Source organism: Ktedonobacter racemifer DSM 44963 (assembly GCF_000178855.1).
Lineage (GTDB): Bacteria > Chloroflexota > Ktedonobacteria > Ktedonobacterales > Ktedonobacteraceae > Ktedonobacter > Ktedonobacter racemifer.
In genome coordinates this window covers 2,710,380-2,916,502 of sequence record NZ_ADVG01000002.1, presented here as the reverse complement: position 1 = coordinate 2,916,502, position 206,123 = coordinate 2,710,380, and the positions used below count along the sequence as shown (strand labels likewise).

The 206,123-nt window shown below is 53.9% G+C and carries 165 protein-coding genes, 5 tRNA genes, 4 rRNA genes and 2 pseudogenes (1 of these 176 only partly in view); 87 read left to right on the top strand and 89 right to left on the bottom strand.

Features of this window, described 5'->3' with window-relative positions; translation table 11 throughout:
• Positions 1–25 precede the first annotated feature (25 nt).
• The 6 genes from KRAC_RS28940 to KRAC_RS28915 all read right to left on the bottom strand — a co-directional run bounded on the left by KRAC_RS28940 (position 26) and on the right by KRAC_RS28915 (position 5,139).
• Complete coding sequence (locus tag KRAC_RS28940; RefSeq protein ID WP_007913457.1) at positions 26–760, bottom strand: response regulator transcription factor; 735 nt, start codon at positions 758–760, stop codon at positions 26–28.
• Between the two features lie 106 nt (positions 761–866).
• A complete protein-coding gene (pstB, locus tag KRAC_RS28935) occupies positions 867–1,802 on the bottom strand; it encodes a phosphate ABC transporter ATP-binding protein PstB (protein ID WP_007913456.1) in 936 nt (311 codons plus the stop codon).
• A 164-nt stretch (positions 1,803–1,966) separates the two neighbouring features.
• Positions 1,967–2,197 (bottom strand): hypothetical protein, encoded by a 231-nt coding sequence (locus tag KRAC_RS28930; RefSeq protein WP_007913455.1) that lies wholly within the window; start codon positions 2,195–2,197, stop codon positions 1,967–1,969.
• A gap of 78 nt (positions 2,198–2,275) precedes the next feature.
• Positions 2,276–3,208 carry a phosphate ABC transporter permease PstA gene (gene pstA, locus KRAC_RS28925; protein ID WP_007913454.1) on the bottom strand — a complete coding sequence of 311 codons (933 nt, stop codon included), beginning with the start codon at positions 3,206–3,208 and terminating at the stop codon, positions 2,276–2,278.
• Positions 3,205–4,116, bottom strand: coding sequence for a phosphate ABC transporter permease subunit PstC (gene pstC, locus KRAC_RS28920; RefSeq protein WP_007913452.1), 912 nt, complete (start codon positions 4,114–4,116; stop codon positions 3,205–3,207). Before pstC ends, pstA begins: the two co-directional genes overlap by 4 nt.
• An 84-nt stretch (positions 4,117–4,200) precedes the next feature.
• The gene (locus KRAC_RS28915) at positions 4,201–5,139 is read right to left on the bottom strand and encodes a phosphate ABC transporter substrate-binding protein (RefSeq protein ID WP_007913444.1); all 939 of its coding nucleotides are present in this window, start codon (positions 5,137–5,139) and stop codon (positions 4,201–4,203) included.
• A gap of 957 nt (positions 5,140–6,096) precedes the next feature.
• On the opposite strand from KRAC_RS28915, the gene KRAC_RS28910 reads away from it, so the two are divergent.
• Both KRAC_RS28910 and KRAC_RS28905 read left to right on the top strand, forming a co-directional pair.
• Positions 6,097–6,471 (top strand): hypothetical protein, encoded by a 375-nt coding sequence (locus KRAC_RS28910; RefSeq protein WP_157507135.1) that lies wholly within the window; start codon positions 6,097–6,099, stop codon positions 6,469–6,471.
• 497 nt (positions 6,472–6,968) lie between these two features.
• On the top strand, positions 6,969–7,673 hold the full coding sequence (locus KRAC_RS28905; protein ID WP_007913438.1) for a hypothetical protein: 705 nt from the start codon (positions 6,969–6,971) through the stop codon (positions 7,671–7,673).
• Between the two features lie 242 nt (positions 7,674–7,915).
• On the opposite strand, the gene KRAC_RS28900 is transcribed toward KRAC_RS28905, so the two are convergent.
• Together KRAC_RS28900 and KRAC_RS28895 are read right to left on the bottom strand one after the other, a co-directional pair.
• Entirely contained in the window at positions 7,916–8,221 is a 306-nt protein-coding gene (locus tag KRAC_RS28900; protein ID WP_211221328.1) for a hypothetical protein, read from the bottom strand.
• 252 nt (positions 8,222–8,473) lie between these two features.
• Positions 8,474–8,845, bottom strand: a complete 372-nt coding sequence (locus KRAC_RS28895; RefSeq protein ID WP_007913434.1) for a hypothetical protein — start codon at positions 8,843–8,845, stop codon at positions 8,474–8,476.
• Between the two features lie 483 nt (positions 8,846–9,328).
• Between KRAC_RS28895 and rrf (KRAC_RS28890) the strand changes: the two genes are divergently transcribed.
• Positions 9,329–9,445 (top strand): 5S ribosomal RNA (rrf, locus tag KRAC_RS28890).
• Positions 9,446–9,590: 145 nt separating this feature from the next.
• On the opposite strand, the gene KRAC_RS28885 is transcribed toward rrf (KRAC_RS28890), so the two are convergent.
• From KRAC_RS28885 to KRAC_RS28875, 3 genes are all read right to left on the bottom strand, one after another.
• Positions 9,591–10,286 carry a glutamine amidotransferase-related protein gene (locus tag KRAC_RS28885; protein WP_007913432.1) on the bottom strand — a complete coding sequence of 232 codons (696 nt, stop codon included), beginning with the start codon at positions 10,284–10,286 and terminating at the stop codon, positions 9,591–9,593.
• A gap of 120 nt (positions 10,287–10,406) precedes the next feature.
• On the bottom strand, positions 10,407–10,880 hold the full coding sequence (locus KRAC_RS28880) for a GNAT family N-acetyltransferase (RefSeq protein ID WP_007913431.1): 474 nt from the start codon (positions 10,878–10,880) through the stop codon (positions 10,407–10,409).
• 96 nt (positions 10,881–10,976) lie between these two features.
• The gene (locus KRAC_RS28875; protein WP_007913430.1) at positions 10,977–11,636 is read right to left on the bottom strand and encodes an alpha/beta hydrolase; all 660 of its coding nucleotides are present in this window, start codon (positions 11,634–11,636) and stop codon (positions 10,977–10,979) included.
• A 464-nt stretch (positions 11,637–12,100) separates the two neighbouring features.
• Here KRAC_RS28875 and KRAC_RS28870 point away from each other — a divergent pair, with 464 nt between their 5' ends.
• From KRAC_RS28870 to mgtE, 3 genes are all read left to right on the top strand, one after another.
• Complete coding sequence (locus KRAC_RS28870; RefSeq protein WP_007913429.1) at positions 12,101–12,883, top strand: dTMP kinase; 783 nt, start codon at positions 12,101–12,103, stop codon at positions 12,881–12,883.
• A 16-nt stretch (positions 12,884–12,899) separates the two neighbouring features.
• Positions 12,900–13,688 (top strand): dTMP kinase, encoded by a 789-nt coding sequence (locus KRAC_RS28865; RefSeq protein ID WP_007913428.1) that lies wholly within the window; start codon positions 12,900–12,902, stop codon positions 13,686–13,688.
• 1,010 nt (positions 13,689–14,698) lie between these two features.
• Positions 14,699–16,636: a magnesium transporter gene (gene mgtE, locus KRAC_RS62715; RefSeq protein WP_007913427.1), complete on the top strand. Its 1,938-nt coding sequence runs from the start codon at positions 14,699–14,701 to the stop codon at positions 16,634–16,636.
• 86 nt (positions 16,637–16,722) lie between these two features.
• Here the strand turns inward: mgtE and KRAC_RS28855 are convergent, their stop codons facing one another.
• Positions 16,723–17,445, bottom strand: coding sequence for a histidine phosphatase family protein (locus KRAC_RS28855; protein WP_007913425.1), 723 nt, complete (start codon positions 17,443–17,445; stop codon positions 16,723–16,725).
• A gap of 216 nt (positions 17,446–17,661) precedes the next feature.
• Positions 17,662–17,880, bottom strand: coding sequence for an ATP synthase F0 subunit C (locus KRAC_RS28850; RefSeq protein WP_007913422.1), 219 nt, complete (start codon positions 17,878–17,880; stop codon positions 17,662–17,664).
• Between the two features lie 211 nt (positions 17,881–18,091).
• Between KRAC_RS28850 and KRAC_RS28845 the strand changes: the two genes are divergently transcribed.
• Complete coding sequence (locus KRAC_RS28845; RefSeq protein ID WP_007913420.1) at positions 18,092–18,778, top strand: response regulator transcription factor; 687 nt, start codon at positions 18,092–18,094, stop codon at positions 18,776–18,778.
• 87 nt (positions 18,779–18,865) lie between these two features.
• Here KRAC_RS28845 and KRAC_RS28840 read toward each other — a convergent pair whose 3' ends face one another.
• The 3 genes from KRAC_RS28840 to KRAC_RS62710 all read right to left on the bottom strand — a co-directional run bounded on the left by KRAC_RS28840 (position 18,866) and on the right by KRAC_RS62710 (position 21,415).
• The gene (locus KRAC_RS28840; protein ID WP_007913419.1) at positions 18,866–19,258 is read right to left on the bottom strand and encodes a MerR family transcriptional regulator; all 393 of its coding nucleotides are present in this window, start codon (positions 19,256–19,258) and stop codon (positions 18,866–18,868) included.
• A gap of 102 nt (positions 19,259–19,360) precedes the next feature.
• Positions 19,361–19,477: ribosomal RNA gene (gene rrf / locus KRAC_RS28835) — 5S ribosomal RNA — on the bottom strand.
• Positions 19,478–19,675: 198 nt separating this feature from the next.
• Positions 19,676–21,415 carry a serine/threonine protein kinase gene (locus KRAC_RS62710; protein WP_007913418.1) on the bottom strand — a complete coding sequence of 580 codons (1,740 nt, stop codon included), beginning with the start codon at positions 21,413–21,415 and terminating at the stop codon, positions 19,676–19,678.
• A 279-nt stretch (positions 21,416–21,694) separates the two neighbouring features.
• Between KRAC_RS62710 and KRAC_RS28825 the strand changes: the two genes are divergently transcribed.
• Entirely contained in the window at positions 21,695–22,177 is a 483-nt protein-coding gene (locus KRAC_RS28825) for a PRC-barrel domain containing protein (RefSeq protein ID WP_007913417.1), read from the top strand.
• Positions 22,178–22,229: 52 nt separating this feature from the next.
• Here the strand turns inward: KRAC_RS28825 and KRAC_RS28820 are convergent, their stop codons facing one another.
• Together KRAC_RS28820 and rsmA are read right to left on the bottom strand one after the other, a co-directional pair.
• Positions 22,230–24,473: a tetratricopeptide repeat protein gene (locus tag KRAC_RS28820; protein ID WP_007913416.1), complete on the bottom strand. Its 2,244-nt coding sequence runs from the start codon at positions 24,471–24,473 to the stop codon at positions 22,230–22,232.
• A 203-nt stretch (positions 24,474–24,676) separates the two neighbouring features.
• The gene (rsmA, locus tag KRAC_RS28815; RefSeq protein WP_007913415.1) at positions 24,677–25,561 is read right to left on the bottom strand and encodes a 16S rRNA (adenine(1518)-N(6)/adenine(1519)-N(6))-dimethyltransferase RsmA; all 885 of its coding nucleotides are present in this window, start codon (positions 25,559–25,561) and stop codon (positions 24,677–24,679) included.
• 471 nt (positions 25,562–26,032) lie between these two features.
• Between rsmA and KRAC_RS28810 the strand changes: the two genes are divergently transcribed.
• Positions 26,033–28,849, top strand: a complete 2,817-nt coding sequence (locus KRAC_RS28810) for a transglycosylase domain-containing protein (RefSeq protein WP_007913410.1) — start codon at positions 26,033–26,035, stop codon at positions 28,847–28,849.
• Between the two features lie 141 nt (positions 28,850–28,990).
• Positions 28,991–29,494 (top strand): hypothetical protein, encoded by a 504-nt coding sequence (locus KRAC_RS28805; RefSeq protein ID WP_040444277.1) that lies wholly within the window; start codon positions 28,991–28,993, stop codon positions 29,492–29,494.
• A gap of 49 nt (positions 29,495–29,543) precedes the next feature.
• On the opposite strand, the gene KRAC_RS28800 is transcribed toward KRAC_RS28805, so the two are convergent.
• The 14 genes from KRAC_RS28800 to KRAC_RS28735 form a co-directional block, all read right to left on the bottom strand.
• Positions 29,544–30,062: a L,D-transpeptidase gene (locus KRAC_RS28800; protein ID WP_007913407.1), complete on the bottom strand. Its 519-nt coding sequence runs from the start codon at positions 30,060–30,062 to the stop codon at positions 29,544–29,546.
• A gap of 316 nt (positions 30,063–30,378) precedes the next feature.
• Positions 30,379–31,020: a uracil-DNA glycosylase gene (locus KRAC_RS28795; RefSeq protein WP_007913399.1), complete on the bottom strand. Its 642-nt coding sequence runs from the start codon at positions 31,018–31,020 to the stop codon at positions 30,379–30,381.
• Between the two features lie 407 nt (positions 31,021–31,427).
• Positions 31,428–33,878, bottom strand: coding sequence for a polyribonucleotide nucleotidyltransferase (locus KRAC_RS28790; protein WP_007913398.1), 2,451 nt, complete (start codon positions 33,876–33,878; stop codon positions 31,428–31,430).
• A gap of 514 nt (positions 33,879–34,392) precedes the next feature.
• Positions 34,393–34,662, bottom strand: a complete 270-nt coding sequence (rpsO, locus tag KRAC_RS28785; RefSeq protein WP_007913396.1) for a 30S ribosomal protein S15 — start codon at positions 34,660–34,662, stop codon at positions 34,393–34,395.
• Positions 34,663–35,007: 345 nt separating this feature from the next.
• The gene (gene rplL, locus KRAC_RS28780; protein WP_007913383.1) at positions 35,008–35,385 is read right to left on the bottom strand and encodes a 50S ribosomal protein L7/L12; all 378 of its coding nucleotides are present in this window, start codon (positions 35,383–35,385) and stop codon (positions 35,008–35,010) included.
• Positions 35,386–35,433: 48 nt separating this feature from the next.
• On the bottom strand, positions 35,434–35,970 hold the full coding sequence (gene rplJ / locus KRAC_RS28775; RefSeq protein WP_007913382.1) for a 50S ribosomal protein L10: 537 nt from the start codon (positions 35,968–35,970) through the stop codon (positions 35,434–35,436).
• Between the two features lie 270 nt (positions 35,971–36,240).
• Positions 36,241–36,951 carry a 50S ribosomal protein L1 gene (gene rplA, locus KRAC_RS28770; protein WP_007913380.1) on the bottom strand — a complete coding sequence of 237 codons (711 nt, stop codon included), beginning with the start codon at positions 36,949–36,951 and terminating at the stop codon, positions 36,241–36,243.
• Positions 36,952–37,100: 149 nt separating this feature from the next.
• Entirely contained in the window at positions 37,101–37,523 is a 423-nt protein-coding gene (rplK, locus tag KRAC_RS28765) for a 50S ribosomal protein L11 (protein WP_007913378.1), read from the bottom strand.
• Between the two features lie 140 nt (positions 37,524–37,663).
• Positions 37,664–38,254, bottom strand: coding sequence for a transcription termination/antitermination protein NusG (gene nusG, locus KRAC_RS28760; RefSeq protein WP_007913376.1), 591 nt, complete (start codon positions 38,252–38,254; stop codon positions 37,664–37,666).
• A 32-nt stretch (positions 38,255–38,286) separates the two neighbouring features.
• Positions 38,287–38,670, bottom strand: coding sequence for a preprotein translocase subunit SecE (gene secE / locus KRAC_RS69285; RefSeq protein ID WP_040444271.1), 384 nt, complete (start codon positions 38,668–38,670; stop codon positions 38,287–38,289).
• Positions 38,671–38,745: 75 nt separating this feature from the next.
• Positions 38,746–38,916 (bottom strand): 50S ribosomal protein L33, encoded by a 171-nt coding sequence (gene rpmG / locus KRAC_RS28750; protein ID WP_085954412.1) that lies wholly within the window; start codon positions 38,914–38,916, stop codon positions 38,746–38,748.
• A 244-nt stretch (positions 38,917–39,160) separates the two neighbouring features.
• A complete protein-coding gene (gene tuf / locus KRAC_RS28745) occupies positions 39,161–40,366 on the bottom strand; it encodes an elongation factor Tu (protein ID WP_007908602.1) in 1,206 nt (401 codons plus the stop codon).
• A gap of 245 nt (positions 40,367–40,611) precedes the next feature.
• Positions 40,612–40,683: transfer RNA gene (locus KRAC_RS28740), tRNA-Thr, on the bottom strand.
• 25 nt (positions 40,684–40,708) lie between these two features.
• Positions 40,709–40,792, bottom strand: a tRNA-Tyr gene (locus KRAC_RS28735).
• Between the two features lie 613 nt (positions 40,793–41,405).
• On the opposite strand from KRAC_RS28735, the gene KRAC_RS28730 reads away from it, so the two are divergent.
• The 8 genes from KRAC_RS28730 (at position 41,406) to KRAC_RS28695 (ending at position 48,373) form a co-directional block, all read left to right on the top strand.
• A complete protein-coding gene (locus KRAC_RS28730; protein ID WP_007913370.1) occupies positions 41,406–41,630 on the top strand; it encodes a hypothetical protein in 225 nt (74 codons plus the stop codon).
• A gap of 58 nt (positions 41,631–41,688) precedes the next feature.
• Positions 41,689–42,120 carry a type II toxin-antitoxin system PemK/MazF family toxin gene (locus KRAC_RS28725; protein ID WP_007913369.1) on the top strand — a complete coding sequence of 144 codons (432 nt, stop codon included), beginning with the start codon at positions 41,689–41,691 and terminating at the stop codon, positions 42,118–42,120.
• A 257-nt stretch (positions 42,121–42,377) separates the two neighbouring features.
• Positions 42,378–43,772 (top strand): L-seryl-tRNA(Sec) selenium transferase, encoded by a 1,395-nt coding sequence (selA, locus tag KRAC_RS28720; protein WP_007913368.1) that lies wholly within the window; start codon positions 42,378–42,380, stop codon positions 43,770–43,772.
• 287 nt (positions 43,773–44,059) lie between these two features.
• The gene (locus KRAC_RS28715) at positions 44,060–44,407 is read left to right on the top strand and encodes a hypothetical protein (RefSeq protein ID WP_007913367.1); all 348 of its coding nucleotides are present in this window, start codon (positions 44,060–44,062) and stop codon (positions 44,405–44,407) included.
• 82 nt (positions 44,408–44,489) lie between these two features.
• Positions 44,490–46,502 carry an NAD(P)/FAD-dependent oxidoreductase gene (locus KRAC_RS28710; protein WP_007913365.1) on the top strand — a complete coding sequence of 671 codons (2,013 nt, stop codon included), beginning with the start codon at positions 44,490–44,492 and terminating at the stop codon, positions 46,500–46,502.
• A gap of 3 nt (positions 46,503–46,505) precedes the next feature.
• The gene (locus tag KRAC_RS28705) at positions 46,506–46,814 is read left to right on the top strand and encodes a 4Fe-4S dicluster domain-containing protein (RefSeq protein WP_007913363.1); all 309 of its coding nucleotides are present in this window, start codon (positions 46,506–46,508) and stop codon (positions 46,812–46,814) included.
• A 5-nt stretch (positions 46,815–46,819) separates the two neighbouring features.
• Positions 46,820–47,785, top strand: a complete 966-nt coding sequence (locus KRAC_RS28700) for a hypothetical protein (RefSeq protein ID WP_007913362.1) — start codon at positions 46,820–46,822, stop codon at positions 47,783–47,785.
• Between the two features lie 174 nt (positions 47,786–47,959).
• Positions 47,960–48,373, top strand: coding sequence for a hypothetical protein (locus KRAC_RS28695; protein WP_157507132.1), 414 nt, complete (start codon positions 47,960–47,962; stop codon positions 48,371–48,373).
• A 561-nt stretch (positions 48,374–48,934) separates the two neighbouring features.
• On the opposite strand, the gene KRAC_RS28690 is transcribed toward KRAC_RS28695, so the two are convergent.
• From KRAC_RS28690 to KRAC_RS62700, 7 genes are all read right to left on the bottom strand, one after another.
• Complete coding sequence (locus tag KRAC_RS28690; protein ID WP_007913359.1) at positions 48,935–49,582, bottom strand: TetR/AcrR family transcriptional regulator; 648 nt, start codon at positions 49,580–49,582, stop codon at positions 48,935–48,937.
• Between the two features lie 272 nt (positions 49,583–49,854).
• Complete coding sequence (locus KRAC_RS28685; RefSeq protein ID WP_007913357.1) at positions 49,855–50,385, bottom strand: hypothetical protein; 531 nt, start codon at positions 50,383–50,385, stop codon at positions 49,855–49,857.
• Between the two features lie 102 nt (positions 50,386–50,487).
• Positions 50,488–51,141 carry a biotin/lipoyl-containing protein gene (locus KRAC_RS28680; RefSeq protein WP_007913355.1) on the bottom strand — a complete coding sequence of 218 codons (654 nt, stop codon included), beginning with the start codon at positions 51,139–51,141 and terminating at the stop codon, positions 50,488–50,490.
• A 74-nt stretch (positions 51,142–51,215) separates the two neighbouring features.
• Complete coding sequence (locus KRAC_RS28675; protein WP_007913353.1) at positions 51,216–52,853, bottom strand: MDR family MFS transporter; 1,638 nt, start codon at positions 52,851–52,853, stop codon at positions 51,216–51,218.
• 581 nt (positions 52,854–53,434) lie between these two features.
• Complete coding sequence (locus KRAC_RS62705; protein ID WP_052568638.1) at positions 53,435–54,139, bottom strand: hypothetical protein; 705 nt, start codon at positions 54,137–54,139, stop codon at positions 53,435–53,437.
• 384 nt (positions 54,140–54,523) lie between these two features.
• Complete coding sequence (locus KRAC_RS28665; protein WP_083814860.1) at positions 54,524–57,040, bottom strand: ATP-dependent helicase; 2,517 nt, start codon at positions 57,038–57,040, stop codon at positions 54,524–54,526.
• 237 nt (positions 57,041–57,277) lie between these two features.
• Positions 57,278–57,784: an NUDIX hydrolase gene (locus KRAC_RS62700; RefSeq protein ID WP_007913347.1), complete on the bottom strand. Its 507-nt coding sequence runs from the start codon at positions 57,782–57,784 to the stop codon at positions 57,278–57,280.
• 337 nt (positions 57,785–58,121) lie between these two features.
• On the opposite strand from KRAC_RS62700, the gene KRAC_RS28655 reads away from it, so the two are divergent.
• On the top strand, positions 58,122–58,982 hold the full coding sequence (locus tag KRAC_RS28655; RefSeq protein WP_007913346.1) for a PHP domain-containing protein: 861 nt from the start codon (positions 58,122–58,124) through the stop codon (positions 58,980–58,982).
• A 71-nt stretch (positions 58,983–59,053) separates the two neighbouring features.
• Here the strand turns inward: KRAC_RS28655 and KRAC_RS28650 are convergent, their stop codons facing one another.
• From KRAC_RS28650 to KRAC_RS62695, 4 genes are all read right to left on the bottom strand, one after another.
• A complete protein-coding gene (locus KRAC_RS28650; protein WP_007913345.1) occupies positions 59,054–61,462 on the bottom strand; it encodes a transglycosylase domain-containing protein in 2,409 nt (802 codons plus the stop codon).
• A gap of 488 nt (positions 61,463–61,950) precedes the next feature.
• Positions 61,951–65,256, bottom strand: coding sequence for a transglycosylase domain-containing protein (locus KRAC_RS28645; RefSeq protein WP_007913344.1), 3,306 nt, complete (start codon positions 65,254–65,256; stop codon positions 61,951–61,953).
• A gap of 311 nt (positions 65,257–65,567) precedes the next feature.
• On the bottom strand, positions 65,568–66,215 hold the full coding sequence (locus tag KRAC_RS28640) for a MerR family transcriptional regulator (RefSeq protein ID WP_007913343.1): 648 nt from the start codon (positions 66,213–66,215) through the stop codon (positions 65,568–65,570).
• A 233-nt stretch (positions 66,216–66,448) separates the two neighbouring features.
• On the bottom strand, positions 66,449–66,961 hold the full coding sequence (locus tag KRAC_RS62695; protein WP_007913342.1) for an NUDIX hydrolase: 513 nt from the start codon (positions 66,959–66,961) through the stop codon (positions 66,449–66,451).
• A gap of 251 nt (positions 66,962–67,212) precedes the next feature.
• Between KRAC_RS62695 and KRAC_RS71755 the strand changes: the two genes are divergently transcribed.
• Both KRAC_RS71755 and KRAC_RS28630 read left to right on the top strand, forming a co-directional pair.
• The gene (locus KRAC_RS71755; protein ID WP_007913341.1) at positions 67,213–67,359 is read left to right on the top strand and encodes a hypothetical protein; all 147 of its coding nucleotides are present in this window, start codon (positions 67,213–67,215) and stop codon (positions 67,357–67,359) included.
• A gap of 361 nt (positions 67,360–67,720) precedes the next feature.
• The gene (locus KRAC_RS28630; RefSeq protein ID WP_007913339.1) at positions 67,721–68,923 is read left to right on the top strand and encodes an FIST signal transduction protein; all 1,203 of its coding nucleotides are present in this window, start codon (positions 67,721–67,723) and stop codon (positions 68,921–68,923) included.
• 178 nt (positions 68,924–69,101) lie between these two features.
• On the opposite strand, the gene KRAC_RS28625 is transcribed toward KRAC_RS28630, so the two are convergent.
• Positions 69,102–70,280, bottom strand: coding sequence for a DDE-type integrase/transposase/recombinase (locus tag KRAC_RS28625; protein WP_007913328.1), 1,179 nt, complete (start codon positions 70,278–70,280; stop codon positions 69,102–69,104).
• Positions 70,281–70,601: 321 nt separating this feature from the next.
• Here KRAC_RS28625 and KRAC_RS28615 point away from each other — a divergent pair, with 321 nt between their 5' ends.
• The 8 genes from KRAC_RS28615 to KRAC_RS28585 all read left to right on the top strand — a co-directional run bounded on the left by KRAC_RS28615 (position 70,602) and on the right by KRAC_RS28585 (position 82,119).
• The gene (locus tag KRAC_RS28615; RefSeq protein ID WP_007911242.1) at positions 70,602–72,011 is read left to right on the top strand and encodes an ISKra4-like element ISKra2 family transposase; all 1,410 of its coding nucleotides are present in this window, start codon (positions 70,602–70,604) and stop codon (positions 72,009–72,011) included.
• Between the two features lie 482 nt (positions 72,012–72,493).
• Positions 72,494–72,637, top strand: coding sequence for a hypothetical protein (locus KRAC_RS71750; RefSeq protein WP_007913324.1), 144 nt, complete (start codon positions 72,494–72,496; stop codon positions 72,635–72,637).
• Between the two features lie 62 nt (positions 72,638–72,699).
• A complete protein-coding gene (locus KRAC_RS28610; RefSeq protein ID WP_007913323.1) occupies positions 72,700–73,512 on the top strand; it encodes a TrmH family RNA methyltransferase in 813 nt (270 codons plus the stop codon).
• A gap of 232 nt (positions 73,513–73,744) precedes the next feature.
• Positions 73,745–75,322 (top strand): protein kinase domain-containing protein, encoded by a 1,578-nt coding sequence (locus tag KRAC_RS28605; RefSeq protein WP_007913320.1) that lies wholly within the window; start codon positions 73,745–73,747, stop codon positions 75,320–75,322.
• 101 nt (positions 75,323–75,423) lie between these two features.
• Positions 75,424–77,511, top strand: a complete 2,088-nt coding sequence (locus KRAC_RS28600) for an FAD-dependent oxidoreductase (protein ID WP_007913318.1) — start codon at positions 75,424–75,426, stop codon at positions 77,509–77,511.
• Between the two features lie 3 nt (positions 77,512–77,514).
• On the top strand, positions 77,515–79,443 hold the full coding sequence (locus tag KRAC_RS28595) for a cyclic nucleotide-binding domain-containing protein (RefSeq protein ID WP_007913316.1): 1,929 nt from the start codon (positions 77,515–77,517) through the stop codon (positions 79,441–79,443).
• 9 nt (positions 79,444–79,452) lie between these two features.
• A complete protein-coding gene (locus KRAC_RS28590) occupies positions 79,453–80,376 on the top strand; it encodes a hypothetical protein (RefSeq protein WP_007913314.1) in 924 nt (307 codons plus the stop codon).
• A gap of 309 nt (positions 80,377–80,685) precedes the next feature.
• Positions 80,686–82,119, top strand: coding sequence for a zinc ribbon domain-containing protein (locus KRAC_RS28585; protein WP_007913312.1), 1,434 nt, complete (start codon positions 80,686–80,688; stop codon positions 82,117–82,119).
• Positions 82,120–82,126: 7 nt separating this feature from the next.
• On the opposite strand, the gene KRAC_RS71745 is transcribed toward KRAC_RS28585, so the two are convergent.
• Complete coding sequence (locus tag KRAC_RS71745) at positions 82,127–82,744, bottom strand: transposase (protein WP_007905171.1); 618 nt, start codon at positions 82,742–82,744, stop codon at positions 82,127–82,129.
• Positions 82,741–83,256 carry a helix-turn-helix domain-containing protein gene (locus KRAC_RS71740; protein WP_007905169.1) on the bottom strand — a complete coding sequence of 172 codons (516 nt, stop codon included), beginning with the start codon at positions 83,254–83,256 and terminating at the stop codon, positions 82,741–82,743. The genes KRAC_RS71745 and KRAC_RS71740 overlap by 4 nt, the downstream gene beginning before the upstream one ends.
• A gap of 188 nt (positions 83,257–83,444) precedes the next feature.
• On the opposite strand from KRAC_RS71740, the gene KRAC_RS70290 reads away from it, so the two are divergent.
• Positions 83,445–83,582, top strand: coding sequence for a helix-turn-helix domain-containing protein (locus tag KRAC_RS70290; RefSeq protein ID WP_007913311.1), 138 nt, complete (start codon positions 83,445–83,447; stop codon positions 83,580–83,582).
• Positions 83,583–83,687: 105 nt separating this feature from the next.
• Positions 83,688–84,470: a class I SAM-dependent methyltransferase gene (locus tag KRAC_RS62690; RefSeq protein WP_007913309.1), complete on the top strand. Its 783-nt coding sequence runs from the start codon at positions 83,688–83,690 to the stop codon at positions 84,468–84,470.
• On the opposite strand, the gene KRAC_RS28565 is transcribed toward KRAC_RS62690, so the two are convergent.
• Positions 84,448–84,873 (bottom strand): MSMEG_6728 family protein, encoded by a 426-nt coding sequence (locus KRAC_RS28565; RefSeq protein WP_007913307.1) that lies wholly within the window; start codon positions 84,871–84,873, stop codon positions 84,448–84,450. The genes KRAC_RS62690 and KRAC_RS28565 overlap by 23 nt on opposite strands.
• Positions 84,874–85,269: 396 nt before the next feature.
• Between KRAC_RS28565 and pdxS the strand changes: the two genes are divergently transcribed.
• The 5 genes from pdxS to ilvA all read left to right on the top strand — a co-directional run bounded on the left by pdxS (position 85,270) and on the right by ilvA (position 92,119).
• Entirely contained in the window at positions 85,270–86,157 is an 888-nt protein-coding gene (gene pdxS / locus KRAC_RS28560) for a pyridoxal 5'-phosphate synthase lyase subunit PdxS (RefSeq protein ID WP_007913306.1), read from the top strand.
• A 22-nt stretch (positions 86,158–86,179) separates the two neighbouring features.
• On the top strand, positions 86,180–86,791 hold the full coding sequence (pdxT, locus tag KRAC_RS28555) for a pyridoxal 5'-phosphate synthase glutaminase subunit PdxT (protein ID WP_007913303.1): 612 nt from the start codon (positions 86,180–86,182) through the stop codon (positions 86,789–86,791).
• A 40-nt stretch (positions 86,792–86,831) separates the two neighbouring features.
• Positions 86,832–87,869, top strand: a complete 1,038-nt coding sequence (locus KRAC_RS28550; protein WP_007913301.1) for a hypothetical protein — start codon at positions 86,832–86,834, stop codon at positions 87,867–87,869.
• Positions 87,870–87,880: 11 nt separating this feature from the next.
• On the top strand, positions 87,881–89,704 hold the full coding sequence (locus KRAC_RS28545) for a R3H domain-containing nucleic acid-binding protein (protein ID WP_007913300.1): 1,824 nt from the start codon (positions 87,881–87,883) through the stop codon (positions 89,702–89,704).
• Positions 89,705–90,811: 1,107 nt separating this feature from the next.
• Positions 90,812–92,119, top strand: coding sequence for a threonine ammonia-lyase (gene ilvA, locus KRAC_RS28540; RefSeq protein WP_007913293.1), 1,308 nt, complete (start codon positions 90,812–90,814; stop codon positions 92,117–92,119).
• 92 nt (positions 92,120–92,211) lie between these two features.
• Here the strand turns inward: ilvA and KRAC_RS28535 are convergent, their stop codons facing one another.
• The 3 genes from KRAC_RS28535 to accC all read right to left on the bottom strand — a co-directional run bounded on the left by KRAC_RS28535 (position 92,212) and on the right by accC (position 95,373).
• Positions 92,212–92,667: an acetyl-CoA carboxylase biotin carboxyl carrier protein gene (locus tag KRAC_RS28535; RefSeq protein WP_007913291.1), complete on the bottom strand. Its 456-nt coding sequence runs from the start codon at positions 92,665–92,667 to the stop codon at positions 92,212–92,214.
• Between the two features lie 6 nt (positions 92,668–92,673).
• Positions 92,674–93,912: a beta-ketoacyl-ACP synthase II gene (fabF, locus tag KRAC_RS28530; protein WP_007913289.1), complete on the bottom strand. Its 1,239-nt coding sequence runs from the start codon at positions 93,910–93,912 to the stop codon at positions 92,674–92,676.
• A gap of 108 nt (positions 93,913–94,020) precedes the next feature.
• Positions 94,021–95,373 (bottom strand): acetyl-CoA carboxylase biotin carboxylase subunit, encoded by a 1,353-nt coding sequence (accC, locus tag KRAC_RS28525; protein WP_007913287.1) that lies wholly within the window; start codon positions 95,371–95,373, stop codon positions 94,021–94,023.
• 447 nt (positions 95,374–95,820) lie between these two features.
• Between accC and KRAC_RS28520 the strand changes: the two genes are divergently transcribed.
• Positions 95,821–97,296 carry a serine hydrolase gene (locus KRAC_RS28520; RefSeq protein ID WP_007913285.1) on the top strand — a complete coding sequence of 492 codons (1,476 nt, stop codon included), beginning with the start codon at positions 95,821–95,823 and terminating at the stop codon, positions 97,294–97,296.
• Positions 97,297–97,303: 7 nt separating this feature from the next.
• Here the strand turns inward: KRAC_RS28520 and KRAC_RS28515 are convergent, their stop codons facing one another.
• Positions 97,304–98,458 carry a glycoside hydrolase family 3 N-terminal domain-containing protein gene (locus KRAC_RS28515; RefSeq protein ID WP_052568637.1) on the bottom strand — a complete coding sequence of 385 codons (1,155 nt, stop codon included), beginning with the start codon at positions 98,456–98,458 and terminating at the stop codon, positions 97,304–97,306.
• Between the two features lie 351 nt (positions 98,459–98,809).
• Here KRAC_RS28515 and KRAC_RS28510 point away from each other — a divergent pair, with 351 nt between their 5' ends.
• The 9 genes from KRAC_RS28510 (at position 98,810) to KRAC_RS76315 (ending at position 110,164) form a co-directional block, all read left to right on the top strand.
• Positions 98,810–99,271, top strand: coding sequence for an FAS1-like dehydratase domain-containing protein (locus KRAC_RS28510; RefSeq protein ID WP_007913281.1), 462 nt, complete (start codon positions 98,810–98,812; stop codon positions 99,269–99,271).
• Positions 99,272–99,301: 30 nt separating this feature from the next.
• On the top strand, positions 99,302–99,763 hold the full coding sequence (locus KRAC_RS28505; protein ID WP_007913279.1) for a MaoC/PaaZ C-terminal domain-containing protein: 462 nt from the start codon (positions 99,302–99,304) through the stop codon (positions 99,761–99,763).
• An 809-nt stretch (positions 99,764–100,572) separates the two neighbouring features.
• Positions 100,573–102,050, top strand: a 16S ribosomal RNA gene (locus KRAC_RS28500).
• 297 nt (positions 102,051–102,347) lie between these two features.
• Positions 102,348–105,318 (top strand): 23S ribosomal RNA (locus tag KRAC_RS28495).
• Between the two features lie 304 nt (positions 105,319–105,622).
• Positions 105,623–108,229, top strand: coding sequence for an FAD-binding oxidoreductase (locus KRAC_RS62685; protein ID WP_007913277.1), 2,607 nt, complete (start codon positions 105,623–105,625; stop codon positions 108,227–108,229).
• A 307-nt stretch (positions 108,230–108,536) separates the two neighbouring features.
• Complete coding sequence (locus tag KRAC_RS28485; RefSeq protein ID WP_007913275.1) at positions 108,537–108,944, top strand: response regulator; 408 nt, start codon at positions 108,537–108,539, stop codon at positions 108,942–108,944.
• A 207-nt stretch (positions 108,945–109,151) separates the two neighbouring features.
• A complete protein-coding gene (locus KRAC_RS76325) occupies positions 109,152–109,661 on the top strand; it encodes an IS630 family transposase (protein ID WP_040444263.1) in 510 nt (169 codons plus the stop codon).
• The gene (locus KRAC_RS76320; protein WP_338010125.1) at positions 109,570–110,037 is read left to right on the top strand and encodes a transposase; all 468 of its coding nucleotides are present in this window, start codon (positions 109,570–109,572) and stop codon (positions 110,035–110,037) included. Before KRAC_RS76325 ends, KRAC_RS76320 begins: the two co-directional genes overlap by 92 nt.
• Entirely contained in the window at positions 109,973–110,164 is a 192-nt protein-coding gene (locus tag KRAC_RS76315) for a hypothetical protein (protein ID WP_244422265.1), read from the top strand. The genes KRAC_RS76320 and KRAC_RS76315 overlap by 65 nt, the downstream gene beginning before the upstream one ends.
• Positions 110,165–110,391: 227 nt before the next feature.
• Here the strand turns inward: KRAC_RS76315 and KRAC_RS71730 are convergent, their stop codons facing one another.
• Positions 110,392–110,889, bottom strand: coding sequence for a hypothetical protein (locus tag KRAC_RS71730; protein ID WP_007913272.1), 498 nt, complete (start codon positions 110,887–110,889; stop codon positions 110,392–110,394).
• A 337-nt stretch (positions 110,890–111,226) separates the two neighbouring features.
• On the opposite strand from KRAC_RS71730, the pseudogene KRAC_RS28470 reads away from it, so the two are divergent.
• Positions 111,227–113,119 (top strand): annotated as a pseudogene (locus tag KRAC_RS28470) (sensor histidine kinase).
• A 71-nt stretch (positions 113,120–113,190) separates the two neighbouring features.
• Here KRAC_RS28470 and KRAC_RS69275 read toward each other — a convergent pair.
• The 4 genes and pseudogenes from KRAC_RS69275 to KRAC_RS28445 all read right to left on the bottom strand — a co-directional run bounded on the left by KRAC_RS69275 (position 113,191) and on the right by KRAC_RS28445 (position 116,310).
• Positions 113,191–114,038: pseudogene (locus KRAC_RS69275) on the bottom strand (IS5 family transposase).
• A gap of 620 nt (positions 114,039–114,658) precedes the next feature.
• A tRNA-Val gene (locus KRAC_RS28455) sits at positions 114,659–114,732 on the bottom strand.
• Between the two features lie 68 nt (positions 114,733–114,800).
• Positions 114,801–114,882: transfer RNA gene (locus tag KRAC_RS28450), tRNA-Leu, on the bottom strand.
• A gap of 147 nt (positions 114,883–115,029) precedes the next feature.
• Complete coding sequence (locus tag KRAC_RS28445) at positions 115,030–116,310, bottom strand: glucosaminidase domain-containing protein (protein ID WP_007913266.1); 1,281 nt, start codon at positions 116,308–116,310, stop codon at positions 115,030–115,032.
• A 322-nt stretch (positions 116,311–116,632) separates the two neighbouring features.
• On the opposite strand from KRAC_RS28445, the gene KRAC_RS62670 reads away from it, so the two are divergent.
• Together KRAC_RS62670 and miaA are read left to right on the top strand one after the other, a co-directional pair.
• On the top strand, positions 116,633–119,164 hold the full coding sequence (locus KRAC_RS62670; RefSeq protein WP_007913257.1) for a serine/threonine protein kinase: 2,532 nt from the start codon (positions 116,633–116,635) through the stop codon (positions 119,162–119,164).
• 20 nt (positions 119,165–119,184) lie between these two features.
• The gene (gene miaA, locus KRAC_RS28435; protein WP_007913247.1) at positions 119,185–120,117 is read left to right on the top strand and encodes a tRNA (adenosine(37)-N6)-dimethylallyltransferase MiaA; all 933 of its coding nucleotides are present in this window, start codon (positions 119,185–119,187) and stop codon (positions 120,115–120,117) included.
• Between the two features lie 69 nt (positions 120,118–120,186).
• On the opposite strand, the gene KRAC_RS28430 is transcribed toward miaA, so the two are convergent.
• Positions 120,187–124,068: an AAA family ATPase gene (locus KRAC_RS28430; protein ID WP_007913246.1), complete on the bottom strand. Its 3,882-nt coding sequence runs from the start codon at positions 124,066–124,068 to the stop codon at positions 120,187–120,189.
• Positions 124,069–124,139: 71 nt separating this feature from the next.
• Complete coding sequence (locus KRAC_RS28425) at positions 124,140–125,438, bottom strand: metallophosphoesterase family protein (protein ID WP_007913245.1); 1,299 nt, start codon at positions 125,436–125,438, stop codon at positions 124,140–124,142.
• Between the two features lie 610 nt (positions 125,439–126,048).
• Here KRAC_RS28425 and KRAC_RS28420 point away from each other — a divergent pair.
• Positions 126,049–126,729 carry an HD-GYP domain-containing protein gene (locus KRAC_RS28420; RefSeq protein WP_007913244.1) on the top strand — a complete coding sequence of 227 codons (681 nt, stop codon included), beginning with the start codon at positions 126,049–126,051 and terminating at the stop codon, positions 126,727–126,729.
• Between the two features lie 58 nt (positions 126,730–126,787).
• Here KRAC_RS28420 and KRAC_RS28415 read toward each other — a convergent pair whose 3' ends face one another.
• Positions 126,788–127,681, bottom strand: coding sequence for a transporter substrate-binding domain-containing protein (locus KRAC_RS28415; RefSeq protein WP_007913243.1), 894 nt, complete (start codon positions 127,679–127,681; stop codon positions 126,788–126,790).
• A gap of 2,197 nt (positions 127,682–129,878) precedes the next feature.
• Between KRAC_RS28415 and dnaG the strand changes: the two genes are divergently transcribed.
• From dnaG to KRAC_RS28400, 3 genes are all read left to right on the top strand, one after another.
• Positions 129,879–132,065 carry a DNA primase gene (gene dnaG, locus KRAC_RS62665; RefSeq protein WP_007913241.1) on the top strand — a complete coding sequence of 729 codons (2,187 nt, stop codon included), beginning with the start codon at positions 129,879–129,881 and terminating at the stop codon, positions 132,063–132,065.
• A 189-nt stretch (positions 132,066–132,254) separates the two neighbouring features.
• Positions 132,255–133,499, top strand: coding sequence for an RNA polymerase sigma factor RpoD (rpoD, locus tag KRAC_RS28405; RefSeq protein WP_338010124.1), 1,245 nt, complete (start codon positions 132,255–132,257; stop codon positions 133,497–133,499).
• 293 nt (positions 133,500–133,792) lie between these two features.
• Entirely contained in the window at positions 133,793–134,392 is a 600-nt protein-coding gene (locus KRAC_RS28400) for a hypothetical protein (protein WP_007913239.1), read from the top strand.
• Positions 134,393–134,668: 276 nt separating this feature from the next.
• On the opposite strand, the gene KRAC_RS28395 is transcribed toward KRAC_RS28400, so the two are convergent.
• Positions 134,669–135,892, bottom strand: coding sequence for an MFS transporter (locus KRAC_RS28395; RefSeq protein ID WP_007913238.1), 1,224 nt, complete (start codon positions 135,890–135,892; stop codon positions 134,669–134,671).
• A 150-nt stretch (positions 135,893–136,042) separates the two neighbouring features.
• On the opposite strand from KRAC_RS28395, the gene KRAC_RS28390 reads away from it, so the two are divergent.
• Positions 136,043–136,816 carry a DeoR/GlpR family DNA-binding transcription regulator gene (locus KRAC_RS28390; protein WP_007913236.1) on the top strand — a complete coding sequence of 258 codons (774 nt, stop codon included), beginning with the start codon at positions 136,043–136,045 and terminating at the stop codon, positions 136,814–136,816.
• 23 nt (positions 136,817–136,839) lie between these two features.
• Here the strand turns inward: KRAC_RS28390 and KRAC_RS28385 are convergent, their stop codons facing one another.
• The 6 genes from KRAC_RS28385 to iscB all read right to left on the bottom strand — a co-directional run bounded on the left by KRAC_RS28385 (position 136,840) and on the right by iscB (position 144,413).
• On the bottom strand, positions 136,840–137,730 hold the full coding sequence (locus tag KRAC_RS28385) for a maleylpyruvate isomerase N-terminal domain-containing protein (protein ID WP_007913234.1): 891 nt from the start codon (positions 137,728–137,730) through the stop codon (positions 136,840–136,842).
• 175 nt (positions 137,731–137,905) lie between these two features.
• The gene (gene tpiA, locus KRAC_RS28380; protein WP_007913232.1) at positions 137,906–138,715 is read right to left on the bottom strand and encodes a triose-phosphate isomerase; all 810 of its coding nucleotides are present in this window, start codon (positions 138,713–138,715) and stop codon (positions 137,906–137,908) included.
• Positions 138,716–138,812: 97 nt separating this feature from the next.
• Positions 138,813–140,006, bottom strand: coding sequence for a phosphoglycerate kinase (locus KRAC_RS28375; protein ID WP_007913231.1), 1,194 nt, complete (start codon positions 140,004–140,006; stop codon positions 138,813–138,815).
• A 3-nt stretch (positions 140,007–140,009) separates the two neighbouring features.
• Positions 140,010–141,023, bottom strand: a complete 1,014-nt coding sequence (gene gap, locus KRAC_RS28370) for a type I glyceraldehyde-3-phosphate dehydrogenase (RefSeq protein ID WP_007913230.1) — start codon at positions 141,021–141,023, stop codon at positions 140,010–140,012.
• A 502-nt stretch (positions 141,024–141,525) separates the two neighbouring features.
• Complete coding sequence (locus KRAC_RS28365) at positions 141,526–143,094, bottom strand: pyridoxal phosphate-dependent aminotransferase (protein WP_007913229.1); 1,569 nt, start codon at positions 143,092–143,094, stop codon at positions 141,526–141,528.
• Between the two features lie 29 nt (positions 143,095–143,123).
• A complete protein-coding gene (gene iscB / locus KRAC_RS28360; RefSeq protein WP_007913228.1) occupies positions 143,124–144,413 on the bottom strand; it encodes an RNA-guided endonuclease IscB in 1,290 nt (429 codons plus the stop codon).
• A gap of 512 nt (positions 144,414–144,925) precedes the next feature.
• Here iscB and KRAC_RS28355 point away from each other — a divergent pair.
• Positions 144,926–145,681, top strand: coding sequence for an SDR family NAD(P)-dependent oxidoreductase (locus KRAC_RS28355; RefSeq protein WP_007913227.1), 756 nt, complete (start codon positions 144,926–144,928; stop codon positions 145,679–145,681).
• A 245-nt stretch (positions 145,682–145,926) separates the two neighbouring features.
• Positions 145,927–146,433, top strand: coding sequence for a GyrI-like domain-containing protein (locus KRAC_RS28350; protein WP_007913226.1), 507 nt, complete (start codon positions 145,927–145,929; stop codon positions 146,431–146,433).
• A gap of 492 nt (positions 146,434–146,925) precedes the next feature.
• Here KRAC_RS28350 and KRAC_RS28340 read toward each other — a convergent pair whose 3' ends face one another.
• The 6 genes from KRAC_RS28340 to hutI form a co-directional block, all read right to left on the bottom strand.
• Positions 146,926–148,326 (bottom strand): RNA-guided endonuclease InsQ/TnpB family protein, encoded by a 1,401-nt coding sequence (locus tag KRAC_RS28340; RefSeq protein ID WP_007913224.1) that lies wholly within the window; start codon positions 148,324–148,326, stop codon positions 146,926–146,928.
• A gap of 251 nt (positions 148,327–148,577) precedes the next feature.
• Positions 148,578–150,125, bottom strand: a complete 1,548-nt coding sequence (gene hutH, locus KRAC_RS28330) for a histidine ammonia-lyase (protein WP_420795830.1) — start codon at positions 150,123–150,125, stop codon at positions 148,578–148,580.
• Between the two features lie 235 nt (positions 150,126–150,360).
• A complete protein-coding gene (locus tag KRAC_RS28325; RefSeq protein WP_007913205.1) occupies positions 150,361–150,915 on the bottom strand; it encodes an N-acetyltransferase in 555 nt (184 codons plus the stop codon).
• A 254-nt stretch (positions 150,916–151,169) separates the two neighbouring features.
• Positions 151,170–152,048: a hypothetical protein gene (locus KRAC_RS28320; RefSeq protein WP_007913203.1), complete on the bottom strand. Its 879-nt coding sequence runs from the start codon at positions 152,046–152,048 to the stop codon at positions 151,170–151,172.
• Between the two features lie 516 nt (positions 152,049–152,564).
• Positions 152,565–152,861 carry a hypothetical protein gene (locus KRAC_RS28315; RefSeq protein ID WP_007913193.1) on the bottom strand — a complete coding sequence of 99 codons (297 nt, stop codon included), beginning with the start codon at positions 152,859–152,861 and terminating at the stop codon, positions 152,565–152,567.
• Between the two features lie 432 nt (positions 152,862–153,293).
• Entirely contained in the window at positions 153,294–154,583 is a 1,290-nt protein-coding gene (hutI, locus tag KRAC_RS28310; protein WP_007913183.1) for an imidazolonepropionase, read from the bottom strand.
• Between the two features lie 316 nt (positions 154,584–154,899).
• Between hutI and KRAC_RS28305 the strand changes: the two genes are divergently transcribed.
• The 3 genes from KRAC_RS28305 to KRAC_RS28295 all read left to right on the top strand — a co-directional run bounded on the left by KRAC_RS28305 (position 154,900) and on the right by KRAC_RS28295 (position 156,591).
• On the top strand, positions 154,900–155,145 hold the full coding sequence (locus KRAC_RS28305) for a hypothetical protein (RefSeq protein WP_007913175.1): 246 nt from the start codon (positions 154,900–154,902) through the stop codon (positions 155,143–155,145).
• A 73-nt stretch (positions 155,146–155,218) separates the two neighbouring features.
• Positions 155,219–155,566, top strand: coding sequence for a rhodanese-like domain-containing protein (locus tag KRAC_RS28300; protein WP_007913173.1), 348 nt, complete (start codon positions 155,219–155,221; stop codon positions 155,564–155,566).
• Between the two features lie 254 nt (positions 155,567–155,820).
• Entirely contained in the window at positions 155,821–156,591 is a 771-nt protein-coding gene (locus tag KRAC_RS28295) for an enoyl-ACP reductase FabI (RefSeq protein WP_007913172.1), read from the top strand.
• Positions 156,592–156,686: 95 nt separating this feature from the next.
• Here the strand turns inward: KRAC_RS28295 and KRAC_RS62660 are convergent, their stop codons facing one another.
• Positions 156,687–157,799, bottom strand: coding sequence for a TQO small subunit DoxD (locus KRAC_RS62660; RefSeq protein WP_169460950.1), 1,113 nt, complete (start codon positions 157,797–157,799; stop codon positions 156,687–156,689).
• Positions 157,800–158,079: 280 nt separating this feature from the next.
• Positions 158,080–159,849: a trypsin-like peptidase domain-containing protein gene (locus tag KRAC_RS28285; protein WP_007913170.1), complete on the bottom strand. Its 1,770-nt coding sequence runs from the start codon at positions 159,847–159,849 to the stop codon at positions 158,080–158,082.
• A gap of 394 nt (positions 159,850–160,243) precedes the next feature.
• On the opposite strand from KRAC_RS28285, the gene KRAC_RS28280 reads away from it, so the two are divergent.
• The 3 genes from KRAC_RS28280 to KRAC_RS28270 all read left to right on the top strand — a co-directional run bounded on the left by KRAC_RS28280 (position 160,244) and on the right by KRAC_RS28270 (position 163,333).
• A complete protein-coding gene (locus tag KRAC_RS28280; protein WP_007913169.1) occupies positions 160,244–161,170 on the top strand; it encodes a LolA-like protein in 927 nt (308 codons plus the stop codon).
• Between the two features lie 319 nt (positions 161,171–161,489).
• A complete protein-coding gene (locus KRAC_RS28275) occupies positions 161,490–162,455 on the top strand; it encodes a ring-cleaving dioxygenase (RefSeq protein ID WP_040444258.1) in 966 nt (321 codons plus the stop codon).
• Positions 162,456–162,703: 248 nt separating this feature from the next.
• A complete protein-coding gene (locus KRAC_RS28270) occupies positions 162,704–163,333 on the top strand; it encodes an alpha/beta hydrolase (protein ID WP_007913167.1) in 630 nt (209 codons plus the stop codon).
• Here the strand turns inward: KRAC_RS28270 and KRAC_RS28265 are convergent.
• The 3 genes from KRAC_RS28265 to KRAC_RS28255 form a co-directional block, all read right to left on the bottom strand.
• Complete coding sequence (locus tag KRAC_RS28265; RefSeq protein WP_157507126.1) at positions 163,330–164,529, bottom strand: helix-turn-helix domain-containing protein; 1,200 nt, start codon at positions 164,527–164,529, stop codon at positions 163,330–163,332. The two genes, KRAC_RS28270 and KRAC_RS28265, sit on opposite strands and share 4 nt — an antisense overlap.
• Positions 164,530–164,695: 166 nt before the next feature.
• Complete coding sequence (locus KRAC_RS28260; RefSeq protein ID WP_007913164.1) at positions 164,696–165,226, bottom strand: DinB family protein; 531 nt, start codon at positions 165,224–165,226, stop codon at positions 164,696–164,698.
• A gap of 175 nt (positions 165,227–165,401) precedes the next feature.
• On the bottom strand, positions 165,402–166,655 hold the full coding sequence (locus KRAC_RS28255; RefSeq protein ID WP_007913161.1) for a GAF domain-containing sensor histidine kinase: 1,254 nt from the start codon (positions 166,653–166,655) through the stop codon (positions 165,402–165,404).
• Between the two features lie 349 nt (positions 166,656–167,004).
• Here KRAC_RS28255 and KRAC_RS28250 point away from each other — a divergent pair, with 349 nt between their 5' ends.
• The 4 genes from KRAC_RS28250 to KRAC_RS28235 all read left to right on the top strand — a co-directional run bounded on the left by KRAC_RS28250 (position 167,005) and on the right by KRAC_RS28235 (position 168,892).
• Positions 167,005–167,469, top strand: a complete 465-nt coding sequence (locus KRAC_RS28250; protein ID WP_007913159.1) for a MerR family transcriptional regulator — start codon at positions 167,005–167,007, stop codon at positions 167,467–167,469.
• A gap of 18 nt (positions 167,470–167,487) precedes the next feature.
• Positions 167,488–168,246: an SDR family NAD(P)-dependent oxidoreductase gene (locus tag KRAC_RS28245; protein ID WP_040444256.1), complete on the top strand. Its 759-nt coding sequence runs from the start codon at positions 167,488–167,490 to the stop codon at positions 168,244–168,246.
• A 43-nt stretch (positions 168,247–168,289) separates the two neighbouring features.
• On the top strand, positions 168,290–168,580 hold the full coding sequence (locus tag KRAC_RS28240) for a Rossmann-fold NAD(P)-binding domain-containing protein (protein WP_040444255.1): 291 nt from the start codon (positions 168,290–168,292) through the stop codon (positions 168,578–168,580).
• A 237-nt stretch (positions 168,581–168,817) separates the two neighbouring features.
• Positions 168,818–168,892, top strand: a tRNA-Asn gene (locus KRAC_RS28235).
• 71 nt (positions 168,893–168,963) lie between these two features.
• Here KRAC_RS28235 and KRAC_RS62655 read toward each other — a convergent pair.
• Positions 168,964–169,773: an RDD family protein gene (locus KRAC_RS62655; RefSeq protein ID WP_007913155.1), complete on the bottom strand. Its 810-nt coding sequence runs from the start codon at positions 169,771–169,773 to the stop codon at positions 168,964–168,966.
• Between the two features lie 408 nt (positions 169,774–170,181).
• On the opposite strand from KRAC_RS62655, the gene KRAC_RS28225 reads away from it, so the two are divergent.
• The 8 genes from KRAC_RS28225 to KRAC_RS28185 all read left to right on the top strand — a co-directional run bounded on the left by KRAC_RS28225 (position 170,182) and on the right by KRAC_RS28185 (position 179,615).
• On the top strand, positions 170,182–171,339 hold the full coding sequence (locus KRAC_RS28225) for a sensor histidine kinase (protein WP_007913153.1): 1,158 nt from the start codon (positions 170,182–170,184) through the stop codon (positions 171,337–171,339).
• 164 nt (positions 171,340–171,503) lie between these two features.
• Positions 171,504–172,313 (top strand): hypothetical protein, encoded by an 810-nt coding sequence (locus KRAC_RS28220; protein WP_007913151.1) that lies wholly within the window; start codon positions 171,504–171,506, stop codon positions 172,311–172,313.
• A gap of 365 nt (positions 172,314–172,678) precedes the next feature.
• Positions 172,679–173,077 carry a response regulator transcription factor gene (locus tag KRAC_RS28215; RefSeq protein WP_007913149.1) on the top strand — a complete coding sequence of 133 codons (399 nt, stop codon included), beginning with the start codon at positions 172,679–172,681 and terminating at the stop codon, positions 173,075–173,077.
• A gap of 53 nt (positions 173,078–173,130) precedes the next feature.
• Complete coding sequence (locus tag KRAC_RS28210; RefSeq protein ID WP_007913148.1) at positions 173,131–173,751, top strand: chemotaxis protein CheW; 621 nt, start codon at positions 173,131–173,133, stop codon at positions 173,749–173,751.
• An 89-nt stretch (positions 173,752–173,840) separates the two neighbouring features.
• The gene (locus KRAC_RS28205) at positions 173,841–176,396 is read left to right on the top strand and encodes an ATP-binding response regulator (protein ID WP_040444254.1); all 2,556 of its coding nucleotides are present in this window, start codon (positions 173,841–173,843) and stop codon (positions 176,394–176,396) included.
• Positions 176,397–176,470: 74 nt separating this feature from the next.
• On the top strand, positions 176,471–177,373 hold the full coding sequence (locus KRAC_RS28200) for a phytanoyl-CoA dioxygenase family protein (protein WP_007913147.1): 903 nt from the start codon (positions 176,471–176,473) through the stop codon (positions 177,371–177,373).
• 229 nt (positions 177,374–177,602) lie between these two features.
• Positions 177,603–179,151 (top strand): ISKra4-like element ISKra4 family transposase gene (locus tag KRAC_RS28190; protein ID WP_007903554.1). Its coding sequence is split into 2 segments (ribosomal slippage): positions 177,603–177,950 and positions 177,952–179,151, totalling 1,548 coding nucleotides; the frame shifts between segments, so codons are not numbered across the junction.
• A 98-nt stretch (positions 179,152–179,249) separates the two neighbouring features.
• Positions 179,250–179,615, top strand: coding sequence for a hypothetical protein (locus KRAC_RS28185; protein ID WP_007913145.1), 366 nt, complete (start codon positions 179,250–179,252; stop codon positions 179,613–179,615).
• Between the two features lie 86 nt (positions 179,616–179,701).
• Here the strand turns inward: KRAC_RS28185 and def are convergent, their stop codons facing one another.
• The gene (gene def, locus KRAC_RS28180) at positions 179,702–180,211 is read right to left on the bottom strand and encodes a peptide deformylase (protein WP_007913144.1); all 510 of its coding nucleotides are present in this window, start codon (positions 180,209–180,211) and stop codon (positions 179,702–179,704) included.
• Between the two features lie 165 nt (positions 180,212–180,376).
• On the opposite strand from def, the gene tilS reads away from it, so the two are divergent.
• The 3 genes from tilS (at position 180,377) to KRAC_RS28165 (ending at position 183,753) form a co-directional block, all read left to right on the top strand.
• Positions 180,377–181,840, top strand: coding sequence for a tRNA lysidine(34) synthetase TilS (tilS, locus tag KRAC_RS28175; protein ID WP_007913143.1), 1,464 nt, complete (start codon positions 180,377–180,379; stop codon positions 181,838–181,840).
• Between the two features lie 26 nt (positions 181,841–181,866).
• Positions 181,867–182,454: a hypoxanthine phosphoribosyltransferase gene (gene hpt / locus KRAC_RS28170; RefSeq protein WP_007913142.1), complete on the top strand. Its 588-nt coding sequence runs from the start codon at positions 181,867–181,869 to the stop codon at positions 182,452–182,454.
• A gap of 288 nt (positions 182,455–182,742) precedes the next feature.
• Positions 182,743–183,753, top strand: coding sequence for an NAD(P)H-dependent glycerol-3-phosphate dehydrogenase (locus KRAC_RS28165; RefSeq protein WP_007913141.1), 1,011 nt, complete (start codon positions 182,743–182,745; stop codon positions 183,751–183,753).
• A gap of 73 nt (positions 183,754–183,826) precedes the next feature.
• Here KRAC_RS28165 and KRAC_RS28160 read toward each other — a convergent pair whose 3' ends face one another.
• Genes KRAC_RS28160 through KRAC_RS69270 form a run of 3 tightly spaced genes read right to left on the bottom strand, consistent with a single transcriptional unit; the run spans position 183,827 to position 185,900 of the window.
• On the bottom strand, positions 183,827–185,356 hold the full coding sequence (locus KRAC_RS28160; protein ID WP_007913139.1) for a WD40 repeat domain-containing protein: 1,530 nt from the start codon (positions 185,354–185,356) through the stop codon (positions 183,827–183,829).
• Complete coding sequence (locus tag KRAC_RS66580) at positions 185,356–185,697, bottom strand: RNA polymerase sigma factor (RefSeq protein ID WP_040444253.1); 342 nt, start codon at positions 185,695–185,697, stop codon at positions 185,356–185,358. The genes KRAC_RS28160 and KRAC_RS66580 overlap by 1 nt, the downstream gene beginning before the upstream one ends.
• Positions 185,694–185,900 (bottom strand): RNA polymerase sigma factor, encoded by a 207-nt coding sequence (locus KRAC_RS69270; RefSeq protein ID WP_040444252.1) that lies wholly within the window; start codon positions 185,898–185,900, stop codon positions 185,694–185,696. The genes KRAC_RS66580 and KRAC_RS69270 overlap by 4 nt, the downstream gene beginning before the upstream one ends.
• Before the next feature lie 349 nt (positions 185,901–186,249).
• Here KRAC_RS69270 and KRAC_RS62650 point away from each other — a divergent pair, with 349 nt between their 5' ends.
• From KRAC_RS62650 to purN, 7 genes are all read left to right on the top strand, one after another.
• Positions 186,250–187,677 (top strand): N-acetylmuramoyl-L-alanine amidase, encoded by a 1,428-nt coding sequence (locus KRAC_RS62650; protein ID WP_007913137.1) that lies wholly within the window; start codon positions 186,250–186,252, stop codon positions 187,675–187,677.
• Between the two features lie 506 nt (positions 187,678–188,183).
• Complete coding sequence (gene purL, locus KRAC_RS28140) at positions 188,184–191,204, top strand: phosphoribosylformylglycinamidine synthase subunit PurL (protein WP_007913135.1); 3,021 nt, start codon at positions 188,184–188,186, stop codon at positions 191,202–191,204.
• Complete coding sequence (gene purM / locus KRAC_RS74695; protein WP_007913134.1) at positions 191,201–193,138, top strand: phosphoribosylformylglycinamidine cyclo-ligase; 1,938 nt, start codon at positions 191,201–191,203, stop codon at positions 193,136–193,138. Before purL ends, purM begins: the two co-directional genes overlap by 4 nt.
• 134 nt (positions 193,139–193,272) lie before the next feature.
• Positions 193,273–194,031: a phosphoribosylaminoimidazolesuccinocarboxamide synthase gene (locus tag KRAC_RS28130; protein WP_007913133.1), complete on the top strand. Its 759-nt coding sequence runs from the start codon at positions 193,273–193,275 to the stop codon at positions 194,029–194,031.
• A gap of 31 nt (positions 194,032–194,062) precedes the next feature.
• A complete protein-coding gene (gene purF, locus KRAC_RS28125) occupies positions 194,063–195,568 on the top strand; it encodes an amidophosphoribosyltransferase (protein ID WP_007913132.1) in 1,506 nt (501 codons plus the stop codon).
• An 18-nt stretch (positions 195,569–195,586) separates the two neighbouring features.
• Positions 195,587–196,849, top strand: a complete 1,263-nt coding sequence (gene purD / locus KRAC_RS28120) for a phosphoribosylamine--glycine ligase (RefSeq protein ID WP_007913131.1) — start codon at positions 195,587–195,589, stop codon at positions 196,847–196,849.
• A gap of 160 nt (positions 196,850–197,009) precedes the next feature.
• Positions 197,010–197,666 carry a phosphoribosylglycinamide formyltransferase gene (gene purN, locus KRAC_RS28115; protein WP_007913130.1) on the top strand — a complete coding sequence of 219 codons (657 nt, stop codon included), beginning with the start codon at positions 197,010–197,012 and terminating at the stop codon, positions 197,664–197,666.
• 69 nt (positions 197,667–197,735) lie between these two features.
• On the opposite strand, the gene KRAC_RS28110 is transcribed toward purN, so the two are convergent.
• Positions 197,736–197,999, bottom strand: a complete 264-nt coding sequence (locus KRAC_RS28110; RefSeq protein ID WP_007913129.1) for a hypothetical protein — start codon at positions 197,997–197,999, stop codon at positions 197,736–197,738.
• 120 nt (positions 198,000–198,119) lie between these two features.
• Between KRAC_RS28110 and KRAC_RS28105 the strand changes: the two genes are divergently transcribed.
• Positions 198,120–198,626: an Lrp/AsnC family transcriptional regulator gene (locus KRAC_RS28105; protein WP_007913128.1), complete on the top strand. Its 507-nt coding sequence runs from the start codon at positions 198,120–198,122 to the stop codon at positions 198,624–198,626.
• Positions 198,627–198,716: 90 nt separating this feature from the next.
• Here the strand turns inward: KRAC_RS28105 and KRAC_RS28100 are convergent, their stop codons facing one another.
• Positions 198,717–199,859, bottom strand: coding sequence for a winged helix DNA-binding domain-containing protein (locus KRAC_RS28100; RefSeq protein WP_007913125.1), 1,143 nt, complete (start codon positions 199,857–199,859; stop codon positions 198,717–198,719).
• Positions 199,860–200,121: 262 nt separating this feature from the next.
• On the opposite strand from KRAC_RS28100, the gene KRAC_RS28095 reads away from it, so the two are divergent.
• Positions 200,122–200,760, top strand: coding sequence for a DUF899 domain-containing protein (locus tag KRAC_RS28095; protein ID WP_007913124.1), 639 nt, complete (start codon positions 200,122–200,124; stop codon positions 200,758–200,760).
• Positions 200,761–200,849: 89 nt separating this feature from the next.
• On the opposite strand, the gene KRAC_RS28090 is transcribed toward KRAC_RS28095, so the two are convergent.
• From KRAC_RS28090 to KRAC_RS28080, 3 genes are all read right to left on the bottom strand, one after another.
• Positions 200,850–201,896: a hypothetical protein gene (locus KRAC_RS28090; RefSeq protein ID WP_007913123.1), complete on the bottom strand. Its 1,047-nt coding sequence runs from the start codon at positions 201,894–201,896 to the stop codon at positions 200,850–200,852.
• Positions 201,896–202,465 carry an RNA polymerase sigma factor gene (locus KRAC_RS28085; protein ID WP_007913122.1) on the bottom strand — a complete coding sequence of 190 codons (570 nt, stop codon included), beginning with the start codon at positions 202,463–202,465 and terminating at the stop codon, positions 201,896–201,898. The genes KRAC_RS28090 and KRAC_RS28085 overlap by 1 nt, the downstream gene beginning before the upstream one ends.
• Before the next feature lie 280 nt (positions 202,466–202,745).
• On the bottom strand, positions 202,746–203,756 hold the full coding sequence (locus tag KRAC_RS28080) for a phosphotransferase (RefSeq protein ID WP_007913121.1): 1,011 nt from the start codon (positions 203,754–203,756) through the stop codon (positions 202,746–202,748).
• Between the two features lie 186 nt (positions 203,757–203,942).
• Between KRAC_RS28080 and KRAC_RS28075 the strand changes: the two genes are divergently transcribed.
• On the top strand, positions 203,943–204,350 hold the full coding sequence (locus KRAC_RS28075) for a DoxX family protein (protein ID WP_007913120.1): 408 nt from the start codon (positions 203,943–203,945) through the stop codon (positions 204,348–204,350).
• 111 nt (positions 204,351–204,461) lie between these two features.
• Here KRAC_RS28075 and KRAC_RS28070 read toward each other — a convergent pair whose 3' ends face one another.
• The gene (locus tag KRAC_RS28070) at positions 204,462–205,454 is read right to left on the bottom strand and encodes a quinone oxidoreductase family protein (RefSeq protein WP_007913118.1); all 993 of its coding nucleotides are present in this window, start codon (positions 205,452–205,454) and stop codon (positions 204,462–204,464) included.
• 44 nt (positions 205,455–205,498) lie between these two features.
• On the bottom strand, positions 205,499–206,123 hold the 3' portion of the coding sequence (locus KRAC_RS28065) for an NADPH-dependent F420 reductase (RefSeq protein ID WP_007913114.1). It continues 35 nt past the right edge of the window; 625 of the gene's 660 nt are visible here — the last part of the coding sequence; its start codon lies off the right edge, out of view; its stop codon occupies positions 205,499–205,501.

Below are 206,123 nucleotides of genomic sequence, written 5' to 3'. Positions count from 1 at the left end.
CTTTTGCTTTTCTCTTATTTCTTTTTTACCAGCGGAAGACGTAGCCGACGCCGCGCACCGTCTGGATGAGCTTGGGATTGGCGGGATCCTCTTCGAGTTTCTCGCGTAGCCAGCGGACATGCACATCTACGGTACGTGTGTCACCGACATAGTCGTAGCCCCAGACATTATGAAGCAACTGGTCGCGTGTCAGGACCGTGCCACGATTGCGCACCAGGTAGGCCAGCAACTCAAACTGCTTGGGTTGAAGCTCGATATCCTGCCCCCGGCAATTGACGCGCCGACCAGCCAGGTCGATGCGTAAGGGACCAGCGACCAGCTCGCGATTGGCAGAGCGCCGTTCCTGCTCAGGCTCTTCCCCGTTCTCACCCTCACCCCCTGGTACATAATCGGAGCGCCTGATCAAGGCCCGCACCCGAGCCAGTAACTCCCGCCGCCCAAAGGGTTTGGTTACGTAGTCGTCGGCGCCAACCTCCAGGCCCACGACCTTGTCGATCTCGTCGCCCCTGGCGGTAAGCATGAGGATAGGAGTCGTCGCGGTCTTATTTTCGCGTCGCAACTGGCGGCACACTTCCAGACCATCCATGCCAGGCAACATAATATCCAGCACAATCAGGTCTGGGCGTTCACTGCGCGCCGCGTCCAACGCGCTGTTACCATCAGCGGCGGTGATGACGTGGTAGCCGGCCTGCTCCAGATTATACGCGATAGTCTCGGCCAGGACCGCTTCGTCATCCACCACCAGGATTTTGCGTGCCACGCAGTACCTCCAACGGCTTTTTATGCGTAAGCGCTCACGCGCTCAAGTTTCCTAAATCACCTATTTTTATGCTACAGATACATCGTACGCGGAAAACGTCCAGGTATCAACCAAAGCGACCGCTAATGTAATCTTCAGTCTCTTTCTGGGTTGGTCGCTCAAAAATGTCTTTTGTCGGCCCTTGCTCTATCAGCTTACCACTCAGGAAGAAGCCCGTAAAGTGAGAGACACGCGCTGCCTGCTGCATATTATGGGTGACGATCACGATAGTGTAATCCTTCACCAATTCGGTGATAAGCTCCTCAATTTTGAGGGTCGCGATGGGGTCCAGCGCTGAACAGGGTTCGTCCATCAAGAGCACCTCTGGCTGGACGGCGAGGGCGCGCGCGATACAGAGGCGCTGCTGCTGTCCACCAGAGAGTCCCAGGGCCGAAGCGTTCAGACGGTCCTTCACTTCATCCCACAGGGCCGCGCCGCGCAGGCTCTTCTCTACCATCTCTTTGATATGGCGGTTGGATTGACCCTGAATGCGCAGGCCGTAGGCCACGTTTTCAAAGATGGATTTTGGGAAAGGATTGGCCTTCTGGAAAACCATGCCGATGCGCTGACGCAGCAGCACCACATCTGTTTTTGCGTTGTAGATGTTGTTGCTATCGAAGAGGGCCTGCCCCTCAGTCCGTGTGCCGGGAATCAGGTCATTCATACGGTTGAGGGTGCGCAGGAAGGTCGACTTACCACAACCGGAGGGGCCAATCAAGGCCGTCACCTGGCGGTTACGCAGTGGTAGCGAGACATCAAAGAGGGCCTGCTTCTTGCCATAGTAAAAATTGAGGTGCTCTACATTGATGGCAAAGTCCGCGTTTGGATTTAGAGTACGCTCGCGGCGGATCTCCGTGACTTTGCCAGGATCTTGCTGGTCCTCTGGTATACTTTCAATCGTCATATTATTCTCATTCCAGGCAGGATCATATATTTGCTGTCTCGTCCTTGTGCCTCCCTGCCGCCCCTGATCATAGTTTACCTGCTGCTCCTCTGGTGTCATAACGTTCACATCTCTCCTTCTCGATGCTTCAGCTCTTCTATATGTACGACTATGCTTAAGGGATACGTTCCTCAATCGCGTCGATCTTCTAATTCTAGCTCATGGCTCCTGAAAAAAGAAACAGTTTTTGGGCACGCATCGCGTGCCCAAACTGGAAGCCTTGCTCAGGATAATTCATATTCCTTGTGCAGAGGAATAGACTCATCGACAATCAGGCGATCCTCAATAACGACCAGTCGAATGTAGCGGCCAGCCAGGGCTTTGCTGATAAAGTATGGACGCCCCTCATATGAGATATGGCCACTGCGCGCTACTTTGCGTGAGAAGATGCTCGCCCCCTTGGGCAGAGTCACATTCTCTGTGATGAGAGAAGAGTTTGCTGCTATCGAGTTCATAGATCGCTTCACCCTTGTTCTTCAAGAGGCGCTCCATAGTGGATCGCCATACTTGTTACTGTAATCGCTCTACATGCATCAAACTGCCATGACCCGGCGCTGGATCAGACGCCCGATCCCTCGGGCAAGCAGGTTGATCACCAACAGGACGATAATCAGGAGCGCCGCCGATCCCGCCGAGAGAGCCGAGGCACCAGCCGCCGACAAGCCGGGAATCGAGCCAGCACCCTGGGTCTTGATGTACCACAGGTGAATGGTTAATGTGTCGCTAGGAATAAAGGGATCAACCGAGAAGGTACTCGCCGGGGTAACACCCATGGTAAAGACCAGGGCCGCGGTCTCGCCGATAATTTTGCCCGCGCTCAAGATCAAGCCTGTGATCAGACCAGGCATCGCGGACGGCAGGACCACCTTGCGAATCGTCGTCCATTTCGTCGTACCCAGGGCCAGGCTTCCCTCGCGCAACTCGCGTGGCACCGAAATCAGTGCATCCTCAAAGAGGCGCAAGGCCAGGGGGAAGTTTAAGCACAGCAGCGTCAGAGCGCCACTTATACGGCTGATATGGAATCCCAGAAACGCGCTAAAGAAGACAAAGCCGAACAGACCCAGCACAATCGATGGCACACCCGCCAGCGTTTCAGCCGCAAAACGGATCGTCGCCACCAGTTTTCCCTGCGGGGCATACTCGACCGTGTAGATCGCGGCGCCCAGCGCAATGGGAAAGAGTAGTATCTCGGTAAGGATAAGGATATAGAAGGTACTGAAGAGCTGCATTCCCACCCCGGTCACCGAGGTCGAATAGAAAGCAGGATCAATCAGGTAGTTAAAGCCTTGAACAAACAGCAGGACGATAATGGCGATAAACAGGAGCGCGATCAAGGCGGCGACAACCCAGAGTATGCTCAGAGCAACCCGGTTGCCTGCATGTAGCCTGCGCGCAATTCGCGTCAGTTCCGCGACTCGTCCAGATGCTTGCTTTTCTTGCTCGCCCGCCATTGCTTGCATACTCATTTGTAGACACTCCTACTCGCCAGGTAACGGCTCACACAGATGAAGGCCAGAGAAATGACCAGGAGCAGGAAGGCCAGAGTCCAGTAAGCATCCTGAGCGATACCAGAGGTTTCACCAAAGTCACTAAGAATGGCCTGCGTGATGTTGGTGGTTGGCGTAAAGAAAAGTGCCTTCAGGTTGTACAATTTGTCAGGCAGCGATTGGCCACCCAGGACCATTGCCACCGCCAGTGTCTCACCAATCGCACGCGCCATGCCCAGCACAACCGCTGTCGCCAGGCCTGTGGAGGCCGCTGGAATAATCGCCTTCGACATAGTCTGCCACTTAGATGACCCCAGAGCCAGACTCGCCTCGCGTACGCTACCTGGAACAGCCCGAATAGCATCTATCGACACGCTGACGATGGTCGGAATGATCATCACAACCAGGACGATGATCGCCGCGCCGTAGCCATAGCCCAGCGTCTGCGAGATGGTTCCAAGCCAGGGTACCAGAACCGTCAGGCCCAGAAAGCCAATGACCACCGAGGGCATACCAGTAAAAACCTCCAGCAAAGGCTGGAGTATGCGTGAAAGCCAGCGGGGAGTTACTTCCGCCATGAAGAGTGCCATCCCAAATGAGAGGGGGGTCGCGATCAGTACGGAGGCCAGGGTAATAATAATCGAACCGAGAATCAATCCCCAGGCACCGTATGCCGGATTATCGCTATTACCCGCTGTCGGATCCCAGTGCGTGCTCGTGAAAAACTCTTGAATACTTGACCCACCAGGCAGATAGAAAACCTTGAAGGCCTTGGACCCAATAAAGTAGAACACGCTAATGATGATAGCGACAACTAAAATGGCACAGATGAGGAAGACAATCCGCGCGACCTGGTCTGATATACGCATCATTCGCGCTCTCTGCACACCTATCCTCCTTACTGAAACAGTAGCGAACAAACCAGATCGTCCTCGCCCAACTCGGGGAGAGGACGACCATCAGGCTAAAGCTTATTTATTGTGAGTATCGCGGATGTCCTGGGGGACATCTTTGATCTTCACGAAGGCCAGGCCTTCAGCAATCGTGTCGGCATCGGAGCTGAACATGTAGTCCAGGAAGGCTTTGCTCAGGCCAGTGGCCGCGCCCTTGGTGTACATGTGCTCGATGTTCCAGAACTTGTAGGCGTTAGTCGTCACATTGGCGGCGTTCGCCTCTTTACCGTCGATGGTCAGGATATTGACCTGGCCACTCTTCTGAGCGGTCTGCGCGGCACCAAGGGCGGCATAACCAATCGCACCTTTGTTCTGCTGAATGGTCTGGACAACGGTGCCAGTGCTATCGGAGGTCAGGGCCTTCGCCTGAGCAGGGCTCTCGTTCTGACCATTGAGGACGAACTTCTTGAAGGTCGCGCGGGTACCAGAAGAGGTGGGGCGGCTCACAACGATGATGGGCTCGTCGGCGCCACCAACTTGTTTCCAGTTGGTCACTTTACCGGTGTAGATGTTGGTCAGCTGCTGAGTGGTGAGGTCTTTCGCGGTGACGTCAGGGCTGACGATCACCGTAAAGATGACGATCGCAACCTGGTGGTCGACGAGATCGCTCTGGGTGCTATCAGCGAAAACATCCGAGTTACCGATCTGCGAGGTTCCGGCCTCGGCGTCCGAGAGACCCTTCTTACTGCCACCAGGCTGAACAGCGATCTGAGCGCCGGAGCATTTCGCCGTATACTTCTTCGAAACCGCATCGACATAAGGCTGCAGAGCCGTCGAACCACTGGCAATGATGGAGCCAGAAACGCAGGTGAAAGCACCGCCGCTGGTCTGGGGGGTCGAAGCAGTCGTGGTAGGGCTGCCGGTCGCATCGCCGGTGCTACCACCACAAGCCGCGATAATCATTGAGAGAGCCACGATGGCCAGAAGCACGAGGGCTACGCGCCATTTCTTCAACATAGTATCTCCTACAAATAAAGTAGATATAACTTAACCTATTTTTTGGAAAAAGATGAAGAACTTCAATCTATTCTCTTCACCCATTCCTAAAAATCCTATTTTCTGTCGCACACATAAGTTATCATTGCAGAATTAACTATGCTTTATGGAATAGTTAAATGAGTGTTAAACTTTCCCCAGGGATAGGTTAACACCCCCTTAACACAAGCAGGAAAACTGTCAATATTTCCTCAATACAGGCCATTTTAAGCAAGTGAGCAATAAAAACAACCCTGTCTCTCTCATTGAGAAAAGCAGAGCTAAAAAGCCCAAAAATCAGCATTGTCTTACTTTAAGTCGCGAAAGGTTATCAAAAATTTCCGCCGTTTTCCAGGTTTCACTTCGCCTTTACAGCTTGAAACACGCTCAGCCGCACATTTCTCAGTCGAGACTAAATAGTCTCGACTTGTCGTAAGAAAATAATAACATGTTAAATCTCGTTTTGTTAAGTCTATCTGGTCTAGACTAGAAAGGTACAAAAAAGAAGGAGGCCCAGGATACGTGTAAAAATCTATCATAGTGATAGATTTTTACACGTATCCTGGGCCTCCTTCTATGTAGACGCGTGTTTTAGCAGTGTCGGTCAGCTCTTCATGTTAACACTATGAGAATTGACAAACTTAAGCCTCATCTATATAGTACAGTAGGACGTTTATATCAATGAAATGTTGTATGTAATTGCAGAAGCACGAATCTCTTCATCTGCATACCATTATCAATGTCAGGAATTATAATTATATGAGTATTGGCACAGAGGCTCTCAAGCCAACTTCCCTCCCTCCTGCGAGAAGCTCTTACCAGCATAAAGCGCTTTCTCTCTTACCTATTCTCTCTTTGTGGATTTGCTTAGTTCTCGCACTCGCGGTTCGTGTTTGGTTTGTTATACGCACACATGGTGTAATTGAGGGTGATGAGTCGATGGTCGCAATCCAGGCTCAACATATATTATATGGCGAACGCCCAGTATATTTCTTTGGTCAACAGTATATGGGAAGCTTCGAAGCCTATTTGATGGCGATCTTCTTCTCTATTATGGGGCAAACGGTCTGGGCTGTGCGCGCTGAAACAACCTGTTTATCGCTAATCTTAGTCTGGCTAACATGGAAACTGGCTGCAGCTTTGACGAACGGCTTACGCCTCCCTGAATATGCCAGAGCGGCGTTTATTTTTATCGCGACGTTCTGCGCGGCTATCCCTCCAACCTATGACCTGGTTATACAACTACGTACCCTTGGAGGGTCTGGATTAACCCCCTTATGGCTGTTGCAATTGTCACAACCATCATCTGGATAGCTGGCTATTGTACCTGGACTATATAGCAGAGAAGGCAACCTCTATCAGCAACCGTGAAGAAGCTCTTGTTGGCTCTAACAAGCCTTCCTCCTGCCCTTGTAGGAGCCGCGCCTGCGATCTATTGGGGCTACTATAATCAATGAGCGAATGTTAAATATATCTTTAGCAGTGGTAGCGTTCCCTATGCTGGGGAGAGTCGTACCAGGACCCTTCTCCAGGTAACTAAACTCTATGTCACTTGTAGCGTTCCACGCGTCATTGGTGGAGCGTTACCAACAGAAACCGATGTGAGCGCGATACATCCCCATTTGCGTACTCCTGCATTGATCTTTGGTTTCGTCTGCATCATTGTAACCATTGCTGCTGTCGTATTTTCTTGCTTCAAGCCCTCGCTTTTGCTCCAGCAAGCACGCTCATTGGTTACCCTTCCGCTACTATTCTGTATCTGTAGCGCGAGCGTGTTTTGCTTCTCAAGTAGATCAGTAGCTGGCCTTGTCATGCATTGTGGATCAACAGACCTGGTTGGTCGTTATACCACTCCAATCATGCTAGCCCTTCCCTTTTTCATCGCGACAGCATTTGTCGTCGTGCTTATGGCAGTGCTTGGACTTAAGCACAAATCAGAAGGGAGTGAGACAGAGAAGAACGTTGCTCACCCTTTGAATGTATCGCGCCAGCTTCCTAATTCTCGCGTTGCCACGTTGCTGTTAAGCGCTCTCTTGATTATCTTCCTCTTCAATACAGGAGCACAACTCTATAAGTATCACAAGGCAGACGCTTATTATACATTTCAAACATCTGGTTGCACTATCGCCCCCAGAGAATATGAGCCACTGATTACCTACCTACAACAAGAAAACATTCACTTTGTCTGGGCTAGTATGTGGATCGCGAACCCTTTGCTTTTTAGAACGCAAAGCCACATCATTGCCATTGATCCACGCCTTGCTGATGCTAACAATTCACGCATCCCTGAATATACTCATGCGATCCTAAAGGCCAATAATCCCAGTATTATTGAATTGGTAGGCCAGGGGACGAGCACGACCCATTTGCTCAAAAAACTAGATCAGCAGGGTATTACGTACCATACGAAGCGTTTGTTTGCTTCTCCTGGTGTAGATATGCTAGTTATCACACCCAGCACCTTTGTTTCTCCAAACATATCTAATAATTTAGATGCTTGGTTTCGTGGGTGCTAGAGTTTTATCTGGGTGTTCGCTAAGAGAGGCGCTGGAGGAATGTCCTCCAGCGCCTCTCTTAGCGAACATCTTGGCCCAGGATAGGACTGCTTTATATCTTGTCTATCTCATCACATAGGGCATGGTTAAAAGGGTGTTAAACTTTCTCCAGGGATAGGTTAACATCCCCTAAACACAAGCAGGCAAATATCGAACCCATCCGCCCAACGGCCTATTTTAAGCAAGAGAACAATAAAAATAGTTTATTCAGCGGGGGTCTCCAAGCTCGGCTCCTGGATCGCCTTCCATTCCTCATAGTCTTGAAACATGCCCTTGTCGATGATATAGATACCCGGTAGCGTCATAGTTGACAAGCCAACAGGCTTAATCTTTAAGCGATATAGTGCCAGGTCGTGTTCCTCGCGACCAGTATAGCCAATGCGTCGCGCCTCACCACACGCTTGATCAGGTTTAGATGCCACAGCTACCGGTAGACGGCTCCAGGAATGCTTCTGGGTCGCTCTCTCTATCGCAACCAGGGGGATATAGATACGTTGTTCGGGTGACAATACATGCCTCTTTACCATACCTTCTATGTTTCCTTCATCACTCGCTACTAATGATTGACCAGTGCCATAATTTGCCCCTCACACTCACCCTATTTCTCGCCCCACTTTGCCCTCCACACCACCGTTAGTAACTATACGTGCCATATGAAAAAATAGAGTCAAAGCCCAAACATCCAAAACCAGAAGGGGGTGCGCATCCTCGCAGGGACGCGCACCCCCTTCTCTCTATACTGCTGTTGAAAAACGCCTGGCTTAGCGCTCTCCCTCGTTTTTCATGGGAGGCTCTTCTCCCATTTTTTTCTCGCCCTGATCATACCCACCGCTATCGCGGAGAATATGCTCGGCCTCGCCCTCGCGCCCATCTGGCCGCACTGAGACTACGATATGACCAGAATTGAACTCGCTCTCGTAGTACGAAGCCTGCTGCTGAGGCACGCCCAATTTCATGAAATCCTGTGACAGGCTATCTACCTGGCTCTTCTCAGGAATGGCCACCCCAATTTGATCATGGGCGAAATTGTGCTTGCGCAATTCATCCACGGCCACCTTGGCCTGGTTCTCACTCTGGAAGACACCAGCCACAATCGGCGTCTGCTGCGGATTAGGATTTTGATAGGTACTCACGTTATATCCTCCTGTCCGTATCACTCGCGCCATGCTATAAGCGCTCGCAAGGCTATATATCAGTTTAGCAACGTATGCTTTTCTTTACTTGTACACGGATGAGCAACAAAAATGGAGACACATAAACTCTGCATTTTGTGAATAACTCTGCTGCAAAATCTCTCTCTCACCAATGCCATAGGTCACCACAGTTGGGTCTCCCCTCCTCAGCACTTACTGTTATACATGCTGGCCGCTATACATGACGGTTGTTATATATGCTGATTGTCATATATGCTGGTTGTTATATATGCTGGGCCAGGGCTGGCTCCGCCAGCCCTGGCCCAGCATATATAACAACCAGCGAGCCACGCAGTGGCGAGAAGTCGCTTTACGAGGCAATTTTTGCGCAATAAAAAAATTGCCTCGCAAAACTGTTGACAATATTTAGAGACCATGATATTATGCACCATGTCAATCGGAACCGCTTGTATGCGCAGGCGAACCGGTGGTTATTGCGAAGAGGGTACACCCGTTCCCATCCCGAACACGGTAGTTAAGCTCTTCAGCTCCGACGATACTTTGGGGGCAGCCCCACGGGAAAATAGGACACCGCCGTTTCGCCCGCTCAACACAAGCGGTCTTTTTATTTTCGTAAAAATGGTAGGTTCAGCAACGGTGGATGGGCCAGGCATGCCTGGCCCATCCACCGTTGCTGAACCTACCATTTAGTTATCCACAAGTTATCCACAAGTTATCCACCATACTATGCTGCGGCACGCAAAAAGGCCTTGATTAAGGGGTGCATCTCGTTGCGAACTTCATGGAGTTCTGGCTGATACTGGGTGGCAAAGAAGAAGGGATGCCCATGAAGCTCTACAGCCTGCGCCGCACCACTTCTATCCAGCCCACAGATGGCTAAATCATCATAGGTAAGTAGGTCGCGACAACGAGGGTCCAGGCCAAAATCATAATTCCCATACTGCTCAATGGTTTCGTATGCCCCATATATCCGACTGATAGATGAACCAGGCTGAAATAGAATACGCTCATCCGTATGCGAGCGCACGAGCGGAGCGATCAGGGGCAAGCCCGCATCAGGCTTGATAGCGGCGTGATCTGCTTCGGGAAGGCTCAGGACATGACGGGCATACTCGATGAGTGTGTAGTGGAAACCCAGGCAGGTGCCTAGAAAGGGGAGCCAGCGCTCTCGCGCCAGGCGAATCGCGCGCAACACTCCCTCAGGCTGCGCATAGGCTGTGCCAGGAACACACCAGAGTCCATCGAATTTAGCCAGGTCCTCCCAACGCATATGCTGTACCTGCGAGGTCGCCAGCCAGCGTATTTCAAGGCATAGTGACAACGGGCGCGCCGCCCGCTCCAGGGCCTGGGGAATCACCTGGTGCGCAATCATGTCGTCCCGGTAATCACCTATCAGCGCGATACGCACAATATCTTCCATGCTCTCTGCCTCTCCTACGCTCACCTATCAATCCGATATATTCATGGCATCTTTCCCACGATTCTTATTGTATGCTAAATTTTCTATTTTGTGCAGCTTTTACATATATATTTGTGGAGCTTAAAGCTGGGTATGCCTGACCATCACGACGTGTAGACCAATGGGAGGAACGTCGAAGATATCGCCATAGCGCTGGAAGCCATAGCGCTGGTAGAAGCCTTCTACATTCACGCGGCCATTACACCAGACCTCGAATGTTTCTTCCTGAGGGCTATGCTTCTCAGCGTGCGCGAGCAGTACCTCTAGAACGGAGCCGCCACAGCCGGACCCCCGCGCTTCTGGACTTACCGCCATTCCGCGCACACGCCAGCCGCTCGGAGCCTCACTGCCCTCCCGCTTCTCGCGGAAAATCGTTCCCACGCCTACTAGCTGACCATCGAGATAACAGCCTGCATGCAGCGTCTCCGGCTCGTGATCTTCGGGATAGGCGCACTCGGCCAGGGATTGCATGGGACGCAGGACACTCTGACGCAACACATATGTGTCTTCCACGGCAACGGTATGCACTTCAAATACGGTCTGGTTCTGTGTCATGATAATGTACTTCCTTGAAAATAAATTAAAATCGCTGGGAGAGTATGGACCCTGGCAACCAGAGGCTGACAGGGTCCATACTCTCCCAGCGATAGTTTATAGGCTATGCGAGGGCTGGGGCAAGGTAGTGACAAAATTTGCGATGATGGCCTGCACCTCGTCTAACCTGCCCTGGAAGAAGTGGTCGGCGTCCTGCACAGTGACGATGCGTTTGGGGGCTGGCACCTGCTCAAACCACTGCATCGCGGCCTCATAAGGCGCCTGATCATCCCTGGTCCCATGGATAAACAGCTTGGGTTTGTGACAACCGGCCAGGGGATTGGTAGCGCCGAACCAGCGCACGGGCACGCCCAGGCCCATCATGGCCTGGACGCGGTCGTCAATGGCCGCGACCTTGAGTCCAACAAATGCACCAAACGAGAAACCGGCCAGGATCACTGGCACGCCAGGATACTTGCGGCTCATAAAATCGAGAGCATAGCGCACATCATCCATCTCGCCGCGCCCCTCGTCATATGTCCCACTGCTATGGCCAACGCCACGGAAATTGAAACGGAGCGAAGGGATGTCGTTGGCCTGCATGACTTGCGCTACTTTGAAAACGACTTTATTATGCATCGTGCCGCCAAATAGAGGATGAGGATGGCAGACAATACCGACATAAGCTGGCTTCTGGCCATCATCTACGGGCTTGAGTATGCTTTCAAGATGCCCACCGGGCGTCTGTATATTGATATGCAAAATCTGGTTTACCATAGACATTATCCTTTTAGGGCTACGTATATCGCTTCATCTTTTCTGGCTTATCAGCTGCATAGACACTGTCTATTATGTAGGAATACGTTTCGTCACAGGGCAATGCGTTACTCTATTGCTCTTCAACATGTTTTACTGCACTGCATCGTACCACAAAAGTTTTCTCCTCACCAGAGCTTCGACTTTTCGCGCCCGCGCCATACACCCATACCTCCTGCTATACATGGTATACTATTTCTACCGCACTCCTGGCTTAGACGTTTCTTATCATGCATCGATGTTGACAGATATATCTTTCTCATTTTGTGTCTATAATGCCTTTGTATACGTGCTTATACATACACAACAAACCAACATACAGGCGTGTATAAAAGGTCGGCTTCTCTGTTCGCGGCACTAATCTCAAGGGATACGTCATCGCATATGATCGATATCTATGTCTTGTTAAGCAAAAAGGATTTTATATGGAAACCTATGGGTCACACCAGTTTCCTGGTAAGCTCTTCATTGTTGAGGGAATCGATGGCTCCGGTAAGAGCACCCAGATCGCGCTACTCCGCCAGTGGCTGATCAGCCAGGGGTATAGCGTCTTCTTTAGCGAGTGGAACTCCTCGCCGCTCGTTAAACAAACGACCTCGCGCGGTAAGAAGAAGCAGATTCTCACGCCAACCACGTTTAGCTTGATTCATGCCACGGATTTTGCGGATCGCACCGAACATGACATTATCCCGCCACTGAAGGCTGGCGCGATTGTGCTTGCGGACCGCTATATTTACACGGCCTTTGCGCGCGACGCGGCTCGTGGAGTAAACCGCACCTGGGTACGGGAACTCTATCGCTTCGCGGTACAACCTACTCTGGCATTTTACTACCGCGTACCCCTCTCGCTCTCATTACGCCGGATTATGAATGGGAGACCACAACTGAAGTACTATGAGGCGGGTATGGATCTTGGACTCAGCACCGATCCCTATGAGAGCTTCAAGCTCTTTCAGCATCGCGTGGTCCAGGAATATGAGGCAATAGTCGAGGAGTTCGAACTCACTGTGATGGATGCCACGCTCTCCATTCAAGAACAGCAGCGACATATGCGCGAGCTCGTCCTTCCACATCTGGAGGGCGTGCGACGTATCAGTATGCCTCTACCTCCTTTAGAGTCAGCCGCGTTAGAGTCAGCGATGCCTAACCAGCCATCCTGGAAGGAGCCTTTATATTCTGCTGAACGTTCCGAGGTTATTGTCAAGTAAGGAGTCATTTCTATCCATGAGTGTCGTCACTGAGCCACTTAGCCACGACACGAAAGGGATTTCGGCTTCAACCACGCTGGTGGATCTGTTTAAGGAGGAACGCATACTTATGACCCGCCCTGATTGTTATGGTATTGATACCCTGGGCATCCAGGTTGGTGAAGAAATTTTGCCAGGACGCTTGATCGTTATTGAAGGTACCGATGGTGTAGGTCGCACAACACAGCTTCGGCTCTTACGCCCCTGGCTGGAGAGTCTGGGCTATGCAGTAGCAGACACCGAGTTCACGCGCTCGGTGCTCGCAGGTGATGGCATTAAGCAGGCCAAGGCCGGGCATACTCTTGGGCCGATCACCATGCATCTCTTCTACGCCACCGATTTCGTGGATCGCCTGGAGAGCCTGGTTCTCCCCGCGCTACGAGCCGGCTTTATCGTTCTGATTGACCGGTATATCTATACTCTGATGGCTCGGGCTATGGTACGTGGTGCCAATCCCCATTGGCTGCGCTCTATTTACAGCCTGGCCCTCAAGCCCAATGCCATTTTCTATCTTAATATTGGTATTGATGATCTGATTCCACGCGTGCTCCAGCGTGGCGGTTTCAATTACTGGGAATCGGGGATGGATATGCGCCTGGGTCCTGATCTCTATGAGAGCTTTATAACCTACCAGGCCCGGCTCCTTACCCAGTTCGAGCACATGGTCAAGCCCTATGAGTTCCAGGTCATCGACGCCAAACAACCAGTAGAAGCTATTTGCGCCCAACTCAAAAGCGCGATCTATCCTCTCCTGCCACAGGGATAAAATCAGGCGCTCAACCAGAGGCTACGCGCAATGGCGCGCCAGAAGATCTTATTAACCTGCTTATTACAACCAGACAGTGAAACCCTGTGCACCCTTCTCCCGTGTGCAAGAAGATGTATAACACATTCTAAGTCATATCGAATCAACATGATGCTTCTTGTTATGTGCATATTGTGCAACATGCACATATGTACTATGTACACTAAGTAACTTGTCACCTCTTTGAGGACATGTTATACTCAGTGAAGAGAGAAAAATCTCACAATTTCCAAAAATTTTTTCGTACACCCACAATCAACGCGATTGCTCCGCTTCGTTACCGATTTCGCGCCACTGCTGGTGCCCCGGAGTAGATACGCCTGATTGCCTGGGCAAAGGAGGTGAGGGATATGGACGCTGGCCCTAGTTCTAGTCACAGTACTAGTGGCAGGCCTGTTTGTGCCTGCCAATGGGAGAGTTCTACTCCTCATCGAGTAGCCAGGTGTGGTTGCGATGGCTCACTTTCCAATACCTCGCTTGTCTGACCTATAACCACCATACCCTTACTCGATAAGCTGACATCCACCAGTTTCCCCCTATGATATAGCATTATAGTCAGACCCGAGAGATGTCGAGTAAGGACGATCCCGCCTTTGCCAGCAAGTCCTTATGCTGTTCAGCAGCATCCCCTTATGGCTTTTCTGCTCTGTCCATGAGCGTGTCTCTGACGATGTTCTCTTACAAAAGAGGCATCGCTAATCCTACCTGTTCGCGCGACAGGCAGGCTCATATCGCTCCCGACAGACCAACCTGTGCTCGGCTTTGCTATCCGAAGAACACTAAACACAGTCTCCAGTGACCCTCCTGCCTACAGGAGAACTAGGAACGCTGTGCGCCTTGCTCCTGTGACAGGGCATCTACCACCGCAAACGAGCAACTGCAAAGGACATTCAAACTACTTATACACATTTGTGCACAGAATGTGGATAAGTGGATACGCACTACTGAGTCTTGAAAAAGGCGGTGATTTCATGATTTTCTTGAGCGATCTGCTCCGCCGGAGCATTGTCGATAACGACCATCGCCGCGTGGGTAGCGTGCGCGATGTCTGCGTCTCCCTTGATGAGACCTTTCCCGTGGTGACCGCGCTCGTCGTCCATCGTAGCGGCAACGGAGAAATGATGATTCCCTGGTCCCAGGTAGTCACTGTAGAGGGGCCAGAAGTACGCTTAAATGTTAATAAAGATGGTATTACACCTTATATCCCGCATACTGAAGAGCTTTTATTAAAAAGAGATATTCTTGATAAGCAGATTGTAGATACTCAGGGTTTCCGCGTTGTTAAAGTCAATGATCTTAAACTGGCTCAGATTAAACGCACCGCGCGCCTGGTTGGTGTGGATATTAGCCTGAGTGGCCTGCTGCGTCGCCTTGGCTTGCAAGCCACGATTGACCGCATCGGGCGCGTCGTTCCATTGCAGTTGCCAGAGCGAACCATTACCTGGAATTATGTTGAACCCATTCAGGTGGTGGGCGCACACACCGGTCAGCTCGCCCTGGCAGGTACCACTGCTGCAACCGTGGGGGCGGTTGGCGTTATCCCCAAGCTCCAACTCAACGTAAGTCATAACAAACTGATCGATCTCCATCCCGCCGATATCGCCGATATCCTGGAGCAGCTCGATGTTGAAGAGGCCGGAGCCATGCTGGAGCGCCTGGATATGGAGACCGCCGCCGATACCCTCAACGAGGTCGAGTATCCCTTGCAGAGCGAGCTGATCAGCGAGCTGGATCCCGAGCGTGCCTCGGATCTCCTGGAGCGCCTCGCGCCCGATGATGCCGCCGATATCCTGGCCGAGATGGCTCCGGCTGAGGCCGAGCACCTGCTCAACCTCATGCCTACTGAGGAGTCGCGCCCCATTCGCGATCTCCTGCGCTATGACGCCGAGACGGCAGGTGGTATTATGACGCCTGAGTATCTGGCGCTCTCCGAGACATCGACGGTCGAGGATGCACTGACCTACCTGCGCCAGCACTCAGAGCACCTGGAGATGGTTTACTATCTCTATGTCATTGATGAGCAGCACCATCTAAAGGGCGTGGTCTCGCTGCGGCAACTGGTTGTCGCCGAACCCACGACACGCATCGCCGATCTGAAGGACCCCGACGTCATCAAAGTGCGTGTGAATACTGACCAGGAAGAGGTGGCGCGGATCATCGCCAAGTACGACCTGCTCGGCGTGCCCGTCGTTGATGAGGAAGATCACCTTGTGGGGCTGGTCACGGTCGACGACGTCATCGACGTTATCCACGAGGAGCAAGCTGAAGATCTCTCCGATATCGTGGGCGCGGATGTGGAGGAGTCTGAAGAAGAGGAGAAGTTCTCCTGGGCAACCGCCGCGCGACGCACGATCTGGCCCATCGCCAACGTGATCGCGGGCTTTGTTCTGGCCCTGGTCCTGGCTCAGGCCTTCGCCCCCCTGCTCGCACATACCACCGCGCTTGTTAGCCTCGTAGGAAGTGTGAGCGATAATCGGCTCTCACTGGCGCTTGGAGGTCTCTTCTGCCTGGTTCCGATGCTGCTGCTCACAAGCGGGAGTGCCGGCTCACAGGCCCTGGGCATCGCTGGCTGGAACCTGCGCAGTACACGCGGTCGCGACCTGTGGAAAACGATTCTGCGCGAACTGCTGATCGGCACCTTTAGCGGCATTGTCGTGAGCATCCTGGCTGGGATCGCGGCCTTCGTGCTCTTCCATACCGCTGCCTTAAGCCTGGTAGCGGCGCTGGGCTTTGGCTTTACACAGTTGATCGCCTACTTCTGCGGCCTGGGCCTGCCCAATCTCTTGCAGCGCCTGCGCCTGCGTGGCAGTTTAATCACAGCGCCTCTACTTGATCCTGTGATCTCCGTGATTAGCCTGGGGGTCTTCCTGAGCGTGACCATTATGCTGATCGAGCGCGTCGCGCTATAGCTCTTTCCCTTTTTATAAGAGGTACAGGATGTTAGGAAGGATATGCCTGCGGCATGTCCTTCCTAACATCCTGTACCTCTTATTTTTTATTGTTCGCTGGCAGGTTCGTCAGGCTGGTCGACCTGGTAGCGCTTTCGCTTTGGCAAGGGAAGCTGCTCCCACGGAATGAGCGTATCCGTCTCCAGGCCACGCACATGCATGTTATCGTTATAGCGTATCAAGCGCCAGAAACTGGTTCCTTTACGCTCATCCTCCCGCCACTGCGTAATGGACGTATTCTGGGTAAAGAAATGAGCGGGGGGCATGGCAAAGGTGCTATAGCGAAAAAAGTAGGCGAAAGAGTTATCGATCACACCGCCATGACAGACAATGACAATACTCTTGCCAGCATGCTCCTGAGTAATGCGCTCTAAAGCTGCGGCGACGCGCAAGGAGAAGGAGGGCCAACTCTCGCCACCCGGCGCAACCGGCTTAAATGGCTGGTGCAAAAAGTCCGGACCAGGGCCATAGCGCTCGTGATATTCATCATAGGTCAGGCCATAGGCTTCGCCTTCTCGCAGTTCCTGCACCTCATCATCAAAGATAATTGGTAGCTCAAAGGCCGGGGCGATAATCTCGGCGGTCTGCCTGGCTCGTGGCAGGGTACTGGCAATCACAACGTCTGCCTGAATCTCGCGTGTAGCAATCAATCTATCGCGCAGGCGCTCGGCCTGCCTGACGCCTAATTTGGTAAGTCCATCATCGCGAATAAACTGGTGTACCTGGCTTGTGGCTTCACCATGACGAATCAGATAGAGTTGGGTGGTCATAAAAGAAGTTTTCTCCTCTTTCTTTAGCACAGCTTCGCTGAGAACTATCCCCTGGGCCTACACCATAGCTACAATATTGATTATATTGACATTGTAGCATATGCACTCTTTATCCTGCCTGCTTTCTTCGCGCTACGGCGCTAAAAAGATGATGGTGTGGGCGTCGATTGCTGCGCAATCGACGCCCACACCATCATCTTTTTAGATATCTTATCCCTAGCGCAGGAGGATCAACAGGCCCATGACCAGGGCGTAGATGACAATCGTTTCAGAAAAAACCAGGCCCAGAATGAAGTTTGTGCGGACGATGCTTCCCGACTCAGGGTTGCGCCCTAACGCCTCATAAGCGCGCCCATTAGCTAAACCCATGGCGATACCCGCGCCAATTGCTCCCAGGCCAATCGCCAGGGCGGCGGCTATTGCTTGCCACATCATGTCTCCTACCTCCTTATAGGTGGGTTATATGTTTCTCTTTTCTCTTTACACTCCAATTGTAGCGGCTTCACCGGACAGGCAACATCGTACGAATGGATGATTACTTCTCAGCCAAACGGATCTCATCCATCTATCCTGGTTTCCATACCATATTTTTTGCTATTCTATGCAAAAGAAGTAATAAAGCTAAATACACATCAGAGGAAGAACGATGAACGACGCCTCCAAACCATTGCGCCTGCTCATCGCCAGCGCACACCCGATTGTCTGCGAAGGCCTGCGCGCTATGCTTGCCGGTAGCCCGGATATTCAACTACTTGCCATCGCCACATCGCTCCCTGAGACGATACGCCTTGTAGGCGAACTCCAACCCCAGGTTCTGCTCATTGATACGTATATTCACCAGGGCGCGACGCTCAAAGCCCTCAGCATGATTCACGGCGAGTGGCCAGCCCTGGCGATTGTGGGACTCGCCATGCATGCCGATGACCCAGAGTTTCTCCTGGCCTGTCTGCAAACGGGCATGGTGACGTGCCTGCCGCTACATGCCAGCCGCACGACCCTCCACCAGGCCCTGACCGCGAGCGTCCACAAGGAGACACTCCTCCAGCACGCCCTGGTGCGGAGTTTGCTTGAGCGAATAGAAGGGGCGACACCTGTAGAGGAGAGATCGTCTGCACAGGCGCAGCGGGTGGATCTAACGGAGCGCGAGCTAGAAGTACTGACCTGTGTCGCACGTGGCCAGCGTAACAAGGAGATTGCTACCTATCTGAGTATCAGTGAGCCAACCGTCAAGACACACCTGGCAAACATCTACTTTAAATTGCAGGTTGACTCACGCGCATCAGCCGTCGCCGTCGCCATGAAGCGGGGACTTCTGTCAGAGGCAGCTTACTAACAAAGATAGGAAACTATCACGCGAGAAGGCTTAGCGGGCTTGGTGCGTTTCCCAATTTTTCAGCAGAGCCATCCCTACGCATATTTCTTATTGGCAGTTTGCCAGTACACAGTCGATGCATTCTTCGAGGGTGGTACAGCTGCATCCGCCGCCCTGCACCAGCAGGTGCTGCATGGTCTGGGCTTGATTGATAACGTTTTGTACCTCGATGAGTTTATGCTGCACCAGACCCTGCCAGTGCGCTCCAAGGGGAACTTCGCCCTGTCGCTTCTCTAATAGAGATTGAATTTCTGTAAGAGAGAAGCCAATACGCCTGGCGGTTTGCACGAACTCCAGCGTTTGCACCGTCTCTGGCGCATAACGCCTCTGACCGCTCACCCTGCGCGGCGGCGGCAGAAGGTTAATGCTTTCATAGTAACGAATCGCCGAGGTGCGCAGGCCGGTGCGCCGGGCGACTTCACCAATACTGAGTTCTTCCATGCGTCTACTCGTGTTTGATATAAACAAAGAACCGCTCATGCGAGCAGGTGAAACGGCGGTGTCCAGATTGATAATAAAAAAGACCGCTTGTGTGAGCGGGCGAAACGGCGGTGTCCTATTTTCCCGTGGGGCTGCCCCCAAAGTATCGTTGGAGCTGAAGAGCTTAACTGCCGTGTTCGGGATGGGAACGGGTGTACCCTCTTCGCAATAACCACCGGTTCGCCTGCGCATACAAGCGGTTCCGATTGACATGGTGCATAATACCATCCTCTTCGCGATTTGTCAACTCTTTTTTTGCGACTTTTCAAAAGTCATCAAATTCGTTGGCTTTCGCGCCTGCGGCGCTCAACCAGCGCTAATCAGTAGTTGATGAAGTGGTGCCCTTGGCTGCCAGGGCACCACTTCATCAACTACTGATTAGCTAAATTTTGCGCTATCGATCTTCCAGCTTCCATCGCTCTGCTGGATAATGATCCCCGTCCAGTTTTGCTCATGCGTCTGGACAACACCCTGATCATTCTCCTCTTGAACCACTAGGTGAACGGCTTCCGTCACGGTCCCATCACCATTTGGTGTCTCGCTCAGGAAGGTGATGTCCTGGTGATGCACCTTAGAGTAGCCGCTGGAGAAGCGATCATAAGATAAACTGTTTTGAAAATTGGGCGACAATTGATTATAAGCGCCTTGATAATCGCGCTGATTCAACTGGTCATAGTACGACTGTACAACGACATGCGCTTTCTGTACTGGGGTCTGTGTAGGAATCGGCGTTGGAGTTGGTGTCGATGTAGGTGTATCCGTGGGCGCGGCCGTAGGGACTGTAGTCGCCTGGCTGGCTGGTGTGGTGGTAGCGACCAGGACATTTCCCTGCTGTTGATTCCCCGATTGCCCCGTGTTGCCCTGGGATTTTTGCGCGAAGGCACCCATGACCTGCAAGCTGATAAAGATAATAGCGGCCAGCAGGGCGAGGCTCGGTAGAGCCTTCAGAACCAGTGGCCAGGCACGCTCTTGCTTCTGTTGCGGATAGATAGGCTGCTGGGGCCAGCTTCCCTGCACAGGCATACCATCCTGAGGAGTCGCCTGCCAGTAGGCCTGATTCGCAGGCGTTGGATAGGGTGGTTGGGCAGTGACGCTCTGAGGGGGTGGATAAGGCTGCTGAGGCGTCTGGAGATAACCGGCAGGGGCAGGCATGGCGTAGGGAGCGGAGCGCTGCACCAGCTCAATTCCGGCAAAGCTTGCGGGCAGCGTTGGCAGTACACCGCTTACCACGGCCTTCATCTCCGTTACCGCCTCAGAGGTATAGATCGCATCTTGTAACGCTTTGACGAAAGCTCCAGCCGTCTCATAGCGCTCCTCGCGGCTCTTAGCAGTTGCCCTGGCCAATACAGCATCCACCGCCAGCGGGACCTCGGGATTGACGCCATAGAGCGCGGGGAAGGGTTCATACAGGTGCTTATCAACGACCGCGTAATGGTTATCTCCTTTAAAAGGCACGGACCCGCTAAGCATCTGGTAAAAAATCACGCCTAGCGCGTAGATATCGACACGCGCATCAATCTCCTCGCCGCGCAACAGCTCTGGCGCCATATAGGCTGGCGTTCCCAGAATGGTTCCCTGCGAGGTCAGGGTTGCGTTATGCTCATCTTCTGCCCTGTCGTCTACCAGGCGCGCGATGCCAAAGTCGGCGAGCAAGAGCCTGCCATCAGGATAGAGTAAGAAGTTGCTTGGCTTGAGATCGCGGTGAATGACATGCTGCTGATGGGCGTAGTCCAGGGCTGAGGCGGCCTGCATCATAAAGCCCAGCGCCTGGTGCATTTCCAGCTTTCCCTGCCTTCCCAACAGACCGCTTAAGCTGCCGCCACTCACATACGGCATCACCAGGTAAGCATAGCCTTCTCCTTCACCATATGCATAAATAGGGATAATATGTACATGCTCAAGCCGGGCAATGATATCCGCTTCGCGCTGGAATCTCGCCAGAAAGTCCGCGGTCTCCTCCCCCTCAGCCTCCGAGCGCAAGATTTTAATCGCTACCAATCTCGCGGGCCGTTGCTGTTGCGCCAGGTACACGGTACTCATGCCACCCCGCCCAATGACCTTTTCGATGGTGCAATTACCTACTGTTTTGCCTAAAAAAGCGCTTTCGTTCTCCTTCATCGCACCCACCTTTATCATTCTTCCAAACGAACAATGAAAATTCCGCTTGCAAAAAGCAATGGAGCCATATTTGCATATACCTCCAGCCAATGTCCATTATAAAGTCAAATACATGATAAAGCAATTTCACACAATTCCCTATGAGGTATCTCACAGTGGATAAAGAGAATTACCAAGCGGGGCGACAAAGTGTATAATAGGTCAGAACACGAGACGAAAACCTCTCGCGCTAGCTGCCTAATTATATTGATCAATCCTATCAAGGAGTACCCAATACACATGGAGACTACGAGTAGCAGAAAATGGTCTGAGTTACTGGGCCTTCCGGTCTATGTACCCAAGCTGGGAAAGTCTCTCGGGACCGTCGTGGACTTTTTCTTTAAAGAGGGATCAAACTCTATCTATGCCCTGCGCGTCCATACACGCGTCAATGGCGATTTTGCGCTGCCAGTGCGCGGCATCAAGGCCATTGAAGTTGACAGAGTGACTATCGATAACGAGAACATGCTTATAAAGGCACTTCCCCCGCTGCCACAGAGCCAAGATCTGATCGGCATGCCCGTTGTCAGCGAGAAGGACGAGGCCCTGGGCGAGGTGAGCGAGATCAGCATCGCCCTGTATCCTCTCAACGCGATGCGCTTGAATGCTTTGGGTATCTCTACTAATGGACACAAAGCCAGGGGCATCTCCGCCGATAGCATCTTGTCCTTCACCAATGAAAAGGTGGTGGTCGAGAATCATATCGCGCGTAAGCTAAAGTAACCTTCAGAAAAGGGGGAGGGAGAGGAATGGCCATTCCTCTCCCTCCTTCTTTTTATACCCCTCGCAGGCGCTCGGCTTCGGCCTCGGCGGCGCGGGCGTCCCTCTTGCGGTAGAGCTTGCGCAGAGCCTCTGCCTTGCGCAGCCAATTATCGGGGTCATTGGGCGCGAGGCGAATGGCCGACTCGGCCGCTGCCAGAGCCTCGTTATACCGGCCCAACAGCTTGAGGATCAGGGATTTGTTATGTAGCGCGGAGACCATACGTGGATTAACCTTGAGCGCGTTATCGTAGGCGCTCAGGGCCGCGCTATAGTTCCCGAGGCGATAGAGGGCATTCCCTTTGCCATTGAGGGCTGCGGGCAGGCTGGGATTGCGGCGCAGGGCTTCTTCATATGCATTCAACGCCATGTCATAGCGCTCCATACGACTCAAGACGGTCGCCTTTCCGAGCCAGGCGGGGGCAAAGCTGGGATCAATCTGCGTCGCGCGCTCAAAGGATTCCAGCGAGCGGCGATAGTTGCCCAGCTCTTGCAGGAGCTGGCCCCTTCTCTCCCAGACCTTCACATAGTTTGGATCAAACTGGAGCGCCCGGTCATAGTTGTCAAGCGCGCTTTTAAACTTCTGCTGCGCATAGAGCACATTGCCCATGCCATAGAGCGCAGGCGCAAAGCGTGAATCGCGCTTGAGCGCCTCTTGATAGGCCTGGTAGGCTTCGCGTAAGCGCCCCATTTCGAGCAGAATCAATCCCTTGCTGTTCCAGTTGAGCGCGGAATTAGGCTCATAGCTCAGAGCCTGTTCTGACGCTTGCAGAGCCTCTTCATACTTGCGCATCTGGCGCAGGATCAGGCTCTTATTGCTCCAGGCCAGAGCCATCCTGGGATCAAAGCTCAGGGCGGTATCAAAGGCATTGAGAGCCTGCTCGGGGAGACCAAGCGCGCTCAGGGCCGCGCCCTTCCCATTCCAGGCAACGGCATTACCAGGTTCAAGCAGGATGGCACGGTCAAACGACTGCAAGGCATCGCGGTTCTGGCGCAGACGATTGAGCGCGACCCCCTTCCCATTTAAGGAGGTTACCAGATCGGGATCAAGCTGGAGTGCACGCGTAAATGACTGCAACGCCTCGCGGTGCTGACCATTTAAGGCCTGCGTCAAGCCACGCCCCTGCCAGGCCTGGGCATTGAGCGAGTCCGTTCTGATTACCTGGTCATAGAGCTTGAGAGCCTCAGGGACACGCCGCTGTGCATAGAAGGTATAGGCATCCTGTAAGAGCTGGCTCGTCTCAGGCGAGGAGGCCGTCATTGTGGACGCGAATCCTGAGGCATACGGTGTGGAGGTTGGCCCCGACATAGACGCAATGGGTTGGCTCAAGGTGCCGCTGATGCGCTGTTGATCTACATGGCGCAAGACATCCAATACCTCTTGCGCGCTCGCCGGGCGCTTCTCCGCGCTCATATCGAGCATGCGTATTAACAAAGCCTCAAGTTCGTGGGGAACCATGGGATTGAGCTGCGATGCCGGGCGGAAGAAGAAAGGTTGCTCGCTGGGATCAACGCCTGTCAGCAGGCAGTGCATTAAGGCTCCCAGGCTATAGATATCGGAGCGTGGCGTGCTTTGTGCCTTCCCATACTGCTCAGGGGCGGCGAAGCCCGGCGAACCAAGCGCAACGGTATCATGCGATTGACCGGGTTTAAAGACGCGCGCGATACCGAAGTCAATCAAGTAGATGTGATTGCCATTAACCATCACATTGGATGGCTTTAAATCACGAAAGATGATGGGTGGTTGATGGCAGTGAAGATAGTTCAATACATCACAGAGCTGTTTGCCCCAATCCAACACCTGGTCGAGTGGCAGCGGCTTACCTCCCGCCTGCTCCAAATAGTCCTCGACTGTGCGGCCCTCGATAAAGTCCATAACCAGGTAGGAGCGCTCATTCTCGCTAAAATGGTCATAGATGCGCGGTAGGTTGGGATGCAGCAGGTCCGCCAGGAGAAGAGCCTCGCGCTCAAAGGCGTCTTCCGCCTCTTGAGCAGTCGTCGAGGAGAGTCCCGCTTTACTCATCTCTTTAATCGCGATTGGACGGTTATTAAAGCGCGTATCTAATGCTTTATAGACCGCGCCCATTCCTCCCTGACCAATCAGCGCTTCAAGCTGATAACGGCCATCGAGTAGGGTTTGTTCGGGTAAAGCTCCTGTGGTGTGTCGAAATGGTAGCGCGGTGGCGCAATATTGACAGAAGCGCGCCGTCGCCGTGTTCGCCGCCCCACAGTTCTCGCAGAACTGCTCCAGTGTCGACATAAATCTCGCTACTTCTTCATTTTCAGAATAGGCTACACGCTAAATGTTCTCAATAATTTTATTTCTGGTGTCTCCAGAAATTGAGGAGGGGGGATTTTTATGGGGACACCCCATTCCCCGGCAGGAGGGAGACCCTCCTGCACCTCCCATTGCCGTCCCCTGCACCCCTGCTTTTTACTGTGTACACCACCATCATGCCAGAGTTACTCGGCAGGGGTGGTGCGCAGGGCCTCGAAGGCGCGCCAGAGTTGCATCCACTCTTCAATGCTGAGCATCTCTGCGCGCCTGTTGGCTTCGATACCTGCCTGGCTGAGGCAGGCACGCACTACCTCATTTTTATAGTGTAAGGCATGCGTCAGCGAATTGTGAAGCTGTTTGCGTTTCTCCGCGAAACCCGCCTGGACCACGCGGAAGAAGCGGTCACGCTCCTCCAGCGTCAGGAGCGTCTCGTCATTGACGTCAATGCGCAGGATGGCCGAGTCAACTTTGGGCGCAGGATAAAAGGCCTGGGCTGGCACCTTACTTACAATACGTGGCTTCCCATAAAACTGGATACTGACCCCCAGGACGCTTAAGTCGCCAGGGGCTGCGACAATACGCTGTGCCACCTCCAGCTGGACCATGACGACGAGTAGTCTGGGTGGGTTCTGGCTCTCCAGAAAGTGCCGAAAGGTGGGCGCTGTAATATAATAAGGCAAGTTCGCCACCAGTTTGTAGGGTCTGTGCTCAAAATGGTCCTGGGGATTGATAAAGAGCAGGTTACGCTCCACCAGTTCAACATTGGGCCTATCTCCTACCGTCTTCTCTAGCAGGGTGAGCATATCACGCTCTAGCTCAACCGCTACGACGCGCCGAGCCTCCTGCGCAAGCTCGCGCGTCAGGACGCCCGTTCCAGATCCTACCTCCAACACTTCTTCATTCGCGTTAATCTCAGCCGCCTCGACAATCTGCTGCAACACGCTCCGGTCAATCAGAAAATTTTGTCCAAATGCCTTATTTGGACGCATCCCATGCGCGTAGAGAAGATTTCTCAGGTCCCGCATATTCGTCAAGTCGATGGCGTCATAATTTATATTTGGCACCGCCATGGGCTGGTGTAGCTCTCTCTCTTTTACCAATGCTTTCTTTCGTCCGTTCTTACCACGTATGCCTGATTTTTGTACAGGTATTGTCAGTCACTAGCAGACCTTTTCTTTGCACCACCATTATATACTATCGGGGCTATCCTGCACTCAGGCTGAGGTACTCTCACATTTTCTACGTCAGACCACCTCTTGAGTTGCAATATACGCACGAGATAAGTGATTTTCAGCTAGCACGCTGGTTTCTTTTCTGCTCAATATCCACATATATACATACGCATCTACAAATAGAAGTACCAATATCCCCGAATTTCTACGCAAATACTCCTGATTGCGCTTTCGTTCGTTTCATAATATGAATAGTGAGCGAATTGTGCATATAAGTCAGAAAAATTCAGATAAAGCATGTGGACAGAGCTGGGGCCGCTTGCGAAGAAATAATAAAAAGATCTTAAAGCAGGAAGGATATATAACTTTATGCCAACCAATCATTCTCAAACGAATTCTAGCTCCGATTCCTTTCCTTCACGCTCCTCTCCACAGGAACGCCCGGCATGGCAACAGGAGAACGAACACGCGGAGGCCTATGGCGAGCAGCCAACACTTCCTCGCCCTCCTCTCGCGCGTCAGCCTACTTATCAACAAAGCCTGGGGCAAACAGGCATTCCCCATCCCAATGCCTCCACAGCTCCCGCACCAATAGTAAAGCCCCCTGTGCCTCTCAATCGCACCAGCCAGTTTGTCCAGCCAGGAAGCATACGAGGAGGCATACAACCAGCAGTGCCACCCCCTGTAGCCGCGTACGCCAGTAGTGGGTCCAGGCCTCTTTCTCAGCCATTGCCAGACGCATCGCAACGCCAGAGGCACACCCGTGTGCTACGCAAAAAGCGGGTACGCCTGAAGCAGTCCAGGCCAGATATGGTGGCACGCCTGCTTATGGGTGGCTCCCTGCTCTTCCTCGTTGCCCTCCTCTTCACATTTGGCGGGACCGGTATAGCATATGGCTACTATCAGATGCAGCTCTCGGCGATCAATGGTATCGCGCAGCATTCGCTTTTCCAGAACACGCATATTTATGATCGGCATGGGAAGCTACTCTACGAGCTATACGATAAACAGCTTGGGAAGGGACGCCGTACCTATGTCAGCTATCAGGATATCTCGCCCCTGCTCATCAACGCCACCGTCGCCGCGGAAGATCATACCTTCTGGAGCAATGGCGGCGTAGATCTCCAGGGCATTGGGCGCGCGCTGCTCTCCAATGCTCGCAGCGGTGGCGTACGCGAGGGCGGCAGTACCATTACGCAGCAGCTTATCAAGAATCAGTTTTTTAGTGGCAAAGAGCGCACGGTAGGCATCAAGTTTCAGGAAGCCGTTCTCGCCGCCGGGATCACCCAGCAGTATCCCAAGTGGAAGATCATGGAGATGTACCTGAACACCGTCTACTATGGAAATATCAACTATGGCGTCGAGGCGGCCGCGCGCGACTACTTTGGTCTCAAGCCAGATTGCCAGGGAAATCACTGCAAGCCAGCCGTCTCGCGCCTTACGCTGGGTCAGGCCTCGCTGCTGGCAGGTTTACCGCAGAGCCCAACCTACTACAACCCGGTCATCAACAAGGATGTTGCGCTTGAGCGTCAGCAGGTGGTCCTCAACGCCATGGTCGCGATGAAGATGATCACACCCCAACAGGCTCGCCAGGCTCGCCAGGAGACGCAGCAGAGCGATATCCAATCCTATTCCACTGGCCAGGAGATGAAGGCCCCCCACTTTGTACAATATGTCATCAACCAGCTTGAGGAGGTGTTGGGCGGCCCGGAGCAGCTTCGAGATGGAGGCTTTGACGTCTACACCACTCTGGACTATGACCTGGAGCAGAAAGTTGAAGAGATCACCTACAACAACCTCTATACCACAACATATGATCGTGGACTGGGAACCTATAACGTCTTAAGCCGCGATAAAAACGTCAATAACGCCTCGGTCGTTGTGATGGATCCCAAAACCGGCGAGATCCTTGCCATGAACGGGAGCGCCTCCTACGAGGCGAATTATCCCCAGGTGCGCGGCCAGCTCAATGGTGCGACGACGCCACGCCAGCCAGGCTCCTCTTTTAAGCCGATTGTGTACGCGACGGCCTTTGAAATGGGCTGGTATCCCGCGATGATCGTTTCTGACCACCGCACGATCTACCCGGTCGATCCGCCGGATTACTACCATCCCCAGAACTACGATGGCAACTTCCATAGCGATTATCCGATGACGGTACGCACGGCGCTGGCCAACTCTTTCAACATTCCCGCCATCGACGCGATTATGTTTACAGGCGTACACAACGTCCAGAACATGGCGGCGCGCCTGGGCATCTCAGAGGTTGTGAACCTGCCTGACTCACAGACGGGTCCCTCCATGGCCCTGGGTTCAAAAGAGGTCTCATTGCTGCATATGACCGATGCCTATGCGACCTTTGCCAATCAAGGGCTACGCATGCCCCCAGTCTCGATCCTCTCAGTCAAGAGTAACCAGGGACGCGAGCTTTATAGCTTCCATCCACGCGGCATTCGCGCGCTGCGCCCCGACGTTGCCTTTCTCATGAATGACATTCTCTCGGATCGAGTCGCCCGCTATAAAGAGTTCTATCCGGGTAATCCCCTGGAACTGAGCAGGCCAGCCGCCGCCAAAACCGGCACCACGGATAGCTTCCGCGATAACTGGACGATTGGCTATACGCCCTATCTGACGGTAGGAGTCTGGGCGGGCAATAGCGATAATGAGCAGATGTACAATGTCATTGGTATCACTGGGGCGGGTCCGATCTGGCACGATGTCATGGAGTATGCCTCGCAGCGCTATAACTTTCCGCCAGACGACTTCCCTCGTCCCGATAATGTGCATCGAGGCGCTGTCTCCGCCAACACCGGCCTGGCATATGCGGCTGGCGAGGGCGCGGTAAGCGACTGGTTTATCGATGGAACGCAGCCAACCATCCAGGGCGCCAACTACTATGTTCCACCCCTGATATGCCCGAAACCCAAAGATGATGAAGAAGGCGACAGCACCAGCAACGCGGATATACCAGAGGCATGTCTGAAAGACGGTAAGGATAGTAGCAACACAAATAAAGACGGTAGCAAGGACGGCAAAGATGGAGATACCGGGAAGAACTCGCCCGGCAGCCCGAGCGCTAGTGGAGGAAATAGCCCCAACGGCAGCCAGGCGACGCCTTCCAGCAGTACAGGCGGGAATAGCCCTACCAACAACCCGCAAATCATCGACATGACCCCGGGTCCCTAATTAAAACAGGAACATTGAATGGACAGGCGCGCCTGTCCATTCAATGTTCCTATCCCCTTACCTGCTGATGGTAAAATACTAGAATACGGACGAAGCATTCAGCCATTAAACGATACTATTTCCCGGAGGTCTATATTCTCTATGTCAGATAGATCGAACCAGGGCCAGGGCGGCGAGGAGCAGTTGCCGCCCCTGGACCCAAACTTTCGCCCCCTTACGCGCACCGAGCGGCGCAACCTATGGCTTAAAGAGTATGGCGAGCAGGATATCGCGCTCCAATTCTGGGTGAAACTTGCAGAGCAGACGGACCAGGAGTTTCCCGTGATGTTTCAGATGCATGGGCAGCTCGTCTTTGGGCAGATGATCAGCACGCTCGCCTACGCCCGCTTCCATGTCGAGCTTTATGAGGGGATGTATCGCCAGGAAGATCCCGATACAGCAGACTTCCTGCGTGAGTTCTACACCAACCTGGTTCCACCCGCCGACCAGCCTGAGATCGGACCGGCAGGACTGCCCGTACTCTATGAGTATGTGCATCTGCGCGATATCACCATCATCAGCGGGGGTCATAAAACCAAGCTGCCATACTGGCGTGGGCGCGTCAGCGCCGTCGAAGCCTTTGTCCTGGGCGCCACCACCGAATAACAAGGTTGTGTGATTTGCGGGCAATGCCCGCAAATCACAAACAAACCCATTATTCAATTTGCACGGTTGTTCCCACGGGTGCCCAGTCGTAGAGCCATTTCGCGGACTCCAGATTCATGCTTACGCAGCCATGTGAACCCTGATTGTCATCGGTCGTGCCGGGGCCAAAGGAGGAGCGCCAGGTCGCGTCATGTAAGAAGAAGCCACCATCCTTGAACGCGAGGGCATAATTGATATAGGTTGGGGGGTAGTAGTATTTTGAGTTCTTTGGCCAGGGGGAATGGAACCACGTTGGGCTGAGCTTTTGTATCACATGAAAGGTGCCAGTTGGGGTCGGAAGTTGGCTTCGACCCGTCGTTACCAGTGTATCAAAGACCTCTTTATCGCCCTCGTAAGCAGTCAATTCCTGTTGTGAGATGCTTACGACGATGCGCTTACCTTGCGTGGTCTGATCAGTATAGCCCTGGGCATAAACACGGTGTAGCGCCTGAGGCGCGAGTATGAGACTGAGCAGACAGAATAAAGCAAGTCCCCCTAGTAAAAGGGAACGTTGAAAGCTTGTTTGCATAGTATCTCCCTTTCCCATTGTGAAAGCAAATCTTTATCCACACATCCACTTCGTGCACAGCTATCAGCGCTATGCCAACCCACCACTCCATTGCAACAAGGGACAGGCTCATCTCTCAACACGGATGACCTTCTCAGACTATTTTGCACAGGTAAACCAATCTCAACAACAGAGATGGTCCTGGTCATCAGTAGCCATACTGTGCGCACCTTCAGATTCATAGCCTCTGGTGCGCACGAGGTCCAACACGCCCTGCCACTACCCTTGCTTGCTCTCACCTCCATGACTTGTTGGTCGGGAGATGTAGAGGAGATTACTAGAACAGAGATAACTGCTGAGGTGGTTCCTCGTTTTTCTTGGGTGCTACGACAACTTTGGGAGCCGCCGCGGCCATGCGTTCCGCCTCCGCCATTACCAGGGGAATCTTCTTAAAATCTTCACGAATCACGTCCTTCAGGCTGGCCTGGTGGAGACCCGCCGCCGGGTGATACATGGCGATACAGATATACCCTGCATCTTTTTTGCGCGCCCGTCCATGAATAACACTGATCTTCTCATTGCCAAAGAACTTGGCCATTGAGAAGCGTCCGAGAGTCACGATGACGCGCGGTTTCAGCGCCTCAATCTGGCGATCTAAATAATTGTTACAGGCCGCAATCTCATCGGGTTGGGGATCGCGGTTCTGCGGAGGGCGACATTTCACGACATTGGTAATAAAAACATCGGAGCGTTTGAGATTTATGCTCGCCAGGAGTTCATCGAGGAATTGTCCCGCAGGACCCACGAATGGACGTCCTTGCTGATCTTCGTGGTAACCAGGGCCTTCACCAATAAAAAGGATCTTAGCACTTGTGCTACCTTCGCCTGGTACAGCCCTCGTTCTACCCTTACAGAGATTACATTTCGAACAGGTAGAAACCTCTACGGCTACCTCTCTCAGTATCTCCTCTGACGACATGGCATATTACCCCTTTTTTAATCGTTACTAGCGTTGAGGTCCTAAGATGTCTCTATATTGTACAGATTTTTTGTGTTTTACACAACTATATTATGCATAATAGGGTCAAGAAACTACCATGTGCAAGTCGTTTCTGCCGCCTGCGGCGGCAGGGGGGAGGAAAGTTTGGGGACACCCCAAACCCCGCCAGGGGCAGCGCCCCTGGACCCCGTTCTCGCTGCCTTGCGTGCACAGTGGTGGATTAAGAACAATGCCCCTGGACCCCGTTCTCGCTGCCTTGCGTGCACAGTGATGGGTTAAGAACAATGCCCCTGGACCCCGTTCTCGCTGCCTTGCGTGCACAGTGGTGGTTAAGAGCACTATAGGCGACACGAGGTCGCCTATAGTGTTGCTGCTTATTTGAGGTTTTACCAGCGGCGATCCGTCGAACGCGGACCAAAGCCACCGTTATCGCGGCGTGGTGGACCACCTGGGCCACCTGGGCCGCTTGGGCGACTGCCACCAGGACCACCCATGGGACGGCGCTGGCCAAAGCCACGATCACCGCCGCCACCGCCACCACCATAGCTACCACGGTCTCGATCTCCATAGCCTCGACCGCCGCCACCACCGTAGCCACCACGGTCTCGATCTCCATAGCCGCCACCCATGCGACCACCAGAAGGCGGGCCTTCACGACGATCTCCATAGCCACCACGGCTCATGCCACCGCGACCCGGGCCACCGCGACCACCGCGCTCACTCTCAATCTCGGCCTGACTGGGCATCTCGCCACTCAGGGCCGCGCGACGCGAGAGGTTGACGCGTCCCTGACCATCGACCTCGATTACCATGACGGTAATCTCATCGCCGAGTGAGACAACATCTTCGGGGCGCATCACCTGGTAGTCAGCAAGCTGCGATGTGCGGACCAGGCCCTCTTTCCCGGGCAGAATCTCGACGAAGCAACCAAAGTCGACCAGGCGGCGAACCGTACCGGTATAGATGCGACCAACCTCGACCTCTTCGGTCAGGGCGCGAACCGCATCCATCGCACGCTGCATCGCCTCACCAGAGGTGGCAGCAATGTTGACGGTTCCATCGTCCTCGATATCGATCTTGGCGCCACTCTCATCCTGGATCTTACGAATCATCTTGCCGCCCGGCCCGATGACTGCACCAATCTTATCAGAATTAATCTTAATACTCTGAATACGCGGTGCATAGATCGAGAGCTCCTCGCGTGGAGCGTCGATTGCGTCCAGCATCTTCTCCATGATGAACATACGGCCTTCATGTGCCTGTTCAAGCGCCTTGGCCATCACATCATAGGTGATACCTTTGACCTTGATATCCATCTGAAGGGCGGTCACACCATCGGCGGTACCCGCGACCTTAAAGTCCATATCGCCCAGAGCATCCTCGATGCCCTGAATATCGCTGAGAACCGCCCACTTGCCTTCGCGCTCACCCTCACCGGTAATCAGACCCATGGCTACGCCAGCCACAGGCGCGTGAATGGGAACACCCGCTTCCATCAAGGCAAGGGTTGTACCACATACCGAACCCATCGAGGTTGAGCCATTGGAGGAGAGAATATCCGAGACCGCACGAATGGTATAGGGGAACTCTTCCTGTGTTGGAATGACAGGCGAGACCGCGCGCTCAGCCAGGGCACCATGACCAATCTCACGACGACCAGGGCCACGGAGTGGCTTGCTCTCACCAGTGGAATAAGGCGGGAAGTTGTAGTGGTGCATGAAGCGCTTATTATCATTGGTCCCCAGTCCATCGAGCACCTGCTCTTCTCCGGGTGAGCCAAGCGTTATCACGCTGAGCACCTGCGTCTGACCGCGGGTGAAGAGCGCCGAGCCATGCGTGCGGGGCAGGAGACCAACCTCGCAGGTAATGTTACGGATGGTCTTGGTATCGCGACCATCGGGACGTATACCCGAATCCAGAATGGTATTGCGAACGTAGGCCTTCAGCTCCTTCTCATAGAAGCCAATGATCTCCTTCAGGCGATCAGGATACTGCGTTCCCAGTTCGGTCACCAGCTCATCCTGCACCTGGCTGAGCGAGGCTGAGCGAGCCGTTTTATCAGAATTATTGACCGCGGCCTCGAAGCGTGGGCGAACGAACTCCGCCACCTTGCCCTGAAGCTCAGCATCGGGCACAGGGGCCGCGAAGGTGCGCTTGGGCTTTCCACAGACCTGGACCAGCTTCTCCTGCATCTTCACCAGATCTTGCAGGGCCTCGTGACCAACACGCAGAGCCTCCAGCATCATGTCTTCGGGCAGCTCTTTGGCGCCAGCCTCAACCATCATAATCGCGTCAGCGGTACCGGCAATTGCCAGGTCAAGCTTGCTGCGCGACATCGCGGAAGCCGGGGGATTGATCACAAACTGGTCATCGACGTAGCCAACGCGTACGGCCCCAACCGGGCCAGCGAAGGGGACATCCGAGATGGAGAGAGCGGCAGAAGCGCCAACAATACCCATAATATCGGGGTCATTTTCCTGGTCGACGGAGAGGACGGTAATCACGATCTGGACGTCGTTGCGATAACCTTTGGGGAAGAGAGGGCGAAGAGGGCGATCAGTAAGGCGGCTGGCGAGAATAGCATGCTCAGTCGCGCGACCTTCACGCTTGATAAAGCCACCGGGAATTTTACCAGCAGCATACATGCGTTCTTCAACATCTACAGTTAACGGGAAAAAGTCAATGCCTTCACGGGGTTCATCGCTGCCAACCGCGGTTGCCAGGATCACGGTGTCGCCGTATCGCACAAGTACAGCGCCACTACTCTGTTCCGCTACGCGACCGGTCTCTATACTCATGACGCGGCCACCGATAACGGCTTCTTGACGGTGAATCATATTTCCTCCGACTAATGCACCCTAATACCTAAAACGCGAAAGTGTGTTAAAGCTCCTCAGGAGGGGTCTGAAGTCTTGCCGGCCCATCTCTCGTTATAACCCGGGTGCGGATCACTGCTCTTTGAAATGTCCTTTTTTTCGCAAACATAGCTGCAACTGGCTTCCAAACATCGTCTTCGCTCTAGCAGTGCGTTGCGTGCTGATTTATTACTTGCTGTGTGGAGAATAAAACCCTCTTCTGCCTATCGTCTTCGCTCGTTCCTTCGTCTCTAGCTTCCTTCGTAAACACCAATGACACACGAACAACCTTGAGGAGTATAAAGCGACCTCGCAAACACAACCGGGAGCTTTTTATAAGATGCCTGCTTACCCAGTGGAAATAGCAACATCTGTGGGACACTCCCTATCCCTATGAACCCTTGGGAAAGGTGCAGCGGTCGGGCGAACGCAAAGGCGTACGCCAGGATTGCGCCGACCGCATTAATTGTAGCCCAACGGCTTTCGCGATACCGTTTTAGCGGCGTAGGCCCAATTTTTCGATCAGGGCGCGATAGCGTTCTGGACTTTTCTTGCTCAGATATGCAAGCAAACGCCGACGCTGACCGACCATAATTCTCAGGCCGCGGCGTGAATGGACATCATGCTTATGCACCTTGAGATGCTCAGTCAAGCTCAGAATGCGAGAAGTCAGGATAGTTACCTGAACTTCGGGCGAACCAGTATCAGCCTCATGGACGCGGGAATCAGCAATAATTTGTGATTTCTCTTCAACTGTCAAAGCCACGCTTCTAACTCACCTCCTACTAGGAAAAGTTGGGAAAGACGTAAGATCTTTCAGCATTATAACATGGATCACCGGAGGGCGCAACGAAAGGCGTCCTCCAGATCAGCTTTTGGGTTGTGTCGTTGTTGTTCGTGTTGTGTATAGGTGTATTGTATCGAAAGCTGTTCAGGAAGATCGTGTGTAGACATACAAGCTAGAGGGTTTTTCCAGCAAGATGGGGCCAGAACCTCCTTACCGGGAGGGTTGGAAAGGTTAAGAGCACGCCTTCAAAGTCGGAGAGGAGACAGGGAAGCTTCTACGTTTCCCTGTCTCGCTTCGGTATCAAAGGGGACAGTCACTTATAAGTTACTTAATGGTGACTTTCGCGCCAACCTCGGTAAGCTTCGCGGCGATGCGCTCGGCCTCTTCCTTGGAGACAGCCTCTTTAACGGGCTTAGGAGCCTCGTCGACGACAGCCTTCGCCTCTTTGAGACCCAGGCCGGTCAGCTCGCGGACAACCTTAATGACGTTAATCTTGTTGGCGCCAACCTCGGTCAGGACGGCGTCGAACTCAGTCTTCTCTTCAACAACAGGAGCAGCAGCGGCCTCGGCAGGAGCAGCGGCAACAGCCACGGCGGCGGGAGCAGCACTGACGCCCCACTTATCCTGAAGGGTCTTGCTCAGCTCGACGAGCTCAAGGACATTCAACTTTTCGATATCAGCAATAATTGTCTCAACGGACATGATCGTTCCTCCTAGATATGCACATAGATATGCATTGAATATACAGTTTTATTCGGCGGAAGCTCCACCGAGTTGATCAGCGCGACCCTGTAGGACATAGCACAGTTCGCGCATGGGAGCGCTAATTAAGCCATACACATTGGACAGCGGACCCTGAATAGTGCCCACTACCTCAGCCTTGGTCTGTTTTTTGCCACCCCTGATCTTGCCGATGCCTTCAACTTGCTCGGAAGAAAGCGTGCGGCCACCCAGGATGCCAGACTTAAGGACGACAATCTTGGAATTGCCGGTATAATCAATGACGGCCTTAGCGGCTGCTACCTCGTCGTCGAAACCGAAAGCGATGGCGGTCTGACCATTGAAGATGCTCGTATCGAGCTCATTCATGTTGTTGCGCTCGCTCGCGATACGAAGCAGGGTATTCTTCGCGATCTGGAACTCGACATTGGCGGCGCGCATCTTTTTACGCAGATCGTTCATGTCTTTGACCGAGAGACCCTGAGTTTGAACCAGGATAGCAATCGTCGCCCGACCCAGCTTAACGGTTAAATCCTCGATCATCTGAGCCTTTGCTTGCGTTGGCATGTTGCTCTCCCTCCTTTCCTAAAAAAATGTTTTATCTTTTAAGCGCCTTGCGAGATATTCGCGCGAGGCATGAAAAAAGCCTTCGGGATGCAACCGAAGGCACGAGGAGAGCCGCGTATTTCTCGGCATGAGATTCAGGCACACACGTAGCGAGTACGCATGGAGAATCGTCATGGAGACGCGCAATCCTCGGCAAGCCGATGCCAGGAGCATCATTTCAACACAGCACGTGTGCTTGCGGTCTTCGGTTGCGAAGTATCTTTTTGTCTGTTAAGGTTTGAGTGCCAGGGCAGTCGGGATATCCAGGTGAATGCTGGGCGACATCGTCGACGTAAGCACTACGCTCTTCACATAGGTGCCCTTCGCGCCAGATGGGCGGGCACGCACGACCGCGTCGATCACCGATGTAATGTTCGACATCAGCGAATCTTCGCTGAACGACAGCTTACCAGCAGGGATGTGCAGGAGCGCGGTCTTGTCGACTTTGAACTCTACGCGGCCAGCTTTGACTTCGCGGATCGTCTTAGCGAGGTCAAAAGTGATTGTACCAGCTTTTGGGCTGGGCATCAAGCCACGGGGACCAAGTTTCTTACCGAGACGGCCAACTTTACCCATGACATCGGGGGTAGCGATAGCGACGTCAAAGCCGAGCCAATCGCCCTCGATCTGCTTGATCAGGTCATCGAGACCAACAAAATCCGCGCCAGCGGTCTCGGCCTCACTGACTTTTTCGCCCTGGGCGAAAACCAACACCTTGACTTCTTTACCGGTGCCAGCGGGAAGCATCGCGACGCCGCGAACCATCTGATCAGCGTGGCGGGGATCGACGCCAAGCTTCATATGGACCTCGACGGTTGGATCGAATTTAACGTAATTTAGTTTCTTGAGGAGTTCGACAGCTTCCTTGGGCTCGTACAGCTTCTCCACTTCCAGGAGCTTGCTGACCTCCAAGTACTTCTTGCCATGCTTTTTGATTGCCATATTCTTTAAGCCCTCCTTGAGGCTACAACCGCAGTGACTTTCGGGCCAATGCTTAGGACTGCCTCTCGGAAACCTGAGCGCGAAGCGCTAGCCACGGCAGTGGCGTTGGTTTCCGCATAAGAAGCACACGATGGGTAGTGAATCGTGAACTAACCGATGGTGATACCCATGCTGCGGGCGGTACCTTCAATGGTGCGCTCGGCCGCCTCGACACTGTTTACGTTAAGGTCTACCATCTTCAACTCGGCGATCTCGCGGAGCTTCTCACGCGTAATCGAGCCGTTTTTGGTCTTATTGGGGACCGCGGAACCTTTCTCGACGCCTGCTGCACTCTTCAGCAGATAGGAGACAGGCGGAGTCTTGATCACGAATGTAAACGAGCGATCCTCATAAATGGTGATTTCAGCTGGGATAATCATGCCAGCCTTATCCTGGGTACGCGAGTTGTACTCCTTACAGAACATCATAATATTGACGCCGTGAGGACCGAGCGCTGTACCAATTGGGGGCGCAGGGTTTGCCTTGCCCGCTGGAATCTGTAGGCGAACGACAGCTTTAATACGCTTAGCCATAACCTATGTCAACTCCTCAAGAATTACCTATGAATGAACGGCCTGCTGGATTTAGCTGCCCACGAGGGGCTACCTCCTTATACGAAAACCAACACCACTCTCGCGGCTAGCGCTAGCGCGCTCAGGTTTCCGAGAGGCACCTAAATCTTCTCGACCTGTAAAAAGTCCAAAATTACAGGCGTTTCGCGACCGAAGAAAGAGACCAATACAGTGACCTTATTACGATCCATATTGAGATCACTGACCGTACCGATGAAATCCGCAAAGGGACCATCGACAACGCGAACGCTCTGACCTTTGGAAAAACTGACTTTGGCCTTGGGCTTCTCAGTCTCTTTTGTGACCTGCTTCAAGATCGTTTTGATCTCATGCTCTTGCAGGGGTACAGGCTTATTACCAGAACCGACAAAGCTCGTGACGCCGGGTGTATTTCTCACCACATACCAGGCCTCGTCGCTCATGATCATCTCCACGAGCACATAGCCAGGGAAGACCTTGCGCTGCACCGTACGGCGCTGGCCCTGCTTGATTTCAACTTCTTCCTCCATGGGCACAATGACGCGGAAAATCTTTCCACGCATATCCATGGAAGCAATACGAGCTTCAAGGTGGCTACGCACCTTGTTTTCGTAGCCGGAATAAGTATGAATCGCAAACCAGGCACGCTCTTCGGTAGTAGCACCGGCATTAGCATCTGGCTGGTCATTCTCGCTGGTATGTTCAGTAAACACGGCTCTCCCCTTCTGGTCGCCAGGTGACGAAGCTATTTACCGTTAATAAGCACAAAAATTTGATTCAAACCCAGGTCAACCAACCCCAGAAACAACCCAACCGCTAAAGAAATGACGATAACAGCGATAGTCATGTTGCGAGCTTGCTCAAAGGTGGGCCATGTCACTTTGTGGCGGAGTTCGTAATAAGAGTCAACAACAAAACCACCAAAGGCAGTATTACGGAAGCGGGCCCACGTAGAATTGCCTCTCTGCTCGCGACGCGTGGTTTTGCCACGATCACGAGTAGCTACCTTTGTTGTCACGGGTGTTTTATTGCTCTTAACTGGCTGTTCTTTCTCCCTACCGCTCACCTTCGCCTCAGCCATCTGACTCCGGCTAGTATTTCTTTTTTTCTCGGCCATCTTGTTTGCCACGTTCAGCCTTTCTCGATCAGTAGCGACTGTACATGCGTGCTAGCATAGATGCTAACCTACACATACTCTACTATCTTACTTGGTCTCGCGGTGGGGCACATGTTCCCGGCAAGTCGTGCAGAACTTGCGCAGCTCCATACGGTCGGGGTTGTTTTTCTTGTTTTTCTCAGTGGTATAGTTGCGGCTCTTGCAGGTTGTGCAAGCCAACGTGACCACAATGCGATTTTCTTTGCCTTTAGCCATGATTTTCTCCGTTTTGTTGCCTGGCTTGCAGAGGATGCACTAGGATCTTATTCAAAAACCCAACGTCACTCTCGCGTGTCCCCGAATGGGGGTGACCAGCGCTTCGCCCCCATTCGGAGACCACCTGAAGGTGGCACGGCAAGCGCTCAGGGTTTCGGATCAGAAGCAAATCTGCTTTGTTTGCGAAAGAACATGGGCGCAACATGCATTGCTGCTGGAGCGCCCATGCGTTTACAACCAATTGATCTTATGCAAGAACCTTGGTGCAGATGCCAGCACCGACGGTACGACCGCCTTCGCGAATGGCGAACTTCACGCCCTCTTCCATCGCGACCGGCTGGATCAACTCGACCGTCATCTCAATGTTATCACCAGGCATCACCATCTCCACGCCTTCAGGCAGCTTGATCGATCCCGTCACGTCCGTGGTACGGACGTAGAACTGAGGGCGATAGCCGTTGAAGAATGGCGTATGGCGGCCACCCTCTTCTTTCGAGAGGACGTAGACCTGCGCCAGGAAGTTCTTATGCGGCTTGATCGAACCCGGCTTGGCCAGCACCTGGCCGCGCTCGATGTCCGCACGCTCAATACCACGTAGCAGACAACCAACGTTGTCGCCCGCCTGGCCCTCATCCAGCGTCTTCTGGAACATCTCCACACCCGTGACAACCACGGTGCGGGTCTCTTCCTTCATGCCGATGATCTCAATGTTCTCGCCTACCTTGACGATACCACGCTCGATACGACCCGTAGCCACGGTACCGCGACCCTTAATGCCGAAGACGTCTTCCACTGGCATCAGGAACGGCTTGTCGGTCGCGCGAGGAGGCGTGGGAATGTAGGAGTCCACCGCATCCATCAGCTCCCAGATGCACTTGGCTGCCTCGTCGTTGCGCGAGAGGTCGCCTTTGCTCTCCAGGGCTTTGAGCGCCGAACCGCGGATGATAGGAACATCGTCGCCAGGGAACTGGTACTTCGAGAGCAACTCCCGAACTTCCAGCTCGACCAGCTCAAGCAGTTCCTCGTCTTCCATCATGTCGATTTTGTTGAGGAAGACCACCATCGCGGGAACCTCAACCTGCTGCGCCAGCAGGACGTGCTCGCGCGTCTGAGGCATAGGGCCATCAGGAGCACTCACAACCAGGATCGCGCCATCCATCTGCGCGGCACCGGTGATCATGTTCTTGATGTAGTCAGCGTGACCGGGGCAGTCCACGTGAGCGTAGTGGCGCTTCTCGGTCTGGTACTCCAGGTGCGCGATTGAGATGGTGATACCACGCTCGCGCTCCTCGGGGGCCTTGTCGATCTGGTCGAAGGCCGTGTACTTAGCAAGCTGAGCGGAGGCCAGGGTATGGGTGATGGCCGCGGTCAGGGTCGTCTTGCCGTGGTCGATGTGACCAATCGTACCCACGTTAACGTGAGGTTTTGTACGCTCGAACTTCTGCTTTGCCATTTCCTAATGAGGCTCCTTTGCAATCCTCTTGCGATCAGACAGCAATGGGTGTAAACATGCAGCAGCCGCCCCCTGATATTTGATCGCATTCCTTGGAAAATATCTTCCTATTTATTCTACCAACGGGAAGGGAATGGTTGATCAATTCAGAAGACGGCAGCAAAAGCTTTTAGTACTTTCACGCGGAATCTTATAAAGATGAAAGCGCTGCGGAAGTGCCCGGAGGTTTCATCTAGAAACCACGGAGCCCGTGATGGGATTTGAACCCATGGCCTCATTCTTACCAAGAATGTGCGCTACCCCTGCGCCACACGGGCTAGACAGACCAGGAGAGGTCTGACTTGGTGGGCAGTGGAGGATTCGAACCTCCGAAGCTTTCGCAACTGATTTACAGTCAGTCCCAGTTGGCCACTTTGGTAACTGCCCAGGTGGTGTCGCTCTCTATTAGGAATTATTCCTAGAAATCACACCGTTTTGTCGCCGTCATTCTGAACCGGTCGACGTGACGTATTATAGCCGACCCTCATAGCGATGTCAAGCACTTTTTTATCAGTTCTACCAAGATTTAAAAAATTCGTTATGAGGCCGGGGTTATAAACAAAGTAGGGGAGAATACAGCCACGAAAAAAGAGAAGAGTGGGTGTGAAAGCACGCTCAGCGCTACTTGCAATAGGTCACCTCCTCCTCTTATAGCGAACGTTCTTCGATCTATGTAGGAAGAACGGGTGAGAGGAGGGACATACACGATCCGGACTATCTCTGGCTCCAAAAGGTGCCAATATATATCAGGAGAGGGAGAGAATGAGCACGAAAACGTAAGGAATTTGTAAAGTATTTCTAAGCAAATTTTAAAAAATAAGAGGCAAAAGCATTGCTTCTTGCTCAATTTGCTGGTATAATTCCCAACGTTGGAGAAAATTCTTTTATTCCTTCCGCAGTTATCCTTAGTCATCCACTAACCAGTAGTAACACAGCCGGTTAGTTCGTCGTTGGCTGGTTTCGACTGGCATTATGGCTTGGAATTATGAGGTAAAGTGCTATGGCAACGAATTGTGACTTCAGTCGTTCTTCCTTTCTCATGGAACAGTATCAAAAGGAAATGGAACTCATAGCTCTTGCCCTGCAAGAAGAGAGTCAGGACGAACGCGAGGAGCGCTTAGGTCTTGTAGCACGTTCCTGGTCCCTCACCGCCGCCTGCTTTCAGAGCCAGCTGGAGCTCAATGAAGCAGTAACGTTTGCACCCGTCGCTTTAGCCCGCCCATAGTTATCATTGTTTGTCGAGAATGTTCGTTTAGCTAGAAAAAGTACAAGTAGAATAAGCTATGCCCCATCCACCTGACCTTGCACCGGAAGAGTTGACCTATCAAACGCCTGTGCAGTTTGGCATGGTCTATTGGGTAAACTTTGGTTATCCCTCGCTGCCTCCCGGCATTGAGGAGAAGCGTATTCTCGATTGGCATCCCGCACTTGTGGTATCCGCTGAACCTTTTTGTCGTCACGCCGGGGCGATCAACGTTGTTGCCTTGACTTCATATCGTGGCAAGTTGCGCCCCTACCACCATCTTCTTCTCAAGCGTGACTATCCCCTCCTTGATACCGATAGCCTGGTGAAGACTGAGCTGATGTATCCTGTCTTGCGCAGTCTTATGGCGGACCAGTATGCCATCTGCCGTCTGCATGACGCCGATATGCGCGCCATTATGGCCAAGGTTGCCAATAGCCTGGCAATTACCTACTACTATTCGCTCCATTAACTCATACTTTCTCTTCGTTTACTCATTACTCCTAAGTATACTTTATAGCGTGACACCTCGCGCCTGCGGCGCTCGTCTGGTAGGTGGTGTGGTGCACCTGGGCAGCCTGCGGTTGCCCAGGTGCACCACACCACCTACCAGATCTCTTTACATGTCTTCTCTTGCTGACGTATACCTTATATAGAGCATAGAACAAAGCACCAAGCCGAGCCATATGAACACACTAAAGCTTGAACCGTATGGGAGCAGAGCCGATCATGTCATTATATCAGAGCCAGCTGCGTCTCTTGCCCTCTGTGGATGAATTGTTGCACACGCAAAGCGGGCAGGACCTGGTCGCACGCTATTCACATCCCCTGGCCGTCCAGGCTATTCGTGAGAGTATCACCCTGGCGCGCCAGTCCATTCTACGTGGGGAAGACTGTCCCTCAAACTCAACTTTACTTGTGCAGGCCACGCACCACCTCCAGGAGCGAGAGCTACCACACCTGCGTCCCCTGATCAATGCGACCGGCGTAATTATCAATACCAACCTTGGGCGCGCTCCGATGAGCGCCGCCTCTCTGGAGGCGGTACGCCAGGTCGCAAGTGGCTACTCCAATTTAGAATACGATCTCGCTGCGGGAGAGCGCGGCTCGCGGCATAGCCACGTCAGCCAGCTCTTGAGCGAGATTACGGGGGCCGAGGCGGCTCTGGTCACCAATAACAATGCCGCGGCTGTCCTGCTGGGACTGAGCGCCCTTGCCCAGAGCTGCGAGGTTATTATTTCTCGTGGGCAATTAGTGGAGATCGGTGGCGGCTTCCGCGTACCAGATGTAATGCGCCAGAGTGGCTGCCAACTGGTTGAGGTCGGCACGACTAATCGCACACGCATCACCGACTATGAGCGCGCCATCAGCGGCGAGACTGCCTTGCTTCTCTCAGTACATCCAAGTAATTTCTTGATCAGCGGCTTTACCGAAGCGACTCCCGAGCATGAGCTGGTCTCCCTCGCCCATGAGCATAAACTCCTGGTCATGCACGACCTTGGAAGCGGCTGCCTCTTGCCGAGCGAGCGCTATGGCCTGGCGCACGAGCCAACTCCCCAGGAGAGCATCAAAGCAGGCGTCGACCTGGTCTGTTTCTCGGGCGATAAGCTGCTAGGTGGACCGCAGGCAGGCATCCTGGTGGGGAAGGCGAGCGTCATGCAACGCCTGGCAAAGCACCCCCTGATGCGCGCCGTACGTATCGACAAGATGACCCTCGCCGCGCTGGAGGCCACACTCCAGCACTACCAGCGCGACGAGGCTGAGCGCCACATCCCCATCTGGCGCATGATCGCGGCTCGCCCAGAGCAGTTAGGGGTTCGCGTTGATCGCTGGATCGAGCAGCTCAAGGCCCAGGGCATCAACGCCCGGCGCCAGGCTGGACAGTCAACAGTCGGTGGTGGTTCGCTCCCCACCGAGACCCTACCAACCGTCCTCCTGACCCTGGAACAGCACCACTGCGCCAGGCCTCTGGAAGAGATAGCCAGCGACCTGCGCGCCCAGCGCCTGCCTGTCATAGCCCGCATCTCGCGCGATACCCTGCTCTTTGACCCGCGCACCGTCCTCGAAGAACAGGATCAAGCTCTCGTCCAGGCCATCACGCAGAACGCCTCTCCAGTTCGGTAGGGACCAGCTGCGCCCCGAATGGGAGATTTGCATCAAATGTGCAGAAAGTCTTGTGGTTAAGATATGTTCGATGGGATAAGACATTTAGCCCAATTTAGGGCATGTCTACTGAATTGCATCTCTTCTTTGGGGTACAATACAACCAGGGTATGCATAGATACATTTTAAAGTAAAGATTTACTTCCTGGTGCATTGCACGCTTTAAAGAAACGCCTTGAACTTGAGGTGCGTATAAAGCCACCTGGGAAATATAGTGCTACCACTTTATGGGGAAGGAGCCAGCATTCATGACCTGGTCAAATCGCGGGAAGGCGGCACTATGCGTCTTATTGCTCGTGGGAATAGCGGCAGTGCTGGTGATAGGGATAACACAGGTCGCAAGCGCACAGATGACGGCTGGGGCGACACAACATGCGCAGGGAAAAATTGTTAGCCTGACCGGACCTGAGAAAGATTTCCTCCTGCGTGTAAGCGATGGCCATGTGCTTCATTTTCGCTGTGGCACCGGGTGTAAGGCTTCGCTAGCTCACATACGCAGGCATATTACCGAGAAAGCCACGACCGACGTCTACTACCAGGCTCTGCCAGGACACCAGGGAGGGACGCAGCAGCTCCTGGCGCTTTATGTAGATTGAAGCCACCACCATGCAGATGGAAGGACAACACACTAATTTGAGCCACAGCGCAAGGACAGAGGTAGGAAGAGGGCAGCCAGAGATGGATCGAGCAGATATCGTGATTGTCGGCAATGGCATTGCTGGCCTGACCGCTGCGGTAGAGGCGCGAAAGCACGCGCCAGAGAAGCAGATTGTAATGATCACCGAGCAAGTCCATCCGACGATCAACACGCCCGCGCTTAAGCAATACGCGACCGGGCGCCTGACACGCGAGCAATTGCTGGCCTATCCTGTGGGGACCGAGCGCCAGGAGCATATCCGCATCGTCACCACGCGGGTAGAGGAGATTCATGCTAATAGCAAATACCTTGCCCTGGCGGATAAACGTGCCTTCGGCTACGATAAACTCCTGATCGCGACTGGTAGCGCCCCTCTCAGTCTGCCTGAGACCATGCCCGGGCGCCACTTCGATGGCGTTTTGACGCTCCACCGCTTACAGGATTATCTCGATCTGCGCAGGCGCTTGCCAGAGGTGCGCGAGGCGGTCGTTGTTGGGGGAGGAGTACACGCCATAGAGACAGTCATGGGGCTCCTCCACTGGGGCATTCGGGTCCACTGGCTCATTCGTGGCTCCACGTTTATGGGGCGCACCCTAGACCAGGAGGCCTCAGGCCTTATTTTAGAAGGCATACGGCGTGCTGGTGCCTCGGTGCATACCGAGACCGAGGCCATTGGTGTTGTGGGTCGTGTGGGAGCAGTTGTGGGAGTGATTACCAATCAGCAGCAGATGCTCCCCTGCCAGATGGTCCTTATCTGTACGGGCACAAAGCCTGCGGAGACGCTGGCCCGGCGCAGCACCATTCCGATTGAATTTCAGAATGGAATTGTTGTAGACGACATTATGCAAACCAATGTGGCGAATATCTTCGCGGCAGGCGATGTTGCCGCGCTCCCCAATCCTCAAACGGGCCAGCATGCTCCCCGGGCACAATGGTACGCGGCAGTGCTCCAGGGTCGCCTGGCAGGGGTGATGTTAGCGGGTCGCGAAGACCTGGCCAAGCAGCCGCTCGGCATCGCCTGGCATGCCACGCATGTCGGCGACCTCTCCATGCTAACCGTTGGTGACCCTCTGGCCGAAGGCAGCGGCATAGAGGTCCTTAAAGATAAGAGCCAGGGAGGTTATCGCAGGCTTGCCATCGCGGGCGAACGGCTCGTTGGCTACCTCTCGTTAGGTCAGAGCCAGCCAGATAGCCTGGCCGTCAAACGCATCATTGAGGAGGGCCATTCCGTTCAAGGCATCACACGCGCGCTTTTGAAGGGTAACTTTGATGCCCGCCAATACCTCTCCCAGATGAGTTCCCAGACGGCGCGTGGCATGCTTACTGGTAAACAGTCGGCAATCAAGGTAAAGAAGCAGGAGGCCATTAGTTTCCCTCAACCGGGGCAGAGCGGCCCATTGATTCTGCCAACACGCACAACAGGTCCCATCCGGCACGTGCAGCCCGTCGCGAAGGATAAGACGAGTGGTGAAAGAGAGACCAGCCCGCTTGCGCCACTGGCGAATGCCGAGAACTTGCGCGTGCCCGACCGGGTGCGAGCAACCAACACCGGCGAAGTGGAGTCAGTGTTCATTGCCCAGCATGGCACGCGCACTACACGACCAGGAGGCACACGCGAGGGCGAGCGCAGCCGTAATACGCCCACGCCCTCATCATCACTGGAGAATCATGGACAGAGCGAGATCGATCCCTTCCGGGGAAACCTGCCAGCCCTGACGCCTTCCCTGGTAGGCCTGCCTGAAGAGGTCAATGCCTTCAGCGGGAACCTTCCCCAGCCACGCCCATCGATGATCTGGGAAGAGGAGCTAGATGCCTTCAGCGGCAAGCTTCCTCGCCTGGAAGCCTCTAAGCCTGCGCCGAAGGATACCAGGAAGGCAACGGGAGAAAACCTTCAGCCAGGAACGAAGCAGAGCAGGCCACGCAATCTTCTCTCTTATGCACAGAGAGACAAACAGCCTGCACCGCCAGAGGCGAAACAGGTAGATACATCAACAGGCACGGCGCGTACATTCTGGTCATATGCCAAACCAGGTGATCATAAGAAGGGACGGTAACTGTTGAGCAAGCTCTTTAAGCAAGAACCCGTTTTGCTACATAAGACGGGTCCGCAGGTTATACAAGAGATTAATGCCTGCATCGGTTGCAATGAGTGCCTCCTCGCCTGTCCGGCACTGGCTGAGCCTATTACGATAGATCGCTTAAACCACGAAACGATCGCGGGAAGTATCTCACCTGCCGTTGCGCGCTTTGCCAGAACATGCTACCAGTGCGGTGCCTGCGTCTCACCCTGCCCGGTGGGGCTACATCGAGATGCGATGATGATGTGGCTCAAAGTGCGACTCATTCGCGATGATTGGGGGGGTTAAAGCTGATGCGTATACCGATGCAAGCAAGTAAGCGAGGAGAACATGGCTATCCCCTGCTATTCTGGTATGTGAGCCGCTCATGGGTAAGCAGCCTCCTATTCTCGCTCTTTATACTGGGTGGAGGTCTTGGCCTCTATCTCTGGTGGGGGCGCTTCAGCACAGATAACTCGCCGGACAGTCTCCTGGGCTATGCCTTCGCCTTTGGCGGCATAGCCTGCTTTCTGCTTGCTGGCATATGCTATAGCCTGACGCGCCGAGCGCGCCGCAAAGCCATAGGCAAGCTTAACGCAGCCCTCAACTGGCATATCGGCTTTGGCCTGATGGGGTTGGGACTCCTCATATTGCACAGCTTTGGTAATTTTAACCCTCGCTCAGGCACATATGCGCTGTATGGCATGCTCGCCCTGGTCATGTGTGGTATCGTAGGCAAAGGCCTGGATCGCCTTATTCCCCGGCTCATTGCACGCGAGGTACGCAAGGCCTTGACTGGCTCGGGCGAGGATAGAATCGAGAGAATCTCACAGAAACTACAAGCCCTGACGGAAGAGCGCGATCCCAGGCAGCAGGCTCGCAAGAGTCCGGACAACCTCAGCCTATCCGGGCTACTCTTTGGCGAGGGCCGTCCAGGAGAAAGCATGCATGGCACGCCTGTAGGGGCCATTCGCGAGCGCTCGCTTGCAGGAGTATCACTTCCTCCCTCGTGGGACCTGGCATATATCACCCTCGAAGAGACGCCACACGAGTTACAACCGCGCTCAGGCTCAACAGGGCAACAGGCTCCCAACCTTAAGAGACAGATGCGCGAGTTACAAGTTGTGCAACTGGCACTACAAAAAGAGCAGTTCTACCGCTATGTGTTGCGCTACTGGCGCGCGCTCCATATCTTCCTGGCCCTGGTCACGCTAGGCCTGACGATCTGGCATATCATCTACGCCTTGCAGATCCTCATTCCAACCTGGATGGACCACTAGCGCTAAAGTAAATAATAAGTAACGTATGATGACGGACTGGCTCTACCAGTCCGTCATCATACGTTACTTATTTTCCATAAACTAAGTGGCGAGTTGGAACGTATTATATAGAAGGGAATTGCTGGAGCTGCCCAGATGGAAAAACAGCAGGTGCGCCAAGAAGGAGAGCAAGGCATGATGCAACAACAAGGCAGTTACCGGGAGCAGGCAAAAAAGCACGCCGTACGCTTATTACGCCATCCGAAACGGCTTGAGATCCTTTTCCACTTCGTAAAAACAGGGAAGCTGGTCAAGCGCCTGATGGCGGATAGGCGCGTACCAATGTTCCGCAAGCTAGCGTTTGGGGGGACAGTGGCGCTCCTGCTTGCGCTCCTCCTCATCCCCGACGCGGAGGTCATCCTGGCGGGAACCATCCTGCCAGTCATTGGCAATATCCTGGGCGTTCCCCTGGACGCCGGGCTGGACTGGGGTGTCTTCGCCCTCTTCGCGACAAATATGCTACGCTTCTTCCCGCAAGAGTTCGTCTCAGAGCACTACGAGGATATCTTTCATAAGGGTCATCATCAGTATATTGAGAGTGACTTCTAATATGGTCCATGATATGTAGACGCGTGCTTTAGCAGCGTCGTCCCCCCAGCGAGACGGCTGTGTTTCACGTGAAACACAGCCATCGCCTTTTGTCTGCCCACTTCAGCGTCAGACTTATCGACTCGGGGGGGTTGCGCCACGCCTGGGCACAACTTTCTCAGCCCATAGCCGCGTCGGCGCATTCAGCGCCTGTGGCAAACTGTAACCGTAATCTGCGTGAGAATCGCATCACAATTCTCGCAGGCATCATCACTCATAGACGCCGTTTGCCGACAACTGGGACAGGTTCGCATATGATTTCCTTCTAAAAATCAGCGTTACCTTCTTCATCTTGGAAGAGCAAAAATAGCGACATCAATATCAGATATGATTACAAAGAGCATTACCTCAAGAGTCGCGTCCTACCTGGATAAACGCGAGGCCAGAAAAAATATCAAAAGGAGATCAGGGTGTGTGATGGGAGGTGGGAGGCTGGCAAAGTCAGCCTCCCACCTCCCATCACACACCCTGATCCAGCGAGCCACGCAGTGGCGAGAAGTCCTGTATATGTAGACGCGTGCTTTAGCAGCGTCGCTCGAGAGGAGAGGAAGAAGCTGGATTGGCAATACCGCGAAAGTAGATCAAGCTGACATACTCCACAAGCTCCTCTGGCTTTATCGCCTCGCTGAGCAGCAAACGTTTAAAAGAATACGAGGCGAGCATACTGGTAAAGGTGTGGAGCACGATGGGATTGGGAAGCGAGGGATCAAACTCGCCACTGGCTTTCCCCTCTTCGATAAGTCCCATAAGTATGGACGCGAGCTGATCAAACATTGAGCGATGATGTTCTTTGAGAATAGAGCGTAGCTCAACGGCGCCAAAGAGTGCATAGAGCAGGCGCCCCCTCTGGCCGCGCAGGCTCATAAAGACTGACTTGAGAATCGTTTCCAGGCGTGCCTGAGCCGAACCAGGAGTAGCAACAATGCTCTGCAACATCTGAATGATGCCCTGGAGCTGCTCCTCCAGAATAGCCAGAACCAGGTCCTCTTTACGAGCAAAGTGGAGGTAGAGCGTGCCTTTGGCGATACCTACACGAGCAGCGATTTCATCCATTGATAATTCATAGTAATCCTTTTCCAGCAAAACTTCTTCGGTTGCTTGGAGTATAAGTGCTTTACGCTGCTGACGCTGACGTTCTTTAAGCGAGAGCGCAGGTATAGGCTCATGCATGTGGCTCCCTCCAGTGTAGAGCAAAAATGAAGCATGAAAGCAGTACCCCTATTGTTCATGGGGGCTGATCGTACGTAATGTAGCGGTCTATACAAAGACGTACTTCAATATTACATTTCACGCCGTTGTGAAGATAAGGGCTATAGATGAGAATGCTCCCTAAATGGATGGCTAGTGCGATGGGTAGGAGAACTGGCTCACCAGGTATGGAAAACCAGTTCTCCGGTGTGCTCCTATCGAGAGATAGGGGCACGAGCTTTGGCGCTATAAGGTTAGTAGGTATGTCCCTCAGAGAAAGAGTTTCGTGAATCCAATGCGCTGTTGGCCGCCTCTTCCTGACCACCTGGAGGCAGCATCTCATGCACATGACTCAGGCGCTGCTCAATCTCACGAGCATGCTGATTGAGTACCTGGAGGTGCTCTGAAAGCTGATAGACCTGTGCCTGAAGCATATGGACTTCCTGGCGCAGAGCAAAGACCGGGAAAGAGACATTGAGATACTCACCTGACTGCGCACCCGCGAAATCAGTAGCAGGATCGGTATACGCGGCCCTGGGCGTTGGATAGGGATGCGAAGCGCTCAGATCGCCTGTCTGCGCGTCCTGGTAGACCGTAGGCGCATCCGCGACTGACGCGGTTCCTTGCTGCGGCGTTGCCGCTGGCGCTGGAGTCGCAGGCTGCTCCGCGACGGGTGCGGGAACAGGTGTAGTTGCCCCCGTCTCCTGACCGGCGCCGCGTGCCAGGAGAAAAGCTCCCACAACCGCCAGCACAGCGACGACGATCAGGCCTCCAATAATTAACATGCGAACTTCCTTTCCAGGTTATAAGTGCCTATACGGAAACCTGAGCGCGGAGCGCTAGCCACGACAGTGGCGTTGGTTTCCGCATAAGAAGGCAGGGACACCTTAGTGCAGGTGGATCTTGACCTCGGCGCTCAGGCCAGGAACCAGGTTATGGCCACCATCGGTGTCAAGGGTAACGACCACGGGAACACGCTGACCAACCTTGGTAAAGTTGCCGCTGGACACATCCGTCGAGGGCAACAGGGAGAACTGCCCCGCAGTCGCCTGAACGATGTGATCAATATGGCCGGTGAACGAATCGCCATTGTAGGCATCGACGGTGATGTCCACATCCTGACCATTTTTGATGTTGTTGAGCTGACCCTCGTCGACATAAGCCACAACATTTAGCTTGCTCAGATCAACCACCTGAGCCAGTGACGCACCTGGGGTGACGCTCTGACCGACGACTCCGCTCTCCTGCACAATTGTACCATCAATAGGGCTGGTCAGATTCACGGTTACCTTCTGACCGGTCTGAGAGAGGGTCGAGATTGTGCCAATGGTCTCTCCGGAAGTCACTTTATCGCCCTGCTTAACGCTCATGTCAACCAGTTGACCCGCCTGGGGGCTGCTGATATTGAGAATCTGCCCGTTGATCTGCGCATCATCAGTAGAGTAGAAGTAGTAGCTATTGTAGACCCAGTAACCTGCGGCGCCCGCAATAGCCAGGAGCGCAACGAAAACAAGAACGGGAACAAGAATGAGACGACGCACGTGCGTATCCTCCTTAGGAATATAAATTCTGATGAATAAATGTGCCGTTTTGTGCTAAAGAACAGTGTATGAGATTAAACGGCGAGTGAAGCCTCTTCGCGAGCTTTTTCAGCCTCAGCGCGCTCCTCCTCGCTCATTGAAGCCTCTTCTTGAGCAGACTTTTTCTTCTTCGCGCCACTGACGAAGAATGTCGCGATGATAGCTACAATCGCCAGATAGAAGCTCAAGCGGAAGGCATCCTGAATAGCAAGCATATAGGCTTGCCTTTGCAGCAATCCACCGATCGTTTTCAGCGCGTAGGCATAAGCCGCGGTTGCCGAGAGGCCCTTGCCCATCAAAGCGCCCTGGAGCATCACAATCAGCTTTCCGAGTGGAGAGGTAGCTGTGACACGCTCGGCAAGGTGCGCGTAATGGATCTTATTTTGACCCTGTACCTGGGTTGCGATGATCGCGATAGCCAGGGAGCTACCGACAAAGCGCAGCGTAGTGCTTACTGATGACGCTTGTGAGAGACGGCGTGGCTCGATATTCGCCAGGGCCGAGACCATCAAAGGCTGCATACACAGGCCAATACCGCAACTGCGCAGGATCAGCAACCACTGGAACTGACCAATAGGAATATAGACATCCAGGGACGAGTAAATCCAGAGCGCAATGCTCATAATGATCAGGCCCGGAATGACAATTGCGCGTACGCCAAATCTATCTACCAGGCGCCCACCGAGAAGCATTGTGACCATCGAGGCAAAGGCCTGTGGCAAGAGAACCAGGCCCGCGTTAAATGCGCTCAACCCTCGCAGATTCTCCAGGTAGACCGGGATCAGAAAGAGACCGCCAAAGAGTGAGAAAACCACCAGCAAACTGGCAATGCTACTGGTCGTGAAAGAGCGATCAGCGAAGACCGAAAGATCTAGCAATGGCTGCCTACCTCGGCGTGCAATACTCAGCTCAACAGCGACGAAGATCACCAGCAGGAATGCACCACCCACAAGCGAGCCAAGCACTGGTCCGGAAAGCCAGCCATCGGTACTGGCATCGGAGAGGCCATACAGCAGGAGACCCAGGCCAACCGCCGAGAGCACAAAACCAGGAATATCAAAGTGCTTATCGCGAATGATCTCTCCCTCGCGCAGGAAGAAGAAGGCCATGAGGAGACCAACGATACCAATAGGCAGGTTAATGTAGAAGATTAACTGCCAGTTGATATAGGTGACGATATAGCCGCCAATCGTGGGGCCAATCGCAGGGGCGACCAGGATCGGCACACCAAAGGCCCCCATCACCGTACCGCGCTCCTGGGGAGGAAATTCGCGATAGAGCAGGGTAATCGCCAGTGGCGTCAGGAAGGCACCGGTTGCTCCCTGGAAGATACGGAAGAGAATCAGAACGGGCAGACTCCAGGCGATACCACAAAGAGCGGAACCCAGCGTAAAGCCAATCAGTGACAGTATATAAAAGCGTTTAATACCAATACGATCAGCGAAAAAGGCCGTCAGTGGAGTGGCCACACCTTGAGCAAGTGTATAGGCAGTCAACACCCATTGCACGCTGTTCAGGTCTGTTCCAAAGGCACTTTGTAAGCGCGGAATGGCGATATTGACGATGGTACTGTCCAGGATAGACATAAAGGTACCAAAAATCACCACGCAAGCCACGATCCACTTATAAGGGAGACCTCCTTCCCGCCTTGCAGCCGGGGCAGGAACTTGCATTCGAGAACCTCCTTTGCGTTACCATTACAGTGCTTCTAGCTCGTAGATATCACCACAGATTTAATCTTGAAGCGATAGGTGCCATGCTTATAGCGCTCACAGGTCACGCATAGCACAAGGCTCTCCCGAAAGGGAACCTTGCACAATGATGGCAGGACATACGGTTATAGGGTTGTCATTCAATTGACAACGCTTAACCAGGTTGATCAGGGAAGTATCTCACACCTCAGCCGTTTGTGGATTGACCAAACAAGCTAAAACATGACCATTCGTCCCTTAGTTTGACTTAAGTTTAGAATGTTTGACTTTCTAGTCATAAACTTACCAGAACGTCATAGCATTTGTCAATAGGGATATATCGGCATTCTGAAAAATAGCCATAATTGCTTATGTGGCTTATCCAGGAGGATATGGAGATAGAGAGAGCGAGGCCTGATGTCCGGGTAAATGCCTGGACATCAGGCCTCGCTCTCTAAACAAAAACGCGGGTTCCTACCTGGTAAGGGAAAGATAGAGGTATACGACCAGGTAGAATCCGCGTTCTCTTGTGTACAAGCACGCCACAAAAAAGCGTGTGCCTGTCATAGGTGAATTTTATCGTTGTTGGTGGAGGGGCGGAACTTGTTCCCATCATTAAGGAAGACGGAGAGCTGCTCCTGGGCAGGTAGATGAATATGAATGATCATATCCAGCTTACCATCTCCATTGACATCCCTAAATTCCAGGGTGACAGGTGCCTTATCGCCTCCATCGCCAGCGATATAGATAGGCGCCACATAGCTTATCGACTTGGCGGGATCACCGGCAACCATCTCAAAGACCACCGCCTGGCGGTTCAGGTTAATGGCAACGAAATGGCTGGGATGCGTCGTCGCGTCGGTTCCATGACCAACGGTGGCATCGACTTGATAGGTACGAGGGTTCCCATAGTGCACATCGTCGGAAACTTGATGTGCCCACGTCAACGCCCAGGAACCTGTAATCCAGATGGCGAGCATAGCCAGCATACCAACACCCAGGGGCAGAAGCCAGTGAATGCGATGATGCGTAGCCGATGGACGTGAAGCGGCGTTCCTTTTCGGCTGACGTGGAGCATTCTTGGGAGGCTGGTAGGTGGTTGTGCGTGGAGCTTGACGAGGCAAATCATTGGTGGTTGCTGCCTGGCGGCGCTGCGGAACTGTCGTTGTGGGAAAACTTGCTGCCGTGGTTCGATTTACTTGAGAGGGTTGCTGGCTTAAACGTACAACGCTGGTGTGAGGGCGTGAATCCTCAAGTATATCATCCACTGCATTAAATCTTGAACCTGAAGTATATCGACCTTCGATTCGTGTATTCCGTGGACTCGAATCATTCGTCGTCGAATACTCCAAAGAACTTGAGCGTATTTTCCTCCGCGGCATTTGATGGGACTCATCACCTGGCGGCATGACTCTACCTTTCTCGCTAGGGAAAGCAAGGGCGCTTCCGATAGAGAATCAAAGCAGCTCAATGAGAACTGTCTCGCTTGCTATATTACAACCGTCAATGTGTCATTGTCAAATAAATCGTGCCAATATGCTCGATGTTTCTTTTTTTAATGTCATTTTTATGCGGCTTTACTACAAGCGGAGGGTGATAAAGGGAGCGTGAGGGTCGAAGACCCTCACGCTCCCTTTATCACCCCCCGCTTGTTAGATTTTACTGAGGCGCGCAAAGTCCATGCTGAGCTGTTTCTTGCCAACGCTCCCCTGGAACTGGACCTCCACATACTCGGTCGGCCCCTCCATCTCACTCTTTAGCACCAGCCCTTCGCCAAACTTATCGTGACGCACACGGTCGCCAGCTTTAAACTGTGGGTCCCGAGGTTTGGGGCTGGCAGGCTCACTCCGCTTGCCAGCAGGCGGCACAGGTGGACGTGTATTGGATGTATTCCCTGGGCGGGCCGAGGACGATGCACCACGGCCAGTGAGACCAGGCCCACCTGTACGCTGTGGGGAGCCATAGCTCTCGCTTCCTGTCCCTGACGAGCGACGTCCATCAGAACTGGAGCTCTCGCCTCGTCCAAAGACGCGCCCTCCCTCATCGCCATAGGGGTCCTGGTTAAACTCATCTTGCCAGGAGGGGGCACGCCGACGATTGACCTGTACGTCACTATTATGACCGGTATCAACGGACGGCTTTGAGCGGCTGCCATCCTCGGCCCCCAGGCCGGGACGACTGAGCAGATGGAGAGGGATATCGCTCAAGAAGCGCGATGGCTCAGTATACTGGGTCTCGCCCCAGAGCGAGCGCCGGCGCGCACGAACCAGGTAGAGACGCTTCATGGCACGTGTAAAGCCAACGTATGCCAGGCGGCGTTCTTCCTCTAGCTCCTCTGGTGTATTAATGGAGCGCGAATGCGGTAGTGAGCCCTCGTCCATACCCACGATAAACACCACGGGATATTCCAGACCCTTGGCGGCATGCAGAGTGATCAGCGTCACCGAGTCGTTCTGCTCCTCGTTGACAAGCGCACCATTCTCGCTCGTCTGTGCCGTGTCGGCTCCGCCTACCAGGGCCACATTCTCCAGAAACAACTCCAGCGCGACCGGCGTCTCAATCTCTGAATAATCCTCGGCCACGCGGCGCAATTCAAGGACGTTGGCCCAGCGATCAAGCTCCTCTTCGGCGTTTGCACGCAACTCAGGTCCATAGCCCGTACGTTCAGCGATGCGATCCAGCAGTTCGGGAAGCGGGAGTTCTTCAACGGCGCTTTGCAGGTCCACGATCAGCTTGCTAAAGTTCTGGAGCGAGTTGCGGGCGGCGGTTCCCAGCGTTGTATGCTTCTCAACACGCTGAACAGCCTCATACAGCGAAATCCCTTGCTGCTTGGTCCATTTCTTCAGCTCGCCAATGGTCTTCGGCCCGATCTTGCGATTAGGCACATTCACGATCCGCTCAAAGCTCAGGTCATCATGCGGATTGGCCAGCAGGCGCAGGTAAGCGATCATATCCTTAATTTCTTTGCGCTCATAGAACTTGCGGCTCCCGATGACCTTGTAGGGAATATTCATACGCAGGAACTGCTCTTCGAGGGCGCGCGACTGGGCATTGGTGCGATACATCACGGCGATATCGCCGCGCCCCCCCACATCTCCACGCGCCAGCAAGCGTATGATCTCATGCGCGGTAAACTGGCCTTCCATCTCTTCGTTAAAGGCCTCGTAGATGGTGATCTTCTCGCCCTGTCCCTGCGCGGTCCAGAGATTCTTCTGTTTGCGCAGGCGATTCTGCTGTACGATCTCCTGGGCGGCATCCAGGATGTTCTGCGTCGAGCGATAGTTCTGCTCCAGCAGGATCACCTTTGTGTGCGGGAAATCGCGCTCAAAGCGCACTACGTTCTCGGCACTGGCGCCCCGCCAGGTATAAATCATCTGGTCATCATCGCCAACAACACATACGTTTCTCAGCCCCTCTTGCCGGTCGGCGGTCCCACTGCCAAGCAAGCGAATAAGCTTATATTGTGGAAGGTTACAATCCTGGAACTCATCGACATGAATATACTGCCAATGGCGCTGATAGCGTTGTAGAATTTCTGGCTCGCGCCGCCAAAGCTGTTCGGTAAGCATCAGCAGGTCATCAAAATCGACGGAGTTGTTGGCGCGTAGCAAGCGCTGGTACACCTTATAGACGCGGGCGGCCACCTCTTCGCTATACTTGCGGGCCTGCTCCGCCATCTGGTCGGGACCAAGCATCTCGTTCTTTGCGCGCGATATCTGGCCATGGATAGCGTTTGGGCGATATAATTTCTCGTCCAGGTTCAGTTCCCTGATAGCCTGCTTCACCAGGGAAAGCTGATCGTCGGTATCCAGGATCACAAAAGATCTGTTCAGGCCCAGGGGCAGGAGCGCATCGGCCTCCATACGCAGCACACGCGCGCAAATGGCATGGAAGGTGCCAATGCTCATGTCTTTCGACGCGCTCACCCCCACCAGTTTCTCCATGCGTTCGCGCATCTCGCGCGCGGCCTTATTGGTAAAGGTCACGGCCAGGATATGCCAGGGAGAGACGTGTTCATGCTGGACCAGGTAGGCAATACGATGTGTAATGACACGCGTTTTGCCGCTACCAGGACCCGCGAGGATCAACACGGGTCCCTGTGTTGTGGTTACAGCCTGGCGCTGCGGTTCATTGAGTCCATCGAGTAAGTTTATCTGTTCCAACATCATCACGCTCCAGATCAGGCTTCAAGTCGTCAGCTATCTAGCTAGTCGGTCCATCAGTTCTATATGTTTGTGTACCCTGCGAGAGGGCCAGGAGGAAGAGAGATATGATTTTTCCAGGTCTATTTCGGGGTCCAGGCTATTGTATCACAGTTGTGCTCGCAGGGGGACAGGCATGGTACTCAGGGGAAGACTACAGGAAGAGTCTGAGATGTATGGAGAAAGCTCCCCATGGCTTCCATTTCAGGAGGCCAGGGGAGCAACTTTAGATGTAACAGAAATGGAGAACTGACGACCAGCACGCTGGCGCTGATAATCGGCGAAAATGTGCCGTCCGTGTTCATTGAGTTGCGTGTAGAGCTCATCCTCGCTTAGCCAGCAGGGGCGCCCCTCGATGTTATCGCGCAGTTCGCCACCAGTTACTCGTGCCTGGAAGACAAAGCTCAGATTACTCATGTTGGTCCAGCTATCGCTTGTGAGCGCATAGCAACCAACCATATCACCAATTTCCAGGTGCAGGCCAGTCTCCTCCAGGCCCTCGCGCTGCGCTCCCTGCTGCAGCGTCTCACGCCAGTTCATAAAACCTCCGGGAAAAACTGTTCGCTGGCCGGGAAGCTGAACAACCAGGTAGCGTCCCTGCTCCTCAACCACGACTGCCGCGCTACAGAAGGGCGGCAGCTTACCGCCCAGCAGCCAGTTTAAGAGATTGAAGAAAATGCTTGTACAGCGCTTCAACAGATCGTATAGCATATTGCTTATGGCCCCTTCCTTGCTCGATGATGTTGTGCTCTCTTCTGAAAGCAATAATACGGTGCAAATGTCAAAGCATTATCGCGTATCTGTCGCGAATTTGTCGCAATGTTATGCATTATTTCTTTCGCAGCACCTACGGTGCTGCGGAGGGTAGGAGGGTATGGACGAATGCCCGAGCCACACGCCCATACCCTCCTACCCTGAGCGCCACAGGCGCGAAGGATGAAATTTACAAGCGAGCAAGTGTGATACTATGAAGGCGACGAATATTATGACGTGAGGAGGGTATCTTCCTCCTTAAAGTTTTTGGCAGTAAGTAAAGGAGCAGAGGCTGTTGGCGACACATAATCTCGTTTTATCTCCTGGGGCGGCTGTAGACCTGCATATGCATACTACGTATAGCGACGGGCGCTGGCCCGCCGAACAGTTAATTAACTACCTGGTTGAGGAGAAATTTGACCTGGTTGCGGTCACTGATCATGACCGTGTCGATAAAGTGGCTGAAATTCGCGAGCTGGCGGCAAGCAAGGGGCTTCCTGTATTGCCCGGAGTAGAGATCACCTGTAAGTGGAATGGGTACATGGCCCATATGCTCTGCTACGGTTTCGATCCGGCACAGAACGCTGTGCAAGAGGTTACAGAGAAGGTGGCGCGCCTGCAACTGGAGAACACGCACCAGGTGCATGATGCACTGGTGGGCAAGGGCTACGCCTTTCCTCGCGAGACCGAGGTCCTGGCAGAGCGTGGCGGCAAGCTTTTCCGTCCTTCGGATAACATTACCCTCCTCATAGAGCATGGCTACGTGCCCGACCGTATGACTGGTCTGCGTATGATCGAACAGGCAGGCTTTGTCAGCATTATGGCGGATATGGCGGAGGCCGTTGAGGCGGCGCATAAGAGTAACGCGGTTTGCTTAATCGCCCATCCAGGACGCAAAGAGAGCGGCTTTACTTTCTATGACATTGAGCTACTAGACCGCTTGCGCGCCGAGGTTCCCTTAGATGGCATCGAGGTATACCATCCTTACCATAGCCCTGAGACCGTCGCCATGTACGAAGGGTATGTACGCAAGTATGACCTGCTACAGAGCACTGGCTCCGACTCCCACAGCCATCCCGGTCGTATGCCACGCAAACACCGGGCAGAGGTCAGCCGGCGCCTGCTGGAGCGCCTGGGCGTGACCATCAACTCGTAAGCATAAAACGCAAAAAGGTCACGGTTCCTGGCATGCCAGGAACCGTGACCTTTTTCGTATACACTAAATTCTTAGTGCTTCCCTTGAGGAATATACCAGTCATTAGCACGGCGCGCGAGGCCACCGGGATTTGTAAAGTTCCGAATGGGGCGGCCCTGCTCAAAGAGCTGCATGGTATCGTGCCAGATAGGCGCGGCACCATCAACACCAGTGACATTGAACATCGGCGAGTTATCGTTGTTACCAGACCACACGCCAACTGTGTAGTCGGTCGTCCAGCCAACGGTCCAGTTATCGCGGAAGTCGTTGGAGGTACCTGTTTTCACAGCCGCGGGACGAATGGGACCGGGATTGCCAGCGTAACACTGCGACTGCGAGGTCGAGTACAGGTAGAGCACACTACACTTACCGAACTCGAAGGTACGCGAATTGTTATCGCTAAGGACATTTCCCATCAGGTATGCCAGTTGCGGGCTAATCACACGCTTGGCAGTCATATCGGGACGATACACCACCTTGCCCTGCGAGTCGCGCACCTCAGTAATCGCATGCGGCGTGATATGCTGACCGCTATTGGCAAACGTGCTATAGGCCGAGACCATGTCTGTCAGGTGAACGCTCAGCGAACCAAGCACCATCGTGTAGTTAGGCGTGCCTGCATACGTTGTAATTCCCAGGTTAAGCGCCATCTGTAGCGCGGGATCAACCCCCGTCTGCATCAGCAGCTTCACAGCAGGAATATTGAACGAGTTCTGCAAGGCATAGCGATAGGTAATATTGCCGTGATACCTCATGTCGTAGTTCGTCGGCTGATAGGCTGGCAGTCCACAGCACATGTTAATCGTCAGTGGACCGTCCAGTACGTGATCGCCTGGACTGACGCCCTTATTGAAGGCGGTCGCATAGATGAAAGGCTTGAAGGATGAACCCGGCTGGCGTAAGCCCTGGCTGGCCACGTCAAAGGCTCCTGACTGGGGATCGTTAGGATTAATGTTGCCTATCAGGGTCAATAGTGAGCCATCATGGGGGTTCATCACCACCACGGCCGAGTTGGACATATTATGGATTCTGGCATTTTCGGCGATGTGCTTCTGCGCGATCTTCAGCACCTGGTTCTGCTTGGCCAGATCGAGCGCCGTCGAGACCGTAAGCCCTGAACGTGAGAGATCACCGGCCTTTAAATGCAGCTTGTCCATCAACTCACGCAGGGTATAGGCAGCGTAATGCACAGCCATGTCATTATGCACCTGCATTGGCTTGAGGAAATCCTGTTGCTCGGCCTCGGCAATCGCCTGTAGCTCCTGGGCGTGGGTGATATAGTTCTGCACCTGCATATTATGCAGAACATCTTTCATACGGTTAAGCGCACGATCTTTATGCCGCCATGGGTTATAATAGTCGCCGTTCTGAGGGAGGCCAGCCAGCATAGCGGACTGGGCCAGGTCAAGCTGCTTGACCGCCGGCATATTCGGCTTATCCTCCAGGCCAAAGTAGATCTGTGCGGCCGCATCGGCACCATAGGCTTGATCACCATAGTAAATCGTGTTGAGATACATAGTGATGATCTGCTCTTTGGTATAACGGCGTGTTACGTCAGGTGCCAGCAAGATCTCTTGCAACTTACGAATAGCCGTCCGTTGCTGACCAAGGACCGTATTTTTGATCAGCTGCTGCGTGATCGTACTGGCGCCTGAGACCGTGTTATGGGCCGTTACGTCATCAATCACCGCGCGCACAATACCAGTGATATCATACCCTGGATTCGTCCAGAAATACTGATCTTCAATGGCAATGGTCGCATGCATAAGCGTAGGCGAGAGCTGCGAATAGGGAACAGATGTTTGCACACCATTGTCGATCATTTGATAGATCATCTGCCCCTGATTGTCATACATTTTCAGGTTATCTTTAGGTAAGATATCCAGCAGCGTCGTTACCTTACTTCCATAGAGCTGCTCAGTTGAATTATAGAGAGCCGTATACAGGGTAATAGAAGAGGCGGCAACAACCAGAAAAGCCATAAAAATGATGGCCAGCGGCATAAAGCCCCAGCGCGATCCTTTGCGCTCGGCTTCATTGAAGCGCGCATTACTCTCGCGCAACCCCTTGCGTTTAATATGGCGCTTGGTACGCCAACCTGGTGCCAGGGGAAGCAAATGCGCCACTGGATAGTAAACACCACGGGGCGCCTTGAGTGGGAGATTACTCAGGCGTTGCGCGGCGGCTGCCCTGGAATGTGCTGGCAGCTTCGCGGGAAGGATCACCCGCATTTTCGCGGTTTTGCCTGGATCGTCATCGGCGTCTACGACCTGTGCATCCGCGGTAGCAACCAGACCTTTGCGCTCTTCACTACCTGGAGCTTGATCTTGAACGGATGCTTGGGTAGGCTCATTAGCCGCAGTCAGCGTAGAATGCAAAGCTTCTTGCGAGGTTGTCGCTGAAGCTTGCGCTCGCTCAGGGCGCTGCTGCTCATCCTGCATAATGCAACCTCTTTCTATTTAATCTTTCTATTTATATACAGGGTTGGTGATAAATCAAATTTCACGGACAGGTTGAGAAAGGACCTGTAGCAGGAACAATAAAAATTTCGCATTACCCTTTTACCATACAGATAGAGTCGCTAAAAAAGATAGATATACTCTGTATCTTGCGATTTGTAGTAATGAATACCCAGCCCATCCCCTCTTTCCCATACTTATTCTAACTTCTGAGCAATCGGATGTGCAATGACAAAATAAGTGTATTTTTGGTACACACAAAAAATGTGAGCAACTTCACAAAAAAATAGAGTACAACAGACTGTCTATTTTAACGGAACGCAAAAAGGGTGGTAACGCCTCCAGCGCGTAACAGTACAATTAGATATAATAATCCTGTTTTAACTCAGCTGCTTGCAGTTAAAGGATATGAGCCCTGGAAGATGCGGCCATAACTGGCTGCGCACCTCCAGGAATCAACGCTATAGGTGCTACCAACCACCAGCGCCAGGGTTGCCAGTATACGAGAAGCTCGGACAGTAAGGTGTATACTTGGTCTTATCCTTATCTTTGTTTTTATCGCCTCCAGGCGGCGGATTCTGGTTGTTATCCGTGGGGCCCTGTAGCAGAGACTGTGGACTCCAGGACTGGCTATTGGTCGAGTTATAGCCACTAGGCACCTTATCGGAGTAGAACCAGTCAGTCGACGTAATACCATCAATCGTCGCCGTGGTCCTTACCAGGCCACCTGGAACCGAGAAGTCGCGAATGGGTTTCCCCTGCTCGGCGAGCAACATCGAGTCATGCCAGATCGGTGCGGCACCGACGACACCCGTTGTGCCATCAGACATCGGCGTATTATCATTGTTACCGGCCCACACCCCCATGACATAGTCAGTGGTGTAGCCAAGCGTCCAGTTGTCACGGAAGTTATTGGTGGTACCAGTTTTCGCGGCGGCAGGGCGAACCGTACCACGATCACCCCCATAGCATGACTGCTCTGAGTTCGAATACAACTGCAACTGGTTGCAGTCAAAGAACTCGGGCAGGCGACTCTGATTATCACTGAGCACATTCGAGATCATATACGCTGTCTGGGGACTAAAGACTTGCTTGCCCTGAGTCTGCTGGTGCTTAATAACCTTGCCGGTGCTCATATACTCTATCTTTTGTACGGCGTAGTAAGGCACATGGACTCCATTGTTACCAAAAGAGCCAAAGGCTGAGACGTGATCAAGCAGGTGAACGCTCAAGCCTCCCAGCACCATCGAGAGTCCAGGTGTTCCTTCATAGGAGAGATCCATCTCCTTGGCCTTATCCACGGCATTATTGATTCCGACCTGCTGGAGCACGCGTACCGCTGGAATATTGAGCGAGTTCTGTAAAGCACAACGTAGCGTCATCGGACCATGATACTTCAGGTCATAGTTCTTAGGCTCAAAGTCCCCCATAACAGATCCAGGATCGGGGAAACGCGTCTGGACATCGTTCACCGCCTGTGCGGGCGAGGTTCCTTTCGACTGCATCGCTAGGGCATAGACATAGGGCTTGAAGGACGAACCAGGTTGGCGCCAGCCCTGCGTCGCGACGTCAAACTTGCCGCCAATGGCGTTATTGTTGTAGTCCAGGCTCCCCAGCAGCGAGATGATCGCGCCAGTGTGCTGGTCCATAAGCACCTCGGCGGCGTTGGAGATGCCATACGTATGCAATTCATCGGTATGATCCGTCATCACCTTCTGGATCTTATTCTGTAGCTTTATATCCAGCGTGGTTGTGACCTTCATATCAGAGCGCGAGAGTTGCTGCTCACTCATATGCGTCATGCTTTGCAACTGGCTGAGCACAAAGTAGAAGAAGTGGGGCGCGAGCAGGCCCATATCGGGCGAATGTTTGAAGAAATCCTTCTGCCCGGCCTCCTTCAGCGCGGCACTCTCCTGGGCCTTTGTGATGTTTTTCTGGCTTACCATCAGGTCCAGCACTGAATGCATACGATCCGTCGCGCGCGCGCGGTAGTTCCAGGGATTATAGTAATCACCGTTCTGGGGCAGGCCAGCAAGCATCGCTGCCTGGGCCAGGTCGAGCTGCTTTGAGGCAGGTAAACCGGGTTTATCCTGCAAGCCAAAGTACATATTCGCGGCGGCATCGATACCATAGGCCTGAGACCCATAGTAGATCGTGTTGAGATACATCTCCATGATATCGTGTTTGGTGTAGATATTATTGACCTGGGGCGTCAGGATGATCTCTTCAAGCTTACGCACATTGTCCACCTTATCACCCACGACCAGCTTCTTGATCAACTGCTGCGTAATCGTACTGCCGCCCTCGACGACGTGCCCACTCTTCAGGTTATCAAGCGCGGCCTGAAGGATACGCGCAACGTCTACGCCAGGGTTTGTCCAGAAGTTTTTATCCTCAATGGCGATGGTCGCATTTACCAGGTCAGGCGAGATATCTTGCAATTTCACCGATGTATGCACACCATTATCCGCTAGCTGCCCCAGTAATGTCCCTTTGTTATCGTAGACCTTCAAGTTATCCTTGGGCAGAAGCTCGCGCAGGCTAAGCACACGCCCCAGGTAGCGTCCCTGGGTATCGCTGTAGAAACGATAGCCAAAGTATGCTCCCGTACTGCTCAGGGCCAGGAAGACAATCAATATGACCATCAGGACGGAGAAAACTCCGACTAAGACGTGGTTGCGGGTCTGCTTTTTCTGCAAATGATTGCGCCGAATGTGCCAGCGCGCCACACGTAATATCTTGCGATGATGGCGGCGCGCGAGGTGTCTGCGGTACTCTTGCGCCAACTCTTCATCCGGCAAACCTACCATAGAAGCCGCAATCACTTCCTCAGGCGAAAGCGAGGCTTCCTGTTCAAGAGCCTCATCTATATGGGCCTCTTGCTGGGCTACCGCAATCTTCTGCCCATTTACGGCTCCAGGCTGAGCCTCTGCCCCCTGTGGCTCGCTTGCGCTCACTTTATTGGAAGGGGGAACGGGTGATTCTGGCTTCTTTTTGTCGCTGCGCCTGGAGGCATCGGCGCCCGGGCGACGTGGTACCGAGACCGGCATAGCAGGTTTAGGCGGATTAGCTGGCTTCGCCGAGGCTTCTGGCGTCGTAAGCTCGCGAGTGGGTGCGTCTGCGATATCTGGACTGGATGGGTCGTTTTGGGGCTGCTCCGCGGGTGATGTCCCTTTGGGTTCGGTGTTCGTCGTTGCAGGTTGTTTGCGAGACTGGCGCTTCTCAAAAGCACGCACGGCCCGTTGCTGTCGCGTAGAAATAAAGGTCTCTGCCCTGGGACGGCGTACAGGGGCAATAACAGGTGTCGCTTTCGGTTCAGCAGGCCCGGATTGCTCTTCTGGAGCTGAGGCAGAAGCCGCCTGTGGCTCCTCTGTATCAGCAGGCAAGGCGGAAACCTCCGCTTGCGGCTCCGGCTGGGAATGCTCCTCTGATGCAGCCACGGCCTTTTCATTCACATTAGTAGAGCTAGCAGCGTCGGGCTCCTCTTTATGGGCAGGCGAGGTAACTTCAGGAGTAACTGACCTGGGCACACGGCCAATTGCGGGTAAGCCAGGAACGGTTGGAGCGTCATCATCATCGATGTCAGAGTCTTCAGAGTCTTCTAAACGGGGAGAAACTTCTTGAGAAGCTTGCTCTATTTTCTGTTCAGAGTTATTTTCCTGCTGTTCTTGCGCCTGCTCTTCCAATGGTGAGGCGGGCAACCCTTGCTCCATCGCTCCTGATGAAGCCGGAGGCTGCTCAGAGCTGGTTTCCTTTTTTCTTTGATCTGGTGACATTCTATGCTCCCCTGATATTACCCCTTAGATGCAGATAACAGAATAGAAAAAGTATCCGCACATAGCTGCGAAAAAAATACACAGTAAACAAGGAGGTTCAGAATTAATAATATCTTTTCAGGCGATAACTATTTTTAACTTTGAGAATATATACAGGAGGAAGGGTGTAAAAACGCGCAAAAAGCTCTTCTGGCCAGCACAAAACAAAGTCCCCCCTTATTTAGTAAGACGCAACAGTGGAAGAAATGTGACACCTGACATAAAGGGGTATACTATAGTACCCGTTACTGCTATCAAAAATAGCTTTTTTTTCATAAAGAGAGCGACTCTGGCGTGACCGCGGCCTCGATCAGTGCGGGAAGGATTTCGTTGGTGATGGTTTGAATCTGGTACAGGCTCTCCAGCCAGGGAATATCCTGTTCGCGCGCACCGCGCACCTCGGCAAGTTGCAGCACCGCTTCATCCATGATGGTACGAAAATAGAGAAAGGCACGCACCGCGTCCGCGACTGGCACGTGAGCCTTGCGCGTCACTGTACCATACTCGGTCCCCAGTTGGATGGCCTCCTGGCGCAGATCCTCCTTATGAGCGGGATCATTCAGACCACGCAAGAGTAAATCCAGTGCGCGACGCCCCAACATGCGATAGGCATTCAGCGCAGACTCATTAAAATGCTGATACCAGGAGAACCGGCCAAGGGTACCGGCAGTAAAATCGAGGCGGACCCGTCCAATCAAGTTCTGAATAAGCATCTGTGAGGCGACATTAGGCTTCAGCTCGCTCTCCTGACGTAGGCGCGCCTCAATATCAGTACGCCGAAAACGCCTGTGTCCGCCACTGGTGCGACGAGATGGAAGTTCATTCCGATCAGCCCACAGGCGTACGGTGGCGGGGTGCATGCCAAGCATCTCCGCAGCCTCGCGCAAGCTCAGCCATTCTTCTCCAGCCTGTGATGTCACCAGAACCTCCTCTGTGTACTAGCTATGTACCACACTACTAACGAATACCATGTTTTTCTCAGCCTGATTGTATGTAATTTACGTATGATCCGTCAAGTAGGAAAAAAGAGCACAGAAGCTTTTCAACGCGAAGTTGCGCAAAATAGATAAGTATTTTCTGGTAGTGGTGTGGTGAGCCTGAGTGCCGCATACGCGGCACTCAGGCTCACCACACCACTACCAGAAAACATTATTCATTGGGAGACAATATGCTGAAAGTGCTCTGGGAGATCTTTTAAAAGTGTATGCAAGGCTCGTGGATAGAGTGGCGCACGCTCTATCTCCTCCAGGGGTAGCCAATCGAAGTAGAGTAGCTCCTCATTTGAGGAGACACGAGAGCCGTCTTTATCGCGCAAGGCTAGCGACGATTGTTGATAGATATATGCGTCTTCAGGAAAGTCGAGCAAGAAGTAGAGACCTATTTCATGTGTTGCCCTGGGCTGTTGCCCAAAAAAGTTCTCTATGATCGCCAGGGGACGCACAATCGTTGGCGTCAGGTCCAATTCTTCCTCAACTTCACGCTGGAGCGTTGTGGCAGCAGATTCAAGCAGCTCCGCACGCCCACCTGGGAGAAACCAGTAGGGGGGAGTGGTCCGGGCGGCGCGCTGGCAGAGAACACGACCATTATGGAGAATAACACCCCCCACACGATATACAAAGAGAATACCATCCGTCGCAAAGGTAATCATATGCCTGGGTGGAACCATATACGCCTCACTTTTCTGGTTTCTGATCTCTAATTTCTAATTACTACAACTCCAGCAAACGCATAAGCATCTTCTCTATGTAATACCATATTCTAGAGCAATTGGGGAACAGAGGTTCTTGCTTTGCCAGGGGAATCACCTTACCTGCCGCTGGCACATGTACAAAACGTACATATATAGATGCGTCACCAATTATTAGTCAGTGCTGGTCAGGAAAACCGGGGTAAGCGAGTGAAAGGAGAGAACAAGCCATGCCAGGCCATAATACGCCTCAGCCAGGTGAACAACAGCGCCAGGAAGAAGCTACGCAATATGAGCAACTGGTAGCCTCCCAGCGCAAAGAAGTGGCTGGACAAACCAGCATGAGAGACCGTGATCCCCATACCTCGGGCGGGTAGGGCACCAACCAAAACATTATCGATCCCATGACCTCGCGTGCCCCCAAGCATGTACAAGATTCAGGAAGAGGCGCGTAAGGCTGAACAAAAGAAAGACACAGAAGAACAATAGGAAGCAAAAATATTAATGCCTTTTTAACACATGAGTTATAAGAAACATGCTATACTCCCAGCATAAAGGCTCACCACTTCCTACCTGATAAATATGACGAGAAAGCCCTCATTGTAAGACGAGAGACAATGAGGGCTTTCTCGTGTCTTCATTGTGTTCATTGCTATTAGGCGTAATCGTGTGCGATACTAACTTTGGAACGAGTTAGCGGGATACATCTTTTTCACTTACGAGGAAGAATGAGGAACTATGAAGTCAGGTATGCCAGTCGCCAGGGAAGCCGTTGTAGCTGATGAGATTTGGGACCAGGCCCTCTTCCAGGCACTCGCACAGACATGCGATATCCAGGCCGATGTAGCCTTACTCTTTGCCAGTGGCGAATATGAGGAACACTTCCCGGAGATGTTGCGTATCATCAAAAAGGAAACAGGTGCCTCAATTGTACTGGGATGCTCGGGCCAGGGTATTATAGGGACAGGGGTGGAATTGGAGGATGTACCAGCACTCTCGCTCATGACGATGTCACTGCCAGGAGCCACGCTCCACGCGACTCGCTTGCCACCAGACATTGTAGAGATGTTTAACACCCCCGAAGAGTTACGAACTCTCCTCGATGTGCCGCTCGATGACGTGAATGGCTGGCTCCTCTTCCTTGATCCTTTCCATCTCAACAGCGAGTCCCTTATTGACGCGTTGGCCAGGGCCTATCCCCAGGTACCTATGATGGGTGGCCTGGCCTCAAACGACATGCAAGACTCGCCCTGCTATTTCTTCTTTAACGATACCGTCTATAACGATGGTGGCATTGGCTTGGCAATTGGCGGTCCCTACAAGATTCTCTCAATCGTCTCTCAGGGCTGCGAACCTATTGGTGAACCCTGGACAATCACTAAAGTACAGGATAATAGCCTGATCGAAACCATCTCTAACCGGCCAGCCTATGACATGCTCGTAGACACCTTTCAGAAACTCTCGCCCGCCGCGCAGATCCGCGCCCAGAGAAACCTGTTGCTGGTTGGGCTGGCCGCAGACGAGTACAGCGAGCGCTTTGGGCGTGGCAGTTTCTTAATACGCAATCTACTCGGCGTCGACCGGCGCAACAAGGCGCTGGCAATCGGCGCGCAGCCACGCGTCGGCCAGACCATCCAATTCCAGATGCGTGATTCAGAGACCGCGGACTTAGACCTGCGTGAACTCCTTAATAAGCTCCATTACCGCCTCAAGAAGGCTGAGGCATACCAGATCGTCAGCGGCATCCTCTGCACCTGCAACGGGCGCGGCGAAAGCCTGTTTCCCACCCCCAATCACGACGCGGGCATGGTTGAAGAGATCCTGGGACCCCTGCCAACTATCGGCCTCTTCTGCAATGGTGAAATCGGGCCAGTTGGCGATCGCTCCTTCCTACATAGCTTTACCGCCTGCCTGGCCCTTATCGTCAAACGCAATGAATAGGAGATGTGTGTATGAAAAATAGAACTTCGCTCCATTTTTCATACACACATCTTTTACTCTTGAATGCCTGTTCCCGCCGTGTCAAGTCAAATAAAAATGTTACCGAAGGGAGATGGTTCCCTCAAATAAGAATGTTACTGGAGCCGACAATCTCCTTCCTTGAGAAAAGCAGAACAATTTAAGCGATGCTGGCGGTTGCACAGGGAGTGTCCCACAGCGCATCCAGCAAGCGGTAAATCTCCTTTCGCAAAGCCATAGGGTTGGTCTGCTCGTAGAGAGCTTGCAAACGCGTGCGTTGGTCGAGGCTCTGTCCTCCAGCGGCGATCAGGCGCTGATAGGGCGTTTGGGCTTGGTCCCAATGACGCACGACCTTGTCGGCCTGGCACACTTTTTCCTTCAAATGCAGGACGGGCTGAAAGAAATTGTAGTAGATCCACATGTGTTCATAGAGGGCGTTCATCGCTTGCACCTGCTCAGGAATATCCAAGCGAATGGCCCCGAAATACTGGCGCACCAGAGTCGCATTTTTCTGCTCAACAAACCGTTTGTCATTTTTCTGGTAGGGCCGGCTCCGACTCAACATCAGACCAGTGATCGCCTCGCCCCAGAAGCGCACGAGATGATGATTAAAGAACTCCGACCCATTATCGGGATGCAGTTCCTTGACCGCAAAGGGGAGGCGTTGTAGGATGTGGCGGAAACCACCTTCCATGGCCTGTTGTCCTTTACCCAGGATCGCTACCCGTTCACTCCAGCCTGTGGCTACATCCACCATTTGCAACGTAAAGGCAAAGATCCCCTCGCCGCTTTCCCCACTGTGCTGGACCAGATCGACTTCAAAATGGCCGGTCTCGCTGGTTTCCCATGGAATGCGCTTCATCGGGACTGGCTTGCGCACTTGATTGGCTCGTTCTGGGCCTTTTTGCGGCAAGCGCTGTTTACGGCTACGGTACTTGTACAAGATCCGCGTCACCGTGGCCTCACTGATCTGGGCGAGCCGCTCACGGACCTCGCTGGTGAGCCGCACACTGCGAAAGCGAGCCAGATGCTCTGCTGTGGAAAGCAGCACAGGCGTCAATCGTTCGGCACACACATAATCCAAACTTTCCCACACCACCAGGATCACTTGCTCAACGGCTAACCCATAGGTGCGCCCTCTTCCTTTTTCCCGCTTCTTGCGCTCCAGCGTGGGAGCATGCAACAATCTGAGCAGGCTTTTGCGATGCAAACCCGTTACCTGCTCCATTTCGGTGAGCATACGACTTTGTTCCGTTCGCTCAGCTTTGATGTACAAGGGCTTCATTCGCTTGAGATATTTTCGACGTTCGCTCACAGTCATCTCGTCTTCTGTCGGCATGCTCTTCCTCCCCTCGGTAACATTCTTATTTGAGGGAAGTGTACCTTCTTCAGTAACATTTTACTTGAGGGAATGGGGTGAGCGTCATGTTTTTGCAATTGGGCTAGACAAAAGCCCCCTCTTCTGCGAAGATGTGTTCATTCTCAAGAGGGGAAGGGAAAAACATGAGCGAAGAGACTGATCAAGGCTGGCAACAACTCAGCGCACAGATTCTCACTGATATCAAAGCCTGGCGGCGAGACCATCCCAAGGTGACCTTACGTGAGATTGAACAGGAAGTGCATCAGCGCCTGAGTCGACTGGAAGCCCAAGTGATTCAAGATGCAGCTCAAGCAAGTGCGCAACGTGACTGGAGTGGTACCTCAGCCCAAGAGCGCCCCACCTGTCCCGTGTGTGGCACCCCACTGCAAGCCCGTGGGAAACGACCCCGCCGTCTGCAAGGAGCAGGAGGACAAGAGATCACGCTCAGCAGAACGTACGGAACTTGCCCCACGTGTGGGACAGGGCTTTTTCCCCCTCGATGAGGAGTTAGCTCTCCCAAGAGGGAGGAACTTGACATCGTTGCAACACGAGCATCTGGTCCATCTTTCGAGCTGGATGCCTTTTGCGCGAGCTGCTGAGATGATGCAACGTCTGCTCGGGGTTCAGGTCAGTGAAGCGAGCGCGCGTCGACAGAGTGAGCAGGCAGGTGCCTTGGCCCTGGCGGTGCAAACGGTTCTGGCCTCGGAACCTTTCGCCTCGTCACCATCTGTGAGCAAGCCTACCAAGCGCCTGGCCATCAGCGCCGATGGGGCCTATGTGCCTTTGCTCAAAGGGCAGTGGGCAGAGGTTCGAACGGTGGCTTTTGGAGAAGTCGAACCCTCCACCAGTCCGGCTGGAGCACAAGAGGTCACGGTCAGTCATCTCTCCTATTTTTCTCGCATGTGTGATGCTCAGACCTTTGCGACTTTGGCTGATGTGGAGATGCGAGAGCGAGGGGTCCGGCAGGCTCAAGAAATCGGAGCAGTCACTGATGGTGCCGAGTGGTTGCAGGGCTTCCTCAATCTCCACTGTCCCCAAGCGTTGCGCATCTTGGATTTTCCTCATGCAGCAGAGCATCTCCATCTGCTCATCCAAGCGCTCCAACAAGCCGGCCTCGTTCTGCCTGACGACCTGCTGGAGCGTGCCTGCCATCGACTCAAACATCGAGGTCCCCGTTTGCTCATCTGGCTGCTTGCTCGTTTACCAGCTCAGATCGCCCAACAGGAAGGGGTGCGTGAACAGGTCGGCTATTTTCTCAAACGCGAAGCCTTGATGCAGTATCCCCAGTTTCAAGCCGCAGGCTGGCCGATTGGGTCAGGGATGGTGGAAAGCGCCAATAAAGTGGTGGTGCAAGCCCGCCTCAAAGGAGCAGGTATGCATTGGGAGCCCAGTCATGTCAATCCCATGCTCACCTTACGCAACGCCGTCTGTAATGAGCGATGGGATCTCTGCTGGCAAGAGATTGAGCAGGAGCAACTCCGTCAACGGGAGCAGCGTCGCAACGAGCGAGCGACACCTCGTCTTGAGCAGATGGTCTCTTCCTTGATGCTCTCGCTCCTTCGCTTTCGTTCCCCTACTCCCAAGCCACTTCCCCCTCCCCCTCGTCCAATGGCACCTGCTGCCACCTTACCTGGTTCCTCACGCCCTTCAACCCATCATCCATGGAAACGAGTGTTGGCTTGTCGTCCCAAATCCATTGCAAAAAGATGACGCTCACCCGAGGGAATGCGCCCGCTTGACAAGCTTATAATTGGTATGTTACGCTTGCAGTAGATATTGTTTATGCTATTCAAGAAAAGAGAGACGTTTTCATGTTCTCCAGGAGTATGGCAAAAGCGATTCTGGCACAATTGCCTGTGAGCAGTTGGTGTACAGTGCGCAAATATGGCGAGGCCCATTCCGTCGCCCAAGGCCATATTATGCCCTTTTTTAGGAGGACGGAACACGATCTAAGCTAAAAATTTCCCGTTTTTATTAGCTGAAGAAGATCGAAGCTCGAACAGTACCTACCGTGGGGCCATAGATGGTCAGTGCCACGGTTTTTTTGTTGCCTTTTTTGACTTGAAAGGTCTTGAAAGGTAAGGAGAGGGGCAATTACGCTTCCCTCGTCGACCAGAAAAGAAGCCGTGAAGAGTGGCGACGTTTAGCCACCCTTCACGGCTTCTCTGCGTTTTTGGCAAGGAGATAGACACATGTTACACCTGAGTCTTTTCTGTATGCTCGGCACACCATTTGGAGCACGTCCACCCTGCGCCTGGGCGCTGACTACGAACAAACTGAGTCTGCTCCTGGCTACTTATTGTCGGGAGCAAGAGACCTATACGAACTCTAGTTAGTACGACAAATACAGAATGGCTCGCCTCTTTTCTCAGAGGCAAGCTAGCAACAGGAGGTTGCTATGCTGGATATACACCAGATTATGCCCGCCGGGCAACATAACATACATGTACGCCAGTACCTGGCCTTGAAAAATAACACAAAGCACAATCCGGAGCACCTGATAACCCTCGAAGGGCTAGGGCCAATCCAGGCAGCGCTGGAGGCTGGCTTAGAGCTTTCTTGTCTCTTTGTCTGTCCTGAACGACTACGAGGAGGCGATGGCATGGCTCTCATAGAACTAGCCATCACGCGCAAGATACACCTCTACCAGGTCAGCGAGAAGGTCTTAGGCAGCATGGTCGATTGGGAGGGTCCCGATGGACTGGCAGCCATGGTGCGCCTGCGGCGGTACGACTTGTCTCACCTCCAACCGCGCCAGAAAGGGACGCTCCTCATCCTGGATGGGCTGCAAATTCCTGGGAACATTGGCACGGTTATTCGCAGTGCCGATGGCGCAGGCGCTCATGGGATTATCATCACACAGAGCCGCCAGCGTCTGACGCATCCCAAACTGGTCCGCGCCAGTATGGGTTCGCTCTTCGCGCTACCTATCGTCGAGAGCGATGTGGAGACGGCCTATGCCTGGCTCAAGCGCTATGGCTACCAGGTCGTCACGACCAGCCCCCGGGCCAGGGTCAGCTTTCGCCAGGCCCGCTATAGCACGCGTACAGCTATCGTGATGGGCAACGAGCGAGAAGGTGTCTCAGAGGACTGGTTCGCGCGCCACGACCTGAGCGTCTCCATTCCCATGCATGGACGCGCCGACTCGCTTAATGTCGGCAACGCAGCTGTCCTGATGCTCTACGAAGTCCTACACCAGCAGCAAGGGTAAAGAGTGTGTGATAGCAGACTGGCGGAGCCAGTCTGCTATCACACCTGACCGGCGTGCTACACATGTATCGCATTTTCTCCTTTCGGCATATTCTGGTTAAGATTTTGAATTATCTATCTGATTTGTAGGAAATGAGTAATACTTTCTATGCAGGTCCTGTTTAACCTCAGTTATACTCTGCTATGATTGATTCGTGTAACAGAATATATCAATGTGTATTGAGAGGTGCCAAATGGTTGAAAGCCTTACCAATGCCAGATTGGCAGGGACGACGGTAGGCAACTACCAGTTAAAACAGGTCTTACAAGAACATCCATGGGGACCTGTCTTTCTCGCTCACAACCGCGAGGGACGGAGCGTCATGCTGCGCCTTCTGGATTTTGAAGGCGCAGCCAATCCAGCCAGACTGTCGCTTCCACCCGAGAATCACATGATATACCTGGGCCGCTTCCAACAGGAGGCCAGCCAGGTGGCGAAGCTACAGCACCCGCACATCCTGCCTCTTCTGGATTACGGCAATTTTCAGGGGATGCCTTTCCTGGTCTACCCCTATGTCTCGCTCGTACCCTTGCGCACCCTACTGGCGCGCAACGTTCCCTCCGACCTACGCATCGTGGGACAGTACCTGGAACAGATCATTTCTGCAATGGAGTATGCCCATGAACACGCCGTATTGCACCGTAACCTTTCGACCAACAACATTTTCCTGCATAACAACCGGCATCTCCTCCTGGGCGAGTTTGGCCTGCTACGCATACGCGAGTTGAGCCTCGCCGTACGGAGCGAGGAGCATACCTTTGAAGGCGATAGCGAGTCGAGCGCGCCCGAGCAGCTTCTTGGCAGATCCGTAGGTGCCTATACAGATATCTATGCCCTGGGAGCGATTATCTTCCGTTTACTCACAGGCCAGCCTCCATTTCAAGGTCGCTCACGCAATGAGGTCATGCGCCAGCACCTCTATGCCGAGGTACCATCCCTAAGCGCCTGGCTCTCAGAGCCACCCGCGGGATTAGAAGCCCTTCTACTTAAAGCTATGGCCAAGGAACCCCAAATGCGCTACCGGCATCCAGGCGAGGTCCTACAGGCATACTACCAGGTCGTCGCCCCCGAGCGCCTCCCAGCGGTCGCAGCGCTGATGCAAAACACATCACAGGCCGCGAGCAACCATTCCCTGGGCAGGGATGCAAACGAAATCGATACCGAACATGGCCGAGCACAGCGGCACGCTTCACGTCCAGTGACTCCCGCGGGTGAAGGCGTGCCCCATAAGCAGATCTCGCGGCGAACGCTATTCGCGGTTGGCAGCGGGACAGCCGCCGCGGTCACCATCGCGGCCCTGGGCGTGAATATGCTCAGCGCGCATGTGACACATCCCACGGCACCGATGCCTGGCACAAAGCCGCAGGCAGGACAGCCCGGCGCAACTGGTACTCAGCCTCCACGCGCGCAGAACAAGCCAACACAGGCCGCACAACCGACACAGGCTCCCAAGCCCATGAACGGAAAAGTCCTGGCACGCACCGGAGATATCCCAATCAATCAAGCAATTACGTTTACTTTACCTGATCAAAAGAATCCAGGGGTATTGATCCATCTGCCCAATACCAAATTCGTCGCCTTTGATTCAACCTGCACACACCAGGGATGCGCTGTACATTATGACCAGGGAAGCAAACATCTGATCTGCCCCTGTCATTCAGCGGTTTTCGATCCTGCTAAAGATGCCAGTGTCCTTCAGGGTCCCGCCATGACGCCGCTTAAGAAGGTGCAGATTATGATTAATGCCGATGGCACTATTACCATGGCTTGAGGCAAGACACACGCAAGTGGGGGATGACGACAGCAGATAGGCACATGCCCATATGATAATCACAAGAGGAGGATAGTCGCCTTGAAAGAGGGCAAAGGGCTATGAGTAACCAGGTGGGGAAGCGATATGTCATCATCGGCAATGGCATTGCCGCGATTACGGCAGCCGAGGTATTACGCCAAGAGGATACCTCGGCCGCTATCGTCATGCTCAGCAACGATGAACAACCAGTCCTGTACCGTCCCGCGCTGAAGGACTACCTGGCGGGAAGACTCGATGAAGCAAGGCTACCAGCACGCACAGAGACGTTCTATCAGGAGCACGATATCCACTTTTACGCCGACCCGGCAGTGAGCCTGGATACACAGCAGCAGTATGTGCGGCTCAAGAGTGGGAAAAAGCTCCGCTACTCACGCCTCCTCCTGGCCTGTGGAGCGCGACCAGCGCGCCTACAATGTCAGGGCAGCGACCTGAAGGGCGTCGTAACCCTGCGTAACCTGGAGGATTACCAGGAGGTCATGGGCCATCTGCCGGGCGCGCGCCATATCGTCGTCTGTGGCAGTGGCACCCTGGCCCTGGAAACGATTGAGACGCTGCGCCAGCAGGGGCATGAAGTCACGCACCTGGTCCGCAAACGCACGCTCTGGTCAGAGGTCCTGGATGAAACGGCCTCGGACCTGGTGTTACAGCAGGAACGCCGCGATGGCGTACAAGTACGACGAGAGACAGAAATCGCTGAGATTACGGGACGCCAGGGCAGGGTACACGCGCTCCTGACGACCTCAGGCGAGGCCCTGCCCTGCGATCTCCTCATCTGTGCTATCGGCATTGAACCCAATCTCGACTGTATCGAGGGGAGCAACATCGCTCATAGCCGCGGCATACACGTCAACGCCTTCATGCGTACCAGCACTCCTAACGTCTACGCAGCCGGGGATATAGTCGAGATCCAGGACCCTCTTACCCGCCGCATGCGCGTCCTGGGACAGTGGTATCCCGCCATTCAACAGGCGCGGACCGCTGCTTATAGCATGCTGGACCTGCTCGATCCACAGCACGATACGCCTTCCTTCCAGGTGCAAACTTTCTACAACGCCACCTTTCTCTATGGCCTGCCCTTTGCCGCGACCGGACTCACATACCCGAGCGGAGGCCAGGGGCTTCAGGAGATCATCGCGGACCCAGAGCCACGCAGTTATCGCAAGGTTCTGCTCAAAAATGGCGTTCCCGTTGGGATGCTGGGGCTGGGAAATCGGGCACAGGCTCTGGCCTTCAAGCGGGCCATCGATCATCGTGTGCAAATGGGTTCCATCGCGTTCTGTCTCTTCCTGCCTGACTTTAACCTGAACGACTGGCTGGATAACCAGGATGTGCCCCCACCACTCCTGGGGGCAAAACTAGCCGAGAAAGCCAGAGCAGACGCGCCCGAGAAAGATACCAACCCTGTGCCACAGCCACAACCTGGTGCTCCGCCCAGGCCTGCTATCGTGTCCCCTTTGCCTACAACCGATAAAAAGCCAGCGCTCAAGCCAGAAGATAAGCCACAGAGAATCGATTGGTACCTGGTCCCCGACACGGACGTTTCACAGTGGGCACATATCCAGCCCCTACAACTGAGCAAGAGCGAGAAGCTCTTTGTTGGGCGCCAGCCTGGTTCCCACCTGTTGCTGGATATGGAGACCATCTCGCGTACGCATGCCGAAATCTTCTTCACCGATGGGCGCTACGTCCTGCGCGACCTGGGCAGCACCAATGGCATTTTTATCAATGGATACCGCATGCCGCCACGCTCAGTACACTTTCTCCAAGATAACGAAGAGATCAGCTTTGGCAGCCGAGCACGCTTTATCTGTCTGTGTCATACCCATGACGCGCCCGACACCGCCCCTCTAGCCCCTCTAAAGGGAATCTCTGAAAAACTTCCCATCCCACTCATGGGCATGGAAGGAAATACTGGAGGGCTGATGCGGCGCTTCGCCACTGCGACAGCGGGAAGTGTGGGCAAAACCGAGAAGATACCCGCACTCCAGGTGCTCACAGAGCTGGTAGCATACAAAGAGGCGGCGCACCAGCGCTCCACACCCCTGCCGGGCCTGGTCATTTGCCGCTGTTGTGGCATCGCGAACACGCAGAAGGCTCGCTTCTGTGCCAGTTGTAGCGCGCCGCTAGACATAGAGAGCAAGGAATAGCCGATGCAAGGATTTAAAGCCTCTCGGCCAGAAGAGGTGCAGCCAGTTCCAGGTGCTGAGCTACAACGCGCTCTTCGGCCACTGACGCCTGAGCAGCTTCGCTTTGAGATCGACATGTGTATTGGATGTGATCGCTGCATGCGTGCCTGCCCGGTTCCCCTCTCATCAAAAATTAGTATCGCCGAACTCAATAAAGCCACGATCGATGATGAGCTCTCGCCTTTGCTCGTTCGCTTCACCGACGAATGCGTCCTCTGTGGCTCCTGCGTTCCCGTCTGCCCGGTGGATAACCATCGCGACCTGCTGATGCTCTCACTCAAAGAACGCCTGGGAACATCCTGGGAAAACAAGGCAGATATTGAGCGTGTGCGCGATATGCTGCCCAAAAGCTGGAGCGTCTCACAATTGCTTACACGCCTGCGTGAGCAGCCAATGCTCGGCGACGAGATGCTTATTCCTGATAACTACCTGCTACACCTGGTCAATTCCTCACAACTGCGCATCACACAACCTGGGAGCTGGCTTATGCGCGAGGGAGAGTTTGGTCGCGACCTCGTGCTTATTTTGAGCGGGCGCGTGGAGATCTCCTCGACAGGCCCTGGCGAGGCAGGGCTGCCCCTCGCCGTCCTACGCCGGGGCGAATACTTCGGCGAACATGAGATGCTCAGCGGGCAGACGCGGCAGACCAGCGCCTACGCCATCGGCAAATGCGCCCTGCTCGTCATCCCCGAGCAAGTCGTCCAGCGCCTGATGGAGATCGTGCCGGAGGTCAGGGTCTTCTTTGAGTCGCTCCACCTGGAACGCTCCATCGAAGCCGTGCTCAGGCGCCTACCACTCCTACAAGGTATCGCCACCATTGATCTACGCCACCTGGCAGAACAGGCCATTACGCGCCGCTATGAACGAGGTGAGCAACTCTTTGACGAAGAGGACCAGGATCAGCCTGAGCGCGAGACCCTGCATTTGCTGCTGGATGGCTTCGTCAAGGTGGCGCGCAAGCTTCCCCCTGGCAAGAGGCGCAAAGAGCGCATTATCGCCTATCGCCAGAACGGCGACTATTTCGCGGGGGGACTTGACATGCTGGGAGACCAGCGCGCGGTCAAAGTCTCAGCAATCACGCGCACGACCGTGGCCGAGGTTCCACGCCGCGAGCTGCTCAACCTCTTCCGCCGCTATCCAGAGGTCAAAACGCGCTTTCAGCAGCAGCTAAAGCTCTATAATGACGCCAAACTGGCCGCCCAGAGCGCGATCTTTGAACCTTTCCAATTTGACCAGAAACAGCCAGCAACCAGAACTACCTCCAATGCCGCTGCTCGCGCCGGATTGCACGCACTGGTGGACGATGGCGTCATCGAGGGGACCGAGGTGCTGGTCATCGACCTGGCTAAATGCATTCATTGTAATGAATGTGAGGAGGCCTGCGAGCGCCGCCATGGGCATTCGCGTATGAACCGCAATGGCCTGGTGGTGGGCAACATCAGCATTGCCACTGCCTGCCGCCAATGTCAAGATCCCGTCTGCATGCTCTGTAGCCGCGCGGGGATCGCACGCCTGCCCAGCGGCGAAGTCTACATTACCGAGAGCTGCATCGGCTGCGGGATCTGTGCCGAGCGCTGTCCCTACGACAACATCTCTATCGTTGACCTGGAAGAACAGCAGACACAGCGCCAGGGCGACCTCTGGCAAAGCTTCAGCACCTTCTTCTCTAGCAAGAAACGCAAACTCTTGCCAGTCCTGACCACGCCTGGTCCCCTGGACAATACTCCTCCACTCGACCCGGTAGAGGAGATACGTAAGAAAATTGCAGTCAAATGCGATCTCTGTGCTGGCTATAACGACCAGGCATGTGTCCAGGCCTGCCCCACGGGCGCGGCCATTCGTGTTAATCCGCGCACCTTCTTTGGCTCGACCGAAGAGATTCTTTTGAAGTAGGAGCAAGGCATGTCCAGTCTACCTAAATCTCCCTCACAAGCAAATAAAATAGCGGGCCAGCAGACATATAAAAAGCTCTGGCGCGCCCCCGCTTCACGCGGGAAGTGGTTCTGGCTCCTGGGAAGCGGCGCACTCTACCTGTTCCTCTTTGCCTGGAGCGCCTATGCCATCCATAACGGACAGGACGCGGAACCAGCGCTTGATCCCTTCCGCATCTTTGGTATTTGCGCCTTCGCCCTGGTCCTGCTGAGCGCGAGCTATAGCCTGCGCCGGCGCTTTGTGCGTGCCCTGCCTGGGAAAGTACAGAACTGGCTCTGGATGCACACCTGGCTGGGAATCATCACGATCCTGGTCGCACTCCTGCACGAAAACTACGCCTACATTACACACGACTTCGTACAAGGCGCGGGTGACCTGATCCAGGCCAAGGCCGGACCAGCCGCCCTCTTCGCCCTGATCTTCCTCGTTCTCAGTGGCATTACTGGTCGTCTGCTTGACCAGTGGCAAACGCGCCGCCTGGCCCATGAGGCTGCGACCAACGGGGTAGGCATCGTCCAGGGCGTCAAGGAGCGCATTACCCTCCTGGAGGAAACGGTCGAACGCCTATGCGCAGGCAAGTCCGCCCCTTTCAAAGAGTATTGCATCGATCACCTGGCACAGACCAGGCCCGCGCCCAATGCGGCATCTCACTTAGCAACCCGCCAGGCCGCGCTCCCCTCTGGCGAGCGACATGACTTCCAACGCGCCGCCGAGGCTCTCAGAGAACGAACAAACCTGTTGGGATCGCTCCACCGCCAGCAAGCAGCCCAGCTCTTCATGCATCGCTGGCGCACTATACATATCGTCCTGGCCAGCGGAGCCCTGCTCATCATCTCCTACCACAGCATCATGGAACTACTTATCACCGTCTTTCACGTCCTTCCAGCAGAGTGACAATAACAGTTGAGTTTGTTGGCGGCACATGGCCGTTCCGGCCATGTGCCGCCAACAAACTCAACATAACTAATCCCATGTGCAAGTTACCTGGGTAGTGCGTGTGATGCGTGCTGGCGGCCTCCGGCCGCCAGCACGCATCACACGCACTACCCAGGCGAGTGCCGCAGGCGCGAGAAGTCATAGAAAAGTACCAGAAACCTGAGGAGTAGAAAGATAAACACTATACTGCCATATTACAGATATTTCTGAACCTCCTCCATCCAGGAGGCAAAGAGAAATACTACTGGGAAGCCAGGGGTAGTCATCATGAAATGTACTATTTGCCGTGAGGAAATGGAGCCAGGGGCCATCTTCTGTGGCCGTTGCGGGCAACGCCTACACTCCAAACAAGAGCCGTTGTCGCAGCGGCAGCCAGCCCCCCTCGCCATTGTACCAGGCCAGGCAGGGCGCGGTCTCACTATGGAGAGACCCATAGTACACGCTCCGCTGCCAGGTCCACAAGCCACATCAGGCATAGGGTTCGGCCTGCGACCAGGACATACAGGGCCATACAAGGCATTTGTCCCTCACCATAATGAAATGCAAGCGAAGAGGCAATACGTCACCAGGGAGCTTCCTGAGATCGATCTCGCCAGAAAGGAACTCTCACCTTCCGCGCTACACCTCGCCCTGGCCGAGCCTATCACCGGGCTTCCTCGGGGACAGCACAACACATTCTTTCGCTCCATGCTTATTTTCATTACCATCGCGTTATTGATTAGCTCGATTGGCGTAGGCGCCTATGCTCTGATCAAAACCCGTTCGATTGGCGGCTATCGTCTCTCACGCGACTTTAGCAGTCAGATCCGCACCCAGGTTCAGGGCGAGGTCTCCTTCACGGATGATCCACAAACACCGGGCAAAAGCAACCGCGTGACCATTACGCTCAAGCAACTTAACGCCCCAGCCGATAATGCGACCTATCTGGCATGGCTCATCGACGATGAGGCGGAGCATATTACCCCACTGGGCCAATTGATGCCACGCGGGACAGACTTTGTCCTGCAACGGACGCTGGGAGCAACCAATCTGCTTAGCCTGGGGAACCGCATCCAGGTCACACAGGAGAGTAGCAAGGTCACCGTCCCTACAGGAAAAATCGTCTTTAAGGCTGATTTCCCCCCGCTCGCCTTTGTGCATCTACGTCACCTGCTGGTCCACCTGGACGAAACACCCGGGCAGGTCGGACTACTGGTCGGACTACGCGAGCAAGCGCGGCAGCTCAACGCCCAGGCCACCCTCCTTAAAAATCGCACATTGCCCTCTCAGGCAGTGCACTGTGTCGCACAGAATATACTCAATATCGTCGAGGGAACGCGAGGAGCGCACTACGTCACACTCCCCTCCCGGTGCGCAACAATGCAGATCGCGCAGGCAGGCGACGGCTTTGGCCTTGTAGGAACGGGGGCCTATATCGAGATGAGCCTGATGCATGTCTCGCTGGCAGCCACGCAAAGCGATTCCAGCGCCACCATCAAGCAACACGCCGAGCAGGCACGAACCACCCTGGAAAATATCCGTGAGTGGGCCTCCCGCCTGGACCAACTGGCGATCAATCTCGCTCAGAATCCCTTCGACCAGGCCACGCTACAACAAATTCGCACCCTCTGCGACCAGGTACTCAACGGTAATGGAAATAAGCAGGGTGGGGCTAATGCCGCCTATAACTATGGACAACTTATGGCTCAATTGAACTCCTAGTGCAAGATTACGAAACCTTTTCGGGAAGAGATAAATGTGGCTCATATGCACACCCATAATAGGCACAGACTCGCTCAGCGAGGTGGTGAGCCGAAAGCAGCCCATTGGTTTCGGCCACATTGCGTTTGCCATGCACCCACTTGGGCTCAATTGGATTGAGCCAGGGACTTTTGGTGGGCAGTTGGAAAGGCAAAATCCGTACCCCTTCGTCCGTTTGTTTGACAGCGAGGTTGTGTTTTCTGATCCAGGTGCGCACCATCTTACTCACATGCCAGGAGGCGTTGTCCCAGATGAGGAGCCACTGACGTTTGCCTTGTGCGGCCAATTGCTGACAACACCAGTCCAGAAACTGGATGGTGATCTCACTCACCGGGCGTCCTGTGACAAAACGAAGCCACATCTGCTCTCGCACGGGTTCCTCCGTGGTTCCGTTTTGCCAGAGGACACCATAGCAAGCCAATGCTTTTGGGTCAGGGTCATTCTTTTGCCAGGATTGCTCAACCAAACGGACTGGGTACTCTGGATCTTGCCAGGTGTGAAGGCGTGGAAGAGCAAATCGGCTCCACCAGACCTCGTCGAGGAAGCCAATGGCCCAATCAGAGCGGGGTTGAGCGTACGCGATCAAGCGGTCACGAGCCTTTTTTTTCGTGCATACTGCGGATCGGGGCTGGTAATCCAGTGCTTGGCTCGTTTCCAACTGACGCCCAAGCGCTTGAGCGCGCGGCGGACACTGGCAGCAGTGGTCGGGGCAGCTACGAGTCCTTGTGACAAGCAGATTTGCGCCACCAGTGGGAGAGACCAGAGATTGCGCTCGATACCAAAATCGCGCGGGCTGCGATGGAGCAGATCGCGCAAGGCTGGCAGATTCTCGTCGGCAATGCTGGTGCGTAGCCGATGAGGGCGACAGGACTCCTTCTTGAGCACGTCGAGCCCCTGCTCGTTGAAGTCTTTGATCACATTGCGCACTGTCTGGTCGTCGCAGCCCAGCTGCCGCGCAATGGCGATGGCTCGCTCTCCACGGGCTGAAGCCAGAAGGATCTGGCAACGGCGTAGCACAAAGGCTGAGCCGGAGCGTAAGTGAGCCTCGATATGGGCTCGCTCGGATTCGGTGAGTGGTCGAATGAAAATGGGTTGCATACCTTCTCATATCGGCTACTTTCCTACTTTCTTTTGGACGATTGCACTAGCTCCCAACTCTTAGCTCCCCTTTTAGGGGAGAATAAGATCCTGCCCTTCAGCGATGGCAAAGCGGGACCGCGACAGTATACTTGCTCTTAGATCGGAGAAAATACTTCTTCATAATAAGCGATTTGAGGTGAGAGCATATGCCGCAGCAATATAGCAGTAATTATATAATCATTAGCAATATCCTCACCAAATTGCAGCTTGCACATCGCACCCAGGCTGTTATCTATGCCTTGAAAAAGGGCTTGATCTCGCTGTATGAAATTGATTTACCTTGATGCCCCTACTACTTTTTATTTGTTTTTTCTTTTGAATGGTTCGCCCCTTGTGCTATGATCTTAATTAAGAAGAAATTTTCCTACGGAGGAGGGAACCATTCAGCTATGAACTACTTTGCAGATGCAGACGTGGCGCGACGCTATGCCACATTCCGGCCCTACTTTCACCCTCTTGTGATCTCCAAGGTCCAGAACGCGCTTCACCTGGACACACCTGTCAAAAAGGCGCTCGACGTGGCCTGTGGAACGGGACAATCTACCCGCGCGCTCAAACATATCGCGGACCAGGTGATTGGCTGTGATCTCTCGCCAGAAATGCTTGCTGCCGCCACGGAGCTGCCAGGTGTGAGCTATATCCTGGCTCCAGCTGAGCAACTGCCGTTTGATGGCGCAAGCATCGACCTGATCACCATCTCGTCTGCCTTCCACTGGGTGGATCGTATGCGCTTCCTGCCTGAAGCCGCGCGAGTCCTCCGTTCTGGTGGCTGGCTGGTAATCTATGACAACAACTTTGAAGGGTCGATGCGCGAAAATCAGGCCTTTGAACAATGGGTAGCCCAGCAATATCTTACCCAGTACCCCGTTACTCCCCGCGAAAATAAACCCCTTGACCCACATGTCCTGGCCGAGCATGGTCTGCGCTTCATCCGAGAGGAGCGCTATGTCAACGAAGTACTCTTCACCAAAGAGGATTTAGTAAGATACTTGATGACGAAAAGCCTGGTCATATCTGTGCTGGAGAGAGGTGAGAGGAGCCAGGAAGAGGTCTATCTTTCACTACTGGAGCAGGTCAGTCCCTTCTTTACCAGTGAGCATGGCACTTTCCGCTTCAGTGGCTACATCTGGTATATCCAGAAGGAGAACACTACTCGGGCGGCCGATAGGTAACGGGCCAGTAGTAGGGAATATCGTCAGAGATCTCCCAGCCAAATTGGCTGTAGTAGAGCCAATCTTTACGCAGCAGATTTGATTTATGGGAATCGTGCAGGCGTGGGTCACCAAGCCACCAGGGATATTGAATATGCTGCTCATCCAGGTGGTGATGTAGCTTCATGTTTTTGTAACCACGACGCTCCCACTCGGTCAACATTGTATTAAGATACTCGCGCAGCGCGGTAGCATAGCCATGCCACATCATAACGGCAGGATGATGCCGCCACGCGCCCAGGTAGTCTGGCGTCGTAATGATCTTCAGGATTTGAGATGCCTCTACCCGCTGCTTTCCCAGGCGCCTGGAGTCCAGCACCCGGGCCGTCTCCTCAAAAGAGGCATAAGGGAGGAACGTCTGCATACGCGCCTGCTCTCTCCTTCCACAGAACACAGCATGGCCTCATACGAGAGTAGCACGCTCCGCCAACCTGGCTGGTCACATATATTTTTTTGTATGATGGTGTTTGTCGTTGAGGGCGCCAATGGCGCCCTCAACGACAAACACCATCATACAATTTTTTTGCGCCGTAGGCGCGAGAAGTCATCTGTCTTGCTCAATGATGTAGAAGGTACCCCAAATAGTCGATAGAAAAGAAGAGAGCCAGCTACTATGCTCACATGGATGGAGCCAATGTAAGATGGCTGGCCTGGGTGGAAGGGATTGGCTGTAGCAAGAGCCAGAAGGCTATGTTAGAATTCGAAAAGAAAATTTATGGCCGCGAAATTTCTCAGATAAATGGCAGGAGATTTCTACACAATGGAAAAACAGACAGGTACAGTACAGGTTAAGCGAAGTTTTCCCGAGATGCTCAAAGGTGGCGTCATCTGTGACGTCATCGACGCCGAGCAGGCTAAGATCGCCGAGGAAGCCGGCGCCTCAGCCGTTATGGCTCTTGAGCGCGTGCCAGCGGATATCCGCGCCCATGGTGGCGTTGCTCGCATGAGCGATCCCGAGCTAATCATCAAGATTAAAGAGGCCGTCACTATCCCGGTCATGGCGAAGTGCCGCATTGGTCATTTTGTCGAGGCTGAAATTCTTCAGGCCATCGGCGTTGACTGCATCGACGAGTCGGAAGTATTGACGCCCGCCGATGAGCATTTCCACGTCAATAAGCATCTTTTCAACGTGCCCTTCGTCTGTGGCGCGCGCGACCTGGGTGAGGCGCTGCGACGCGTGGGTGAGGGCGCCGCGATGATGCGCACCAAGGGCGAGGCCGGAACTGGCAATATCGTCGAGGCGGTTCGTCATATGCGCACCATCATGGACGGCATTCGTCGCCTGCAGAATCTGCCAGAAGAAGAGTTGATGAGCGAGGCCAAGAACCTGGGCGCGCCATATGACCTGGTCCGTGAGATCGCACGCACCGGCAAACTGCCTGTCGTCAACTTCTCAGCGGGTGGCGTCGCAACCCCGGCAGACGCCGCATTGATGATGCGCCTGGGCGCAGAAGGCATTTTCGTGGGTTCGGGCATCTTCAAGTCTGGCGATCCTCTCAAGCGTGCCAAGGCCATCGTTCGCGCGACCACACACTTCCAGGATGCAGGCATCGTCGCCGAAGTATCGCGCAACCTGGGTGAACCAATGGTTGGTATCAACCTGGATAAGCTCTCGCAAGACGACCTGATGGCTCGTCGTGGCTGGTAGTAGCGGAACAGGCTCAGGCACCATGACACAAGGACGCAACCTTTTGCCACGTATCGGCGTATTAGCATTACAGGGCGATTTTGAGGCCCACCTGCGGATGCTGGCCGAGTTAGGCGCTGAGGGAAAAGCTATTCGACTCCCTGAGCAACTAGAGGAAATAAATGGTATAATTATACCAGGTGGTGAAAGTACCACGATAGGCAAACTCATGATCGAGTATAATCTCCTGGAGCCCTTGAGGCAGAAAATTCGGGACGGTATACCGGTCTGGGGAACATGCGCAGGTCTTATATTGTTATCACAAGAGACGGATAATGCGCTGGCAGGCCAACCACTTCTGGCCTCGCTGGACATCAAAGTTCGTCGTAACGCTTTCGGCAGTCAGCGGGAAAGTTTTGAGACAGATCTCGTAGTGCCAGAACTTGGCGAAGCGCCATTCCACACCTTCTTCATCCGCGGTCCACTGGTCGAAAAGGTTGGACCAGGAGTAGAAGTGCTGGCTACGCTCGACGATGGAACCATCGTTGCTGTCCGAGAAGGAACCAGGCTAGGTACTGCATTTCATCCCGAGGTATCGGGAGACACCCGTTTCCACCAATACTTTCTCCGCATAGTAGAGAGCGTCAGCAACTAGGGGCATCAATGATGCCCCTAAAGGGACGCAGGAGAACTGGATGATACGACCGGTCCTGTTTGTGGATCTACCGGGAATCATCTATGCAATGGACCGACATGCTCGTAGTCCAAAACACGGAATTGCGAATTTCGTGTGCTGGCTGGAGCCTGTAGAGAGAGACTCGCTGCCCTCACCTATCCTGCGTAACCTTCTGCCGCTCACCCCAGCTTCGCGAACCTGGATCTGTGAAGACCACTGGCAATTACTCGGTTTCGCACAAATGAACGAACGACCCGCGCGCAAAGCGTGGGATCTCTCATATCTTGCCTCCATGCGCAACAGAAACGTCTCCAGCGAAGAGGTACTGAGCGCGCTGCTCGACTACACCCTAGAGATGGCGGGGGCGCATGGAATATTGCGTATCTTTGCGAAGGTTGAAGATGAGGTGCCTGAGGTAGACATGTTCGTACGCAGTGGCTTCCAACGCTATGCGCGCGAACTCACCTATGTCTATGAACCGGGAACAACTTTACCCGAGCAAGGTGAACAGTTGAGCTCCCTGCGCAAGTGGCATCGCCACTATGCCTGGGGCCTGCATCAACTGTACCGGGCCACCACACCACAGCGTGTGCGCATGGCCGAGCTGCTTGAAAACAGCGAGGAATACGCCAAATTGCATGTCGGGCCACAGCGCTGGTTCTCACCCTGGAACGAGAACTATGTCTGCGACGTTGGCGTGCGCCTGGGCGCCTGGTTACGCATTTGCCGAGGGCATAACACCATACCCCATCGTCTCTCTCTTATTGTCCATCCAGAACATGCCGACCTGGCGGAGCCGCTGTTACGCTTTGGCATGCGCAGGTTACTGGAAGCAGACGTACGCCGCATTTACTGCCTGGTGCGCGAGTACGACTCATGCGTTATTACCGCTCTATGCAACAGTGGATTTGAGCAGTCAACCACCAGGCTGCTGCTCGTGCGACACGTAGCATCACTAGCTACGAGGCAAAGCACAGTCCCCCTGCTAGAACAAAGAGCGGTCTATGGCTTGAAGGGCCTGGGGACGGTCAATTCACGCCAAAAGTTAATGAGGTGATAGAACTGCCTATGCAACATGTGGTCACCGACGATCTTGAGGCTCTGCTAGCGACCCTTCCACCTAGCATCCACGACGCGGTCAATCGGCTAGAGAACCGAAGCGAACTGCTGGAGATCGTAATGGACCTCGGGCGATTGGCCGAGGGACGTTTCCCCGAGGGAGAGGTCCTCTTAAGCAATCAGCCCGTGACCTATGCTGACCTCGAATATGTGGTTGAACGCATCGGCGAATTTGGCGATGATAACCGCGCAGGGATAGAGCGAACGCTACACCGAATTAGCGCTTTGCGCAACCGCAAAGGAAAAGTCGTGGGACTGACGTGCCGCATCGGTCGAGCCGTGTTAGGAAGCATCGCCCTCATCCGCGATATCGTGGAGCAGGGGCAATCCATCCTGATTCTGGGTCGCCCAGGTGTGGGTAAAACCACGCTTCTGCGTGAGATCGCGCGCGTCCTGGCAGACGAAGCAAACAAGCGCGTCGTGGTGGTTGATACCTCCAACGAGATCGCGGGTGATGGTGATATCCCTCATCCTGGTATCGGACGCGCGCGTCGTATGCAGGTCGCACGCACGGTTGAGCAGCACGCAGTGATGATCGAGGCTGTGGAGAACCACATGCCCCAGGTTATCGTCATCGACGAGATAGGCACCGAACTGGAGGCCGCCGCCGCCCGCACTATCGCGGAACGTGGTGTCCAGCTCGTCGCGACGGCTCATGGCAACACCCTCGGCAATCTGCTGATGAACCCGACCCTCTCGGACCTGGTTGGTGGTATTCAAACCGTCACCCTGGGCGACGAAGAGGCGCGCCGCCGCCATACGCAAAAGAGTATTCTTGAGCGTAAGGCGCCACCGACTTTTGATGTCGTGGTGGAACAGCAGAGCTGGGAAGAGGTCATTGTGCATCGCGATGTCGCCGACACTGTCGATACCATGCTCAGAGGCATGATCATTGTGGCCGAGGAACGCACACGCGACGAGAACACGGGGCATATCGCGCTCCGCCGTATCAGCCGAAACGGTATGGAGAACGCTTCCCCCAATGGGATCGGAGGCCTGGGCAACCGTAGCCAGGGCTTTACCCCCAGCACGTTCGAGCGTGGTGATCATTCCGAACGTAGTGATCGCTCAGAGCGTGGCAGCAGCAAGGGGGTGCGTCAGATAGAGCGCCCACGGCGTGGCTCCAATGAACCACCCATGCCAATGAGGGCCTTAGCCCCGACCGGCACCTCGCCCGCTGAAGTCACGACTACGCCAGGCACAGCCATCGAGAGCGAGCCTGAGGAGGATCATAGGACCGAAACCCTCCCGCTCAATCGGACTTTACGTGTCTATCCATTCGGGGTCAACCGTGACCGACTTAGCGACGCATCACGCCATCTACGCGTTCCGGTTGTGATCACAAACAACCAGAAAGAGGCCGATGCCGTGATGACGCTGAAAAACTACTATCGGCACCAGGGAGAGCGCCTGCAACTGGCCGCACAAGACGGTAAACTACTCATCATTCTGAAGAACAATACCGTCTCGCAAATGCAGCACGCCCTGGCACGTATCTTCGACATTCCAGAGGAGGATACAGTCGAAGGTGAGGAGAGCCATCCAGCCTTGGGTGAGATGCACTTTGATGACCCGACCAAACAGGCCCTTCTGGAGACAGAGGACGCGATTCATCAAGTGCTCAATAAAGGGTTGACCACGGCTGAGCTTCCGCCAGCCAACTCCCATATTCGCCGCTTGCAGCACCAGATGGCGACACGCTATAACCTGCTTTCACGCAGTCGGGGCAAAGAGCCCAATCGCCGTGTCAAAATCTTTCGCGCTCGCGACTAATATGGCATAAGGAACCATCTCGCCCTTTAGCTCATTCATCGCGCACAACAGGAAGGACTTCGGTCAGCCCAATCTCTTCTCCAGCCCATGAAAAGAGAGCGCCCAGGCCAGGCCCGAAGTAAACAACAAAAAACAGGCAAACATAAAGTTAGGGAACCAGAGTGGTGTGCTGGTTCCCTTTTTTATGTATGGGGACATCTTTAAAACCGAGGTGCAGGAGGGGCCGACTCTGCTAAAGTACGCATCTACATATGAAGTAGCTCAAGGCTTCCGTCGTATGGAAAACCCGCGACCCTGAATCCATTCATCGCTATCAACTGGAAGGACTTCGGCCTGACCACGACAAGAGGGAGCATCCAGGTCGAAGTGCCAACTTAAATAGGCAATTGAATTGTGAAGGAGACAGAGCGGTGTGTCAAACGTTTCTAAGAACTGATGACAAAGGATGACAAACATCGTTAAAATACCCTCTTGACACACATACTCCTCTCATGTATTATGCACATCGAAATAAATGTAAATAGCTATTAATAAATACCTTTACTTCTATGCTTCTTTTGTTTGATTTGTCTAGCAAGCCACTTCTTGTGAAGTGAAGCATCTTCCAGCGAGCTGAGTCAAAGAAGAAGTAGCTCCGACCGTTTGCAAGTGCGGCGAGGAGTAGGGGGCACCGCAGTTTGCCCTGGACGGCTGGCCGTCCCAACGGATGGTGAATAGGCATATTTGCCATCATTTTAAGACACTGTACTGGTTCCCTTTTTTATATATGGAGGTATTGAGCGTGTGGAGCAGCAGTTCCACACGCTCAATACTTCCATATGTATTTTATTGACACATCTTGACACATACACGTAAGTATAATCGTACATATAAGGGGTGACTACTCTACCTATAAGTACAGCAAAACTGATCAATGAAGACGGGAGCGCAAGGCAAGCGCATACAAGTACATCGCCATGAACGTCACAGCCTTTTGTCTACCATGACATGGCATGTTATAATGCTCTGCAAGTCACAGATGCAAAGCTGCATGGAGAACCGGCAATTACGCAAAACCACAAAGGTCGTGGTGTGGCATGCGGAGGGTTGAAAGGAGTCGTCAGTCTTATGCTTATCGAACATGACTCGACTACAGGTACCACTCGGCTACCTGCCCTGGTCGAGACGCCACCATTACCAGTCACTATCGCCGATATTTGGCAGGCCTATAAGTTCCTCAAGCCTATTATGCATCATACGCCTCTCACGCCTTCACGAACCTATCAGCGGATGACTGGGGCGGATGTCTATCTCAAAGCGGAACATTTACAGCGTGGAGGTTCGTTCAAGGCACGTGGGGCGGCATATAAAATTTCGCGACTTACTCCTGAACAATATAAAGCTGGCGTGATCGCGGCTTCGGCGGGCAACCACGCGCAAGGCGTAGCCATCGCCGCGGCCCAACATCAGATTCCCTGCACCATCGTCATGCCGGAGGGCGCGCCCCTGGCCAAGGTCGTCGCCACTCAGGAATATGGCGCGACCGTCGAGCTCTATGGCAGCACCTACGATGACGCCTATAAGCATTGCTGTGAGCTGCAGCGTGAGAGTGGTGCCACCTTTATCCATGCATTCGACGATCCGGATGTCATCGCGGGGCAAGGCACACTGGGCCTGGAGATGCTCAATGATCTCCCCGACGCCGACGCCATTCTTGTCCCCATCGGGGGTGGCGGCCTGATCGCGGGCATCGCCATCGCCGCACGGGCACTCAAGCCCGACATTAAAATCATCGGTGTACAGGCCGCGGGCGCGCCAAGCTGTCGCGCCTCGCTTGATAGCGGCACGCCGGTCACACTGCCCGCGATCAACACCATCGCTGATGGTATCGCCACCAAGCGCCCCGGCGAGCTGACCTTCTCTATTATCAAGCAGCTCGTCGATGATATCGTCCTGGTCAGCGATGAGGATATCATCAAGGCCGTGCTCCTGCTCATGGAGCGCAGCAAGATGGTAGTCGAAGGCGCAGGCGCGATTGGCCTGGCTGCTCTCCTTAGTGGCGTCGTCAAGCTGCCAGGGAAAAAGGTACTCGTGCCGCTCACGGGCGGCAATATTGACATCAACCTGGTTGGGCGTTTTATTGAGCATGGCCTGGCGGTCTCGGGTCGCTACTTCGTCATCCACACGCGCCTCGACGACAGGCCAGGTGAGCTGATGCGCCTACTCAACATTATCGCCGAGATGCGTATCAACGTCATCGATGTGCGCTATCAACGCATCACCGAGCGCCTGCCCATCATGCAACGCGAGGAAACAATTACGCTGGAGACGCGCAACCGAGCGCAGTGCGAAGAGCTACTGCGCCGCCTGCGCGGCGCAGGCTACATGGTGGAAGAGGCCCAAACCTTTGACGAAGAGCAGGATGCTCGCCGCTAAAGAACTCGTTACGCAAGTTATTCTGTTTGAAAGTGAGATGCCCCTGGCAGCCTGCGGCTGCCAGGGGCATCTCACTTTCAAACAAAAATTATTTATAGGGGTTCGACGCGAATAAGCGGCGCGTTCTTCTGCACCACGTCTCCGCTCTTCGCCACCAGAGCGGTAACGCGACCAGAAACCTCAGACACGACCTCATTGAAGACTTTCATCGACTCAATGAGCGCCACGACCTGACCAACGTGAATCGTTTCGCCAATATTGACGAACGGTGGAGAGGAGGGCGAGGCCGCGGAATAGTACACACCTGTCAGAGGCGCGTTGACCGCGACGGTTGTATCCGCCTTCTGAGCGCGTGGAGCCGGTGCCCCCGCGATGGCTACTGGTCCGGAGACGGTAGGGGCAGAGACCAGTACCATACCTGGATCGCGTTTAATCGTAATCTCCAACTCCCCTTCGGCAAGTTCCAGTTCACCGATAGAACTCCCCTCAAGAACCTGGATCAATTTCTCAACGCGCTCCAGCCACTGCTCATGATTCTCAGTCTTCATAACATATTACTCTTCGTATCGCTTGAATATTAAGCAGGTATTATGACCACCAAAGCCCAGCGAGTTCGACATGGCTACATTGACGGTCGCGTGACGCGCCTCGTTGGGCACATAGTCGAGATCACATCCTGGATCGGGATGATGCAGATTGATGGTCGGCGGAATAATGCCTGTTAGAATGCTCTGGATTGAGATCACAGACTCAACCGCGCCCGCCGCGCCGAGTGTGTGACCCGTCATTGACTTGGTCGAGCTGATAGCAACCTTGTAGGCATGCTCACCAAACGTGGTCTTAATGGCCTGCGTCTCTACACCATCATTAGGAGGTGTAGAGGTCCCATGCGCATTAATATAGTCCACCTGATCAGGGCGCAGGTTGGCCTTCTGCAAGGCGCGACGCATCGCGCGTACCAATCCCTCACCACCGGGAGACGGAGCAGTCACGTGGTGCGCATCACCCGTGCTACCATAACCAACCAGTTCCGCCAGAATATTTGCGCCGCGCGCTTTGGCGAACTCCAGGTCCTCAAGAATCAGCACTGCCGAGGCCTCACCCATGACAAAGCCATCACGTGTGGCATCAAACGGCCGGCTGGCCCCTTGGGGATCATCGTTACGCCGTGAGAGGGCTTTCATATTGTCAAAGGCTGCCATCGAGATAGGTGTCACTGCCTTCTCAGAGCCGCCCGCGATCATGACTTTCGCATCGCCGCGACGAATGGTCTCCCAGGCCTCACCAATCGTGTTACCGCTGGTCGCGCAGGCTGAGACCGCGGCCCAGTTTGGGCCACGCGCACCAGTCATAATCGAGACAATGCCAGGCGCACCATCAACGATCATCATATTGATAAAGAACGGGCTGATGCGATCTGGTCCCTGCTCATGCAGCACTTTAAACTGCTCATGCAGCGTGACCAGGCCACCAATACCACTACCAATATACACGCCGACCTCATCGGCAATATCATTTGTAATCTCTAAACCCGCTTGAGCCAATGCCTGCTTGGTCGTGGCGATGGCGAGCTGCTCGTAGGGATCGTTGCGCCGAATTTCCTTGCGATCCATATAGGGAGTGGGATCGAAGTTCTTAATCTGAGCGGCAAAATGCACTCGAAAGCGTTCGGTATCGTAAGAAGTAATCTCACCAACACCAGACGTGCCCTGACAGAGTGCCTCCCACGAGGAAGCCAGGTCGTTACCCAACGAGGTAACCAGTCCTAATCCGGTTACAACTACGCGAGACACGAAGTCACCTCCTGTAGTTTACATAAAAGAAGTAAGCGGTTTATCACTCCCCACTAAGCCCTAACCGGGAACCGCGCCGCCGGCTGGCTCTCTCCCCTCCCGATACAGTTAGCCAATACCTAGAGCAGTGGCCTCTTCTTGAATAAAGCGTGTATACGTATCCCCCTGGATAAAGCCCTCATGGCTGAGCAGGCGTTTATGGAAGGGGATCGTCGTCGTCAAGCCTTCGATCTCATATTCATCGAGCGCACGCTGCATACGAGCGATGGCTTCGTTACGTGTCTCAGCCCAGACGATAAGCTTTGAAAGCAGCGAATCATAGTGCGGAGGAATTTCGTAGCCCGAGTAGAGGTGGCTATCGACGCGCACGCCAGGTCCGCCAGGAACCTGGTAATTCTCAACGACACCGGTCTGTGGGCGAAAATCAGCATCGGCATCCTCAGCGGTGATGCGAACCTCAATCGCGTGGCCCCGGAACTTGATATCCTCCTGCTTGAGTTGCAGGGGAAGGCCCGCAGCAATACGAATTTGCTCCTTCACCAGGTCAATGCCAGTCACCAGCTCCGTCACGGGATGCTCCACCTGGAGGCGGGTATTCATCTCCATGAAGTAGTAGCGATTCTGCTCATCGACCAGGAACTCCAGCGTGCCCGCGTTGCGGTAACCAACCTCCTGAACGGCGCGAATCGCCTTCTGGCCCATCTCCTCGCACAGCTCACGCGGCAAAATTGGACTTGGAGACTCCTCAAGCACCTTCTGGTTACGACGCTGACAGGAACAGTTGCGCTCGCCCAGGTGTACACCATGGCCATAGTTATCCACCAGGACCTGGATCTCGACGTGGCGCGCCTTGGCGACATAGCGCTCAAGATAGATACCATCGTCTCGGAAGGCCTCGCGGACCTCATTTTGAGCCACGGTGAAAACGCGATCAAACTCCTCAGGCTTGTTGATGAGGCGAATACCACGACCACCGCCACCCGCCACGGCCTTCAGCATCAGCGGGAAACTAATCTCGCGCGCGGCATCCTGAGCTTCAGAGAGCGTGCGCAAAACGGGGGTACCGGGAAGCGTGGGCAGACCAGCCTTGATCATGGCCTCGCGCGCGGATACCTTATCGCCCATGACAGACATCACGCTCGCTGAGGGGCCAATAAAGGTAATATTAACGTCCTTACAGATCTCAGCAAAGCTGGTATTCTCAGAGAGAAAACCATAGCCGGGATGAATTGCTTCCGCGTTAGAAATAAGTGCGGCACTAATAATATTGGGAATGTTAAGATAACTCTTCCCACTGGGGCCGGGGCCGATGCAGATACGCTCATCAGCCTGGCGTACAGGAAGCGAATCGCGGTCAGCCTCGGAGTGAACAATGACGCTGCGTATACCCATCTCCCGACAGGCCCGGATGACACGCAGCGCGATTTCACCACGATTGGCGATCAGAATTTTTCGAAACATATGTCACTAATGAAGCGCGACAGGTTCTAGTAGGGAACACGCGCCTCACCTTACTCCTCTCACAAAAAAGCCCTAGGGGAGGGGTCAATTTGGTAAATTATACCACACCTTGGGAAACAGGGCTGCTCACAGGGCCTGGAATGACCAAATAGTGTTAGCTAGCTAGCATTGCAAGCCAGGATAAGGCGCCCCTCTACCACTCTACAGCCAGAAAGGCTACGCTATCGTAATACACTTAAGAGATAACGACATATACACTGAATGTGCCCTCCATATATCCTATTACCGGGTGCTGAGTATCCTATAAATAGGAGCAAGATGGACAAGACTCCTGGCAAGAGGATACAATTCCATAGCGTGCGGCAGAAATTTACCGAAGTATTGTAATGTGTTCCAACGGGCGTCATTATGCAAAGCCATAAAGCTAAAGCATTAGGAGAGGATAACATGCAAGCACAGACATCGCTTTCCACGTATGTACGGCAAGAACTGCTCCCAGACCTGGACGATTACATTGGGAAGATGCTTACAGATTGGCATATCCCAGGGCTTGCGCTGGCCATTGTCAAAGATGATGAAACCATCTTCGCGAAAGGCTATGGTATCCGCAAAGCAGGCGAGCATAAAGCAATCAGCGAACATACTATTTTTGGCATCTCATCGGTCACGAAAACCTTCACCGCGGCAGCCATTGGGCTGCTCGTCGATGAAGAGAAGCTTCAGTGGGATGATCCTGTGATCAAGTATCTGCCAGATTTCCAGCTCTATGATCCCTATGTGACACAAGAGCTGACCATACGCGACCTGCTCTGCGCGAGGAGCGGCCTGGACGGCGGCGACCTGATGCGGGAAGGGGGCGACTTTGATCGCAACGAGGTTATTTATCGCCTGCGCTATCTCAAACCCAGCTACAGCTTTCGCACGCGCCAGGGCGCCTTTACCTTTATGTTCACCATCGCAGGCCAGGTTGTCGCCGCCGTCACCGGGCGCCCCTGGGATACATTTATAAAAGAGCGCTTCTTCAAACCACTTGGCATGAGCGCCAGTGGAACCACTCGCGCCTCGGCGCTGCACACACGCAACGTCGCGATCCCTCATATAGAGAACAATAACGCCCCTGATCCCTACATCTATAGCATTCCGGATAACGTAGGACCTGGTGGCGGCATCACCTCGAATGTGCTTGACCTGGCACAGTGGGTACGCCTACAACTGGGAAAAGGCACCTTTAAGCAGAAGAAGATTTTAAGCTTAGAGGTCATCAATGAGCTACACACTCCCCAGATCGTCCACCAATCACCTTTGATGCTGCTAGATCATCCCGGCTCGAACTTTGTCTGCTATGGCCTGGGCTGGTTCCTCGCGGATTACAGCGGGCAAAAAGTTATCGATCACAATGGGACAATGCCAGGAATGGAGGCGCTCGTCGCCATGCTGCCAGAGAAGCAGCTCGGCATCGTCGCCCTCGCCAATGGTTTTCAGTCCAGGTGGCCCCTGATCGCGCTTAAGCAGAAGGTCTTTGATAGTTTCCTTGAGCTACCTGAGCGTGATTGGAGCGAAGAGTTCCTTCAGATGAAGAGACAGCAGGAGAAGCAGGTCAAGGAGTGGATGAACCTGGAGCGCAAGGATCGTATTAGCCAGCAAATCATTAATACCCGCCCCTCACTAGATCCAGCGGGTTACGCAGGCGAATACGAGGATGCCTTCTATGGTCGAGCCTTCATCAATAAAGAGGGCAGTAAGCTCACCTTCCGCTTTGGCTCCAAGTACGCGGACCTGGAGCACTGGCACTACGATACATTTAAAGCCCAGTGGCGCAAACCCCTGGTTGGCGAGGATCTCATCACCTTTGTTCTGGACGCCGAAGGCAAGGTAGAAGAGATGCGCGTCGCCAACTTTGCTAACTTCTGCCGCGTCAAATAAAGAGCGCCTATTTCTGCTGCTCGCCAGGCTCCAGCACACCTGCCAGCAGCAGGGCCTGCTCATGCGAAATGATATTGTACTTTAGCTTCAACGCAAGAATGCGTGTGACGGAAGCATCGATCTGCTGCGTAGGAATCGTCCCGCTATGGACAGCCTGGGCCAGCCCTTCAAGCATGGTCGCGGTCTCAGTAAGTCCACGCGGACCCAGCAGAAGATCCGTGCCCGCTTTGACAGCCAGGACCGCCGCGTGCGATAGATCATACGTGTTACTTACACCACCCATCCAGAGGGTATCACTAATAATCACGCCCTGGAAATTCAACTGTTTACGCAAAAGGTTGGTCACGACGTTTGGCGAAAGTGATGTAGGCAATTGTGGGTCCAGCTGAGGATTGAGAATATGAGTCACCATGACCATTGGTACCACACCCTCGCCGATCATCGTGCGATAGGGAACAAGGTCTACCTGGTTGAGGATCTCCAGGCTGCGATCCATATATGGCAGCGAGCGATGGGGGTCCAGGCTAGCGCTACCCAGACCCGGAAAATGCTTCAGGCATCCCACCACACCGCCTTCATTCAAACCTTTAAGGTAGGCACGCCCCATATTTGTGACCAGCGTCGCACTAGAGCCAAAGGTGCGCTGGGGTAAACCGGGATTATTAGGATTTGTCAGCACATCCACCGTAGGCATAAAATTCACGTTGAGGCCTAACCCGCTTAAATCCCTGGCGGCACTACTCCCTGCCTGATAGGCCTTTTGGGGATCACCGCTGGCCCCAATAGTAGCTTCTGATGGGCGCTCACCCGTAATACGTCGCAACTCATTAACGACACCGCCTTCATAGTCGGTCGTAATAAAAAGAGGAAAAGGTGCCGCCTGCTGCATAGCCTTATTCAAAGCCGTGAGCTGCTCACGTGTCTGCGCATTGCCATTTTTATTCTCGATCAATACACCGCTGACATCATATTTCTGTAGCATCTGGCGCAAAGCATCATCAAGCGTCGAGCCATTAAACTCCACAATTACCATCTGGCCCAGCTTCTGCTCCAGGCTCATATGCTGCACCATACGTTGAATCAGCATAGCATCGTCAAGCACAATCGGCGTAGGAACCGGGCCAACAGAGCCTTGAGGTGTGGCCGTTGTCTGAGGAGCCATAGAAGCCTGCTGAGCGCAGGCATTCAGTAGTAAACATAGACACAAAAGCCAGGTAATTGCTAAGGAAAACTTCCTTAGCAAACGCTTCCTCTGTCGATGAGGTTCATTCATAGTAATACTCCGCCAAATAATAGATCGAAAATTGCAGCTCTACCTACTACTAACGAAGCAACAAAGCAAATGGATAGTTGTAAGGTGGAGTGGTTGCGGGCTGGCAGAGCCAGCCCGCAACCACTCCACCTTACAACTTATCAAGAGGCGAGCTTGTGAGCCGGGATCGCTTGACAACGCAAAATGAAAGTCTGATACTGTCCACAAGAAGTACTTTATAGAGGAGCGAAAAGAAAATATATGTTTGATACCAGTAAGGTTGGTCAGAGCTTTCCTCCTTTCCACATCGAGGTAGAGCGCTGCAAGATCCAGGAGCTTGCGCTCGCCATAGGCGATGAGAACCCTATCTATACCAGCCGCGAGGCTGCACAGGCCGCTGGCTACCGCGATATACCACTTTTTCCTACCGCCCCCACCATCTTTAATTTCTGGGGCAACACCCAACTCAATGAGCAATTGAGATCTACTGGACTAGAAATCGAACGCATTCTTCATGGAGAAGAAGAATACGAATATTTAGCCCCCATCTATCCTGGCGATAAGCTGACGGGCACCACAACGATTGCCAGTGGAAAGTCGCGCCGTGGCAAGGATGGCTCTGGCATGGACATCGTCACCCTGGAAACGCGCTATAGCAACCAGGATCAGCAGGAGGTTCTAGTTGCCCGCACGATGGTAATCGTACGCATACAAGCCAGTTAAGATCATAAAAGAGCAAAGGAGAAGCCAGCCATGGTCACAGATACACAGCCAGCAGCCAGGCGCTATTTTGAAGATGTCCAGGTTGGGGACGAGATTCCCACCCTCACCAAAGACTCCATGACCCTGCAACGCCTGGTGCGCTACGCGGGAGCCTCGGGAGACTTCAATCCACTCCACACCGACCCGGCGGTAGGCGAAGCGGTTGGGACAGGTGGTATTATCGCCCATGGTATGCTCATTATGGGCTTTGTGGGACAGATGCTAAGCGACTACGTGGGGCCAATCGCGCTTCGCAAGTTTAACGTCCGTTTTAAAGGCATGACCCATCTCGGCGACACCATCACCTGTAGCGGCACCGTCACCGAGAAAAATGAAGTTAATGGCGAGGCTATCATTGCGGGTAAGGTCCAGGCAGCCGACCAGAATGGTGATATCAAAGTGAGCGGCACCTTTAGTGCGACCCTCCCCAAAAAGGCGAGCGCTAAACTATAGCTTCTACATGATGGTCACATACCTTCAAGAAAAAAGAGGTGGAGAGGCAATGTCTTAGGCATTGCCTCTCCACCTCTTTTTTCAGCTCAGCGTTGCAAGGGCTGAAAATAAACTTTCGCTAAAAAGTGGAATGGCTCAAAACAGACCCGAAAAAAACAGCATATCTTTTATATCGATTATAAATCTGCAATATCATCGCACAACGAATTTAACCCCACACATTGGCTTTCTCACAACGGAAATCGTTTATCATCGAGAAAAGAGGGTTTTGAGATTAGCTATAAAAAGCCTTGACAAGCCCTTTTTCATATGGCATACTTACCCTCGCTCCAACGACAGCACACGAAATTGTTGAGCCGATCACGCCACGTTCACATATCTGCCACTGACAGGCCAGGGAACAGCGAGAACGAAAAACGAATTTCGAAAAAGCCTTGCAAAAGGGGTTGACAAACCCCAGGCGGTGTGCGATACTACCGGAGCAGTCGACGAGCGAACAAAAACAGCGACAACGCTGCAAGAGTTCGAAACGCCCGACACATAAGAGGCAAGCCCACGAGGCCTGCCGGGTTGCGGTTCAACAGGAAAAAGAAGAACGAACCAGAGCACCCTGAACAACTGAAGAGTGGAATGCAGAAGTACAACGGAACTTCGTTGATTGGGAATCTTTCAATCGCGGAGAACACCGTTCCTGTCAATTCTGCGAACAAGCAATTTGAAGTAACGACAACGTGCTTCTAGCCTGGACGCAAACTTACAATGCTTACTACATCGCTGTGTAGCAGTGGTGTGGAAGATACATTCACATTTGAATGGCGAGTTTGATCCTGGCTCAGGATAAACGCTGGCGGCGTGCCTAACACATGCAAGTCGAACGCCCTCTCGCAAGAGAGGGAGTGGCGGACGGGTGAGTAACACATGGGTACCTGCCCCGAGGTGAGGAATACCGGCGAGAAATCGCCGACAATACCGCATATGTTCCTCCGGGAACAAAGCTCGCAAGGGCGCCTTGGGATGGGCCTGTGGCCGATTAGCTTGTTGGTGAGGTAAGAGCTCACCAAGGCCACGATCGGTAGCTGGTCTGAGAGGATGGTCAGCCACACTGGGATTGAGAACGGCCCAGACTCCTACGGGGGGCAGCAGTGAGGAATTTTCGTCAATGGGGGCAACCCTGAACGAGCAACGCCGCGTGCAGGAGGACGCTTTTCGGAGTGTAAACTGCTTTTCTGAGGGACGAGTAAGGACGGTACCTCAGGAATAAGCCCCGGCTAACTACGTGCCAGCAGCCGCGGTAATACGTAGGGGGCAAGCGTTGTCCGGAGTTATTGGGCGTAAAGCGCACGCAGGCGGTTTCGTACGTCCGGAGTGACAGTTCCCGGCTCAACTGGGAAAGGTCTTCGGAAACGGCGAGACTTGAGGGCTTCAGAGGGACACGGAATTCCGGGTGGAGTGGTGAAATGCGTAGAGATCCGGAGGAACACCAATGGCGAAGGCAGTGTCCTGGGAAGCATCTGACGCTCAGGTGCGAAAGCTAGGGGAGCGAACAGGATTAGATACCCTGGTAGTCCTAGCCGTAAACGATGACCACTAGGTGTGGGAGGTATCGACCCCTTCCGTGCCGTCGCAAACGCAGTAAGTGGTCCGCCTGGGGAGTACGGTCGCAAGATTAAAACTCAAAGGAATTGACGGGGACCCGCACAAGCAGCGGAGCGTGTGGTTTAATTCGATGCAACGCGAAGAACCTTACCAAGTCTTGACATGCAGATGCACCAGCGGTAATGCGCTGTCCCTTCGGGGCGTTTGCACAGGTGCTGCATGGCTGTCGTCAGCTCGTGTCGTGAGATGTTGGGTTAAGTCCCGCAACGAGCGCAACCCCTACTGCCTATTACAACTTCTAGGCGGAACTGCCCTCACGGGAGGAAGGCGGGGATGACGTCAAGTCAGCACGGCCCTTACGACTTGGGCGACACACACGCTACAATGGCCAGTAACAAAGGGATGCCAACCCGCGAGGGGGAGCCAAGCTCAAAAACCTGGTCTCAGTTCAGATTGCAGGCTGAAACTCGCCTGCATGAAGGTGGAGTTGCTAGTAACCGTAGGTCAGCACACTACGGTGAATACGTTCCCGGGTCTTGTACACACCGCCCGTCACACCACGAAAGTCGGCAACACCTGAAGCCGCCAGGCTAACTCTTCGGAGAGGCAGGCGTCGAGGGTGGGGTTGGTGATTGGGGTGAAGTCGTAACAAGGTAGCTGTACCGGAAGGTGCGGCTGGATCACCTCCTTTCTAGGGAGTCATCAGTGCTCACTGTAGCACTGCACTCTCAGGTCGAACAGGAACGACCTGTCCGTTGTCCCCTGCTTCCACTCTTCAGCGGTTCGGCCGCTGGTTTTGACCAGTACCGAGACCCGCATAGTACCTGAACAACCAAAGAAGTATTCCTTCAATTTTGCTGAGCGAGCACGTTGGCATGCAAGTGTTCAACCGTGACGGAAGTCATGTTCAGCTCGTGACAGTGAAGAAAGAAGACCGAGATCCCATACAACAAGGGTAACAGACCAACAAGAAGAAGCAGACAAGGCAGAACAAGCGAAACAGAGTACGAGGTGGATGCCTTGGCGCTGAAGACCGATGAAGGACGCGGAGACCGGCGAAACGTTCAGGGGGAGCTGCATCCAAGCGATGAGCCCTGAGATTCCGAATGGGGCAACCCCTCCAGAGTGATGTCTGGAGACCTATCGCTGAACACATAGGCGATATGGAGGATCGTGGGTGAACTGAAACATCTCAGTAGCCTGCGTAAGAGAAATCAACCGAGATTCCCGTAGTAGTGGCGAGCGAACCGGGAAGAGCCCAAACCATCTATTCCTCGTGAATAGGCGGGGTTGTAGGACCAACAGTAGCGATCATGTGCTTACTCGAAGGCATTGGAACGTGCCACCAGAGGGGGTGAGAGTCCCGTAGAGGACGAGGACATGAGCGTGGTTGGAATCCTGAGTACCACGAGACACGTGCAATCTTGTGGGAAGCTGGGGGGACCACCCTCCAAGGCTAAAGAACTTCAGCGACCGATAGCGAACAAGTACCGTGAGGGAAAGGTGAAAAGTACCCCGAGAGGGGGATGAAAGAGTCCCTGAAACCACGTACTCACAAGCAGTCAGAGGCCACTGTGCCGTTGCGGCACCAAGGGCTGATGGCGTGCCTTTTGTAGAATGATCCGGCGAGTGCATCGCACGTTGCAGGTTAACCAGCGTTAAAGCTGGGGAGCCAGAGGGCAACCGAGTCTCAAACAGGCGTGTATGTAGCGGCGATGCGACCCGAAACCGTGTGAGCTACCCATGAGCAGAGTGAAGCGGATGTAACAGTCCGTCGAGGCTCGAACCCACCAGTGTTGCAAAACTGGGGGATGACTTGTGGGTAGGGGTGAAATGCTAATCGAACACGGAGATAGCTGGTTCTCCCCGAAATGTATTGAGGTACAGCCACCTGAAACGACTATCCTGGAGGTAGAGCACTAGATAGGCTAGGGGCCCTGTGCGGGTTACCAACCCTACTTAAACTCCGAATGCCAGGACAGGATCCAGGTGAGTGAGACGGCGGGGGCTAAGCTTCGTCGTCAAAAGGGAAACAGCCCAGACCATCGGCTAAGGTCTCCAAATCGATGCTCAGTGTCAAAGGGGGTCAATGCGCCCAAACAGCCAGGATGTTGGCTTAGAAGCAGCCATCATTTAAAGAGTGCGTAATAGCTCACTGGTCGAGTGCAATGGCACCGACAACGTATCGAGGCTTAAGCATCGTACCGAAGCCGTGGATCTCTACCTTGTGTAGAGATGGTAGGGGAGCGTTCTCGACGCCTGAGAAGCCAGACCGTAAGGACTGGTGGAGGTAAGAGAAGTGAGAATGCCGGAATGAGTAGCGTAATGTCTGCGAGAACCAGACACACCGAATGCCTGAGGGTTCCTGGGCAACGTCAATCGTCCCAGGGTGAGTCGGGCCCTAAGCCGAGGGCGTCATGCCGTAGGCGATGGAAAGCAGGTCAGAGAATCCTGCACCGGAACGTTTCGTTATGAGCAATGGGGGGACGCGGTAGGGAAGGTGAGCCGATCGAATGGACAGGATCGGTGCCTCTGTTGAAGCGCGTGACCGAGGAAAATCCCGGACACAGTATGCGTAACACTGAGGCCGAGCGCCCGCGAGGGTGCGGAAGTCATTGGTCCCCAGGCCGTCAAGAAAAGCCTCTCGCCAGAAATTGTTCCGCCCGTACCGCAAACCGACACTGGTAGGCAGGGGGAAATCTCCCCAGGTGATCGAGCGACCCTCTGTTAAGGAACTCGGCAAATTAACCCCGTACCTTTGGAAGAAGGGGTGCCTGCGTAGCTGCCTCCCTCGGGAGGTGGTGAGAAGGTTGCAAGAAATCGGCTCAAGCGACTGTTTACCAAAAACACAGGTCTCTGCGAACGCGAAAGCGGAAGTATAGGGGCTGACTCCTGCCCAGTGCCGGAAGGTTACGAGGAGTGGTGTGCGTAGCCACGAATCTAAGCCCCGGTGAACGGCGGCCGTAACTATAACGGTCCTAAGGTAGCGAAATTCCTTGTCGGGTAAGTTCCGACCCGCACGAAAGGAGTAACGACTTGAGCGCTGTCTCGACAGAGGACTCGGCGAAATTGAAGTACCCGTGAAGATACGGGTTACCCACGACAGGACAAAAAGACCCCGTGGAGCTTTACTACAGTTTGGCCTGGAAACGAAGTATGGTGTGCGTAGCATAGGTGGGAGCCGGAGAACTCATCCTTGTGGGGGTGAGGGAGGCACTAGTGAAATACCACTCTCACCATGGTTTGTGTCTCACACGTCACCGTGATCCGGGACGTGAACAGGGCCAGATGGGTAGTTTGACTGGGGCGGTCGCCTCCCAAAGAGTAACGGAGGCGCCCAAAGGTTCCCTCAGGGTGGATGGACATCACCCTCTGTAGAGTGTAAAGGCACAAGGGAGCTTGACTGTGAGGCTGACACGCCGAGCAGGGACGAAAGTCGGGCTTAGTGATCCCACATTCCCGTGTGGAAGGAGTGTGGCTCAACGGATAAAAGCTACCCCGGGGATAACAGGCTTATCTTGCCCAAGAGTTCACATCGACGGCAAGGTTTGGCACCTCGATGTCGGCTCGTCGCATCCTGGGGCTGGAGTAGGTCCCAAGGGTTGGGCTGTTCGCCCATGAAAGCGGCACGCGAGCTGGGTTCAGAACGTCGCGAGACAGTTCGGTCTCTATCCGTCGTGGGCGTCGGAAAAGTGAGGGGAGTCATCTTCAGTACGAGAGGACCGAGATGGCTTGACCGCTAGTGCGCCAGTTGGGGGGCCTCCTCCAGAGCTGGGTAGCTACGTCAAGAAGGGATAAGCGCTGAAAGCATCTAAGCGCGAAGCCGACCCGAAGATAACTTTTCCCACTCTCTTTTGAAGAGTCAAGATCCCAGGAAGAAGACCTGGTGGATAGGCTGCGCGTGGACGCCTGGTAACAGGTGGAGCGGAGCAGTACTAATGATCGTACGGCTTGTTTCCCATGTTGTTTCTTCATGAGTGGTGTGCGTCTCCTGTTGTGTGTGAGAGCGGTCTTTGATCGGACCTGAGCACGAGCGAGAGGGCTTGGCGGCACGGGGGGCATGAGCAGGCCAGCGTGGCTCAGCAAAATTGAGGGAATACTTCTTTGGACAGGTGATACCTAATAATGGGAAAAGAAATCCTGGTGCAAGGGAATGGGCATTCACCCATTCCCTTGCACCAGGATTTCTTTTCCCATTATTTATTTTCCATGTTATATACTGCCAGAAAGAAGTCAGATCCATCTAGGAAGAGGGGGGTTTCAATGTTGAAAGAGACAGCACAACACTCACTTGAACACATCCTTCCCAAAGGGCAGGTATTTGTGGATAGGGCCACACTCATCGCCTACGAGGTCGATGCTGGCATCGATCGAGGCAGACCCGAAGGTGTAGTCTTTCCTCGCACCACAGAAGAGGTCGCCCGCGTTGTACGCTGGGCCACCCAGCACAATATTCCCCTGGTCGCTCGGGGAGCAGGAACAGGCCTCTCGGGCGGCGCGGTCGCGGATCGAGGCGGCATTATCGTCGAGTTCGCGCATATGAATCATATTTTGGAGATAGAGACTCTGGGGAGGAGTGCTATCGTCGAGCCAGCCCTCATCAATCTCCGCCTGGATGAACAGGCCAGGGCACACGGCCTCTATTTTCCTCCAGATCCATCCAGTCAGCGCGCCTCTACCATGGGCGGCAACGTCGCGGAAAACTCCGGCGGCCCCCACTGCTTTAAATATGGCGTGACCACCAACTATGTGACAGGCCTCAAGGCAGTCCTGGCCGATGGCAGTATCATCCACGCCGGAGGGAGCGCCTTTGATTATCCTGGATATGACTTCTGCGGCTTACTAACCGGCAGCGAAGGCATGCTGGGCATGATCACCGAGATTACGGTGCGCCTGCAACGCAACCCGCCAGGTGTCAGAACCATGCTCGTCGTCTTCGACTCGGTCGAGCAGGCAGGCGTCGCGGTCTCCGCCATTATTGCCGCTGGCCTGGTTCCAGCCACCATGGAGATGATGGATAAGAAGATCACACACATCATCGAGCCCTTCGCCAAAGCAGGCCTTCCCCTGGATGCTGGAGCCATCCTCATCATTGAAGTCGATGGATATACCGAAAGTCTAGGGACGCAGATACATGAAATCGAGCAAATCTTGCTTGCCAACGGTGGCAAGAATATCCGCATCGCCAATAGCGAAGATGAGCGTGCTCGTATCTGGCTAGCCCGCAAGAGTGCCGCAGGCGCGGTCACACGCCTGAGCCCTTCATATTACACTGTCGACGTTACAGTTCCTCGCAGCCACCTGGCGGAGACGCTGAGCGAGGTTAACCAGATTATTGAGCGCTATAACCTGCGCGCAGGACACCTGCTTCACGCCGGTGATGGCAACCTGCACCCCATGATCCTGATACCCGAGCCGGGCAATGCTGAGCTAATGCACCGGGTACATATGGCTGGCCGCGATATGGTCCAGTGCTGTGTTGAAAAGGGGGGTAGCCTGAGCGGTGAACACGGCATCGGGATTGAGAAACGCGAGTTTATGACGCTCATGCACAAGCCTCATGAACTGATGGCCATGTGGGACATCAAGCAAGCATTTGATCCAAAGAACATTCTCAATCCAGGCAAACTCTTTCCCGCGCCAGAGCCTGGCTCACAGGCTCCCTTCAAGGGCTATACCCTCGACTATCAAGATGCCACCACAAACAGAGAAATGCCTGAGCACATCTTCACGCCTGAAAACGCCGAGGATGCTGCGCAGGGACTCCTCGCGCTCGCTGAAGGCCGCCAGCAGGCTTATATCAACCATAAGCGCCTCCAGCAACCCGGAGTGCAGATCAGCACAGCGAATATGCGCGGCATCAAGGAATATGCCCGTGACGACATGTATATTACCGTGGGTGCTGGCACAACGCTCCGTGAAATTCAGAACTTCCTGGGCGAGGAGAAGAAACAACTGCCAATCACGTCTCCCTGGCCAGATGCCACCATTGGCGGCATCATCGCGAGCAACATCAATGCCCCTCTGCGCATGCGCTACGGCTCCATACGCGATCTCGTGCTCTATGCGACAGTAGCACTGTCAGATGGGCGTATCATTCGGACAGGTCGCCCCATCGTTAAAAATGTCGCGGGCTACGACATCACCAGGCTCTTTGTCGGCTCCTATGGCACCCTGGGGCTGATGAGCGATATCACACTCAAGGTTTCGAGCCTTCCACGCCAGCAGCAAACGCTTGTCATACCAGTAGATAATCTACAACAGGGTCTGAACTGGGCCAGGACAGCGCTTGCCTATCCCCTCGTCGGTTCCGGTATTGTTCTCTACCGTGGTAATCAGGGTCCGCGTATACAGGGTTCACCGTATACCCTGGTCTATAGCGCCGAGGGACTGCGCGAAGATGTCGAGACCGAACTCCAACAAGTGCATGAGGCCCTGCGCGAAGCAGGCGCACCTGAAGCGCAGATTGTTGAGAACTGGAGCGCCACCAATGCCTGGGAGCAATTCCTCCGACGCGAGGGAACACATGTGCGTGTCGGTGTTTCCCCCAGGAAAGCCTTCTCCTATATTCGGCAACAGCAAGCAGTACTGGAGCGCGACAATTACATGGTCGACTTCAACAGCGGACATATCTATACAGCCTCACAGGAGGAGAGCGTACCCTGCACCCAGGCATGGCTAGAGGAGTTACGCACACCTGCCCTCCAGCAGGACGGCTACGCCCTCGTCGCCGCTCTCCCGGACGCGCTTAACGGTCACATCGAACGCTGGGGCTACCAGCCCGACGGACTCAAAGTCATGCAGGCCCTCAAGCAGCGCTGGGACCCACAGAGTGTTCTCACTTCAGGAATCGGCTTTTTAGAGGTTTAGAGATCCAGTAACGTTATAGTCAACGCTAAACCTACAAATTGTGGCCTGACCTAGAAACAGACTCAGCAGGATTAAAGTACGCCAGGCGCGGGCAGATATAAAACTGCTCATGCCTGGCGCAGTGCATCTTCTCCATTCATCCCTCACATTACCGCTTTAGCCATTTTGGTTAGTGTTAACCGCTTCGTCTCCTCTATAGCCAGAATAGTAGACCAATGGTACCACAGCTTCGACACCGCCTCTTAATTCGCTTATGCTAGGCTCATAAACAAAAGTGATAAGCCAGAGAATCAGGAGGTGGTTGGAAATGTTTAAGGAGCAAGAGATGTACACACAAGAGGCCTCCAGAAGCGGCGTCGCCAGCGGAACAATTTTTCTGATAGAGGACCAGCTTGTCCTGGGTATGATCATGAAACGCATCATCACCGAGCATACTCCCTACCAGGTGCTTCACCTCAGCGAGGGAAGCCATATCTTGCAGATGCTACAGGAGCACTGGCCGCAGCTCCTGGTGCTCGACTATGATCTTCCCGGCATGAACGGCATCGAGATCTACGACCTGGTACACAGCACACCAGAATGGGCCGATCTCCCCGCCATCATGGTCAGCGCCAGCCTACCCGAGCAAGAGATCCGCCAGCGCAACATTCCAGGCCTGCGCAAGCCCTGTAGCCGTGGTGACCTGCTACAAGCTATCGAGCAAGCCCTGAACTAAAGATAACCTCGTCATGCCAGCCGCAATTCTACGCAGATATAACCCTCCACGCGGCTGGCATCACTCTCTAAATATCTCCTACAACTCGCCCTTTGTCTTAGCTCTTCAAGTTGCCTGGGTAAAAACAAGCCACAAAGCTAATCTACTCTTATTGACCTCAGCATGAGGATCTAAAGAGAAGAACCAAGCAAGCCGATGCTAGGAGGTATGAGCAAGAAAGAACCCCTTCCGAAAGATTGGCGCGAAGGCCGACGACTGCGTGGCTGGCAACTGTATCAGCAAGGCTGGAAACAGAAAGACATCGCCGATGCCTTGGGAGTCACTGAAGGCGCGGTAAGTCAATGGGTGCGTCGAGCGAAGAAAAATGGCCCTGATGGGCTGCGCCACCAACCGCCTCCAGGTCCACAACCCAAACTGGCTGAGGAACAACGCGCCCAGTTGCCAGGCCTACTGGCCAAAGGATCCGAGCAATATGGGTTTCGTGGCGAGGTCTGGACCACTGCTCGGGTGGCAGTGCTGATCAAACAGCAGTTTGGCGTCAGGTATCATCCAGCGCATTGTAGCCGTCTCCTTCGCGCGGCCAAGCACAGTGTGCAAAAACCGGCCGAACTGGCGACCCAAAGGAATGAAGAGGCCATCAAGGCATGGAAAGAAGAGCACTGGCCCTCCCTCAAAAAAAGCAGAGCAGGAAAAGCGACAGATCGTTTTTGTAGATGAGTCGGGCTTTTATCTGCTGCCGATGGCGGTGCGCACCTATGCCCCTGTGGGCAAGACGCCTGTCCTGCGTGTGCCGTTGACGTACGACCACATCTCAGCTATTGGCGCTCTGACTCCCGAGGGACGGCTTTTCATGCAGACCCAAGAACGCTCTTACAAGAGACCAGATGTGGTGGATTTTCTGCGACTCCTTTTGCGCGAGATCCCAGGCAAGTTGCTCATCATCTGGGACGGTTCCACCATCCATCGCTGCCAGGCAGTCAAAGACTTCTTGGCGGAAGAGCGCTGCTGCACGCATTCACCTGGAACGTTTGCCTGCCTATGCACCCGAGTTCAATCCTCAGGAAGGCGTCTGGAACCTGCTCAAACGCCGTGAACTCAAGAATCGCTGTTGCAAGGATCTGTCTGAGCTTGAGCATGAACTGCTGCTCGCCCGTGCAAGGCTCAGACATCGCAAGCAGGCCCTGCGTCACTGTTTTGTTCATGCCGGCTACTCTCTTTAGATTTCTATGCTGAGATCAATAATAACAGGCAGTGCAGGCTGGGCACTACCTGAGACGGCAACACACCGTCAGCTACAAAAAGCTCTTGAGAACGATATATACCACTACCTAGCAGCAGCTTCATGAACAGCAAAGAAGAGATGTGCAGATTGACCCATGCCACATCTCCTCATTGGCAAGATCAGAACTTCAACACTTTGGAAATTATGACATCTGTTTCTCTACGCCTAGCCGCAGTGGCTTGCTCCGGTACCGACCCTGTATCCTGTGTTGTCGAGTACCGAACCATATATAGAGCCTGCGGCAGCGATACAATGTCCTTTTCCATAGACCCCGACGGGGCCTGCATAGTATGAATAAGTACCCTGATCAATATCTAATGTCTGGCCCGCTGTATTGCACGATCTGCTGGGTGTCGTATTGGCGCAAGTCACGATCAGTACTCCCATCGCCTTTGGTACCCCATATGCTGAGCCCAATGCCACGGTTTTGGCACAATTCCAACCAGTTGAGCTATTATAATAGATATCGAGTTCACCGATCTTTGTGCTGCCATTCAGAATAGGATCTGACTCTATCAATGTTCCTAATGTGGAGCAATGACTGGTATTTGTATTGGGGGTAACCGTCGCCGCATGTGCAGTTCCTACACTTGAAGCGGGAAGAACCAACACTGCAATAGCGAGTAATAGGGCTACAAAACTGATAGAGGTCATCCGTTTCATTTTGAAAATCCTTTTTCCTTTTGTTTCCTTACGCTTTACGCAAGGATTCTACTGAATGGAACCCCTGCCTCAAGTAGGGGTTTGCCTACTGTGATCATCACAAAGTGATCACTACAAAGAAAGAGGGTTGGAAGGTCATTTTTGGGACAGCTTTCCTGTATCTTCTTGCGCATTTTGTTAAAAACTTGCTCTCATCTTGTGATCTTTTTCATATTTTTGTTAATCAATGGTACTGCTTAAAAGTAGAATGTCAGATTTTTTGCCTTCACTAAAGTGATATGGCAAACTATGAGCCGCTGATAATGCTTATTGGTGCATTTCCGAAAGGAGCTCTGTGGTGGATAAAAGCTCACACCACGTCACACAACGCAAACAGCAACAGAGTGGGACACCTGCAGAAGAGTCCGTTCCTCACTCTCGCCCTTTGCATGGAGCACACAAGCCACTCAACCGGGTAGAAGCACTCTGGGAGTCTTTCCCAGATGGTCTCATTGCGTGCGATCGCAACCAGAAGATTGTACGGATCAATACCGCGGCTTGCACTCTCTTTGAAGTGACTTCCGAGGCCCAATGTCAAGGAAGAGACTACCAGCAGTTTCTCACACACTACATCCGCTCTGATGAGCAGTCACCATTCGTTGCCTCAGGGCAATGGCTGATGAACCTCGTTCTTGCTGGGCGAGCAGGAGCCAGCACGCCAGAACAGACGCTTTTGCTGGATCTCCCTTCCGGGCGCAAGGTCTCAGTCACTGTTCGCTCCTTTCCCGTGGTTGATCAAGAGCGCGGTTCGGAAGAAATCATCTTTGTCTTCCAGGAGCTCACGTATTATTCTCAGGCAGTCTCCCGTCTCCAACGTGTCCACGAGTCGATGTTGGACCTGCTCACCGCAATCGCGCAGATTCCTGAGCAGATGGACCACCTCTTACCAGAAGAGACCTTCCTGCTCTCGTCTCCGGTGATCTTCGTGGCCCAGCAGGTGATGGATGTCCTTCGGCCTGTCCTGAATTGTCACTGGGTGAGTATGCTCGCGCTCGGTCATCGAACGGGCTATCTGTATTTTGTCGCGGGAAGTGGCTATACCACTGAACAAGAACAGTACTATCGGGACATCGGGGGACACTTCCATCCCTCAGAAGTGCTTGACGACGCGGCATGGGCTCGCCTGGGTGCCAACCAGGAGGTCGTGCTTGCAAAGGATCAGTTGCAAACCATTGAACATCTCGGGAAACAACTGCCTTTTCCGGCGTCTCTTTACCCCGTGTCTCCTGGCTCCGAGACGTTCCTGATCGTTCCGCTGTTTCTGGAGCAGCAGTGGGTTGGTGCACTGATGGTCATCAAAGCGAGTTCGGAAGGAGCATACACGCCAGAGGAAATCGCGCTCGTGAAAGCCGTCACCGCGCAGACCATGCTGCTCATTGAGGGTATCCACTATTTCTACGCGCAGGGAGAGAAACAGAAGAAAGCACTTGCCCAGCAGGAAGTGAGACGCCTGGCGGGCGACTTTCTGACCCTGGCCACGCATGAACTGCGCACTCCGCTGACGGGGATCATGGGCAATCTGCAATTAGCACAGTGCCGATTGGAGACTTAAAAAAAGCAGCTCGCTCCTCCATCTGCTCAGATACGCGAACCCATTGCCCATGCTCAGCGCCCCTTAGCAGCTGCCTCGCAGTGTGCCCAACTTCAGCAGCGTATCATCAATGACTTGATCGATGATGCGCGTATCCAGACCCATACGCTCACCTTGTCCTTGAAGCCTGAGGATCTGCTCACCCTGCTGAGAGAGGTGGTAGTCGGGCAGCAACACGCTACGCCAGAGCACCCCATTATGCTGGATGTTCCTTCTAAAGAGCAAGGCGTGCCCATCCTCGCCGATGCTGGACGGATCAAGCACGTTCTCAACACCTACCTGACGAATGCGCTCACCTATTCTCCCCCAGGACAGCCTGTGGTAGTGCAGTTACGAATTGAGGAAGCACTCACCCGTGTCGCAGTTCATAACGAGGGATCGGGCATTGCGAGAGAAGAGCTTGAGCATATCTGGGAGCGCTTCTATCGCGCCAAAGGGAGTGCCGTCCAACATGAACTGGATCTGAGCTTCGGATTGGCCCTTTATTTGTGCCAGGTGTTCATTGAACGGCATGAGGGGAGCGTTGGGGTACAGAGTGCTCCTGGCGAAGGCGCCACGTTCTGGTTTACTGTGCCCATCACACCATCTCTAGGAAAATGAGACACGTTCCCTTGCCATCTGGCTCAATCTTTGTGAACACCGCTGTAAGAAGGTGTGCAGAATGACACCAGTTAGGGAGCGGCGCGAGCCAGCCTGGCCACCATCAGTTTACTCATCGCGAGAGAGATCAATGCCTCGCTACTCGAATAGGTGCCCTCATAATCGCGGGAGAGCCGACGGTTCTGGGTGATCCAGGCATTGGTGCGTTCCACTACCCATCGGTGGGGAAGGAGGTGGAAACCTGGGGGAATGATCGCATTCCAGTCGACTTCCTCCCCTTCTTTCACCCAGACGGCGCGAATGCCGGTCCAGGGATGATTCACCACCTCCACACGTACCCCCAGGTGCTCTTTGACCCACTGCTCTCGCGTGGTGGCCTGCATACCCGCTATCGACCCAGATCAGCTGGAGACGAGGCAGCGCTCCTTTCAGAGGCAGAAGCAGAACCTTGCCTCCTTCCCGCTCATCGATGTGAGCGTTCAGCACTTTCACCGCGATCACCAGCCCCTGGGTGTCAACCAGCACAAACCGTTTTCTGCCGTGGATTTTTTTTCCCGCCATCAAACCCGCGCTCATCACCGCGCACCGAACTCGTTTTGATCGATTGACTATCGAGAATGGCGGCACTCGGTTCAGGATCGCGCCCAAGGCTTACGCGCAGATCACGTCGCAGGGCTGCATTCACGTGTTCCCAGACGCCTGCCTGTTTCCACAGGCGGAAAGAGAGATACACCGTGCTCCAATGCGGCAAATCATGGGGCATCATGCGCCAGGCACACGCACTCCGCAGCACATACAAGATGCCATTGAGGATTTCCCGCCGCGCAATTTCCTGCGGACGTCCGCCTGGCTTCTCTCCTGGAATCAACGGCTCCAGAATCTCCCATTCTTCGTCTGTTACATCTGATGGATACGGCATCCGCAGAGAGTGAGTACTTTCCCATCATCCCGCTCCTTTCGATAGCTTTGCTCGGCTTTTTTCTCTCCTTTCTCTTTTCTATCGGCTAGTTTTCGGCTTTCTGCACACCTTCTAAGTAGCAACAAGTGAGAGCAAAATCACTCAACACTCATCATAAAAGTTAGACAAGAATAGACAAAAATAACCCACTCTCGAGCTTAAAAGGCTCATGAGCGACACTCTAAGCCAAGCCAAAAAGCAGCAATGAGAGGTTCAACTCTCCCCCATCTCCACCACTTCAGCCGCATGTGAAGACAATTCACAGGCGGCTTTCTTCTCTATGTAAGCTACCAGGCCAATCCCTGGAGCGAAAACCTTTTCATAGAGGCAATTGATTGTATATCAAGAACGAAGAGAAAAGTAACCCCTGCTTCAAAATGAAGCGCCGGTTACAAGATCCATGAAAATAGCAAAACAATCAGGCAATAATATCAAGAAGCTGTATTTTATGATCAGAATGACTTGTGAAAATTTGACAGAAGGGGAAAACAGCAGCTCTCAAACGCTAAAATGCATGCAAAACGGGCAAATAAACACAACAACAAAAGAGGCTTGAGATCAGTTCTCAAGCCTCTTTATAGTGGGCGATTAGGGATTCGAACCCCAGACCTACTGCGTGTAAAGCAGCCGCTCTAACCAGCTGAGCTAATCGCCCGTGTATTCCGCTTGTTGGCGAAAAATCAGGCACCCAGATATTTACTCAATATTTGGATGCCCTACGAATGCCCTCGAGTGGACTCGAACCACCACGCCCTTTCGAGCACAGGCCCTCAACCTGCTGCGTATACCATTCCGCCACGAGGGCTAATTGCTAACGGATTACGTGTGCCATAATACACCTAAGCGCGATTTTTGTCAACAGTTTTTCTGGCCTTTTTTTATAGGTTTCCCAAAATTCCGCTCTATCCGCTCGCTCGCCTCTTCGGACCGTGTAGGCGTGCTTTTAAGGCAGCTAAAATCCTTCTTGCTGACCACTCCCTACTGAGATCAGGCTAGGATCTGATTGCCTCTGTGAGGGGCCGTCGCTTGAACTATTCAGGGCCTCGGTGTTGCGATAACGAGAGAGCAATCCCCCGCCTGGACGCAGACCTGTCAATGGAACGTATTCGTCGGTGTTGCGCTCGCGGGGAGCTGCGCTCTTCGCCGAGAGTCCAAAGAGGGGTGCAATAGGTATGCTCTGTCCCTGAGAGGCCACGAACTGAGACGCATCTCGCTCCAGTTCCTCCGTCGAGGGTGAGAGCGAGACCATCTGGAAGGCGCCTGCCTCCCGCACAAAGGACGGCGCCGCAAACACCTCGGCTGGCAATGGCGTCTGTGGAACGGTTGCCAGAGGAGGCGCGACGGCGAACGCGGCTTGTTGGACTTCGATCTCCGGTATGCTCACGCTAGAATTGCGCCTACGCAGCATCACGCCCAGGGCGAATACGGCCACTGAGAGCAATAGGCAGACCGCGACAATGGTATTACGTAAAGCCACTGGAAGACCATCAGCCTGCAGCTGAGTGTTCTTTCTACCGGGAACCTCAGTGCCTGGAACAATATGCCTGGCATCCTGGGAGAAGCTTTGAGCCGGGAAGAAGCCTGTCGGGCCCTCATTAAAGGGACGGCTCTCACGCGTGGGAGTGGACGTGACAGGTGGTGGTGGCGGCGCCGTCTGTGCCTGGTAACGTGTCATGGAGTTGACGACTTTGGCGGCCCAGGTGCCCGCGCCAGAGGTACCCACATAGGGACCACTGATGGCATAAACGGTTGTCAGACCACGCCCCAGCACGTAATTATTTTTGATGATGGTGAACCAATCGATAATAGCGGCACTATAAGAAGGATAGGACTTGAAGCTGCCACAACCAGGACCGGAGATGCTGCCGGGATTCAGGCAGTTAATGCCCACGCCGGCCATTCCATAGCTGGTCTCGGCTGAGAAAACACCGAGCGCGAAGGCGTCATCAATATTCGTCAGGCGCGATTCGTTTTCAATCAATTGGCCTGTGCCAACCATACGGCTACCATTTTGGGCAAAGACCTGGTCGATATAGGCGGCAGGTAGCGAGGGTGGACCAATAACATTGGCGCCAGCCGCGCGCGTGGCCGTGCCCTGCTGAATCTGCCAGAGCAGGGTCACCGTGCCTCCCATAACGATCAACAGCACGCTACAAAGGAGCACAGCATACGAACGCTTTCGCCTGCGCGAGACTTCTGGTATACTTCGTGATGTATTTCGATTTGTCACCATTTATCAATACCTACCTGCGCTTATAACTTTTGCCTTTTTTCAGATACTTACACGTATTCGCTCGTTATATATAGTGAACCGTAAAAGAGCAAGATTTCAGATACCAACCTTTGTAGCCAGCAAATAGGCGCTCGTTCAATTGTACCACGAGATAGTCCAGGCGCACGGCTAGAACGGTGTTTTCTAGGTAGTATGTCCCAGTAGGGTATGCTATACTAAAGTCGCGCATTTGAGCAATCGCCTGGTGTTCGGGTTTAGCAAAGACCACACCATCGCGCTCGGCCTCTAGGAGAAGACGCTAGCTAAGACGGAGGGGTTCGCCATCAACCAGCGTAGCGGCCAGTGGAATCCACAAACAGGACGCCTGGGAAGTAAGACGCTACTTCACAAGCGCTTTCTTATTCAACGCACCATCGGGCAGGGGGGTATGGGAGCTGTCTACCAGGCACGCGACCTCAAACGCCAGGCAGTTTGTGCCATCAAAGAGATGAGCCTCTCGACAGTTCCCTATGAAGAGCAAGAACAGGCCATTGAGAATTTCAAGATCGAGGCGAAAATTCTCTGGCGGCTGGATCACCCCAACTTGCCCAAGTTCACTGGCTTCTTCTCCGAGAATAATCGCCATTTCCTGGTGATGGAGTATATCGACGGCATGACATTAGAGGACCTGCTCCATCGCAATGGAGGCCCCTTCTCGGAACGGCGAGTCCTGGGTTGGGCGCGCCAGCTCTGCGACGTACTCTCCTACCTGCATAGCCAGGATCCACCCATCATTTTTCGCGATATGAAGCCCGGCAACGCCATGCTCACACGCGATGGGCGCATCAAACTGATTGACTTTGGGATCGCGCGCTTCTTTCGCCAGGCACGGCACCAGGATACCCAGCAGCTAGGCACTCCTGGCTTCGCGCCTCCAGAGCAGTATGGCGAGGCCCAGACCGATGAGCGCTCCGATATCTACTCCCTGGCGATGACGCTCTTTGAACTTCTCACCAATACACTTTCAGAGAAGGGCTTTGGCCTCAAGAATATTCGCCAGTCTCATCCCTACATCTCGCCAGCGGTGGCGCGCGCGCTGGAGATCGCGACCGCAATCGATCCCGACAACCGCTACAATACCGTCGAGGAGTTCCGTAGTGCCTTACTTGGCGAACATACCTTCAGTTTTGAGAGTAGTGAACAGGCGACAAATCCACTAGAACTGGCAGAGTTGTGCGCGCTCTACCCCGACGAGGCTGCTGACTACCTGGCCAATGGTGAGATTGAGTCCTGGCTACGCGAGATTGGCGAGAACGACCTGGCACGGGCAGCGCGGTATATTCGTGTCACCGTGCTCGATCCCCTGGAGTCGGTTGAGCAATTTATCCGCAAAATTCCTGGTGCACAGGTCTCTCTTTTTCCCTCGTCAGAACCAGGTGAGGCTCCACCACGCAATGGACATAGCCGAGGCAGCCGGGGCAGCCAGAGTGGCAAACACCTGGCTGCAACGACGGCAGCCGGTTCAATTCCGAAGAGACATAGCAGCAAACAGAGCGCGAAACCCGCAACCAGGTCCATCCTAGGTGGGCGCCACAAGGAGATGCAGTGGCTACGCTGGAGCACACCTGGCATTGAAGTGAAGCCCATTCGGCTCGATTTTGGGGAGGTGCTAGATGACCTCTCAGAACCACTCCCGCTCATCATTAGCAGCACATCAAGCAAGCCCGTTCAGGGCGCACTCCTGGCCAGTGATCCCTGGATTGTTCTTGACCGCGATGACTTTTCGGGCGAGACCACCTACGTCAATGTTCAGATTCAGAGCCATCTGCTCTATGACGGACACAATAGTGGAATAATCACACTTCTTCCCACTGGCAAGCAAGGAACAGCCAGGGAGCGCGCCATCGAGGTCGTTATCGAGGCCGATAAGCAAGAATTCGCTCCGCGCTATACCCAGCATCATGGTGGCAAAACGATTGGCGCCGACCTGAATGACGAGGATGATGAATATCTTGATGAGCTGGACGACACCTATAACTGGAAGCAGGCAACCGGCGCGCAACCAGGGATCACGGGGAAGCACAGAACGCCCATGCGCGCGAAGGCAGCAGACTTATCCGCGCAACAGGGCCAGGTACAATCCCAGGCTCAAGACGTAACCGCGATGCCCGACACACATATGGATGCAGAGGCCGCGGATATCGAAAAGTATGGCGACCCTGGTCTAAGCGACTACCAGGGTTGGGAGATTGTGAGTACAACTCAGCGCGAGCAAACAATTCTTAAACATATCTTTACCTGGTGTGGAGCCTGGGCTATAGGCGGCCTGGGCTATACGCTTCTGCGATCACTGCTGGCAAACTGGCATATTGAGCCACTCGCGCCCAGCCCCTGGTTTGTGTTCGTACTCGCAATGCTTATTCCCACCACAAGCATTGGCGCCTTGAGTAGCAACTGGCAATGGACGTGGCGCCTCCAGGATATTCTCAACCGCCTCTGTACGGGCATGAGCGCAACTCTGCTGGCGTTGGCTGTCCTCAAACTCTTCTGGCAACTGCTAGCGCAGATAACTCCAGGCTCAGTACAAATGATTTTTATGCTAGCCACTGCCGCTATCGCGGCCATCGTCGGCATTGATAAGCGCATGAGCAATATGGTTATCGAATGGATGACCTGGGCTTTAACCTCGGTGCGGCAACTAGTCATTGGCTTACTCATCGCGATTGGTGGGATGCTTGGCTTCCTGCTAACAATCGAGTATGACCTGGGCTGGTTCACGATTGCAGGCATGCTGGTTGGCATGCTGGTTGCATCAAGCCTGCTCTGGCGGGTACATTACATAGTGAAGACAAAGCAAATCCTTGAGGATGCGTAGTGGAAGAGTAGGCCGCAAACATGGAGTATTCCCAAACTGCAATATTACCCCGACTACCAGTTATAGTAGGGCCAACTGCCTCCGGTAAGAGCTCGTTGGGCATTCAGCTTGCGCAGCGCTTCGCGGGCGAGATCATCTCAGCAGATTCACGCCAGGTCTATCGTGGTATGGATATAGGAACAGCCAAGGTCACACCTGAGGAGCGGGCTATGATCCCTCATCACCTGCTTGATGTCGTCGATCCAGGCGAGACCTATACCGTCTCCCAATACCAACAGGCAGCCATCACCGTCATCAACGATATTCTGATGCGTGGCAAGCAGCCCTTCCTGGTTGGAGGATCGCCTCACTATATCCAAACGATTGTCGATAACTTCGATATTCCAGCGGTCGCCCCCCAGCCCGAGCTACGCGCACAGCTAGAGGAGCAGCCTCTGGAAGCTCTCCTTGCCCAATTGGAACAGCTTGATCCCCAGAGCTACGCCACTATTGACCGGCGCAATCCCCGGCGTATCATCCGAGCGCTGGAGGTCTGCCTGGTTACGGGCAAGCCCTTTTCGGACCAGCGCGGGCAAGCACGACCACTCTACCATTGCCTGCTCCTGGCCATTGACTGGCCACGCGAGATCCTCTACCAGCGCATTGATGCGCGGGTCGATGAACGCATGGCGGAAGGCATGGTACAGGAGGTAGAGAGCTTGCTTCAACAAGGCGTCAGCCATGAACGCCTGGAGGCCCTGGGACTGGAATACCGCTTTATTAGCCGCTGGCTGCGTGGCGAGATCAGCAGTAAAGAAGAGATGGTGCAACGCCTCAAATATGCGATCCACGACTTTACCCGGCGTCAGCTCACCTGGTTCAGGCGCGATAAACGCATTCTCTGGCTGGCGGGTGGTACCGCGATGGAGCAACAGGCTCAGGAGATGGTCAAGGTTTTTCTGTCAGGAAAATAGGGAGATAATCATAGACATGAAGGAGCCGGGTAGCCTGTAGGCTGCCCGGCTCCTTCATGTCTATGATTGTTATTTCTTTGGAGGGCGGACGGCTGCGACGACCTGTGTGGCCCCCAGCAGATCCTCATCTTCCAGTCCAGAGGTCAGGTCGGAAGACGCCTGGATATCTTCGCTGACGGCAACAGCTACCAGACTTGGAACCACAGGAAGGTTGCTCTCGACCACCAGGCCATTATTCATGTACAGATGGTATGGGAACATGGCAGGATCGAAGGCGCTGCTATGCGAGATCAACACAATCTGCTCAAAGTGCGTGCTAAGTACCTCGCTCGTGATCACATCGACCAGGGCCTGAGCACGTGTATGGTCAAAGGAGCTTAGTGGCTCATCCAGAAACACGAATCCGGGTACAGCCAGCTCGTCCTGCGGGAGGGCCGCGATAGAGAAGGCCAGGCGCAATGCCAACGAGAGCTGATCCGCGGTACCGCCCGAAAGCGCCGACCTGGGGATATATTCACCTGCGGCGGCCTCCCATACATTGACGCGCACAGGCCCACCGCTAATGGTGCCTTCCTCGTCATCCGTTGTCAGGTGGACATCGTGATAGCGCCCGCTGGTGAGCAAGGGCAGGATCTGCTGCATATAGTGTTGCGTACGTGGAACAACTTTCTGCAACACACGCTGATAGAGCTCATTGATCATGCGCTGACCATGATATTTTATCTGGTACGAACGCTCCTGCTGCTCGGCCTGCTGGCGCGTCTCGTCCAGGTCGAGGGAGAGGCGACCAGTTTGCAGCTTTTCGCTCAACTCAAGCTCCTGACGCTCTAGATCTTGCAGTTCCTGCGCGAAGGTATCACGCTTCTCTTCAAGCTCTGGACGTTCCTCAGCCTTATAATCGGCGAGGAGCGGCCAGATAGCCACGATATCCTCAAGAGCCAGCGAGCCGGGTTCAGGGCGTTTCAACTGCTCCAGGAGGGCATGTATACGCTCCTGAATATTGAGAATTTCCTGCTTACACAGCGCAATCTTGGCTTTGGCCGCGCCTTCACGCCCATCCAATCTCTCCTTATCGCGGGCCAGCGTCTGCTCGTTGGTCTCCTTGAGCTCTTCAGCACAGCGCACTCGCAGGGCGGAGAGCGCCTCCGCGAAGGGATTGGGTGGTACAATCCAGCTTCCCAGGGTATTACTATACTTGGCAAGCTGCTTGTAGTGTTCAGCCAGGAGATCTTGTAGCTCGCGAAGCTGCTTCGTATACTTGTTCAGGCGTTCCTGGAGAGTATACTTGTTGCCCAGAGAGATATGAAGCTCTTCGAGCTTCTTGCGCGCCGCCAGCTCAGCGTTGCTGACGGGGGACTGGCCGAAGGTGATGCCCAGGGCACTAACGCGCTGGCGCAGCGAATTGTTCAGGGATTGCAGGGCCTGCTTCAGGGCGAATTGTTGCTCCCGTGTGCGCTCCAACTGCTGGGCCGGAGAGTTTGCCATAAACTGCGCGTTGCGCGCACTGATCGTCCGCTGGCGCTCAAGCAAGACATCCAGGGCCTCCTGGTGGATTTTCACCTGGGCTGCCAGGTTGGTGACCATATCCAGCTTACCATCCAGGGAGGCCATTTCACGCTCTGTATCCTTGATATTGCCTTCGACCAGGGACTCCAACTCAGGCACACCTGTGTTGGCGAGATCCTCGGGCGTCGAGAGGCCAATAAACGGAGTCACCGTTCCCGGTTCAGCGCCCTGGAGACGCTCATTGACGCTGGGAAGGGGCAAGCCCTCCTGACCAGCTAGCAGCGTGATCTCCTGGTGCATAAGCTGAACCGCCGAGAGCTCTTTCAGGATGCGTTCCTCAAGGTGATCCCAGTCGGCCTTACGACGCTGCTCCTCGAGGAGGGCGCGCTCCTGGCGCAACTTATTGACGGCCTCGCCCGCCAGGTTGGCACGGTTGCGCGCACCGTTGGCCTCTTCGCGGCGACCCTGGGCGCGTTTCTGGATATCGGCCAGGCTCTCGCCCTCATCACGAATCTGGTGCAGCATATGATGCGCATCTTCGAGCGAGATAGGAATGGTACCACCCAGCGTTTGAATCTCGCGCTCCACCTGAGCCAAAGATTCAGGGCTACCACCCATACGGATGGCTGTTTCACGCGCAGCAACCATCATGCCCACTTTGCTGATGGCATCCTGCATCTGCCGATCAGCCTCCGTGGCCTCTTCATGCGCTTGCGATTGTTTCTGCCAGCCCCAGACAAAGGCTCCAACTAAAAGGAGCGCAATTACACCAGAGATCGCACCCACCAGCACATTGCCCTGGCTAAAAATCGCCCAGAGTGCGAAGCCCAGAGCCACGATAAAAGCTCCACCGCTGCCGAGCAACAGAAGTCGGTAGCGGGTAACGGAGCTACGCGCTTCCATCGCCAGGTGGTTTAGTTTCTCCTGATGGCGATAAGCCTCATGAACATGCTTCTCTGCCTGGGCCAGGCCCTGAGAAAGCCCCTTGAGGCGCTGCCACTCTTCCAGGTGACGACGCATGCTCAGCATACGCCAGCGCTTCTCCAGCTCTTCCGCCTGCTGCTGTAACTGGTGGGCCTCGGCCTCGATATTGTCTAGCTCGCGCTGGGCATCACGCAGTGAGCGTGAGAACTGCTCAATCTGAAGCGCATTCTGCGCCGCGTACTTCTTCTCTTCCAGGGACCGCAGATATTTCTGCTCCAGGCGATGCAGCTCAGCCAGGCGCGAAGCAAGGGTATGGAGACGTTCCAGGCGTGCTTCCAGGCGTGGACGATTGATGCGCCGACGATCCTCAAGATCCTGCAAGGATTGCTGAGCTTGCAGCAAGCGCTCGCGGGCGTTCCCGACCTGGACCTCAATACCTTTGAGGTCCTCGCGCACCGTTTCATGCTCCTTCTGCTGTTGCTCCTGTTCCTTGATGATATCGACAACACTCAAAAGGTCATTGGACATACGCTGTAAGGTACCAAAAGAGCGCAGCAACTCACTCAACTCGCTCACGCGCTTCTCCAGCGCGGGCAGTTCCTCCTGCTCACGGCGCTCCAGTTCGGTTAGCTGGCGCTCCAGCTCTGGAATCTCATGCCGGGCCTCGGCAATGCCATCATAGGCCGAGATGATTTCCGCCAGCGTCGTATCAGCACGGCGCAACTGTTGCACACGATGCTGACGCATTTTGTGCTCACCGCGCTGCTTCTGGATATCTTTAAGCGCGGTCTCCTCCTCGACAATTTCGGTCTCCTGGGTCTGGATCTCGTCCAGACTCTCATGGATCGTGACAGCATCCAGAGCCAGTTCTACCTCGCCAAGCTGTTTGCTCACCTCGGGGATACGCGCCTGCATCTCAGCAAGCTGTAGGCGTTCGCGACTGACCTGGAGTGCCTGCTCATCTTCCGGAAGAACTTTGAAGCGCTCGCCGAGGGTGGCCAGTTGTTCCAGGCCAAGTAGGTGGCGAACCGTCTCTTCGCGCTCGGCCCCACTCAAATCCTCAAGGCGAGTCAGGCCCTTCTGCTCCACCAGGCAGGAGTTACGTAGCGTCTCACCATTGATCTGGCTCAGTTCCGCAACAATGCGGGCATTGGCCTCGCTTAAATCAGTGATCTCATCGCCCTGCGTCACTCCGCTCTGGTTTACCAGCAGGCGAACCTGTTGTCCCTGGCCGCGCTCCAGGATGCGCGTCATGCTCACATCGGTCGTACCAATGGAGAAGGAGAGCGAGACAGTCGCACGCGGTGAGCCATAGGAAATTAAATCATCGAGGGCGCGCTTCTTTTTGCGGTCAGAGGCTATCGGCTCGCCATAGAGGGCAAAGTAAATACTTTCGAGTAGCGCCGACTTGCCTGATTCATTAGGTCCCTGAATCAGGATACTACCTCGCTGAGGGAAATGAATATTTACCTCGCGCAAGAGGCGGAACCGCTCGACCGTTAAATGCTTCAAGATAATCATGGATACAACTCCGTTCGCCAAGCCCTTACCAGATCATCGACGAGACGCACCTGGTAGACCCCGGACACCATCTACCTTTTTACCTCATCCATCGCTTGCAATAATTCATGCTTCGTATATTGTAGTGCTTTTTTCTCTTGCTCAGCAGATGCCGCGGCAATCCATTCGTCGGCCAGGGTCACCAGCTCTGTACGCAGTGAAAAGCGCGCCCCTTCTTCAACAGGAGAGGTCTCTTGCTCAGGCAAAACGGTAAGAGAGCTATCATCGATTGCCAGGGCGAAACAATGCTCCTCGCCCGTGCGCCGGATCTGATTCAGGTCCAAATCGTGAAACTGATGGCGCGAGAGCTGGCCCTCCAGGCGGACCTGCAACATGGTATCGTCACCATACAGGGGGCGCAGGCGTTCAAGGATCAAAGTGGTGGGAGAAACAGCCTGGTTTTCGTCTCCATTCTGTTCCAGCCATAGTTCATTCGTATGCAAGACCAGACGCTTGAACTGAAGTGCCTCGAGCGAGGGAATATGGTTACACCAACGAATCCCATCGGCAGCAATGCCCATAAAGACAAAGCCGGGCGTCTGCTCAGGGCTGGTAAAGTCCACATGCTGTGTAGCACCAGCCACCACCAGCTCAGAATGAGCCATACGCATACGTGTATGTCCGTGGTGATAGCCTGCGAGAATATATTTAAACATGGATAGGTTCGCGATACTCTCACGGCTCACGCTGGCACGCACATCCAGGAGCGAGGAGTTCACGCCCAGGCCCTCTACTGGTGCATGCAAAAGTAAGATCGGTATGTCTGCTGCCTCAATATCGGGACGCACATAGATATTCGCCAGAGGATCACCACTCTGGTCAGCTAACGCGCCGATACCTGCAATACCAACGCGCACACCATGCACATCAATGAGTTCTGATTCCAGCCGTTCTCCAGCTTTGAGGGCGGGCGGAATATAATGCAGGGCTCCCAGGCGCGCAAAGCTGCTCTGAGGGGCGGGCGTGGACCCAGTCAATGGAGTATCATGCGTTCCCCCCAGCGCAAAAGTGCGTATGCCTGCCTGTTTAAGTTGGGCGAGACGCTCAGCCACAAAGCTGCGATCTTGCTCATCAGGGCTCGGTGTATCGAAGAGGTCGCCCGCCTGAATAAACAGGTCGACTCCCTGCACGATAGCAAAATCCGTCGCCTGCTGGAAGGCCTGGCGCAGCCGCAGCTGGCGCTCTTCACGCCTACGAGGCTGCTGTCCAAAGGCGGAATAGCCCAGGTGGTTATCAGCGGTCAAAACCAGGGTCACGATATCGCTTTGCTTCTTTTCTAACACGTTTGACTCGTGCGTCTTCTTTTGCTGTTGTGTAGATTTCTCCGCCATTTTTCGTCACTTCCAGATGCTATGCATGAAGGGCTTTATCCACTAATAAAGAAACACGGTATGAGTATTCTTTTCTCAGAGTATCAAGCTGAGTCTATCACAAAAAAGTGCGATACCAAGCGAAATAGGAGGGAAACAGGGACTAATTGGGGAATAGCATTGTCTACGTTCTCCCTCTAGAAAAGGCTAAAGAAAAGAACGCGCCAGCGCATGCAAGGGGCATTATGCTAGCCAAAAGTACCTTTTTTGCAGGTGTACATAGACACCACTCAAAGCTACGTATTAAGATGTGACATATTCATACATGTAACGATTGGTTGAATAGAAACGAGAAGAGCGGTCGGAACAAGGTCTACCTTGCGCCTTCTATGCAGCAGGTAGTCATTACTTCCTGGGGATACAGGTCGTATATCAAAGCCTATCTTTTTACTCGTTTTCTCTCGTTTTCTATGGACTACCTCTCGAAAACCTGAGCGCACGGCAGTGGCGCCGCGTCCCTGCTTGTCCCCCGAAGGGGGGAATGGGGATTGGTTTTCGTATAAGTAGGTGATGGTGATCTTCGCGGTTACCAGGCAGAGGGTACATTTTCACCTGTAGGTGGGAGAGCAACGTGGTGGACGCTAAACAGATAACAAAAGATCAAGAGACGAGAAAAGTACTTCTTTCATTTGCTCAAAGCATTCAAGAGCGTGATATCGTGACCTATGAGCACTCCAGGCGCGTAGCAACATATGCCTCGCGCCTGGCTCGTCACCTGGGGTGGAGTAGGCGCGAGGCGCGCGACCTGGCCCTTGCGGCCCTGGTACATGATTTGGGTAAAACCTGGATCGCCAATGATATCCTCAATAAATCAGCGGCCCTATCAGAGGAAGAGCGTCGCAAGATGGAGCGCCATCCTCTCATTGGCGCACGCATTCTTATTGGTTGCGATATCCATCCCTTCTATGTAGAGGCGGTCCTGCATCATCACGAAGCCTGGGATGGGCATGGCTATCCCGTGGGACTTAAAGGGGAAGAGATACCTCTGAGTGCGCGTATCCTGACGGTCGCGGACGTCTATGATGTCTTAACCTCTCAGCGCCCCTACAAGGCGCCGCTCTCAAACGACGCCGCGCGCGAACGGCTCCTGCAAGCCTCTGGAGCAAGCTTTGACCCTATGATCATCCGCGCTTTTCTCCACCTGCTAGACAATACTTCAGGTTTTCCAGTGCGCCAGAACCTGTGCGGAATGCCGCAAACGGAGGATCTGGAGCTCATGCTCTCGCCACAAACCTTTTTAACGGGGGCTTGATTTCTAGGATAGAAGGATAAGGTTTGAGCCTGGACGTTGTTCGGGTTCAAACTTGTCTTTAGGAGCTTAAAGCCCCATGTATGAGACCCCATTTCTTGATGAGACGATTATAGGTACCATCCTTCCGCAATGTATCTAGCACGACCTGTATCAAATGTCCCAGGTTTACGCTCTCTTTGCGTACAGCGATTCCCTCCATTGTGACGTTGAGAATGGGGCCTGCCTGCTGCACGAGGTTAGCATATTTCATAGCATAAAAATCAACCTGCGGCAGATCCTGAAATGTAGCCTCTACACGCTTTTGAGTCAGGGCATCAATGAATGTATCGGGCGGAGAGATATATGTAAGCCTGATCGATGCCTGCCCAGCTTCAACGCAACTGGCGCTGGTCAATTCAAGATCGCTCTGCTCAAGAGAATTCTGGACAACGCCCACGCTTCTGCCACACAAATCATTAAGTGTAGCAATCTGCAAAGGATTGCCTCGTGGCACCAAAAGGGCCTCTCCTCCCTTAAAGTAAGGAACAAAATTCACCCTTGCCTGGAGGGTATCAGAGAGAGGTATCGCGGCGATAGCCACATCCACCTCTCCCTGCGTAACCGCATCAGGCAGTGTTTTGTACCCCATGTTTGTAATAGAGACCTTCACCCCCAGGCGATGCGCAATTTCAGTAATCAGATCGATATCGAAGCCCATTGGACGCTGAGATGCCGGGTCAAGAAAGGCCTGTGGCGGATACTGCAAATAGCTGCCCACCGTTAACACCCCTGTTTGAATCAGGTCTGGAGAGGCCTGTGGTCGTGGCGAGCTCAGGTGGGAAGGTGGCTTTCCATTATTGGGTGCGGGGAGAGCGACGCCGCTACACGCGCTTATAGAGAGCACGATCACCAGGCAGCTCCACATACAGAGCCACAAAAGCCAGCCTTGATTGAAGCGGGAGCGGTATACCAATCATCATCTCCTCTTAAAAAACCCAGAATATCTCCACAAGAAGGTGTACTAAATACACATAATAACACTACGTTTAAAAAAGCATCGTGTATCACACTTATTTGCGCGACAAATCGTCTCAGCGATGCACAGCAAGCAAAAGTTTACAAAATTTTATGTTCTTTACATTCTCAACAAACACAGAAAGCTTGTATGCATACTCATCCGTAAAGACAGACGCAACGATAAATTCTCGACTTCTGCACATTTTCCTCCCACTTATCCACAAAAATTGTGGATAAGTGTATAATTATCTGAATAACCTCCTTTTGGAAGAACACAAACGTTTCTCTATTGTCCACATTCTACCTTTATAGATCGAACTTCTCAGCAACGGCCACGCTTTATCGCATATTTCTGGCAAAAAATAAGAGTTATTCACATTTTTTGTGGATAAGCCAGAACAATCACAACCTGCTTTGTACTAAATGTGGGGAATACTCCTAAAAAAATAGGCACTTATCCACAAGTTATCCACAGGTTATCCACCACTTTGCGCATTTTCCATACAATACGATATAGCGTTAGACTTATCCACAATGATTGTGGATAAGTTATCCACACTATCCACCCAAGCAGGCTATGATTATGGATTTTTCCACAACACCACAACAAAGTTATCCACAGGTTATCCACATCTTCACAGCATTTTCACACAATACGATATAGCGTTAGACTTATCCACATTTTGTGTGGATAAGTTATCCACAAGTTATCCACAAGACACAGAACCTGGAATTTTTTTCAAAGTTATCCACAACGATTGTGGATAAGTTATCCACAAGTTATCCACCGTTCACAGCATTTTCACGCAATACGATATAACGTTAGACTTATCCACATTTTGTGTGGATAACTTATCCACACTATCCACACAAGCAGGCTGTAATTGTGGATTTTTCCGCAGAAGAATGAACAAAGATGAAAGAGTTATCCACAAGGCGAGCGGCGTTTTTGAGTTATCCACAATCGTTGTGGATAACTTATCCACAAAGCGAGCGGCGTTTTTGAGTTATCCACAATCGTTGTGGATAACTTATCCACAAGGCGAGCAGTGTTTTTGAGTTATCCACAATCGTTGTGGATAACTTATCCACAAATCCACAAGTCCATCCATTGAAATATGTGCATCTAAGACTTATCCACAATCAGTGTGGATAAGTTATCCACAAGTTATCCACAAGACACAGAATCTGGAATTTTTTTCAAAGTTATCCACAATCAGTGTGGATAAGTTATCCACAAGTTATCCACCGTTCATAGCATCTTCACACAATACGATATAGCGTTAGACTTATCCACATTTTGTGTGGATAACTTATCCACACTATCCACACAAGCAAGCTGTAATTGTGGATTTTTTCACAGCTTAATTTTATGCATTCCTAATTATTGATATATTTACATGAAAGAAATGTCAGAAATAGGACTTATCCACATTTTATGTGGATAACTTATCCACATATCCACAATTCGGTGGATAACTTTCGGAGTTTATCCACAAATGGTGTGGATAACTTATCCACAATCCTCCAGCACCCTCTTTAGAAGTGAGTTTTATCCACAAGGTTATCCACAGGTTATCCACCTTTTTTTGGCCTTTTTGCCACATTGTGGATAACTTTTCCACATAGTTTGGAGCCGCTTGCGAAGGGATTCTATGCGTGTATTAGGGGTAAGGGACAATGGTGGGAAACCCAAAGTTATCCACTTATCCACATCCCCTACTACTACTATCTAATATATTTTTTAAAAATAAAATAAATATAATAGTAGTTAGGGTTGTGGAAAATGTGGATAACTTTGAGTTACTCAAGAAACACAAGAAAGAAATGTGGATTTTTTTGTCACCTGGTAGAGTCAGAGATCGTCTATAGAATGGATGTTCTGTTAAGTGGCTAAGAGAGAGCGGCGTTTTTATTTTTGTATGACCTTGTACCCGTGTTAGAATAATCTTAAGCCAGGAATCTACACTCTCCAGGTCGCACCCCCTGGTAGGTGGCATCTATGGCACACATGTTTGCAGTGCGCTATCCTCATGCTGTAGAATACCTGGGCACTACTACTTACCCACCTCATAAGCTATGTGCCACTATTTTCTCTGTGATGACCCGTTATATGTTTTGTAAGAGCAACATCTATCTTTGAGGGCCAGGAAATGACATCTATTATCGAAACTATCAAGGCTAAAGTTGACGTAGCCGAAGAGATCAGCCTGGTTGTTGCACTACACAAATCAGGAAAGACCTTGAAGGGACTCTGCCCGTTTCACAACGAGCGGACGCCTTCGTTCTATGTCTTTCCAGAGACCCAGACCTGGCGCTGCTTTGGCTGTAACGAGGGAGGAGACGTCTTCTCCTTTGTGCAGAAGCAGCAGGGCCTGGAGTTTCGCGAGACCCTAGAATACCTGGCCCAGAAGGCGGGTGTGGCGCTGGAGGAGCAGGAGAGTCATAACGCCGAGGCTTCGCGTGAGACGAGCGCGGCCAAAGAGCGCCTACGCCAGTTGAACGAGGATGCCTTGCTCTGGTTTCACCATATGCTTCTGCGCTCGCGTGAGGCAGAGGAGGCGCGCGCATATATTCAGAGCCGGGGTATCTCCGCGGATACCGTCATTACTTTTGGCTTAGGCTATGTACCCGACCAGTGGGATGGTTTATCGCGCTATCTGCTCAGTCGCGGCTATAGCGAGCGCGAGTTGGTTGTTGGAGGACTGGCACGTGAGCGAGAAATGGGTAGCTCTGACCGAAGTGGACGCGAGAGCGGCGAGGGAAATACAGAAAATGGCATCTATGATTACTTTAGAAACCGAATTATCTTTCCGATACGAGATATACGGGGACGCGTGATTGGCTTTGGTGGAAGAGCACTTGGAGACGGCAAACCCAAATATCTCAACTCGCCACAGACGCTGCTGTTTGAGAAAAATACAGTCTTATACGCCCTGGATATGGCGCGCGATGCAATAAAACAGGCCCGGCAAGTTATTATTGTCGAAGGATATGTCGATGCCATCATTGCTCACCAGTATGGTACCAGGCAAACCGTGGCCTGTATTGGTAGCGCGATCACCGAAAAGCACATTCAGCAACTGAAGAAGATGACCAAGCAAGTAACCCTGGCGCTGGACCCAGATGCGGCGGGAAGCGCTGCGACGGAGCATGGCATCCAGGAAGCCTTGAAGGGCTTTGATCGCACTGTTGTACCTGTGCCATTGCCTGCCGGAGCCGCTGATCGTCAATGGCCGCGAGAGGGGCGCAAGGGAGGCAATAATGTGCATGAGCAGAAGGGATCCTACGCTGGCAAGCAGCAGGCACGTGGGATTATTCGCCTGGAGGAACAGGTGGATGCGGAGATCAACGTGCTTCAGTTGCCCCTGGGTGAAGATCCTGATGAGTTTATCAGGCGTGACCATACCGCCTGGCTCTACGCTGTCGGCCATCCACTGCCCCTGGTAGACTACTTCTTTGTCGTCAAGACAGCGGACCTGGATATTCGTGAGCCAGTAGGCAAGACCGAGGCCGCGAAACGCTTGTTGCCAGTCATTGGCATGATCAGTGATCGTATTAAGCGTGACGCCTACATACGCAAGCTTGCAAGGCTTATTGCTATCGATGAGCGAAGTTTGTATGCTGAATTACAACATACCTTGAGGGAACAACGGGCGACGAGTGTTACTGCAACGTTCTCTGCTCCGTTAGACAAAAGGAACACTGATAGTGGGAAGGGATTTGGTAAAGAACAAGCAGGGTCAGTGCTTGGAGCACCACCCATTGGTGAACAAGGTCATCCAGGCAGCGGGCAGAAGAGGGAAGCAAGGACGAATGGTCTAGTCGGTGCACAGCGTCATGGTACCAGTGGTATACTTGACAGAGGTGAGGCGAATAGGCTAAAATGGGAGGACTACCTGATTGGGCTACTCCTACAAAATCCCGGATTAAGTCCCTATGTTTATGGTATAATAGACGATGGTGACTTCGCCGGGACAGATACGCGAGAGTTGTACCACATTCTCTATTCTGTGTATCAACAACGTGCTTCTTCCCCCTCACTTCAATCCTTTGATCAGTATGTGCCTGCCTCGTTATGGGACGCGCTCAATCGGGCGCGCGAATGCGTAGACATAGAGACTCCACGCGATGGAGCCGGACTGGTAAAAGAAGCGGTCCAGTGTGCGACGCGTCTGAAACGAGCAAGGCTTGTACAACTGAATACCGAATTGCAATTTCTCATACGCGAAGCCACTGCTGCTGGTGATGCACAAACGAGGAGACAGTTACAGCAGCGACTACTGGAAATTCACCGGCAGTTACACACGATTGATTCTGCAACACACCTGCAAGGCTAGTCCTACCTGGCCCTGTTGTGTATATGTTACTGTCGACAATTCAAGCAAGCGCAAATTATTTAGGCGCGGTATCATCTTTTTACATATAAGATCAGGAAACGGGATATTTCATCTTATCGTTTATGTCTGTACAGCACGTCCTGTTTTCTGAAGGGGGATGCCAGAATGGTGAATCGGGAACAAGAAGTTATGGATCGAGTACAAAGTGGGCATGTGAGTACGGGGTCATTGGGGAATGTTTTTGAAATAGAAACCTTTAAAGAGACTCTTTTAAACGATACGGAAAGTGTCTTTGATATTGAAGCCATTGGTCGTGCTCATCAAGAAGCAACTGGAAATGCCTCAAGTGCAGCTCTGGGCGCGGAGGGTGAGTCTTTCGATCTGTTTAAATTACAGGACGAAGAGTCTATGGACGCCCTGGACCCAAACAAAGAGCCGCCAGCAGACTGGGAGCCCAGCCCTGAGGAAATGAACGATGTAGACGCCGAGGTCCTGGCTGATCCCAAGTGGGAGGATTTACAGGATGGCTTCGGTATCGTTGTGGCCGACCTGGAAAGCAGCCTGGATGATCCCGTGCGTATGTACCTGCGCGAGATCGGGCGTGTACCCCTGCTGACGGCCCATGAAGAGATTCGCCTGGCTCAATTGATGGAGCGAGGAAAGGCCGAGCGCCTCAAGCCCGCGCCAAACTATCGCTATATCTCTGAGGGTGAAGAGGCACAGAAACGCCTGACAGAGGCTAACCTGCGCCTGGTCGTGAGCGTGGCGAAAAAGTATATTGGGCGCGGTATGAACCTGCTGGACCTCATCCAGGAGGGCAATATCGGCCTGATTCGCGCGGTTGAGAAGTTCGATTATAACAAAGGGTTTAAGTTTAGCACCTACGCGACCTGGTGGATTCGCCAGGCTATTACCCGCGCTATTGCAGACCAGGCCCGCACGATCCGTATTCCTGTCCACATGGTGGAGACGATCAACCGCCTGATCCGCATTAGCCGTCGCTTGCTGCAAGATCTTGGTCGCGAACCAACCTCGGAAGAGATCGCCGCTCAGATGGAGATCAGCGCGGAGAAGGTGCGTGAGATCATTAAGGTCAGCCAGGAGCCGGTGAGCCTGGAAACTCCCATCGGCGAGGAAGACGATAGCCACCTCGGCGACTTTATCGAGGATCATACGGCACTTGCCCCCGCGGACGCCGCGAGCCACCAGCTGTTGAAAGAGCAGGTGGAGGATGTACTCGATAGCCTGACTGAGCGCGAGCGCAAGGTCTTACAGTTGCGCTTTGGTCTCGACGATGGGCGTAGCCGTACCCTCGAAGAGGTCGGCAAGGAGTTTCATGTCACGCGCGAGCGCATTCGCCAGATCGAGGCCAAGGCCCTGCGCAAATTACGCCATCCAAGCCGCAGCCGCAAGCTGAAGGATTACCTGGATTAGTTGCTTGCTTGCCGGGCTTTGCCACTAGCAGGTACATCGCGCAGCAAATGGTAGCTAATTATAGCCAGTTGCCAGTTATAGCAATTCACAATGCCATGTGGCCGTATCCACGTGGTAAACATTGTTCCCCGATCACTAAAACGATAAGAGGCAGAGACACGTCGTCAGGAATATGCGGCGTGTCTCTGCTTGTCTTGGCTCGGGTCTGACCTATCGTTAAGACTCATCACTGCGTTCCATATCCACGCGAGCCACAATGTGGCGAGAAGTCCCGTCCAAAGGAATGGCAAACTATGCATGTGAAACGCAATCCTGAAGCCGAGTTTTTACGTGAAGAGATCGCAAAGGAGCGCGCCGCGCAAAGGCGGCGCGGCCTGCGGGCAATGATAATCTTTGGCGCGACACTCTTCCTCTGCTCACTGACCACGTTACGTGCGCTCTTTACTCAGCAGCCCCTGGTTGTACCACTCTTCCTCCTCCTTCTCATGGGATTGCTGATCTGGGGTATTTATAACGGTATGTGTAACTATCGGACAGGCAAGTCACCTATTGCGACGATAGATATTGAGGAGCGTAGACTCCAGGAGCGCGCCTTCCTCTTTGCCTCGGCCCAGGGCCAGGTCCCATGCACGTTGGGTCTACCTAGCCTCATCACAAAGGGCGTGCTTGCGCTTTTCTGCCTGGGCTGGGTGACTGACCTGCTTGTTCTCTATGGGACGAGCCAGGGAATCGCCACGTTCGCCATCATTTTCCTCTTTCCCCTGGGAGTTCTCCTGGTCAGTGTAACCATTAGAGACTGGCTGAGGCGCCGTAGGTTGTTACGCGAGAGCGCCGATATCCTCGCCGAACGCCTCATGCTCGGCGAGATCACCGAGGGCCAGGATGCAGAATGACAGTTTGCCATTCCAAATAAAAAGTACCTTGCTACTTTTTATTTAAGAGAAAGAATAAAGAAGATATATCATTAAGCCATACCGTGAATCAAGTATCTACTCAGGACTTCTCGCCACTACGTGTCTCGCAGGGGTCAGGGGTGTGGTGCTGGGCTGGCTCTGCCAGCCCAGCACCACACCCCTGACCCCTGCGAGGCGTCTTCGACGCAGAGACCACCTTACTACGGTATGGTCGGCAGGAAGACTGACTCTGCCAGCCTTCCTACCGACCATACTTTACTTTATGCGAAGTGCCGCAGGCGCTGAGGAGTGTAGAAACAGCCAGAAGACAATCATGAGAAGTGCCAGGAGGATAACAAAGGGAAGCAATGCCCAGAGTCCAAGAAGTTGCGCGATATTCCCTGTGAGCCAGGGGAAGAGCGCGGCCCCCATACTGCCCAGGCTGGCCAGAAAACCAATGCTGCTGGCCAGGAGACGTGAGGGCACAAGGTCTGACATGATAGAGATAGTGGTGGGAAACATTGGCCCCAGGCTAAAGCCCGCAACGAAGAGTCCAATGGCTGCGCATATCGCCGAGGGAATAAGCCAGACCAGCAACAAACTACCGCCAAAGCCCCCGAGGCAGATCAGGATCACACGTTTTGCGCCCAGGCGCTGTGTCAGGTGGGCCAGCGCAACGCGACCAGCGGTTAAGCCAAACCAGTAGCCACTGACAAGGGTGCCCATAAGCACGACGTCTCCATGGCGCTCCTCGGTCAGAAAGCTATAGCTCCAGGCGCCCAGAGTGACCTCCGCACCGACATAGAAGAGTAGAAAGAGGGCTGCGAACCAGACGACACGCAGTTTAAGCGCTTGAACAAGTACATTGCCCTGCCCTTCTTCGTTTGTCCCCTCGACGGGTGCCGTAATGGGGGTACGTCTCAAGATGAGCCAGAGGCAGAGTATGCCAAGGAGTCCTGCCCCAGCCCACAACATATAGATCACATTCCAATTTTGTCTGAGCGCAAAGAGACCTGTCGCCGTGAGAGGTCCTAGCCAGGCCCCGATGCCATAGAAGGCATGGAAGTAGTTGAGCAGGGCCGAGCTACGCGGAAGGCTGGCGATGAAAGTGTTGAGGCCCGCGTCAAGCATGGCGATGCCAAAGCCAAGAATCAGGACACAGGGTAAGAGCAAGAAGAAAAACGGTTGTAGACTGGTAAGCGCTGCTCCCAGGATAAGCAGTCCTGCCCCGGTCATCAATGCGCGCTCTTTGCCTATCTTCTCGATAATCAGGCCATTGCTAAAGGCAGCGCAGAGATAGCCCAGGGTACTAAATAGGAAGATCAGGCTGACTATAGAATTATTGAGCGCATAGTGTATGCGTACATGAGGGAGCAGTACGCCAAAGGCACCATCGTTTGCCCCAATGAGCAAAATCAGGAAGAAGGCGATTGCGATATGTAGAGTGAACGAAGAGGGAGTACGTCTGCTGTTTGGAGTCGTCTGATCTGTTGAAATCACGCGAATTTTTCCTATCCATTTGTTATATGGCTACCTATGCTTGACTATGTAGATATAAACGCAATATAATGCACAATCAAGATGATAACCGCAAAGTTTCCCTTTGTCAATGCATGTTTATGCGGTTTTAAGGAGATGTAAAAGAGAACCATGTTAAAGGAGCAGCGTCAGCAGCGTATTCTGGATATGCTGCATAACGAGGGAAGTGTGCTGGCCTCAGAGCTGAGCGAGGCGCTGGTGGTTTCGGAGGATACGATACGCCGCGATTTGCGCGACTTGTTTGAGGCAGGTCTAATCCAGCGCGTACATGGTGGAGCGCTACTGCGCGCCCCACGTATGGATTATATCAAACGCCAGGAAGAGGAGATCGCGCAAAAGGATGAGATTGCTAGAGCTGCAGCCAGGTTGGTAAGGAGTGGACAGGTAATTGTCATGGATGGGGGAACCACGACGCTACAGGTGGCGCGCTACCTGCCGCGTGATCTACGGGCTACGATAGTAACAAATAGTCCACCAATTGCCGTTGAGCTGAGCGGGCATCCAACGGTTGAGGTCGTGCTGCTGGGTGGAAGACTGCATAAGGCTTCTCAGGTGACGGTGGGGGTTGAGACGGTGGAGGCCCTGCGAACCTATCAAGCAGATATATGTATGCTAGGGGTATGTAGTCTGCACCTGGAGGTAGGTATCTGTGCTCCTGAACTGGACGAAGTCTACGTCAAGCGGGCAATGATCGCCAATGCGGCGGAGGTCGTGGCGCTGGCATCGGCGAAGAAGTTAAACACGGCCTCTCCGTTTGTCGTCGCGCCGCTCAGAGAGGTGACCCACCTGGTCACAGAGTCTTCAGTTCCCGAGGAGGTACTTAAAGACTATCGCTATCTGGGTATCACCACGATACGTGGTGATCTGCACACGAGCAATGTCTAAGCCTGAGACGTGCCCTTCTTCTATCAGGCGGGTTCAAATAAATCATAGAGGCGCTGCGCCAGGCGCAGATCACCGCGAAATCTCATACGTCCCAACACGAGAGCGCGCCGCAGGCTGGACTCTTTTGTAAAGCAGGAGCACATGGCTTCAGCACCAGGATGCCAGATGGTGAGCGTAGGACGCTCTACATGGCCTTTGTCGGCGTATGCTCCCTGTGGTGTGAGCGTAAGGGTCCACTGACCGCCAGCGGGTCCCTGGATGTCGTAGTTGATGGTGGCGTGAAGGTCGCGCTCGCGTTCACGCCAGTACAGAAAGGTGAGCATCTGGAAGAAACGCGTGAGGTTACGCTGCAAGAAGTCAGGCGCATAGGTGTTCCAGAGTGGAGGTCTGCTCGCCGCCACCGTAAGCTGCTGAGCATGAATAATGGCTGGATGAACTAGTTGAGTACCGATGAGTTCAATAATGGTGGGTGGGCGATCAAAAAAGGCAATGGCCGTTGGACGCATCAGGTCGACGTTTGAGAGCATAGGGATGAGAAGGGCGGTCTGACGGAGCGCTTGCGCGAGCTGCTCAAGTAATCGGGTGGGTGGAAGGTGATGTCTCGTGGCGATATCTTCTTTTTGCAAGGCAGGCAATTCATAACGGCGCGTCACATTGACGCGAGCAAAACGCTCACCAGTGAGCGCTTTTTCTATGGTCTGCAAATACAGTTCCGCTGTGGTTGTGACATGAGCCAGTGTTTCATGCATTGTCCAGCCTGCCCCATGTTTCTCTGTGGGGCGCGTCCAGCTTTTCGTTGGTATTGCATCCAGGCTCTGGGTAAGTATGAGCGCAAGCTGCTCCAGATCGCCCACAAGATGTTCTGGCGCGAAGGCAGGTGTGCTGAGCAGGGGAGAAGGGTGTGCCTGTACCATGTATGACCTCTGTATGATGCCTATTTTCGTGATCTTTTACCCGTTCTTGACGATATAACCATCTTAGCATATGAGAGAACATGTGTGTAGAGTACCGTCCCCAAAAGAATGCAGTCAGGCTCGTCCTCCTAGTGACAAGCCTGACTGCATTCTGATCGATAAGTTTATTGCTATTTTAGTGGCGAACTTGGCGGCTGTTGCGGACGATATTGATAAAGTCGGGTTTGAGGCTGGCTCCGCCGACGAGGGCGCCATCGATATCTGGGTAGGCCATGAATTCGGCGATGTTGTCCGAGGTCACGCTGCCACCGTAGAGGATGCGTACTACTGAGGCGGCCTCGGCTCCATAGATCGCCTGGTACTCCTGGCGAATCTGGCGAATAACGTTGTTGGCGATCTCGCCGGTCGCGGCCTTGCCTGTGCCAATGGCCCAGATGGGTTCATAGGCAATCACGATCTCACGAGCCTGCTCGGACGTGAGATTAGCTAGGCTGGCCCGTACCTGGGTAGTGATGATGTGGGCTGTCTCACCGCTCTCGTGCTGCTGCTCATTCTCGCCGATGCACACGATGGGTCTGAGTTCATGGCGTAGCGCGGCCAGAGTCTTTTTGTTTACCAGTTCATCGGTCTCACCGAAATATGTGCGGCGTTCGGAGTGGCCGAGAATGACGGTCGTGCAAAGCTCATGTACCATATTAGGAGAGATCTCGCCTGTGAAGGCCCCTTTCTCCTCAAAGTACATGTTCTGGGCGCCAAGCTCTATCTGGGCCGAGCTCGCGGCATCGGGAATATCTAGCACGGCGCGTACAGCTGCCAGGGAGATGGCGGGTGGACAGAGGATACACAGCGGCGAGCCAGGGGCTTGAAGAGCCTCTGACAGGGCTGGCTGGATCTCCTGTACAAATTTCGCGGCCTCTCGCGGCCCATAATTCATCTTCCAGTTGCCCGCAATAATGGCGGTACGGCCAGTTGAGGATGCAGTCATATAATCTATACCCCTTTGTATAAGTAATTCTAATGATTGTCACACGAATAGAGTCGGATCACATGTGTGATCCGACTCTATTATCATAAACACTGGACTAGCGATCTTGCAAGGCTGCTACGCCTGGTAGGATCTTGCCTTCGAGGAACTCGAGGGAGGCGCCACCACCCGTGGAGACGTGTGACATCTTCTGCGCGGCCCCGGCCTGCTCGACTGCGGCGGCGGAGTCGCCACCACCAATGATGGTTGTGGCACCCTCGGCGGTACGACGGCCCAGGATCTCAACCACGGCATTGGTGCCCTTCGCGAAGGCGGGCATCTCAGCTACACCCAGCGTACCATTGAAGATGATCGTCTGCGCCGAGGCCAGGGCCCGCGCAAACTGTTCGACGCTTGCGGGACCGATATCGAGGATGCGCCAGTCTGTTGGGACTTTCTGGCTCGCCACAACCTTTGCATTGGCATCGGGCGCGAAGCGATCCGCGATCACAACGTCGCCTGGTAGGAGAAACTCGATACCGCGCTGGCTGGCCTTAAGCATAAGGTTGCGTGCCACATCCAGCTTGCTGTCCTCGACGAGCGATTCACCAATCTCCAGGCCCTGGGCCTTGAGGAAAGTGTTCGCCATGCCGCCGCCGATCAGGATGCCATCGGCGATGGCGATGAGGCGTTCCAGGACCGCGATCTTATCGGAGACCTTGGCCCCGCCCACAATGGCTTTAAAGGGGTGGCGCGGGTTCTCCAGCGTAGAGCCAAGATAATTGAGTTCTTTCTCCATCAGGAAGCCAGCGACACCGGGTAGGTAGTGCGTCACGCCTTCGGTTGAAGCGTGGGCGCGATGTGCGGTGCCAAAGGCATCGTTGACGTAGAGATCACCCAGTTCCGCCAGTTGGCGCGCGAAGGCTGGATCATTCTCCTCCTCTTCCTTATGGAAGCGCAGGTTTTCCAGCAAGAGCACCTCTCCGGGTTGCAGGGCCTGAGCCTCGAAGAGTGCCTCGGCGCCAACGCAGTCCGACGTGGTCTTCACTGGCTGCTGGAGTAGCTCGCTTAAGCGCTGGGCCACCGGGCGCAGGCGCATGGATTCTACGGCTTTTCCCTTGGGGCGGCCCAGGTGCGACATCAGAATCAGCGACGCACCATGTTCAAGCAGGTAGCGCAGCGTCGGCAGCGCGGCGGTGATACGGATATCATCGGTGATTCGCTGGTTCTCGTCCAGGGGCACGTTGAAATCAACGCGCACCAGGACTCGCTTACCAGCGACATCAATATCACGAATCGTTTTCTTGTTCATGGACTAGAAGCCCTTTTGGCCGATGAAGTGCGCCAGGTCCCCAACGCGGCAGGAGTAGCCCCACTCGTTGTCGTACCAGGAGACGACCTTAACCATGTTATCGCCAAGCACCATCGTGGATTCTCCATCAATAATGGAGGAGTGCGGGTTGCCACGGAAATCACTGGAGACCAGAGGCTCGTCGGTGTAATCGAGAATGCCCTTCAGAGAGCCGGCTGCGGCTTCCTTGAAGGCGTTATTGACTGCCTCTTTGCTCAGGGGTTTCTGTGTGGTTGCCACGAAGTCGACGACCGAGACCGTGATGGTGGGAACGCGTAGGGACATGCCATCGAAGCGACCCTTTAGCTCTGGAATGACCAGGGCCAGGGCGCGGGCGGCACCGGTCGTGGTTGGAATGATATTGGCAGCGGCGGCACGCGCGCGGCGCAGGTCCTTGTGAACCTGGTCAAGGATGCGCTGGTCATTGGTGTATGAGTGAATGGTGTTCATCATTCCACGCTCGATACCGAAGGTATCATTGAGCACTTTGGCGGCTGGCGCAAGACAGTTGGTGGTGCAGGAGGCGTTGGAGATAATATGGTGTTTGGCGGGATCGTATGTGTTCTCGTTCACGCCCAGCACCATCGTCAGGTCCTCGCCCTTGGCGGGAGCCGAGATGATCACTTTCTTGGCGCCACCGCGCAGGTGAGCGGCAGCCTTCTCGGCATCGGTGAAGAAGCCAGTGGACTCAATCACGACCTGCACGCCGAGGTCGCTCCAGGGAATCTGGGCCGGGTCACGCTGAGAAATAACTTGAATCTTATGACCATTGACGATCAGCGAGTCCTCTGTGGCCTCGACGGTGCCAGGGAAACGACCGTAGGTGGAGTCATACTTAAGCAGGTGAGCGTTGGTCTGTGTATCGGTCAGGTCGTTAATCGCAACGACCTCAATGTCCTCGGGGTGGCGTTCCAGCATGGCTTTCATAGACTGGCGACCAATGCGTCCAAAACCGTTGATACCTACACGAAGAGTCATATCCTAATTTCTCCTTTTTCATCTGAACGGTTACGAGTGTACTAACGAGCAGAGCAAACCGGTTTTTTTCAGCGCGCAGAGATAGCTGCAACGACTGAGTGTGCGTGTGTACGAATAAAAGTAGGTATGGCTATGACAGGGCTACAATCCGTCCATCATGGACTCCTGTCATAACACATAGTACTGATCGTGACAACCGGGTTTTAACTGCATGTAGTACCATGTCATCATTAACAAGGGGCGATGCGACAGTGCATCCAAAAAGAAACGCCAGTATGCTTGTCTTGATTTGCCCCGCACACCCAGGATGAGGAACTTACCTGATCCAACGCATTGTGTGCAAGATAATGGAAGTTATATCCTGGGAAGTATGGAAGGTGGTAAATGACAGGTGGCACAACCTGCTCTAGCTAGAGCCTTGTCAGCCAGCCTCCCTGCTCCCCTGGCAAGAACTTTGAAAAGTTCATAGCCCTCTACAGAGTACCATTTAGGACAACTGATATCAAGTAGGAATGTTTGGTGTACTCACGTTGTTCAACGTGGCATCGGATGTAGATGCGTCTTTAGAGCCTGTCGAGCCTGTCGAGGCTGTCGAGTTTGTCGAGTTTATCGAGTCTGTCGATGGTACAGGAAGAAAGCCGATTGAAAAGCGAATATAGGCATCGGTATAGCCAAAGCCCGAACCAGGGACTCCCGCGATGCCTGTCTTCTCAAAGAGCGAGAAGGCATCTTCTCCGGGAGCAAGCTTGCTCCAGTTATAGACGGTGGTGTCATCATCGACATAGATCTCTGCGAAGAGGGGTTGCTGGGTATTGATCTGGCGTAGCTGCTCAATGAAACGCTGGCGGCGCATACGATAGAAGGCGCGCAAATTCTCCATTAGCCAGGGGCGTTCTTGTAGGAGACGATAATAGGCCATGAAGCGCAGTTGCCACTCGCCGGGAAGAGAGGCCATGCCATTCGTCCAACTAGCGGCAATGGTGTTGGCGATAGCTGGATTCGCGCAGGTGACCCAGCCAAAGCGCTCGCCAGTCAGCGTACAGGTTTTTGAGAGGCTGCTAACAAAGAGTGTATGCTGGAGAATATCCGCGCCCTGGAAGGCCGACATGCGCTCCTGATCTAATTTTGGCTGACTGGTGCCGATATAGGCGAGGTCGGCCAGGACCAGGATCTCGCGCCCATCCTGCCAGTAGCGACGCAGCACATCATAGAGCGAGCGTAGCTCGGCGGCTGTAAAAGAGAAGGCGGTAGGATTATTACTGATGGTCAGGTAGACAACGCGAATATCTTCATGCTCCTGTAACAAGGCATCGAACTGGGAGCCAGTCAGCTTGAAGTGATGCTCCTCTGCCGTCTGGAAGCGATGTAGAGTATAGCCATAGGTGCGTGCCTGCCATTCGGGGACGCCAAAGCCTGGCTCAGGGAAGAGAATACCGATGCCTTCCGTGCTGTGTTGCTGAAAGTGGAGGGTCAGGCCGCGCAGGGTTTTATCGATGCCATCCATCGCGCCCAGGCTGGGGAGAATATGTTCATATGTAACTGGCAGGTTCCAGAGGGTAGCCATCTCGTTTGCCAGCCAGGAGCGGAGCACGGGATTACCAATGCCATAGATATCATAGATACGCAGATCAAAGCCCTGTTGCAGCAGGAGGCGCTCGCACTCTAGCATCTGCTCGCGAAGCCAGAGATAGGTCGAGCCGCTGGCGGTATAGCCAGAGGCCAGTTTCTCTCCAGGCAGAGCCACGCCCAGCTCGTCGGCCAGAAGGCGATAGTCACGCGAACCGCCTGGCTCATCCTCGCACTCGGTAATCAAGCGCACATTGATATCGCCAATCGTGCGATTGACAATCTCGGATATGATCACCTCTTCTGAGATATTATGCTGGCGGCAGGCCTTTTCCAGTTCTGTGACTATCCGTGCCATAATACGAATAGGTCCTGGCCCATCCTGCAAGAGAGGGCGATAATATTTAATAAGCTGACTGCGCAGTTCGCGCAGAGTAGCTCGTTGTTCTTCCTGATTCAAAGACGTGGTGGAAGGATCCACAGAGAGATCGTGGGTAACCATCATAGAATCGCGTCATACGGGGACCCCTCACTTCAGTCATGGGGAGGGGCATGACGCACTCCTTTCTGAATATATTCATACCCGTCATCACGATGGACACATCGCAGATATTTGGGGTGGATCTCTCTCTCCCCAAGACGAAATTGAGGTCGATGGCGAATCGCAATACGCCCTTCAAACGTCCCTTTGGGGGTCAGAGCTTTGACCATATCCCCTGTTTGATAGCCAAGAAATGTCTTTTTGCGTTGTTTGTGTTGCTTGGGAAATCCATATTTGTCAACGACACATATTTGTCGTGATCCATGTCCCATCGCTTTGATCTGCAAGGGGACAATTCCCGTATGAGTGAGTCCCACGGGCGTACTTTTGCCCACACACGCCGCATCCAGCCAATGGGTTTTGGGCAACCCTCTTGTGCTCCGATTGTATTTTGTCAAACCACCACTTCCACACTCGACAGGCAATCCCAAGACTTTGAGTCGTTCCAAGAGAGTCCTTCGCGTGGTATTGACCGCGCTCGCATCTTTGAGTGGCCTCTTGACCTGAGCGAGAATACGCTTCAGCACATCAGGCTTTTTCGCAAGAAACACGCGAATATGCTGTGTGCCCTTGGCCGTATTGCACGGCTCACATGCGAGAGTAAGATTACTGATTCTGTTTGTGCCACTTTTGGCACGAGGATGAATATGCTCAACTTGCAAAGGCACCTTTTGTTTGCCACAATAGGCGCATGTTCGCTCCCACTTCTCAAGCAAGTATTCTCTCACTTCATAGCCTTGAAGAGTCCCTTGCTGATATTCTACGCTTGTAATATTAGGATTTTCCATCTGTTGCAGGTCAAACTTGACCAGTTCCATGCTCAGAGCCGTCATGGGAGCCAAGCGACACAAACGCGCTACCCATGTGAGAATATTGGCAATCCGACTCTCTAAGGAGGGAGGCAACCATCCCTTCTTGCGCCTTCGATTCTGCCAGCGAGGCTTTCTATACCGAGTTTTGCGGTTGCGTCGGTTGCGACGGACCACACGACGATCATCAAGGCTGTCCTTAATGGCATGACCACGATGAGCAAGTTCAGCCGCAAAGACAATCTTGCCGTTGGCATCATCAACCACAGCAATTCCCGTAGTACGACTGCCAGGATCAAGTTTCAAACGTAATGGTTGCACCTGTGGTTCCTCTACGGCTCGTTTGAGCACAATAGTAAAGGGGTATCTTCGGTACACAGCGGCTTTCCCCTGCTTGAGTAAACGCCGCGCATATCCAGGATGCACAGGATCTAAGGGGGTATAATCCGTATCAATTACAAACACGTTGCTCATCATTGAGCCTCCTATTGCTAGGGTAATGGTTGCCTCGATAATGATAGTGGGCGGTACTGTTCCCTGAGCACGGCATAGACCCCGTTTTGCTGTTTAACCCAGAGATTCTAGAGCTACAGGCTGGCACGCACCCGTAGGTAGGACTTCAACGCTTCCCGACTATCGTAGCCCGATAACCCTCTGCCAAGACAAAGGATTCATGGCTGAATCTGAACAGGTCCAGGCTTGCTGACGCAAGCCCCTGCCCTTTTCAGGCAAGAGGGTACCTGACAAGATATACTCCCTTCATATGCGCGACATATGGCGCTTTATCCTGTTAGGGAGTGGTACCATCTTTATTGGTGGTACCATCTATATGAGTGTAGCACATGTGCTGTACGAGCGACAAGTAGATTTATAAGGCGATAGAAGCAGGCGTATCTTATATTTGAGCAAACATAAGTGTGCAATTTCAGGCGAAGAAAGCCCTGATGTTTCACGTGAAACATTTACTAACAAAAAGGAGTGCGGCTATGACGAGCATACAGGGGAAAAATGTTGTGATAACCGGGGGGGGACGAGGAATAGGGCGTGCCCTCGCCCTGGGCTTTGGGCGCGAAGGTGCCAGGGTATTGATACATTATGGGAAGAGCCGGGAGCAGGCCAAGGAAGTCGTGCGCGAGATACAAGCCAGCGGAGGGCTGGCGGATGCACTCCAGGCAGATATTAGCGATAGCGACCAGGCAACGGGTTTAGTCAAAGAGGCGGCGAAGTGCCTGGGCGAGATCGATATCTGGATTAACAATGCCGGAGCCAGCGCTAACTCTGCGGAGGCTGGAGGCTTAAACGAGATCCAACGCTTTGAGCGGATGATGCGTGTGGATGTCCAGGGGACATGGACATGTTGTCGCGAGGTAAGGCCGTATATGCGACCCAGAGGCTGTATTATCAACATAGGCTGGGATGGAGCGCTCTCAGGCGCGGCTGGCCTCACCAACCAGCTCTACGCCATGAGCAAAGGTGCGGTCATCTCCCTTACCCGTTGCCTGGCGGTCGAGTATGCTCCGGATATCCGCGTCAACTGTATCGCCCCTGGCTGGATCGAGAACACGTGGGCCAGAGAGCAGACCAGTTCCGCATTCTACCAGCGTGTCAAAGAGAGTATCCCCCTGAAGCGCTGGGGTCAGGCAGAGGATATCGTTGGTGTGGCCCTCTTCCTCGCCTCGCCCGCCGCCGCCTATATCACCGGCCAGATCTTGCCAGTTAATGGCGGCAGCGTTCGTCACTAAATGTTTCACGTGAAACATTTAGTGACGAACCATGTGTGGGACGACCGGGTTGTATTTGCTATGATACGGCGGATAATATGCCAGACGAACAGAGATCTGATACCCCCAAAGCTTTGCGCGCTCCAATCTATTCCCTGCCAGCATAAATGCCAGCCAGTTACCGACTTTACCCATGATAACGGGAATAGCACCTATGTATTGTCCTATTTTCAATGTTATCAGAAAAAGCAAAAGAGAAAACATCTATGATTACCGAGCCGAAGTTGGAGAATCGCAATGAGCAACGCTACGTGGCGATTCGAACCCATACCACCATGCAAGAATTGGATACCGTCATACAGCAACTCCGTGGGGAAGTGTTTGCCTGGTTGGGAAAGCGGAGTGTAGCCCCAGCAGGTGCGCCTTTCCTGCGCAATCTCGTTATTGATATGGAGGCGCTGCTCGATATTGAGGTGGGCATTCCTGTGGCGAGCGTCCCCTCCGCCAATGACCGCGTCACGGCAGGTGTTCTGCCGGCGGGTCGGTATGCCTCCCTCGTCTACACCGGGTGGGGCAGCGGCATCGAAGCCAATGCGGCGCTGCTGGACTGGGGAGCGAAGCAGGGCCTGGAGTGGGATGCCTGGGAAACGGAGCAGGGCCGGGCGTTTGGCGCGCGCCTGATGTCCTTCCTCACCGATCCAAACGAGGAGCCGGATCAAGCGAAATGGGAAACAGAAGTGGTGATTCGGCTGGCGGATCCTCAACCCCGGTAACTGTCTGTCACACATGTCAACTCGCAAGCGGACTGGCTTCTGTCTTGTTGAGAGACATCAAGCGGCGTGAAGCACTCGTTGCCGCAGAAGATCAAACCTCGCTTTGCCATATCCCGTCCCTTGAGACTCAAGAGCCAATACCGTCTCTGGAACAATTTAGTTTTCGAGAGTCCCTAAATGGTGAATTCACCACTAAAGCATGAGTCTACATATCAACGGAAAGATGGCCTGGGTGACCCTCCATACTCCGAAGAAGTTCGTCTCCATTGTGCGCCGGAGACCCTCATCGGATGTTTGTTCAAGAGATCCAAGATAGCCTTTTAGGTTTATATAGAGATCCGGCAGGCCTTTTGCTCTGTATGTCTTATCTATAAGTGGCATTCTACACCTTAGAGCGTGCTCCAAGTCAAGTAGCGCTGGGCAAGGAAAAATAGCATTGACTTGTAGGCCTCGGCCCAATGTTTCACGTGAAACAAGTGAAGTACCCCACGCCTAAAGGCGGAGGCTTCGACAGCGGCCTGTTCCCTGCGAAGAAGGTGCAGGCTGCTGTGGGGCGCTTCCCGCCCCGACCACCTTGCGGGTGGCTTTGCGTTTCTTGCTGGGTTGCTTCCGAGAAGGAAGCGGTCCTTGCTGTTCATAGCGGTGAAGGATGTTCCTGGCGGCGTTCTCATCTCGATCCAGCTCCGCTCCACACGTGGGACAGGAATGCCACCGCACCGAGAGCGCTTTAGGTACCAGAACACCACACCCGCTACACAGCTGACTCGTCTGCTGAGGCGCTACCTTCACCACCATGCCGCCAGCCTCTTCCGCTTTGCAGGCACATAACGTGATGAAACGACCCCAGGCCGCGTCGAAGATACTCTTGTTCAGACCGCTCTTGGCGGCTGCCCCATTGGGAAGGTAGCGCTCCACTCTCACCGCGCCATCTTCGGTCGGGGCTGCTTCCTCTTTCTTGGGCTTGGGCCTTGCCGTCATGTTGAGAATCTGTAACTCCTCGAAGACCAGGGTCCCATACCGGTCGACCAGGCGGCGTGAGGTCTGGTGCAGGAAGTCTTGCCGACGATGGCGCACCTTGCGGTAAAGCCGCGTGAGCTGCCGCTTGGCTCGGTTGCGTCGATGACTTCCCCGTTTACGCCGAGCCAGTGTGCGATGCGCAACCTTCATCTGCTGCTCGGTCGAGCGGTAGATGCGAGGATTGTCGATCTGCTCATCTGTGGAGAGCGTGGCATAGGAGGTGATGCCCATATCAATGCCCACCGTCTTGCTGGAGGGATGGACCGTCGTGGGATTGATGGCCTGCTCCACGCTGAAGACCGCATACCATTGGTCGCCGTCGTGCTTGATCGTGCACGTTTTGATGACCCCTTTGATGGTTCGATGCATCAGCATCTTGAGATGCCCGATCTTGGAGAGCGCCAACCGACAGGTTTTCTTCTTCTTCTTGTCGTGAGAGGTGAGGGCACCAAGGATCTCATAGCCACTCTGGGCATAGGTGAAGGAGTGATAGCGGTTGCCTGATTTGTAACGAGGGTAGCCTGGGATCTGGCCAAGAGCAACGCGACGAAAGAAGGCTTGCATGGCCTTGTCAAGGCGTCGGAGCACATCCTGCTGAACCTGGGAATGGATCTCGCGGTATTCGGGGCGTTCCTCTTTGATGGGAGGCAATTGGGCTGCCTGCATGCCATAGGAGACGGAGATCCCAGCCAGCTTGTAAGCAGCGGTGCGTTCTTCGAGGGCAGCGTTGTAGAGCTCTTTACAGCGCCGAGGCGTCCACAGAAGGGTGCCTTCTTGTTTGCGGGTGGGATACAGGCGATAGGCATAGGCTTTGACACGTACCGGCAAGGGTGTTTCCTCGATCTGCGGCAATGGCGTCTCATTCGCGTCTTCCATGCATCCCCTCCTCATACAGGGTTGTTGTGCCCCTGTGTGCTGAAACGCACTCACCGGTGTAGAACAAGATTTCAAGGAGGAGTATACAGCAGCGGCATGTTGCTGTCAAGGTCCCCGGCCCCTTCCACTCTCCCAACAAGGAGCGCCTCTGCGCATCCCCATGCATGAATGCAGGGGTCTTCAGAGGCGGCTCTTTCATCAAAGAGAGGCGATGTTTCACGTGAAACATCGCCTCTCTTTGATGAAAGAGCTTAGCCCTCTACAGGGAAGGCAAAGACGCCTTCTTGCAAAGCCTGGGCGATGATGGCGATATCGGGGGCCATCACGCGATCCTCCTCAAGCTTGGCGACATAGCGACGCACATGGTCATAGGCCTGTTGAACACCTGCGCCCGGCTTGAGTGGGAGACGGAACTCCAGCATCTGGGCCGCGCTGAGTAGCTCAATCGCGATCACCTGGCGCGCCAGTTCGAGCAGGCGCAGGAGTTTATGGGCACTGGTCACACCCATGCTCACAAAGTCCTCCATGCCAGCCGAGGTGGGTATTGAATCGATGCTGGCGGGATGGGCCAGAATCTTGATCTCATTGACCAGGGCTGCCGCCGCGTATTGTACAATCATAAAGCCCGAGTTGAGGCCCGGATTGGGTGTGAGGAAGAGGGGTGCGCCATTGGTATCCCACTCATGGGGACCCATCAGATTATAGACGCGGCGCTCAGAGAAACTGGCAAGTTGGGTCAGGGCAATGGCCAGGGTATCGAGGGCCAGGGCCAGGGGCTGACCATGGAAGTTGCCCCCACTCAGGATGTCGCCATCCTCGGGGAAGATCAGGGGGTTGTCGGTGACGGCGTTTAGCTCGCGCTCAAAGATTTGCTGACAGTAGTCTAATGCATCGCGTACTGCACCAATGACCTGGGGCGCACAACGCAGGGTATAGGGGTCCTGTACACGCAGACAATGCTCATGACTCTGGCGAATCTCGCTATCATGTAGCAACTGGCGTAGGCGTGTTGCCGTCACCTGCTGGCCATACTGGCCACGGCGGCGATGGATGCGTGGGTCCAGCGGTACATGGCTACCCATCAATCCCTCAATGCTCATCGCGCAGGCCACTTCCGCGCTCTCGACCAATGTGCGCGCATCATCCAGGGCCAGAATGGCGATGGCCTCCATCAAGTGCGTGCCATTGATCAGGGCCAGTCCCTCTTTCGCCTGAAGCGTCAGTGGCTCAAGGCCAGCCTGGCGCAGGGCCTCGCCGCCGGCGACTTTCTCTCCTTTATAGAGCGCCTCGCCCTCACCAATCAAGACCAGGGCCAGGTGGGCGAGGGGGGCCAGGTCACCGCTTGCACCCACCGAGCCACGCGATGGCACGACCGGAGTAATGCCATGATTAAGCAGTGCCAGCAACTGCTGCACAACCTCGACGCGCACACCAGAGTTGCCGCGCGCGAGACTAGCGGCGAGTAGCAAGGCCATCGCCCGCGTCACATCTTCACTCAACGGCTCGCCCACGCCGGCCGCGTGACTGCGCAGCAGGTTATGCTGAAGCTGAACAAGCTGATCCTGGGGTATGCGTACGCTGCTCAGGTGGCCAAAGCCGGTTGTCACACCGTAGACTTTGCGCCCCTCAGCCGCCGCCGCATCAACAACATCGCGCGCAGCCTGAATGCGCACGATAGCTGTGTCTTCAAGTTGCACAGGCATGGCGCGCCGCGCCACTCCTATGACCTCAGAGGGGGTAAGGGCCTCGCCAGTAATATGAACAATATCCACTGAAGAAATAGGCATGGTCTGCGCCATAGGTGACTGATTATTTTTCATTGTAGTATGTTTCTGCCTGGTCTTATGCTTCGCCATAGAAGATAATCCTTTCTGGCCTCATTGCCAGTCTGCCTTTGTAAAAATGTATGTTCTCCTTAGATGATAGCAGAAGTAAGCCTGCTCGTAAATGCATGTATGCTTACCGACAGGAAGGGATGTTTCACGTGAAACATCCCTTCTACTTGGAGTTGTTTGATCAGTTTTTCGAATCGCCTTATGGCATCTCAGTTACCACGGGGAGACGGAAGAAATCGGCGCTCGCCTGGGCTTGCTCACTCAACTCGAAAAGCGTGATGCCAGAGACGTAATTGTCTGAGACAACGAGATCACTCACAATATGAAAGCCCGCTTTCTCGATACCGCGCCCCGATGCTGCATTTTTGGGCAGGTAGCCAATCCAAAAGCGCTGAATCTGCTCTTCCTGGCGAATGATAGTCTGGAGCAGATGAGGATAGATGCCACGACCACGCCACTCTGTAACTGTAAGAAAACTATAGAGGTAGCAATTTTCAGGGGAAATGGCGAAGAACAGTTGAAGATCGGAAATGCTTCCCTCTTGTGTTGCCACCCAACCATAGGCGACTGGCGTATCGCCCATAAAAGCCAGATAAGGCCGATTGCCCGCCTGCAAACGGGCGGCGATGACCTGTGGGGAGCGATTGGTAAGCTGCGCGATCTCTTCTATATCTGTTGAGAGACGAGCGGAGAATGTTGGGAGAGGCGAGAGATCGGGTAGGGAATCTCTTCGCCACCATGTAGCGAAAGTCATGAAAAAAGTACCTCCTTGTAAGACACTACCAGTATACTTATCTCTCCCTCTAGAAAGCAAGCGGCAGGTTGTGATCTTACAAGCGTTCCCGAAAAAACACGACAGCGTTCCCATTCCAACGTGGAATTTCGGGAACGCTGTTCAATACTACCCAATGTTTCACGTGAAACATCACACTCTAAACAACCCGACAGTAGATGCATACGCTAATAGTATCGGGCTTTCTAGCTGGCTGCTGCATACCCTGAAGAGCATCAATGTGAGCTAACGCTTTCGTACGCATCCAGGGTGCGGAGAGCCTCTATGGTGACGCGACCTCGCCATTCGCTCTCGACCGTCGAGCTAATAGGATCCCAGGCGATAGGCCAGCCACCATCATCGCATTGGCGTTTGGCGAGAGCGGCCAGGTGTCTCTTGATAATATCATCGGTGAATAGGTGGCGGCAGAAGCAGCGTGGGTTTGGTGCCCAGTCTAGCGGCTTCTGCACATAGCCCTGGGCATGGGGATCGAGTTCAATGACGCCGGGCTGTGCGAGGCGAGTGGCGATACGCTGTAGCTTGTGCTCAGCGCGCTCCCGCTCTGAGGCATACTCTAGGAACGTGATCGCGGGCATTAATGTGTGGAAGTCAGTTGAATCTAGAGCTTCGATCTCTCGCCAGCAGAACGCGGACGCTGGCTCGATCCAGGGATGCTGGATGTCATGCTTGAGTAGCAGGCCAACTATCGCCGCAGTAGGATTGAGCGAGGCAGGCGGGTTAGCATCGACTGTCCACCAGGGAGCATGGGGATAGGCATTGACTGATGGCAGGGCGAACGGTACACCGCCCTCAGGGGTGGTAATAGTAGCCAGGTAATCACAGGCTCGTGTAACCATGTGATCATCCATCGCGTTAATGGCATCTAGAATGTGCAGAGCGAACTCAACATCTTGAGGTTGACTGGTGGGGCAGCGCTTATCTGGTTCTAGCGCGTTACCAAAGCCCCCGTCCTCATTCTGGTAAGCGTGGAGGGCAGCAAGTACAGGCTCCTTGCTGCCATTGGCGAAGAGGTAGGCGAACAGATTGCGCTCAAGAAGCCGGGCATGCAACCAGATAAATTCCTGGGCTTTGGCGAGACGTTGGCTACGGTTCATAGAGGCGTTCCTTTCTTCGATTTCATCCAGTACTGTGTGTTCCAACACAGGAAGTATAGATGAACCGAGTGACAACCCTATGTCAGCAGCGATCATGGCTTTATGAGATTCGCGAGATTGGTCTCTCATGTTTCACGTGAAACGTTGGTAGGCAGAGATGTCGTGATCAATTTGTTTAAGTGTTTGGGTTGCTACTCAAGTTAGCCAATAAATTCAGTAGGATTGTGCGCCGCTCCTGGGAGGTTAGCGGTGACGTGTTGACGCTGAAAAAGCCTGGGGCAAACTTTATGCTTTGCTGGTCCTCCTCTGATAAGACACGATAATCTCTTACCTCACCATTTCTGGAGCGCACACTTATAATCATGTCTGCATCTTGCTTACTTATAACCTCTCGACTACAGGCCCGTTCCCCGCCAGAAAATCAGTATCATCCGACATATCCTTGAGCACTTCCCAGATATCCCAGCCAAGGGCATGCGCCAAGTCGGCAACACCATGCATCGCCCAATTAATGGACTAGCCTTGCCAGAGGGCTGGTAGTAATTTTAGAAGTGGACGGCGTAGATAAGGGCGGACTGCGATGCTATCGCCACCCCAAAATAGTACACGTCGCTCATCCGCATTATAGAGAATACCACCCTCTGCCCAGACATTGTTCATGAGTTGTTCTGTAGGGTCTAGTTTGAGGATATACTTCAGTGTATCCTCAAGCCTTGACAGCAATACCGCAGGGACTGCAAGTGCGCCCAATTGTGAGTAGAAAATTTGCTTCTGCCCATTCTCAATTAGCACATAGCTTGCCCGATTGCCCAATGTTTTATCCCTTCACAATATTGTGCCTATCAATGTTTCACGTGAAACATTGATAGTGCCGCTTACATACGTGCGTGCCTACGAGATGCGCGAGATGTACGAGACTGGGGCATATTTTTTGTTGGGAAGATATTTCCACCCCTCCCATAAATTCGCATGAAGATAATGAAGTTTTAGAAAATAATTTGTGAATGTCTAAGAGCTGCGCTGCTAAAGCACACGCTTACATATCATGGTACGGGGCCTTTCGCGCCATGATATGTAAGCGTGTGCTTTAGCAGCGCAGCCGGAGTGCACATTGTCGGCTTTATTATTCAAAGAGCATTATCAATCCTGCGTTTACCATGCTCACCAATGTAGGTGTGTACGTAAGTAGCGCAATGCCACCAACGACCAAAACCTCGCAATGTTTCACGTGAAACATTTCCTCTATTAGCGTTTCACAAGGGTGGTGCGTACGAGGTTGGTGCCGAAGTGGTAGCCGATCTCGTGGTAATCCTGGATGGACCAGAGGGCGAGTTCGCATTGTTTGCCAACCTCGATGCTGCCGATCTCGTCTTGCAGGGCGAGGGCGCGCGCGCCATTGATGGTGGCGGCCGTCAGTGCTTCCTCCAGCGACATGCCCATGGAGGACATGGCCAGGCCCAGGATCATCTGCATATTCTCACAGTAGGAGGTGCCGGGATTGAAGTCTGTCGCCAAGGCCACGTGCAGGCCGTGATCGAGGAAGCGGCGCGCTGTGGGATAAGGCGAGCGCAGAGTGTAGGAGCATCCTGGCAGGAGGGTGGCGACGACTCCGGCCTCACGCATGGCCTCCAGGTCCTCGTCGCTGGCGTGGTCGAGGTGGTCAGCGGATACCGCTCCTAGTTCAGCGGCGAGCCGTGAACCGCCCGAGGGGCTGAGCTGGTCGGCATGCAGTTTGAGCAGGTAGCCCAGCTCTTTAGCGCGTGTGAGGATACACCGGCTCTCTTCTAGAGTGAAGGCCTCGCGCTCGCAGAAGACATCGCAGAAGCGGGCGAGCCCCACAAAACGAGGAAGCATCTCCTCTATGACGAGTTCTACATATGCTTCGCGTCGCTCGCGATACTCAGGGGGAACGCTGTGCGCACCCAGGAAGGTTGGTACGACGCGGACTTCATTGAGTGCGGGCAGGGTGTTTGTGTCTGCGATGTTTAGCTTGTTAATGATATGGAGGCACTGTTCCTCGGCTTCTGGATTCAGGCCATAGCCGGTCTTGATCTCGACGGTCGTGGTGCCATATCCACTCAGACTGCGCAGGCGCTCCTGCGCCAGATCCAATAACGTCTCCTCGTCGGCAGAGCGGGTGGCGTTCATGGTAGTTAAAATACCCTGACCACGCGCGAGGAGTTCGCCATAGCTGGTCCCGGCGCGCCGCAGGTGAAACTCCTGGGCGCGGTTGCCCGCGAAGACGAGGTGTGTGTGGGAGTCTACGAAGCCAGGCGTGATGACCGCACCTTCGGCATCAATGATGGCGATATCTTCTTCTGTAGTGGCGGATTGAAATTGCGGCTCCTCCTCGCCCTCACGTCCAATCCAGGTGATACGCCCCTGGCTAATACTCACCAGCGCGTGGTCGATCACCTGAAGGGGACCACTGGCACCGGGAAGTGGACCCTGAGCCACTGTTACCAGTTGACCAATATTGCGAATCACTGTATCCGCGCGTATCGTGTGCGCAGACTGGGAGGGATCAAGCACCATACCATGTTCTCCTTCTATAGTTCGCAAGAACGCTTGCGTTTCTGCTGCTTCTGCGTGCTGACGGCTACAGTATATCATGCTGTCGTTCAAGCGAATATAGGCTAGAATATAGATTTAGGACGCGGGCATATCGAACATAGACTTGTAATACCGATTTAGGACGCGGGCATACCGAACATAGACTTGTAATACCGACTTGCTCAGTACAGGCGGATTTGTTACACTGTGAGCAGTGCGCATGTGGAGGCATGTTAATGCCGTTGCGTACGCTGTGCAAGGATGCCAGAGAAAACGATGAGGGAGCTTGTGAAGGTTTATGCGAGCTGTAGACGATAACAGGCCGCGTTATGCGGCGGTCTTACGTGTGTTGCAAACCTGGAAGCAGTTGCCTGAGAGCGATGTCTCACGCCTGTTGCGCGACCAGTATCTGGTAACAGATGACTTTCGCGAGATGGAGGATCAGGGACTGTTAACGATGGCATTCGTTGGCGATGAATATATTATCTCTCCCACCCTCATGGGAAAGGTCTGGTTGGAAGAGTTCGAGAACGGTAAAGTGTAGCACATTATCAGCTGACGTTTCGGGCCACACACAGCTCAATGCAGCTGTACAGTACTCCAAGGAGTGATCAACTATGTACGAAGAGGAAGAGCAGCTTCCCTATAGCGAGATTGACGCCGAAGAGGCCAAACGCTTAATCGAAGCAGGCGCGCATGTCATTGATGTGCGTCAATTGGATGAGTGGAATGGCGGCCACATCGCCCAGGCTACCCTGGTTCCCATCGCTGGCATCTACGCCTTTGGCAAGGAGCTGGCAGAGCAGAATCTCCCCAAGGATGAAGATGTCATTTTTGTGTGTGCCTCTGGTCGTCGCAGTGCCTCGGCTTCCGAGATCGCGCGCCTCCTGGGCTTCCAGAAGGTCTACAATCTGGCGCACGGCATGCACGGCTGGATCGGCTACGGTCTTCCTGCCACGCGCTAATACACCCCCCTCTACTTGACAGCGTTACTGTTACACCAGGCGTGTCACATCGCTGCAAGAGCTTATAAAAGATTTGGTTCTAGCTAACCCGATGTACACGTTATTTGGTGGTAGAGGGTGTGGTGCTGTGTGGTGGCCGCAGGCCACCACACAGCACCACACCCTCTACCACGGCGAGCGCCGCAGGCGCGAGGTGTGACACCAAAAAGTTGCACATGGGGTTAGATAGCTATTTGTGAGAGGAGATAGAGCATATGCCTCTATTGGAAGGAAAAAAGGCGCTGATTTTCGGCGTCGCTAACCATCGTTCGATTGCCTGGGCCATCGCACAGTCGCTGGCTAGCGAGGGCGCGCAGCTGGTATTTACGTATCAGGAGCGTATGGAGAAATATGTGCGCGAGTTGGCGGCCAAGATTCCCGGTACCGAGGTTATCCCCTGCGATGTGCAGAGCGATGAGGAGTTGGATAGCGCTTTTGCTAAAGCCGGGGAGATCTTCGGTGGCAGCCTGGATATCCTGATTCATGCCGTGGCCTTCGCGCCTCCCTCTGAACTGGAGAATCCCTTTGTCCAGACCACGCGTGAGGGCTTCCATACCGCGCTGGATATCAGTGCCTACTCCCTGGTCGCTATGGCCAAACGCGCCGTGCCATTGATGCAGCAGAATGGTGGTAGTATCACCAGCCTGACCTATATGGCTAGCCAGCGTGTCATGCCCAAGTATAATGTCATGGCCGTGGCCAAGGCCGCTCTGGAGTGCAGCACGCGCTACCTGGCCTATGAGCTGGGCGAGCACAACATTCGCGTCAACACCATCTCGGCTGGTCCACTTAATACACTGGCCGCGCGTGGTGTCTCTGGCCTGACTGGTTTCCGCAACCACGTGGCCGAGATCGCGCCTCTGCGCCGCAACATCGAGCAGAGCGAGGTTGGCGATACCGCCCTCTTCCTCTCCAGCAACCTGGCCCGTGCCATCACCGGTGAGACGCTCTACGTCGATGCCGGCTACAACGTCATGGGAGCCTAAAGCAAAAGGCGAGAAAAAAGCTGGGATCTCTGATCAGAGATCCCAGCTTTTTTCTCGCCTTTTCTATGTTTCACGTGAAACATTCTCAGTCAAGATTAGCCAGGCAGGATCTCGCCAGTGGCACTGTCGATATGAATAGGAATCGAGGCAAGAGGGCGACGGGCCGGCGGACGAACGACCTCGGCCTGCTTAGCGGGATCATAACTGGCGCCATGACAGGGACAGACAATTAGCTTACTATCACTATCGTAGCTAACGGTACAGCCTGCATGGGTGCAGCGCGCACTATAGGCCACAAACTGATTACTATCGAGATGAATTAATAAGGCATTCTGCCCACTTCCCGCGTCAATGAAGGGAAGCGCGCTATTAGGCTGCACATCGCTTACACGTGCAATTGCCCCATTAGAAGGACTCTCAACACTGGTTGCCGTCGCCGTACTGCCAGGGGGCGTGCTAACAGTAGGTGTCGCCTGGTTGGCAATGGGAACATTCGCCTGGCGTCCCACCTGGAGCAGATTACCCAGGGTCGCTATAACAGCCACACTTATGCCACCTGTCAGGGCTCCCCAGAGAAAGATACGTCGCGTTGGCGCGTTCACCTGTGGATATGCCGTTCTGGCCAGGGCTGGCGCAAGCGGGAGGCCTAGCCAGAGAGAAAGGGTGCGCGCCGCCGATCCTCTTCTCTGCGCCAAACGCCGCATGAGCACAGGCGTAAAGAAGATCTCATCAAGCGTTGGCAGACCGGTACCGTGTGGACCGTTGAGCAAGAGCACGAGCCAGCAGCAGGCAAAGACGATGTCAGAGCCGTAGAAGTAGGGGTAGACACTCCAGGAGGCACTGAGCCAAAGCAAGATGTTGAGCAGTAAACCAAAGAAGGAGGCCGGCCGCAGTAGGAGTCCCAGCAGGGCGCCCAGGCCAAGCGCCAGCTCGCCATAAGCGATGATCTGGCCAGAGAGAATCGCGTGTGGCTCCGCCACCTGAAGCAACAATGCACTCAGTGGCGAGGTTTGCGCGAACGTGAGAATCTGCTGGCCGATGAAATCTGGATTTCCAGGCCGCAAGAAGTTTGGATCAGTCAGTTTTTGTATACCTGCGTACAGAAAAGTGAAGCCCAGAAAGAGGCGTAGCGGCAACAACGCCAGGGCACGGGATGTGGGCGCGGGTTTCGGCTCTTTAGGGGAACTACTATATCGTGTGTCTGGCATGGTCCTGCTGCTGATCATGGAACCTCCCTATTATGGATCTGGATAGTGGTCTGGGTGTTATTCAATCTATACGACCTTGTCTGTAGAGACAGGTTGCTATCACGCTTATTACAATTACATCAACGATTATCTACTTGAAGAGATACACCTCTCTCCTGAATTCTGCCTGAAATAAGATTCTCAATCTGCATAATCCCTCTATTTACTACGCTTTTCCTGAACTCCAAAAAGGAGCGCCAGGCGATCCCGCCTGGCGCTCCTTTTTGGCTTGTTAGGGTGTTTACTGTTCGACTGGACGTCGCACTGTGGGTGGCTGGGGGGCAGATTCACCACAGATGCTACAGAAACGTGCCTCGGGACGGTTGGCGTGCCCACAGGGCCAGATTTGTGTCGTCACTGGAGGATTATTTGGATATGGTGTCGCCAGGGGCGTGGGTCCAGGCTGTGCCATAAATGGCGACGGCTGGCTCCCAAAGCTTGGCTGTGGAGGGATTGGGGAGGGAGCAGGATAAGACGACGATGGACGTGCAGGCGCGCCAAAGGCCGCCATGCCATCGTCATAACCGCTTGGGGTATTAAACGCGCCAGGCGTCGGCGGGAAGGGTCCCGGCGTGGCACCTGGGTGGCTATTAGCGAACGCTCCAGGCTGGCTCGGATAGACTGGTTGACCAGGATTGCCAGGGTAGCCTGCAACTGCTGCCTGCCTCTTATTCCTGCTACGTGCGGAGATGGTAAAGAAGAGCAGGGCCACAATTGCCAGAATTGCGATGACTGCCAGGATGAGTCCCCAGGAAATGGAGGAAGTATTGATAAGCTGATTGCCTGACTTACTGGGCGTTGAACCATTCTGGCTCTCGCTGTTGGCCTGTGTGCGCGCATAGCTCGCGTACTGCTCCACCGACTTAAAGTTTGGATAGTTGTTTTGCAGCTGATCAAAGAGTGTCTGCGCCTTGTGCCAGTGGCCCGCATCCTTAGAGGCATAGGCGTCAAAGGACTGCTGCCAGAGCTTCTGGAACGTGCCAGGCGCTGTATTCAGGCCCAGGCTCTGTGCCATATCAGTGGCGCCACTGCTGGCCTGAAGGAAGGTTGTGCTGCCTGGCGAATTGGGGCTGGAGAGGCCAAAGCTGACGACCCCCACGACGCGACCATTGTTATCCAGGGCCGGGCCACCACTATCTCCATGCTCGACATTTCCTCCGACCTGGATGACGGGCGCTCCGCTATCCGTGGTCTTGATTGAGCTTACCGAGATCTTATTGACGGAGGAGGTCAGCAGGTCCGTTGGACGGTTGCTGACATCGCCGTTGCCGGGGAAGCCAATGATCGTTAGCTCGTCCTGCTGCTGAACTGAGGAGGAGTTGCCGAGCTGAACACTGGGGGTATCCTGGAAGGCCGCGTGCACAATCGCCAGGTCGCGCTGATCCAGCGAACTCTGTTGCTCAATCTTATCGACACTGGCATGAATATAGGAGGGCACGCTATTAAAATTGGATGCCGTCAGGTTTCCCGTATAGTCGGTGCTTAGAAAGACCTCGCTCTGCTTCTGGTCAATACTTGCGTCCGACTGCAAGGCGCCGCTATCGAGCTGCTGTTCCGCGTCGCTGGCGGTCGTCGCTTTTCCCTTTTGGGTCAGATATGCCGCGACGTCATTGGCAGCCTGCTTATTAATATACTGGACGAGCGAAGCATCTTTGGGCGGATTGACAACGTGGTCGGCGGTCAGCACATCTCCATTGGAGGTAATAAATGTGCCACTACCCGAGAGTTGTGCGATATAACCATCGCCACCCTGGGGAAATTTCACGTCTCCACTGGCGAAATGGACCGTCACATGCGAGGTCAGAGTGGTGATAATACGTACCACTGCCGGCTTGGCAACATCCACCGCGCGAACAACGGGATCAGAAATGTTTCCTCCAGGTTTGCTATCGGCGAGTGCGCTCTTCGTATTGCCGAAGGTGGCGAAGACAAGAGCACTCACTGCCAGCATGACCAGGAAACTGAAACGCAGCTTCTGCTGTGTGTGCTGTGTGGGTAATCTTCGTTTCATATCTTGTAAATCCTGTCCTGGGCCTGGTTGGGGATAGAGAGCAATTGCTTGTAGTATTATATCCTATATTTCGACAGTAGAGATACGTACTAGTTCACAATTTGTTGCAAACGTTGCAAAAATGAGTAACGTTTATCAGGATGCTTTTGTTAGAAATGAATTTTCTTACTATACCATATATCTTACCATCGATAAGCGTCTCTGTATAGAGAATGGGGAGATATAGCGTGCATGTGGACTTGCGGACTCTGTCCGCAAGTCCACATGCACGCTATATGCTATTTTTCTCCTTGAAACTAAAACAGGCCTTTGCCCCGTATTATGAGTATTAAAAGCAATCAATATGGTGCGTAATTTACGCAAGATAATTTAAGCAAATAGAGGTGAAAATATAATGTCACAGAAGATGCAATTATGGACGCGCTCTGGCATGGCTCTGGCGCTGGTGAGCATGCTTATACTGCTCCTGAGCGCCTGTAGCCAGAGTTCCACGGGAACAGGTACTACCAGTACCACGCCCCTGGAGGTTGTGCAGAAAAGCTCGACTGCCATGCAGCAGCTCAAGTCTTCGCACTTTAAGCTGCAACTGACCGATGACGTCAAGGTACCACAGGTATCAACAGGCAATGGAATTACTCAGCCTCAGAACGTCAGCACGAACGTAAATGGTGAGGGCGACCAGGCTGGTGCCGATAATGCCAAAGTCCAGTACACCGCGAGTGCGCAGGGGCAGAGCTTCCCTGAGCAACAGGTTGTAAAGGGCAATGACGTCTACTTCCAGGTAAATGGGAAGTGGTATGTCATCAGCAAGAGTGACTTACAGTCCGAGGCCGGCAAGTTGCCTCTACCCTCCAATGTCTCTCTGGACCAGAATAGCCTGCTTGGTCTGATCCAGAATTCGAAGATCACAGATTACCACACTGAGAATGTGAATGGGCAGCAACTGCGCCACCTGGGTGCCGAGCTGGATAAAGAGGCCCTGCGCCAACTTCTCAAGCAGAATCCCCAGGTTGCCAGCTACTTTGGTGTCAGCCAGCAGAACGTCGATAAAGTCATTAATGGCACCAAGTCGGTAAAGACGAACCTGGATGTCTGGATTGATGAGTCGCAGTACTATGTCCATCGCACCCAGCTCAAGATTAACCTGGTAGCCGATGGGAAGCTCTTCAGTGACTCCGCGACCCAGGACTTCACGGTCAATATGAACTCTATCCTTGATCTGAGCAAGTTTAATGATCCTGTTACCATCGATGCTCCTGCCAGCGCGACTCGTGTTACCAACCTGGAGCAGGTCCTGGGTGTCAATCTGCCCAAGAAATAACGCCAGCTCAGACGCTTACCCCTTACTAGAGCGTCCATTACACATCGCTGGAGCCGAGACTCAATTCGAGGTCTCGGCTCTTTTTCTATCTGTTAGAGCTTCTTAAAAACTCACTTTCAGGGTCTGCTTTTCGCGCTTGCGGCGCTCTGGGGGTAGGAGGTAGGCGTGATAATACCCTATTGACAACTAACTAAAAATAAGTTACTATTATTTTGTAAATAAACATACTGTTAAGTAGGCTCTGATGTTGACTTGTAAGCTCAACACGGGGCATCACAAGAATAAAGAAACTCTATTCATACCGCTGGAGGTATACACCATGGCAAACGCTATCTCGGGCATCCATCATGTAACTGCGATCACCGATGATCCACAGCGTAACCTGGACTTTTACACTGGCCTGCTTGGCTTGCGCTTTGTCAAAAAGACCGTGAACTTCGATTCGCCGGAGACCCACCACCTCTATTATGGGGACGAGGTTGGCTATCCTGGTACGATCATGACCTTCTTCTCCTGGCCCGGATATCCCAGGGGGCGACGTGGCACAGGCCAGGTTGCTACGACCTCCTTCGCCATCCCAGCACAGGCCCTGGACTACTGGCAGGAGCGGCTGCGCGCTCACCATATCGCCTTTGAGGGGCCGGCGCAGCGCTTTGAGGAGCAGGTGCTCTCCTTCGAAGACCCTAATGGCTTGCAACTTGAGTTGGTCGCGGCCCCAGGGATTGAGCAGCGAGAGATCTATTGGAAGCAGGGTCCGGTTCCGGCGGAGCAGGCAATTCGCGGCTTCTATGGCGTGACCCTGGCGGTCGCACGCTATGAGTCAAGCGCGAAGCTGTTGACCCAGGCCATGGGCTTTAAGCTTCAGCAGCAGGAGGGACAGCGCACGCGCTTCGTCGCCGCTCAGAGTGGCAATGCCTCAATCGTCGACCTGCTGGATCTGCCAGGCCAGGTGCGAGGCCAGGAGGCGGTAGGCAGCGTACACCACGTAGCGTTCCGTGCCGCGAACGATGAAGAGCAGCTCCAGTGGCGCCAGGCCCTGACAGACGAGGGGATGCAGGTCACTCAGGTGCTCGACCGTAACTACTTTCACTCCATCTACTTTAGAGAGCCCAGCGGGGTCCTCTTCGAGATCGCGACCGACCAGCCCGGCTTCCCGGTAGATGAACCTGTGGCCGAACTGGGAACGCACCTCAAGCTCCCCACCTGGCTAGAGAGCAATCGTCCGGAACTCGAGAAGGCGCTGCCCACCCTTACCATCCCCTGGACCGGTACCGAAACCCGCTAGAAAATGGGTCAGGAAAGGGGCAGCTCACTTTTACCATCCTCTGGACCGGTACCAAAACCCACTAGAAAATGGGTCAGGAAAGGGGCAGCTCACTTTTACCATCCCCCTAAATCCGCTAGAAAATGGGGTAGAGATGTACGATGGGGTTGCGAACGCAACCCCATCGTACATCTCCTAAATTCCGCGAAGCGCCGTAGGCGCTGAGAGGTCTGTAACACCGGAATAGACAACTAACAAGAGGCAAAACCATGGCAAAAGACGCTTTACAACACTATATTCACCACTTTCAGCCCGCGCAGGAAACCAATAAGCCCACCCTCCTGCTGCTGCATGGCACGGGGGGCAATGAGAACGACTTGCTCAACCTGGGGCACATGCTCAGCCCTGGCTCCGCGTTGCTGAGTCCACGCGGCAATGTACTGGAGAATGGTATGCCGCGCTTCTTCCGTCGCTTCGCCGAAGGCGTCTTTGATATCGATGACCTGAAGCAGCGGACTGTAGAGCTGGCAGACTTCCTCCAGGCGGCCAGCGAGGAATACGCCTTTGACGCGCACCAGGTGGTCGCGGTCGGCTTCTCCAACGGGGCGAATATCGCCGCCAGTATGCTCCTACTCAGGCCCGAGGCCCTGGCGGGAGCCTATCTCTCGCACGCCATGTTCCCCTTTGAGCCAGAGGCGCAGGTGGATTTGCAGCATCGCCCAATCTTTGTGGCTGCCGGCCGCTCCGATATGCTGATTCCCACTGAGAATACTCAGAGACTCATCAACCTGCTTGAGCAGCAGGGGGCTGAGGTTCAGGCATACTGGAATAACACTGGACATACCATCATCCATGAAGAGGTACGCGAGGCGCGGGCCTGGGTTGAGAAGCACTTCTAGTTCTGGAAGAGATGGGCGAGGGAGCGCACGCGTGGCTCCTGACCCCAGATCGAGAGCATATGCTCATAGAGGCCATAGATCTGGCTATGGATCAAATCGCTACTAATGGCTTGCGCGGCGCGTGTCGCGGCCTCCAGGTAGATGCAGCTTTGTACCATATTTCCCAGCACAAGTGCCGTATAGGCTTTGAGCCTGAGAAATTCGGCACGCGTTCTCTCTGGGGGAGCCGGTTTAAGCTCATCAACCTGGGCGAATGCGTCCCAGGCCAGGCGCGGCTCTCCCAGGTGCAGAAAGACATGCCCCTGGTAGTAATAGAGCAGCGAGCGATCACAATATGTATAGGCAAAGGTAGCATCCTCTTCCGGGTGCTCGGGGAAGACGGCCATGGCCAGGCGCAGGAACTGCATAGCCTCCTGCTCATGGTTCATTGCGGCCTGAATCTCAGCCAGGCCTGCGAAGATCCAGCCATGAAGTAGGGGCGAAATGGTCTCGCTGATCGTGTTGATGCGCTTGAGGGCGTCATTATAGGCCCCCAGGGCCGCACCTATGCGCTTGCGTTGTGTAAAGACCGTGGCCATGCGCAACTGCGAGGCGATGTACAAGTTCCAATTTTTTGCGAGCTGGCTATACACCACGGCTTGCGTGCCATTCATCTGGGCCGAGACAAAATCGCCACGCTGGAGTTCGAGCATGGCCATAAGCTGGTAGACCTGGGCGGTAAGCGAGGCGGCGCTTCTCTGTTCGGGACCGGGATGTAGCGTTGGTGCGGTCAATTGCGCCAGGTAGGTAGGTAGGAGGCGTTCAAGCTCGCTCTGTCCCCCCATCATATAGAGGCGCCAGCATGAGGCAAGGCCCATACTCCACATGGCCAGGGCTTCGGTCAGCGTAGGTTCCTGGGGACCCTCTATAGCTGGCAATTCTAGCGAGTCAGTGGGTGGTCGTAGGGTCGTCTTGCCATTAAGCGAGGAGCGCGAGCGCATACGTTCTTCGAGTAGTTCGGCGAAGCCAAGCTCGGTAGGTGACATTTCAAAGATGGAGCAGAGCGCCTGAAGGGAGGTGAGGCGGGGAGCCTGCAAGCCCTCTTCCCAGCGAATATAGGTGTAGCGACTCACTCCCACCTTCCCACTTACGAATTCGGGTGTCCAACTCTTCTTCAGACGGGCAGACCTTAACAACGTGTTCTGCTTTTTCGACACAGAAGCCTCCCCAGAATTCCAGGTATGCATGGTCATAGTGCCTCTCTGCTCATAAAACGGTTGGGAACGTACGGCATAGCATTGCCTGCACTTTTGTTTATAAAAGATTTTAGATTACGGGTCAAGTGCAAGTATATCAAAAATTTATTAAAATTTTGGCAGGTCGCTATAGCAGGCGTACTTTTTTCCCTTGTGCGCCTAGCAAGGTGTGTATCTCTCCCAGGTGGATGAAGAGATCTGAGATACAGACCTGCCCGATGACCTGGAGAGCGGGCATATTGCCCAGGGGATTGACATGGATGATGCGGTCGGCGAGCGCGGATCCGCCATCCTGGATAGAAGAGAGATAGGTCTCGCCATCTCGCCAGACCTGTTCGGCGTATTGGAGCAGGGAAGCTGGTTCATGGATAAAGATGCGTCGAGAGTCGGCGATTGACATGCTAGTACCTTGAAGGCGCTCAGGAAGGTGCAGGATCTCATGCCATTTGTCTTCATTCCAGATGGGTGGACGGCCCTGGAGAATAAAACGATAGACATTGTCCTCAGTGCGTATACAGTGTAAGAAGGTAAAGGCAATATGGTTCCCCGCGCCTGGGAGCAGAAAGTGCCACTCATCGGTCGTGAGCTCGTGCACCGCTTCTTGTAGCGCCACATGTACCCGGCGCTGCTCCTGGCGATAAAAGCTGATAATATCCAATGCTTATCGCTCCTACCATCTGGAATACGCAGAAATTCTTCTGTTCCCTGTCAAAAAATATTATCTTCTATTACATCCTTATTGTCCAGTTCAATGGTTTAATAGTCAGGGGGGAGAGCAAGCCCGAGATAGAGGGGCACCGCGACCGCCAGATCGCTGTGCGCACTACATACTGTCACTCTTCTTTGATGGGCAGCGAGAGGGTAAAATGGACTTCTTGCTCTGACGAATAGACTGTAAGATCTCCATGGTGAGCAAGTGCGATTCCACGCGCTAAGTATAGACCTAAGCCTAATCCTGTGGAGCTTGACCCTGCTACAAACGGCTCAAAGAGGTGTGTTTGTAAATGCTCGGGAATGCTTGGTCCTTGGTTGCTCACCGTCACGCATGCCAACTGTGTATCATCGTGGTGCCTTCGCTCAATTCTTACTCCTACAGGAGTATGCTTGGGAGCATATTTGACGGCATTTGCTAGCAAATTTTCTAAAGCTTGTTGCAATCGATCAGGATCAGCTGAGATCTCGATGCTTGTAGATGCTTGCACACGGATAGGGGTCTCTGAAACACGCATTGCGGTGACTATTTCTTGTACAAAGTCCACAAGTTCAATAGGCTGATGTACGAGGGTAAAGAGTCCCTGATCCAGGCGAGCGATATCTAATAAGTTGGTAATGATGTGATTCACTTGCTCAAACGCCTTTTGAGCACTTGCGGTATCTCTTATGTCCTGTTCTCGTTGTTCTCGTCTAGCACGGCGCGCCATGATGCCGAGGCGACCTTTGAGTGGAGTCAAATAGTTTTTGAGGTCATGAGCCATGATAGTTAGCAACTGTTCAGCAGCTTGTCGTCGTCCATGTTCGTGTGCCTCTCTGGTTTGTTGCTCAACTAGCTCAGCTCGATGGAACACCATCCCTATCCAATGCGAGACGGCTTCGAGAAAGGATAAGTCTTGCTTTGTAAAGAACTCAGGCTTATTGGATGTTGCTAACAGGACTCCTCGTCGTTCTCCATTCACAATAAGAGGAACTCCCATCTCTGACATCACTCCAAGTCCATCTGGAGGAGGTTGTATTAACCCTTTGAGCTCCCCTTGTTCTTGATCGGCATGCTTTGTGAGATACGGAGTTCCTGTGAGAAAAACTTTCACTGTGCTACCTCCATTGGCAAGCGGAAGCCGATCCAAACCAAGTTTCTGTTGCCGTCTTCCCATTGGTGTATCACTAATGCCCATGGCTACCAGACTTGTCGTATTTGGATCGTAGAGGAGCACATCTATCTTTTCTGCATCCAAGACATTGACAAGCAGTTGCGCCGCTTGATCAAGGGATGGTTTCACCTGGACGGATTCAATGGCAAGTAACTGTTCCAGAGTATGCAATAAGTACCCTGGCTTCGAATCACCCTGATACTTATCCTCACTGTAATTCATTAGGAACCTCTTGTTCTGCAATCTGGCACACTTTTCATCCTTATAGTAAGGGCTGAGATCAAGTAGGTTGCCTTACTTCCTAGAGTGGTACCTTGAGCGGAAATGAGTTGTACATTTTTTCGCACACGTTTCGGTTAAGAGGCCATGCACCAAAGTGCACCACCCCGAATGAAAACACTTCAGCAAGATTTTCAGAAGAACCTAAGCGACATAGTCACCTCCGCCGCTTAGGTTAACCCACGTTTCCCCGCCAAGACTTCCCCGGACGAAAAAGAATGATCTGACCAATTTCCCAAAAGACGCGTTTGGCTCTTGACCTAGAGCACTCTAGGTAGTGCATACTACCTCTATGATAAGTGATACAGAGACGAAAATACCTCTTCACTTTACGCTCCAGGAAGTGGTTCAGAGAAGTGGGCTGAGCGAGCATACACTCCGTTACTATGAGCGGATTGGCTTACTCGACCGAGTGAAGCGAGACAGCAGTAGCGGTCATCGCAGATATACCGCCGAAGACGTCCAGAACATTGAGGCACTAGCGTGCTTACGCACAACTGGTATGTCGATCGATGATATGCGCAAATACTTTGCTCTTCTCAAAGACGGCAGAGCCGCTGCCGATCAGCAGCTTGCGCTCTTCGAAGGGCAAAAAAAAGCACTGGAGCAAGAGCTGGCTCAGAAGCAAGAGCATCTTCGCTACCTGGAGCAGAAGGTCGCGTTTTGGAAAGCAGTCCAGAGCGGCGACGACGCACAGGTGAGAGAAATAGCTGAGATCACCTCTGGCCTGGCAAAACAAATTATCAAGGAAAAATAGGACGTATTCTTGAAAGGAATGCTCATGAAAATAGCCATCATTACTGGCGGAAGCCGAGGGCTTGGGAAAGATATGGCGATGAATATCGCCGCCAAGGGGAACGATGTTCTTCTGACCTACAACAGCAAAAAAGAAGAAGCAGAAGCAGTGGTCGCTTCGATCGAGAAGCGGGGCCGCAAAGCGGTCGCGCTGCACCTCGACGTATCCGATACGAAGTCATTTGCCGCCTTTGGAGAAACGGTGAAGGAGACACTCAAACGCACGTGGAACAGAGATACATTTGATTTCCTCGTCAATAATGCTGGATTTGGCATTCACGCGCCATTCACCGAGACGACCGAAGAGCAATTTGATCAGTTGGTCAATGTGCATTTCAAGGGAACCTTCTTCCTCACACAAACACTTCTCCCCTTGATGGTGGATGGTGGACGAATTATCAACATCTCATCAGGACTGGCGCGCTTTTCCCACCCAGGCAATAGTGTCTATGGTGCAGTCAAGGGGGCGATCGAGGTGCTGACTCGCTACATGGCAGTTGAACTTGGTCAGCGAGGCATCGTTGTCAATACAGTGGCTCCAGGTGCCATTGCAACGGACTTTGGAGGGGGTATCGTTCGTGATAACAAAGAAGTCAACCAATTTGTTGCCTCACAGATCGCACTTGGTCGTGTCGGCCAACCAGAAGACATTGGCGGTGCCGTTGCGGCTCTCCTCTCCGAGGATACCCGTTGGGTGAATGGACAGAGAATAGAAGTGTCAGGTGGCATGAACCTTTAGAAGCAGAGGATGAGAGATCATTTCAAAGGACTCTGGTGTCACCGTGAACGTGCTCCATCCCGGCCTGGTGAGATCCAATTTTAATAGCGGCACGAAGGGCATTGTCCATTTCATTTCAGAGCTTGTCTACTTCTTCGCGGGTATATCGGTCGAGCAAGGCGCTCAAACGACGCTCTACCTGGCAACGTCGCCCCAGGTAGAAGGGGTAACCGGCAAGTACTTTACGAAGAATCGAGAGAGCAAGTCCGCTCCAATCTCATATGATCAAGCGTTCGCGCAGCACCTCTGGCAAGTCAGCGAGCAATTATCAGCTCGCACCGCGCAACCCGTCTGAGAGAAAACTTTGCCCGTTCGTACATTTGCCTCATCCGCCAATGATATGGGAGACGCTTTTGTGTCATTTAGGTAAAGCTCCAGCCGATCAGAATGGATAGATGCGCTCTAACAGCGATGATAGAGCGCATCGAAAGAACGAAATTTTATACTTGGCGAAAAATTGCTAAAAAAAGTATTGACGAAACGGAGCAGTTGGTATATACTGTCGGTGTCGTTGAGAGACGAAGCAAAATCTTCCTCGATAGCTCAATGGTAGAGCAATCGGCTGTTAACCGATGGGTTGTAGGTTCGAGTCCTACTCGAGGAGCCACAAAGGTCACCACTCTGGTGACCTTTTCTTTTACCTTCAAACTCCTTCTCCCCACACCTTTATCCTCGCATTTACTTGATGGCCTGACAGCCAGAACCAGTACCAGTGGTGTCTGCCCAGCCACGCATAGGAAGGAAGTTCATGACAATCTCTCCCTGACATGTGAAGGTCATACCGTCTTCCTGATCCCGGTATTGGACAGGATACCTTACCGTGCCAAATCCCCAGGAAGGGCTCCCAAGCTTAAAGTTTGTCATGCTCTCATCATCAAAGAATGCTTGATGGGTGAAACGCATCTCTCCGATGACCTGCACTGGACGCAAGAAATAGGCAACACAGGCACAGACAATGAGAAGCAAGAGACAAGCAGTGGAAGCAAGGCTTGCTAATCGTTGCGGCGGAGAAGGGGGAGTGCGAGCAGGAGCTGGGACATAGCGGACAACAAGCGTCTGTGCGGCCAGATCTCCGATCCGCTGGTGTTGTGGCAGGAGAAACATGATGATGCCGCCAAGTAGATAGAAGCAAGGGAGGGCATCGAGAAAGCGCAAGAGATTGCGTAGGAGTGCAGCGCATAAGGTGATTGGTTTGCCAGAGCGATCGACGATGTGTAACCCGAGGAGTCGTTTTCCAATGGTGCTGCTAAAGCGAGCTTCCAGAATGAAAAAGTAGGCAAAGACAAGAAGAATGTACCAGGGCCAATCAACCGTATAGATGGCGGTATAATTGGTGGGGATGGTGCCACCAGTCACATGCATCGCCCCGAAAGAGCTGTTGACGAAGAATATGATGACGCTCAGTATCAAGGAGTCAATGCAGACAGCGAGAATGCGGCGGATAACCACATCCGCATCCAGCGTCGAATTACGGGTTACGTTCAACATATCATCTCTTCTTTTTTACTAATAGGGAACAAGGGCTTTCCATTCTCTCCGAACCAACTTCTCTCTTAGAGAAACGTGTGTGATCGGAAAAGATCACACACCTGAGGAAACAATGGGTGAGAGTAGAGTAGTACTGCCATATCTTAGGCGTTAAGGCGATGAGGAGAGGTGAGGTGCTGGGGCAGTTTCAGGAGCAAAGCTGGATTGTGTCGAACGTTGCCATTTTTTGAGACATTGTAACATCTGCGGCATGTTTTTTCAGCCCGACCTACCGAGAATGAGTGTGCAAAAAATGATCACACCCCGGAAAATAGTCCAGGTTTGCGTCCCACCCATAAATGCGTTTATACTAGAATGTCTTCTAGATAAGAAGACACCTAATCATGATAGTGAGGACGGCAAAAGGCTGTGACAGGCAAGACCACGATCAACTATCGCCATATGTTTACGAGTTTACTAGAGGCGGTGCCACTGGCAGCGTTTGTTCTCGACCGTGACTTGAAAGTTGTACAGGTCAACGCGGCCGCGCTAAAGTTATGTGGCAAAGAACGGTTGGCCCGCCACGAAACGATCAGCCACCTCTTAAATAATGAGGCTATCGCGCGTCTGGCACGCGAGTGCGTACAGAGCGGTACCACACAGAAGGCCAGTATCGAGCGTACGCGGAGTAACGTGACCTGGCATGTAACGGTGGCTCCCCTTGAGCACCAGAGCAAGACACGCGCAAAATATGAGCCTGGCAGCGAGGCGCACCAGGAAGAACACGTGGTACACACCAGGGCAGAAGAGCCTGAAAGTCTGTATTTTCTCTTAAGTATCGAAGATATGGCAGAGATGCAGCGTTTAGAGAGTATTCAGCGCGAGTTTCTCGCCAATATCTCGCATGAGCTACGCACGCCACTGACTTCAGCGCTTTTACTTACCGAGACGCTTGAGGATGTGATCGAGACCGATTCTCAGCGCTCACTCCAGTTTCTCAATAAGATTGAGACCGAACTCCAATACCTTTCGAGCATGGTCGCGGAACTCTTAGAGCTATCACGCCTGGAGGCTGGCCAGGTGCCTATGAACTTTGAGTTCGTCGAGGCTGAGCAACTGGTGCGCGAGGTCATGGCCCGTATGCTTCCCCTGGCCCAGCGGCACCGCGTGAGTCTGCTGACAGATATTGAGCAGGGAACGACAAAAGTGCACGTGGACAGCAAATTAATCACGCGTGTCCTGTTTAATCTAGTACATAACGCCATCAAGTTTACTCCCTCAGGTGGTAAGATCACAGTGGGTACGACGAGAGTGAAAGGCGAACAGGCGAGACAGAGCTTCTTCGTGCAAGATACCGGTATGGGGATGCGCGAGGAGGATCTGGCCCGCGTCTTTGAACGCTTCTATAAAGTAGATCGCGCCCGCGCTAAAGCCAACTTTATTGGCCCCGGTGGTGGTGGTGGTGCCGGTCTGGGTCTCGCCATTGCCCGCCAGGTGGTTGAGGCACATGGTGGTAGTATCAAGGCCGAAAGTACAGTTGAAAAGGGTAGTATTTTTAGCTTTACTCTCCCGATTATACCTGGCTAGTAGCGTATTCAGGCAAGGCAGCGTCGGATAATTATCACTTCACACCTTCTCTGCGTCGTCTTTACTGATTGGTACGTTTCATAGATAGCTATCAATTCTTGTTGTAAGCTTGCGATGTAGCACAAAGAGTATGCATACCACCAGGGAAGGCAGGATGAGGGGCTATGGAGCCAGAATTACAGGCTCGTCTTAATAGTACGAGTAAGCAGCAAATGGTCCAATTACTTGAGGAACTGCTTCAAAGGCACCCAGAGTTATTAACCGAGATGGCTGCCTTGTTAAGCAGAATAGTGGAGAAGGAAGATAAAGATTTGCGGCTCGACGATTGGGATGAGGAGAATATCGAGGAAGTCGTAATTCTTCCTTCCTCGCGTCACCCGGCCGCGCCTCCCATGGACCTGGAGAAGTACCGCCAGCGTGTGGAGCGGTATAGTGAGCGTCTGCGCCAGCGTGAGAGCGTTACCGTGATTACCACTGATCTGGAGGAGTTGTTGTTTGAGGCGGAGCAGCGTACACTGCAATATGATTACTATAATGCCCTTGGCATCTATGCGATTGTGCTGGATGAACGTCTCAAGGAGCGGAATGCCACTCTGATACGTCTGCTAGATCACTCAATGGATGAAGTCATTCCCGACCTGGCGACCCTATTGAGCGAGGCCAGTAGTAGCCTGGGATATGATAGCAATGTCACACCCCTCCTGAGCAAGGAAGAGCGCCAGCACTGGCTCACGCGCCTGGTGACGTTCTGGTTGAAACGCCTGGATAATCGCGAGATTGAGGAAGATCTCTCTGAGATTCTGCTGGATATGATCTGGCAAGAAGACATACCTATACTTGTGGAGATGGTGACAAATGAGTTGCAGCGCCTGCGCAAAGGCAAGTCGTCCACTATTGTAGATCTTAACCAGCAGTATCGCCTGCGTGTCCTGGAACGCTTTTTAAAAGAGTTGCCATATACGAAACAGGAGTAATGGCACGAGCATAGGATTTTTGGACTTCCGTGCTCCTGATCGAAAAGAGGGTAAATAAATAGCCATTAAATAGCCGTTTTTTAAGTAATTTTTTACACGATACAGATTGAAACAAAGTGGGATTCTGTGGTAACATCCACTCTAAGTAACTCATCAAGGGATACTCGAAGAGAAGAGAGCATTTACGAGAGACATTTAAACAGGTGGCAAGGGAGAGATGACGTTGTCATGTGCCAGGCTGACCTGGGTTCGTTGAACGTCGAACGAGAAGGCGTCCATGATGTAGGAGGGGTGATGCTGCCTTTCCTTCTACCGGGAAAGGCTCCTGGCATCACGTATTGGTGAGGAAGAAAGAGGAACTTTCTATGCGCAAGTTTATTATGGTTATCGATGACTCTGCTACTGTGCGCAAAATCATTGAGACATGTCTGGGGCGCGAGGGCTATCTGGTGCAGGGGTTTCCAGATGGCGTAGAGGCTATGCGCTGGCTCACGTTGCCCGAGGCCCAGATTCCAGACCTGATCTTATTAGACATTGGCCTGCCCAAGATGGATGGATATGAGGTTGCGCGCCGTCTCAAAGCCAGGCCTCAATTTGCGCATACCGTGATTGTGATGCTCTCGCGGCGTGATGGCGTTATCGATCGCCTCAAAGGACGCCTGGCGGGCGCGAAAGATTACATACCTAAGCCCTTTAAGACCCAGGAAATTATCGCGGTAATCGATTCGCATCTTAGGGCACCGGCCTCGTCAGCTTCAAATTAGCGGATCATAAACGTCCAGGATCAGCCGATGAAGAAGGGATGCACAGGGCGAAAATGAACGAGTCATTTAATCAGGGAATGCCCACGCGACCGGAGGCAGCAGTGGATGGTGGACATCAGCCACCTATTCTTCCGCCCCATACCCTGGAGCAATTGAGTGATGATGAGTTCTGGTCGCTGGCTCACTCAATGGCTGAGACGTTCGCCACGCCTGCTACAGGTTTACATGAGCAATACCTTGAATGTCATTTGCGTCAGGGGCGCTGCATTTTGCCACTGGAGGTGCTGCTCGAGGTGATCTCGTCTCCCTATCACTTCTCCATTTTTCCTACCTCTCCTCCCTGGATGCTTGGCGTACGTGCCTGGCGCGAGGAAATTCTTCCTATTGTGGACCTTGAGGCATATCTCACACAGTCTGTCGCTGACCGTGAAGCCGCCTCTCGAGGCGTGGGCCTGCTCCTCATCGCGGGTCACGAGGGAGTTGTCCTGGGCCTTTATGTGATGGATGCGATCCCCATTCACCTCCCGCAGGAGACATTCCAGGCCTTAAATTCTCCTGCCTCATCCTCGTCCCACTTGCCTAATGGCGTGATAAAGGGTAAAGTAGAGTCAGAAACGCCGCTACTTGATAGTGACCTTCTCTTTCAGCATATTATTCAATCGCTAACAATCTAGCTGGCTATAGTGGCTCTCTTTTTTCGAGTGTGGGCGACCCTTGTAGCTTAAGGGCCGCACGACAAGAAGTAGCGTAAAGACACCCAACTATGGAGAACGACAAGCACCCCTTGCCCTGGCAAGATAAAGATATCGAGAACTCCTTCGATTTTGCTCACGAGCAGGAACTTACGCCTGAGGACCTGGCTATTATTAAGGCCTTTGAGGAGATGGATGACTCGCCTTGGCAGCAGGATAGCGAGCCAGGGCTGTTTACGCTTCCCACAGTCTCCTCTCCTATTGAAGACACCCTCGACGATATGCTCGTTATCTTTGTGGATGAAGTCGAGGAAGATATCGCGCGTATACGTCGGGCGCTGAACCAACTGGAGCAGCAGGATGGCACCTCTATCGATAGCGCCCGCCTGGTAACGGTCAAACGTGCCGCTCACAAGATTCGCGGCTCGGCGGGTATGGTTGAATGCAGTAATCTCTCAACTATCGCGCACTATCTGGAAGAGATCAGCGAATATGTGCTGGCTGGGCGCGTCGAGCCATTTCTGGCCTTGAACGCCCTGGTTCATGGAGCACATGCACTTGAAGTCACGCTTGAGGGCTTTATCCAGCAAGGGAATGAGAGCACGCAGCCACGCGAGGGACTTGAGGCTCTATTAAACGAACTCCATCTGCTCCCCGCAGAACGTGAGGATGAGGAGTTTGAAGAGAGTGACCAGGTCACGTTGGCACGCGAACTGATGCGCCCGGTAAAGCCCATGGCTCCGTATGAGCTGAAAGGGAATACCCCTTCAGGTGCAATCGCTGAGGAACTGACCTCTGCGTCCTCTTCCTCGATGCGGGTCGAGCAGCGGCGTTTTGACCAGTTGCTACAACATTCCGAGAATCTGATTGGGCAACGGATGCCGCTAGAACAGGCGCAAAGCCAGGTTGAGGGCGCTATGCAGGAACTCCAGGCCGCACAGATACGCCTGCAACAACTTGAGCCGCTCCTGGCCAATGCTCTCTTGCCAGAGAAAGAGGCCCCTGCCACCGGTGAGTTTCTCTCTTCTTCGTCGCTTATTCGCCGCATCCTGCAAGAGAAACAGAGTGTCAAAGAACATTCGATTGTTCCCCAGCGCCCCAAATATACCCAGCCCATACTACGCCAATTTAAGCAACCCGGCCTCACCAGCCAGTGGCGTTTAGATGAGCTGAACATGGAGCGTTATGACGAAAAAGATATGCTTCTACGCTCTTTTCGCGAGGCGGTGGCCGATGTTTCAATGGCCACCGCACATGTCCAGAACTCGGTCGAACGCTATAACCAGGTCATTGCCGATTGCCTGAACCAGGTCATCAACGTGCGTAATGACCTGCGCCTCATGCGCCTGACGCCACTGAGCGTTATCATGCCTCGCCTGGGTGAAGCCCTCCAATGGTTTACCAGCGCCCAGGTGCAGTTTGAGGTGAAGGGTGAGACGCTTGAGGTCGACCAGGAGGTGCTAACGGTACTCACTGAGCCGCTGGTCTACCTACTACAAACCTGTGTGCGCGAGGTACTGGCGGAGAGCGAAGAGGCCGGGACCAGGCGCGAGGGGGAAAAGTATCGTGTCTGGCTCCATGCCTCCCAGGAGGGAAGCGAGCTGGAACTTGAGATTGGTTTCTCCACGGCCCTGCCCGGTGGCGTGCTAACGCTCATCCACAAGCCAGTGCAGCGGCTCAATGGCAAAGTCACCCTTGAGCGTAACGCCCAGGGAGGCGTGAGCTTCCATCTCTATCTTCCAACCTCGCGTGGCTCTACCCATTGCCTCCTGCTACGTTGTGGCGGCGAGAGAGTTGTCGTACCATTCTCCCAGGTGCAGCGCCTCGGCGATAGTACTCGTGAGCAGCTAGATCTGCGTTTCAACTTGAATGATCTGCTGGATATGTCGCTGTCGTCTGCTCCCGAGACGGCCTCTGCGCCACAGGTAAGTGGACAGACGCTGCTGGTGTTGCCGCGCTGGGGGGCGCATCGCGAGGTTGGCATCGCCGTCGACGAGGTGATAGGCGATGCTGAATTCGTCATTAAACCGCTTCCAGCGCACCTGCGCCGTCCTGGTCTGGCAGGTACCGCCATCGATGGGCATGAGCGCGTGTTGCTGGTCCTGGAACTGCCAGAGCTGATTAAGATCTATACCACGCACCAGCATGAGCTGAAGGAGCACGAGGAGAGTCCATACGTGCCGCAAGGAGCACATTCCGGCCAGGCCCAGGCCCCACGTATTCTGATCGCGGACGACTCGGTCTCGATGCGTCTCTCCTTGCGTCAGACCCTGACCCATGCCCATTATAATGTCATGGAAGCCAGTGATGGCCTGGAGGCCCTTGAACTCTTACAGGTCCATGTCCCAGACGTGTTGCTGCTCGACATCGAGATGCCTAACCTCAATGGCTATGATCTGCTGAATTTGATGCGTCTGCGCCCCGAACTATCGACCGTCAAGACGATCATGCTGACCTCGCGCTCCTCCGAGAAACACATGAAGCATGCCATGGAGCTGGGCGCCTTCGGCTACCTCACCAAGCCCTGCCCCCTGGAACTGCTGCTTGAGAAGGTGCAGCAAGCCCTCAAGAAGTCGGTAGGGACCTCCACGATGAATCAGGAGGCTAGCGCGTCCGAAGGCGATTAATCACACTTCCACGTTAGCCAAAAACGTTCCATGATGTCATTTTGACTGCGAAAAGACGAAAAAGGAGTGGACAAGTGACAACAATATCGCAACCGTTAGTGAGCAATGGATATACGCTCTCAACTGCTCCCGAGCGCCTGGGTTGGCTGACGCCGACTGATCCACGCCTTCCGCTGAAAAAGCTGCACGAGATCTATGCAGAGCAGGGATATATCTGGTTCAAGGGCATTCTCGATCGTGCGGAGATTCTAGCCTTCCGCCGTCACTATTTTACCCAGTTTCAGACCTGTGGTTTGCTTGCTAAGGGCAGCGATCCCGTGGAGGGGCTCTATAGTGGTGGGCCAGTGGATCGTGCGTGTGCGAGCCAGCTTCTCAATGAGGCCGTACGCTGGCACGAGTATGAAGCGTTGTGCAAGACACCGCGCCTCTGGCAGTTTTACACCTCTTTCCTGGAGGCGGAGCCGCATCTCTTGCAGCGGCGCCTGATTCGCCATAACGTTCCTGGAGAAAAGAACTGTACCGCCGCCCACTATGACCTTATTTATCTGCGTGCAGGCACTAACCAGCTCTGTAGTAGCTGGATACCGCTAGGCGATTGTCCGCCACAGATGGGAGGACTGGTCTACCTGGAGGGTTCCGACGCGCTTGGACGCAAGATGGAGGCCGAATTTAGCGCGAAAAATGCCGAACTGCCTTTTGCAGAGCGCATCAGCGCCTATAACAAGAACATGCGCGCGGGGGGATGGATCAGCGCCAATTTACCTGAGATGGCTGAGAAATTTAATACGCGCTGGCTGGCCGCCGACTATGAGGCCGGTGATATGGTGATGCATAGCCCCTATATGCTCCATGCGGCTACCGTGAACAACGATGCTCATGGACGTATCCGCCTCTCTACAGATATCCGCTTTCAGCGCCTCAAAGACCAGGTTGATCCCCGCTGGAACAACAACTGGTCAGATACAGACGGCCTCTAATCCTTCGCGCCTGCGGCGCTCAGGGGTAAGGTATGTGTGGAAAACGGCAGAGCCGTTTTCCACACATACCTTACCCCTGGCGGGCGTAACGAGCCGAGACAAGAACTGACAAGGCCTGGTAGGCTGCGAAGGGTGCGGTTCATTTTTTTGCAAACTCAGCGATTGGGACGAAGAGGAAGGGGAAATGATAAGATAAAAAAACAGGAAGAAGCCAGCAAGGAGGTTGCCGATGGAAAAATCCTCACTCGCCGAAGTCTGGAGACTGCTCAGCGAGAGCGTCTTTGAAGAAATGGAAGCGTGGCGCAAAGAGCACCCAACAGCGACATTCCAAGAGATCGAAGACGAGCTGGATGCTCGGCTCTCAGGCATGCGGGCCCAGATGTTAGCTGACCTAGCTCAACAGAGTCCCAAACGGGATTGGAGTGGACAAGAAGCAGAGAAGCGTCCCCGTTGCCCGCAGTGTGGAGCGGACTTACAGGCGCGAGGTAAGCACGAGCGAAGATTGGCAACGCAAGGGGGCCAAGAGGTCAAACTCAGCCGACGGTATGGAACGTGCCCGCAGTGTGGAAGCGGGCTTTTTCCCCCTGGATGAAGAACTGAATCTGCCCTCGAGTGGACTGACGCCTCATGCCCACCAGGGATTGGTCTTGTTGGGAAGCATGGTGCCATATGCCTGCGCAGCCACACACCTGGAAACCCTTTTGAAAGTCCAGGTCAGTAAGAGCACGGTGCGCCGACTCACTGAACAGGCAGGAGCATGCTTGCAACAGTGGCAGGATCAATACGCTTGCCCAGGGCAAGGGAGTGAGCAGCCCAAACAGGCAGCGCCGCGGCAGGCGATGGCAACAGATGGGGTGTTGATCCCCGTTTTGCCAAACGAGTGGGCGGAGGTCAAAATGGTCACAATTGGCGAGGTATGCCAAACGAAGTCAGGTGAGCCGCATTGCGAGAAGCTGAGTTATTTTGCCCGTCTGGCTGATGCCGAAACCTTTGGAGATCTGGCGTCCTTCGAGATCCAGCGGCGACGAGTCGATCAAGCCAGAGAGGTAGCCGCCATCAACGATGGAGCAGAATGGATTCAGGGATTTGTGCAAGGCCATCGTGCCGATGCAGTGCGTATTCTGGATTTTGCGCATGCCGCTCAATACATCAGTGAGATCGCAACCCTGGCCCAAAACGCCGGAGTGCCATTGCCGCCGACATGGGTAAGCGAGCAGTGGCATAAGCTCAAGGAGGATGGACCGACAAGCGTACTCAAGGAAGTGCGGCGGCTGAGCGCATCAACTCCAGGTGACGAGATGCTCGAGAAGGTGGCCTATCTGCACAAACGGGAAGGGCAGATGCAGTATCAGCAGTATCGGGCAGGTGGCTGGCCTATTGGATCAGGGATCGCGGAAAGCGGCAACAAACTGGTGGTGCAAGCTCGCCTCAAAGGAGCAGGGATGCATTGGGCACGTCCTCAGGTGAATGCGATGTTGGCCCTGCGAACCACCTTGTGCAGTAACCGATGGACCCAGGACTGGCATGTGGTCAGGGCGAGTTGGCACACCAGCCGCCTCCAACGTTTTCGCGCACGCAGTCAAGCGGCTTTGGCCAAAGCCTCTCTTCGCTTGCAGCAAACTTTCTGGCGCTTGCCTTTGCCTCTTATCCTGGCGTGTTTCCCCTCCCCTCCCCCAACCTCAATGGCTCCCAAAGGACGGACCGAGGGACAGAGGCGTTGGGGACGGCAGACCTTTTCCCAGCGAGCTATCCAAGATGGACGCTATGCAAAAAAATGAACCGCACCCGGCTGCGAAGGCTTCCTTGATTTCTACCTGTGCCAAAGGTATAATTAACGGAAAGTCTTATCGGTAGTTACTATGTATGGAGATGTCTCTTGAGTAATCATTCTTCCTCCCACTATAGCAGTGGGGCGGCGAGCAATGGCCACAGCTTTCGCCGTGAGCGTACCGGGCATCTCACCGGGCAGCTCCAATCTCCCGCGTCGCTGACCCCGGAGAAGGGATACTATAGTGGTCAGTCATTTGATTTTGATCAGATGATTCAGTCTCTCCACGAGCTGTTTGAGCATGATCGCCAGATCGCGAGCCAGTCCGATGCGACGCGTTGCGGCATCTGCTATCTTCATTTTTCCGTGGGTGAACTTCATTACCGCGAAGAAGGTTTTTATGTCTGCCAGAGTTGCGCACAGGGGCTGGGTAAGCATGGCCTGCCTATGGTACACAAACAGCAGAAGCTATAAATTAAACTGTTGGATAAATGGTAAGAGGTTGGCTGGGCTGCCTACGGCAGCCCAGCCAACCTCTTACCATTTATCCAACAAATTCTCTATTCGATAATGGCGGCTTCTTCGGCTTCTTCATACTCCTCTGGCTGGACTTCGAGGAGGTCATCCGGGCTATCCAGGCGGTCCAGGAAGAGAATACCATCCAGGTGGTCGATCTCATGCTGGAGGATGCGCGCGAACCAGCCTTCGGCATTGACGCGAACGGGCTTGCCTTTGACGTCAACACCCTTGACGACGATTTTTGCCGCGCGGCGAATATTGTTTCCTAAATAGCCAGGGATGCTCAAGCATCCTTCCTGGCCGCGCTCCTCGCCCTCGGCCTTAACAATCTCGGGATTGAAGATTGCGACCCTGCGTCCCTCGTACTCAGCGACGAAGACGCGGATCGAGAGCGCGATCTGGGGGGCTGCTAATCCAACCCCGTTGCTCGCATGCATCGTCTCAAACATATCGTCGACGAGCTTCTGGAGCGAGGCATCGAAGCGATGCACCTTCTTGGCCTTCTGGCGCAAAATTGGATTTTCAGATGTAATAATTTGACGCATAGCCATTGGAAATTGTTATCCCCTGCACTGCACTAATGCACTCTGGGCAGAGGGCCCCCTTGTGAGTAACCATGCACTGCCACTATAATTGGCCTATATAGTATCATATGAAAGGTCGCAGGCGCAATCTTTATGTCAGCACAGGAGAGATCAGAGGCGCGAGTCGCATCTATGAGAGATGCGCTGGCCGCGTTTATCGACCAGCAACGGCTCCTACCAGCCTCTGGCGGCAGGTTAGTTGTCGCGGTCTCAGGGGGGGCCGACTCGCTCTGCCTGCTCCACCTCTTGCGGAGCCTGTGTGGATCCGGCAAGCGTTATCCCACCCTCCAACTGCATGTCGCGCACCTCAATCATCGCCTCCGCGAGCCAGTGAGCAGCCAGGATGCTGCGGCAGTGGCCGAGCTGGCGCGCACCTGGGGACTTCCCGTAACTCTTGGCGAAGAGGATATCCAGGTACTGGCAAAGCGTGATCACCTCTCGCTGGAGGAGGCGGCGCGCGAGGCGCGTTATCGCTTCCTGCGCCGGGTCGCGGCTGGCGATCCTATCGCGGTGGCTCACCACCAGGACGACCAGGTGGAGACGCTCGTGCTCCACTGGATACGTGGCGGCGGCATCGCCAGCATGAGTGGTTTGCAGCCGCGCCAGCAGGATATTATCCGCCCCCTGCTCATCTTCACACGCGCGGATACGTTGGCCTACTGCGCTCAACATGGCCTGACTCCCCTCGAAGATGCCAGCAATGCCGATCTTCGCTACCAGCGCAACCGCGTCCGCCATGAACTCCTTCCCCTCCTGGAGCAACTCAATCCCAATATTTGTGCCACGCTCCTGCGCAACTCAGAGGTCATGCAGGTCGACGTGGCCTGGATCGAGGTCCAGGTCGATCAGCACTGGTCAGCCGTCATCTCGCATGAAGAGACTGAGACTATCGCCCTACGCCGCTCAGCGCTGTTGGCCTTACCCTTAAGCCTGCAACGCCACCTCTGGCGCCGGGCCAGTGCCAACTTATGCGCGGGCCAATCGCCGTTCGAACTACGTCACTATACCCTGATTGAGCAGGCTCTAAGCCAGGAGACAGGCGAGGCACTCACGCTCCACCTGCCGGGTCAGCTACATTTCTGGCGCCAGGGTGAGCAGGTGCTGCTCAAGCGTGTGACAGAGCAACAATCGCTCCAGATCGTTCAGAATAACACCGAGGTTATCTTGCCAGTGCCGGGCGAGGTGGCGGTGCCCGGTACTCCATGGCTGGTACGCGCTGAATTTGTGTCTGCCGAAGAAGAGGCCGAGATACTGGAGAGCTTGCGTACGAAAGACGTGACTCGAACCTGGCACAAACTTGCATCCAACAGATATTCTGTATATATTGATCGAATACATCTCGACTCAGTTCTCCGTGTGCGCACCAGGAGGGCGGGAGACCGTATTCGTCCCCTGGGGATGGCGCATGGCAAAAAGGTGCAGGATATATGCGTAGACCAGCATATCCCGCGCCAGGAGCGTGATCACATTCCGCTTATCTTCTCGCGTGCGCAATGTATCTGGCTAGGAGGAGTATGTATCGATGACCGTGTCCGCCTGACAGGCGAGACCCGTCACCTGCTCCACCTCACCATGCAGCGACGCTACGATATGTAAAAAATTTTATTAAACGAGGAAAACAAATGCATCAAGATATTTCTGAGGTCCTTTACTCAGAGGCACAAATTCAAGCCAAGGTTCAGGAGCTTGGTCAGCAGATTACCGCAGATTACCAGGGTAAACACCTGCTGCTCCTGGGTACATTGAAGGGAGCAGTTCCTTTCATCGCCGACCTGGCGCGTGCCATTGAGCTTCCCCTGGAACTCGATTACATGGCCGTTGCCAGCTACGGCAATAGCACCCACTCCAGCGGCGTGGTCCGCATCCTCAAAGACCTGGAAGGACCTATCGATAACAAGCATATCCTCATCATCGAGGATATCATCGACAGTGGCCTCACCCTGGCCTACCTGGTAGATGTCATTCGCCGCCGCAATCCTCTGAGTCTGCGCATCTGCACTCTACTCTATAAGGAACGCACGCGCCTAAAAGAGGTACCGGTCGACTATACTGGCTTCACTATTCCCGATAAATTTGTTGTAGGTTATGGCCTGGACTACTCCCAGTACTACCGCAACCTTCCCTATATTGGCATCCTCAAGCCCTCCGTCTATGAGGGAACGGAGCCCGAAGAGCAACACTCCAGCCCCGCCGAAACTCAGGCAATTTAAGAAGGTACACATGGGTAAAGGGCCTGGTGGTGGTCGGGCGGAGCCCGACCACCACCAGGCCCTTTACCCATGCACGCCGCAAGCGCGGAAGGAAGGCTCTCCCTCTATCAATGCGTTCTATGCTACAATGAGCCTGAATGTATAGCTAGCTAACAGACTAAGATCTTATGCGGAAACCAACGTCAGGTCGCCGTGCCCCTCATGGGGTGACTAGCGCTTCCCCCATTCGGGGACAAGCGCGCTCAGGTTTCCTGATAGGTAGTATCTGATAGAGGAGACGAAGACGACATGGTAGCAGTAGGTGTAATCGGAAGTGGTGCCTGGGGCACAACCCTGGCTTTGCTGCTGGCAAGGAAAGGAATTGCCACCACGCTCTGGGACCATCAGGCCGCGCGTGCGCAAGAGATGCAGTCGCAACGCGAGAACAAAATGTTCCTGCCAGGAATCACTTTCCCGGAGACGCTGTGTGTCACTGCCGAGATTGGCGAGGCTGTGCGTGAGAAAGAGATGTTGATCCTGGTTACGCCCTCACAGCGCATGCGCGAAAACCTGCGCCTTGTCGCGCCCCACCTTGGGTCCGAGACCTTGCTCGTCAGTGCCAGCAAAGGCGTCGAGATCGAGAGCCTCAAGCGTATGAGTGAGGTCATCGCCGAAGAACTGCCTGAATCAGCCGGGCGCATCGCCGTGTTGAGCGGTCCCAACCTCTCGCCCGAGGTCGCACGGGAGAAGCCTACCGCTGCCGTCATCGCCAGCCAGAGCACTGAGGTCGCCATTGCCTGCCGCGATCTGTTGACCACGCGCCACCTGCGTATTTATACCTCAGATGACGTGGTGGGTGTTGAACTGGGAGGCGCCTTAAAGAATATTATCGCCATTGGCGCGGGCATGACCGAGGGGCTTGAGTATGGGGATAACGCCAAGGGGGCCTTTATCACGCGTGGCGTTGCGGAGATCGCGCGCCTGGGCATCGCCGCTGGTGCCAATCCCATGACCTTCGTGGGCCTGGCTGGCATCGGTGACCTGATTGCGACCTGCGCCAGCCCTCTCAGCCGCAACCAGCGTTTGGGACGCCGCCTGGCTGCTGGCGAGAAGCTGGACGATATTCTGGCCTCGACCCATTCAGTCGCCGAAGGTATCTATATTACGCGGGCAGCTCTTAAGTTGGCCGAGCGCTTCCACGTTGAGATGCCCCTGACCACCAAACTCAGCCAGATCCTCTTCCAGGGCCTCGACCCCCACAAGGCCGTCCTCGAACTGATGATGCGCGACCCCAAAAACGAACGCGAAGGAATTATGTGAGAGAAAACATGTTGCGCCCCGGCAGCCGCAGGCTGCCGGGGCGCAACATGTTTTCTCTCAGGACAGAGGGTGATTACGCTACCCAGATCAAAATGTTGGCCTTAGTAATGGTGTTCCCATTTTTATCTTTGACGTATATGCTTTCAAGGCTGCTGAGGTATTTACTATCCGGTGACCACGCCACATCAGAAATGGAGTGCTGACTGGAAAAGGTGTAGAGCAGCTTCCCACTCTGAGCGCTCCAGAGCGTGATCGTCATTTTGAAGCCAGCGCTATCCTGCGTCTCCACAGCGATACGACTACCGTCTGGCGACCAGTGGACCGCCATGACCATCCCTTCTCCTACTTGTGCGAATTGTTTCGTTGTTTGCCCGCTTAGCGCATCGACAATACGTACATCTTTCCCATTACCATCCTGGGCATCGACTAGCGCCAACTGTTTTCCATTCGGCGACCAGTCCAGTCTGACGACATTGGCATACTGCTTTTTGACCTGCCATGTTTTGGTATCCCAGAGTTTGACCTCTGGCGAGACCATGGCTGGATAAGCGGTGGTCGCGAGCCAGCTGTCATCTGGTGACCAGTGGAGGTCCAGGATGCGTCCATGGAAGTCTGTGAGGCTCTTTACTTGTGAACCGTTGCTGGCATTCCAGATGCTGACCAGATTGGTTGCAGGGTCATTCGTCGCGGAGGCAGCCAGGTATTTGCTATCTGGTGACCAGGTAAGCGCACCAAACATCGCTCCGCCGCCGCCAGAAAACGGTTGCATGCTGCTCAGCAGTTTAGAAGTGTGCGCCGTGCCAGTGGCATTCAAGGGCGAGGTACCATTAGTGTTAAGCACGACCGATGATGTGTCAAAGGTGTGCAACAAGGCTCCCGTTTTGGTATTGACGAGATCAATCTTTGCAGAGGTATTGGAATAGCTATTGATGGCCAGAATATTTCCATCCGGCGACCAGGCCATATTCCATACAAAGGGATTCAGCATGAGATGATAGATCTGAACATGCCGTCCCGTACGTGCATCCCAACTCTCTACTTGCCCATTGATGACCGCGGCGACCCGACTGCCATCGGGCGACCAGACTGCCGCTGGGCCGCGACTATTGAGCTCTTTCGTATAAATGACCTGCCCCTCATGTTCTGTCGGCTTTGGTGTTGCCGTGTTAGAGCTGGCTGTTGTCGAACTCTGCTGTTTTTGGCGGGCGGCGTTCAGGACGAGTATCATACTGCCGACCAGAATTGTGAGCACCAGGACAGCCGCGAGTGTCGTCAGCGCACGTCGTATGGGCTGGGGATGCTCGGTCGCGCGAGCTTGCTTCTTTATATCAGGCATGGCAACGAACCTTCCTTGTTCTTGTTGTTGAACGCGTTGACCACTAAAGGGGATAATTTTAGTTTGTTGTTGCGTCAGGTTTTCGTTCTCCAGAAACTTTCCCAGGACACGCTGGAGTGAGTATGCATCCTCATCCTCGTGCTTGAGCAAGTCATGGAGATCGGAGGCCAGCCGCTTATCCCGTGATGATGTTCCACGTGCCTGTAGAAGCGTGTCGACCTGTTCGTCGACCTGCTCAGGGATGTAGAAATCTTCGTGCCTGGACATCACTTCTCACCTTCTTCTCTATACAATGTGCGCAACTGGTTCAGGGTACGCGAGATGATGGCCCTCACAGCGGCTTCACTCTTTCCCACCAGAGAGGCAATTTGCGGACTGCGCATCTCGTGGTTGAAGCGCAGGCTGAGAATCTTCCTCTGGAGAGGCGGCAATTTCTGGAGCTTAGCGTGCAATTGAGCATATTCCTCCAGGCGTAGTAGCTCCTGTTCTGGCGCCTGCTCATCATCGGCGAACAGGTCATCTTGCAGCTGCTCTATCGACGAGGATGGACGACGTAGATTACGCCGATAGGCATCCACCAATTTATTGCGCGCTATTTTCCAGATCAACTGCCTTTGCTGGCTTTGTGGCAATAAGCCAAGCGCTTTTGCTCAATAACGGCGGTAAAGACCTCCAGCAGAATATCCTCGGCATCCTCGCGGGAGGAAGTTTGCCGTCGCAAAAAAGCAAAAATAGCGGGTGCATGATAGTGAAATAGCTCCTCTGCCACGGATTTGCTGGTTTCACCATCTTTTTCAACATGTTGTTGCATTCTTAACCTTCAGGCTATTGGTGTTTCCCTTAAGGGTTTCACTCCTATTATCGCTCCCTCTTTTTCGACTGTGACAACATTTACGCAAACCAAAAAAGTTTTTAGGGAAATACAATAGTTCATGTCGCACATCCATAGAAAGAAGTATGTAGATGCCGATAGTATAAATCGGCCTGAGAGGCCAGTCTACGCATAATTTGTAGGAAGTATCTCTAAACATTGTGCGCTTTGCAATTCTTTTTTCTCGGGGTATACTTTATGGCGTATCAATCATCTCTCACCTGTTGTGCGTAGCAAGTGGGCGGTAACGAGTAGGAAGTGGTTATCAACATTTTGAAGGAGTGAGTATATGGTGGATGAAGCAGGGGCGGTGTGGATACCTTCTCCTAACTACTTCGCGAACCGCAACGGCTATACCCCTAAGTGGATTATCGTGCATGGTACTGCGGGCTTTAGTAGTGCTCGCGATGTGGGTACCTACTTCCAGACGGCCGATGTCAGCGCGAACTATGTCGTAGGCCAGGATGGCACCATCGTCCAGTGTGTCTCCGAGAAGGATGGAGCCTGGGGCAATGGCGTAATCAGTACCGGGCATGATTCCTGGTGGACCTCAAGTATTAACCCCAACTGGGTAACGATCTCCATTGAGCATGTCAAACCGCATACCGACAATTCAGATACCATCACCGATGCGCAGAAGGCGGCAAGCTTCCGCCTGATCAGCCACATCTGTGATCGACATAAAATTCCCCGGCGGCGCGCCGATGGTAATGGCGGCATTACAGGCCACTACTCAATTGATCCCGTGAATCGTAGCCGCTGTCCCGGCCCTTATCCCTGGGATGAATTGATCTCCTACCTGGGAAGCGGTGGCTCCAACAGCGGTGGCAGCAGTGGTGGCAGCGGAGGAAGTACAGGTAATGGTGCCATGATTGATCTGAATGACGAGATCGTTGCGCGCTACTTTGAGCAGGCGGGCAATGGTCGCTGGCATTGCAAGGCTACGAACTACTACATCTTCGGCGGAATGCTCGACTTTTATTGTGGCTTTGGCGGCACAGGCAAGAACGGTTTGACACACCTGGGTATGCCTCTCATGGACGAATACTACCCTAATCCGAGTGCTCAGTTTTCCTACCAGCGCTTTGAACGAGGGATCCTGGCATATGATCCCAATCATCTTTTTGATCGCCCCCCTGGGGCAGGCCCAATCTACCTGATGCACATAGATCAGCCTTTGCCCCAGGGACCAGGTCAGGGACAAACCCCTGGTCAGGCTACCCCGACGCCTCCAGCACAGAGCCAGACCGTCCCGCAGACACCCCAGGTACCCGCGGATACAAACAATACACCCCTTCCGCAGGATCAAAGTTATAACCAGCCTGATCCAGCGAGCCAGGTGCCCGCGGACACCGATACCTATAATGCGCCATACCAATCCTATCCACAGGACCAGGGCTATGGTCAGCCTGATCCAGCGAGCCAGGTACCTGCGGATACCAATACCTATAATGCGCCGTACCAACCCTACTCGCAGGATCAAGGCTACTACCAGCCTGATCCAGTGAGCCAGATACCCAACCAACCTGGATATAACCAGTCTACTTATGGCCAACCCTACAATAACCAGCCTAACTCCGATCCATTTGGGAATGCCTTCCCCTCTCTGGAGGCTCCCCCCAAATCATCACTGGGCATATTGCTGGATGGGGTAGTCAAAAACAGTGGCTTCACCGACTTGATGAAGCGCATCCTGACACGCCGTCCCAACTCGTAGAGCACTTCCCAGATACCCTACTTACTTTCCGAAAGCCAGGCGATGGTGCTCCGCCTGGCTTTCCCTTTTCCATCGCTTCTTTTGGGCATTCGTTTTCGCGCCTGCGGGGCTCTGGGTAAGAGGGATTGGATGTGCTACGCGGGCAATCCCTCTTACCCAGAGGCGAGCCTGCGAGCCGATCTGCAAGAGCATGAATGACGTTTGTGAAGCTCTACTTCTTGCTCCAGGTAATTTGCTAGACTCTGGCCCTTAGTGTTACAATGAATTTGTCCCACCAGATGAGGTCGCTTATAGTCATTATCTTCGTCTCCGAACACCCTGAGCGCGAAGCGCTAGACACACTAGTGGCGTTGGGTTTCGGAATAAGATCTATGGCATGGATGGGATACGTGTGACTTGTTTTGTATGCAACCTGCTACCTATCAGGAAACCCGGCGCGTGAGCGCTAGCCGCAACAGTGGCCCTGGTTTCCTCTTAAGCTATAATGCCAGCCAGGAAACAGAAACGTGACATCATATCATATTGAAGTGCGAGCAACCGCGGAGCGCCACGATGTGCATGCCCGTCAACTTGCTCGTGACATCGCACAATTATCGATAGATTCTCTTCCATCGCTTGCTACTATCGCTGATGCCCCGCTTTACCTTCATACAGCTCAACTCTATCACCTTATTGGCTCACTCTCACCCCAGGACGTTGAGCGGCTCTCCCAGGAGTTGCTTACCGACCCGGTTATCCAGGAAGCTCACTTATCGACCTATGCCGACACCGCGCATACGGTCGATGTCTTTTTTCACCCTGGTGTAACCGATACCCTGGCCGAGAGCGTCCTGGAGGGCGCACGTATGTTGGGCCTGACTGGTATTGCGCGTGTGGAGACGGGGAGACGCTATTTGCTGGATGAGCGCTTGAGCGAGGCCGAAGTAAGTACCCTCGCCGATGCCTTGCTCTATAATCCCGTGATTCAGCATTATGAACTCCATCCGGCGCATGGCAATGGCTCACAGCCCGAGGCCGCAAATACGTCTGAGGCCGTGCCAGTCGCCGATGTGGCAGGCTCTCAGGTGGCAACAATTCCGCTCACCCAGATGAGTGATGAGCAATTGCTCGAGGTCAGTAAAAAAGGTCTGCTCTCGCTGAGTCTGGACGAGATGCGCGTCATTCAGCAGCATTTCCGCGAGCAGGGACGCGAGCCAACCGATATCGAGCTGGAGACCCTGGCCCAGACCTGGTCAGAGCATTGTTCGCATAAAACTTTTAAGGCGACCATTGCCTACCGCGAGCTGGATGCCCAGGGAAACGAGGCCGAGAATGAGACCATCCGTGGCCTGCTCAAGAGCTATATCATGCGTGCCACCAACGAGGTCCAGCATCCCGACCTGGTCTCGGCCTTCAGCGATAACGCGGGTATCGTGCGCTTTACCGATACACACGATATCGCCTTCAAAGTAGAGACGCACAACCACCCCTCGGCCATCGAACCCTTTGGTGGTGCGAATACGGGCGTGGGTGGCGTGATCCGCGACGTCGTTGGCGTCTCGGCGGAGCCGATTGCCTGTACCGATATCCTCTGTTTCGGGCCACTTGAGGCCGAGAGCGCCTCGCTGCCCAAAGGCATCATACCTCCACGGCGCATCGCCAGCGGTGTGGTGAATGGTGTGCGTGACTATGGCAATAAGATGGGTATCCCCACGGTCAATGGCGCGGTGCTCTACCATCCCGGCTACACTTATAACCCGCTCGTCTTCTGTGGCTGCCTGGGCATGTTGCCCCATGGAAGCCATCCCAGCAAGGTTGATCCGGGTGACCTGGTGGTCGTCCTCGGTGGACGTACCGGCCGCGACGGTGTGCATGGCGCGACCTTCTCCTCCGGTGAGATGAGCCATGAGATCAATACCCAGGCCGGGACGGCTGTCCAGATTGGCGCGCCCATCACTGAGAAAAAAGTGACCGACGTGATCATCCAGGCACGTGACCGTGGCCTCTATCACGCGATTACTGACTGCGGCGCGGGCGGTTTCTCCTCCGCTGTGGGCGAGATGGGTTCGAAGACTGGCGTGCGCGTAGAGCTGACCAAAGCTCCCCTCAAATATCAGGGCCTGGCGCCCTGGGAGATCTGGCTCTCCGAGGCTCAGGAGCGCATGGTGCTGGCGGTTCCCCAGGAGCATTTGCAGGAACTGCTGGACATCTGTGCCATCGAAGAGGTCGAGGCCAGCATCATCGGCGAGTTTACCAGCGATCAGCTCCTGACGGTGACCTATCAGAACGAGGTGATCGCCAATATCGCCATGGACTTCCTGCATGATGGCAATCCCATCAAGACGCTTGAAGCGCTGTGGACACGACCAGAGAGCGCGACTGCTCAGCCTTCACAGTGGACAGAGGGCAACGCCGAGGCCATCACGCATTCGATTACCCCAACTCTCCTGACGCTGCTGCGCCACGCGAACATTGCCTCGAAGGAGGATGTGGTGCGCCGCTATGACCACGAGGTCCAGGGCGCGACAGTGCTCAAACCCATGGTGGGACGCGCGGGCAATGGCCCAGGCGACGCCGCGGTGCTCCGGCCTATTGTCGGTGAGCCGACGAAGGCCGGTATCGTGCTTTCAAACGGCGTCAACCCGCTCTATGGCAAGGTTGACCCCTATCAGATGGCGCTCAATGCCGTTGACGAGGCCCTGCGCAACCTGACCGCCGTCGGTGGCGACATCACCCGTACCTCTGTGCTAGATAACTTCTGCTGGGGCAATCCCAATGATCCCGAGCAGCTTGGCACGCTGGTGCGCGCCGTGAAGGGCTGCTATGATGCCTCGGTCGGCTTTAAAGTGCCGTTCATCTCCGGTAAAGATAGCCTGAATAACGAGTATCGCGCCGATGGCAAGCGTTTGCCCGTGATCGCGACTCTAGTGATCTCAGCGGTCGGCGTGATCGAGGACGCGAGCAAGAGCGTCGATATGTCGCTCAAGACGCCGGGCAACCTGCTCTACCTCGTTGGCGAGACGCGCAACGAGCTGGCGGGTTCGCACTATACCGAGGTGATCGACCAGGCTTCATTCAAGGCGTTTGTGCCGCGTACCTCGGTACCAACGGTGCATATTGAGCGCGCGTATACGACCATGAAGGCGCTTGGCGAAGCCATTCGCCAGGGCCTGGTGCGCGCCTGTCACGATCTCTCAGAAGGTGGCCTGGCGGTCGCGGCGGCCGAGATGTCGCTGGCGAGCCTGCTGGGTGTCAAACTGGATGTGGCGCAGGTTGGACGCGAGAGCGCGGCTCTCAACGAGGTGCATCCACATGCGCGCGATATCGTGCGACTCTTTAGCGAGTCTCCTTCGCGCTTTATCGTCGAGGTTACGCCTGAGCAGTTGAGCACCTTTGAGCAGCATATGCGTGCCGCGGGTGCCGCCGATCTGACCTACCTGGGCATGGTGACCAATACTCCACGCTTCATTGTCCAGGACGGCGACGAAGAGCTGATTAACGTTAGCGTTGAGGAACTGCAAGAGTCATGGAAGGGAGGACAGGCATGACCAGGAAACCACGCGCGCTCGTTCTGCGCGCCCCTGGCATCAATTGTGACCGGGAGATGGCGTATGCCTGTCGCCTGGTGGGCTTTGAGACAGAGCTGGTGCATATCAACCAGTTGTTAAAGAATCCAGAGTCTCTGCTAGAATATCATTTTCTCGCCCTGCCCGGCGGCTTCTCCTATGGTGATGACCTGGGCGCGGGCACGCTGCTGGCCAAGAACTTGACCATTCACCTGGGCGATCAATTGCGCCGCTTTGTGGCCGATGGTCGCCTGGTCCTGGGCGTCTGTAACGGCTTCCAGGTCCTGGTACGCGCGGGTCTGCTGCCCGGCGTCCTGGTAAGTGATGGCGCGGGCGACGTGGCGCGGGCCTCGCTGACCGAGAATGCCCTGGCACAGTTTGAATGTCGCTGGATCACGCTTGTCACCCAGCCAAGCAACTGCGTCTTTACGCAGGGGATCGACAAGCCCGTCGAGTTCCCTGTGGCCCACGGCGAGGGCCAGTTTGTGTATAACGGCGACCTGAGCGAACTGCATACCAGCGGTCAGCTTCCCCTGGTCTACGCCACGCCCGCCGGTCGCACTGGCGAGATGGTTCAGTACCCTGCCAACCCCAATGGCTCGATGGACAACATCGCGGGCGCTTGTAACGCTCAGGGCAACGTCTTTGGCCTGATGCCTCATCCAGAGCGCTTTGTGAGCGCGCTTCAGCATCCCCAGCGCCGCTCCCTCACGGGCGATATCGGCGATGGCCTGCTCATCTTCCAGAATGCCTTTAACTATGCGCAGAAGTTCGTCAGCGGTGAAGGCGTGACGCCGGTGAGCCGTCCAGAGGCCTCGCCCCTGGCTTCTCAGAGTGTTGCGGGAGCTAGTAGCGCCACAAGCGCGGCCCAGGCTCCCAGCGTCACGATTACCCCGCTCTCTTATGCCGAGAGTGGCGTCGATGTCATCGCGGGCGAGCAGGCCGTGCGCCTGATGAAGAAGGCTGTCCAGTCCACGCATGGACCCGAGGTGCTGGAGAGCGTCGGCGCTTTCGCGGGCGCGATGAGCCTGCACGCGCTCGATAAAATGCGTCGTCCGGCCCTGGTCTCCTCCACCGATGGTGTGGGTACCAAAACCTTAATCGCGGCCCAGGCTAAGTGCTATGACACCATCGGCTACGATATCGTGAACCATTCGGTAAATGATCTGCTGATGATGGGTGCACGCCCGCTCTTCTTTATGGATTATGTCGCCGTCAATAAGCTTGACCCGGTGCAAGTCGCCAGAATCGTCCAGGGAGTGGCCGAGGCCTGTAAAGAGGCTGGCTGTGCCCTGCTCGGTGGCGAAACTGCCGAGATGCCCGACGTGTATATGCCCGGCGCCTTCGACCTGGCGGGAACCATTGTTGGTATCGTAGAGCAGGACGAGATCGTCAATGGCAGCACGATCAGTGTAGGAGATTATATCCTGGGCCTACCCTCCAGCGGTCTGCACACGAATGGCTACTCGCTGGTGCGCAAGCTCTTCGCCCAGACCTCGCTCGATACTGTCTATCCTGAACTGGGAGAGCCGCTGGCAGACGCGCTCCTGCGCCCCCATCGCTGCTATTTGCGCGAGGTGCAGGAAATTCGCTCCTATCTGGCGGATCGTGGTCGCTTCATCAAGGGTATGGCACACATCACAGGCGGCGGTTTCCAGGGCAATATCTCGCGTGTCCTGCCCCCTGGTACCCAGGCTGAGATCGAAACCGGCTCCTGGCAGGTGCCGCCGCTCTTTCAGCTCCTGGCACGCTTGAGCAGTCTGCCTCAAGAAGAACTCTATCGAACCTTTAATATGGGTATTGGCATGATATTTGTGCTCTCACCCAAGAGCGCGCTTGAGGCGCGCAGCATCCTTCCCGAGCTGGTCCAGATCGGCACCATTCGCGAGGGACAGGGTGCCGTTCTTATTCATTAGTGCGTGCGCTACTTACGTGCACGCCTACGCCTTCGGGCGAATATCTTCCCCGGAAGCATATTTGCTCCCCAGCGTAGACGCGTACGTAAGTAGCGCTCCCATGTGCCCACACTTCTCCCGGAGACAAGAAACTCATGACACAACACGCGCAGTTTGGACCCTTGCTGACGGAAGGCAAGACCAAACGGATTTATAGCTATCCACAGGACGAGCAGCTGGCCTATATGGTCAGCAAGGATCAGATTACTGCGGGCGATGGTGCGCGCCGCAACGAGCTAGAGGGGAAATCGCGTTGGAGCACGACGACGACTGCCAACGTGTTCCGCCTGTTGAATGAGGCTGGTATCAATACGCACTTCGTGAAAAAAGTTGACGAGGTCACGATGCTGGTTAAGCGCTGTGAGATGCTGCCCATTGAGCATGTACAGCGACGTCTCGCGACCGGATCATTCTTGAAGCGCCACCCCGAAGTAAGCGAAGGTACCCGCTTTGATCCCGTCCTGATTGAGACCTTCCTGAAAGATGATGCGCGTCATGATCCGCAGATTCAACCTGAAGAGATCATACAGCAAGGCATTGCGACGCAGGAGGAGATCGACTGGATGGCGCGCGAGGGACGGCGCGTCTTTGCAGTACTAGAGACTGCCTGGGCCAAAATGGATGTGACCATGGTTGATCTCAAGATTGAGTTTGGTCGCGACCCTCAGGGTCAGTTATTAGTTGCCGATGTAATTGATAATGATAGTTGGCGGCTCTGGCCTGGTGGTGACAAGAATCGTATGCTCGATAAGCAGGTCTACCGCAACCTCCAGGAAGTCACCTCGGACAGTCTGCGCGAGATCGCGGATCGTTATGCCCTGGTCGCTGATCTTACGGGCAAGCTGAGTATTTAATGTGATCATCTTACCAGAGAGGAGTTCAGCGATGGAGCGACTTCATGATGCATGCGGAGTCGTCGGAATTTACGCGCCTCATGGCAATACAAGCCTGGATGTACGTAGCTACATTACCCTGGCTTTGACAGCCTTGCAGCACCGTGGGCAGGAGAGCGCGGGCATGGCTGTCTATGACGATGAAGACCAGATTGTTTATCGTGTAGGCATGGGCAAGGTGCGCGAGGTATTTACCGATTCGGGGGCCAGCCTGCCTTCTACCTATGCAGGCATAGGCCACGTGCGCTATTCCACCACGGGTTCAAGCTGCGTCGAGAATGCCGGTCCTTTTGTCGTAGGTAATCGTGCTGGACAGTATGAATCGCTGGCCATCGCGCACAATGGTGACCTGGTAAATGGAGCTATGCTGCGTAACGCCTTCCCTGAGGACTCGTTCCGTTCAACGACGGACAGCGAAGTCATTGCCTTGATGCTACATCGCTCAGAGGGGAAAACCTTTAATGAGCGCCTGGCGGACACTTTGCAGCACCTGCGTGGCTCATTTAGCCTGGTGATCCTTGCTCAGAATAAACTGTACGCGACGCGTGATCCCTGGGGGATGCGCCCGCTGTGCATTGGCAAGTTGGGCGATAGCTGGATTGTGGCCTCGGAATCCTGCGCGCTGGACCGCACTGGAGCCGAGTTTGTGCGCAAAGTCGAGCCAGGCGAACTGGTAACTATCGATGAGGATGGCATCCACTCGGAGATGCTCTTTGGGCTGCCTCGCCACTCGCTCTGCGTCTTCGAGTATATCTACTTCTCGGACGCGACTTCGCGTATCAACAATCGCTATACCTACGAGGTGCGCGAGGCTCTGGGACGCGAGCTGGCCTATGAGCATCCTGTAGAGGCGGACCTGGTCGTTCCTGTTCCCGATTCATCCATTCCGGCAGCCCTGGGCTATGCTGAGACTTCCGGGATTCCCTATAGCCAGGGTATCATCAAGAATCGCTATAGCGATCGCTCATTCATCAAGCCTGACCAGCGCCTGCGCCAGCTCGAAGTAGACCTGAAATTCAACTTCGTGCGCACTAAAATCGAGGGCAAGCGCCTGATTATCGTCGACGACTCGATTGTACGCGGCAATACGCTCAAGCGCCTGGCCTCCGCGCTACGCAACTATGGCGCGAAGGAGATACACCTGCGCATCAGCTCGCCGCCCCTGCGTCACCCCTGCTACTTCGGCATCGATATTCCGCGCGACAAAGAATTAATCGCCGCAGGTCGTACCGTGCAGGAGGTTGCCGACTACATGGGTGTCGATAGCCTGGGCTATCTCAGCTTGCCGGGACTGGGGCGCGCGATCAACGCCGCCCATATCGATGAAACGGTCGATGTTGATCCTCGCCAGGTGGACGATCCCCGCGCACTGAAAATGCTGCATCAAGAGTTTTGTTATGGGTGTATGGAGATGCAGGGCTGGCCCTTTGACCCCCAGGTCGAGTCTCAGCATGGTCCCAGGCGTGTGCCCGTCATTCCTCGTGGCGTGCGCTCATAACAGAAGGAGAAAAATTTCGTGCGAGTATTTGTCATCGGCTCGGGTGCGCGTGAGCATGCACTGGTCTGGAAGCTGGCCCAGGATCAGCGGATCGACCGCATCTATGCCGCGCCAGGCAATCCCGGCATGCTACCCCACGCGGAATGTCTTCCTATTAGCGTCGATAATCTGGAGGGGTTGGCCGCCTTCGCTGAGCGCAACAAGATCGACTACACTATCGTCGGCCCCGAGGTACCGCTTATCGACGGCGTCGTCGATATCTTCCAGAAGCGGGGCCTGCGCGTCTTTGGCCCCAACCAGGCGGGCGCGGCCCTCGAAGGTAGCAAGGCCTTCACCAAAGAGTTGTTGACCGCGGCAGGCATCCCCACAGCTCAGCATCGCACCTTCACCGAGTACGAACCGGCCCGTGCCTACCTGGAAGAGCATGGCGCCCCCGTCGTCGTCAAGGCTGACGGTAACGCCGCGGGCAAGGGCGCAATCGTCGCCCTCGACATGCAAACAGCCCAGGACGCCCTCAAGCAGATGATGGTCGACCACGCCTTTGGCGCGGCGGGCGACGTCGTCGTCGTTGAAGACTACCTGCAAGGCGACGAGATCGGCGCGCACGCCATCTGTAACGGCACGGATTTTCTGCTCCTGCCACTCAGCCAGGATCACAAGCGCGCCCTCGATAACGACCAGGGCTTGAACACGGGCGGCATGGGCGCCTACACGCCCCTGCCCTTTGTCAGCGAGGAGCAGAAGGCACAGATTCAGCAGCGTGTCATCGGCGCCACACTCCAGGCCCTCAAGGAGCGCGGCATCCACTTCAAAGGCGTGCTCTACGCCAACATCATGCTCACCGAGCGCGGTCCCATGGTGCTGGAGCATAATACACGCTTCGGCGATCCCGAGGCTCAAGCCCTGATGGTTCTGCTTAAAGCCGAGCTGCTGGATGTACTCGCCTACGCGGACGGCCAGCACATCGACCCTGAGACCCTCTGGCATCCCGGCTATGCTATGAGCCTGACCCTGGCCGCAGGCGGCTATCCCGGCAAATACGCGCGCGACCTACCCATCCAGGGCGTTGACGAGGCCAATCAACTGGAGGGCGTCCACGTCTTCCATGCCGGCACACGCCTGCAAAATGGCCAGCTCGTCACCGCAGGTGGCCGCGTCCTTAGCGTCGTTGCCCACGGCGAAACCCTGCAACAGGCCGCCGACTGCGCCTACGCCGCCGCCAAACTCATCTCCTTTGAAGGCATGCAGTATCGCCGCGACATCGGCCACCGCGCCCTATAGTCCATGCAAGCATGGACCCTACAAATCCAGGGTTTATGTCCGCATTCGTATGGCAGAAACGGGTAAAGATGTGTGGGCGAGAAGTGCCTCTGGCACTTCTCGCCCACACATCTTTACCTTAAGTGAGCGCCGCAGGCGCGAAAAGTCATGAATAGTAACAATGGAAGCAAAATACACCAATCATACTCATGGGCAGCAAAAAACGCTGCGTATCGCGGTCCTGATCTCTGGCTCGGGCAGTAACCTCCAGGCCCTGCTGGACGCCATCGAGGCTCGGCACCTGCCCGGGGTCGAGATTGCCCTGGTCATCAGCAATAAAGCCAACGCCTTTGGCTTACAGCGCGCCCTCAAGCATAAAGTACCCGCGCTCTATCTTCCCTGGCGCACACGCGAGGAGTGGGAGCGAAGGGTTATTGACTTGCTCCAGCTTTTCCAGGTAGACGTTATCGTCCTGGCCGGATTTATGCGTATCATCTCCGCCGACTTTATTACCCGTTACCCCGAGCGTATCATTAACCTGCATCCCGCGCTCATCCCCGATGGTGGCAAGGGCGACACCTACACCACCAGCGATGGCAGTCTTATCCCCGTCTTTCGCGGCATGCACGCGCCCCTCCAGGCCCTGGAGGCCGGAGTGCGCGTCACTGGTAGCACTGTGCATTATGTCGTTCCCGAGGTCGACGCCGGCCCGCCTATCTGTCGCCGCGAGGTCCCCATAGAGGCAGGTGACACCGAAGATACGCTCCAGGAGCGCATCAAAAAGGTCGAGCACCAGTTGATCGTCGAGGCCGTCAAGATCCACCAGCAGCGCGTATAAGAGTCGGAACAATAGATTTAGGATGGCCTGGTAAGCAGTATTAAGCTTGCAGGCCATTCTAAACACGCCCTACTTCAATCTATACCATAAGCCTGATAGGTCGTCATCCAGGCGGCGTGGTTGCCAGGCTATAAGGCGCCGCGCATGTTTCTGCAACCAGGATTTTGCGAAGGCTGCACCACCCGATTCGACTAAGACCATTCTCTCGTCCCGAACGGCGTAAATGTCTACCGTGCAGTCTTCATCCAATCGTGCCTCCACCAGTAAAAGCCCTTCAAATTGCTGAATGACTATCTGCTCTTGTGTAGATGAGAGTGTAAGCGAGCATGTCATTACAGGTAAGCACCTCCTAATTTGTTGTACTTTATAGTAACAGGGAAGGTGCTTGCAGGTGAATGGCAAGCAAAAAAGAACAAGCTGTATTTTTCTTTCATTGAAAGGAAAAAAAGACCAATGACTTTGCAACTAGAAAGACCTCTAGACGCCACCGATTGGAAGATTTTACGAGAGCTGCAACGAGATGGGCGCCTCTCTTATAATGAGTTGGGGCGGCGTGTCGGCCTTTCTGGCCCCGGTGCTGCCGAGCGTGTGCGTAAGTTAGAGGATGCAGGTATTATTCGCAATTATGGCGCGCAGGTAGACCCAACGAAGGTAGGCCTGCCGCTCCAGGCCTTCATTCAGTTGCGCTGTGCTCCCGGAAAGTGCCTCTTCCAGTCTAGCTGCGCCGACGAGTTTCCAGAGATGCTTGAAATGCATAAGCTGAGTGGCAGTTACTGCGCGCTCCTCAAGGTTGCTGTCTCCTCGATGCAGCACCTGGAAGCCTTTCACGATCGCCTGGCAGCATACGGCAATCATATAACAAATCTAGTTACCTCCAGCGTCATTACCCACCGTGTCATCGACTGGGAATCTCCTACAGTCAAGCTCTGTCCTCCACCTAATAGTAGATGGAACGAGTAGTGAGGAGAAACCTGGTAAGCCTTTGGACAAGTGAACTTAGCCCTAAGGCTTGCCAGTTCCTAGAATGCTGTCGAGCTAACTCCACGATTACTAAGATTGGGAATATGAGGGATACTCATATTCCAGCAAGACCTCCTTCTCTAAGAGGTGACTGAGTCGTTCCGCCTCGGCTTCAATCCCTTTTCGGATTGAGATTGTGGATGGAGAGAACAGGTTCACCTTGACGATGATTTGTGAGCGTCGGATTTTAGAGTTCCAGACTCCTTGTATGGAACCGTTGACCAGAACGACCGCAAAGGTCCACCCCTGAAGGTTGAAGACGTGCCGCTTGTAGGCTTGAGCGAGCAGGGGCTCGCAACCGCGCGGCACTCCGATCGTATAGGCATCGAATAAGGGGAGTAGGTGGATCTCCTCTACTGATTCAAAGCTTTGTATGAGTGGAAGTGTTGCACGCAGGACAAAGCCTCGCCACCCTTCTACCTCTACTTCTTCCAGCTCCCCTTCTAGCGATTGAAAGAGTTTTCTTGCTTGAATTTTCCCACATCCCCACCAAAAAGCAAAGTCTTCTGAGGCCGCTGGACCATAAGCCTGAAGATACCGACGAGCTATTTCCTGAAGGGCCAGCTTGGGCTCGATTAACTGCCATTTTCCAATCCATACTCTGGGGTTCATGAATGTGGTCTTTTGATCCTGGTCTGGCCCGAAACAAAGATCGCCGCGATAGGCCGATGGTTTCAAGGGAGAGCCCCAGCTCGAAGATACGATCAGGTCGCGCATGTTAGCAACCCCCGTATGCTTCGCTACCGCGTCAGCAAGTTGCGGACGAGTCATTGGCCCCTGCTCCAAAACGTGCGGGATAGCAGTGAGAAATGCTTCCTGTTGCGCTGGAGTGAGGCCGAACTCAGCGAAATAGTTAGACCAGCTCGCATTATTCTGCCAGTCACGCGCGGCTATATACAGAGGGAGTTCTCTTGCAGCGAGTAAGTGTAACGTGCCACGCATGGCCCAGGTTCTCACCAGGGTGTGGTCCTGCCAGAGAGCAGTTTTGACATCGTATAGAGAGAATCCTTCCACACGGGTACATACCGCTAGCTCGGCAGCAGATATCACCTGAGCCTGAATCCCACCAGTGCGCGTCACAGCCTGAACGAAATCCTGCGAGGAAAAACGAGGGGAGAGGCCATGTTGCGACAAACGCCAGGCATGCACCTGGTGCCATTTCAATGCTGTCATCTTTGTTCCTTCCAATCCAATCAACGTTTTCCACGATATTCAATCACAGTGTACTGGTTTATGCGGCCAGATTGTGTCCTCATTAGGATGGCTTTTAAAGAATCAAGTAACTCTACCTGAGCGGTGAAGAGCAAAAAAGCAACATTGGAGAAGTTTTCCTGACCGACTCGTGATAGATTGTCCCTAATGGCTCTTTGTATCCTCCAGTGATGGCTCAAGGAAAGAGCTAAGGAATGTGATCATCGAAGCAAAGGAGAACCCAATGAACTATCCGCAAATCGTCACGCGAGAAGAGTGGCTTGTTGCCCGTAGAGAATTGCTCACCAGGGAAAAGGAGGCCACCCGTGCGCGAGACAGGCTCAATGCTGAACGTCGCAGGTTGCCGATGGTCAAGATCGATAAGCAGTACCTCTTCGATGGCCCGGAAGGCAAGGTGAGCCTGCTCGATCTCTTTGATGGGCGCCGTCAGCTGATCGTCTACCATTTCATGTTTGATCCAAGCTGGGACGAGGGTTGCCCAGGTTGCACGAACCTGGTTAACAACATTCCTGGCAATATAACTCGTTTGCATGAAAGCGATACCTCATTGGTCTTGGTCTCACGCGCCCCATTAGCGAAGCTTGAGTCCTATAAGCAGCAGAAAAACTGGACTGCTCGCTGGCTCTCCTCCTATGGTAGCGACTTCAACTATGACTTTGACGCCACGGACGAAAATGGCGAGAAACCCGGAATAAGTGTTTTCCTGCGCGACGGCGAGCAAATCTTTCACACATACTCGACGACGGGGCGCGGCGTCGATATCCTCCTGGGGACATATAACTACCTTGATCTTACTCCACTTGGCCGACAAGAGGAGTGGGAAGAGGCCCTCAATCGCAGTGTTATTCCTGCCCAAAGTTGATCTCACCGCTACGACACTGTTGATAGTGAAATGTGGGTTGGCCACCTAAGGGGGCCAACCCACATTTCACTATCATTTAAGCAAATGCTTTACACGTTGAGATGGAAGATCCACTTGTAGGTATTTCCCTTGGTGACAATGATTGTCCAGGGGCCGTGATAGTGGCTCAGGTCACTGTTGAAGCGGAAGACGAACTTTCCGCTCTCGTTGTTTCCTGCATAGTCGAAGGTCGTGATGTGATTGGTATTGCTGGTCTGCATGTCAATTTGGGGTGTGACAGGCTTTCCAGCAGCCGACTTGACAGAAATCTCGTTAAGGCCTGAGAACTCGATTGTGGTCTGCGTCTTACCGATGGTCGCTTTCTCCAGCGTGATGGTCTGGCTCTGTGAGATTGCTTGCTGGTGCGGTGCCACGACTTCGCCCTGGTGATATGGTAGCTGAAAGTGGAAGGTTACTGTTTGCGTGCTCCCGTTTTGTACTAGGTCCATCTTGAGTGTCAGATTGAGCGAGGCCGGTGTGCCCACAACATTAGCATCGCTGAAGGTCATAGACTGGGCCAGAATATGGTTCTCAATATCGCCCAGCAACTGACCACTCGATGAAAGATCAGTGCCATTGGCGGTTGTGAGGTGTGGATTGTTTAGCATGGCGCTGTCATTAACGGGTGTGGCTGTGACGCCCAGCACGATATTATGGTCTTCAGCGTAGCCCTTCTCCAGCCTTACAGTGGCGTTCCCAACTTTTTGTGAAAGCTGGATATCACCAAAGGTGCTGTATTGAATAGCATCTTTCGTGTTATAGCTGCCTCCCTGGAGCAGGCTTTGCAGGAGTGGCGTGGCCGCGAAGGCGGAGGCCGTGGTCACGATCAACAACGCGGCAATCAGTGGCACCAGGATGGCTTTTCTGGTCAGCGCGAACCACCAGGAGCGTGTTTGTTCACGGAAAGGCACGACCGTGGGCTTCTGAAACGAGTGCTGCACGTAGCGCATGCGCAAGTTCTGCCAGTTGACATTGTTGGGTACAGGTGGAGTGTTACCGAGGTTGTCTAATTCCTCAACCACATGCATGAGTTTTTGGTCGGCTGCTGTCTCAAGCAGGTCATTATATGTTTGCATAAGCTGCTGTTGCTTTGACATTATAGTTGCTCCTTGAGGCCTTGCAGGATGCGCGTAAGCTGTTTGCGGACGGCGGCGGGACTCTTGCCGACAACCTGGGCGATTTCGCTGGCATTCAAGCCCGCTGAGAAGCGCAGAGCGATCAGTTCACGCTTGCGCTCATCGAGCTGATCGAGTAGCTCGCGGAGCCGAACCCGGCGTTCGCGCAGAAGAAAGATGCTCTCGGGATTCTCATCACCTATTATCTGCTCCGCCTCCGGCAGGCTATCCCAGGAGAAAGCAGTTTTCTTCCTGCGGTAGGTATCGCTCGCGGTGTGAAGAGCGATACGAAATAGCCAGGCCGCGAAGCTGCCGCGTGCTTTATAATCTCGCAGCGAGATCATAGCCTTGAGAAAGACCTGTTGCGTAAGATCCGCGGCGTCCTCCTCACGACCAATGCGTAGTAACAGGTAACGGTAGATGCGTGCTTTATAGTGCTGATAGAGCGGCTCAAAAGCGACCGGGTCTGCTTTGGCCGCCTCCACAAGTGCTTCTTCTTCCCGTAGCTCCTCCGGCTGGTGCATTGCTGAAAAGGTGTAACCAGCTTGCATGCATTTATGTCCTTAATAGAGTGGATGTTTTGTCAAACAGAAGTTTTGAGGCCTCAAAGTTCTTCCATTCATAATGACGCCGCTTTATGGAAAGTGAGACATTTTGCCGCGTTTTTTATCTACCTCTGATTGTAGTTGTCTGTGCCAGTAGAGCCAAGTTTTGGCTAAAAAGGGGGGATCTGATACTAGCAGGCAAAAATTGAAGGATGAGGAGATACATACTAGTAGGGATTAGTCATGTAGAGTGTGCAGCTAGATAAAGTTGCAATGTGGGCTGGCTCTACTCCAGTAGTAACCTGGCCCACTCGGGGGATGAAAAAGACCAGTGACGGGCCGCCCAGAATATCAAGACCCCCAGTTGCAGGCGCTGAAAGCGGCGGAGGCGAGGAAGCCCAGGGATTTCAGGTTGCCAGGCTCGCCGGGCAAAAAAGGTAAGCCACCAGGCAAGGGCAGATTCAACAGCTTCGGTGCGCAGGGGAAATTGTTCTTCATACCACTTTATTACTTGTTCGGGAGAAGGCCCATTTTCGACAGTCACACTCTGAGCAAAGGCAACGATATCCCACTCTGGTCGCCCTAGCTGAATGGAGGGCCAATCGAATAGATACAAATGTCCCTGGTTAAAGCGTAGATTATCGGACCGTAGATCGCCATGTAGGATGGCGTATGGCCCTTCTGTAAGCGCTGGTAGCTTCAGCGCCGACTCAATGGTGGGAGAAATTTTTTGCAACCAGGCCAATGCCTGGGGGGCTTCTGCCCCTGCAAAGGCCGCGATTGTTTGAAAGTCTTGAGATTCTTGAGCTGCCTGTGTCCAATTCTCCTGTGCTAAGTCTTCCTGTGGTTGAGAGAGCCACGCGGGAGGCTGGGTGCCAAGCAATGTTTTATGGTAATTGGCCAGGGCATGCGTGATGGCACGAGCTTTCCCAGGTGTCCAGGGCGGAACACTCTGTGGACCAAGATCCTCCAGGATTAGCACGTGCCAGTCAGCATGATGAATGGCTGCGTATAAACGGGGCATCCATCTGTCCAACACAGGTGCAAGATCCTGATAGACGTGCTCCTCAGAGCGTAGCGCGTTTTTCATGAAGGCATTAGATTCCTGGTAGATGCCTTTTAAAAAGGCCCGCCGCCCATCATCTAGCACCAGGCGATAGGTTGGTGTTGGTCCATATCCGCCCCAGACGCGTGTTGCTCGTGTCACGGGGGAACCTAACGCGTTATCGACTTGCTGGCGCACTGCTTTGGGAACCTTCCTCCAGGGAAGCTTATCTTCCACACCTGTTCGAGACATCTCTTTCTCACCTCAAGCATATTTTTTCTAAAGTATACCGTATTTTATTCCCTTGTGCGGTGAGCAAGTTCTCTAGTGAACTGATGTGGAAGCTAAGATGCCACGAAGAAAAACCCATTTCCGCTTTTTACTCATCAGGAGGGAATAAGTATATAGAGAGATAAAAAATCTTGAGGAGAAACATTCATGCAAACAGCCACACAAATAGCTTCGGGTTCGAAAACGCAACTCTGGATTGGACGTATCTTGACGGCGCTAGCGGTTCTATTTTTGCTTTTCGACGGCGTAACACACGTACTGCAAATTCCCTCGGTCATGGATGCATTCAAGCAACTTGGATATCCTGCGAGTGTCGCGCTTGAGATCGGAATTGTGGAACTTGTGTGCCTGGTCCTCTATATCATTCCTTCTACTTCTGTCCTTGGTGCCATCCTGTTGACAGGCTATCTTGGAGGTGCCGTTGCTACCAACCTGCGCATAGATGCTCCACTCTTCAGTAATGTTCTCTTCCCAGTCTATGTCGGCCTGTTTATCTGGGGAGGGCTGTACCTGCGCAATGAGCGGCTGCGCGCCCTCTTTCCTCTGCAACGGTAATGTGGAGTGATCTTCTTCCTTACGCGGGGCAGGCGGGCAAGGCCAAGGTAAGTGCTTCTAAAGGGCGCACCTACCTTGGCCTTGCCCGCCTGCCCGTATGAAGTGTTTTATCTATATTCGCAGTAAAAGCTTACCTGTGGTCTGGCCAGCTTCCAGGCGGCGGTGGGCCTCACCAGCCTGCTCTAGAGGCAGAATATCGGTGATATCGATCTTTACCTGGGAGCGGGCGATAAGTTCGAGGGAACGGCGTGCGGTATCAGCAACGAGATGAGGAACTGAAGCGCTCAAGGCACCAATGCTATAGCCCATGATAGCCTTACTCTCAGCAATGAATCTGCCTGGATTCTGCGGGAGGCTCTGTGGTTGGCCCTGCTCATCATTCGCATTGCCAAAGATGACGAGTCGCCCAAAGAGCGCAAGAACTGTGAGGCTCTGACTGCGTACTGGCTCGCCTATGGCTTCAAGCACGACATCTACCCCGCGTCCTTGCGTGAGCGCTTGCGTTTGCTGGATAAAATCATCGCGCAGGATGGCATGGTCATAGCCGAAGGATTTGGCGTAGTCGGCTTTTTTCTGACTGCTTACTGTACCAATAACCAGCCCCGCGCCCAGGTGCCGGGCTATCTGTCCTGCGATGCTGCCCACGCCACCCGCCGCGGCGTGAACAAGCACTGTTTCGCCGTGCTGTAGGCGCGCGACCCGCACGAGCATATCATAAGCGGTTGGTACAATGGTTGGGAAACCCGCCGCCGTGGCGAGGTCAATCTCTCTACTGGTCGCGTCGAGGGGGAAAGTGAGCGTGGCCTGGGCCAGCGCCACCTCGGCGTAGCCACCGCTCATCGTCAGGGCGGCAACAGGCTGGCCCACATGCAAGCCTTCGACCCCTTCACCAAGCGCATGAATATGACCTGAGACTTCAAGGCCGGGAATGAATGGAAGTTGTTCTCTGTGATACCCTCCGCGGCGTGCCATGGTCTCGGCGAAGTTCACACCTGCGTAGGCGACTCGAATTGCGACCTGTCCAGGTCCGGGCTGGGGTTCTGGCACTTCGCGCACTTGCAATACTTCGGGTCCACCAAATGCTGTAATTAGGTTGGCTTTCATTTCTTTTTCCTTCAGAATCTATTTTATATAGCAACTACTATCTGCTAGCGTGTTAGCACCTTGAACGCGACGTTATCGCGTCCTTTGCCCTGGACAATAGCGAGGGTACCCCAGAGTCGTAGAACACTATCCACTACATCGATTTGGTCCAGGTCGCCCAGGCGTACCGGCTGTAGTCCAATCTCGGCAATGAGTTGCTCAACTGTCGCCATAGCATCCCCATCGGGACCGCAGTAGAACATGTCGGCCTGGATGCCCTGGTAATCTGGGTCAGCGAGATTTTGCCAGCTATAGGTATTGAAGGCCCGGTAGACCTGGGCATGTGGAGCATGTGTTTGCAAGAGATGTGCGCTATATAGAGGCGTTGTTGGCCATTGATGCGTCTGAGAGAACTTTTGATCGGGCGGATACCTATTGGCCGCATCGATGATAATTTTGCCATCCAGCTGTTGCGCGTAGGTGGTAATAAGCCCTTCAACCGCCTGCCCTGCGAGGGCGAGTACAACGATATCGCCCTTGGTCAAGGCCTCCGCTGGGGAGCCGATGAAGACCTGCTCTCCCAAATCCTGGCGTAGAGCCTGCGCCCTCTCCGATGACGGATTCTGCACCCCAAAGGCGAGGCGATGCCCGGCCTTTGCCCACTTGCGGCCCAATGTGCTCCCTATCGGT

Bases quoted from the DNA above. Each gene is read 5' to 3' on its own strand.
- pstB (WP_007913456.1), bottom strand. From the start codon at position 1,802: ATGACACCAGAGGAGCAGCAGGTAAACTATGATCAGGGGCGGCAGGGA.
- KRAC_RS28930 (WP_007913455.1), bottom strand. From the start codon at position 2,197: ATGAACTCGATAGCAGCAAACTCTTCTCTCATCACAGAGAATGTGACT.
- pstA (WP_007913454.1), bottom strand. From the start codon at position 3,208: ATGAGTATGCAAGCAATGGCGGGCGAGCAAGAAAAGCAAGCATCTGGA.
- KRAC_RS28915 (WP_007913444.1), bottom strand. From the start codon at position 5,139: ATGTTGAAGAAATGGCGCGTAGCCCTCGTGCTTCTGGCCATCGTGGCT.
- KRAC_RS28910 (WP_157507135.1), top strand. From the start codon at position 6,097: ATGGTCGCAATCCAGGCTCAACATATATTATATGGCGAACGCCCAGTA.
- KRAC_RS28905 (WP_007913438.1), top strand. From the start codon at position 6,969: ATGCATTGTGGATCAACAGACCTGGTTGGTCGTTATACCACTCCAATC.
- KRAC_RS28885 (WP_007913432.1), bottom strand. From the start codon at position 10,286: ATGGAAGATATTGTGCGTATCGCGCTGATAGGTGATTACCGGGACGAC.
- KRAC_RS28880 (WP_007913431.1), bottom strand. From the start codon at position 10,880: ATGACACAGAACCAGACCGTATTTGAAGTGCATACCGTTGCCGTGGAA.
- KRAC_RS28875 (WP_007913430.1), bottom strand. From the start codon at position 11,636: ATGGTAAACCAGATTTTGCATATCAATATACAGACGCCCGGTGGGCAT.
- KRAC_RS28870 (WP_007913429.1), top strand. From the start codon at position 12,101: ATGGAAACCTATGGGTCACACCAGTTTCCTGGTAAGCTCTTCATTGTT.
- KRAC_RS28865 (WP_007913428.1), top strand. From the start codon at position 12,900: ATGAGTGTCGTCACTGAGCCACTTAGCCACGACACGAAAGGGATTTCG.
- mgtE (WP_007913427.1), top strand. From the start codon at position 14,699: ATGATTTTCTTGAGCGATCTGCTCCGCCGGAGCATTGTCGATAACGAC.
- KRAC_RS28855 (WP_007913425.1), bottom strand. From the start codon at position 17,445: ATGACCACCCAACTCTATCTGATTCGTCATGGTGAAGCCACAAGCCAG.
- KRAC_RS28850 (WP_007913422.1), bottom strand. From the start codon at position 17,880: ATGATGTGGCAAGCAATAGCCGCCGCCCTGGCGATTGGCCTGGGAGCA.
- KRAC_RS28845 (WP_007913420.1), top strand. From the start codon at position 18,092: ATGAACGACGCCTCCAAACCATTGCGCCTGCTCATCGCCAGCGCACAC.
- KRAC_RS28840 (WP_007913419.1), bottom strand. From the start codon at position 19,258: ATGGAAGAACTCAGTATTGGTGAAGTCGCCCGGCGCACCGGCCTGCGC.
- KRAC_RS62710 (WP_007913418.1), bottom strand. From the start codon at position 21,415: ATGAAGGAGAACGAAAGCGCTTTTTTAGGCAAAACAGTAGGTAATTGC.
- KRAC_RS28825 (WP_007913417.1), top strand. From the start codon at position 21,695: ATGGAGACTACGAGTAGCAGAAAATGGTCTGAGTTACTGGGCCTTCCG.
- KRAC_RS28820 (WP_007913416.1), bottom strand. From the start codon at position 24,473: ATGTCGACACTGGAGCAGTTCTGCGAGAACTGTGGGGCGGCGAACACG.
- rsmA (WP_007913415.1), bottom strand. From the start codon at position 25,561: ATGGCGGTGCCAAATATAAATTATGACGCCATCGACTTGACGAATATG.
- KRAC_RS28810 (WP_007913410.1), top strand. From the start codon at position 26,033: ATGCCAACCAATCATTCTCAAACGAATTCTAGCTCCGATTCCTTTCCT.
- KRAC_RS28805 (WP_040444277.1), top strand. From the start codon at position 28,991: ATGTCAGATAGATCGAACCAGGGCCAGGGCGGCGAGGAGCAGTTGCCG.
- KRAC_RS28800 (WP_007913407.1), bottom strand. From the start codon at position 30,062: ATGCAAACAAGCTTTCAACGTTCCCTTTTACTAGGGGGACTTGCTTTA.
- KRAC_RS28795 (WP_007913399.1), bottom strand. From the start codon at position 31,020: ATGTCGTCAGAGGAGATACTGAGAGAGGTAGCCGTAGAGGTTTCTACC.
- KRAC_RS28790 (WP_007913398.1), bottom strand. From the start codon at position 33,878: ATGATTCACCGTCAAGAAGCCGTTATCGGTGGCCGCGTCATGAGTATA.
- rplL (WP_007913383.1), bottom strand. From the start codon at position 35,385: ATGTCCGTTGAGACAATTATTGCTGATATCGAAAAGTTGAATGTCCTT.
- rplJ (WP_007913382.1), bottom strand. From the start codon at position 35,970: ATGCCAACGCAAGCAAAGGCTCAGATGATCGAGGATTTAACCGTTAAG.
- rplA (WP_007913380.1), bottom strand. From the start codon at position 36,951: ATGGCAATCAAAAAGCATGGCAAGAAGTACTTGGAGGTCAGCAAGCTC.
- rplK (WP_007913378.1), bottom strand. From the start codon at position 37,523: ATGGCTAAGCGTATTAAAGCTGTCGTTCGCCTACAGATTCCAGCGGGC.
- tuf (WP_007908602.1), bottom strand. From the start codon at position 40,366: ATGGCAAAGCAGAAGTTCGAGCGTACAAAACCTCACGTTAACGTGGGT.
- KRAC_RS28730 (WP_007913370.1), top strand. From the start codon at position 41,406: ATGGCAACGAATTGTGACTTCAGTCGTTCTTCCTTTCTCATGGAACAG.
- KRAC_RS28725 (WP_007913369.1), top strand. From the start codon at position 41,689: ATGCCCCATCCACCTGACCTTGCACCGGAAGAGTTGACCTATCAAACG.
- selA (WP_007913368.1), top strand. From the start codon at position 42,378: ATGTCATTATATCAGAGCCAGCTGCGTCTCTTGCCCTCTGTGGATGAA.
- KRAC_RS28715 (WP_007913367.1), top strand. From the start codon at position 44,060: ATGACCTGGTCAAATCGCGGGAAGGCGGCACTATGCGTCTTATTGCTC.
- KRAC_RS28710 (WP_007913365.1), top strand. From the start codon at position 44,490: ATGGATCGAGCAGATATCGTGATTGTCGGCAATGGCATTGCTGGCCTG.
- KRAC_RS28700 (WP_007913362.1), top strand. From the start codon at position 46,820: ATGCGTATACCGATGCAAGCAAGTAAGCGAGGAGAACATGGCTATCCC.
- KRAC_RS28695 (WP_157507132.1), top strand. From the start codon at position 47,960: ATGATGCAACAACAAGGCAGTTACCGGGAGCAGGCAAAAAAGCACGCC.
- KRAC_RS28690 (WP_007913359.1), bottom strand. From the start codon at position 49,582: ATGCATGAGCCTATACCTGCGCTCTCGCTTAAAGAACGTCAGCGTCAG.
- KRAC_RS28685 (WP_007913357.1), bottom strand. From the start codon at position 50,385: ATGTTAATTATTGGAGGCCTGATCGTCGTCGCTGTGCTGGCGGTTGTG.
- KRAC_RS28675 (WP_007913353.1), bottom strand. From the start codon at position 52,853: ATGCAAGTTCCTGCCCCGGCTGCAAGGCGGGAAGGAGGTCTCCCTTAT.
- KRAC_RS28665 (WP_083814860.1), bottom strand. From the start codon at position 57,040: ATGATGTTGGAACAGATAAACTTACTCGATGGACTCAATGAACCGCAG.
- KRAC_RS62700 (WP_007913347.1), bottom strand. From the start codon at position 57,784: ATGCTATACGATCTGTTGAAGCGCTGTACAAGCATTTTCTTCAATCTC.
- KRAC_RS28650 (WP_007913345.1), bottom strand. From the start codon at position 61,462: ATGCAGGATGAGCAGCAGCGCCCTGAGCGAGCGCAAGCTTCAGCGACA.
- KRAC_RS28645 (WP_007913344.1), bottom strand. From the start codon at position 65,256: ATGTCACCAGATCAAAGAAAAAAGGAAACCAGCTCTGAGCAGCCTCCG.
- KRAC_RS62695 (WP_007913342.1), bottom strand. From the start codon at position 66,961: ATGGTTCCACCCAGGCATATGATTACCTTTGCGACGGATGGTATTCTC.
- KRAC_RS71755 (WP_007913341.1), top strand. From the start codon at position 67,213: ATGCCAGGCCATAATACGCCTCAGCCAGGTGAACAACAGCGCCAGGAA.
- KRAC_RS28630 (WP_007913339.1), top strand. From the start codon at position 67,721: ATGAAGTCAGGTATGCCAGTCGCCAGGGAAGCCGTTGTAGCTGATGAG.
- KRAC_RS28625 (WP_007913328.1), bottom strand. From the start codon at position 70,280: ATGCCGACAGAAGACGAGATGACTGTGAGCGAACGTCGAAAATATCTC.
- KRAC_RS28615 (WP_007911242.1), top strand. From the start codon at position 70,602: ATGCAGCTCAAGCAAGTGCGCAACGTGACTGGAGTGGTACCTCAGCCC.
- KRAC_RS71750 (WP_007913324.1), top strand. From the start codon at position 72,494: ATGTTACACCTGAGTCTTTTCTGTATGCTCGGCACACCATTTGGAGCA.
- KRAC_RS28610 (WP_007913323.1), top strand. From the start codon at position 72,700: ATGCTGGATATACACCAGATTATGCCCGCCGGGCAACATAACATACAT.
- KRAC_RS28605 (WP_007913320.1), top strand. From the start codon at position 73,745: ATGGTTGAAAGCCTTACCAATGCCAGATTGGCAGGGACGACGGTAGGC.
- KRAC_RS28600 (WP_007913318.1), top strand. From the start codon at position 75,424: ATGAGTAACCAGGTGGGGAAGCGATATGTCATCATCGGCAATGGCATT.
- KRAC_RS28595 (WP_007913316.1), top strand. From the start codon at position 77,515: ATGCAAGGATTTAAAGCCTCTCGGCCAGAAGAGGTGCAGCCAGTTCCA.
- KRAC_RS28590 (WP_007913314.1), top strand. From the start codon at position 79,453: ATGTCCAGTCTACCTAAATCTCCCTCACAAGCAAATAAAATAGCGGGC.
- KRAC_RS28585 (WP_007913312.1), top strand. From the start codon at position 80,686: ATGAAATGTACTATTTGCCGTGAGGAAATGGAGCCAGGGGCCATCTTC.
- KRAC_RS71740 (WP_007905169.1), bottom strand. From the start codon at position 83,256: ATGCAACCCATTTTCATTCGACCACTCACCGAATCCGAGCGAGCCCAT.
- KRAC_RS70290 (WP_007913311.1), top strand. From the start codon at position 83,445: ATGCCGCAGCAATATAGCAGTAATTATATAATCATTAGCAATATCCTC.
- KRAC_RS62690 (WP_007913309.1), top strand. From the start codon at position 83,688: ATGAACTACTTTGCAGATGCAGACGTGGCGCGACGCTATGCCACATTC.
- KRAC_RS28565 (WP_007913307.1), bottom strand. From the start codon at position 84,873: ATGCAGACGTTCCTCCCTTATGCCTCTTTTGAGGAGACGGCCCGGGTG.
- pdxS (WP_007913306.1), top strand. From the start codon at position 85,270: ATGGAAAAACAGACAGGTACAGTACAGGTTAAGCGAAGTTTTCCCGAG.
- pdxT (WP_007913303.1), top strand. From the start codon at position 86,180: ATGACACAAGGACGCAACCTTTTGCCACGTATCGGCGTATTAGCATTA.
- KRAC_RS28550 (WP_007913301.1), top strand. From the start codon at position 86,832: ATGATACGACCGGTCCTGTTTGTGGATCTACCGGGAATCATCTATGCA.
- KRAC_RS28545 (WP_007913300.1), top strand. From the start codon at position 87,881: ATGCAACATGTGGTCACCGACGATCTTGAGGCTCTGCTAGCGACCCTT.
- ilvA (WP_007913293.1), top strand. From the start codon at position 90,812: ATGCTTATCGAACATGACTCGACTACAGGTACCACTCGGCTACCTGCC.
- KRAC_RS28535 (WP_007913291.1), bottom strand. From the start codon at position 92,667: ATGAAGACTGAGAATCATGAGCAGTGGCTGGAGCGCGTTGAGAAATTG.
- accC (WP_007913287.1), bottom strand. From the start codon at position 95,373: ATGTTTCGAAAAATTCTGATCGCCAATCGTGGTGAAATCGCGCTGCGT.
- KRAC_RS28520 (WP_007913285.1), top strand. From the start codon at position 95,821: ATGCAAGCACAGACATCGCTTTCCACGTATGTACGGCAAGAACTGCTC.
- KRAC_RS28515 (WP_052568637.1), bottom strand. From the start codon at position 98,458: ATGGCTCCTCAGACAACGGCCACACCTCAAGGCTCTGTTGGCCCGGTT.
- KRAC_RS28510 (WP_007913281.1), top strand. From the start codon at position 98,810: ATGTTTGATACCAGTAAGGTTGGTCAGAGCTTTCCTCCTTTCCACATC.
- KRAC_RS28505 (WP_007913279.1), top strand. From the start codon at position 99,302: ATGGTCACAGATACACAGCCAGCAGCCAGGCGCTATTTTGAAGATGTC.
- KRAC_RS62685 (WP_007913277.1), top strand. From the start codon at position 105,623: ATGTTGAAAGAGACAGCACAACACTCACTTGAACACATCCTTCCCAAA.
- KRAC_RS28485 (WP_007913275.1), top strand. From the start codon at position 108,537: ATGTTTAAGGAGCAAGAGATGTACACACAAGAGGCCTCCAGAAGCGGC.
- KRAC_RS76325 (WP_040444263.1), top strand. From the start codon at position 109,152: ATGAGCAAGAAAGAACCCCTTCCGAAAGATTGGCGCGAAGGCCGACGA.
- KRAC_RS76320 (WP_338010125.1), top strand. From the start codon at position 109,570: ATGAAGAGGCCATCAAGGCATGGAAAGAAGAGCACTGGCCCTCCCTCA.
- KRAC_RS71730 (WP_007913272.1), bottom strand. From the start codon at position 110,889: ATGAAACGGATGACCTCTATCAGTTTTGTAGCCCTATTACTCGCTATT.
- KRAC_RS28445 (WP_007913266.1), bottom strand. From the start codon at position 116,310: ATGGTGACAAATCGAAATACATCACGAAGTATACCAGAAGTCTCGCGC.
- miaA (WP_007913247.1), top strand. From the start codon at position 119,185: ATGGAGTATTCCCAAACTGCAATATTACCCCGACTACCAGTTATAGTA.
- KRAC_RS28430 (WP_007913246.1), bottom strand. From the start codon at position 124,068: ATGATTATCTTGAAGCATTTAACGGTCGAGCGGTTCCGCCTCTTGCGC.
- KRAC_RS28425 (WP_007913245.1), bottom strand. From the start codon at position 125,438: ATGGCGGAGAAATCTACACAACAGCAAAAGAAGACGCACGAGTCAAAC.
- dnaG (WP_007913241.1), top strand. From the start codon at position 129,879: ATGACATCTATTATCGAAACTATCAAGGCTAAAGTTGACGTAGCCGAA.
- rpoD (WP_338010124.1), top strand. From the start codon at position 132,255: ATGGATCGAGTACAAAGTGGGCATGTGAGTACGGGGTCATTGGGGAAT.
- KRAC_RS28400 (WP_007913239.1), top strand. From the start codon at position 133,793: ATGCATGTGAAACGCAATCCTGAAGCCGAGTTTTTACGTGAAGAGATC.
- KRAC_RS28390 (WP_007913236.1), top strand. From the start codon at position 136,043: ATGTTAAAGGAGCAGCGTCAGCAGCGTATTCTGGATATGCTGCATAAC.
- KRAC_RS28385 (WP_007913234.1), bottom strand. From the start codon at position 137,730: ATGGTACAGGCACACCCTTCTCCCCTGCTCAGCACACCTGCCTTCGCG.
- tpiA (WP_007913232.1), bottom strand. From the start codon at position 138,715: ATGACTGCATCCTCAACTGGCCGTACCGCCATTATTGCGGGCAACTGG.
- KRAC_RS28375 (WP_007913231.1), bottom strand. From the start codon at position 140,006: ATGAACAAGAAAACGATTCGTGATATTGATGTCGCTGGTAAGCGAGTC.
- gap (WP_007913230.1), bottom strand. From the start codon at position 141,023: ATGACTCTTCGTGTAGGTATCAACGGTTTTGGACGCATTGGTCGCCAG.
- KRAC_RS28365 (WP_007913229.1), bottom strand. From the start codon at position 143,094: ATGATGGTTACCCACGATCTCTCTGTGGATCCTTCCACCACGTCTTTG.
- iscB (WP_007913228.1), bottom strand. From the start codon at position 144,413: ATGAGCAACGTGTTTGTAATTGATACGGATTATACCCCCTTAGATCCT.
- KRAC_RS28355 (WP_007913227.1), top strand. From the start codon at position 144,926: ATGACGAGCATACAGGGGAAAAATGTTGTGATAACCGGGGGGGGACGA.
- KRAC_RS28350 (WP_007913226.1), top strand. From the start codon at position 145,927: ATGATTACCGAGCCGAAGTTGGAGAATCGCAATGAGCAACGCTACGTG.
- KRAC_RS28340 (WP_007913224.1), bottom strand. From the start codon at position 148,326: ATGGAAGACGCGAATGAGACGCCATTGCCGCAGATCGAGGAAACACCC.
- hutH (WP_420795830.1), bottom strand. From the start codon at position 150,125: ATGGCGCAGACCATGCCTATTTCTTCAGTGGATATTGTTCATATTACT.
- KRAC_RS28325 (WP_007913205.1), bottom strand. From the start codon at position 150,915: ATGACTTTCGCTACATGGTGGCGAAGAGATTCCCTACCCGATCTCTCG.
- KRAC_RS28320 (WP_007913203.1), bottom strand. From the start codon at position 152,048: ATGAACCGTAGCCAACGTCTCGCCAAAGCCCAGGAATTTATCTGGTTG.
- hutI (WP_007913183.1), bottom strand. From the start codon at position 154,583: ATGGTGCTTGATCCCTCCCAGTCTGCGCACACGATACGCGCGGATACA.
- KRAC_RS28305 (WP_007913175.1), top strand. From the start codon at position 154,900: ATGCGAGCTGTAGACGATAACAGGCCGCGTTATGCGGCGGTCTTACGT.
- KRAC_RS28300 (WP_007913173.1), top strand. From the start codon at position 155,219: ATGTACGAAGAGGAAGAGCAGCTTCCCTATAGCGAGATTGACGCCGAA.
- KRAC_RS28295 (WP_007913172.1), top strand. From the start codon at position 155,821: ATGCCTCTATTGGAAGGAAAAAAGGCGCTGATTTTCGGCGTCGCTAAC.
- KRAC_RS62660 (WP_169460950.1), bottom strand. From the start codon at position 157,799: ATGCCAGACACACGATATAGTAGTTCCCCTAAAGAGCCGAAACCCGCG.
- KRAC_RS28285 (WP_007913170.1), bottom strand. From the start codon at position 159,849: ATGAAACGAAGATTACCCACACAGCACACACAGCAGAAGCTGCGTTTC.
- KRAC_RS28280 (WP_007913169.1), top strand. From the start codon at position 160,244: ATGTCACAGAAGATGCAATTATGGACGCGCTCTGGCATGGCTCTGGCG.
- KRAC_RS28275 (WP_040444258.1), top strand. From the start codon at position 161,490: ATGGCAAACGCTATCTCGGGCATCCATCATGTAACTGCGATCACCGAT.
- KRAC_RS28270 (WP_007913167.1), top strand. From the start codon at position 162,704: ATGGCAAAAGACGCTTTACAACACTATATTCACCACTTTCAGCCCGCG.
- KRAC_RS28255 (WP_007913161.1), bottom strand. From the start codon at position 166,655: ATGAATTACAGTGAGGATAAGTATCAGGGTGATTCGAAGCCAGGGTAC.
- KRAC_RS28250 (WP_007913159.1), top strand. From the start codon at position 167,005: ATGATAAGTGATACAGAGACGAAAATACCTCTTCACTTTACGCTCCAG.
- KRAC_RS28245 (WP_040444256.1), top strand. From the start codon at position 167,488: ATGCTCATGAAAATAGCCATCATTACTGGCGGAAGCCGAGGGCTTGGG.
- KRAC_RS62655 (WP_007913155.1), bottom strand. From the start codon at position 169,773: ATGTTGAACGTAACCCGTAATTCGACGCTGGATGCGGATGTGGTTATC.
- KRAC_RS28220 (WP_007913151.1), top strand. From the start codon at position 171,504: ATGGAGCCAGAATTACAGGCTCGTCTTAATAGTACGAGTAAGCAGCAA.
- KRAC_RS28215 (WP_007913149.1), top strand. From the start codon at position 172,679: ATGCGCAAGTTTATTATGGTTATCGATGACTCTGCTACTGTGCGCAAA.
- KRAC_RS28210 (WP_007913148.1), top strand. From the start codon at position 173,131: ATGAACGAGTCATTTAATCAGGGAATGCCCACGCGACCGGAGGCAGCA.
- KRAC_RS28205 (WP_040444254.1), top strand. From the start codon at position 173,841: ATGGAGAACGACAAGCACCCCTTGCCCTGGCAAGATAAAGATATCGAG.
- def (WP_007913144.1), bottom strand. From the start codon at position 180,211: ATGGCTATGCGTCAAATTATTACATCTGAAAATCCAATTTTGCGCCAG.
- tilS (WP_007913143.1), top strand. From the start codon at position 180,377: ATGAGAGATGCGCTGGCCGCGTTTATCGACCAGCAACGGCTCCTACCA.
- hpt (WP_007913142.1), top strand. From the start codon at position 181,867: ATGCATCAAGATATTTCTGAGGTCCTTTACTCAGAGGCACAAATTCAA.
- KRAC_RS28165 (WP_007913141.1), top strand. From the start codon at position 182,743: ATGGTAGCAGTAGGTGTAATCGGAAGTGGTGCCTGGGGCACAACCCTG.
- KRAC_RS28160 (WP_007913139.1), bottom strand. From the start codon at position 185,356: ATGTCCAGGCACGAAGATTTCTACATCCCTGAGCAGGTCGACGAACAG.
- KRAC_RS69270 (WP_040444252.1), bottom strand. From the start codon at position 185,900: ATGCAACAACATGTTGAAAAAGATGGTGAAACCAGCAAATCCGTGGCA.
- KRAC_RS62650 (WP_007913137.1), top strand. From the start codon at position 186,250: ATGGTGGATGAAGCAGGGGCGGTGTGGATACCTTCTCCTAACTACTTC.
- purM (WP_007913134.1), top strand. From the start codon at position 191,201: ATGACCAGGAAACCACGCGCGCTCGTTCTGCGCGCCCCTGGCATCAAT.
- KRAC_RS28130 (WP_007913133.1), top strand. From the start codon at position 193,273: ATGACACAACACGCGCAGTTTGGACCCTTGCTGACGGAAGGCAAGACC.
- purF (WP_007913132.1), top strand. From the start codon at position 194,063: ATGGAGCGACTTCATGATGCATGCGGAGTCGTCGGAATTTACGCGCCT.
- purN (WP_007913130.1), top strand. From the start codon at position 197,010: ATGGAAGCAAAATACACCAATCATACTCATGGGCAGCAAAAAACGCTG.
- KRAC_RS28110 (WP_007913129.1), bottom strand. From the start codon at position 197,999: ATGACATGCTCGCTTACACTCTCATCTACACAAGAGCAGATAGTCATT.
- KRAC_RS28105 (WP_007913128.1), top strand. From the start codon at position 198,120: ATGACTTTGCAACTAGAAAGACCTCTAGACGCCACCGATTGGAAGATT.
- KRAC_RS28100 (WP_007913125.1), bottom strand. From the start codon at position 199,859: ATGACAGCATTGAAATGGCACCAGGTGCATGCCTGGCGTTTGTCGCAA.
- KRAC_RS28095 (WP_007913124.1), top strand. From the start codon at position 200,122: ATGAACTATCCGCAAATCGTCACGCGAGAAGAGTGGCTTGTTGCCCGT.
- KRAC_RS28090 (WP_007913123.1), bottom strand. From the start codon at position 201,896: ATGTCAAAGCAACAGCAGCTTATGCAAACATATAATGACCTGCTTGAG.
- KRAC_RS28085 (WP_007913122.1), bottom strand. From the start codon at position 202,465: ATGCAAGCTGGTTACACCTTTTCAGCAATGCACCAGCCGGAGGAGCTA.
- KRAC_RS28080 (WP_007913121.1), bottom strand. From the start codon at position 203,756: ATGTCTCGAACAGGTGTGGAAGATAAGCTTCCCTGGAGGAAGGTTCCC.
- KRAC_RS28075 (WP_007913120.1), top strand. From the start codon at position 203,943: ATGCAAACAGCCACACAAATAGCTTCGGGTTCGAAAACGCAACTCTGG.
- KRAC_RS28070 (WP_007913118.1), bottom strand. From the start codon at position 205,454: ATGAAAGCCAACCTAATTACAGCATTTGGTGGACCCGAAGTATTGCAA.